Here is a 230,686-nt window from a genome sequence, read left to right as displayed (position 1 = left end):
CGACGGTACACACCTTGGCCGCCGCCATCGAAGCCACGGCGGCCGGCGGGAACAGCGACGTGGCGGTCGGCGGTTCGGCGCTGGAGCCGGTTCTTCCGTTGCGTGGCAGCGGTTCCGGGACGCCGCTGATCTGCGTGCATTCCGCTGTTCCGCTCTCGTGGTGCTATTCGGGCCTGCTGCGGTACGTCACCGACCGGCCCGTCTACGGGCTGCAGTCTCCGGCCGTTTCCGGGCAGTCGCGGAGGTACCACACCGTCGACGAGCTCGCCGAGGTGTATCTGCGCGAACTCACGCGCATCCAGCCGGAGGGCCCCTACCACCTGCTCGGCTGGTCCCTGGGCGGGCAACTCGCGCACGCGCTCGCCGTCCGGCTGCGCGCCCGGGGGCATGCTGTGGGATTGCTCGTGATGTTCGACAGCGTGGCATTCGGCGAGGGTGCGCCCCAGCCGGAGCCGCCCACCGTCCGGGATCTGGTCACCCACCTGCAGGGCAACGAGTCGGCCACTCCCGACACGCGGCCGCTCACCCTGGACGAGGCTGTGGAGGTACTCGCCGACAGCCCCGGCCCCGGTCGCGGGTTGACCCGTGAGCACCTCGAACGGCTGCACCAGGGATATGTGGACAGTGTCGCCATGTCCACGAGCTACCGGCCGGCATGCTACGACGGCGATCTGCTGTATTTCTCGGCGACCGAAGGCCTCACCGGCGAACTGACCGGCGAGATGTGGCGGCCCTTCGTGTCCGGGCAGATCACACAACACCGCGTCGACGTCACCCACGCCCAGATGACCAACCCCGAGGCGCTCTCGGTCATCGGGCCGATCCTGGAGGCCGAACTGCATCGGCACGGCGAAGGGAAGAACAGATGAGCAAGCACTCCGCTGCGATCGTGGCATCCGCGGTGTCGGTTGTTTCCTCGATTCTGCTGGCCACGCGCCGGCCGGCTGTGTTCGGACTCCGTCTCCCGCGGTGGGCCCTGGCCGCCGTCGCTGCGATCGCGTTGGCGATCGCCGCCAACGAGAGCGTGGGCAAACCGGTGATGTTCCTGCGATGGTCGTATGTGCGGTTTCTGTTCGGCCTCCGGCATATGGGCGCCACCTGGCAGGTCGGCGACGGCCGGGAACAGGCGCTGGCCGACTATGTGTGCGCGCATGCGCGAAAAGGCGACATCGACGACGTCATCCGGGTGATCGACGAGTTCTGCTACACCAAGAGTTATCTGATCAACATCGGGGACGAGAAGGGCCGGATCCTCGACCGGGCCGTCGCCGCCGCGCAGCCGCGCCGCCTGCTGGAGCTCGGAACCTATTGCGGGTACAGCGCATTGCGCATCGCGCGGGTCATGCCGGCCGATGCCGTGCTGTACTCGATCGAGTTCAACGCGGCGAATGCCGCTGTCGCCCAGCGGATCTGGGATCACGCGGGTGTCAGCGAACGGATCGTCGTCATCGTCGGCACCTTGGGCGACGATGGGAAGACGCTCCGGGTGCTGGCCGACGATCACGAGTTCTCGCCCGGAACACTGGATTTCGCCTTCCTCGACCACGAGAAGGACGAATATCTTCCCGATCTCCACCGGATTATGGATCGGGCCTGGCTGCGTCCCGGCTCGGTCGTCGTGGCGGACAACGTGAAATACCCTGGCGCCCCGGAGTATCGAGCGTTCATGCGTCGCCATGAGGGCACCCGGTGGAAAACCCGAGAGCATCGGACGCATGCCGAGTACCAGAAAATTCTCGAGGATCTCGTGCTCGAATCGACCTATCTCGGCTGACTGGATCAGGACCACACCGGCCGATCCACGACTGCCCCGTGCCGCGATCGCGCGGTCGGCGACCATGTTAATCGTCGGTAATGCCGGGTAGTCGCAGACTATGGTGCAACGTTGCGCCCCGACCTGCTGCCGTCTATACGCCGAAGGACGAGATTCGCATGAGCACTCCCGATACCTCCACTTTGCGGGCTCAGCTGCGAGCTGTGCTGACGTTGACCAACACCGAGATCCAGGTGGCCGAGACCCGGATCGCTCAGGCTCGAACCGAGGCGGTTCGCACGGAGCTGTCCGAGAACGCCGACAAAGGCCGCGCCCGCGCCGAGGCCATCGAGGCGGCCATCCGCGATCTGGGCAGTGTGCCCGAAGTGGTCGGCCCGTTCCTCGGCCGCGCGGTCGCTGCCATCAAGGCGATGGCCGAACAGGCTCAGCCGTTCGACGAGGCGCTGCTCGGCGACCTGGCGCTGGAACACCAGCTGCTCGACCGCGCCCGCTACATCAAGGCTCTGGCGACCGCCGCGGGGCAACGCGAGGTCGTGACGTTGGCCGACCGCCTGATCACCGCGCATTCGGCCACGGTGGAATGGCTGACCACCGTGCTGGCCGAGGACGCCCTCGGCGGTCCGGCCGCGTTGCGCCGCACCGCTCTTCAGGCGGCGACCGGGACCGCGGTGAAACTGTTCAACCTGCCCGTCACGTGGTCGGCTCGCGGCCTGGATCGCGCGCTGGACACCGTCCGCACCACCCCGCCCGCGCTCGGTGAGCTGCTCGCCCGGGGAGCGCACGCGGGTGATGTCGCCGTCAAGACCCTCTCGGCCTCGCGGGATGCCGCGCTGGAAACCGCCGAGCAGGTCACGCGCCACGAAGGCGCCGGTGCGGCCGCCGATGCCCTGCATTCGATCCGTGCCACCACAGGTGTCGTCGAACCCGGCGAGCTACCGGTCGGTGACTACGACGAGCTGAACGTGTCCCAAGCCGTCGCCGCGGTGAAGGAGCTCACCGAGCCGGCCGACATCCGCGCGATCGTCGCCTATGAGGAAGCCCACAAGAGGCGCCATGGCGTCGTCTCGGCCGCCCAGACGCGGCTCGCCGCGATCGCCCAGGAAGTGACCGGCCTCAGCTGACGGCCACTCGCCGGGCGAATCACGGGACTCACGGCCCGCGGGAGCAGCAGGCCGGACACGAAGGCCACGGCGGGTACACCGAACACGCCGTGCACGGTGGTGGGCTGCCCGGCGGTCGTTCACCCTGCCGGCAATCCGGCGAGCGGCCTCGAATGCCGCGGTCATCCATCGGCCGCGGCATCGCGGATCTCGTCGAAGTGGCGGAGCAACGTCGCGTACGCGGCGGCGGCCGCGACGTACTCGGTCATCGATCGGTCGAACAGGGCGTCGTTCTTGTCGTCGAAACTGCGCCGGCAGTCGTCACCGGCGCGTTTCGCCACGGCGAGCCACGTCGCCCAGTCGGTCTGGGCCCGGTCGTCGGGAATCGGAACGAATGCGGCCGCATGGTCGGCGTCGGCGGCAACGGCAGCACACAACGGCGCGAAGATCTCCGGGTCGACCGCGACCGTGGGCTGTCCCTCGGCGGCGCGCACGGCGGCCGCGGTGGCCGCTCGCAACCTTTCGTTGTCGTCGTGAAGCCTGTTTGCTTCGGCCGTACCGCCGACCCGAAGCCAGGCATCGATCCGGCGCGCCCGCGCCTCGGGCGTGGGCTGTGGTTCCCGCCCGAGTGTTCCGACGGCGGATCCCTCGACATGCCCACGGTCGTAGAAGGAGATCGCGGTATTCGCGACCAGAGCGATCACCGCTGCGGCCGCGAGCACCACGACGGCACCACGCACGATCGCCGACCGCGGCGGCTCGGGGTCTCTGTCGGATCGCGGTGCCGTGTCCCGCGTTCGGCCGAAGAGCCGACGGCCGGCCACGGCGACGACCGCGCCCAGCAGCGCGGCCACTGCCGCGAGGTACACCGCGAGACCGAGAACGAACGGCACCTGCAACGTGACGACCATCCAGGCCGGGCCCGGTCGCCAGCGGCAGGTGTGGGCCATGACCCGCATGGGGGCGACACATCCGTCGGTTGCGGCGAGAACGAACAAGCCGGCCAGACCGAGCAATCCGGCGCCGCCGGCGGCGGCGAGCCCCACGAGCAGCCGGAACCGCGCCGCGGTCGCCGACACTCCGATCGCCGTCAGCATGAGCACACAGCCGAGACCCGCGCTCAGCCACATCGGATAGCGGAACACCCACTCGTCGGGTAGCTGTCCGAAAGGCGGCTGGTCGGGATGCAGTCGCGCCATGATCACCACAACGGTCAACCAGCACAATCCACCGCCGACGACCGCACCCATGGCGGCGTGCCGCACCGGCACGGCCCGATGCACCACCGCTCCCGCGTCCGATGCGTCGGTGCGGGCGCGCCGCATCCACGCGGGCGGGGATGTGCTCCGTCGCCGCACCACGGCGAGCCACGGGAACAACCACAGAACGGATGCGCCCACGAGTACCAACGGTCTGTTGCCGAGGTCGGCGACGACCCAGAACCATCCCGGGGTTCCCGGCAAGGACAAATCGGGCGACCGCAGCGACCCCCTCTGCAAGAGGAAAAGCCCGTTCATCCAGTAGCCGTACCAGGTGCCGAACACGACCAGCGCCGCGGCGAGTCCCAGTATCCGCACCGGGCGCAGCGATCGGCCACGACTACCCCGAATCCAGATTTCGGCGCACTGGGTGACCCAGCTTGTGAACACCGGAGCACTGATCAGCAGGACGATCAGGATCTCGGGATGGGGGGGCAACAGTCCCACCCCGGCAGTGCGGAAGGACAGCAGTTCGCCGACCGCCAGGCCCACGCCGAGCCAGACGCCCGCAGACCAGCCCGAGGGCACCGGCCGACCGGTGAGAACCGCGTAACCGACCGCGCGCCAGAGGATGTAACCCGCGATGCCGACGACGAGTACGGCGGTCGTCCAGGTCGCCACCTCGGCGACGGCGCCGGGACTCGACCAGATGGTCGCCTGAACATTCGCGACCTGCGCGGTGACTCCGGTGAGGAACATCGGAAGTGCGGTGGCGCCGAACAGTATTCCGGGGTCGCTTCGCCATCGACTGCGGTCGGACCAGTCGGGATGCGTACGCAATAGCCCCAGAAAGCGGTGCCATGCAACGAATCCCGGCCGATGCGCGGTGGGCCGATCCCGCCACGCAAAGGCGGTGTCTCCGGCGAGGCGCGCGGCGTCGATATCGGCATAGACCTCGCGGGTCCGCAGGATGTCCGCCCGGACCAGATAGGTCAACGCGATGAGGACCACGACCCGGATGAGGCCACGCAAACCCAATTCCCATTGGCTACGCCAGAGATCGGGATGCTCGAACAGTGACATGACCTGCCCGACCACGTTGGGCAGCAGCGCGCAGATCAGGAATGCCCGCCACAGCGCGACCGTGGCGTAGGTGATGTCCACGTCGCGATTGCGGATGTGCGCCAGTTCGTGCAGTACCACGTCGCGTAGCACGGCGGGCTCGGCGCTGCCCCGTGCTACCAGGCCGGCGTCCAGGCATACCGTGTAGCGGCCCATCCGGCCGAAGACGACCGCACCGACGGAATCCGCCCTCGGATCGATGGCGAACGCCGGTGCCCTGCGTAAGCCGGCCCGCTCCACGAGATCCCGCAATTGCCGCGCCAGCTCGTCGGACGAATCGGGATCCACCGGCAGTAACCGACCACGTCGGCGCCGCCACATCGGTCCCAGCACATACAGCACCGCGGCGAGACCGAACACCACCGCGAGGGCCGATATCACCGTCACCGGATCGCTGTGGGAATGCACCCCGTGAGCCGCGTCGCACGAGGCGACGAATGCGGCGCGCGTCATCATCGCCGCGGGTATATATGGCTCGGTCGGGTCGTATCCCACTGCGAGACGACACAATTGGAACCACGTGTACCACTCGTCGCCCTCGCGATACTGCACCAGCGTGGTCGACAGCAGAGTCAGGCTGTCGACCGTGACGAAGGCGAGCAGCAACGCGAACCGGATCGCGGTGCCCGCGGCGAAGAATCCGGTGTCTATGGGTACCGCGTCCGGGACCGCGGCGGCCTCCCCCTCCTCGGCACACACGGTCAGCTCGGTGTGCTCGAATCGTGGTCGGGTTCGACCGAGGGCTCGGCGAGCTCGGGCACCGCGTCGACGACCAGACGACCGGCCACCGAATCGGCCAGCAGCCGAGCGCGATCGGCGTCCATGCCACTGCGCAGCGCGGAATCCAGCACCTGCGCCCGCACCTCCGCGATCTGTTCGGCCGCGAGCGGAGGCAATACCGTCACGGCCTTCGCGCGGCCGAGCCGCTTGCGCAACCAGCGCCGCGCCGCCCGACCGCCGCCGCTGATCGCACCTTCCGTGAACTGCTCCGCCGCCTTGGTGAGCACGATCCACAGCACCGGGCTCGCCAGCACGGCGACCTCGTCGATGCCGAAACCGAGCAGATCACCACCGCTCCTGCGGCGCGCGAGCAGACGCGCCGCGCGCTCGTCGCCCAACTGTCGCAGTCGATCCACCACCGGCAGCTCGTCGGGAGCTACCTCCGCGACGACATCCCGGACCACGGCACCGACCGGTATCGCACCCACGGGCATCGTGTCCCCTGACGCGTCCATCGAATCGCCCCTCCCCGCCGCTCGAACGCGGGATTCTCCGAAATACTTTCCCCCGCAGCGGCAGAACCAAACGGAAGATCTTCGGATGCCACGGTAACCGGTCCGCGATATCCACACCCGAAATATCTCCAACCGCTGTGCGGTATTCATTCGCATCGCCGTGGGTGAAGGCGGCGACCGCGAAGCCGGACCGAAGGAGGCCGAGGCGACCTCGGTGCCGCCGTCCGACCATCCCCATTCGTGCCGATGGTCGCGGGACGATGCGCGGTGCCCCAGCTCTGTGCCGTACCGTCGGCGGCGATCGGGCTCGCGGTAGCCATCCACCGCAGCATGGGCGAGCCGGGATCGGTGCGTTGCTTGGCGACGAGGAATTCGGCTACGTCCGGGCGCTGGTGTAGGAGTCGCCCCAGAACGAACCACGCCTGGTATCGGCCGATCCGAATTCCGCGGCGGTGGCATCGATGGCGTTGGGGTCCTTGGTATCCAGCGCACTGGCGGCGGCGCTGTCGGAGAGCTGGACCGCGCGCTGCGTCGCCCGCCGCGTCGGCCGGGAGGTCGGTGCCGGTGATGTCGAGCAAGATCACTTCATGTTCGGGCTGAACCGCGGTGCTGCGAACCGATTCCACTGCAGCCGGCGGCGCGCGGGGCCGCGCCACGCCGGACGTGAGTCGGCTCCGGCGCGCCTGCGGCGGATCGCTGCGCGCGAACCGCACAATCGCTGGTCATGGCGATGGGACGCAGAGCCGCACTCGGCTTGCTGGCCGCACTGCCCCTGCTGGCGCCGGGGACGGCACGAGCGCATTCGGCGCTGCCGGAGATCGGCGCCGATCCCCAGCGGGTGCCCACGCGGTACACCATGACGGCGTTTCGTACCGACAGTGACACCACCGTGGCCGTGTACGAGTCGGCGGACGCGACGATGTTCACGCCGGTCGCCGAACACGCGTTCACGCCGCGGACGGGGTTGGCTCGCGATCCCAGCGTGCTGCTGCATACCGACGGCTGGTACTACCTCACCTACACCGCGGCCCCCGATGCGACCTCGATCGGCCTGGCACGCAGCCGCGACCGGATCGCCTGGACGGAGCTGGCGTCGGTGCCGATGCTGGTGCCGGGCCGCCTGGAAGGGACGTGGGCCCCGGAGTGGTATGTCGATGCGGCGGGCCGAGTCGGCATCATCGTGTCGCTGACCTGGGGGCACGGCTTCACCCCACACCTGCTGGTACCGGCGGGCGCGGGACTTTCCGCCTGGACGCCGCCGATACCGCTGCTCGGCGTCGGCCCGAGCGGTCCGGGTTCGCTGGGCTACATCGACACACAGCTGGTGCGGTGGAGCAGGCGGGTGTACGCGTTCGTGAAGAACGAGGACACCAAACTCGTCGAACTGGCGGTCGCGGACAACCCCTTGGGTCCGTATTCCTTTGTAGCCAAGGGTGATTGGGCAGGATGGGGCGGCCCGCGGGAAGGTCCGTCGGTGGTGCCGCTGCCCGAGGGCGGACATCGCATCTATCTCGACGCCTACACCGAGGGCCGCTATCTCTACAGCGACAGCTACGACGGATTCCGCACCTGGTCGGCGCCGACCGAGCTCCCCGGACTCTCCGGTGTCGTCCGGCACGGCACGGTGCTGGCCGAATTCGGTTCCGCCCCATGAGATCCGCGGGCCGGCCGGATCACTCGTCGTCCGGCGTCCAGTTGTCGGCGGTTTCCCCGGTGGTGAGGAAAATAGTGCGACGTCCCACTTCCACGGCATTGTCGGCGAAGCGCTCGTAATACCGTCCCAGCAACGTGAGGTCGACCGCGGCCGTGATGCCGTGCGCCCAGTCGTGGTCCAGCACCGCGGCCAGCAATTGCTCGTGCAGATGGTCCAGTGCGTCATCCTGGGCGTCGAGACCGGCCGCGTCGTAGGGGTCGCCGGTTTCGAGCACCGCCGCGGCGCTCGTGGCGATGGCGCAGGCGGTGGAACCGAGACGCTCGATCAACGGCCGCACCGGTTCGGGAACGACGTGCTCGGGATGGCGTCGGCGTGCGCTGGTGGCGATATGCCCGGCCAGCGCGCCCATGCGCTGGAGATGGCCGGTGAGCTGGATAGCGGTCACCACCCGCCGCAACTCGCTGGCGACCGGGGCTTGCAATGCCAGCAGTCGCAGCGCTTCCTGTTCGGTCTGCTGCGCCATCTCCTCGACCCGGCCGACGACGTCCAGCGCGGTCTCGGCCTGTTCGATATCGGCGTTCACCACCGCGTAGGTGGCCGCCGAAATGGCCGTCCGGTCCTGTTCACACATCGCATGCAGCAATTCGGCGAGCTGCCGCAGATTCGCGTGATAGTCCGACCGCATATCCCGATTCAACCCCAGTGGGACGCACATTGCGAATTTCGTTCCGGACCGGCTCGATCGCTGCGAAATAGCCGGAATTCGCTTTCCGGACATTCGATCGGCGCGGTCTGCCGCTCACCCGAGCCGATAGTTGTAACTCGCGTAACGGTGTGAATCCGCACCCGCTTCCTCCCAGCTGTAGCTGTAGGTCCCCACATGCCCCAGCCGGAAGGAGCTGTCGGCCATGATCGAATAGCCGCTGCGCCGCGCCCGCTCACAGAACGCGTAGTCCTCGCCCAGGTACCAGGTGTGCTCACCGTCGGGCACCAGCATGGGCAGGAAGTACGGGACGGTCGGGCGGTCGAACCGCAGGTTGCACACCGGAAGTTGTTCATGTTCGGCGACGGTCTCGTAGACGTCGCGGTGGGTGAACAGGAATCCGGTGGCGGCGTATTTGATCTCCAGCAATCCCCCGCCCTCGCCGAACAGGATGCTTCGGGTTCCGGGCAATACGTGGCAGGCCAGGCCGCGCACACCCTTCTTCGCATAGATTCCGCACACGATCGGCAGATCATGTTTGCGCAACCGGTCCACCGAATCCACGTCGAACGCGATATCGGAATCGATCCACATCAGCCCTTCGAACCCGTCGCGCAACGCGTCGGTGGCCATCTGACTGCGTCCCTGATCGATCGCGGCGAATCCGGTGACGGTCCGGACCTCGTAACCACGATGCTCCAGCCGGGCCAGATTGCGGGCGAAATCGGGTGCGATCGATCCATGGGTCGGGACCAGGACAACACAGCGCGAGGGCTCCATGCCCGCAGCCTGCCACGCCCGCGCGGGGACCGCGCGGCGTGGGAAGCACCTGATCGCCGGGTCGCGGTTCTCACCGGGGCCCCACACGGGCAGCGGGTTCTGTCCTAGGAAGCGATGTCCGTCGGCGGCCCCGACGCGGACCGCGGTGAATCCGTATTCGATCAGGCGTTGTTCGTACTCGTGCCGACAAGACCACCGGCGAGCGTCGTCTGCGCCCCCCAGGCGAGGATCGCGGCGGTGAAGTCGTAGGGGTCGACGCCGGCCAGGGTGACCGACGACAGGATTCGGCCCGTGGCGTCGCGGCTTTCGGCGACCGCCCAGGTGCGCGTGCGGGCCCGGGTTGCCGCATCGGGTCCACCGGTCGAACCCTTGACCAGGGCGTTCAAAGCACTCTCGGCCACCTGTTTCACGGGCGCCACCCGGGCGACGGCGTCCGTGACGAGGGAGGTCGCCCGCAGCGCGCGGGCGGCGCCGCCGGGCAGGCCGAGATAGACCTCGGCCGCGCGCAGGTTCGGGTGGGCGCGGTGCAGAACGAGGTGCTCCGAGCCCGGAATCGAGGCGCCCGTGAGCGCGCGGCCCTCGACGTCGAAGGTGTGCGTCCGGGCGCCGGTTCGCTCCGGCACGATGTCACCGTCGCGAAGGGCGAAGCCGCGCTCGAACAACATGCCGACCATGGATGCGCGGGTGCCGCCGCTGGTGCCGGGGCCGGCGATGAAGTAACCGATGTCGACGCGGGTGGCGTCCGGTGCGTCGCGCAGCGCGAGGGCAGCGGCCAGATTGCCTGGGACGTAATCGAATCCGAAGGCCGTCAGCAGGGCGACACCCGCCTGGCGCGCCTCGGCGTCGCGATCGAAGACCCGGCGGATGAACGGGCCTTCGCCGGTCGAGTCGAAGTAGTGCGCGCCCGCCTCGAGTGCCGCCTCCAGCGCCGGAGCGCCGTATCGCAGGAACGGTCCCACCGTCGTCACCAGCACGTCCCCGCGACCGAGCAGGGCGCGCACCGATGCGGGATCGGCCACGTCGGCCACCGCGGTCTCGACACCGCCGAGGTCGGCCGCGAGTTGCCGCAGCGCGGTGGCGTTGCGAGCGGCCAATACCGGCTCGGCGCCGCGAGCGAGCAGGGCTCGAGCCGTCAGGCGGCCGGTGTACCCGGTAGCTCCGAACAACACCATCTTTGCCATTGCCATCACCTGGGTCCTGTTGGTCGCCGACGGTTCGTGCCGGTTCGTTTCGACGCCGGCACCGTTACCGACGATAGGACCGTCGAGCCGCCCCGGACACGGTGGCATACCTACTCGCCCGGGGCGGCCTGGTCCTGGAACTGTGCCAGCGACTCCCACGACCAGGTGAGGGTGCCGGCGTCGAGGTCGGCGACAACGTCTTCCAGCCACCGTATTTCGGCCTCGGTGACCGCGCGCTGATATTCGTCCTCGAGCATGGTGACGCGCGGCAGGCCGAACCGCGTGGCCTGCGCGATGCCGGTGTCGAGCTCGGAATGCTCGGCGCGCAACGCTTTCAGCCGGCGCTCCAGTTCTTCGCGAGCCGCGTCGGGACCGAGGAGCATCAGAAACGACAGGGCGGCCGGGAATTCGGGAAATTCGTTGCGGGGCACGGCGATCATGTCGGTGAGCCAAGCCATGCAGGCATCGCGGCCCACGTCGGTGATCTCGTAGACCGTGCGTTCCGGATACTGCTGGTCGCGACCGGTGGCACGGACCGCCACCAAACCGGCGTCCTGCAGCCGCGCGATCGTCTTGTACAGCTGGGCGCGCTGCCCGACATTGACGACTTTGTCCTTCCCCCACGCCGGTTCAAGCGATCCCCGCTCGCCATGGCGGTGCTCGGCATCCTGCACCTGGAGCCGATGCATCCGTACGCCATCCAGCGCCGCATCAAGGAGTGTCGTCATCGACCTGCGCTCACCGTGGATCGAAGGCGAGGACCCGATCGTGGTCCACGCCGACGTGGACCACGCCATGGTCAAGCTGCTGGTTCCCGACGACGCGATCGTCGAGCACAGCGACCTGGAGTGGACCGGGCGTGGCCGGGTGAAGGATTTCGGCCGGCCGCAGGATGCCGCCGGCCGAGTTGTCCGGCTGACCGGGACCAGCACCAAGAGCGAGTTCCGCGTTCACCGCGGCGGCATCGCGATCCTCTCGGCACTGTTCAGCCGCGAGTTCTTCGACGACGCCAGGCAGGCACACCGGCAGGGGCGCACCCCGACCCTCGCCGACCCGGCCCACGCGCCGCGCTGACCGAAGGCCGCGCCGGGCGGCGGCAAACGCCCGGCGCCCATCTCCTTCCGCACTGGTGATCACCAGTCGCAGGCGACGCCATCGCGCCGATGTCCGTGCCGCCGGTTTCGTTTGCGGGAGCGGGGAATCCTCCCACCAGAGCAACCCGGTTGCCGACGCGACTCCGGCATCCGGCTGACTTCGATGGATCGACCGATGGGAGCCGAACCATGAACGTTCGACGCGCCGCGGCCGGAGCCGCACTCACCGCCGCCACCCTTTCCACGGTGCCGGCCGCCGCCTCCGCCGACGACCCCGGAGTCCCCCGCAACGGGATCATTCCGGCTGGGACCTACCACATCACCCAGCACCCCGACAATATGATCGGCTCGCCCGTGCACGACTGCGACCTGCAGGTTTTCGTGGACGGTGCGACCGTGACGCTGGTCTGCGGGAATTCCTCGAAGACCGGCCGCCAGAACGCGGCCGGCCCCGATGAGACCTACGTGACGTTCGAGGGGATCCCGGTGGGTTTGGATCTGCGCGCCGTCGACGCGCCCCAGGGGTATTGGGCGGGCACCGTGAATGCCGCCGCGACCTCGATCGACGCCCCGTATTCGGTCGCGGGAATCACCTTGCGGCGACGCTGATCGGGGTCGCGCGCGACGGCATGTCACACCGCGGCCCGCCGCGTCGTCACACCGGCATGAACATCGCGTATTACATCGTCGGCGCAGCGGCCGCACTGTGGATCGGATTCTCCGCTTATTCACTGTTCAACAAGAGCGACTTCGTCGTGGAACCGCTGAATCAATACGGCGTGCCGCGAAGCTGGTGGAACTGGCTCGCCCTGGCCAAATCCGCCGGGGCGCTGGGGCTCGTCGTGGGCTTCTTCATCCCGGCGATCGGGGTGGCGGCGGCCGTGGGATTGATTCTGTATTTCCTCGGCGCGATGGCGACCACCGTACGTGCCCATTCCTACGGAACCACGATCTTCCCGGCGCTGTATCTGATCCCGGCAGCGGCGACCCTGGCACTGCAATTAGCCCGCTGAGCTCGGGTGCAGCGGGCTGCGGTATACGACCGCGCCGGCCACGGCGATCCGGTCGTCTTCATCCACAACGCGGGCGCCCAGCGGCGGATCTGGGACGAGCAAATGGCCGCGTCGCTCAGCGACTGCGGACATCTGCCGATGATCGAGGATCCGGAGACGGTCACCTCGGCGATCGCCACCTTCCTGGCCGGACTTCCCGCACGTCGTGCGCCGCACTGCGGCATGACACCGCGGTCGCGCCAGGTGAGCGATCACCACCGCCCGCGCCCGTCGCGATGACGGAGTGGTCTCGATTGCGCCGACACGCTTCACCGCCGATAACACACACCCGCCGGGCGCGGATCACACGATGACGGCACCGATCGCATCAGGAGAACGCCCATGCGCTCCCACACTCGACTCCCCCGCAGACCCGGCCACCGGCAGATCCTGGCCACGGACATACCCCGCGTCATCGCCGTCGCGATCGGTCTCGCAGTCGCCGCGTCCCTCGTCGCCTGCTCGACCGATTCGCCGGCCTCAGAGGGACCGAATACCGCCGAATATCGGTCGACGACGCAGACGACCACCGTGAACACCCCCGGCGAAACCGACGACGGCTCCGGCGGTGTCGAGCGGCCATCGTCCAGCCGCGCCGAATTCCCCTCTGCCCCAACGTCCGAGCTTCCCATCATCTCTTCGTCCGTCCCGAACGGAGGCGACCATCCGCCGGCCGGCACCGCGTTCCCCGGCGAAGACATCAGCGGCGACGCTGCCGAGCAGTTGCAGCAGTCGGTCGACGCCGGTCACCAACCATGGCGGCTGGACGAGGACGCCGTCGCACGCGCCTTCGTCTCCGGGCGCTTCGGCTGGTCGCAGCCGGCGATCACCCACGGCGGCCCCTACCTGACCGTCGCCACCGGGCCGAACGGGCAGCGCGTCTCCCTGCGACTTTCCCAGCCGGCCCGCAAGAACAACGGCGGCGTGTGGGTCGTCGAATCGGGCATCTGGTTATAAGGCCCGCGCGAGCCCACGGCACGGGTCCGGCATGCTGGAGGGATGCGTGTGCTGGTGGTCGAGGACGAGCCGCGGCTCGCCGCCACCCTGCGGCGCGGCCTGGAGCTGGAGGGTTTCGTGGTCCAGCACGCTCACACCGGCACCGACGGCCTGTGGTGGGCGAGCGAGGACGACTTCGACGTGATCGTGCTCGACATCATGCTCCCCGAACTGAGCGGCTACGAGGTGTTGCGTCGTCTGCGCGAACGCGACATCTCCACCCCGGTGCTGATGCTCACCGCGAAAGACGGCGACTACGACCAGGTCGACGCGCTGGATCTGGGCGCCGACGACTACCTGACCAAACCGTTCTCCTTCGTCGTCCTCACCGCCCGCCTGCGCGCCCTGCTGCGCCGCCGCGCCCCACAGCAGCCCGAAATCCTGGCCGCGGGTGATCTGAGACTGGACCCGCGACGGCGCTCGGTCTCGCGTGCCGGTTCCGAATTGGCCCTGACGCCGAGGGAATTCGGCCTGCTCGAATACCTGATGCGGAACAAGGGCAGTGCCCGCACCAAAACCGAGATCTTGCGCAACGTCTGGGATGCGCACTACGACGGTCCGGAGAATGTGGTCGAGGTCTATATCGGCTATCTTCGCAAGAAGATCGATACGCCGTTCGGCAGCAACAGTATCGAAACGCTGCGCGGTGTCGGTTATCGGCTGATCGACTCGGAAGTCACGGCCGCGGCGGACTGAGTCACCGGTCCGGCGGTCCCGTCACCGGCAGCTCGACAACGAATCGTGCTCCACCCCACGGCGATTCGGCGACGCCCACCACTCCCCGGTGCGCCGCCACGATTTCCGCGACGATCGCCAGCCCGAGGCCCGAACCGCCGGTCGTCCGCGACCGGTCGGCCTCGAGTCGCACGAAACGATCGAAGACCCGGGTGCGGTCGGCCGCGGGAATCCCCGGCCCGTCGTCGTCCACGACGAGGTAGGCACACCCGGACGCTCCCGGCGCGGCATGGTCCGCGACCGCGATCCGGATCCGTGAACGGGCATGGGCGACCGCGTTGTCGACGATATTGCGCAGCGCCCGCGCCAACCGCTCCGGATCACCGACGATCCGGGTCGGGCGGATATCCGTATCGACCGTTATGCCCCCGCGCAGACGAGCGGCGGCGGCCGCGGCCTGGGCGATATCGTCGAGATCGACATCGCCCGTACGCAATTCGAGTCCGCGTTCGTCGGCGGCGGCGAGGGTCAGCAGATCGTCGATCAGCTGCCGCATGCGCTCGGCTTCCGGCAGCAGCGTGCCGTCTATCAGCTCCGCGTCCAGGGTTTCGGGCCGGTGGCGCGCCAATTCCAGTGCGGCCGTGACCGTGGCGAGCGGACTTCGCAACTCGTGGGAGGCGTCGCCGACGAAACGGCGCTGGGCCCGGTGTCCGGCCTCGACGCGGGCGAGCATATCGTTCATCGTCTCGGCCAGCCTGGCGATCTCGTCGCGCGGCGCCGGCACCGGCACCCGTTCCGACAGCTGCGTCGCGCCGATCCGGGCCACGCGCTCGCGGATCGCCTCCACCGACCGTAGCGAGCGTCCGACCAGCAGATACGTTGCCGCGGCGGCGGCCAGCACCACGATCGGCGCTCCCACCGCCAGCAAGGCACCGACCCGGGCGACCGCCCGCTCGACCGATTCGGTGTCGACCGCGACGAGCACCTGGTAGCGGCCGGAGGACGTTTCGGCGACACGGCTCGCGACCCGCAAGTCCTCGTCGTATCCGGGCGAGGCGGGCAATCCGACGGCCCGTCTCGCACCTGCCGGCGCCGCGGCGAGTACTCCGTGCGGATCGCCGAAACCCCAGATCACCGCCCCGTCCGGCGTGACGACCTGGGCCGCCGCGACGCGCCCGTCCTCGGCGCGCGGAAGTTCGCGCACCCGAGCCGGGTCGTGTTCGAGCGTCTCCGCGATCTCGGCGGCACGCGCCTGCGCGGCGCCGTCGAGTTCGTCGATCAGCGAACGGTGCAACAACCAGACCATCGCACCCGCGGCGATGAGCAACACGACACCGACCGCCAGAGCCGAAACGAGGGCAGACCGGATCCGCACACCCCACCGCGACGGATGTGTCCAGCGCCGGAACCGATTCACCCACCCATCATCGACGACGACCACGACCACGACCACGACCACGACGAGGCCGTCACGATCTCAGCGTGGTCTCAGCGACGGGCGGGCAGAATGCCACCGTCCCTGTGTCGAGACGGTCGCCGGCTCGCGGCCCGGAAAGGACTACCCCGTGACCAACCCGGCACCGGCCCGGGCCGGATATAAACTTCCCCAGGTCACGGCGTTGTTCTGGGTTCTGAAGATCGCCGCGACCACCCTGGGCGAGACCGGCGGCGATCTGCTGGCGCAGACCCTGAAGCTGGGCTACGCGGCCGCTTCGCTGCTGTTTCTCGCCATCTTCGTGGTCAGCCTCATCGCTCAGTTGCGGGCCCGCCGCTTCCATCCCGCCCTGTACTGGACGGTGATCGCCGCGACCAGCACGGCCGGCACCACCATGTCCGATCTGATCAACCGTGGCCCGGGTTCGGATACCTCGACCGACGGCGGGCTCGGCTACGGCGCGGGCGCGGCGTTGCTGATCAGCGGCCTGGCGATCGTCTTCGTGATCTGGCGGTTCAGCGGGCAGACCTACGACGTCTCGAATATCCGGACGCTGCGCGGCGAGATGCTGTACTGGGCGGCGATCCTGCTGTCGAACACCCTCGGCACCTCGCTCGGCGACTACCTGTCCGACAGTTCGGGACTCGGTTACGGCGGCGGCGCGGCGCTGATCGGCACGATCATGGTGGTCATCCTGCTGGTGCACTACTTCACGCCGATCTCGGGTGTCGTCCTGTTCTGGATGGCCTTCATCCTCACCCGGCCGCTCGGCGCCACCGCGGGTGATCTGCTCTCGAAATCGCACAGCAGCGGCGGACTGGGATTCGGCACCTACGGAACCTCGGCGGTTCTGCTGGCCATCCTGGTCGCCGGTATCGCCTACAGCCACGCGAAGGCAGCCAGGGCCACACCGGAGAACTCCGACGACGATCTGGTCCGCGCCATCGAGTAAGCCCTGGGAGAACATCCCGCACGGGCTCGTAACCTGGATTCATGCCCCAGCTCGCGACCCTGCCGACCGACACCGTCCTCGATCGTGTGGTGAAGGTGCTGACGGACCGGCGGATCGTGGTCCTGACCGGGGCCGGCATATCGACCGACAGCGGCATCCCCGACTATCGCGGGCCGGATTCGCCGCCCCGCAATCCGATGACCTATCAGCAGTTCGTCGGTGACCCGATCTTCCGGCAGCGCTACTGGGCACGCAATCACGTCGGCTGGCGGCGGATGGACGCCGCGCGGCCCAATCTCGGCCATCGCGCGCTGGCCCGGCTCGAACGCGCGGGCGTGGTCAGCGGGCTGATCACGCAGAATGTCGACCTGCTGCACACCAAGGCGGGGCACCGCGCTGTCATCGATCTACACGGCACCTATGCGCGGGTGCGCTGTCTGTCGTGCCACGGTCTGATCTCGCGCATGACACTCGCCGATCGGCTGGAAGCGGCCAACCCCGGCTTCGCCGAACTGGCGACCGCCACGGGTATCGAGGTGGCGCCGGACGCGGACGCCGTGGTCGGCGAGACCGACAGTTTCCGCATGGTCGACTGCGCCGACTGTGGCGGCATGCTGAAGCCCGACATCGTCTACTTCGGCGAGAACGTCCCGAAGGATCGGGTGGCCGAGGCATTTTCGATGGTCGATGCGGCCGAGGCGATGGTCGTCGCAGGTTCTTCGCTGACGGTCATGTCCGGGCTGCGCTTCGTCCGCCGGGCCGTGAAATCCGGTAAGCCCGTCGTTATCGTGAACCGCGGCGCTACGCGTGGTGACGAATTGGCCACCGTCCGTATCGATTCCGGCTGTTCGACCACCCTCGCGGCACTCGCCGACGCGCTGACTCCGCCCGCCACCGTGTCGGTATAAAACAAGTAGCCGGTGGACCGTGGTCCACCGGCTACTCGCCTGTGATGTTCAGTTCCAGCCCGGTTGGGCCTGCCGCTTGACCGACGACGAGTTGGCCAGGATCTCCAGATCCTCGAGGAACCGTTCGATACTGTCCGACTTCGCCTCCGGGGTGGCCACCTGGTCGCGCACCTTCTCCTCGGTGATCGCCAGCATCGCGGCCGCCAGATCCGTTTCCAGATCGCGCACCATCTGGCGACGCAGCTGGGCGACCTGATCGCGACCCTGCCGTCGCACCCGTTCGACTTCCGCCGCGGCCGCTTCTCGCATCTGCGCCACGATGTACTCGGCGTCGGCGCGCGCGTCGGCTCGAATCTGCTCGAGTTCGGTGTGCGCCTCGGTGATGGCGTTCGCGTAGGAGCGCTTGGCCTCTTCCAACTGTTGCGCGGCGTGATCGCTTTCGGTGAGCTGCTTGGCGATCGCGTCCTGACTCTTCGCCATCAACCTCTTCACCGGCGGGACGACCCATTTCCAGATGACGAAGACGATGACGGCGAAGCCGAACAGCTGACTGAAGAAGACCGGCCAATCGAAGGTGATCTGGTAACCGCCTGCGGCAAGCACACCACCGCTGGTGTCAATCATTACGAATCCCTGCCCCTCCTACGACCGGCGGTGCCGGCGTGGCGACTGTCACCGACCACCTGGTCGGCGAGCGATTGGGCCAGCGGCTCGACCTCGAGTCGCAGCTCGGACTTGACGCGGTCGGCCTCGGCGCGCAGATGGGCAGCGGATTCGGCGACGATGCCGTCGACCTCCTGCTGAGCCTGCGTCCGCAGGTCGTCCATGATCGCCCGGCCCTGGGCTCGTGCCTCGTTGCGGATGTCGGCCGCCTCGGTACGGGCTCGTTCCAGCGCCGTCTCATATTTCGCCTGGGCGTCGGCGAAGACCTGTTTCGCCTCTTTGGCGTTGGCGGCGGTCGCCTCCACCCGCTCCTCGCGTTCGGTCAGCACCTTGCGGATCGGCGGAACGACGAAGAACCAGATGACTCCGAGCACGATCAGGAAGATGATCAGCTCGACGAAGAAGGTGCCGTTGGGGATGAGGAAGTTCCCCTCGGCCACCACATCGGTTCGCGCGGACATCTCGCCGATTACTTACCGGGAGTTGCGAATACGAACAGCGCCATGAACGCGAGGTTGATGAAGTACGCGGCCTCGACCAGACCGACGGTCAGGAAGAAGTTACCGCGCAACCGGCCCTCGGCCTCGGGCTGCCGGGTAACGCCGTTGATCAGTGCCGAACCGGCCAGACCGTCACCGATACCCGCGCCGATGGCGCCACCGGCCATGATGAGGCCACCGCCGATGAGGGCACCCTGGACGATTGCTGGATCTGCTGCCATTTTCTCTTCCTGTTCTCCAACGTTGACCGATCGGTGAGGCCGACCGGGACTGCCGTTCAGTGGTTTTCGTGCTCCAGCGTCATGGACTGGCTGAAGTAGAGGACGGTCAAAAGCGCGAAGATGAACGCCTGAATGGCGCCGACGAACAAGTCGAACAGCTTCCAAATGGCGTTGGGGCCCCACGCGATCCAGTACGGGAACAGCGCAATCACCGCGACCATGACGCCGCCGGCGAACATATTTCCGAACAATCGCAGCGACAGCGACAACGGCTTGGCGATCTCTTCGATGATGTTGATCAACACCATCGGTCCCCACCCCGTGTGGCCCTTCAGCAACTGTTTCACATGCGTCACCGGACCACGGCGTCGGATACCCGCCGCGTGGTAGAAGACGAACACGAACAATGCCAGGGCGTAGACGAAATTGACATCGGAGGCCGGCGGGAAGATGAATTCGCCACGGCCGTACTGCATCGGCAGTACCGATATCCAGTTCGACAGCAGGATGAAGGTGAAAAGCGTTACCGCCAGCGGCAATACGAACGGAGCGATGCGCATTCCGATCGCGGACTCCACCTGTCCGCGCATCTGCACGGTGATGGTCTCGAAGAACAACTGCACGCCGTTCGGTACGCCCGAGGTGATCTTCATGCGAAGGAAGAGCGCCAGGGCGATGACGATCACCGCGGCGACCGCCGTCGAGAGGATGGTGTCGACGTTGAACGTCAATCCCCAGAGTTCGGTGGTGGCGTGGTGACCTACTTCGATCTTCGGCTCTTCATCGGCCAGGATCATCGTCGCGATAGTGCTGCTCATGACTGCTGACGGAGCCCTCTCCACTCGGGCACGACGGTATGCAAGACGAGGATCACCTGGAACAAAGCGAGTCCGAAGAAGATGCCCACACCATTCGGGCGCGTCAGGAACGCCACGATGATCGCCAGTACGGTGACGATGATCAGCCGCGCGGCCGTCGACAAGGCCAGCGCCTGCTTATTCGGCGATTCCGAGCGGGTGATGCCGGTGACCGACCGCAATGTCAGTTGCGCGTTCAGCCAACCCAGACCCAGCCCGATACAGATGAAAACACCCAACATCAACCGATCCAGCGGACCGGTCACCACCAAAGCCAGCACACCGAATGCGGCTACCATGTAGCTCGCACGGCGCAGCCGGAGTTTGTCGATACTCACTGCGACACCACCATCGCCGCCATCCCACCTCGTAGTAGGTCGTGATCGAGGTCAGCTTACACAGACCAACCTTCTTGCGTAGCAACATTTTTGATCTTCATATACTTGATCTTGAATTTTGCGCCGGACACTCCGGAACAATGGGTCCAGCCATCGACCGGCTATCACTTTCTACGCCGCACGACCTGCAAATGAGGGCGTTTTACGGAACATTCGGACGCCGCGCGCAGCGGCGCGGCAATGTTAAATCAACGGTCAATACTCTGCCATGAAACCGTAAATCTGTCGGCGCGTCGTAATTGCAGTTCGTCTTAAATGCCCGAATTGCCGGATTCAAATTCATCGATCCATCCATCGGATCTATCGATGCCTTATATATGTGCGTCCCTGGATATATGTGCGCCCCTGGCGGCCGAGTGCGAAGCCGCTGGGGCGGCCGTGGACCCCGGACACCCCTGGCAGGACCGGCGACAGGGTCCGCCGCGATGTCCTACCGCTCGGCAATCCCGCCCGCGTACCTCGGCTCAGTTGCACAAATTTTGCGTTCTACCAGGCATTCCCGGACATTTTACTGCCGAGGGGTTACCGTGGCTGCTGCTGGGTACATCACCCACCGGGTCGCTCCGGCCCGCCCGATGAGGGAAACCGAAGTTCCCGAGAGACGCCTGGTGGTTTCTGGTCTCTCGCCATGCTTGGTCGCAGCTTCACACGTTGAGGAGGCAGTACCATGAGCAGTATCCCGTCAGGCTCGGATTCCTCGGGCCCGTCCGGCTCCAGTCCCGTCGAGTACGACGACTCCCCGCACTATCCGGAATCGGAGTACTCGGCCTCTTTGCCCAGCGCATCGCTGTCCGGCGCATCGCTGTCCGGCGCTTCCGCGGCCGGCGCCCTGCGCGGCACCACGTTGGGGGATGCTTCACTGGAGGACGCTTCACTGGCGAACTCGGAATCCTTGATCTACCGGCTCCACGAACCCGGCGCGTCCTTGCACATCGTGATGGTCGCACCGCCGTACTTCGAAGTGCCGCCCGCCGGTTACGGCGGCGTCGAAGCCGTGGTGGCTCAACTGGCGGACGCACTGGTAGACCGTGGGCACCGGGTGACCCTGTTGGGCGCCGGCCGCTCCGGGACTACTGCACGGTTCATCCGGGTATGGGACGACATCCTCGCCGAACGCCTCGGCGATCCGTTCCCGGAGGTGCTCAACGCGCTCAAGGTTCGGCGCATCATCACCGAGTTGGCGCAAACCGAACGGATCGACGTCGTTCACGACCACACCTTCGCGGGTCCGCTCAACGCTCCGATGTACTCCGCCCTCGGCATTCCCACCGTCGTCACCGTGCACGGTCCGGTCGACGGGGAAGCGCAGGAGTACTACAGCTCGCTGACCGATACCGCGCAGTTCGTCGCGATCAGCGATCGGCAACGCTCCCTGGCGGAGAATCTCAACTGGGTCGGCCGCGTCTACAACACGGTCCGCCCCGCCGAATGGCCGTTCCAGACCCGCAAACAGGACTTCGGACTGTTTCTGGGACGCTATGCCCCCTACAAGGGTCCCGATCTGGCCCTGCACGCCGCACACGAGGCGGGGATCCCGCTGGTGCTGGCGGCGAAGATGAACGAACCCCCGGAGAAGGCCTACTTCGAAAACGCGGTCCGGCCGCTGCTGCGCGACACCGATTTCGTCTTCGGTGAGGCCGACCAGATCGCGAAGCGGCTGCTGCTCGCCTCGGCGCGCTGCCTGCTGTTCCCGATTCGATGGGAGGAGCCGTTCGGCATCGTGATGATAGAGGCGATGGCCTGCGGCACCCCCGTGGTGGCCCTGCGCGGCGGCGCGGTCGAAGAGGTCGTCGACCACGGGGTCACGGGCATCATCTGCGACGATCCCGCCGAGCTCCCCGCGGCCATCGCCGCGGCCGACGAGATCGACGCGGCCGCCTGCCGGCGGCGGGTGGTGGAGAAGTTCTCCGTCGACCAGTTGGGCGCCGGATACGAGGCCGCCTACTACGCGGCGATCGACAAACTCGCCGGCGTCCCGGTACCCGTCGCATCCGACGGCATTCCCCTGATCCGCCCGCTCTCGGCCGTCGGAAACGGCTGACTCACAGGCGAATCCACCCGCATCCGGTCCGCTTCGTCATACGACCGGATGCGGGCGTCCTCGGGATGAGCGGGGGCCGCCGAAAGAGTCAGCGAGGCAGTCCACCGAACCGTCCCTCCCACCGCACCAGCACATCGGCCAGAATGCGAGCGAGTTCGCGCTGGTCGTCGTCCGGTAGTCCGGACAGCAATCCGGCCTCGTAGGCCAGCTGTCGCGGCATCAGCCGATCGATCAGCGCGCGGCCGTCCGCGGTCAGCGCGATATGGGAGACCCGCCGGTCCCTGGTGTCGGCCCGACGGCCGACCAGCCCGCGCTCTTCCAGCCCCCGCAGCCGCTTGGTCACCGCCGCGGGTGAGGCGAACGTTTCGCGCGCCAGCCGGCCCGGCGTGAGTTCACCGCCGACGCGCCGCAGCGCCAGCAGAATGTCGAATTCCGGTCGCGCCAGTTCCTCGTCGCCGAGTGGTGCATCGGCGACCTGTTGCAGCAGTGCCGCACAGCGAGTGATGCGGCCGATGACCGCGATCGGACGCAGATCGAGTTCCGGTGCGGCCCGCGCCCACTGCCGCATCGCCTCGGCGACGGCATCGTCGGCTACCGCGTTCTCGACGGTGTTCCCTGAAACGTTTTCGAGGACCGGAGAGGGAGAGCCGGCCGGAGTCGGGGCGGTCGTCACGACACCGCCGCCAACGTCCGGACCGGCAGCCGATCCAGGAGTTGATGTCCGGTGCGTTCCGCGGCGACAATGCGCTCGTCGGGGAGCGGCGCACTCCACCATTCCCCCGCCGCGGTATCGGCGCGGGTGCGAACCTCGATCAGGGCGGCGGCGAGCCGAGCCCGGTCGGCCGGTGCGGCGGTGCCGGAGTCCACCGCCCGGCGGGCACGGCCGATCGCGGCATCGAGTTCGCCCAGTGCTGCCGCCACCCCGTCGGTGACCCGGCGACTGGGGATCGCGAAACAGATCAGGACAGCGATCACCGCACCGACACAGGTGTCGAGCCAGCGATCGAGTCCGAGCTCGGAGGCCGGTCGCGGGGTGGCGAACTCCACCATCGCCAGGGCCATCGGTGTGATGAACACCGAAGCGACCCAATAGTTCCGGGAGATGGTGGCCTCGACGATCACCTGGCAGACCAGCGCCATCACCACCAGCGCGACGGCGCTGTGCGCCCACGGCGCCACCGCCGTGAACAGCGCGACGCCCACCAGATTGCCCAGCACGCGTTGCACAGTACGCTGCCACGACTGCGCGGTGTTGACGACGATCAGGACCGCGGCGGTCATCACGGCCCAGTACGGACGATTCACGCCCAGCGCCAACGAGATCCAGCCCGCGGCCGCGGCGCCGAGCGTGACGCGGGTGGCGAGCGGCAGTCCGGGGGCGCCGGGCAGGAAGGCACGACCCACGTGCCGCAACGTCGCACCGCGGACGGCGCCGGTTCGGCCGAGGCCGACACCGCGAATCTCGGACTCTTCGGCTGCGGCGCAATGGATCCGGGGCACCGCGAGGCCGCGTCGCAGAGCGCGGGCGTACCGGTCGAGGGTGTCGGCGCCGACCTGGGCATCGATTCGGTGTCGATCTCGTGCCGTCGCGACATCCGATGCCACGGTGTCCCTCTCGGCGTCGGAGGGATACAGCGGGTACTCGGGACCGGCGGGCCTGGTTGTGGCGGCAAGGGTTTCGGCGCGAGCCAGCAGGCCGGCCAGTGCGGTGAGTTGTGCCCTGGTACGGGCGGTCGCGGGCACCCGGGACAGCGCGGTCCATCCGGCCTGCACGGCGACCGCGGCGTCGTGGCGGGCGCGTGGCACTCCGCCATCGCCCAGTGGCACCCGCAGCAGCCGGGCGGTGGATTCCAGGGCCCGTGCCACGGCCAGTCGCTGCGGCCCGTGCGGGCGGACCAGCGCCGGAGCCATGCAGACACACCACGCGAGGAGGCCGCCCAGCAGGATCAGGGCGAGGTGGCCGGGAAGTTGTCCGGCCCGCTGCGGGATGAAGGCCGCGGTGCAGACCACGAAGGTGAAGATGATGTTGCCGGGCGGTCCCATCCGGGAGGCGTCGCAGACCAGCTTGTACAGCCCGGCGAGCACCGCGACCACCAGGACCCGCACCGCCGCGGATTCGATCAGCGCCGACGCGGTCAACGCGACCGCGGTGCCGGCGAACATCCCGAGCACCACCCAGGCCAGGGTCCGGCCGCGGGCGGCATACGGCAGGCCATGCCCGTACAGGGCGCACAGTCCGCCGGCGCTGGTGTAGAAGGCCAGCCGCACCTGCCCGGTCGTCAGCAGCACGACCTCCGGCCCGCCGATCGCGACCAGCGCGCACAGCGCCGACTGATACCAGGTGTCCGCGACCGGGCGCATCCGGAACACCCCGCGCAGCGACAGCATCCGCAGGGTGGTGCGGATACCGGCAGCTCGGGAGGATGGGGCACGGTGCGACACTCAAGAAGGTTAACAGGTATTTTACTAGGAAACTGTATGAGCCCACTCACGGCCCGCCGCACGGCCCGGCCTGGCAGCCGACCGGACACCCGGCGGCCTCCTCCTGAGCCCGGCGCGAGGCCGGACAGCCGGCGGCCCTCGGCCGGGGCGTCGAGACCGACAACGAACGGTTTCCCTGCCGGACAGGGCGGGCGCACCATCCCGTCCGGCGCAATTCGCCGGCATTCGGTCGCCATATTGCGAATGCAGAATGTGCTCGCGAAAAAGCGTACGGTGAGTTATCCAGAACGCCGTGCCACACATTGTTGCGGGCACCGCGAAACCCGGATTTCCCGAAATCCGAATACGCGTCAGGACACGATTCGCTATCGATTTCTAGTCAGCGACTGCCGGTATGCCCGCGGCGACATCCCCATCCACCGGGTGAAGGCGTGAGTGAAATTAGCCGTTTCCGCATATCCGAGCCGGCGGGCGACATCCTCGACCGTCGCCCCGGCCCGCAGCAGCTCCGCCGCGGTGCTCTCCCGCGCGGTGTTGAGCAGGCTACGGAAGCTGGCGCCCTCGGCGGCGAGCTGGCGGCGCAGCGTACGGACGTTGATGTGCAGCTCGGCGGCCACTTCGGCCATCGACGGCACCGAACCCGGTTCACGCAGCAGGCGCTCGCGGACGAGCGTCGACAACTTCCAGCCGCCGTCCAGCAGTACCTGCAGCGCCTCGCGGCACTGCCGTTCGATCAGGTTCGCGGTATGCGAATCTGCATGTGGCATGCGCAGATCCAGGAACGAGCGCGGCAGGATCAGCGCGGTACGCGGGCAGTCGCTGTGGATGGCGTCGATCGAGGCGAACTCGGCCAGTGCGGCGGCCCGGTCGGCGTCCAGCTCCAGTTCCAGCCGCACGGCGGGGATGGTTACGTCGAGCGCCCGGCCGGCCACGAAGATCAGCGCCACCTCACGCTCGACGAAAAATCCGCGCAGGTCAGCGGGTATTCCCGAGCCGTCGGCAACCAGCGCGACCGCATCGCCACCGGACTCGTCGAGATGATAGCGCGCCGCGACCGAGACCAGATCCTGATAGCGGACCGCGATGTTCAGCACATCGCGCATGGTCGCGCTGGCCAGGGCCGCGAGGCCGACCAGGCCGGCCTTGCCGAGCGACGCCTGCGCGGCGGTCTGCACGCCGAGCCCGGGTCGATCGCCGAGCGCGCGAATCAGATTACGTGCGACAGCGAATTCTTGATCCGGCCACATTCGCACCTGTTCATCGGCCAGATCCGCGGGTTCGATTCCGGTGCCCGCCAATAACAGCGGTTCATCCAATCCATGCGCGAGCCCGACACTCACCATCATGCGCACACTGACGCTGCCGCGCGGTAACACATCGGACGGCGTACCGATCCCAACCACAGTCCGAAATTACCAATATTCGGTCCGTTCGGCACATTCCGGCCCCCGAAAGTGGGGGCATAATCTCGACAGACCGACATCGGCACGGGATGGCCGATGGTCAGGCAGGGATCGAGGAGGGCGACTACACCGTGGACATGTTCAGTACCTGTTGGATGGAACCGCTCGACCTCACCCCGCAGAAGGCCCACCAGATCATGCAGATGCACCGAGGCTGCCGCACCGACGAATGCCCACGCCGTCGTGCCGCCTTGCGTGTTCTGGTCGAGGCGGGCCGACTGATTCCGGACTCCTCACGGGTGCACTGACACCGCCCGGGTGACGGTTACCGGCCCGCCCAGCGGTCGGTCCAGTCCCGCCCGATCCGGCGCGCGCGAGCCGGTGGCATGCGATCGGGTTCGGTGAGGACCGCGAGCGTGAGACCGTCGAGCAGCGCCAGCAATTCCGCTGCGGCATCGGCGGATTCGGCGGATTCGGCGGACCGGTCCGGATTCACGGCGACCAGCGCCCGGGCGAGGCGATCCTCGCGGGTCAATACGACCGTATGGGACCGGTCAGGACGTCGCGAAACTCCATTCGTCGCCGTCGGGCCAGATGACGCGGGAACCGTCGCGCCGGCGCAGGGTTCCGGCCGGGTCGACGATCCATTCCGCCGGGTCGAAGGTCTCGCCGCCGCCGGCCGGGTGTTCGACGGCGAGATGGTCCCGTCGCAGATAGGCTCCGTCCTCGCGCGGCGTCCACGTCGCCGGATCGAAGGTGTGCAGCGCGTTGTCCGCCGTGATCACCGCCATCGCGCCGTAACGCCGGAGACGGGAGCCGTCGGAACGGACGGTCCAGGCCGCATCGGTTATCTGCTCGGATTCGTCGGTACCGGCCCAGACGATCTCGGATGTGCTGGGCGCATACAGGTCGCCTCGCTCGCCGTGGCGCCAGTATCCCAGTTCGCGGCGCGACCACGGCCGGTCGGCGAGCAGATCGAGTACCCCGTCCAGATCCTCGGGCTCACCGAAATGCGTTGTGGCGATGCTTTTTTCCGACCGCCGCAGCATGGAGGTGAGACGGGCGCGGGGCCCGGCTTCGATCACGTACCGCACGCCGCGCGCCGTCAGTCCGGCCATCACGGCGTCCCAGCGCACGGGTGCGCAGATCTGCGCGGACAGCGAGCCGGCCGGATCGGCTTCGGCTCGCCAACTCCCGGATGTGCCGTCCACCACCGGAATTCGTGGGGTGGCGAATTCGGCGCGGGCCAGCTCCGACCGGAAGGCCGCCGCGGCCGGTGCCATCAGTGCGCAGTGAAACGGGGCGCTGACCTCGAGAGCACGGGTGATCGCCCCGCGTTCCTCGGCGAGTTGCCGTGCCCTGCCGACCGCGCCGGTGTGCCCGGAGATCACCACCTGACTCGCGCCGTTGTAGTTGGCGACCGCGACGACCTCGGATTGCGCTGCGGCAGCGCAGATCCGGTCGACCTCGTCGGCGGCCAGACCCATCACCGCCACCATCGCACCCGCCCCGGGCGGCACCGCCTCCTGCATCAAGGCGCCCCGGCGGCGCACTAGGCGCACCGCGGCCTCGAAGTCGAGAGCGCCGGCGCAGACGTGGGCGGTGATCTCACCGAGGCTGTGGCCGGCCACGGCCACCGGATGAACACCGGTCTCGGACACCAGAACCCGGTACGCCGCCACACTGGTGGCCAGGATGGCGGGCTGGGCGTACTCGGTCCGGGCCAGCTCTACCGGGTCGCCGGCGAAGCACAGCTCGCGGAGGCCGAATTCGATCGCCGCGTCGGCACGGTCGAACACCTCGCGCGCGACCGGGTAGGTGTCGGCCAGCGCCTTGCCCATGCCGGGGAATTGCGCGCCCTGACCGGGGAATACGAATGCGAGCATGTCAGCCGATCCTCAACAGTGCGACGCCCCAGGTGCCGAACCCGTGGCTGATGGTCATGACGATCTCCCCCGGCGCGACGCCGTCCTCCAGATAGGTCTGCAGGTTGATCAGGTTGTCGGCCGAATGCACGTGGGCGTAGTCGGCGATGTTGTCCAGATAGCACAGGTCGTGGTCGAGTCCGGCCGAATCGGCCATGAAGCGCACGGCCTCCTCGTTGACATTGTTGGCGATGATGCGCCGCACGTCGGCGCGATCCAGGCCGGCGCGGTCGAGCATATCGGCGACCGCGCGGGACAGGCCGCGTTTGGTGAGCCCGGCCAGCGCCGGCATCTTCGCCACGCGGATCAGCTGGTTGGTGCCCTGATTCGAGCCGAGCACCTCGATCCGCGACGGTTCGGCGGAGGTGATCAGGCAGGCGGCCGCACCGTCGCTCAGCACCGAGAGCGCGTCACGCAGGATGCGGGCATGCGGGTCCGGGCACGCGTCGGAGGTGACGACCAGGACATTGCGGGCCGATCCTGCGGCGACCAAGCTGTGCGCGATCCGCAGGGCACTGCCGAAATTCGCGCATTCGGCGAGGGTGACGCCGATCGGGGTGGCGCGAGTGAGACCGAAACGCTCACAGAAGCGCAGAAATTCACCACCGGCCAGGGCGCCCGTTTCGGGACTCGACGACGCGTAGACCAGCAGGTCGATCTCCGCCGCATCCACCGGGATCAGGTCGAGAGTGCTCGCGACCACCTCGGCCGCCAGTTGCAGGGGGGTCTGTTCGGTGCGGCAGTAGTGGTAGAGGCCGAGGCCGTGCATATCGCGCAGCATGGCGGGGTCCTCGCGCAGCGGCTCCAGACCGGCGATCGGCTCACGGGCGCCGACGGCGTAGGAGATCCCGTGCAGATAGACGGTCACCGGGACGCCTCCTCGCGCAGGCGGCCGGACAGGTAGCGGTGCATCGCCCGCACGGTCGGATGTTCCCAGTGCACCGCGCCGGGCAGGTCGATACCCAGGGCCGCCGACAGGCCGTTCTTGAATTCGAGCAACGCCAGCGAACTCATGCCGAGTTCCAGAAACGGTGTGCCGGGATCGATCTCCTCGGTGTCGATGCGCAGGACCGCGGCCGCTCTGCTCAGCAGCAGCTCCCACAGCGCGGCCTCGCGCTCCTCGGCCGGGAGGCGGCACAGCTCGTCCGCCAGGCCCGAGGTGGCGCCGGAACCCATGGCGCGCAACGGTTCGTACATCGGCACGGCGCGCGCGAAGGGGTGGGCGCCGAGCCAGGCGTCGGCATCGAGACCGATGATGGCGGCGCGGGGACGACCGTCGTCGAGCAGCGTCTCCAGCAGTGCGTATGCCGTCGCCGGCGCCAGCGAGCGGATTCCGCGTCCGGCCAGATACTCCTCCGTCGCGGCGCTGCGCGCGGCGAGTCCGGTATCGCGGAAAGGACCCCATGCCACCGCGGTGGCCGCCAGTCCTTGCGCGCGCCGGTAGTGAGCCAATCCGTCGAGAAACGCGTTGGCGGCGGCGTAGTTCAGTTGACCGCCCGAGGGCAGCAGGGTCGCGGTGGAGGAGTACATCACGAAGTACTCGACGGGATCACCCGCCACGGCACGGTGAATATTCCAGGCTCCCAACGCCTTCGGACGCAGCACCGGATCGAACTGAGCCCAGCTCTGATTGGTCAGGACGGCGTCCCGCAGGACGGCCGCGAGATGGAACACCCCGCGCACCGGACCGACGCGGGAGCGCAACCGCCCCACGGCGGCGGCGACCGCCGTCGCATCCGCGACGTCGGCACGCTCCACGACGACGCGCTCTGCGGCGGCATTGAGTTCGTCGATGATCGCGCGTTCCTCGGCATCCGGCTCGCGGCGAGCGAGCAGCCCGACCTGCGCGCCGCCCCGTTCGACCAGGGTGCGGGCCAGTTCGAGACCGAGACCGCCGAGGCCACCGGTGATCAGGATGCAGCCGGGTTCGGTCAGGCCCTGCGCAGCGCCGCGCACGATGTCGGTGCTGGCCGCGTCGTCGGTCACCAGAACCAGTTTGCCGGTGTGCGCACCGGTGCTCATCAACCGGAACACCTCGGCCGCCGCGGCGATCGGATAGGTCTGCACCGGAAGCGGTTTCAGTTCGCCGGATACGACGCGGTCGAGCGTGTGGTGCAGCAGTTCGGCGAAGACAGCCGGGCGTTCCCGGTGCAGACCCGCCATATCGACGGCGGTGTAGGTGATGCGGCGTTTGAAGTCCTCCAGGGGGAGTCGCCCCGAGCCGTAGATATCGCGTTTGCCGAGCTCGAGGAAGAACCCGTCGGCGGCGACCGTGCGCAGACTCGCCTCGGCGGCCGCGCCGGTAAGGGAGTTGAGCACGATATCGACCCCCGCGCCGCCGGTGACGTCGAGAACCTGCTGCTCGAATTCCGTAGTGCGCGAGTCGAAGACGTGCTCGATGCCCAGTTTCCGCAGGAAGCGGCGCTTGTCCTCGGTACCCGCGGTGGCGATGATCTGCAGTCCGTGCCGCTGTGCCACCGCGATGGCCGCCGAACCCGTGCCACCCGTAGCCGCATGGATCAGGATGCGCATGCCCGGGCGCACCCGGGCCAGATGTTCGAGTGCGTAGCAGGCAGTGGTGTACGCGGTGGGCAGCGCCGCGGCGTCGCTGAGCGCGAACGTCTCCGGCAGCCGATGAACCAGTGCCGCGTCGGCGACGGCATGGGTGGCCAGGCAGTTCAGCGCCACCGCCACCACCCGGTCGCCGACGCGCACCGAATCGACCTCGGCGCCCACGGCGACGACGATGCCCGCGCATTCCGATCCCAGCGGCACGTCGTCGAGCTCCGCGAAGAAGCCCATGGCCCGCATGACGTCGGCGAAGTTGAGACCGGCGGCGGCCACGGCGATGAGGACCTCGCGGGGGCCCGGTCGCGGCCGGCCGCGACCACGCAGCGTCAGCGTCGCCAGGCGGCCGGGCTCGTCGATATCCACCCCGAAGCCGCGAGCGCCCGCGGCGACGACGGGTGGATCCGGGTTCAGCCGGACCCGGTCGAGGCGCGCGACCCAGCGAAGTCCGGAGCGCAGCGCGATATGTCGCTCGGTGCCGTCGGCGAGTTCCGCGACCAGGTCGGCCGCGTCGTCGCCGTCCACGCCCGCGTCGGCGGCCAGGTCGACGAGCGTGGTCCGCAGTTCGGGATGTTCGGCGGCCAGGGCGGTGCCGAAACCCCACAGGGCCGCCTGCCACGGGTCCACACACTCCCGCGCCACCGCCTGACCGCCGCGCGTGACCACCCACAGCCGTGGCGCGGAAGTCATCCGCACGAGCGTGCGCGCGAGCCCGAGCAGTGCGGCGAGATCGGCGAATGCCGTTGCACCGTCCTCGGTTCCGGCGAGATAGAGGATGTGATCGGCGGGTTCGTCGAACGTCGGGGCGTGCGGTTCGGTGTCGTCGGCACTCGGCGCGACCGCGGCGGTGGCGGCATCGGCGCCCGCCGCGACGAGCTCCCGGATCAGCGTTGCGGGTCCCAGCGGTGCGTCGTCGTCCGCGTCGCCGCCGACGACAACCCAGCGCCCCGAGAGCCGACCGGTCGCGCGCGGACGCTGCTGCCAATCGACCGCGAGGACGGCGGCATCGGCGGTATCCGCCGCGTCGACGCGGGTCGCGGTCAGCTCGCGCACCGTGGCGACGAGCGAACCGTCGTCGGCGTAGATATCGAGGTCGGCGGTCTGCAGGCGACCGTCGCGGGCGTAGCGGCGCACATGGGCGTGGACCTGCGGCGGAATGTGGTCGGCGACGTGCAGCGCGCCGATCGCGGACGGCAGGAACAATTCGTCCCCGGCCAGTGCGCCGACCACCTGGAAACATCCGTCGAGCACCGCGGCCGCCGCCACCCCGTGCTCCGGGTCGCGCGCACCGGCGACCGCGCTCACCCGTCCGAGCGCCTCACCATTGCCGACCGACAGTTCCGTCACCGTGCGGAAGGCGGGCCCGTAGCGAGTGCCGTTGCGGGTATAGGCCGCGTAGAGATCCTGCGGGTCCACCGCGGTGCGGCAGTGCCGCTGCGCCGCGGCCAGTCCGGGGACCTCGGGGAGGTTCTCGCCCGAAATGATCCGTCCGCGAGCGTGTTCGGTCCACACCGTGGCCGCGCCACCCGGCTCGGTGGCGCAAGCACTGATGCGAAATTCGTTGTCGCGCAGTACCACCTGCACTCGACGGCCGGACTCGGGCAGGGTGAGTACCCGCTCGAACCGGATATCGGCGAAATGGCAGCCGGGCCCGAAGCCGTGTTGCAGGCGGGCCGCGGCGGCGAGGTTGACCAGCCAGGCGCCCGCGGCGACCGGAGTATCCCCCACCGCGTGGTCGAGCAACCACGGCGAGCGGGCGAGCTCGACCACACGCTGGAGCAGGCGTTCGCCGCTGACGGATGATTCGACCACCGCCTGTCCGCCATGGTGTTCGGCGGCCACATCCCAATCGGAGCGTGCCCAGAACCGCTTGTGCTGCCACGGATACGCCGGCAGATCGACGATCCGGCCGCGAACCCCGGCGGCCGCCCAGTCCACAGGGACTCCGTGCACGTACAACCGGGCGATCAGGTCCAGGATGTCGCGGCGCGCGTAGCCGTTGCGTTTCAGGGAACCGGCCACGGCGCCCCGGGCGTTCGAGGCGTCGATGCGGGCGCGGATGCCGTCCACCAGAACGGGATTGGGTCCGATCTCGACGAAGGTCGCCGGACCCTCCGCGAGCACCCGCTCGACGGTCTCGTCGAGGCGGACCGTGCCGCGCAGATTACGACCCCAGTAGTCGGCGGTCAGCGCATCGGTGGGGACGTAGTCGGACTCCACGGTGGACAGGAACGCGGCCCGGCCACCCGGGATCGCGGTGATGCCGGCGATCCGCTCGACGAAGGCGCCCAGGTGCGGATCCAGCTGGCGGCTGTGCGCGGCCGACTCGATCTTCACCCGGCGAGGGTCGTAACCGGCCGCGGCCAGCGCCTTTTCGAGCCGGTCCAGATCGGCGACCGTCCCGGAGACGACGACCTGCGCGGGTCCGTTCACCGCGGCGAGGTCGAAATCACCTTCGATCTGCTCCAGCCATCCGGGAAGCTCACCGGCGCTCATCGGCACCGACAACATGCCGCCGGTCCCTTCGATCGCGCGCAGCACCCGATTGCGGTGGACGATGACCGCGGCCGCGTCCGCGAGGCTCAGTGCTCCCGCGACCTGGGCGGCCGCGATCTCACCGACGCTGTGACCGACGACGGCATCGGGCCGGAATCCGGTCGCCGCCAGCAATTCCGCCAATCCGATCTGCACGGCGAAGGACATGGGCTGGGCGAGATCGATACGGCCGCCGTCGGATTCGCCGCCGGCCAGCAGTTCGGCGATATCGGCGCCCAGATGAGGTTCGAACGCCGCCGCACACCGCCGCACCGCCTCGGCGAATACCGGATAGTCGGCCATGAGCTGGGCGCCCATCCCGGTCCAGTGCCCACCGAATCCGGCGAAAACGAAGACCAGGGCGCCCGGTTCGCCGCGGCGGCCGCGAATCACGCCCGCGCGATCACGGTCCTCGGCGATGGCGGTGAGTCCGCGTTGCAGTGCGGCGGCGGTTTCCCCGATCACCACGCCGCGATGGTCGAGTGCGGCGCGACGCGACGCGGTGAAGCACAGGTCGCGTGCCCGCGCGCCGGCCGCCAGCCGGTCACGCCAGCGCAGTGCCGTATCCCGCAAGGCTTGTTCGGTCGCGGCCGACAGCGGTAGGACCAGCAGTTCCCGAGCCGGTTCGGCGGCATCGTCGACCGCCGGTTCGATCCCGGGGGCCGCGGTGATGATCGTATGCGCGTTGGTCCCGCTGAATCCGAACGCGCTGACCCCCGCGTACACCGGCTCGGCGCCGGAGATCTCCCGCGCCTCGGCCGGGATCACGATCGGCGTGGCGTCCCAGTCGATCAGCGGATTCGACGCGTCGAAATGCAGTGTGGGCGGGACGATCCGGTCACGCACGACCGTGATGGCCTTGAGCAGTCCGGCGATTCCGGCGGCCGGTTCCAGATGGCCCAGGTTTCCCTTGGCCGATCCGACGAGCAACGGACGGTCCCGGTCGGCGCCGAAAACCGCGGACAGCGCGCGCAATTCGATGGGATCGCCCAACGGGGTGCCGGTGCCGTGCGCCTCGATGTAGTCGATGCGGCCGGCCTCCAGTTTGGCCTCGCGCAGCGCCTCCCGCAGCACCTGTTCCTGGGCGCGGCCGTTGGGCGCGGTGAGGCCGTTGCTGCGGCCGTCCTGGTCGACGGCCGTCGCCACGATCGAGGCCAGCACTCGATCACCGTCGGCGTGGGCGGCGGACTCGCGCTTCAGCACGACGACGCCGCACCCCTCGCCGCGCACCAGTCCGTCGGCGGCGGCGGCGAAGGGTGCGCAGCGATTGCTCGGCGAGGGCGCCCGGAGCTTCGACATCGAGATCATCGACTGCGGGGACACGATGAGATTCACCCCGGCCACCAATGCCAGCTCACACTCCCCCGACCGCAGGCTCTGCACCGCCAGATGCAGTGCGACCAGCGCGGACGAACATGCGGTGTCGACGACCAGGGCGGGCCCCCGCAGTCCGAGGTGATAGGCGATCCGCCCGGCCGCCACCGACGGCGCCAGACCGGTGGCGGAATAGATGTCGATCGCCGCCGGGTCGGTGGCCGCGGCGCCGTAATCGTTGGGGCACATGCCGACGAATACGCCGGTTCGGCTCTCGCGCAGGGTCTGCGGTGGAATCGCGGCATGCTCGAGCGCCTCCCATGCGACCTCGAGCAACAGCCGATGCTGCGGGTCCATGGCCTCGGCCTCGCGCGGCGAGATCCCAAAGAAGGCGGCATCGAAATCGCCGATATCGGTGAGGGCGCCCATCTTCGCGATGAAGGATCTGCCGGGTGCGTCGGCGTCGGCATCGTAGTAGTGCTCGATATCCCAGCGGTCCGGCGGAATATCGACCACGCCGTCGCCGCCCGCGCGCAGGAATTCGGCGAATTCCTCCAGCGAACCGACCCCGCCGGGCAGGCGACAGCCCGCACCGATCACGGCGACCGGCTCACTGCGCTGTGCCAAGGCCCCGCGGGCCGTGCGCAGGGCGGCGATGGCGCCGCGTAAGGCCTCGCTGCTGTCGCCGCCCTCGGGCAGCACACTCGGATTCGTCGCGGTCGGGGTCAACGCAGCACCTCTTCCAGGGCAGCCACTTCCGCGCGAGCCAGCGCGATGAGATCGGATTCGCTCAAGCCGTCGAGCGGAGTGCGGGTCGTGCTGACGGGGATGTCGAACGACACGGGGAGCGGGGCGGCCGCGTCGTGGTGCTCCGGCTCCGGCTCTGCCGTGGCCGATGCCGACATCGCCGGTTCGGCGGCCGGCTCGGGCGGGATCGTCGGTGCGGCGGTCAATCGAGCGGTGAGTTCGGCGATTTGCGCTGTGGCCGTGGGAAATTCGAAGGCGAAAGCCGCTTCGATCGGCAGTGCGAGCGCGCGCCCCAGTACGGTCCGCAATTCGATCGCCATGAGCGAGTCGAAGCCGAGCTCCTGCAGTGGTGTATGCAGATCGACGGGATCGGAATCCGGCATCTGGAAGACCTGCCGGATACTCGCCACCACCACCGAACTCACGCGTCGGCGCAGCAGGTGCAGGTCCGCCTCGGACAGCGCGGGCCGCGCCGATTCGACGGCGTGCGCGGCCACGTCCGACGGGGTCGCATCGACGCCGCCGCGCACCGGCGGTTCGGGGACGGTGGGCTCGAGGACAGTTCCGTGCCCACCTCCCGATGCTGTCGGGGCCGGCCGAGCAGCATCGGGGGCGTCCACGCCGAGCGCTTCGACATGCGGAGGCCGACCCGGCGCAGCGGGCGCGCTCGCCGCGGCGGGCGCAGGCGTGGCGCCGGGCGCTTCAACCCAGTAGCGGCGGCGCTGAAAGGGGTAGGTGGGGAGGGTGATCCGGGGATAGTGGGTGCCGTGCAGGTCGCGCAGGTCGTCGACGGCTCCGGCCACGAACAGCCCGGCCGTGCACCGGATGAGTTCGCTGCGGGTGGTACCGGTGGTGAACCAGCGGCTCTCCGGCGCGGTGCGGCGGTTGCTTCCCAGCTCGGTCAGCGTCGCCCCCGCGACCTCGGCGAATACGGTGCAGTCGAGTTCTCCCAGTGTGGCGAAGGCCCGGTCCAGATGCGCGGGCCACAGCGGACGGCTCGACCAGTAGGCGGGATCGGCCGCTTCGTGGCCGAGGCGCATCCCGGTGTGCGCGGAGACGACGGTGAGTTCGGGCTCACCCAGCCGACCCGGGTCGGGGACGGCCGTTCCCAGGTGATCGCGCAGTTCGGCGTGTGTCGTCGCGGCGATACCGGCGGCACGCAGGCGGTGCAGGAGCGGCTCGCGGCCGCCGGGGCCCGCCTCCAGCAGATAGCGGTCGCCGACATGACCGCACAGGCACGCGCCGGTTTCGTGCAGTACCGCGTCGAGCAGCGCACGGTCGTCGGAGCGTGCCACCACGCGTTCGCCGAGCAGCGCCGCGGTCGAGACCGACGCACGCAGTGCCACAGCGGGTTCCAGAATTCCGGTGATCGCGGCGGTCACGTACTCGCCCACGCCGACGCCCAGCACGGCAGCGGGGCGCAGACCGGATGCCAGCAACTGGCGAGTGGTGGCGTACCGGTGGACGAAGGCCAGCGCGTCCGCCAGGCCGGGGACGCGCTGCGCCTGATGCGGCGCCAGCCCGGCGAAAAGGGCGGTCCGGAAGCTCTCCCGCGAGGAGGTCGCGTCCAGGCATTCGTCGACGGCGGCGCGGATGACGTCGGAGCCGGTGTAGCTCTCGCGATCGAGCGGTTCCACACCGGGTCCGCGGTGCCCGATCAACAGTGCGGCACGCACGGCACGACCACGCGGCACGTGGCCGGTCACGACCGCCGGCTGCCGCTGTCCGGCGGTATGGGCGTCCAGGGCGGCCGCCATCGCGGTCGTACTCCCGGCCACCACGGCGAGTCGATGTTCGAACATACTCCGGCCGAGATTTGCTGTCGCGCAGACGGATTCGAGCCGCGACGGTTCCACGGTGCGTAGCGTGAGCGCGAACCGCCGTGCCTGCGCCCGCAACGCCTCCTCGCTGCGGGCGGACAGGGTCAGCAGACCCGAGGGCACGACGCTGGCGGATTCGACTGCCACCGGCGGTTGTTCGACCACCACGTGCGCATTGGTTCCGCTGAACCCGAACGAACTGACACCCGCGATCCGCGGTCCGGCCGGCCACGGCGTGGTCTCGCTGACCACCCGCGCCGAACCGGACGCCCAATCGATGCGGGGATTCGGTTCCCGCACGTGCAGCGTCGGCGGCACCACACCGCGTTGCACGGCCAACGCCGCCTTGATCAGACCGGCGATCCCCGCCGCCGTCTCGGCGTGCCCGAAATTCGATTTGATCGACCCGACCCACAGCGGCGCACGCGCGGCGCCGAAGACGGAGTTCAGCGCACCGATTTCGATCGGGTCACCCAGCGCGGTGCCCGTGCCGTGCGCCTCGATGTAGTTCACCTGCGCCGGTTCGAGATTCGCCGCCCGCAATGCTGCCCGCACCACCGCCTCCTGCGCGCGGGCGCTGGGCACGGTGAGCCCGCCGGTCCGGCCGGCGTGGTTGACCGCGGAGCCGCGGATCACCGCGTAGATCCGGTCGCCGTCGCGCTGTGCCTGCGACAGCCGCTTGAGCACCACCAGACCGGCGCCCTCGGCCCGGCCGTATCCGTCGGCGGAGGCATCGAAGGTCTTACAGCGGCCGTCCGGCGACAACGCCCGGATGCGGCAGCAGAACATCGTCGAGAACGGCGAGAGGATCAGATTCACACCACCGGCCAGCGCCGTCGAGCAGTCGCCGTTGCGCAGGCTCTGGACCGCCTGATGCACCGCCACCAGCGACGACGAGCACGCGGTGTCCACGAGTGACACCGGTCCATGCAGATCCAGCGTGTACGCCACCCGGCCCACCGCGATACTCGGTGTATTCCCGAGTCCCGCATAGGCGTTCATGGCCTCGGGCATATCGGCAACGGCGATCCGGTCGTAGTCGCGCCAGCTGAATCCGACGAACAGGCCGGTATCGGATCCACGCAGCCGCTGCGGCGCGATACCCGCGTTCTCCACCGCCTCCCACGCGATCTCCAGCAGGAGCCGCTGCTGCGGGTCCATCGCGTGCGCTTCGCGCGGCGAGATGCCGAAGAAGTCGGCGTCGAACATGTCCACCGCGTCGAGAAATCCGCCGCGGGTGGTGTAGATGGTGCCGGGCTTGTCCGGGTCCGGATCGTAGAACCGCCGCACGTCCCACCGGTCACCGGGCTGTTCGCCGGTGGCGTCGACTCCCCCGGCCACGACGTCCCACAGGGTGTCCGGCCCGGTGATGCCGCCGGGGAACCGGCAGCCGATGCCGACGATCGCGATCGGTTCCGCCGGACGAGGTTCGGCCAGCCGCTGCCGAGCCGCGCGCAGGACCGCGGCGATGCGCTGCTCGCGGTCTGGTGTCACACCGGTGGTGGAGACGGATTCGGAACTTGCTGCGGACATATCCCTCACCACTGTGCATCGCTGTGTAATGCCGCCTCCAGCAGAGCCAGCTCGGCGGCGATCGGATCCTCCGACGGGGGCGCCGCCGGACTCGCGACAGCGGGGGCCGGCGCAGCCGGCGCCGAGCCCCGAGGAGGAACCGCGGCCACGTCCGGTGGTCCGTCCTGCGTCGTCGCGTGGTGCGGCCGAGCAGGAACGTCGGCGGTGGCCGGTTCCGGCGTTTCGGCCTCCCCGGAACCGATTGCGGCCGAGAGGTATTCGGCCGCCTTCTCGACGGTCGGATAGTCGAATCCGAAGGTCGCGGGCAGCGCGAGTCCGAAACCGTCCTGCAGGCGCGAGCGCAGTTCGACGACCGCGAGGGAGTCCATCCCGAGCTGGGTGAACCCCTCCTCCGGGTCGATCAGATGCCCGTCGCCGAGTCCCAGCACCGCCTTCACCTCGGTGGCCGTGAGCTCGCGCACGAGGGCCGCCCGGTCGGTCCGGGCAGCCGCCAGGACCCGGTCGCGCAGCGAGGCGACCGGTCCCGCGGCGGCGGGAGTGGCGGCGATACTTCCGTACCACGGGTCCCCCCCCGCGGCCGCGGCCAACTTCGGCCAGTCCAGATCCGCGGCGACGACGGTCGGCCCGGCAGCGGCCAGATTGCCGGCCAGCAGACGCAGCCCCTGCTCCGGCGAGAGCGGGCGGTAGCCGCGCAGCCGGGCCCGCTCGCGCTCCTCGGCGTCGAGGCGCGCCGCCATCCCGATCTCCCCCCACGGGCCCCACGCGATGCTGGTCGCGGGGATGCCCTGGGCCCGCAACAGCGACGCGTACCCGTCCAGATACGCATTGGCCGCCGCGTAGTTCGCTTGTCCGCCCGCACCGACGGTCGCGGTCAGCGACGAGAAACACACCACGAATTCCGTATCCGCACCGATGATTTCGCGCAGCCGGTGGATACCGCCGACCTTGGGCGCCAGAACCTTTTCGAATCGGTCCGCGTCCAGCCCGCCGATCGTCGCATCGTCGAGCACACCGGCCGCGTGCACGACGCCGCCGAGCGGATGCGGCGCCGCCGCGACCACGCCGGCGAGCGATTCGGCGCCGATATCGGCGGTGTGCACGGTGACCGAGCAGCCGCCGCCGCGGATCTCGTCCAGCAGCTGCGCGGTCTCCGGATCGGGTGCGGTGCGGCCGACGAGAACGAGGTGGCCCGCGCCCTGCTCGGCGAGCATGTGCGCCACGCGCGGGCCGATCCCCCGCAGCCCGCCCGTGACGAGATAGCTGCGATCGGACCGTACCCGCACATCCGTCCCCGGCTGCGCACGGCGGAGCCGTGCGACGTAGCGATTCCCGCCGCGATGCGCGACCCGCATCTCCGGCGACCAGCGGTGGATCTCGGCCGCCAGCCGCACCAGCGACGAATCATCGTCGCCATCCAGATCGACTGTGCTGCACTGTAGTTCCGGATACTCGCGCCGGACGACCGTGGCGATACCCCACAGCATGGTCGCGGCCGGATCGGTGACGTCGGCGTCGCCGGTCACCGGTTGGGCACCGGCAGTGGGCCACCACACGCGGACGCGTTCGGAGGCCAGCGCCGGTAGCGGTCGCACCGCCGCGGCACACCGCCGCGCGGCCTCGCCGACGAACCGCGCGCTGTCGCCGTCGGCTGTCGTCAGGCCGCGTAGGTCGACGTAGCCGCGACGGTCTGCTGCGGCGAATTCGACCGGCCACGCGCGTGTTTCGGCGTCGGTGGCCGCGCTGCGGGTGATGCCCGATCCCGGCGGCGCATCCGCACCGACCAGTACCGTCTCCGCCGCAATCCCCCGCTCGCGCAGCACCCGCGCGAAACGGCTCAACCGGTCGGGTTCATCGTCGACCACCAGCAATGAGACCGGGTGGGCCCCCGCGTCGGCCGCCTCGGTGCGCTGCCAGTGTTGCTCGTGGGTGATATCGGCCGACGTGCGCGCGAGCGCCCGCTCCACCTGTGCCCGGCTGATCCGCCGCGATTCGAATCCGTCCACGGCGACCACCAATTCGCCGGTGGCGCTGTACATCCGGATATGCGCGGTGAACGCCTCGTCGCCCGCTCCGTGTCCGCCCGTCAACCGGGCGTGGATCCACAGCGGGCCCTCGGTGCGGCGACCGGAGAAGTAGTAGCGGTCGATACTGAACGGAACGTAGATGTTCTCCTGCGCCCGCAGCAGATCGTTGTCGTATTTCCAGCAGCTGTTGAGCACCTGGAACGCGGCCTCGACCAGCCCCGCGTGCAGCGGTTCCGGCCCGATCTCCACACCCTCGGGACGGGTGGTCAGGCACAGTGCCTCATTGTCGCCACGCCGGATGGTCTCGATCCAGTGGAAGGAGTTTCCGGTGTCGAGCCCCGGCACCCAGACATCACGGTAGAACTCGAGTCCGGACAGCTCCTGCGGACAGCGGGCGAGGATATCGCCGCGCTCGGCCTCGTCGAATGTGGAACCCGATTCGGCGGGAGCGCTTTCCAGCGCGGTGCGGAACAGCGCCGGCCAGGCCGCGCCCGCACCGGTTTCCTCCTCCGCGACGAGGGTCACGTCCCAGCCCGGACCGTTCGGCCGCAGCACCAGCTGTGCGCGGCGGCTCCCGCCGTCCGACACGGCGAACGGCTGCAGGAACAACGTATCCCGCAGCATGTACGGCCCGTCGATGTGGTGCGCGGCCGCGGCCAGCACCATCGCGATATGCGAGGCGCCGGGCACCACCGCGGTACCGAACAACCGGTGATCGGTCACATACGACGGCGAGTCACAGGCGAAACCGCGTTCGTAGCGAATCTCCTCCGACAGCGGCAGATCCACCGGACGACCGGGCAACCCGGTCTCCTCGGCGGTGCTCTCGGCACGGCGACCCGCACGTTTCGGTTCGACCCAGAAGGTGCTGCGCTGGAATGCGTAGGTGGGCAGCGGGATTCGGCGGCCGTGCGCGAAGGGCCCCCATGGCGTGAGGCAGATGTCCGCACCGCTGGCATAGAGTTTCGCCGCCGCGACCAGCAGACCGCGCGGGAAATCGTGGGGCCCGTCGGCCGCGAGTACTGTACGGACGCCGTACCGATCGGCGGCCAGCCGCAGCCGGGCTCGTTCGTCGCTGCGACGACCCAGCACCAGCATCCGATCGCAGCCCACAGCCGCCACGCACGAATCGAGCGGTGCGTCGACCTCCGGCGCTTGCGACGCCAGCCACAGATCGCGGCGATCGCCACCCACCCACGCCGGTGTCCCCGCGGCAGCGTCGCGCATCGCGGTCGCCAGATCGACGACGCCGGAGATCGTCGCGGCCACGTATTCGCCCGCGCCGTAACCGATCACCGCATCCCAGTGCAGACCGCACGCCCGCCACACCCGCACCAGGACGTACAGCCGGGCCAGCTCCACCTGCACTCCGGCGGGTTCGGCGCCGCCGAGCGCCGCGGACACCTCCGCGCGCGCCTTCCGCACCACCGCATCGTCGGCGTACCCGTCGAGAAATTCGTCGACACCGGCGTCGGGAGCGTCGCCCAGGACCAGGCACAGGCGGCGGTCCGCATGCTGTCGCGCCTCGGTGAACAATGCCGCCGCCGGTTCACCGCGCAGGTACGCCGCCAGCGCCGCTCGCAACTCCGGCAGCGTGGAGATCACCGCGGCCAACCGGTGCGCATGATGTTCTCGGCCGAAACCTGTTGTATAGCAGACGTCTTCGACGGCCGTATCGGCATCCAGCCGATCGAGATAGCGTTGCGCGAGGTCACGCAGTGCCGCATCGGAACGCGCCGACAAGCGGAACAGTCCGCTCCAGCCCGCGGGTGCGGCGCCGGCGATGCGCGGCGGCGCGGCCTCCAGCACCGCATGCGCGTTGGTGCCGCCGATTCCGAAGGCCGATACCGTGGCGATCCGCGGCCGATCCGACGGCCATGCGCGCGACCGCGGCGACACCTGGAAAGGCGTCTCGGACCACGGAATCCGACTGCTGGGCTGGTGCAGATCCGCGAGTCCCGGCAGGACCGCGTGATCCAACGCCAGTACGGCTTTGACGAAGCCCGCCACACCGGCGGCGGTATCGAGGTGGCCGATATTCGCCTTCACCGATCCGACCTCGCACCGGTCGGCGCGCGGGCCGCCGAATGCTTCGGTGAGCGCGGCGATCTCCATCGGATCGCCCATCGGGGTGGCGGTACCGTGCGCCTCGACGTATCCGATATCCGCCGGCGCCACCCCGGCCACCCGATGTGCCCGGCGGATGACCTCGACCTGGCCGTCGACACTCGGCGCGGTGAACCCGACCTTCGCGGAGCCGTCGTTGTTGATCGCGGTGCCGCGCACCACGGCGAAGATCCGGTCACCGTCGCGTACCGCCGCGTCGAGCCGTTTGAGCACGACCACGCCCGCCCCATTGCCGAAGACGGTGCCGCCGGCCTGCTCGTCGAAGGCGCGACAATGCCCGTCCGGCGAGGCGACCATCCCCTCCTGATGCAGGTATCCGACCCGATCCGGCACTCGCACCGCGACCCCGCCGGCCAGGGCGATCTCGCATTCGCCCCGGCCGATGGATTGGCAGGCCAGATGGACCGCGACCAGCGAGGTCGAACACGCGCTCTGCACGGTGACAGCCGGTCCGTGCAGGTCGAGGCGGTAGGCGATCGAGGTGGGCAGGAAGTCGGGTTCGTTGCCGACCTTGATCTGGTAGTGCTGGGTGGAGGGCAGCAGGGTGAAGTCGTCGGCGAAATAGCGGTGGAAGTAGCTGCTGGGCAGCCCGCCCACGAACACTCCGGTGCGCGGACGCTGCGGCGCACCACCGTAGCCCGCATGTTCGAGCGCCTCGACCGCGCATTCCAGCAGCAGCCGGTGCTGCGGATCGGTGACCTGCGCCTCGCGGGCGGTGAAACCGAAGTAGTCGGCGTCGAATCCGGCGATATCGTCCAGGACGGCCGCGGTGCGCACGTAGTTCGGCGCGGCGATGCGCTCGTCCGATTCGCCCGCGGCCCGCAACTGCTCGTCGTCGAGTTCGGTCATCGTCGTGCGCGCATCAGCGATGACATCCCAGAATTCGTCGAGATCGGCGGCACCCGGAACGCGCACGGCCATGCCGATCACCGCGAACGGACCGCTGTGGTCGCCGGGGTCGTCGGGGTCGTCGGTCGGCTCTCGGGCGGCGACCGAGCCGGCGAGGGCCGCGGCCAGCGAGGCCACGGTCGGATAGCGGAACAGGTCCGTGCGCGCGATCGAGATACCGAGCGCCTCTTCCAATGCCAGGTGCACCCGGGCAACGAGCAGTGAATTGCCGCCCAGATCGAAGAAATTCGCGGTGGCGGGCACCGAATCGCACTCGAGCACTCGTGCCCAGACCGCCGCTATCGCGTCGCAGAGCTCGCTCGGTGACGCCGCGGTCGTGCTGGGCACCGCGACGACGGGCGCGGGCAAACTCCTGCGATCGATCTTCCCGGCCGAGTTGCGGGGAAATGCCTCTAGCACAACGATTTTCGCCGGCACCATATAGGCCGGCAGCAGGGCGCGGGCATATTCGCGCACCGCATCGGCGTCGACCACCGCGTCGTCGGCGGCGCTCACGTAGCCGACCAGTTCGCTGCGCTGGGGATCATCGCCGAAGACGGTGACCACGGCCTCACCGACTCCGTCGGCGGAGCGCAGCGCGGCCTCGACCTCGCCGGCTTCGATCCGCAGGCCGCGCAATTTCAGCTGATGGTCGGCCCGGCCGAGATACTCCAGGCGCCCGTCGGGCAGCCGCCGCACGCGATCACCGGTGGCGTACAGCCGTTCTCCGGTCCGCCGGTCGGCCACGAAGCGGCCGATCTCGTCGGCGGGGTCGACATAGCCGCGCGCCAGACAGACCCCGGCCAGATGCAGCTGGCCCGGAACCCCGACCGGCACAAGCTGTCCCGCGGTGTCCAGGACGACGGCGCGTACATTCTCGATCGGCCGGCCGAGGGTGACCGCCGCCCCCGGAAGTACCTGTTCGCAGGTGACGTCGACGGCCGCTTCGGTCGGTCCGTAGTAGTTGTAGAGCGCGGTCTCCGGCAGCAGCCGGTGGAATTCGGCGGCCACATCCGCGGGCAGCGCCTCACCGCTGGTAGTGACGTAACGCAGCGAGGTGCACGCCGCGGCGCCGGGCTCGGCCAGCCACGTGCGGAGCATCGAGGGCACGAAGTGGGCGACGGTGATCCCCTGCGCGCGAATGATGTCCAGGAGATAGCGCGAATCCCGATGCCCCTCGGCATCACACAGGACCGACTGCGCACCGTGCACCAGCGGATAGAACAGATCCCACACCGACACGTCGAACGTCAGCGGCGTCTTCTGTAGCACACGGTCCGATTCGTCGATGCGAATCGCGTCGTGCAGCAGGCGATTACAGATCGCCGCGTGTTCGACCAGCACACCCTTGGGCCGACCGGTCGAGCCGGAGGTGTAGATGACGTAGGCGAGATCCGTCGGCGCGCCGACGCGGGCGGGTGCGGGCTCGCTCTGTTCCAGTTCGTCCCCTACGGCGTCCAGATCGATCGCCGTGACGCCCTCGGCCGATACGCGCTCGGCGATCTCGGCGTCGTCACACAGCACCACCGACGCCCCGGAATCCGCGAGGATCGTGGCCAGTCGCGCATCCGGATCCGCGGGATCCAGCGGCAGGTAGGCCGCACCGGCCTTCATGACACCGAGCGCCAGCACCGGCACCCGCGGCGAACGCCGCAGGCACAGCGCGACAATCTGCCGGGGCCGCACGCCTGCGGCGCTCAGATATCCGGCGACCCGCGCGGCGCGGTCGTCGAGTTCACCGTAACTCAGCGTGCTGGCCTCGGACACGACAGCGGGGCTGTCCGGCCGGCTCGCCGCACGTTCGGCGATCAGTGCGTGCAACGTCGTCGCGGTGCAGGCCACCCGCGGCCCGGTCGACCACTCGTCGAGGGCCGTCCGGTCCCCTTCCGGCAGCATCGGCAAGGCCGCGAGCGCGGCATCCGGATGCGCGGCGAACGCGTCGATCAGCATCGCCCACTGCGCCAGCAGCCGCCGCACCGTGGGCGGTTCGAACAGCTCCGCGTCGTATTCGCAGCGCAGTTCACCGGCGCCGCGATCGTCGACGAAGACCAGATCGCAGCCGACGACGGCCTCGAGCGCGTCCTCCGCCGCGTCCGGGTCGTGCTCGCCGCTGAGTTCGCAGTAGCCGATCTGGAACAGTGGATGCCGGTCGAATACCGGTGTGGGGCAGAGCTTCCCGATCACCTCGTCGATGTCGAAGGCGGCGCGTGCGGCCGTAAGCCGCGACCGGGCGTCGTCGACCTCGGCGGCCAGCGCCTCCGCGGTGCGATCCGGATCGACGGCGATCCGCAACGGAATCGGTGAATCATCCTCTGGCGCAATCACTCCGAGTGTGACCTCGGCGTGTTCGGAATACCTGTGGATCAGGGCGATCAACGCCGCCACTGCCGGACCCGACGGGCGGGGACGATGCTCCTCCCGGGCGCGCAGGTATCGCTGCACCGGTGCTCGGCGGAAATCGGTGGCGATGGCGATGACGCCGGGAAGAAAGTCGGCTTGCACGGTAACTCGATCCACTTATCCGGCGCGAACCGGCTCTACCAGGTAATTGCCGATGGCCAGCACGTCCAGTCCGGCGGTGACGAAGGTGTCCAGGCCCTCGGCCGGCGTACACACGATCGGCTGGCCCTTCACGTTGAACGAGGTGTTCAGCACGATCGGCGTTCCGGTCTCCCGCCGGAAGGCGTCGATCACCGTCCAGAACCTCTCGTTGCGCTCCCGCGACACCGTCTGCACCCGCGCCGATCCGTCGACATGGGTGACCGCCGGCAGACTCTCGCGGTATTCCGGTCGCACCGAGGTGATGAACAACATCCAGGCATAGGTGTCGACCTCGGCATCCTTGATGTCGAAATACGTGGTCGCGTACTCGTCGAGGACGGCGGGAGCGAAGGGGCGGAAGCCCTCCCGCTTCTTCACCTTCGCGTTGATGATGTCGCGCATTCGCGGATGGCGCGGGTCACCGAGAATGCTGCGATTGCCCAGGGCGCGCGGCCCGTATTCCAAGCGCCCCTGAAACAGCGCCCCGATCTGCCCGGCGGCCAACCGGCGGCCCAGTTCGGCGGCCAGCGCCGCGAAATCGTCGAATCGGGTTGCGGTGCAATCGGTCCGCCCGGCGAGTGCCGCCGCGATCTCCTCGTCGGAGTATTCCGGGCCGTTCAGCGGTGTCGCGATACCCGCGATCGGGGCGGCCGCCTCGCGCTGGTGGTGGACATACAGCGCGGCGCCCAGCGCGGTGCCGTCGTCACCGGCCGCGGATTGGATGAACATGCGCTTGAACTGGCGGCTGCGCAGAATCACACCGTTGGCCGTGCAGTTGAGCGCGACTCCGCCGGCCATGCACAGATTCTTCGCACCGGTCTGTTTGCGGAAATACCGCAGCGTGTGCAGCAGTGTCGCCTCGAGCGCCGCCTGCAGGGCGGCCGCGATATCGCGGTGGTGGTCGGTCAACTCGTCGTCGGGGCCGCGGGCCGGGCCGAAGATCTCCTCGATCGCTTTCAGTGTGCCGCGGTAGGTTTCCCGGTCCAGATCGGTTTCGTTGCGGTACAGGATGGGAATCGTGAAAGTACCGTCGGGCCGCAGATGAACGAGATCCATCATCGCCGCGAAGTGTTTGCGGTGGTCACCGTAGGGCGCCAGCCCCATGATCTTGTATTCGTCGAGGCCGAACGCGAAGCCCAGATAGTAGGTGAAGACGCCGTAGAGAATTCCGAGGGAATTCAGTTCCGAGACCGTCGCGATCGGTTCGATGCCCGCATCCGTTCCGAGCGCGACGGTCGCGCTGTGCTGCTCCCCCATGCCGTCGGCCACGAGGATCAGCGCCGAATCGAATCCGCTGGGGTAGAACGTGCTGGCCGCATGGGCCAGATGATGCGGCACCTGCACCAGCCGGTCGTCCCAGTCGCCGCCGAGGGTCTCGGTAAGTTTGTCCAGCAGCACCTGCCGGGCGAAAACCTCGCGGAACCGCGCGCGTCCGAGTTCGCTGTGTTCGAATTCGGCTCGCAGCGGCTCGTAGGAGAAGCCGTGCGCGAGGACGTCGAGCGAATCGACCGAGATTCCGGCTCGTTCACAGCCGAATCGGATGGCGTGTTCGGGAAAAGCGCCCGTCGCCTTCTCGCCGGTGAACCGCTCCTCGGCCACCGCGCTGATCAGCTCGCCGTCGTGCAGCAGTGCCGCCGCGGAATCGAAGCCCTGGGTGATGCGATAGTCGCGCCACCCCAGCCCCGGGAAGCGGGCCTGCTTGAACGGCACACTGTTGTGCAGACCGCTGATCCCCATGATCGACTTCGGTGGCGCGGCTGGTGTTCTCACCATGGCGGAGGCTCACAATCTTCGTGCCCGCGGACGTTTGCGGGCGAAATACTGGCTGGTCGCATACAGTTCGACGGCGATGTCGGTATCCGGGACGACGCGCTGCAGGAAGGCGCGATGGGCATCGATGGCCGCCGGATCGGCGCCGGCGTGTTCGAGGTAGGCCGGCACGCACTGTTCGAAACCCAAGGCGTGCAACATCTTCGCCTCCGGCATCGCCGAGACCGGTTGGAAGCGGTCACGGCGCGCGATGATGAAGCCGGCCTCGGTGAGCAGCTGTGGGGTGCGCTCGTAGATGTCGTGCGCCGCGCCGCGCGCCCGGCCGAGGGCGAACCACCACTCCCGCCACAGATCCGCGGCCGGATCGTCGGCGGGCACGAAGCGCAGCGCCCCGACATCGGACATCTCCAGCAGCAGGGCGCCGTCGTCGGCGAGCATGCGCTCCATCGCCGTGAGCGCGGCCGCGGCGTCGGCCACGTGCATCAGCAGGAAGCGGCTGTACACCCAATCGACCGAACCGGGTTCGAGCGGTGCGTCCTCGATGCGCGCGTGCACGTAACGCACCTGCGGCAGATCGCCCACCAGGCGCCGCGCGATCTCCAGTTGTTCGGCGGAGGCGTCGACGGCGAAGACGACGCCGTCGGGCCCGACCCGCTCGGCCAGCCAGGCTGTCATCGCGCCGTGCCCGCAGCCGATATCGGCCACCGTCGCGCCGGCACCGAGCCCGACGGACTCGAGGAAGGCACGCGAACTCGGGTTGTAATGCTGATCGAGCAGGGCCAGGCGCGCCGCGTCGCGATCGCCGACGGCCATGCTGTAGGTCATCGCTGCAGCCATATCCGATTCGTCTCCCTACGAACGCGCGGCCGGTTCGTGCTCGAGCGTGGAGGCCCACTGCAGGCTGTGCGCCCGCTCGGGATCGGGCAGCAGATAGCACCCGTCCTGGCGCGGTCGGCGGCCCGGCGTCACCAGACCGACCGGCGGCCCGGCGCCGAAATCCAGCCAGGAGGCGGGGATCCGGGACAGATTGCTGACCAGGAAGCCCGACTGCGGCGGATATCCCCAGACTCGGTCGAGCCCCGCGATGCCGTGCGCCTGCAGGAACGCCTCGAGTTCGGCGATCGCGTCGTCGATGCGTTCGGGCGCGGTGGCGACCGCGTCACGCACCCAGCCGGCGATCTCCGGCACCGAGGCGTTGCGCACGCGCTCGGTCTCGACATCGACCAGCACCTGCACGAAGGCGTTGCCGAAATAGGTCGGGCCCAGCTCGCGGACGAAGCGGCGGATGTCAACCGGGCAGGCCAGGGTCACCTGGTCGGTGTCCTTGGTCGCGGCGTAGTCGCGAAACAGGCCCGCCGCCACCAGATCCGCGGTAGACAGCCCCGAAACCTCGGCTTGCGCCTCGCATTCGGCGAGATCCAGCCGGCCGGTGTGGACGTCGAGTTCGGGCAGCTCGAGATCCGGCTCGACGGTCACGAATCCCGCCCGGCGCAACGCATCCGGATCGACGCTGTCGCGGTCGCGTGCCTGCGGGCGGGTGAGCACCTCGCGGTCGCAGCGCGGCGACAAAAAGCGAGCACCGCGGGCCCGAGCCGCCCAGGCCGCCAGGAAGAAGAACATGCCGTAGCCGTCGGCCAGGCCGTGCGACATCGACAGCCCGACGGCCGTGCGGTCGCCGCGGGTCACCACCCGCCCACGTGCGAGCACATGGCCCAACCCGATCTCGACCGGATCGAGGCATTCGCTCAGCGGCACGGTGGATTCGGCGACCGTGGCCCGGATCGCGGGGCGCGGGTCGTCGACGTCCATCGCCAAGGTGCGCTCGTCGAGTTGCACCAGCGCCGCGTCGGCGCCGATGAATTCCCGGGCGGTCTCGACATAGGCCTCGACGATCCGATCGGCGTCGAGCACCTCGCCGAACTCCACCACGAACTGCAGCGGCCCAGCCATATTCGCCGTCCACATGTGGTCGACGGTCGACAGCGGTACCGGCGCCATCGTCAACTCCTCTCCAGGGCGTCGAATTCGCCCTGCAGCAACTGGTTCCACATCACCCGCCGCCGCGGCTTACCGCTGGTGGTGCGCGCGATGAGTCCCCGATCGCCGATGAACAACCGCAGCGACGCATCCGTTCCCAGCTGCCCGGCCAGCACCTGCCGCAGCCGCACGGCCTCCACCGGCTTGTCCTCGACCAGCACGGCGACGCGTGCGGCGCCGAAGGCGTTGCCGGCCAGCGCGACCACTCGGTTGGCGGGCACGCCGAAGGCTTCCACCACGGCCGCCTCGATGTCCTCGGCATAGATCGTGCGGCCCCGCACCTTCACCGCGTCGCCGACCCGGCCGATCGGATACAGCTGCCCGCCCACCAGCAGGCCCGCATCTCCGGTCGCCAGAGCCCCGTCCTCGGCGCGCGACAGGTCGCGGGTACCCTCCGCCGTCTGGTATTCCTGAGCGACGCTCGGGCCACCGACGATCAATTCGCCCGGCGCTCCGGCGTATTCGTCGCTCGCCGCGGTCCGAACGGTCACTCCGTCCAGCGGTGCGCCGCAACCGATCAGCCACCGCCGGCCGTCCTCGAGCGGTGCCGTCATCAGCTCGAACGGACCGTCCACGGCACCGGTTTCGGGTGTCACCGCGACGGCCTGCACCGGCTCGGACGGCCGTAGACCGGACACCGCGAGCGTGCCCTCGGCGAGCCCGTAGGCGGGACACGGTGTGCGCGAATCGAATCCGTAGGGCGCCAATCGCTCGCCGAATCCGCGCAGAATCGCCGGATCGATCCGTTCGGCGCCCACGATCATCACCCGCCAGGGATCGAAATCCATTCCGGCCAAGGCCTCGTCGGTCATCTTTCGCAGCAGATACGCAAGCGCGAAGTTCGGTGTCGCGGTGATCGTCGCGCCGTCGCGACCGAAACAGGACAGCCATGACAACGGATCCCGAATGAAATCGATCGGCGTCATGGCCTGAATGTCCAGATTCAGAATGGTCGGCGTGATGATGCAACCGATCAGGCCCATATCGTGATATGGCGGCAGCCAGGTGGCGATCCGGTCCGTCGGCCGAAACTCCAGCCACCGGTCGATCGCGGCGCAATTGGCCTCCAGATTCGCCACCGATACCCGGACCGCTTTAGGCGAACCGCTACTGCCGGAGGTGAATTGGAGCAATCCGATGCGGTCCGGCGCACAGCCCGGCAGTTCGGTCACGGCGGGAGTCGCATTCGACGTGCCGACAATCGTGACCCCGCCCACGGATTCGAGTACCGGATGAACCACCGCGGCGAGCTCCTCCGCCACGATGATCGCCGAGGGGGCGGCCGCGGCCAGCGATGCGGACAGTTGCTGCCGATACGCCGACTCGTTCTGCAGTGGTAGCGGCGGCGCCAGCGGATTCGGGGTCGCTCCCGCGGCCAGCACGCCGAAGAAATTCGTCATGAATCGTTCCGGGGCCGATTCCACGATGGAGACCACCGCACCCGGACGTACCCCGGCCTCGATACAGGCGGCGGCCACCCGCCGCACCTGTTCACTCAACCGGGGATAGGTGACGCGGCGCCATTCGCCGTTGTCGGCGATGGTCCAGCCGCGTTCCTCGCCGTCGTAGGACAGCCAGTCGAGCAATCCGGTCATGGCTGTTTCGCCCGCAGCGCGTCACACACCATCTGCTCGATATCGCCGACGGTCACCACATTCGTCGCACCGGAGTCACCACCGGCGTCGATGCCGAAACGCACCTGCAGGCCGAGCGCGAGTTCGATCAGGGCCAGCGAGTCGTAGCCCAGTTGTTCGGCCAGCACATCATCGGCGGCCAATTCCGCCGAAGGCTGGGGGGCGTGCCGACCGACCAGTTCCCGTACCTGGTCGCGCACTTCATTTTCGTCCACGAAATGCTCCCGAGTTGTTTCTGTTCATCGAACGAGGTACGTGATGGGATGTGATTCACCATGCAGATCGGCGTATTCCCCTGCGGCTGCCGCACAGGACTCCCGCCAATTCTCCGCGAGTTCCGAAATAGTGTCCGAAGGGATTCCGATCGACGTCATTCTCCGGCCGAGGGAACTCTCCGCGAATTCCCATTGTTCCTGAAGTATTTCGGCGCGTTTCCGCAAAACCGGAACCAACCGTGGAAACGGATCACGCGTTTCCGGATCGACCAATGTCCGGGCGGCCGCCGGTATATGTTTACGAATCATTGCGGCAATATGGTCGCGCTGTCCGCCGCGCACTCCGTTGCGCAATGCCAGCACACCGAAGGAAATATGCCGCGATTCGTCGCGGGCGACATTCGTGATGCCGGTTCGCAGAATGTCGAAGCGCGGCAGCGCCCGCACGGTCCCCAGCACGGCGTGCAGACCGGTCATCGCCACCGCACCCTCGACCAGCAGGTGGTAGACCACCACGCCCTCGTACCAAGCGGCGGTGTCGCCCGGGTCCGCCCGCACCCGCTCGACCGCGTCCACGAGCGCCTTCTCGAACAGGTCACCCACTCGATCGACGCCGCTGACCTGCGATAACTCCTCGTTACCGAGAGTCTCGGAGAGAAAGGCGAGATAACGCCGGAAGAAGACGGTGTGCCGCGCCTCGTCGGCCAGCTGGGTGGCCAGATACATCTTGTAGTCGACCTCGGGCGCGGCGTAGGCCAGCGGCGCCAAGGTCTCGGTCACGGTCGTCTCGCCGACCAGGAAGCGGGCCAGGGTGGCCAGCAGCGGCAACCGCGCGAAGGCCGGCAGCTGGGCCCAGCCCTCTGCATCACGCTCGTACTCCAGGCTCTGCGCCTGCCATTGCTGCATTTCCCAGCGGCGATAGAGATCGAGCGCGGTTACCCGTTCGGCAAGATCGATCTCGATCTCGTCGATGACCGTTGAATTGTTCATCGCGATTTCTCGATCTGTTAGGCGAGCAGTCCGGTGAAAATCGATAGCAGAGTGCTTTCATACACGTCGATCAACCCTTCCAACCACCCAGCTGCCCCACGCACAGCGTCCTCACCTGCTGCGGCGCGTCAATACCCGTGACCACGCATCCGTACCGGAAGGATTAAATCCTTCGATCTTGTGGACAGCGATTCTGCACGGTGCCCGAGCTTACTCCGGAAATAGCTCGCGAGCCACTCGTAACGGGGAGATCACAACGGGAAAAGGTTATCTATGAATTTGCCGCCTTCTCGGCACTCCCGGTGAGTGGACATGGATGTTTCACATTCCGGCTGACAGCCCACCACACCCCACCTCTCCTATGGGATGCGGAAAGTTAGCCACGAGCGCCCGATTCGGGCACCCAGCCGCGAAAATCGCCCGGACACACCAAAGCGGCCGCCGCTCGCAGCTCCTGGCTACGATGCGGCGGCCGTCGGCGACCGGCTACCCGGCTCCTATTCGCCTGCGGCGCGGCGGATTTCACCACCCGCGGCCCGGTTCCGGGTGGCCCGCGCAGCGGCGGCGTCGAAGTGTTCGAGGTGGTCGAACAGCGGGTCCTCGTCGTCGACGTCGAGCACCACCGCGCGCCGGCGCAGGGCGCGGGCGGCATCGCGGTCCATCCCCGGACGCCGCTCGGCCCGGACCCTTTCCTGCGCAGCGGCTTCGGCGTTCTCGGCCGGGCGCTGCCGCGCTCCGGGCAGCCGTGCGGCGCGGCGGCGGCGGATGTCCTCCTCGAAGCGCACCTGTCGCCGCAGGTAGGCCAGGTAGCCCCCGAAGGCCACCACCGAAAGCGCGCAACCCCACCACAGGGCCGCGCTCACAACGATCGCGAAGGCACCGAAAAGCAGTGTGCTCAGGATCAATCCGAGTGCGGTGCGCTGCCGGAAGCGATACCGGGCCGCGCGCGCGATGGCGTCGGCCTCCGGGTCGAACCCGCCCCGGCCACGCCGGGAGGGGACGAAATCGCGTGCGGCAGATTCTGGTTCGCCGTCGGCGCGGTCGTCGAGGTCATCGAGCTCGTCGCGGTCGTCGTCCGGATCCACATCGCTGCGCCGGGCCGGAACAGCCGCGCTCGGTGCGGGTGGGATGCGGGCCATACTCGCCTGCGGGCGATGCTCGGTCTCGGCAGCGGCCGGTACGTCGTCGGCCTCTTCACCATCCTCGGCATCGTCCGGATCGTCGGCGTGGGCGTCCCCGGCGGGGTCGCTGTCGCCTTCGACTTCGCCGTCGCGTTCGACTTCGCCGAAGTCGTCGCGTTCGTCGTCGCCCGGCTCGGCGTCGACGGCGTCGCCGGGGGCCTCGCGGGCGCGCTCCTCGCCTCCATCGGCGCGGCCGGGCGGATCTCCGGCGCTCCGGTGGGCCCGCGTCACCTCCGATTCGGCGCGCTCGGGTGCGTTCCGGTCGTCCTCGATGACGGGCTCATCGGCCGATGTCGTCATCCGGTCCTCCGCATCATCGCCGTGGGAAAGCCTTTTCTGCCGAGGGGTCGGCACCCAATCCGGATCGGTCTCATGCCCGGTGGCCGGCCCTTTCTTCGCACGTCGTCTGGTACCACCTCGATGCAGCACCCGGGTTGCCAGAGCCACGTCCGTAGTGCGGCGGATGCGCGGATGCCGATCGGCGAGCATCGGGAACAGCACGAAGACCCAGAGCACGACCAGCGCGATCCACAAGATCGAATTCGGCATCGCGCTCCCACCTCCGTCCCCGCCTGACCACTGTCCCTTCTCGACCGCTGGGCAGGTTCTCGCCACCTGTTTCGTCCTGGCACCGGACGCACCACCGACGTCCGTAGGTTAATGCGGCGTCACAGGAATATCCCGCAGGCGCGCCGCCCACACCTGTCCCACCCGTCACAAGCCGGTCATCACCAAGCCCGGGCGCGTCGCCGCGAGAAACGCCGCGCGACCGGGCCGCTCACGGTGGCGTGGCACGACCCGAGCGGATGAGGCGATCGACGACCGTGCCGGATACCTCCTCGACGGTCATCGCGACCAGCAGATGGTCGCGCCACGCGCCGTCGACGTCCAGATAGCGCCGCAAGGTGCCCTCCTCGCGAAAGCCCACATTGCGCAGTACCGCCTGGCTGGCCAGATTCTCCGGGCGCACCGTCGCCTCCACCCGGTGCAGGCCCACGGGCCCGAAGCAGTGGTCCAGTCCCAGCGCCAGCGCGGCGGTGGCGACACCCTGGCCGCCGACGTCCTTGGCGACCCAATAGCCGATCCATGCCGAACGCAGCGCACCGCGCACGATGTTGCCGATGGTCAGCTGGCCACCGAAGGATCCGTCCACCTCGATCACCAACGGCACCATCGCGCCCCGGCGCGCCTCGGCCTTCAGACTCGACCACAGCGAGGGCCAGTTCGAGGCGTGATTGCGCGCCTCCCAGCTACCCCGGCCGGTCGGCTCCCACGGCTCCAGATGTTCGCGGTCGCGCAGGCGGATTCGCGACCAGGCCGCCGCGTCCCGCAGCCGGATCGGGCGCAGGGTCACTCGCCCGCCCGCGACTCGAACCGGACCGAGATGTGCGGGCCAGCCCGGATGCTGGGCGGCCCGGAATACGTTCATGTCCACCTATCACCCGCGCTGCGCGAGAAATGCGACCTGGACCTCGTCACCGGTGCGAATATCGGTGACCTCCGGGTCGATGACGATCAGGCTGTTGGCCTCGGCCAGGGTCGAGAGCAGATGCGACGAGCCGTTCACACCCAGCGGCTGCACCAGGTATTCACCGGTCTGCTCGTCGCGCATCAATTGGGCGCGCAGGTAACCGCGGCGGCCCTCCATCGACGTGATCGGCATGATCGTGCGGGCCCGCACCACGCGGCGCATCGGATGCCGGCGGCCCAGCGCGATCCGGATCAGGGGCCGCACCATGATCTCGAAAACGACCAGGGCGCCGACGGGATTCGACGGGAGGAGGAACGTCGGCACCTCGTCGCGGCCGAGCCGGCCGAAGCCCTGCACCGAGCCCGGATGCATAGCCACCCGGTCGATGGTCAGCTCACCCAGCCCCTCCAGGGCCTCGCGGATCTGCTCGGATGCCCAGCCGCCGACCGCGCCCGCGATCACGACGACCTCCGAACGCACCAGCTGTCCCTCGACCACGTCGCGCAGGCGCTTGGGATCGGCGCTGACGATGCCGACCCGATTCACATCGGCGCCGGCGTCGCGGGCGGCGGCGGCCAGCGCGTAGGAGTTGACGTCGTAGACCTGTCCCGGACCGGGCGTGCGATCGATGTCGACCAGCTCGCCACCGATCGAGATCACCGACAGCCGCGGCCGGGGATGCACCAGCACCTTGTCCCGGCCGACCGCCGCCAGCAGGCCGACCTGCGCCGCGCCGATGATGGTGCCCGCCCGGACCGCGATATCGCCGGGTTGCACGTCGTCACCGATGCGCCGGACGTAGTCGCCGGACCGGACCGGCTCGTAGATCTTGATCCGGGCCCGGCCGCCGTCGGTGAAATCCAGCGGCAGCACAGCGTCGGCGAGGGTGGGCAGCGGCGCGCCGGTATCGATGCGCACCGATTGCCGTGGCTGCAATCGGATCGGCTGGCGCGAACCGGCCGCGACCTCGCCGACCACCGGCAGCGTCAGCTCGATCGGATCGCCGTCCTCGGTGCGGATGTCGGCGCCGGCGCCCTGGACATCCACGCTGCGCACGGCATAACCGTCGATGGCGGCCTGATCGAATCCGGGCAGCGGACGCTCGGTGACCACATCCTCGGCACACAGCAGACCCTGAGCCTCGGAGATCGCGACCCGGACCGGCCGCGGGGCCACTGCCGCCGCGGTCACCTTGATCTGCTGGTCCTCAACCGAGCGCATGCCGCCCTTCCCTTTACTCCGACTGATCACCCGATCCCGCGGTGACGGGACCCGGCCGACCCCGTCGTCACGACGAGATCAGCTGCGGGTTCCAATCCGGAGCAAGCCGACGCTGCAACCACTCGCGCAAGGCGGGGCCGTATTCGTCTCGCTCCAAAGCGAAATCGACCGCAGCACGAAGATAACCGCCAGGGTTGCCGAGGTCGTGGCGCGACCCACGGTGGACAACGACATGTACCGGATGTCCCTCCGCGATCAGCAGCGATACGGCGTCGGTGAGCTGCAGCTCACCGCCCGCACCCGGCTCGATGCGGCGCAGCGCGTCGAAGATCGCGCGATCGAGCAGATACCGGCCCGCGGCGGTGAAGGTCGAGGGCGCCTCCTCGAGCGCCGGCTTCTCCACCATGCCGACCACGCGCAGCACGTCGGGGTTCGTACTGTCGGTCACCGGCTCCACATCGAAGACACCGTAGGCGCTGACATCCTGCTTCGGGACGTCGATCGCGCACAGCACCGTACCGCCGCGTTTGCGCCGGACGCGGCTCATCACGTCGAGGACCCCGCAGGGCAGCACCAGATCGTCGGGCAGTAGCACCGCGATGGCGTCCTCGTCGGGGTCGAGCGCCTGCTCGGCCTGGGCGACAGCGTGGCCCAGCCCGAGCGGCTCGTCCTGCACCACCGAGGTCACATCGAGCAGGCCCGGAGCCTTGCGTACCTTCTCCAGCAACTGGAACTTCCCGCGTTCGGCGAGCGTGCTCTCCAGCACCAGATCCTCGACGAAGTGGGCAACGACCCCGTCCTTACCGGGCGAGGTCACGATGACCAGCCGCTCGGCGCCCGATCCGGCGGCCTCGGCGGCCACCAATTCGATACCGGGTGTGTCCACCACCGGCAGCAGCTCTTTCGGCACGGTCTTGGTCGCGGGCAGGAAGCGTGTCCCGAGTCCGGCCGCGGGGACCACCGCGGTGCGGAAGCAGGAACTCACGGCCTGCGTCGCGTCCGATCCGGCGTCAGCTGTCATAAGTGCACACCCTATCCATCGCTCTTGTCGTCGGACCGGCTCAACACCGGCCCGGCATCTGGGTAGCCTAGGCGGCCGCGGCGGCGCCGTCGCACCGAAACGGTGCGGCAGCAACCCTGCCGAGGTCCACCGCCGGACCCCCCGACTACCCGTCGAGGAACCGGCCGCAACCGTGGTTTCACTGCGTTACCAGTGTGTTCGCGTTACCGCGTCGGGTCAGCGATTCCCCGCCGAGGGCACCTGGAAACACGGGAGCGGGCAAACTCACCGTCCGCCCACCTAGGGTGGGCCTGTGGAGATCGCCGGTCAGCGGGACAAGGGGCGGTGGCGAGCGGAATTGCTGGCCGCCCGGGCGGCGGTGCCGCCGGAGACCAGGGCCGCGGAGGCCGACGCCCTGTCCCGGTCCGTGTCGCGGGTACTGGACATCGACCGGCCGCGTGGCGAGCGGCCCGGTGGCCAGCGGTGCCGCCCGGCGGGCGGATCCGGCTCGGTCGCCCCGGACTCGGAGTGGGTGGCCGGGTATCTCCCGGTCGCTGGTGAACCCGGTTCGGTGGCGATGCTCGACGCACTGCGGGCCGCGGGGGCTCGGGTGATGGTCCCCGTGACCGGACCGCCCGGACCGCTGGACTGGGCGGAATACACCGGAATCGAGGGGCTGCGGCGCGCCCGCTACGGCCTGCTCGAGCCCGATCGACCGCCGCTGGGGGTGGCGGCGATCGGGTGGCCGGAGGTGATCGTGATACCGGCGCTCGCCGTCGATCGGCGCGGCGTGCGGTTGGGACGAGGCGCCGGATACTACGACCGGACGCTGCCCGCGGCGCGGCCGGACGCACGCCTGGTGGCCGTCGTCCGGGACTCGGAAGTGCTGGAGGTGTTGCCGGAGGAACCCCACGATCGGCGAATGGGGTGGGCCTTGCTGCCGGAGGCCGGGCTGTGCAGGCTCGACGCGGACGATCGCGAGATCGACGTCCGCCCCGTGCCACGGTGAGGGCGAGTCCACCGCACCCGCGCTCGGCCGCGTCGGCACCTTGGGAATCAATACCGGATTGGCACTGTTGGCACTGTCGGCTGTAGAGTGCTAAAAGACGAAAATCGTGGAGGTTCGCAGGTGCCTACTTACTCGTATCAGTGCACGCAGTGTGGTGACAAGTTCGACATCGTGCAGTCGTTCTCCGATGACGCTCTGACCACCTGCGAGAAGTGCAACGGCAAGCTGCGCAAGCTGTTCAACTCGGTCGGCATCGTCTTCAAGGGCAGCGGCTTCTACCGCACCGACAGCCGCAACGGCTCCTCGTCGGCCAGCGAGCCCGCCGCCAAGTCGAGCGAATCCAAGTCGAGCGATTCGTCGGGTTCGAGCAGCTCGGCCGACTCCTCGAGCAGCTCGAGTTCCTCATCGAGCTCCTCGTCGACCAGCACCGCCGTCGCCTGATCCGGGCCCGCACCGGGCGGCCACGAACCGCCCGGTGCGGCCATTGTCTTCCGATTGCCTGCCTTCCGATCGCCTGTCCGTCCGCACCGGTCTCGGTTGTCCACAGCCTTTCAGTTATCCACAGAAAAGTTCTGACCTGCTCTTTTCCGGGATGACCGACTCGCTGCGGCCCCTACGGTGGCTGGTATGCGGACCTTGCGATTCGATCGTCTACGCCCCCTCGATACCGACCTCGGCAGTGCTCGCGGCACCGAATTCCTGTCCCGGATACGGCCGCCCTGGCTCGACCTGACCCTGATACGACGACTGTCGGCCGTCGGACTGGCCGCCGCCGCGGCCGTCGTCGCCGTGCGCGGCGACCCCGCCGGGCATCGCACACCGGTCGTCGTCGCGGCGCGGGATGTGGCGCCCGGACAGGTGCTGTCCCCCGCGGATCTGCGGCGCGCGGACCTGCCACCCGACGCGATACCGGAAGGCGCCGTCACCGATCCCGCGAAACTGCTCGGCGCGACCTCCACCGGCGCTGTGCACGCCGGGGAAATACTGACCGACCTCCGGATCGTCGGCCCGCGGCTGGCCGCCGTCGCGACCGGTGTGCCGAATGCCCGGATCGTGCCGATGCGACTGGCGGACAACGCCATTGCCGATATTCTGCGGCCCGGCGACCGGGTGGACGTGGTCGCCGCGGACGAGACCGGCGGCCACGGCGATCCGGATACGGTTGCGCCACGGGGGCGTTCACCGTCCGCGCACACCCTCGCCACCGATGCCGCCGTCGTCCTGATCTCCGGTGCCGCCGATGCGGGTTCCCGGACCCGCGCCGCCCCCGAACGAATCGTGCTGCTGGCACTCGATCCAGGCCATGCGACCACCGTCGCGGCCGCCTCGCTACAGACGGCGCTCACCGTGGTGTTCCACTGACGTTCGCTGTGTTCGCCGAGCATTTGCCGCAACTGTCCGTTAGCATCCCGAGTACCTCATTCGATAGTGGAAAGTAATCGCATGAGATGCCATGACCAGAGCGAACGGCGAGTCGTGGGCACGCCGGATGAGACAGGAGCCGCAATGCTGAAAGGTTTCAAGGATTTCCTGCTCCGTGGGAACGTGATCGATCTGGCGGTCGCGGTGGTCATCGGTACCGCGTTCACCGCGGTCGTCACCGCCATCGTGAACGGGATCGTCAATCCCCTCTTGGATTTGTTCGGCGGCGCGAACGAACACGGCTGGGGCTTCTATCTGGATTCCAGTAAGCCGTCCACATTCATCGCGCTCGGCCCGATCGTCACCGCCGTGGTCAACTTCATTCTCATCGCGGCGATCCTGTACTTCATTTTGATCCTGCCGGCGGGCCGCCTGATGAAGCGCTTCGGCACCGAGAAGGAAGCCGTGATGACCGAGGTCGAATTGCTCACCGACATCCGCGACCTGCTGTCGGAGGGCAGCAAGAGCGCCGGCGGCCGGCACGAGTTCTCCGACGTCGATTCGGTACCCCGACAGGTCGATTCGCAGCGGGGACGGTGAAAGCACCGGCCCACCGCGGATCCGACACGGCTCAGCCCAGGCGGAACGGCTTGCCCCACAGCGTGACCCATGAGATGACGTTGTCGGTCTCGACCTCGACACTGACGAAGGCGCGCGCCTGCGCGTCACCGTCACATCCGGTCAGGCCGACGGTCTCGTCGGACCAGGCCACCGAACCACTGTCACCCTGGAACTTGTTGCGGTTCTTGTGCACATCCTCGCCGACGTCGTTCTTCTCCTCGATGTCGAGGACGTAGAACGACTTCGCCTGGCCCGGCGCGAGAGTCAGATTGCCTCCGACATTTCCGCCGGCGTCGGGCTTGGCGTTCTCGCCGTCGCTCCAGTCCATGCTCGCGCTGGGACCGCCGTCGACGCCGACACCGGAGATGTCGACCTGGCAGCCCACGGTGTAACCGGGGTAGATGCTGCCGCCCACGACGGTGGTGCCGCCGGACAGTTCGACATGGGCGTTACCGGAGACCCAGGCATTGCGGTGCACCGTGGTGGCGCCCATCGCCGAATCGATATTCGCCGATTCGCCGTCCAGCCAGACATGTACCACGGTGCCATCGGACAGCGTCTTGGACAGGTCGCCGCCGGGCAGCGGGACGAAGATGCCGGCGTTGGCGGCGCCGGCGGAGAACAGGCCGAGCGCGGCGGTCGCCACGGCACCGATGCCGGTGATGCGCGCACCCCAGCGCCGACCGTTGGCACCGTTCCTATTCATATTTCTCTCATCATGTTCTTGCGGTCGGCCACGATGAACGTCAGGATTCACGGCTGCCGGCATCAGGCGGTATGCCCCGGGACCCGCGACACCGCAGAGTCCGATTATCCGTGATGTGGCGGGACCTGCGCGCGCAGCCAGTCGTCCCCGGAGCGGGGCAACTCACCATCGGGGGCGCGCTCGTCGCTGCTGGTGCGCGGCAGCGTCTCGCCGAAGATCCGCGCCAAGCGCGCGGACTCGGCGGCCGAACGGGTGCGGGCCTTCGCCGGGCGATCCGCGGATTGTGAATCGCCCGGGCGCTGCGCCCCCGCCGGCCGGTCGGTCATACCGCGATTATTCCGCCAATCCGGACAGTTCGTCGACGACCCGGCTCACCAGCGGGCCGAGCGTGGCCATGCCGTCGCGAACGGCATCGCGCGTGCCGGGCAGGTTGACGACCAGGGTGCTGCCCGAGACGCCGGCCAGACCACGGGACAGACCGGCGTCCAGCGAACCGGCCGCGAGTCCGGAGGCGCGCAGGGCCTCGCTGATTCCGGGCAATTCGCGATCGAGCACCTCCAGGGTCGCCTCCGGGGTGACATCCCGCGGCGACATACCGGTGCCGCCCACGGAGATCACCAGGTCGACCCCGCCGATGACGGCGGTGTTGAGGGCATTGCGAATCTCGATCTCGTCACCGGCCACCGACACCGTGGCATCCACGAGGAAGCCGAATTCGGTGAGCAATTCGGTCACCAGCGGGCCCAGCGAGTCCACCCCGCCATGCGCGGTTCGATCGTCCACGACCACAACAAGTGCCCGGCCCGCCACGGGAGCATCGATTTCCATGTTGCTCACCGTAGCGTCCGTGGGCGACAACCACTCCGGTCCCCCGGGCTCGTCGGCGTCGGGTGTCGGGAGCACTGTCAAAGGACGCGGTTCACGGATCATCGGCCACCCTCCGCCGGTGCGGCGCCGAGGGTCACCTCGACGGTTTTCGGATTCTGTCCCTGTGGATCGGTGTAGGTGACCTTCACCTTGTCACCTGGTTGGTGCGACCGCACGGCGGCGATCAGCGAATTGCCCGAGTCGATGACCTGATCGTCGACCCGGGTGACGATCGCGCCCGACGGAATGCCCGCCTTGGCGGCCGGACCGTCCGGTGTCACGTCCAGGACCCGGGCGCCGTTGACGTCGTCCTGCGCGCGCACCGAGATCCCGATCTGAGCATAGGTGGCGTGACCGGACTTGGTCAGCTCGTCGGCCACGCGGCGGGCCTGATCAACCGGAATCGCGAAGCCCAGGCCGATCGATCCGCTCTGTGAACCGGGCATCTCGGAGGCACCGAGTGTGGCGATCGCGGTGTTGATGCCGATCAGCTTGCCGTTCGTATCGACCAGCGCGCCACCGGAATTACCAGGGTTGATCGCGGCATCGGTCTGTATCGCGGAGATGACCGTGCCCTGTGATCCGGCCTCACCACTGGTCGACACCGGGCGGTTGAGCGCCGACACGATCCCGGTGGTGACGGTTCCGGCCAGGCCCAGCGGCGAGCCGACCGCCACCACGGGCTGGCCGACCATGAGGTTGCGCGAGGTGCCGAGTTCGATCGGCGTCAGGTTGGTCTTGCCGGCCGCTTTGATGACGGCCAGATCCGACACCGGGTCGACACCGACGACCGAGGCGTTGGCGGTACTGCCGTCCTGGAAGGCGACCTCCATCTTGGCGTTGGGGCCGGCACCGCTGGCGACGTGGTTGTTGGTGAGGATCAGCCCGTCCGAGGACAGCACCACACCCGAACCCTCGCCCTCCGCGCGGGCGCCCGCGACGCGGATCATCACCACGCTGGGCAGGACCTTCTGCGCGACCGCCGGGACAGATCCGGGCGGTGCGCTCGCCGAGGCGGGATCGACGGGCGCGGGCGCGTTCAGGGCGTTGTTGACCGGCGCGTTGTTGGTGTCCGAGCGCGTGGCGAGGGTGCCGACCGCGCCGCCGATACCACCCGCGACGAGCGCCAGCACGACGGCGCCGGCGAGCAGACCCGCCCGGCCGCGGCGGCGTGGAGTCCCGGCATACGCACCGGTGGCATCGGCGCCGGGGCCATGGGGATACGGTTCCGCTCGATGGTCACCGGTGGCGGCATAGGGCGTACCGGAGGGGTACGAGCCGGGCTGCTGATAGCCCGGGCCGGAGGTGTGGCCCGCCGCGGCGTACGGGTTGTACGGCGGCATCGGCGCGGTGTGACCGGCCGCCTGATCGGCGGACGAGAACCCCGGGTGCTGCCCCGGCCCGTACCCCTGTCCCGGTCGGCCGGGCCCGCCCTGTTCAGGATTCGTGAACTGCTCGGTCCGCTGCTCGCCGGACGATTGCGCGGCAGGCTGTTCCTGCGGTCCTCCACCCGGCCCAGCCGATGCCGGCGACTGCGCACCCGCTTCGGCCCCACCGGCCTGCGACGACGGCCCTGCCCACTGCGACGGTTGCCCCCACCCGCACGACGCGTTCCCGGCATCCCCCTCCCGCGACGCGGGCTGAGCTCCACTCGACGGCGCAGTCGGCTCGGGCCCTCCCGACTGGGGAGTCGAACCGGTCGGCTCGTCGCGCCTGTCCCTCGAATCCTCGGTCATATTTCTCGTTTCTCCTCGAGTCTGTCGCCCAGCCTGGTGACAGCGACTGAGAGCGGACTGAGACCGTGCTTTCAGTTCTCCGTGACTCCGTGCCGTATCCGGCGGCCGCAGCCGGGTTTCCGCGGGACGGTACGCATGCGGGACAGTTTATGGGGCCGCCCCACGCGCGCCCGTCGATTCCGGATCGCCGCTGATCACGCCCGCCGATCACCGGCGGTCGGCGGTTCGCCGGGAAGGACGATGCGCACCAGCGTGCCACCGCGTTCGGAGGTGTCCACGGTAATCGTGCCGCCGTGCTTGGACACCACCTGCTTGACGATGGCCAGCCCCAGCCCGGATCCGGGCATCGATCGTGATGCCGTGGTGCGGTAGAAGCGTTCGAATACCAGTTCCCGTTCGTCCGGCGGAATGCCCGGCCCGGCATCGTCGATCGCGATTTCCATGAGCCCCGGCCCGGTTTCGCGCATGGTCAGGATGACCTGCGCCTCCGGCGGACTCCACTTCGCCGCATTGTCGAGCACATTGAGGATTGCCCGCTCGAGTCCGGCGTCGTGGCCGTAGACGAACCACGGCCGCAGCTGCGCCGAAAATTCGACGTCCACGCGCCGCCGCCGCGCCCGTTCCAGTGCGCGCTCGGCCACTTCACCGAGATCGACCCGCTCGTAGACGGTTTCGGGCGCGTCTTCGCGAGCCAGGTCCACCAGGTCACCCACCAGCGTGGACAACTCCTCGATCTGGGCGATCACATCCGCGCGCAGCCCCGCCATATCCTCCTCGGGAATCGGCGGTGCGTCCGGACGCGAGGAGGCGATGAGCAGTTCCATGTTGGTGCGCAGCGAGGTCAGCGGCGTGCGCAGTTCGTGTCCGGCGTCGGCGACCAGCCGCCGCTGCCGGTCGCGAGATTCGGCGAGCGCCCGCAACATCAGATTGAAACTCTCGGTGAGCCGCGCCAGTTCGTCGTCACCGGTGACCGGAATCGGCGCCAGATCGTCGGTGCGCGCGACGCGTTCGGTGGCCGCGGTCAGTCGCGCGATGGGCCGCAGCCCCGTCCGCCCGACCGTCGCACCGGCGGCTCCGGCGACCAGCACGCCGCAGCCGCCGATCGTGAACAGCAGCCACGCGAGCCGGTCGAGCACTTCCCGAGTGGGTTCCAGCGACCGCGAAATAACCAGTGTGGCACCGGATTTCGTGCGCCGGGCGAGTACGCGCTGATTGTTCGCGGTCCGCAGTGAGACATCCGCCCTACCGTGCGCCACCGCCATCTCGGCCGGGCCGATCGGCGGATCCATCGGCTGCGGCGGGGCATAGGGCACGTCGACGTCGGGATAGATCAGCGCGATGCCGATATCGTTGGAGTAAAGACTGCTGAACATGATTATCGCCTGGAAGCCCTGCAGGTCGATGTTGTTCTTGACCATCACCTCCGAGCGGCTGCGCAACTGGCTGTCCACATCGGCGTACAGGGCGCGGGCGACCAGCGCGTAGGCGGCGATCGAGGTCACCGCGACGGCGATGGCCACCACCGAGGCGGCCAGCAGGGTCACCCGCCAGCGCAGCGACACCGAGCGGGTCAGCGGCATAGGCGGGCGCATCTCGTGCGGATCGGGGCGCGGCCGTAGCCGGGCCACGCGATCGGGGCGGCCACCGTGCCCGGAATGAGCTCTTGCCACGACGACCCGGCCTACGGAGGAGTCTCGCGCAGCACGTAACCCACCCCGCGCACGGTGTGGATCAATCGCGGCTCCCCCTCGGCCTCGGTTTTGCGGCGCAGATAGCCGATATAGACCTCGAGCGCATTACCGGAGGTCGGAAAGTCGTAGCCCCAGACCTCTTCCAGAATGCGACTGCGCGTCAGCACCCGGCGCGGATTCGCCATCAGCATTTCCAGCAGCGAGAATTCGGTGCGGGTCAGGCTGATGGCGCGCTCCCCGCGCGATACCTCGCGCGTCACCGGATCCAGGGACAGATCCGCGAAACGCATCGTCTCCGAGGAATCGGTGGCCGGGTCGGCGGCGGTGCGACGCAACAGCGCGCGCAAACGCGCCAGCAATTCCTCGAGCGCGAACGGTTTCGGCAGATAGTCGTCTGCGCCGGCGTCGAGGCCGGCCACTCGCTCCGAGACCGAATCCCGGGCGGTGAGCACGAGAATCGGCAGGTCGTCACCGGTGCTGCGCAGGCGGCGGCATACCTCCAGGCCGTCGAGCCGCGGCATCATCACATCGAGCACCAATGCGTCGGGCCGGGACGCACTCACCTTCTCCAAGGCGTCGACGCCGTCGACCGCCAACTCGACGGAATATCCATTGAAGGTGAGCGACCGGCGCAGCGACTCGCGCACCGCGCGATCATCGTCGACTACCAGAATGCGCATGGCCTCCAGTTTGACCGGATCGACTGAGAGCCGACTGAGAACCGACCATTCGACACGCCGCACATCCGCAACAGATGACCTGCGGAATCATCGAAAATAGTTCCGAGATGTATCTGTCACACACGAAAGTCGTTGCGCCGAGCCGATTTAGACCGTTGTCGCCGGACACCTCCAAATTGCCGCGAACGTGTTCTCGCGGTATGTTGCTGCGGTAAAAGTAAACCTCTAGTTGGTTCTCAACCCGTTGGACCCGAACGGCCAGACGCGGGCGGCGGCCGGAACCCGGGGCACGTGCGCGAGCGGAGGCGACGGAAGCGGGATGGGCACTGCACCGCGGCCATGGCAGAGGAGTCTGTCCAATCTGTCCGTGACTAGCAAGGTCGGCATCGTGCTACTGCTGCCGGTCGTGCTGGCATCGGCATTCGCCGTTCTTCGAATCAAGGACGAACTCGGCACCATCTCACAGCTGAACACGGCCAGTGAGCAGGCGCGGATCATTCGGCCGACCCTCGACTTCGGTTCGGCGGCCAACAATCTCGCCGTCACCCTCGGCAACGGCGAACACGTTCCGCAGTCGGCGCTGGACCAGGCCGCGGCCCGGTTCGACCAGGCCGCGGCGGATCTGCAGACGGCGCTGCAGAATTCGGCGGCCGACAAGCGGGTCGCCACCGAACTCACCGAGGCGCTGGCGGCCGGGCGCACCCTGCGCAACAGCCTGCACGGCGGCGCGCCGCAGGAGGTCGTCAAACAGGCGAGCGAGGTGAACAGCCACGTCAGCAACGCCGTCTCGTCACTGGCGACGCCGAAGGAGACCACCCTCGAGCGTTATTACGTGCAGATGGGTGTCATCGCCATCGCCCGCCAGATGTTCACCCAGCAGCAGCTGGCCCTGGAGAGCGGCGAAATCGGCAACAACCCGGCCGTGCTGGCCCAGGTTCTGACGGCCACCGGCGCCGAGCTCACGATGATCAACCAGTACGCGGTCGTGCAGCCGGAATCGGCGCTGAAGCCGGATGTACTGCTGGGCGCTCTGCAGACGCGGATCGCGGCGATGAGTCAGAACGCGGTCGAGCCGATCAACGTGCCCGGTGTCGTGCAGTCGATGCAGACCAGTACCGACACCTACAACGAGGCCACCAACCATCTGGTCGACCTGATCGACTCCGGACTGTCGGACCGCTCGGTCGACGCGCGCGGCACCGTCCTGCGCGACGTGGCGCTGGTGGTCGTGACCCTGCTGGCCGGTCTGGCCCTGGCGCTGGCGGTCGCCCGCTCGCTGGTCGTCCCGATTCGCCGCCTCCGCCGCGATTCGCTGCAGGTCGCGCACACCGACCTGCCCGCCGAGCTCGCGGTCGTGCGCGGTGGCGGCGCGACCCCGGAGATCGTCCCGGTCGACGTGCAAACCACCGAGGAGATCGGTCAGCTGGCCCGAGCGGTCGACGACATGCACCGCCAGGCGCTGTTCCTCGCAGCCGAACAGGCCCGCCTGCGCCTGCAGATCAGCAATATGTTCGAAACGCTCTCGCGGCGTAGCCAATCGCTGGTCGAACAGCAGCTGTCGCTGATCGAGGATCTGGAACGCGACGAGGACGACTCCGATCGGCTGCAGAGCCTGTTCCGCCTCGACCACCTCGCCACCCGCATGCGCCGAAACGGCGACAACCTGCTGGTTCTCGCCGGTACCGCGCTGCGCCGCGGCCATCTGCCGCCGGTACCGCTGTCGGACATGCTGTGGAGTGCGGTCTCCCAGGTCGAGGACTATCAGCGCGTCGAAATCGGTTCGGTGCCCGACGGTATCGTCGCCGGTGAGCCCGCCGTCGACATCGAACATCTGCTGGCCGAGCTGATCGACAACTCGCTGCGCTACTCGCCGCCGAACACGCCGGTGGCGGTCTCGGTTTCGCGCGCGGTGGACGGCGGATATCTGATCGAGATCACCGACCGCGGCCTCGGCATGTCCGCCGACGATATGCGCGCGATCAACGAGCGCCTGGCCTCCGGTGGTGAGGTCACCATCGAAACCGCCCGCCGCATGGGTCTTTTCGTGGTCGGCCGGCTGGCGGCACGGCACACCATCACGGTCAGCCTGCGCCGCACCTCCACGATGGCGCAGCAGCCGGGCATCACGGCCAGTGTGCATCTGCCGGGCGCGCTGGTCTCGCCCGCGGAGGCCGTGGTCCCGCCGGCCATCTCGACCTTCACCACGCCGGTCGCGGACTTCCCGTCCCCGGTCACCGAGTTCCCCGCTCCGGGGCGCACCCTCACCGCCGTGCCGAATCCGCCGGAGCGGTTCGGGGAGAGTTCGGAGCCGGCCCGATTCACCAGCGCCGGACTGCCGCAGCGCCGCCCGGCCGGCCAGTCGGACGCCGAACCCGCGGCCCCGGTCACCCGGCTCACCCCGCTGCCCGACGTCGCGGAGACCGACAACCGGGCAGCGGAACCCCTCGACGACGGCGTACTGCGCGGTGCCGAGACCGGACGCGAGGACGCCTTCCACGACGACCACGCCGAGGAGCATCCCCGCGACGACCGCGCCGAGTCCGCCGAGGCCGAAACCGCGGGCCACGGCGAGAGTTTCGTCCCCGTCCCCGATACGTGGAACCCGGCGACCGACCGCGACCTGGAACAGATCGCGCCGCCCCGGCGTCCCGCCCCGGCCGATCCGCGGCCGCAACCCCAGCCGCAGCCCCAACCCCAGCCCATCGATATCTGGGCCGAAACGGCGATCATGGCCCCGGCGCAGCGCGCCCCGGACCGCGAACCGGCGCCGCTGTCCCGCCACGGCGCGACCCTCGCGCCACCCCGGCCCGACGCCTACCAGCACGACGCCTACCAGCACGACGCCTACCAGCAGGATGCTCAGGCGCCGGCCAAACCGGAATCCCCCACGCCGATCTATCAGCGCATGGTGTCGGAATGGCTGGTCGAACCGTCCTCGAACGCGCCGACCGGCGCCTGGTCGTCTCCCGCCGACGAGGGCTGGGCGGCGGCCGCGGACGCCAGTACCCCGACCGCGACCACCCGTACTTCGGGTGGCCTGCCCATCCGCCGGCCCGGTGCGCAGCTGGTGCCCGGCGGACTGACGCAGGAGGATGTCGTCGAGGCTCGGGATCCGGAGGAAATCCGCAACAACTTGTCCAGACATTTGAGCGGCGTCCGCAGCGGACGCGTCAGCGTCCGAGACAACACGGCCCAGTACGACCCGGCCGATACGGCCGGTTACGACCCGGCCGGGCGGAACAACGCTCAGCAGAACGACGGAGGCTTTGCATGACCGACACTGCGCAGAACACCACAGACGAGAATTTGAACTGGCTCGTCACCCGCTTCACCAGAGAGGTGCCTGGAGTCTCGCACGCGGTGCTCGTGTCGGCCGACGGCCTGCTCCAGGCGACCAGCCCGCATCTCCCGTCCGATCGCGCCGAACAGCTCTCCGCGGTGACCGCCGGTCTGGCGAGTCTGTCGGCGGGGGCGGCGCAATTGTTCAACGGCGGCAAGGTGATGCAGTCGATCGTCGACATGCAGCGCGGCTACTTACTGGTGATGAGCGTCGGCAACGGCTCGCACCTGGCGGTACTGGCCAACAAGCAGCACGACATCGGCCGCATCGGTTACGAGATGGCCCTGCTCGTCGATCGAGTCGGATCGGTCGTGCAAGCCACGGCCCGTTCGGCGGTCTGACGATTGCGATGTCCAGCTCGTTCGGAGCCGGGTCCGGCCGGCCAACCACACGCGTCCGTCCTTATGCGCTGACCGCTGGGCGCACCGAACCCGCGGTCGAACTGCCCCTCGAGGCGGTCGTGGAGACACTGCCCTACGCCAATCAATTCGATTGGCCCGCAGGCGATATTCGAACAGATATTCTGCGTCTGGGCGCGGGGCGGCTCTCGGTCGCCGAAATCGCCGCCCATCTGCAACGTCCCCTGGGCATGATCCGGGTGGTGATCGGCGACCTCGTGGTGGCCGGAACCCTCCGGGTGCACACCACGCTCAGCGAGGATGCCAGTTTCGACGAGCGGCGATCCCTGATGGAGAGGACCCTGCGTGGACTCCGTGCCCTTTGACACCGCGGCACCGCCCCAGAACACCGCGGCACCCTCGACGGCCGAGCGTTATCCGCCACTACCGCAGACGAATTCTTCGCAGATCGCTCAGCCCGGAGCCGATTCCCCCGGCTCACACCCACAACCGCCGCTTCCATACCAGAATCCCCCCATGCACTTTCAGAACTCGACGGCTCCGATGCCGCCCCACCCGGAGCTCGACAGCCGCACCGCTTCGACCAAGATCGTGGTCGCGGGCGGGTTCGGCGCCGGGAAGACCACCTTCGTCGGCGCGGTCTCGGAGATCGTGCCGCTGCGCACCGAGGCCATGGTGACCGGCGTATCCGACGGTATCGACGACCTGTCTGCCACCCCGGGCAAGGAAACCACCACGGTGGCCATGGATTTCGGCCGCATCATCCTGCCCGGCAATCTGACGCTGTACCTGTTCGGCACGCCCGGACAGCGCCGATTCTGGTTCATGTGGGACGACCTGATCCGCGGTGCGATCGGCGCCGTCGTGTTGGTCGACACGCGCCGGATCGAGGACAGCTTCGCCGCGGTCGACTTCTTCGAGGCACGCGGATTGCCGTTCCTGGTGGCGGTCAACAGGTTTCCGAGCGCGCCGCGTTTCCCGGTCGCCGAACTTCGGGAGGCGCTGTCGATCCGCGAGGGGGTGCCGGTGGTCGATATCGACGCCCGGGACGCCGGGGAGGTGCGGCGGGCGCTCGCCGCGGTCACCGAATACGCGATTCAGCGGTTGACCGCCACCCACGCGACGGTGGGACAGAGCTGAGTGGGACAGAGCTGAGTGGGACAGAGCTGAGCGGTGCGAGCTGAGGGGAAGCGATGAACTACTTCACCATGGGGTACTGGGTGCTGGGCCTGGCACTCGGGATTTCCGCGGCCGGCGCGGTCGTAGGACTGGCCTGTGTTCGCCAGTCGACGCTCTCGGTCACCGCGCGGTTCCGGATGGTGTGGCTCACCGCGGCGGCAGTGTCCATCGGCGGCGTCGGCACCTGGCTGGCGGTCTACGTCACCATGCTCGGCATCGGGGTGTCGACCGGTGAGATCCGCTACGACATCGCCCGGATGGTCGTGGCGACGGTCGTCGCGGTGGCGGCGGTGCTGGCGGGACTGGTGATCACGGGCAAGGGGAGCACGCTCGTGCGGGTGATCACCGGCGGCGTGGTGATGGGCCTCGGCATCGGGATCATGCACCTGCTCGCCATGGGCGCGATCCGCGTGCAGGGATCGGTCGATGTGAACATCTGGATGTCGCTGGCGGCGGGAGCGCTGGCCATCGTTGCTTCGATCGGTTTGCTGTGGGCCACCACGCGTTTCGGCACGATGCTGCCCCTGGCTGGGGCGGCCGTGCTGTACGCGCTGGCGATCACCGCTGTCCACTACCTCGGTCAGGCCGGGGTACAGGTCCATCTCGACACCGCCGTCGGCCAGCCCGACGGCGACGATCTGTTCACCCTCTTCGTCCCGGTGTTCGTGGTGGGTACGCTGTCGCTCGCGGTACCGATCACCGCGGTCCTGGTCGCACCCGACCGCACCGGCACCACCCGCTCGCGGCAGTTGGCTCAGGCGGCGAATTCCGCTGCCGGGCAGACCTCCTCGCCGGCCGGCAAGGCGCGGCCCGCGGGACGGGCACCGCAACCGGTGGGCTGAACCCATCCGCGCCGGCCGAGCGGGGCCGAGCTGCGCACAGACGAGAATCGGGGCGGGCCGTGCGGCCCGCCCCGATTGCGTTGCGCTGTCCGGGATTACGATTCAGCGGGCGCGTTGATCCGGTTGAAGTACTCGATCGCGACCAGCACGCCCGAGATACCGCCGACGCCGACCATACCGGCCGCCGCACCCAGCGGGCCGCCCAGGGCCGCACCGGTCAGGCAGCCGCCGATCCAGCCCGGCACCACCAGGAAGGGCGTGCCGAGGGCCGCGCCGAGGACACAGCCACCGGCCAGGCCGATCGCGGTACCCACCAGGGTGCCGATGCTGGTGGCGATTCCGAGCTCGTTGATCGCGCTCTGGTTGGCCGCATCCAGGTCCGAACGGCTGGCCACATCGTGCAGCATCTGCGCCGGGTGGGCGGCCGCGCGGTCGGTGCTCGGGATCAGCGTGGCCTGATTGCCGTCGATCTGCGCGGCGATCGGGTACTCCAGACCGTCGTGCTGATAGCTCAGCGGAAATCCGGCTACTACCTTGCCCTGGTTGTCGCGAACCTGGAACTCGTTGCCTTCGGTCGTCAGCGATCCGGCATCGGTCTTCACCACGACGGATTTGTCGACAACGTTTGCCGTGTAATGAATGTCGGGGTTGGCGGCCGGAGCAGGAGCTGCGAATGCGGTGCCTGTGGAGATCCCAAGAGCAGCGATGACCAGAGCCGATGTTGCGGCGAACTTCCTGAGCTTCATTCCCTCATACACTTTCTTCAGCAGTTTGCGGCGCCGATACCCTGGCGCCTGAGCTCGAAATCGAAACCCTTAGACAGGCTGTCGTGCACCCATTACGAACACGTAACAAAGGCCGTTAATAAGCCGCCAAGAAGATGCCAGGAATGTTAAGAGCCTGAAAATTCGGACATTTTCGTGCCGATGAGCGCGAATCGGCAAACGTGTAGCCGCCTCGCGAACCGGCGTCCGATAGCCCGACATGGGTGGCGTCCGCACCCCTGCCGGACCCCGCCGGAACCCGTCGCGCCACGGCGTGCGCGCCCCGGTCTCGATGCACGGGAGAGGCTCCGCGAATTACAGTGTGGAGCAGGCATTTCGGCCCGCCGCGGGAGCGATGAAAGAGGTACCGGATGTGACTCCGGAGCAGGAAGCGATATTGCGCGATGTACAGGTTCAGCTGCGCGGTCCCGGTTTGGCGGGCTGGCCTCAGCTGGGCGACGAGGACGGTACGGACAGCGGCGCCATCTCGGAACGGACGGTTGTCGAGGCGCTGGGCGCCGCGCTGCGTCAGATCGGCGAGCTGCGCACCGAGATCGCCGACCTCGAGACGACCGTGCTGGAACTGACCAGGCAGGCACCGCCGCCGGCCGAATTGCCGTGGCCGCTGTCGGTGGTGGCCGCATTGCTGGAGAATCCGGCGGCGGTGATCGGCGAGCAGATCGCCCGCTGGGAGTCGCTACTCGAGGCGCTGCGGCCGAAGCCGGACGAGGCGCCAGAGCCTGGACAACGAGCCCTGGAAGCGCCACCCTCTCCCGCACGACAGGGGTGAAAGGCCCCGAAAGTGGCGATGGGAAAGTGGCGATGAGCGGGTTCTCCTGTCACCAGGAGAACCCGCCCTCAGCCACGAGGGTACCTGGATCGACCTCGGAAAGCAGCGTTTCCGTCGGACTTTTTCCGACGCCAAAAACCAACCAGCAGTTGGCGATTCATGTATCAGCTACCTTTTCGCAAGCACAATGACGCAGATATCCCTGATGCCTCCGGTTTATTCGATAACCAAATGATCGCTCGATTCGGGCAAACGACATAACCTTCGACTGACCGTAACTCGTGTCCTACGGCCGGTTCGGGTCGATCAGGCCGCGCCGGACGGCGGTGACCAATCGGCGCGGGACCTTGTGGACGACGCCCCCGACGCTCACCGGCACCAGGTCGATCGGAGTCGCCTTCCAGTTCGAACGCCGGCTGTGGGTGTTGGCGCGCGACAGGCGTCGCTTCGGGACCGCCATGTCAATTCTCCCCTCGTACCGAGCCGGGGCGCGGTGTGCGCCTGCCGTATTTGCGCTCGAATTTCTCCACCCGGCCCTGGGTGTCGAGGACGCGGTGCGCGCCGGTCCAGAACGGGTGGGAATCCGCGGTGACATCGACGGTGATCAGCGGATAGCTGTTGCCGTCGGACCATTCGACCGTGCGGGTGCTCGTCGCCGTCGAACGAGTGAGGAAGCGTTTGCCGGTGCTCACGTCCTCGAAGACCACCGGGTGGTACTCCGGGTGAATCCCTGATTTCATCGTCCTACCTTTCATTCGGCCGGGAATCGGCACCGCGGCCACCGGAGTTGTCGGATTGTGTTGTCTCGCAGGGGTCCTCGTGGAACTCGCCGAACGGATCGGCCCAGTGCGCGACCAGATCCGGCGCATTGCGCAGCAGGATCATCTCGGCTTCGTCGAGCAGCGCCCAGTGCAGCGCGGCACGGATCTCGTCCGGATCGGCACCGCAGGTGAGGATCACCAGCGAGATGTCGCGGTCCCCGAAATCCTCGTCCCAGCGCAGCGCCGCCAGCGCGCGCCGATCGAGGTCGACGGAAGCCAGTTCCGCGGGATTCATCGCCGCCAGCCACGCTCCGGCGTCGCCCACCCGCAATCCGCCACCGGCGGATTCCAGCCACACCACACGCTCGGGCTGAGTCGCCAGCCATATCCGCCCGCGCGCGGTGACCACTCCCTCGAACAGCACATCCAGCGCCTCATGCAGGCGGGTCGGGTGGAACGGGCGATCGGTGGCGAATTCGATCAACGCCACGCCGTGTTCCTCCACCAGCGGCGGCCGACCACGCAGCAGCGGTGCGTGCGCGTCGAAGACGCGGCCGCGCCGGGAATCGGCGGGAACGCGGTCGAGCAGCATCTCGATGCGCGCCCCGGCGATGTCGCGCCCGTCACCGACCCAGATCGAGGGAGCCCGGGGCACCAGCCGATCCACGACCGACCGCACCACCTCGCGCTCCCCCTCGCTCACCTGGTCGGCCGCGAAAACCACCAGCGCATCGGCGAATTCGACCTGCCCGACGGCAAGCTGCGCCACGGTCCGATCGTCGTCACCAGGCCCTCCCGCTCGCTCGTCGATGGTCTCGTCGCTCAGCGCGTCCGCCAGCCAGCTGCGCGCATCGAGGCCGGTGACCACCGCCTCGATCCGCACATCGCGACCCGCGGGGCCGTCCACGCGGCCCACCATGTCGACCACGGGCACGGTGTCGATCGCATGGCACACGGCTTCCGCCTCGAAGGCCGGGTCGAGCGCGATCACGATGCGACGCACCGAATCCCGTGCCGCCAACCGGCACAGCAGCGGTAGCAGGTCGGCGCGCAGGGTGCAGGAGACGCAGCCGTGTGCGAGTTCGTGCACGCTCGCGGTTTCCCGGCCGTCGAGGCGCACCCGGCGACGCACCACGCCTTCCCACAGCGAACTCAGATCGTGTCGCACGACGACCGTGCCGGGCGCCGCGCCCAGCAGTCGCGCGATGTGGTCCATACCGTCCGCGACCGGCCCCTGGAAGCCCGCCAGCAGCACGACGGGCGTGCGGCGGTCGGGATGTGACAGCACCGAATCCCCTTTCGATAACGATTTTCATTTGCTACAGCCACACGGTACAGTCTGCCGCGACTGTTGTCGAAAATGATTTTCAGAAAGGAGCCCTATGTCGGCCCACTGCCAGGTCACCGGCCGCAAGCCGGGCTTCGGTAAGTCCGTCTCGCATTCCCACGTTCGGACCAACCGGCGCTGGGATCCGAACATCCAGCGCAAGACCTACTTCCTGCCCAGCGAGGGCCGCCGCATCACATTGCGCGTCTCGGCCAAGGGCATCAAGACCATCGACCGCGACGGGATCGAAGCGGTCGTGGCCCGGATCCGCGCTCGAGGCGGGAAGGTCTGATGGCGCGCAGCAACGAGATCCGCCCCATCGTGAAACTGCGGTCGACGGCCGGTACCGGCTACACCTACGTCACCCGCAAGAACCGCCGCAACGACCCCGATCGTATGGTGCTGCGAAAATACGATCCCCTGCTGCGCCGGCACGTCGAATTCCGTGAGGAGCGGTGATGGCGAAGAAATCCAAGATCGCGCGCAACGAGCAACGCCGCCACATCGTGGCCCGCTACGCCGAACGCCGCGCCGAGCTCAAGGAGCTGATCCGCGATCCGGCCACCGCCGATGATCGCCGGGCAGCAGCGCAGCTCGCGCTGCAGCGGCTGCCGCGCGACGCCAGTCCGGTACGATTGCGCAATCGGGACGCCACCGATGGCCGCCCCCGCGGTCATCTCCGCAAGTTCGGACTATCCCGGGTACGTGTGCGCGAGCTGGCCCACCGGGGGGAGTTGCCCGGTGTACACAAATCGAGTTGGTAGACCATCGCAGATCTCGTCGGAAGGAACCGGCACATGGCAGTCAAGCGAGCACCGTCGAAGCGGATCCGCGCCGAACAGGCTCGGCGGCCCAAGAAGAATCCGCTGATCGCGGCCGGCGTCGAAACCGTCGACTACAAGGATGTGAACCTGCTGCGCACCTTCATCTCCGACCGCGGCAAGATCCGCAGCCGACGCGTCACCGGGCTCACCCCGCAGCAGCAGCGGCAGGTGGCGGTCGCGGTGAAGAACGCGCGCGAGATGGCGCTGCTGCCGTTCACCAGTAGGTAGCGAACGAACGAGCGAGCGCCCCGATGCCACGGCACTGGGGCGCTCAGTCGTTTCCGGTCACGGAATGGTCAGCAGCTGACCCTCGTTGATGACATCCGGGTTCTCGATGCCGCTCGCCCCGGCGATCTCCAGGTAGCGATTGCCGTCGCCGTAGAACCGTTCCGCGATGGCCCACAGCGTGTCACCGGACTCCACGGTGTAAGTGCGGGGTTCCGGCGCCGCCGGCGGCGGAGGCACCTGCTCGGCGGCGGGAGCGGCGACCGGCTCCTCGACCACGATCGGGTTGTCGGTGTTGGTGCCCGACGCCCACAGCGAGGCGCCGTCCCGGCCGTACAAGACGAGGTTGCGGTCCGATTGCAGCACCAGGTGATCGGCGGCCTGCCCGTTGGTGTCGGTGGCCCAGACGGGCCCGCTGCCGGAGTACAGCACGAAGTTGCCGTCCTCCTGCAGGACGGCGCGCTCGACGCCCCGCTCATGAGTCATGGTCGCCCACACCACCGTGCCGTCGGGCTCGGAAAGCACCAAGTTGCCGTCATTTTGGAGAGTCAGCGCGTACGCGCCGCCCTGAAGGGCCTGACCCAGGCCGAGTTCCTCGCCTACCTGCAACGTGTCGCCCACGTGGTGGATCCTTTCGAGAAGAGGTCGTGTCGATCGGTGATTCGATGGCGCAGAACCGCATTCGCTCATCGTTTGCGACATTACTTGGCGCGCCCCGGATTTCGCAGCAGTTACGCGCCGGCGTTCGCAGAATGTTCACTGGGACGTGGCTCACAACCACCTCGCCCGCGCCGATAGGGTGACTCCATGGACTCCATCCCCCGACGACGCCGCATCGCAGCGGCGGCAATCGCGCTCCTCGCACTACCGGCCGTGCTGGTCACCGCATGCGGGAACTCCGAAGACGGTGGGGCACAAACGAATACGACCACAGCCGCAGTGAGCACTCCCACCGAGCAGAATCCACCGCAACCGGGCCGGATGTTCACCGCGAACTCGACGATCACCAATCCGCGCCCGCTGCCGTTCGACAGTTGGAGCCGGGTGGCCCCGGACCGGATCGCGGTGAATTTCCAGATCGGCTCGCCGGAGTGTTACGGCGTGGACGCAAGCACCACCGAAACCGACAGCACCGTCACCGTCGCCCTGAAGGCCGGTACTCTGCCCGAGGCGGCCGGGCGCATGTGCACCATGATCGCCGTCTTCGGCACCCTGGAGATTCCGCTGAAAAAGCCGCTGGGCGACCGGAAAGTATTGAGCGCGAACTGATTCGACGGGATCAGCGCACGGCCCCGTCGAACGACGTCGCCGCCCGCCGGGGCACCCGGCGGGCGGCGACGTTCGTGTTCACCGATCAGTGCGCGAAGTGGCGCGCCCCGGTGAGATACATCGTGACTCCGGCCTCCCGGCAGGCATCGATGGTCAACTGGTCGCGCACCGAACCACCCGGCTGCACAATGGCTTTCACGCCCGCGGCGATCAGCTGCTGCGGACCGTCGGGGAACGGGAAATAGGCGTCGGAGGCCGCCACCGAACCCTTGGCACGGTCACCGGCGCGCAGCACCGCCAGATGTACGGCGTCGACGCGATTGACCTGCCCCATGCCGACACCGACCGATGCGCCGTCGTGGGCCAGCAGAATCGCATTCGATTTCACGGCCCGGCATGCGCGCCAGGCGAATTCGAGGTCGGCGAGAGTGTCGGCATCGGCCGCTTCGCCGGTGGCGAGCGTCCAGTTGGCGGGGTCGTCGCCGTCCGCGTCGACGATATCGGTCTGCTGGAGCAGCGCGCCGCCGCTGATCGGCCGCAGGTCGACGCCGCCGCGCCGGGGTTCGTCGGCGATCAGGATGCGCACGTTCTTCTTGCGCTGCAGCACCTCCACCGCGCCGTCGGCATAGCCGGGGGCCACGATGACCTCGGTGAAGATCTCGGCCACCTGTTCGGCCATCTCGACGGTGACCTCGCGGTTGGCCGCGATCACGCCGCCGAACGCACTCACCGGATCACAGGCGTGCGCCTTGCGATGCGCCTCGGCGATATCGGCGCCGACCGCGATGCCGCACGGATTGGCGTGCTTCACGATGGCCACCGCGGGGTCGGCGTGGTCCCAGGCGGCGCGCCAGGCGGCGTCGGCATCGGTGTAGTTGTTGTACGACATCTCCTTGCCGTGCACCTGCTTCGCCTGCGCCAGCCCGGCCGGGCCGGAGTCGTTGCGATACAGCGCCGCCGCCTGATGCGGATTCTCGCCGTAGCGCAGCACCGCGTCGCGGGTCCACACACCACCCATCCACGACGGGAACCGGCTGTCCGCGTCGGAGTCCGCGGAATCGTCGGCCGCCAGCACGTTCGTCATCCAGCTCGCGACCGCGACGTCGTAACTCGCGGTGTGCTGGAAGGCCTTGGCCGCCAGCGTGGTTCGCTCGGCAAGGGTGAAACCGCCGCCGCGCACCGCTGCCAGCACGTCGTCGTAGTCACCGGTGTCGACCACGACCGCGACCGAGGGGTGGTTCTTCGCGGCCGCGCGCACCATCGACGGGCCGCCGATATCGATCTGTTCGACGCATTCGTCGGGGGTGGCACCACTGGCGACGGTCTGTGTGAACGGATACAGGTTCACCACCACCAGCTGGAATGCCTCGACGCCCAGCTCCACCAGCTGATCGAGGTGTTCCTGCTTGCGCGTGTCGGCGAGGATGCCGGCGTGCACGCGGGGATGCAGCGTCTTCACCCGGCCGTCGAGGGTTTCAGGGAAACCGGTGAGGTCTTCGACCTTCGTCACCGGAATTCCGGCGTCGGCGATGCGGGCGGCGGTCGAACCGGTCGACACCAGCTCGACACCGGCGTCGTTCAGTCCGGTGGCCAGCTCGATGAGCCCGGTTTTGTCATAGACGCTCACCAACGCCCTGCGGATCGCCCTGCGTGCACTAACCGGGGCCTCACTCATCTGGAATTACTGCCTTTCGTCCGTCGCAGACAATGCCTCGCGTGGCGACGGCGGCGACGGTCTCCGCCAGCAGCCGACGCTCCACAACCTTGATGCGCTCGTGCAAACTCGCCTCGTCGTCGCCAGGCAGCACCGCCACCGGCTCCTGGGCGAGGATCGGTCCGGTGTCGACGCCCGCGTCGACCAGATGCACAGTGGAACCCGTTACCCGCACGCCGTATGCCAACGCGTCGCGCACGCCGTGCGCGCCCGGGAAAGCCGGCAGCAGCGCGGGATGGGTGTTGATGATCCGGCCCTCGAATCGCTCCAGGAATTTCGGGCCGAACAGGCGCATGAATCCGGCCGACACCACCAGGTCGGGCGCATAGGCGGCGACGGCATCGGTGAGCGCGATATCCCATGCGGCTCGATCGGGATGGTCGGCGGGGGCGATGCGGAAATCGGGGATGCCGGCCCGCACCGCATGGTCGGTCGCGGCGCAGACTCGGTCCACGCCCACGGCGGCGATGCGCGCCGGATAGTCCGGCCGCTCGGTGGCCGCGATGAGCGATTGCAGCAGCGATCCCGTGCCCGAGGCGAGAACGACGAGGGTCGCAGGCGCGGTCGGAGGGACCAGCTGGGCGGGCGGGGTGGTCAGCGCTCTACTCCCTGTGCGTCGGGGCTGCCGGAGGGCGGCGAACCCGAGGCCCGCCGGGTTAGAGCCTAACGACCGCCCCTGCCGGGACTCTCCGGCAGGTCACCCTCTACCACTTCGGCGTCGACGATATCGGAGTTTCCGGCGGCGAATTCCTCGTCCGGATCGGCGTGCGCGGGCGCGAGGTTGTCGTCGAGCAGCTCGCCGTCGACCTCCACCACCTCGACGGAGCCGGTGCGGCGGTAGGCCGGTCGCGGATAGTCGTCCTCGACGGCGACATCGTCCTCGAATTCGTATTCGACATAGCGGGGGTCGTCGTACAGCTGGTCGACGTAGCCCGGTTCGGCGCGGTCGTCGTGGTCGTCGTCACGGTCGAAATCCGCGTCGTAGCCGTGACCCCGATACTCGTCATGGTCGTTGTCGTCATGGTCGTTGTCGTCATGGTCGTTCTCGTCACTGTCATTGTCGTCACTGTCGTACTCGTGGCCGGAACGCCCGCCGAGACCCGGCTCGACCACCGCGGGCGGAATTCCGAGAAACCTTCGCCCGCACAGCAATCCGAGATATCCGGCCACGGTCAGCCAGGCGAAGATCAGTCCCGCGGTGACCAGCACGCCGGGGCCGATCTCCCCGAACGACCCGACCGCGCCGCCCGCGAACAGATCCAGCAGCACTATGCCGAGCGCCGCGAGCGCCGCCGAGAACACCGTCGCCCACGGACTGCGCACCTCGTCGGCGGAGTCGCGCGCGCAGTCCAGCCCGCCACGCACCCCGACTGCCGCCGGAACCAGCAGCAACACCGGCCACCAGCCCGCCGCGGGTCCGCTCGGCACCGCCGCGAGTACCGGCAGTGCGGGCACCGGCGCCCCGGCCACCGAGAAGACGCTCAGCGCCCCGGCGCCGATGTGCACGTCCGCCCCGATCAGCACGCTGGTCGCCGCGATCACGACATTCGGCAGATAGGCCAGCGACAGCGCGGTCAACCCGACGACACCCGCGAAATTACCCGCGGTCGCGTAGGTGTCGCCGATCACCGACCAGTGCAGCACGAACGACACCAGCGTGAGAATCGCACCGCCGAGCAGCAGGCGCCACAGCGCCCGCGCCGCCGCCCGCGCCCCGGCGAAAACCCAGTCCGGCAGATAAGAGGCGAACCGGTCGCGCAGCGCATTGGGGCGGGTCGCGATCCCGGTGGCCGCCGCGAGCAGGTGTAGACCCCCCACACAGCAGAAGGCGGTGAGCGTCTCGGGCGACTGCAGGGGCACGGCCGTCGCGGCGTCCTCGGCCACGGCCAGGCAGACGGCGGTGACCAGCAGCGGGCCCGCCAGCGCGGCGCCGACGATCCAGCCCAGATCGGCCCCCGAAGAGCGCGGCGAGACGGCATGCGCACAGTCGCGCATGGTCAGCCACAACACCATCGCGGTCGGCAGCAGCGGAAGCAGGCCGAGCGAGGTCTTGCCGACCACGACCGGCACCTGGTGCACAGCCAGCCAGCCGGCCGCGATCGCGCCGGACGCGCCGGTCATACCGCTGCCCGCGGCCATCAGCGTGATCAGCACGATCGCCACGATGGCGACCACGGTGTAACTCGACGCGCGAGCCGCGATGATGAGCAGCACCTTGGCCCGCTCGGGACTCAGCGAGAGGAATACCGGATCCTCGGGTCCGTCCCCGCCCGTGCCGTGACCGCTCCGCTGCTGGGGAGCATCCGCATGCGGGTGAGCCTGCGCCGGTCTCGCGCCGGCCCGCTGTTCGCGAAGGTCGGCCCATCGGACCAGTGCGGACTTCATAGAACTACCTCGCGGGATCCTCGTTGACTCGTCCGGTTGACTCGCCGAAGCACGACACGACCACCGACCTGTCAGGGTGTCAGCTGGAAACGGATCGGCGAGTCAGGCGCGCCGTGAAAAGCGCCTGACTCGCCGATTGTCGCGTCGGAGCGGATCTACTTCTGGTCGTCCTCGGGACGGAAGGCCTTGGTGGCGTCCGCGGCCGGGTTGCCGGTCTGCTCGCCGCCGAACGGCTGGGCGCCGGGCTGACCGGTCTGCCCGGCCTGGCCCTGCTGGCCTTGCTGACCGAAGTTCAGCGACCCGTACTGCTGGCCGGGCTGCTGGCCCGCGGCGCCGAAGTGCTGGGTCGCGGCCTCGTCACCACCGGTCTGCGGACGCTGGCCGTAGGGCGACTGGGCACCCTGCGCGCCGTAACCCTGCTGGCCCGGCTGCCCGTAGGGCTGCTGACCGGGCTGGCCGTACGGCGAGGGCTGCTGACCGTACTGCCCCTGGGCGTACTGCTGGCCGTACTGCCCGTAACCGGCCTGCTGCTGACTCGCCTGCTGCTGGGCCTGACCCTGCGCCTGGCCGTACTGCTGGCCGTACTGGCCGTAAGCGGCCTGCTGGCCGGCCTGGGCCTGACCGTAGGACTGCTGCTGACCAGGCTGGCTCTGACTGTACGAGGACTGCTGACCGTAGGCGCTCGATCCGCCGGCGCCCGGGGCGGCTGCCGCGGGCTTGGCCTCGGGCTCGGACAGGATGCCCGCCGCGAACAGCAGTGCGACGACGGCAGCAGCGGCCTGAACGAGCGACAGAAACACCACGACCCAGCCGGCGCCCGCGGTCTTGAAGGCCGGTCCCTGATCCAGCGCCTGCAACAAGATGGTCAGGAAGCCCACCACCGAGGCTGCCGCGACGATCGGGGGGTTCAGCTTCTGCTTGGGCAGCAGCGAGATTCCGGCCAGCACACCCGCGAACAGCAACAGTGCCAGCGGGGCGGTGCCGCCCTGGTTGAAGAGGTTCAGCGTGCGGTCGTTCGAGTTGCCGCTCGACGAGGACAGATCCAGCGTGGCGAATCCCAGGAAGCCCAGGAAGAAGTTGATGACACCCAGCGCGGCGATTCCGACGGTCAGGTAGAACGTCAGGCCCTTGCCGCTCAACGCCGAAAGCCCCGAGCCGCCGCCGGTACTACCTGTCGGCTGCTGGCCGAAGCTCGGGGCGGACGAGGGTGTGGGCCCGGGCGTCTGATTGGGCGCGTTGTACCCGGATCCCCCGGTCGGGTAGGACATGTGGTCGTCTCCTATCGAGTCCTTCATCGGCTTTCAGGCTGAATGCCCTTGACGCTACTGCACTCGAGCGCGCCGGTCACGGCCACGACGCCACTGGCGGCAAGCTCGAGAATTCACAATGAACCACATACCGGTCTCGATCGTGTTGTCACCGATTGTCACCGAAGACGATCGGAGGTATCGGATGGACGTTTCGGAACTGTTCTGCACGGTGGTGCGGGCCCTCGGCATGTGCCACCTGTTCCCGGCACCCTGAACGACGGTTGTTCCCTGCCCACGACAACCGCTGCTGACCTGCCCGCCACAGCGAGCTGTGACCTGCCCACCTGACCTGCCCGCCACAGCGAGCTGTGACTCCCCAGCAGCGAGCTGCTGACTGCCCAGCAGCACGTCGTTCACCTGCCGAGATGAAAGAAGGCCGCCTTGTCGAGACAAGGCGGCCTTCGCAGTACCTGCGATCAAGCGGTGATCGAAGCCTTCTCCAGGATCTCGCGCGCCAGGGCGGCGGTCTCGGACGGGGTCTTGCCGACCTTCACGCCCGCGGCCTCGAGGGCCTCCTTCTTCGCCGCGGCGGTACCCGAGGAACCGGAGACGATGGCGCCGGCGTGGCCCATGGTCTTGCCCTCCGGCGCGGTGAAGCCCGCGACGTAGCCGACGACCGGCTTGGTCACGTTCTCCTTGATGTAGGCCGCGGCCCGCTCCTCGGCGTCGCCGCCGATCTCGCCGATCATGACGAGGAGCTTGGTCTCCGGGTCCTTCTCGAACGCCTCGATGGCGTCGATGTGGGTGGTGCCGATGACCGGGTCGCCACCGATGCCGATGGAGGTCGAGAAGCCGAAGTCACGCAGCTCGTACATCATCTGGTAGGTCAGGGTGCCCGACTTCGACACCAGGCCGATCGGGCCCTTGCCGGTGATGTTGGCCGGGGTGATGCCGACCAGCGACTCGCCCGGGGTGATGATGCCGGGGCAGTTGGGGCCGATGATCCGGGTCTTCGGACCCTCCGCTCCCCCCTTTTCCAGGTTGTAGGCCCACGCGTAGGCGGTGTCCTGCACCGGGATGCCCTCGGTGATGACCACGAGCAGCGGGATCTCCGCGTCGATGGCCTCGATGATGGCGTCCTTGGCGAACTTCGGCGGCACGAAGGCGATCGACACGTCGGCGCCGGTCTCCTTGATTGCCTCGGCGACGGTGCCGAACACCGGCAGCTCGACGGCCGAGCCGTCCTTGGCGGTGTGCGAGACGGTGGTGCCGGCCTTGCGGGCGTTGACGCCGCCGACGACCTGGGTGCCGGCCTTCAGCATCAGCGCGGTGTGCTTGGTGCCCTCACCGCCGGTGATGCCCTGGACGATGACCTTGGAGTCCTTGTTCAGGAAGATAGACATTCTCGTTCGTCCTTACTTGGCCGCAGCCAGTTCAGCGGCCTTGTCGGCGCCTTCGTCCATGGTCTGGGCGAGGGTCACCAGCGGGTGGTTGGCTTCCACGAGGATCTTGCGACCCTCTTCGACCTTGTTGCCGTCGAGGCGGACCACCAGCGGCTTGTTCGCCTCCGACCCCAGCATCTCCAGGGCCTTGACGATGCCGTTGGCCACCGCGTCACACGCGGTGATGCCGCCGAACACGTTCACGAACACGCTCTTGACCTGCGCGTCGTTGAGGATCACGTCGAGACCGTTGGCCATCACCTCGGCCGAGGCGCCACCACCGATGTCGAGGAAGTTGGCCGGCTTCACGCCGTTGTGCTTCTCACCGGCGTAGGCGACCACGTCCAGGGTCGACATGACCAGGCCGGCGCCGTTACCGATGATGCCGACCTCACCGTCGAGCTTGACGTAGTTGAGGTCGTTCTCCTTGGCCTTGAGCTCCAGCGGATCGGTGGCGTCACGATCGGCGAACTCGGCGTGGTCGGGGTGGCGGAAGTCGGCGTTCTCGTCCAGGGTGACCTTGCCGTCCAGCGCCAGGATCTCGTTCTCCGGCGTGCGGACCAGCGGGTTCACCTCTACCAGGGTCGCGTCTTCGGCGACGAAGACCTCCCACAGCTTCTGAATGGTCACCGCGGCGGCGTCCAGCACGTCGGCGGGCAGGTGGCCCTGCTCGGCGATGGAGCGCGCGAAGGCCAGGTCCACACCCTTGACGGCGTCGACCGGCACCTTGGCCAGACGGTCGGGCTTGGTGGCGGCGACCTCTTCGATCTCCATACCGCCTTCGACCGAGCACATGGCCAGGTAGGTGCGGTTGGCGCGATCGAGCAGGAAGGAGATGTAGTACTCCTCCGCGATGTCCTTGGCCTCGGCGACCAGGATCTTCTTGGTGACGTGGCCCTTGATGTCCAGGCCCAGGATGTTGGAGGCGTGGGTGAAGGCGTCGTCCGGGGTGGCGGCGTACTTCACACCACCGGCCTTACCGCGGCCACCGACCTTGACCTGCGACTTGATCATCACAGGCTTGCCGATTTCGGTCGCGATGGCACGGGCGTCCTCGGCCGAGTCCGTGACGCGGCCCTCCGACGAAGGCACTCCGTGCTTCACGAAGAGTTCCTTCGCCTGATATTCGAAGAGATCCATGTACTCACCGTCTCGTCTGCGTTGTTATGACAACGACTTTGTTGGCGGCCCGTCGTCGGAAGCGGGTCGAGTCGGACTCTAATCAGTTCGACGTCACCGAAATCAGCCGCATACAGCCTAAGTGGCGCAGGTCACGAGCGGGCACCCGCCCGGGCAAAACCGCTGGCCAAGGCTACTGGCGAGTAGCTTGCCGGCGCGCCGCCAGGTAGAGCGGACGATGGTCCGAATTGCCACATCGGCTACTACGTAGTGTAGTTGCCTGTTCTCACTCACATGCCCGACAGGACGTGAGATATTCCGGGGCCTAGACGTGATCAATCTCACAAGTACCCCCTTATCGAGCGCAGCGCTTGCTCACCTGCAATCGTTTCGTTACCGTCGATGCGGTCGATGTCACAGCCAGATCACAGGCGGGACGGGAATACTCGTCACTCGGTCGGAAGACCCAGCTGGTAGAACACCTGGTACAAGACATCGGCGAACCCACCCGGATGAGGCCGCGTACACCGCACCGATCAGGAGGACGGCAGGCTTGTTGCAGCACAGTGCTCCGCAGGTAGCGAGCCGTTTTACCGGCGCAGCCCGTCCCGCGCCATCCGGCTCCCCCGCATTATCCGGTCTCGGAGTCCGCCGATGAGTCATGGTCGCCTACAACCTGGGCATCGGCCGCAGTCCGCTCGCCGTTACCGCGCCGACGGTGAATCCCTCGACCAGCATCCATACTTCGGTGGTAACCAATCCTTCGGCGGTTACACCGGTTCCCGTTCCGAGGAGCCTGCGGCCTCGCCCGCGCGCAGTATGCCGGGATGTGCCGACAGCTGGATGCCGTCCGGCGGTGCGGCCGTTGTCGGTCTCACCGCGACCACCGCGCACTCGGCCGAGAACACCTGGGGCGCAACCGGTTCGGACGATTCCGGGCAGTGGCAGCCGTGGGGCGCCCAGGCCCAGCCCGACGGTGACTGGACCGCCGATCCGCAGTGGCCGCGGACCGATGAATGGGCCGCCGCCGATCCCGGTTTCCACGACAGCCGGGGCGTGCACTACCCCGAGGACGAGGCCGACTACGCCGCTCCCGACGGCTACGACGAGCCCGCCGGCAACGAACCGATCAACCTGGCCCGGCTGCGCAGCCCCTGGAAGCGCGACGGCGCCGAGGCCGATGAGGCCAGCGCCACGGCGGAGGGCCCGAAGCGGTTCAGCGGTGCACACCGTGTTCCGACCCCACCGGCCGCGCTCAAGGGCCGCGCCGCCGTGGTGGCGGTCGCCGCCGGCGCGGTGGTCGCCGCCGGACAGGCCGGAATGGAGTCCGGCAGCCAGCATCACAATGCGACTGCCGACTACGACGCCGCCGGTCAGGTCCACGAAATCGCGGCCCAAGCGGTCAGCACCCAGGCGGGTAATCCGCAGTCGCCGCAGGTTCTCAATGTCGCGCCGGTCGCGGATCTCAGTCAGTTCCAGGACATCCTGCAGCACGGTCAGGAATTCGCCGCCGGACTCGCGGCCCAGGAATCGGCGAAACTGCGCCCCCTGTTCTCCAAGTTCGCCAACGGCACCTTCACCTCGGGCTTCGGTAGCCGCTGGGGTGTGCAGCACCTGGGTGTCGACATCGCCGCCCCCATCGGTACCCCGATCTACGCGGTCGAGGACGGCGATGTGATCAGCGCCGGCCCGGCCTCCGGTTTCGGCATGTGGGTCCGCCTGCAGCATGCCGACGGCACCATCACGGTCTACGGCCACGTCGACACCGCCACCGTCTCGGTCGGTCAGCACGTCCTCGCCGGCGATCAGATCGCCACCGTCGGCAACCGCGGCTTCTCCACTGGCCCGCACTGCCACTTCGAGGTGTGGCTCAACGGCCAGGACAAGATCGACCCCCTCCCCTGGCTCGCCTCCCGCGGCATCTCCCTCGGCCCCGAACGCGACTGAGCGTCCCCCGGCCGCGTGTATTCCTCGCGGTGACCGGCCGCAGGCCCGCGCGGGAAAAGGTGTTGCCGGCGGGCGCATGCGGCGGTCAGTCTCGCGTCATGATCGAAATTCGAGTGGTCGGCGCTGAGGACTGGCGTGTCTGGCGCCGGGTTCGGCTGGCAGCACTGGCGGGGGCACCGGAGGCGTACCGGACCCGGCTGGCGGAATGGCAGGGCGACGGCGACCGCGAGCACCGCTGGCGCGCGCGGTTGGATATACCGGGTGCGCGCGATCTGCTGGCGTTGCACCACGGCGAACCGGTGGGGATGGCCAGCGGGGTACCGGGGCCGGAAGATACTGCGGCCAGGGTGATTTCGATGTGGGTCGACCCGTCCGCGCGGGGTCTGGGCGTAGGCGATTTGCTGCTGACCACTGTCGAGCACTGGGCTGCCGAACGCGGCTACACCACCCTCCGGCTCGGTGTCTTCGCCGACAACGAGCCTGCCATCGCGCTGTACCGCCGCAACGGATTCGAATTCGAGACCGGGTCCGGCGGAGGCGCCGAAGAATTCCAGCGCGCCGATCTCGACGTGGACGACCGCGTGGAAGTCGTCATGGTCAAGTCCGTGGTCCCGGCGCGCCGCTGAGCGCGAGCCCGCCGGAACCGCCGCTCAGAGCTTGACCAGGGTCCGGCTGTACTGCGGGATGAGGCGGATCTTGCCGGCGGTGCCGAAGTCGATCGTGACGGTGGCGAGGGCGCCGAAGCCTTCGGCGGCGACCACTCGGCCGAGGCCGTACTTGTCGTCGCTGACGCGGTCGCCCACCGCGAGGACGAGTCCGGAGTTGTTGTGTTTGGCCGCGGGGCGGGCGGGGCTGCGGTCGCGCAGGCCGGGGCGCTGCTGGGCCCAGCCGTCGCCGCGGGTCCAATCGCGTTCCAGGCCGTCGTCCTCGCCGCGGCGGCGGAAGCCACGTCCGCCGGACGGCGGAGTCGGCTCCAGACGCTGCCAATCCATCAGATGGCCCGGAATCTCCTGTAGGAAGCGGGACTCCGGATTGGAGACCGCCTGTCCCCAGCCGGACCGCACCACCGCACGGGTCAAGTAGAGCCGTTTCCGGGCGCGGGTGATCCCGACGTAGGCCAGGCGGCGTTCCTCGGCCAGTTCGGCCGGATCGCCCAGCGCGCGCATATGCGGGAACTGCCCGTCCTCCCAGCCGGTCACGAACACCACTGGGAACTCCAGTCCCTTCGCGGTGTGCAGGGTCATCAGGGTGACCACGCCGGAACCCTCGTCCGGGATCTGATCGGTATCGGCCACCAGCGAGACCCGTTCCAGGAACGCCGCCAGGGAACCGGGGTCCGGCTCGCCGTCGGCCGCCTCGGGCAGCAGGCCCTCCTCGCGGGCGGCCTCCACATTGTTGCGCGCCTCGGAACTGAATTCCCTTGCCACGCTGACCAATTCGTTCAAGTTGTCCAGCCGGGCGCCGTCCTGCGGATCGTCGGAAGCCTCCAGTTCGGCACGGTAGCCGGTCTTGTCCAGGACCGCCTCGACGACATTGCCCACATCGGGGAATTCGGTGTCCGCGGTGACACCGGCCGCACGGATCTCGTCGAGCAGATCGAGGAAGCCGGCGATCGCACGCTGCGCGCGGGTGTTCAGCAGGGCCACCTTGCCGTCGGCGGCGTCGCGCAGCGCGGCCGCGAAACCGATATCACGCTGTTCGGCATGCACCGCCACACAGGCCTCGGCGCGGTCACCGATTCCCCGGCGCGGCGTGTTGAGGATGCGGCGCAGGCTCACCGCATCGTCGGGATTCTCCAGCACGCGCAGGTAGGCGACCACATCGCGGACCTCCTTGCGCTCATAGAACCGGACTCCGCCGACCACTTTGTACGGCAGCCCCATGCGGATGAAGATCTCTTCCAGCGCCCGCGAATTGTTGTTGGTGCGATAGAACACCGCGACATCGCCGTAGTTGTAGTCGCCCTGTTCGACCAGCCGATCGATCTCGCGCGCGACGAACGACGCCTCGTCGTGTTCGTTGTCGGCGACGTAGCCCACGATCAGATCGCCCTCGCCGGAATCGGTCCACAACTTCTTGTCGCGCCGGTTCTCGTTGCGGGAGATGAGCGCATTGGCCGCCGAGAGGATGTGCTGCGTGGACCGGTAGTTCTGTTCCAGCAGAATCGTTTCCGCGTCCGGGAAATCGCGCTCGAATTCCTCGATATTGCGGATGGTCGCCCCGCGGAACGCGTAGATGGACTGGTCGGCGTCACCGACCACACACAGTTCGCTGGGCGGCACCACATCGTCGCGGCGCGCCGGTGTGTATTCCGGATCGGCCGCCTCGGCACCCGCGTCGGCGTCGGCGAGTTCGCCGGCCGGCGGTCGCACATGATGACCGACCAACTCGCGCACCAGCACGTACTGGGCGTGGTTGGTGTCCTGGTATTCGTCGACCAGGACGTGGCGGAAGCGGCGACGGTAGTACTCGGCGACCTGCGGGTGGCGCTGCAGCAGCGCGACCGTCTCGCCGATCAGATCGTCGAAGTCGAACGCGTTGGCCGCGCGCAGCCGCCGCTGATATTCGGTGTAGACCCGGGCGACGATGCCGGGCAGTTCGGTTTCGTCGGATTCCGCGTCCGCCGTGGCCGTTTCGGGGTCGATGAGCTCGTTCTTGAGATTGGAGATGGCGGTCGCGAGCAGGCGCGGCGAATACTTCTTCGGATCCAGATTCTGGTCGCGGATGATCATCGCCAGCAGGCGGCGCGAGTCGTCGGCGTCGTAGATGGAGAAGTTCGAGTTCAACGCGCCGGGCAAAAGATTCGACTGCATCCGCAGAATACGCACGCAGGACGAGTGGAAGGTCGAGACCCACATGGCGGCGGCGCTCGGGCCGACCAGATCCATCACCCGCTCACGCATTTCCGCCGCGGCCTTGTTGGTGAAGGTGATGGCGAGGATCTGTCCCGGCGTGACCCCGCGCTCGGCCAGCAGATAGGCGATCCGCCGGGTCAGTACGGCGGTCTTCCCGGAGCCGGCGCCAGCCACGATCAGCAGCGGGGAACCCGCGTGCACAACCGCCGCCCGCTGCTGCGGATTCAAGCCCTCGAGCAGGCGTTGCGCCTGTCGATCGGCCTGCTGCGCGGATTTCCCCGCACCTCGCGTCACCGCCGTACCCACCGTTGCCGTACCCACCGTTGCCGTACCCACCGTTGCCGTTCCCGCCGTCCCAGCCACCGTCGTCCCAGCCACCGTCGTCTCCATCGTCCATCCACGCTACCGGCGCCCACCGACATGCTGTAGTCCGGCGCGATTTCAGCGCATTCTCACCGAGGAGAACTTTGCCTCACTTGCCCCGCGTGGCAGACTGGCCACATGACCAGCGCGCTCACGACCTCTGCTGTTCGGGCGAACGAAGGTATTCGTGGTCGCCTATTTCGCACGTGAGCGCACACTCGACGGGGGACAATCAAGGCCGAACAGGTCTGTTTCACGGTGGAGGAACTAGATCGGTAACGGGGCAGGGCCGCACGCCGATCGAAGTTCTGACACGAGGAGAAGAAAGTATGAGCACCTCTACTGAGCCGATTGATCAACCCGCGACCGGTTCCGATGCGACGTTGCCGAGTAGCGAGGCGGAGATCGAGAAGCTCCGCAAGGAGATCGATCGCCTCGACGCCGAGATTCTCGCGGCCATCAAGCGGCGCACCGAGGTCTCGCGCATCATCGGCCGCACCCGCATGGCCAACGGTGGCCCGCGCCTGGTGCATTCCCGCGAGATGAAGGTGCTGGAGCGCTTCAGCGAACTGGGTCAGGAAGGTCACACGCTGGCCATGCTGCTGCTCCGCTTGGGCCGCGGCCGTCTCGGCCACTGAGTCACAGCCGTCTCGGCCACTGAGTCACAGCCGTCTCGGCCACTGAGTCACAGCCGCCTCGGCCACTGAGCCGACCCACGACCGGACTGCCGTATCGGCAGCCCACCGAGACCACGCGGCGATCGTCTCGACGAACTCCGCGACCCCAGGCCGCCCCGGGTGCCGATCCCCCGGGGCGGTCGTTTCGTATCCGGGGACTGCCGGGTCAGGGCAGGGCGATGTACTTCGTCGACAGATACTCCTCGATTCCCTCGAAGCCGCCCTCGCGGCCGAATCCGGAGGCCTTGACCCCGCCGAACGGCGCCGCCGGATCGGAGATGACGCCGCGGTTGATGCCGACCATTCCGCTCTCGAGCCCCTCCGCGATGCGCAGCGCACGGTCCAGATCGCGGGTGTACACATAAGCGACCAAACCGAATTCGGTGTCGTTGGCGGCGGCGAGGCCCTCCTCCTCGGTATCGAACCCGACGATCGGCGCGACCGGGCCGAATACCTCCTCGCTGAGAATGCGGGCCTGTTCGGGCACCTCGCACAACACGGTCGCCGGGTAGTAGTACCCGGTCCCACCGGGCGCCTTACCGCCGATGCGCACCTCGGCGCCGCGTTCGACCGCGTCGTCGACCAGTTCGCTGACGGTGTCGAGCTGGTCCTGGTTGATCAGCGGGCCGAGGGTGGTCGACGGGTCGTCACCCGGGCCGAGCTTGACCTCCTGCATGGCGGCGACGAGTTTGTCGGTGAACTCCGCGCGGACCGAGTTGTGCACGTGGAACCGGTTGGCAGCGGTACAGGCCTCGCCGCCGTTGCGCAGTTTCGCCAGCATCGCGCCCTGCACCGCGGCATCGATGTCGGCGTCGTCGAAGACCACGAACGGGGCGTTGCCGCCCAGTTCCATCGAGGTACGCAGCAGGCCGTTCGCGGACTTCTCGACCAGTTTCTTGCCGACCCCGGTCGAACCGGTGAAGGTGAGTTTGCGCAGCCGCGGATCGTTGATCAGCGGCTCGGTCACCGCGCCCGAGTGGCTGGAGGTGATTACCGACAACACGCCGTCCGGCAGCCCGGCCTCACTGCACAGCTTCGCCAGCAGCAGCATGGTCAGAGGCGTGGCCGACGCCGGCTTGACGATCATCGTGCAGCCGGCGGCCAGTGCCGGGCCGATCTTGCGGGTACCCATCGCGAGCGGGAAATTCCAGGGGGTGATGGCCAGGCACGGCCCGACCGGCTGCTTGTGGACGACGATGCGGCCGGTGCCGGTGGGCGCGGTCTGGTAGCGGCCGTGTACCCGGACCGCTTCCTCGCTGAACCAGCGGAAGAATTCGGCGCCGTAGCGCACCTCGTTGCGGCTCTCCGGCAGCGCCTTACCCATTTCCAGGGTCATCAGCAGCGCGAAGTCCTCGGTGCGCTCGACGATCCGCTCGTAGACCGCGCGCAGGATCTCACCGCGTTCGCGGGCCGGGGTCGCGGCCCAGCTGTCCTGCGCGGCCACGGCCGCGTCCAGGGCGCGCACGGCATCCTCGGGCGTGGCGTCGGCGACGTGTGCGAGGGGCTCTCCGGTCGCCGGATTCTCGACCGCGAAGGTGGCGCTCCCGGTGGCATCCACCGGACCGCCGATCCAGAGTTGAGTGGGGACGGATTCGAGTAAGTCGGTTTGCGACACCATGTGCTCAGGGTAGGCCGCGGCAGCCGCGGGCGCGGGCAACTGCCGGGGGGCCTGCACCTACCTGCGCGTCGGGGAATGGGACTGTAATCTCGCGCGTCGGCAGAGCCAGCGACATCACCACCTGCGCGTCGGGGAATGGGACTGTAATCTCGCGGGGGTGAGCAGCGACATCACCGCGACGGCGGCCTGGCGGAAACTGCACGATCACTATTCGGCCGTGGCCGACCGGCATCTGCGCGAGTTCTTCGCCGAGGATCCGGACCGGGGACGCGAACTGACCGTCGAGGTCGGCGATCTCCACATCGACTACAGCAAGCACCGCATCACCCGCGAAACTCTCGATCTGCTGCTCGATCTGGCGGAGACGGCGGGTGTGGCGCGTCGCCGGGACGCGATGTTCGCGGGTGAGCACATCAACACCTCCGAGGACCGCGCGGTGGGTCATGTGGCACTGCGCCTGCCGGCCGGTGCGTCGATGATGATCGACGGCGCCGACGCGGGTGCGCAGGTGCGCGAAATCCTGCGCCGGATGGGCGATTTCACCGATGCGGTGCGTTCCGGGCAGTGGCGCGGCGCGAGCGGCGAGCGCATCACCACGGTGGTGAATATCGGCATCGGGGGCTCCGATCTCGGTCCGGCGATGCTGTATCAGGCGTTGCGCCACTATGCGGACGCCGGCATTTCGGCGCGGTTCGTCTCCAATATCGATCCGGCGGACCTGACCGCGAAGCTCGACGGTCTGGATCCGGCCCGCACTCTGTTCGTCGTTGCCTCCAAGACGTTTTCGACGCTGGAGACGCTCACCAATGCCACCGCGGCGCGGCGCTGGCTGGTCGCGGCGCTCGGCGAGGACGCGGTCGCCAAACATTTCGTGGCGGTGTCCACGCACGCGCAGCGGGTGGCCGATTTCGGTATCGATACCGCGAATATGTTCGAGTTCTGGGATTGGGTCGGCGGCCGCTATTCGGTGGATTCCGCGATCGGGCTGTCGATGATGGCGGTGATCGGAAAGGAGCGGTTCGCCGAATTCCTGGCCGGAATGCACAGTGTCGACGAACATTTCGTCTCCGCGCCGCCGGAGCGCAATGCGCCGATTCTGCTCGGCCTGCTCGGGGTCTGGTACTCCAATTTCTTCGGCGCGCAGTCGCGCGCGGTGCTGCCGTACTCCAACGATCTGGCGCGCTTCCCGGCCTATCTGCAGCAGCTGACCATGGAGTCGAACGGCAAATCGGTGCGCCTGGACGGCAGTCCGGTGACGACCTCGACCGGCGAGATCTTCTGGGGTGAGCCCGGAACGAACGGGCAGCACGCCTTTTACCAGCTGCTGCATCAGGGCACCCGGCTGGTGCCGGCGGATTTCATCGGATTCGCCCGTCCCACCGACGATCTCGCGACGCGCGACGGTTCCGGCAGCATGCATGACATTCTGATGAGCAATCTGTTCGCGCAGACGAAGGTTCTGGCCTTCGGGCGAACGGCGGCGGAGATCGAGGCCGAGGACGGCGGAACTCCGGGCTTCGATCCGGCCCTGGTGCCGCATCGTGTGATGCCCGGTAACCGGCCCTCCACCACGATCCTGGCCCCGCAGCTCACCCCCTCGGTGGTCGGGCAGTTGATCGCGCTCTACGAACATCAGGTCTTCGTCGAGGGCACCATCTGGGGAATCGACAGTTTCGACCAGTGGGGCGTGGAGCTGGGCAAACAGCAGGCGCTCACCTTGGAGCCGCTGCTGACCTCCGCCGAAGATCCGGCACCGCAATCGGATTCGTCGACCGATGCGCTGATTCGGTGGTATCGCGGCCACCGCTGACGGCCACCACGAAAATACCTCGCCCGGATGCGTCATTGATCTCATGCCGGGAATGTGAGCACGGCGCTGCCACGGGCCGACATGGCGTTGTAACGTCCGCACAATGACCTCGGTTGCACAACATCTGCTGTGGTTCCTGCCGATGCTGTGGCTCGGCATGGTGCTGGCCATCTCCTTCTTGGAGGCGCCGCTGAAGTTCCGCGCGCCGGGAGTGACGCTCGCGCTCGGCCTGGGTATCGGCCGGCTGGTGTTCAAGGCGCTGAATATCACCGAGGCCGTCTTGGCGGTGCTGTTGCTGGTCTCGGCGGCCGTGGTGGGTCCGGGCGGGACGACCTGGGGGTGGCTGATCGGCGCGGTGATCGTGCTGGCGATACAGGTGGTGGCGGTCCGGCCGCCGCTGACCCGGCGTTCGAACCGAGTACTGGCCGGTGACGCGGGACCGCGCTCGACGGCGCACTACTGGTACATCGGGCTCGAGCTGCTGAAGGTGGTCGCGCTGATCGGCCTGGCCATCGCCGCCACGCCGTGAGGACCTCCCTGCCACCGCTCTCCCCGAACCGCACCGGCAGCCATTGACTTATGCAGGTAAATACCTGCATAATTTTCCCGTGCAACCCGAACCGGATTTGGACGTGGTCTTCAAGGCATTGGCCGACCCGACACGGCGGCTGCTGCTGGATCGTCTTCGCGAGCAGAACGGGCAGACTCTGCGCGAACTGTGCGAGCGGGTGGAGATGGCGCGGCAGTCACTGACCCAGCATCTCGACACCCTGGTGCGAGCGGGACTGGTCACCGTGCTGCGACGCGGGCGGGAACGGGTGCACTACATCAATCCGGCACCTATCCACGACATCGAACAACGATGGATCTCCGTCTTCGACAGGCCGCGACTGGATGCGATCCGGGCCATCAAAAACCAGGCTGAGGAGTACGCCATGAGCACGACCGTGCCCAACTACGTCTACGTCACCTATATTCACGCCAGCGCCGACCAGGTGTGGAAGGCACTGACCGACGCCGATCTCACCGCCCGGTACTGGGGACACGCGAATGTGTCGGACTGGCAACCGGGTTCGCGCTGGGAGCACCGCCGCGTCGACGGCTCGGAGGCCGTCGACGTCGTCGGCGAGGTGATCGAATCGGATCCCCCGCACCGCCTCGTGGTGACCTTCGAGGACATGCCGGATGCCGACCGCTCGCCGTCGCTGGTGACCTTCCTGGTCGAACCGCACCGCGATATCGTCCGCCTCACCGTCACGCACGAAAATCTGCCGAACCAGGAAATGCTGCAAGGCATTTCGAGCGGTTGGCCAGCCGTGCTGGCCAACCTCAAGTCCCTGCTCGAGACCGGCGACGTACTGCCGCAGGCCCCGTGGGAGATGTCGAGCGAACCGGTGGGCTGAGCCGGATCGAGCGAATCCGGCTCAGACGAAGGCGCGCTGCAGGATCGCCTCGGTATCCACTCCCACCGGGAGGGTGCCGAAGGCGATCCCCCAGTCGCCACCGAATCGGCTGGCGCAGAACGCATCCGCCACGGCGGCATGGCCGTGGCGCACCAGCTGCGCGCCCTGCAGCACCAGCGCCATCAGTTCGACCACCCGCCGGGCGCGGAACTCGATAGCGCTGAGGTCGGTCAGCTCCTTGCCGATGCGGTCGATCGCGTCGTCGAGGTGGTGGTTGGCGCCGCGGGCCAGCGAGACCTCGTTGAAGTAGGCCTCGACCGTTTCCGGCTGCCGGCCCATGGCGCGCAGGGCATCCAGCGCCGCCACGTTGCCCGAGCCCTCCCAGATCGACATCAGCGGCGCCTCCCGATACAGCCGCGGCATGCCGGATTCCTCGACGTAGCCGTTGCCGCCGAAGCATTCCAGCGCCTCGGCCGCATGCGCGGGGGCGCGCTTGCAGACCCAATACTTGGTGACCGCCAACGCGATTCGGCGCAGCGCCGCCTCGGCAGGGTCGGTCGCGGCGCGGTCGGTGGCGCCGGCCAGCCGCATCATCACCGTCGTCGCGGCATCGGATTCGATCACCAGATCGGCCAGCACATTGCGCATGGCGGGCTGGTCGATCAGCTTGGCGCCGAAGGCTTCTCGATGCCGGGCGTGGTGGGCGGCGTAGACCACGCCGGTGCGCATGCCGGTCGCGGAACCGATCACACAGTCGAGACGGGTCATGTTCACCATCTCGATGATGGTTTTCACACCCGCGCCCTCGGCGCCGACCAGCCAGCCCGTCGCGTTCTCGTACTCGATTTCCGAGGACGCGTTGGACTTGTTGCCCAGCTTGTCCTTCAGGCGCTGCAGCCGCAGCGCGTTGCGGGTGCCGTCGGGCAGCACCCGCGGCAACAGGAAGCAGGACAGGCCGTCGGGTGCCTGCGCCAGCGTCAGGAACATATCCGACATCGGTGCGGAGGTGAACCACTTGTGCCCGACGATGCGATACGTGCCGTCGGATTGCGGTGTGGCCGTCGTGGTATTGGCGCGGACATCGGAGCCGCCTTGCTTCTCCGTCATCGACATCCCGGCGATCAGACCGGCCTTCGACGAGGGCTCACGCAGGCCGAAATCGTAGCTGCGCGAACCGAGTAGCGGCTCGAAGCGCGCGGCCAGCTCCGGATTGTGGCGCAGTGCCGGCACCGCGGCATAGGTCATGGAGATCGGGCACATATGTCCGGCATCGGCGACGCCCCAGGTGTAGAACTTCGCGGCGCGGGCGGCGTGCGCGCCGGGCCGATCGTCGAGCCAGGGGCTGCCGTGCAGGCCGTGGCGCACGGCGACGTCCATCAGGTTGTGCCAGTAGGGGTGGAACTCCACCTCGTCCACCCGATGGCCGTAACGATCGTGAGTGTGCAGCACCGGCGGGTACTCGTTGGCCAGCCGGCCCCACTCCTGCGCCTCGAAACTGCCTGCCAGCGCGCCCAATTCGCGCACCTCGGCCTCCGCCCAGCCCGCGCCCTCACGGTGCAGGCCCTCGATCAGGGCCGGGTTGCGGGAAAAGTCGAAGGGGGTGATCGGCGGGACCTGGTTGAACACTTCGTGCGTGGCCATATGAGTTCTCCTATTCGTGCGCGCCGAGGGCACGCAGGGCGAAGGCGACGAGTTCGGGCACCACGGAATCGCTGTGCACCTGCTCGGCCAGCGGTCCGACCAGCACCTCACCGATCGCACCGACCAGCGCGGTGGCGGTGGTGCGCGGGTCCTGGGGTGGCAGTTGCCCGGCGCCGACACCGTCGGCGATCGCGGTCTCGAAGGTTTCGGCGAACGCCCTGCGGAAGCGCAGGCGTTCGGTGTCGACGCTCGCGTCCACGGGTTCGGCGAGCAGGACGTAGGCGAGTTTGGGATTCTTCAGCGCGCGCCCGGCGAAGGTCTCCACCGCGGCGGTGACGCGCTCGACGACGCTGCCCTCCGCCCCGGCCTGCGCGACTGCGGCGACCTCGCGCGTGACGACATCCCGGAAGACGGCGGTGACCAGCTCGGCCTTACCGCTGAAACTCTTGTAGACGGTTCCGGTGGCGACTCCGGCCGCCGCGGCGACGGTGGCCATCGACAGCCCGCCGAAGCCCTGCTCCGAGAGCACCTTCATGGCGGCGTGCACGATCGCGCGCGACTGCGCGTCGAGTCGCGCCTGCACAGCGGGGGTTCTGCGGTACGCCACGCAAGAAGTGAATCACATATTCATTTCTTGACGCAAGGGCCGGGGCGGGCCGTATGGTCGAATTCGTGAGCGTACGAATCGAGCGCAGCGGGCCCGTGTTCACGGTGATCCTGCATCGCCCCGAGGCACGTAATGCCGTCGACGGACCGACAGCCCAGGCGCTGGCGGAGGCGTTCCGCGAATTCGACGCCGACGACAGTACGGCGGTCGCGGTGCTGTGGGGCGCCGGCGGCACCTTCTGCGCCGGGGCGGATCTGAAAGCGCTGGGCACCGAGAAGTCCAACCGGGCGGCCGAAGACGGCGACGGACCCATGGGCCCCACCCGCATGACGCTGTCCAAGCCGGTGATCGCCGCCGTCTCGGGCTATGCCGTCGCCGGTGGACTGGAACTGGCACTGTGGTGCGACCTGCGAATCGCCGAGCAGGACAGCACATTCGGTGTGTTCTGCCGTCGCTGGGGCGTGCCGCTGATCGACGGTGGCACGGTGCGGCTGCCGCGCATCGTCGGTGCGGGCCGGGCGATGGACATGATTCTTACCGGTCGAGCCGTCGCCGCATCCGAGGCTTTGCAGATCGGACTGGTCAACCGGGTCGTCGCTCCCGGTGAATCCCGTTCCGCCGCAGAGCGACTCGCCGCCGAACTGGCCGCTCTGCCGCAGATCTGCCTGCGTGCGGACCGGATGTCGGCGCTGGAGCAGTGGGGGCTGGACGAATCGGAGGCGATGGCCCGCGAGTTCCGCTACGGCTTCACCGCGCTGGCCGACGGTGCGCTCGAGGGCGCGCAACGGTTCGCCGGCGGGGCGGGCCGGCACGGATCGCCGGCCTGAGCGGCGATGAGCCGGCTCACCGTCGTCGACGAGATCTTCCTGCGCGCCCACCGCGGTCTGGGCACTCCCAGTGCGCTGCAGGGACTGTGGCGCACCGCCGACCCGATCGATCGGCGGCTGCTGGAACAGATCCACACCGCCCTGCGCGTCGGCCCGCTCGGCCGCCGCGTCGTGCGGCCGCGCGTTCCGGGGGCGCGGCCGTACTGGCGGCGCAACGACGGCGCCCATCCGTTGCGCATCGCCGGCGGCGGCATCGCCACCGTCGACCTGCTGAGCTGGGCCGACGAACAGGGCTACGATCTGGATCCGGAATTCGGGCCGGGGTGGCGGCTGTCCGCGGCGGCGCTGCGCGAGGGCGGTTCGGTGGTGGCACTGACGTGTTCACATGCCCTCGCCGACGGACGCGGTCTGGCGCTGGCCGTCGACCACGCGCTGGCCGGCACGCCGCTCACGGAATATGCGGCGCCGCAGTCGGATTGGGCCGATGCGGCCCGGCAGTGGACCACCGTGTTGTCCGGCACCACGCGCGCCCTGCGACATGGGGCGCCCCGGGGATCCGGTGGCGGAGCCGGCCGCAGCGCCGAAACGGCGACGACATCCAATGCGGTCCTGCAATTTCCGGCGGCGGACTGGGAGCTGGCCGCGGCGGGGCGGGGCGGAACGGCGAACAGCCTGTTCCTCCATATCATCGCGAAGATACTGTGGGACAGCGGCTTTCCCGATCCGGCGATAACCGCCGCCGTTCCCGTCGACACCCGCGACGGTCGCCGCGTCGACAACGACATGGCGATGACCGAAGTGGTGGTCGAGCGCACCGACACACCAGCGTCCCTGCGCGAGAAGTGCCGGGCCGCATACGAATACCACATCTCCGGACCCGACGGTATGCCCGCGGAACTGCTGCAGGTGTTGCCCGCGCGCGTCGCCCATCGGCTCTCCCGCGGTGCGGGCGAACGTGACATTCTGTGCTCGAACATCGGCACCCTCCCGGCCTCGCTGGCGCAACTGGGCCCACATCGCTGCACCGGCGTCGCCGCCCGGGCCATCCATCCCGGACTGCAGCCGACGGCGCTCCCCCGTACCCGCCTCGCGGCCTACCTGTGCCGGATCGGGCACACGTACACCCTCGCTGTGGTGGGCCTGGATCAGGAGCGGATCGAATCCTCCGATGCGCTGGTCGATTTCGCGCGGAAGGCGATCGAACGATTCGAGGTACCGGTCACCGCGTGGTGAGGATCCGCGCCGTCACGTGGTCCGGGACGGCGCCCGGGCGTACCAGGTCGGGCGCCGGGATCGGATCGCCGAAGACTTGACGGATCGGGAGCAGGCCCGCCCAGGCGTCGCTGTTCAGGTCGGCGGGATCGTCGGAGGGATCGCCGGTGCGCGTCTTCACCGACGCCTCGGTGAGGTCGAGGGCCAAGACCAGGGTGGCCGCCAACTCCTTCTTGTCGGGAGCGCGCACGGTGTCCCAGGCGCCGGGGGCGGAATGTTCGACGATGGCGCGCAACGCGCGTAGCCGCTCCTCGAGGTCGGTGATTTCGACCGGACGCCCGTGGATGACGGCGGAGCGGTAGTTCATCGAAAAGTGCATGGCCGCCCGGGCATACACGATCGCATCGACCAGACTCACCGCGACACAGATGTCACCGGTGAGGGCGGCGCGCAGGTTACCGGCGCCGGTGGATCCGTGCAGATACAGGGTGTCCGCGCTGCGGCCGTAGACCGTCGGCAGCACGACGGGCGCGCCGTGCAGGGTCACCCCGATATGACAGATCAGCCCGGCGTCGAGCACCTCGTCCAGGGCCGCGCGGTTGGTGGCGGCGCGGTCCCGGTAGCGGGTGACGGTGCTCCGCGAGGTCGGCGAGAGCTTCGGGCGAGTGGGTGTTCCTGTCATATGACCAGGGTCTACGATCGGGTGGCATCGTCATATGGCCAATCAGGAGCTATTCCGGACGTCCACTTGTGCGGACGCCGCACCATCGTCGCGGTCGGGCATTCGAGCCGAAGGGAGCACCGTGGAGGACCTCCCGCTGTCGATCGATCGCGATTCACCACGCCCGCTGTCGGTCCAGGTGGCCGACGAACTGCGCGCCGCGGCGACGGCCGGCCGACTGCGAGGTGGCGAGCGACTCCCCTCGTCCCGTGCCCTGGCCGCCCGGCTGGGCGTCAGCCGCACGGTGGTCACCGCCGCCTACGACCAATTACATGCCGAGGGGTGGATCTCCGGGCGGCACGGCTCGGGCACCTACCTCACAGCCGCACCGGCATCGGTGCCGGAAACCGTTGCGGCGAATGCTCTTTCGGATCCCTTCGGCGAACTGCTCGACCTGACCCCGGGCTCCCCCTGCGTAGCGGCGATAGACCGCGCGGCCTGGCGTCGCGCGTGGCGCGTGGCGAGCGACCGGATGCCGTCGGCGCGCAAGGACCGCGGTGGCGAACCGGACTACCTGGCCATGATCACCGAACATCTGCTCCGCCATCGCGGCCTCGCTCCCGGCACCGACAGTGTCATCCTCGCCACCTCGGGCACCAGTTCGGCGGTAGGCGAACTCGCACACGCCGTGCTGCGCCGCGGCGAGACCGTGGCCGTCGAGGATCCCGGCTACCTCCGCGCGGTCGGCGCCTTCCGGACCGCGGGAATCGAGGTGCTGCCGATACCGCTGGACGACAAGGGTATTCGAGTGGACAGAATTCCCGCCGATGTGCGTGCCGTCTACTGCACCCCGGCCCATCAGTTCCCGCTCGGCACCCGGATGCCCGCCGCTCGTCGTGTCGAACTGATCGACTTCGCCCGCCGTACCGGCGCGCTGATCATCGAAGACGACTACGACGGCGAATTGCGGTACGACAGTGCCCCGTTGCCGCTGCTGGCGAGTCTCGACCCGAATCGGGTGATCCATCTGGGCACCACCTCGAAAATTCTGTCCACCACCCTGGGTGTCGGCTGGCTCGTCGCCTCCCAGGCAATCACGCAAGCCGTGACGGCCCACCGGGAAAGCATCGGCACCTGCCCGGCCCCCGCCGGTCAGCTGGTGTTCGCCGAGCTCGCCCGGCACGGCGACCTGGCCCGTCACCTGCGCCGCCTGCGCCGTGAGATGCCGCCGCGGCGGGCGCTGGTGGTTGCCGAACTTCGCGCGCGCGGGCTCGATGTCGTCGGCGACCATGCCGGATCACATGTGCTCGTTCCGCTCGATTCGACGGCGGTCGAGGAAGCCGCGATCGCCCACGCCCGCGATCGCGGGGTACGGCTCGACGGCCTGGCGCGCCATCACGCCGGGAGTCCGCGCACCTTCGGCGCACCGATCGGCTACGCGGCTCTCAGCCATAGCCAGTTGCGAGCGGCGATCACCGTCGCCGCCGAATGTCTCGCGGCCGGCAGCCGCAATTCCCACGGCTGAGAATAGGAGGAACCCCAAGCCACACTGTGCGCGCGACAATCGTTGCTCCCAACACACCGGACGGACGACTGCGGCCATCGTTGCCGAGTTGCACGGTCCGGGCCGAGCGCCGTCACCGCGGGAGTACGCGTGGATCAGTCGTTATTCGTCGATCCGGACGAGTTACGCGATGCCGCAGCCGAACTGCGCGCCCGCGCCGCCGAGACCACGCGGATGATGGCGGAACTGAAGTCCGACCTCGCTCGCGAGGGCGAATGCTGGGGCGACGACGAACCGGGCCGGCTGTTCGCCGAATCGTATGTGCCGGAATCGGACCGGAACCTGTCCGGGTTCGAGAACCTCGTGCAGAACATCGAAACACTGAGCGCCAATCTGCACGCGCTGGCCGAGAACTTCGAGAATCAGGATCGCGACGGCGGGGCCGGAATCCGGAACTCGCTGCCGAACCCGAGAAGCCCGCTTTATCCAGAATCCGGGTATGTCCCCCTGTTCGACCAGCCGAACCAGGCCGCGAACCCGAACCGGGATCTGTTCAGCCCGGAGCAGGGGCGACAGCCGACCGTGCCGTCGAGCGCCGGCACACCGGTATCGGCCGACACCGGCACGCCCACCCCGCAGCAGCCACCCGCCCGGCAGCCGCTCGCAGGCGCGCCCGCCGATTCTCCCGGTGGTAGTTCCGGCCGCGGCCCGGGCAGCGGCGATTCGACCGGCGCCGGTTCGCAGGAACCGAGTGCCGGACGACAGCAGACGCCGTCCGACCTCGACAATTCCGGACGCAGAGCCTCGGCCCCGGCCGCGGCGACGCCGCCCTCGGCGTCCGCGCCTCGGTCTTCCACACCCCCCTCGACACCGCCTCCCGCTTCCGCTCCCAAGGCGGAGACCACGACAGCCCCGGGCACTCGATCGCCGGGCCCGAAGCCCTCGGCGCCCACGGCGCCCCGCAGTTCCGGCGTGCCGTGGTCGAAGCCCGGCGTCGGCAGCCAGCCGGGGCAGTCGGCGCCCCCGCGGGTATCGCCGCCTCGGCGGCCGAGCGCACCGAACCCCGAGCCGAAACCCAAGCAGCGCAAAGACGCTGCGCCGAAACCCTCGCCGCGTCCGGTCACGGCCGACGAGGCGATGCAGATCATCGATGCCATGGCGACCCGGCACAACCTGCGGGTGACCGGATTCGAAACGTCGGGGATCACCACGCAGACCGCGCTGGAGATCGCCGGGGCCGTCGACGCGGTACTGACCAAGTACCCGCTCCCTCTGCGGGGCATCGCGGTCGCCGACGGCGGCGACGAGTTGTCGCGCGTGGAGAACCGTGCCCAGGCGGCGGCACCGGAGCCATGGATCGTCCTGGACAACGCCGTCGTCGCGGACCCGGGCACGCTGTCCGGCCGCGATCGAACGCGGGACAGGCCGGTCGAGCTTGCGGATCGCGCCGTGCACGCGCGGATGCTGCGCGAACTCGGGCAGGTGGTCGATCTCGTCGGCGGATTCCGGGCGCGCACGATGGTCCAACGGGCACTGATCACCGAATACCTGCGTGTCACGGGCACCGACGGCCGGACCCTTGCACACGTGACCGATGGATATCGTCGCTGGCGAGACCAGTTGAGCGAGTATTGCTTCCGCAACGGTGTGCTGGACCCCGGCCGAGCGCTGTCCGAGGGATTCGCCAGAGTCGAGCAGGGCGGCGTCCAGACACCCGGGCCGGCCAAGGTACTGCACCGCCTGCTGCTGACGATGGCCCGTGTGGACATGCGGTCGAGGCCGAAAGCGGAGGGTCCGTGAGCGCATTCCCACAGGCGGGGAAGTGGGGCCTGAAACAGGAGAATTCCCCTGTGCAGGTTCGGATGACGGTGGCCGGGTCGCGGGTGCGCCCGGCGTTCGATCGCTGACAGGACCGGCCCTTCGATGGTCCTTCGTCTTCCTCCGTCGCTGCCCCCACCCGTCATCGAGTGCGTGGCAGGCCACTTCCCCGTCGGCGACGAGGACGCCATGCGCCGAGCCGGCGATTACTGGTCGGATCAGGCCGAGCAATGCCGGGAGTGGTCGAAGTACTACGACGACAAGGCCGATCAGCGGCACCGGATCATCCGTGGGCGTTCCGGTGACCAGGTCGAAAAGGGGTATCGCAGCCTGGCGAAGGCTTTCGACGCCCAGGCCCGACATTGCGACACCCTCGCCGAACAGCTGTACGACGGCGCCAACAACATCGAAATCCAGAAGTGGACCGTCATCGGGTTCGCGGTGATCCTGGCCTGGACGCTGGCGCATGCGGCCATCACCTTCGCCGTGTTCCCCGCAGGCGGTGCAGCCGAAGCCGCTATTGCCGAAATGCGCACCAACACCGCGCTGCGGTGGGCCTGGGCGAAAATGCTGCAGTACCTTTCGGGGCAGAGCGCCAAGCTGGCGGCCGAACGCGGGCTCATCCGGTTGGCCGGCAAAATGGCGCTCATCGGCGCCGCCCAGGGCGGCGGTATCAATGCCGCGATTCAGCTGAAGCAGGTCGCCGACCACCACCGCCGCGAGGTGGACTGGAAAGCGGCGGGAATCGCCGCGGCGGCCGGAGGTGTCGGCGGCGGCGTCGGTATGGCATTCGGACGCTGGTTCGGCAGTCGCAAGGTCATACCGATGACGACCGCCCTGGCCGAACGGGCCGGCCGCACCGCCACCCGGGTGGCGGTACAGATCGCCGGCACCGCCGCACTCGGCGCCGCCGGCGGCGTTGCCGGCGGCCTGGCGGGCGCCGCGGTGTCGCTGGGACTGTCCGGCGAGGACCTCACCTTCGACAAGCTCGTCGAGGGGCTGCTGCCCGCGTTCACCGGCGGATTCGTCGGCGCGGCCGCGCACGGCGCCGCAGGCATCCGAACTGCCGCGCCGGCGGCGGCCGCCGAGGCACCGCCGGTGACACCGGCGGAAAACGCCCCGGCCGCCACACCGCTCACCGACGCGGTGCCCGAACCCCGCCGCCAGACCGCCGATGCCGCGCCGGCGAGCGCACCGGCCCGGCCCCGGCCCATGCCGCTCGAAGAGTTCGTGGCGCTGGCCGGGGGCGACGACAACCCGGCACGGCCCACCGCACCGAGGGTGACCGTCAACAAACCGGACTGGAATCCCGGGCTGCGAATTTCTCTGCCCGACAATGTCAATCCGGTCAAGAACGTCGACTTTCCCGCCTCTCCACCGGCCGAGGCGAAGCCGGTCGCACCGAAAACACCTGAGCCGCAACCTACCCCGCTCGGAGATGCGCTTGCCGAGCATCTCGCCGACAGCGGCCGGAAACCGGCGGACAACGAGAACGCGCCCGCGGCCGCGCATCCGGCCGACGCCGAGGTGGGCGGCACCCGCCCGCCCGCAGCGGTCGACCAGGCACACGGCGGTGTCGGAAACCGCACGGCGGCAACATCTCTCGCGGAGGCCACGGCCGGTGCCGGGCAAGCGCGTAGTCACGGCGAATCGAACAGCGCCCACGATGGTCCGGGGACGCCACCCGAGGCTGAAGCGGGTACAGCCGCAGGAGCGATCCGTTCGGCCGAGGCCGAGGCCCGGCCGAGCGAGATGAGAGATCCGGCGGAGGGCGAATCAGGCGACGGGCACACGACGGCGAAAGCGGAATCGAAGCAACCGGTTCCAGCGGACGCCGATGCCGGGCGGCCCGCGGGCGAGAAGACGCCGGTGTTCGACGCCGAGCAAATCAGGGCCGAGCAGTCCGACGCCGATCAACCCGAGGCCGGTCAGACCCCGAAGTCGCAGGAGAGTGCCCCGGCTACGGCGGTACCGGACACCGTCTCGTCACGATCCGGTGAGCCGGAGGGAAGCAGCGGTGAGCGGCCCGCCGCCGCGCGGCAGGCCGCCGGGAAACCTACGCCCGGTGAGGTTCGCCCTCCCGCGCCTACCGAGACCGCCACCGCAGGCGGCCCGCCCCGGGTATCGGCACCGAAATCCGCTGCGGGAGAACGACCTCCGGCGGTCGAGTCGACCGTGAAACAGAGCGATCGAGGTACGGCAGCTCGGGAGTCCGAACACGGCCGCGCGGTGGACGACGCACCTGTGCAGCAGAGCAAGGACCACCCCGAGGGGAGCGCCGCGCGCGGCCGACCCGATACCGAATCGACCGGTAAAGAACCCGGGACGGTACAGGGGCGTTCGGACGACGAGGGCGCCCGGCAACGGGCCGACGATGTCGATCCCACGGAGAACCGAGGTGAGCCGGACCCGCAGCACGCCCGCACGGACGAGGACGGCAACCCGGAGACCGGACGAGAGCATCCCGATGCAGGCGACGGCTCCACCAAGGCTCTGGCGGAGGCGTATCGGGCCGAAGCGGACGACATTCTCGCGGAGTACGGCTCCCGGGACTGGAACAACGTTTCCGACCGCGAACTCCAGGCGATGCTTTTCGGCGGGGACGAACGCGAGGCGGCGCTGGCGGTGATCGAGATCATCAACCGCGGCGAAGGCAAGGTCCTGCGGTGGACCCAGGTGATGGGGATGTTGGTCCTGCGCGACGGTCACGTGGGCCGGATGCAGGCCGGCGAGGGAAAGACGCTGGTCTTCCAGGGCGCGGCCGCGTTGCGGGCCGCTCAGGGCAAGCCGGTGCGGGTACTCACCACTCTCGATACCCTCGCGCTCGAGGCCTACAACATCGGGCAGAAGTTGTTCGGCAAGTACGGATTCGATATCCGGCTCATGGACCCCGACAATCCGTGCCCACCGGCGGCCGAGGACAAGGCCACGATGTGCTTCGGCACACTGAATTCCGACGGCTTCGGCGAACTGCGCGGAAATATCGCGCCCGGCCGGATCAAAATGGTCGACGAGGTCGACGAGGCCATCAAGGGTTCGGTATTCATCCTCTCCGAGGGCGCCGGCAACTCGGCCAGTCCGGAAGTGGCCGCGCAGGTGCGGGATGCGCACGGATTCCTCCGGAAGGCGGTGAACGCAGGACTGCTCAGCGAAGCCGATTTCGCTCGGGCTGCCGGGACGCAAGAAGACCACACCACCTTGACCGGCAACGACCGCGGAAAGGTCGAACGCATCCTCGGCCGGGAGCTCACCGGGAAGATCGAGAAAATTCTCGGCCGTACTCCGAGCGAGTCCGAAGCGCACCGGATCGCCATGGCCGCCACCGCCGAGTGGCGATACCACGAGAACGACGACTACGTCCTGTGGCACGACCCGCAACTCGGACCGAAATACCTCACGGACGAGCACGGAAACCCTCGGGTCGCCGACGGGCAACGCGTGTTGAACCCGAAGTCCCACAAGGTTTTCATCATCGATCAGACCACGCACAAGGTGATGTACGACCCCGAGACCTCGACCGAGAGCCGCTGGAACGGCGGGCTGGCGCAAGCCGTCGAGGCCAAACACGGCATCCAGATCCGCGATGATCCGGCCAGTTCCAAATCCGTGACCGTGCAGGAGTTGTTCTCCTCCGAGAAGTGCCACGAGTTCACCGGTCTGTCGGGTACCACCGACAATGCCTATGCCGAACTGAAGCAGGCCGGGGTCGACCAGATCGTCGAGGTCCCGCGCTTCAAAGAGTTGCTGTTGAAGGGTGCCGACCCCGAGAACGACATCATCGTGAGCAGCCTGGAGGAGAAGCACGAGGCGATGGCCGACGGCGTCGCCGAGGTGCACGCCACGGGCCGGCCGGTCGAGGTGATCTGTGATCGCAACAGTGAAGTCGCCGCGATGTCGAAGAAACTGACCGAGCGCGGTATCGACCACGTTGCCATCGACGCGAAGTGGTTCCTCGAGCAGGGGACCGATGCCGAAGCCAATCTGCTGGCGATCTTCAAGAAAGCAGGCGAGGAAGGCGCCGTCCTCGTCATCAACCGGCAAGGCGCCCGCGGCGTCGATATTCCGATCAGCACCGTGCCCAATGAGCACGGTCTCACGATCAACGATCGCGGCGGGTTGCACGTCATCCAGTCCAGCCGGTCGGCGATCCACCACGATATCGACGTTCAGGGTGAGAACCGCGCCGCTCGCAGCGGCGGCGAGGGCAGTGTGCAGTACTACATCGATCTGAGTGCTCCGCAGTACACCAGGACCGCCGAGGCTCAGATCACGGTCATCAAATACCTGGCGGCCGAGGCCCAGCACAAATCCGCGGTCGCCGAGCACGAAGCGGCCGTCGCCGAATACAACGCCGCACCGAACTCGCAGACCCAGGCAAAACTCGCAGCGGCAGCGAACAGCCTCGAGCACAGCCGCAAGCTGCTGGAACTGGCGACTGCCGATGCCAAGGGTCTGGTGTCGAAACTGCAGCCCTCCGGTATCGGCCACCCCACTGCCGACCCCACCTCGGCGCACCTGCCCAACGCCCCACCGACAGCGCGACCCGAACCGGCTGCGACGCCCGCTCCGGCGCGGTCCGAGCATGAACCACCCGAACAACCGCCGCGCACCGCGGCGACCCCGGATGCCTCCCGTACACCAGCCGCGGTGGGAACTGCCGGCCGGACGCCTGCGGCGGGCAGCTCCGTCGGCACCTCAGGTGCGGCAACAGCCGGGCTCTCCGGCGCGGCAGCTACGGCTGCGGCCGCCGGTTCCGCGGGCGCGACCTCGTCGACGCCCAGCGCGACGAATGGTGTCGGTTCGCCGGACACGCCGACGCCGACCGAACAACCACACCCGGCGTCGGCGCACACTCGGGAAACGAAATACCCTGCGAAGCTGGAGGATTCGAAGCCGTCCGCGGCGCCGAGTGGCACCTCTCCCGAAACCGCCACCCACGAGACGCCCGGCAGCCGACACCATGCGGCGGCAGACGCATCGGGCATCCCATCCGCCGCCGGCGCGGCAGCCGCAGGCACTACCCGGACGAACGACACCCAGCACGATTCCGGCCGGGTCGCGACCACGACTGCGGAGAACACCGGTGCGGCCGCGCCGCAGGCCGATCGACAGCCGTCGCAGCCGGTCACGACAGTCCGTAATCTCGGTGACCACAACACTTTTCGGCAACTCGCCGAGGCGGTGCGGACCGCCGGGGAACAGGCCACCCCCTTCACCCCGGTGGCGCAGGCGATCGACGCGACGATGCACGCCCACACCGCAACGCCGGCGACCGATGCCGGCGAGCTGACCGACGCGGCCCGAAATACGTTGCAGGAGGGCATAAATCGTCTGACGCCGGAGCAGCGGCACCTCGTCGCGGACGCGGCGCACCGGATGCAACAGGGAGACGACCTCACCCCCGGTCATACCGAAGCGATCGCCCTACTGAGCGATCAGGTGCGCGCGCTGGGCGAGAACGCCCCGCTGCCCGAACTGACGGAGACCGAAGCGCGAATACTCGGCTTGATCGCCGAGGACGTCGCGCTGGAAATCATCTGCGCCACCATGGGTATGGCGCCGAAGGCACTGCGCGGACATATCGCCCGCGCCGGCATGAAGCTCGGCACCCGGGGCGACGTCGCGACCATGGCGGCCGCGTTGAGCCGCGGACAACTCGCGATCGGTACTCCCGACCTCAGCCGTCCGCTGTCGAAAGTGGTAGCCTACGGCACCCTGACCACCCGTGAGGTCCACGTCCTGGAGCTGGCGACCGTGGGATTGTCGCCTGCGGCGATTGCCGAGCAGCTCGCGGTTACCAGGGCCGATGTCGACACCGCTCTCGCCCGCGCGGGCCGCAAACTGGGCGCGGACGGCCTGATTCCGACCGTGGTGCAGGCAGTACTGCAGCGTGCGGTCGCCGGTGCGGCGCCACAGGTTTTCGCGCCCCGCACGATCCGCGAGCCGGTTGCCGACCGCGCTGCCGGCGTCGCGGATCCGGTATCGGCTCCGGAGTCCGAACGATTCACCAAGCAGGCCATCGCCGCCGAACTGTTCGAGACCTACGACGTCGAGGTCCTCGGGCTGGACAAGGCGAGTATTTCGGTGGCCACGGCGCTGTCGGTCCGGAACGCCATCGTGGACGCGTTCGACGAAGATCCGTCGATCCGTCTCGATCTGGTCCTGGTGGCACCCATGGCCGGTACCGCGGGCGCGGTCATCTGGGACGCGGGCGGCGTCGCCGAAACCCCACCGGTCGTCATGGTGCTCAACGAAAATCTCTTCGGCGCCCCGGAGAAGTTCCGTACGGCCATGGACAGGGCCGTGCGGACAGGCCGCTTGCTGGCTCCCACCGGCGATCCGGCCTACGACGCGGTGAGTCACGAAATGTCGCATCTGCGCGACCGAGCCGCCCGGCTCGGCGATTACGCCGAGTCGGTGGAAGCGCGGGCATTCGGCTTCCTGTACGCGCATTTCGCCGGTTTGCGCCAGGCCGGTTCGCTGCCGCGCGAGACTCGCTTCGACGACTGGCTGGGCCTGCTGGACGGCTACAGCCGCGAAAAGAAGGCTTCCCGCGACGTGGACCGATTGTTCGCAGCCTTCGATACCTGGCTGAGCAATTTCGACAGCCGGGAATCGCTTGATGCCTGGCTGCGCGACGCTGGATTGTCACGGCGAGAACCACTGTGGGGCAACAGGTCCCACCAAACCGACACCGGCGACGGGTGGATCGATCCGGAACCCCTGTACAACGCCTGGCTGCGGCAACTCGATGCCGACACCCGACAGCGCATCGTCGCCGGTGAGCACTACACCGAAGACCACGCCTATCGAACCCCGCGCGCCGCGGAACCGGCACTTGGCGATCTCCCCGTCTTCCACCCGGCGGAGGCGCTGGCCGAGGCGAACAACGCCTTCGGCCGGAGCGCGCCGAAGGATTTCACCCACCCCGTCTATGCCCTCCAAGCGCTGTTGCGCGGGGTGCCGGTCGCGGAGGTCTGGCGAAATGCCGAGCGCCGCAACGCTCTGGCGGCTGCCCGCGCCCAGAACCCCGGCCTGGTGCCGGTCGCCTCGGGATTCCGCCCGAGCATTGCTGTGGACGGCAGGGCAGCCGAACTCGCCGTGGCCTGGCGGGACATGTCTGCGGCCGACCATGCCGGCGTCGCGAGGCGGGCTCCCGCTTATCTGAACCCGGCTGGGCCGCAAGGCTTCGTACTACACGAACTGGCCCGGCTCGAGAACGAGCATCGCGCAGCCGCGGCTTCCCGCCGTCTCCCCAACCGGGGCCCGGCGCAGCCGGGTGCACCCGACGAGGCTGCACCGAACCCGGCCGCGGCGAAGGCTCGCGCACACCGGACGAACCGGTCCCTCCTCCCGTCGGAATTGTGGACTCGACTCGACCGATCGGGCCGGCGCACGATCGATCCCGCGGCCATCGACCTCGGCGGCCCCGAGCAACCACCGCACCTCCGCTTCGACGACATCACTGCCGGCGACGCGACGCAAGCCGATCTGGTGGAACAGCGAATCAGCGAGCTGCTGGCGGGCTGGTCGGATCCTGATTACGTCCGCGAGATCGCGGCGGCTGTAGGCGCATCGGTTCGGTGGGGTCAGGGAACCATCTCCGTCACGGCCGCACTCGATGACGGCCCGGCGCATATCGACCTCGTCGACATCACCGGTGATCACAGTTATGTTCGGGTCGAGTGGCGGTTGGGACCGACTCCGGGTCCGGTCGAACGGGCGGCACAGGCTCCCGTTGAGAGGTCCTCGGAGGAGCTCGATATCGAACGTCTGCTGGAGATGTACGGCGATGGGGACGCCGACACAGCGGGCCTCGACCTCGATCTCGTGCTGGAAGCGCCGGAGCAGACAACGGCGCCCAGCGCAGCACCGGCCCCGTTCGGCGTAGGCAGCACACGAGCCGCGCTCCGAGCACGGCTGCGCGCCGAACATCCGGAGCTCGGAGACGTCATCGACCGCGTGGTGCTCGCCGTCAGCGAACTGGTCACCAATGCCGATAAGCATCTCCGCCGCTATGCCGCCGAGCACGGGCTCGATCCGGAGGGGAGGCTCGCCGTCGATGTGACGGGCACCGGGCCCGACGGCAAAGTGTTCGTGACAGTCGCGAACGACATCGCCCCGGGCACCGCCGTCAAACTACCGAGCTGGACCGACGACGAACAGGCGCTGGACCGCGAGGGCGGACGGGGCAGCCAGCTCATCATCGCCGAGAGCACCGTCGCGGTCCGCCACATCACCTTCGCCGAGGGCAAGAACTCCATCGAGCATTCGGTCGAATACCACCTCACCCCACCCGGCGCCGACTTCGCCGTGGCACACAGCCGGGGCACGATTCGCGAGGACGAGCCCCTCCCATCCGTGCGCCAGTCGGTCCAGGACCCGGCTCCCGGGGAACGCCAGGACAACCCCGGAGGCCCGCGCATCGACCCGGTAGCCATCGACTTCGGTGATGCTGCGGAATCCGCTGGTCTCGAGCACCTGGAAGCCCTGCGCGACACGGTTGTCGCACTGCGTTACGGCACCGGCGCGGACCCGGTTCTGGGTCGGGTGGCCGGTCTGCTCGACGAGTTGGTGGCGGTACGGCGCGGGGCGCCTGCTGCGCAGGAGCGGCGGCAGTGGCTCGAACGCCTGGCTGAGCAGGTGCCGGGGTGGCTGGCCCGCCGAGACGAGATGACCACGGCCGCAAGGGAATACGAGGACGGTCGTACCGAAGGGACGAGCGCTGTCCTGGAGGCCCGGCTGGCGGCCGCGCAGATGCGACTGGGTGCGGCGTTGGCTGCGGTCTCGGCGGTCTGGGACAGACTCCGCGAGGCGCCGATCGATACGCCGCCGCAGCCGACCGACCACCTCTTGCCAGGCGAGCTCGAACGGCTACGTGACGTGAGCGAGGCGATCTTCGCCGAAATGACGCTCGCGGGCATCGCGGCCGACAGGGTCCACCAGGAGCGACCGACCGAAAACATGCGCCGCTACGACACGTTGCGGGACATGTCCGAGTTGCTGGAGCAATTGCTGGCGTTCGGCGAGCAGCCCGATCCAGCCAGGATGAGCCGGGCACGGCGCATCCTGCTGCTCGATCACTTCCGCGCAGTGTCGGATCTGTTGGCCGCCAACGAATTACGTAACGAGGCGGTCGAGCGAGTCGCGACCGCAGCGCAGCGACAACGGCGTGTCGACCAAGCCCGCGAGGGCTATCACATAGCCGACAATGCGGTCCGCTATATCGCACAGGAGCTGGGCGAGCCGCGACACCACGCGGACCGCGCCGCCCCTGCCCAGCCCACCGCATCCATTGTGTGGCCGGGAGCCCACGGACAACCGCACGTCGCGACCACCCCGGCCGAAGCACCTCCCCCGGAACAGGACTCGGCTAAGGCTGGGAACACAGAGGCCGCTCGGCGCGAGACCGAACAGGATTCCTCGTCGACGATCGCCGATTCACGGCCGGACGGCGCCGGGACGAACTCGCGGCGATACGCCGAGGCGAATGTGCGCCAGGAGAACCTGGGTTCGGTTGCGGCAGTCAGTGATCGGGGGCCGGGCCACGAGCAGAACGAGGACGATTTCGCGCTGCTCACCGTGACCGTCGGCGGTGAGCAATACACCGCGGTGATACTGAGCGACGGCACATCCCGGCCGAGCGGCGGCGACCGCGCCTCGGCCGCCGCCACACGAGCCGCCCGCGCATACATCGCCGAAGCACTGCGGCAGACCGACCGGAAAGGTCTTCCCGCACCGCTGGAGGTGGTTCGAGGAGCAGTAGCGGCCGCCCAGAACGCGGTACTCGACGTGGCCTCCGAATACCCCGGCCGCTCCGGACCGGCCTGCACCATCGTGGTCGCCCTACTGGGAGCGGGGAAGGTCACCGTGGACTGGGTGGGCGACAGCCGAGCCTACTGGGTACCGCTGGACGGTAGTGCGCCCGTCCAGCTCACCCATGACGACTCCAATGTCCAGAAAGCCATGGACACCTTCGGCTGGGCCCGCGAGTCGGCCCGCCACTCCCCCGTCGGCAAGGGGCTCGCCTTCAGTCTCGGCCGCTCCCTCGACGGCCTGGAATCCCATGCCAGGACTGCCGAGGAGGTGTCCGGCCCGGGTGTGATCGTGGTGGCAACCGACGGCATGTGGGAGGCGATCGGCCCGGACGATGCCCGGCCCATCGGCGCTGTCGTCCGCGAAGCGCTGGCGCAGTCCGGCGGTGATCCGGGCGCGGTGTCCCGTGCGCTGGTCCGTACCGCGATCGAACAGGGCAGCGACGACGACGTCACCGTCATCACCGCCCCCGTGCCCGTATCCGGCACAACCGCAACCACACCGGCACGAACCGACATCGATACCGACGCCCCGGACCGCTCTGCATCGCAATCGAATTCGAGTAACGGCAGCACCTCACCGTGGCGCCGAGCCGGTGACCCCGACTCGCGGATCGACCCGGTCGCCATCGACTTCGGCGATGACGAGGAGGCAGCGGCGCCTGGAGGCACCCCATGGCAGCGCTCGGAGCCGAGCTCACAGGACACTCTTCGCCGCGCCCAGCGGGACGACGCGGCGGCCTTCGAGGAGCTGCGCAAGCAGTACGGACGCGCCGTATTCGCCACAGTGCTGGCTGATCTCGGGGTTCCGGCCACAACTGTCAAGCCCGAGTTCCGGCCGCTGGTGCACGTGGCGCAGGGGCTCAACCGCTTGGTGTTCGAGATCGCGGAGCGGCACCGGTGGCGTGTCGAGGGTGCCGCTCCGCTCGAATGGTTGCACGGCATCGCAAGCAATCTGGTAACCGCCTGGTTCGAGATGAATGCCACTCAACGCCGCCACGCCGCCGAGGGGCTATCCGCGATGCAGCGCGGAGACACCGTGACCGTCGTGCAACGCGGCGCTCTCGACCGGCTGGTTCAGGCCGGGCGGCGCGGTCTGGAAGCCGAGGGCAAGCATCCGAGCGGTAGTGATACGACCGCGCCCAGCGGCAGCGGGCTGACCAACCGCCAGTTCATGGTGCTCCAACTGATCGCAACGGGTATGACGGCCCGCGAAATCGGAGAAGAACTAGGGATTTCGGCGGGAACCGTGGGTATCTACACGACGGAACTTCGCCACGTGTTCGGGGCACGCACTCGGTCCGAACTGGTGTATCTCGCCCTCAGCGCCGGAGTGCTCGCCGATTCCGTGCCGCTCGGCGACGAATCGCCTGCCACCCCGACTTCCGAGCCGACCAGCCGCGAACTCCAGTTACTGATCCGGATCGCGAACGGCGACACCAGCAACGACATCGCGCAAGACCTCGACATCGATCCGCGGACGGTGGACGCGCGGGTGGCCGAGGTCGGCCGGAAACTGGGTGCCCGCAATCGGCCCTCGATCGTGTTCGCCGCAGTCCGCGACGGCCACCTCGAACTCGCCGCTCCGGACACTCGAGGCACCGCTGTTCCGCATTTGAGCGACCGCGAGACCGACGTGCTCACCCGAGTTGCGAACGGCGATACCAGCAAGGACATCGCGCGGGCGCGAGGACTGTCGTCGACCGCCGTGGACGAGTACCTGGTGCGGATCAGCAGCAAGCTGCGGGTGCACAACCGGGCAGCCATGGTGGCGGTCGCGCTCCGCCGCGGCCTGCTCCCCGGTCTCTCACCCAGGCGCCTGGGCGCTTCCGATCTCACCGCCGCCGAGGTCGACCTGCTCGACCGCGTTGCGAGCGGCCAGACGAACGCCGATATCGCAAACGACCTCGAAACGACATACGGCAGAGTGGATGTGGCTCTCGCCCGTGTCCGGGAGAAGCTCGGCGCGCGCAACCGGCCGGAGAGCGTAGCGATCGCCATCCGCACCGGCATCCTGCCGGGGCAAGCTGAAGATTTTGCACCGCTGACGATTTCGGCGACGGAGCTGCGCGCACGATACGGACTCGGGGTATTCCGGTTCGTGCTGTCGCTGCTCGGTATGGCGCCGGGCGGACGACGCAGCGGCCGGGCGGCCCGCACGGTGCAGGACGCCATGGCGATCACCGATGAGGTCTTCCGGGTCTGTGCGATGAGCCCGGAGGACGAGATCGGCCGGCAGCTGGCCGATACCGCGCAGAAGATCACGGATGACCAGTGGTTCCGCCCGCTGCGCGCGCAAATCCTGGCGTTGCTTCGCTCCGACGGGATCGCGGAATCCGATGCGCGCTACCGCCGAGTGGCCGATATGGGGATCGTCGCGCTACGACAGTATCTCGACAGTCTGGGCCCCAGCCAGCGCTGGACATTTCTGGAGGCCGCCGACCAGCTACGGTCCGGCCAGGCCGCCGCCGCGCTGTCGGGTGCGGCGCAGAACAGCCTGACTCGGGTCGCACAGGCGGCGCCCGAGCCTGCCCCACCGCCCACCAAGACGCTACAGCCGGACGAACAATCACCCACCACAGCACATTTCGATCTCTCGGCCCGGGAGATCGCGGTACTCGCTCAGATCGCTCAGGGACTCACCACGGGCCAGATCGCCACGGCGCTGTCATTGACCCATCGCCAGGTCGCATCCGTCACGCATGCTATCGCCGCGAAGCTCGGCACATCCGCCTGGGCGGAGATGTTGGAGGTCGCCCGCAACGCCGAGATCGACCTGACCACCGGAGCCCAGGTGTCAGAGCCGACGCAGGAGACAGCGAGCGGGTTCGACACCTTCCGCACGGCAGTGGCGCGAGTCCTTGCCGATACCACCGTCGACCCCGGATTCGAAGCTGTCCTCGTGGACTCCACCTCAGAACAATTCACAGCCGCGGTCCGCGCCCTTTCCCCGGAGGAACGGCATGCCCTGCGGGTGCTGCCTACCGATCGACCGCTCACCCGGCGCCCGGAGGTTCGTCCGGCGGTCGCAGCCGCCCGGCAGCTGGTGTCGACACTCGCGAGAGCGCATCGGATACTCGACCACCGGCTGGCACAGGCGCTCTCGGAGGCCACCCGGGAACAGCTGGAAGCAGCGCTCGACCGACTCACGCCCCAGCAGAGCGGGATCATCCGCGGCGTATTCACTCGCAGGCTGTCGGTCGAAACCATGGTGTCGCTCGGATACCGCGACACGGCCTCCGCCGAAGCATTCGTCGTGAGCGCCGTTCGACGACTGGGCAGACACCTACTGGATCTCCCCGTCACCGAACCTGCACAGGAGGGGAAGTCACGCGCCGCAGCCGGACCAATATCGGCAACCGGTCCGGGGCCGGTCGGCGAAACCGCCTTCCAGCGCGGCCGGCGCGAGGCAGAGGAGGAACGCCATGCCGCCGCCTCGGGGGTCACCGAGGCCGATATCCAGCTACTCGATGCCGTGATGACCCGGCTGCGGCGCCGCCAGCCGACCGGTGCGCACACCATGCCGGGGAACCGGCAGCAAGGGCTCTGGACGCGGCGTGGAGCGCGGAACCCGTGGCGACGGACCGAACGGCCGACGTCCGAAAAACGGCTACCGGCGGAGATCGCCTCCTGCCTGCCCTGGGTGATCCAGCTTCTCCGCCAACTCGGCCTCACCGAGGGGGACGATCCGGCTCCCGGGGACGACAAAGCGCGGGACCTCGAGCGCGGCATCGCCGGTGGTCTGCACAAGCTGGCGAAACCCGAGACGGCCGGATCGAATCCGATGACCGCCGTCATCGACGAGTTGCGTACGGACCCCACGCTCGACTCGGTGGTCTTCGTCGTCGGCCAGGGCGACAGGGCCCACGCCTACTTCGTCACCAAGAATGTCGAACCCGACACCGGGCGGATCACAATGCAGGTCTTCGACCAGCTCGTCGACGGGGACCGACTCCGCGTCCGTCCCTACGTGGACTGGAAACCCACTTACACCGATCCCGAACGTATCTACGTCGCCTACATCGAGTCCACTTCGGAGGGAACCCTACGGGCACGCACCCCGCGGCATGCCTCGGAGGTCGACTCCGCGTTCGCACAGCAATCCATCACGGGCCCGGCCGAAACGCCCGAACAACGCACCGGCTCGACTCGGCCCACGGGCCCGACGGACTCTTCGCCCTCGGGCGCACCCGCAGAGCGGGAGAACAGTGTCGATGACACCGACATCTACCGCGAATACACCCGCACTGCGGGCGGACCTCGGCACGAAGCCATCCATGCGCTCACCGAGGCCATCCGTCGCGGCGAGATACCGACGCATCCGAGCGCGATATCCGACCTCTCGGCGCTGACGGCACGCGAGCAGCAGATCCTCCAGCTCCTCACCGAGCGGCTGTCGCGCGCCGAGATGGCCGAATTACTGCACGTGACACGGAGTTTCGTCAACAACACCGTGCAGCGAATCGTGCGCAAGCTGGGCGCGCGCAGCGATGCCGAGGCCGTCGCAATGACGTTGAGTGCACTCGACCGAATCCCGACATCGGCCACCGCAACGGCAGCCGAAGCGGATCCTATGTACATCGTCAATCCCGCACACATCGCCGAGGCGCTTCGCCTCCTGCCCGGTCTGGAACGAAAGTTCACTCGCGCCGGACTGTCGGACTCACGGAGCGAATTCGCCGCCGCCGGTGCGGATTACCTGCGTACCTTGATCACGGTCGCTGCCTATGAGCTCTCGCTCGGGCAGCACGCGACCGCACGCACTCACCTTTCCGACGCGTTCGACGCGGGCGTCGCCCTGCTCAATCGGCTCCCCGGCGTCACCGAGATCAAGAACATTCTCGGACCCCTGCATCGACTGCGGCGCGATCTCATCGAGAATCCGAGTTCGGCCGAGGAGCTCACGGACACCAGCGCCACCCGCCGGGTGCTCGATCGGGCTGTGGCGTATCTCCATACCCTCGGCCACCTGGCGTCGACGGAGCATGCGAAATCCGCTGCGGGCCGGAACGATCGCGGCGATCTGGTCACCCCGGCCGATCCCAGAGCGCGAGTTGCCGATGATCCGCTCGACAGCTTCCTGTCCGAACTGCGTCGACAAGGGGTCGATACCGACACGTTCCGGGCCGCGGCGGACCTGGTCTACCGGTATCTGCGTACCGACCCCGAGTGGGGCGTGACGCTCGGACAGCTCGCCGCGCACCGGACCGAATTGGAACAGGACGGCACGATCGCCGTACTGGTGTACGGGAATCCGGAGGACGGCAGCGCCGTGTTCCTCGATCAAGTCGTCGGCGCGCTCGGGCGCGACAACGTCGTGGTGGTGACCTCCGGCTGGGACCGGACACACGGCATGGCGACGATCGCCGGCGCGACCGACAAGCCGCAGCGGATCGGTATGACCGAGGCCGAGCGGTTCCGGGTGATCGCCGAGCAGACGCGCGCGGCGCGTCGATTCATCGAAGAACCGCACGCCCGCAATACCGCGGGCAACGTCAAGAACTCGATGCCGCTGCTCGAGAAGGCATTGGGACGCAAGGAGATCACCGCAGCGGTCCTGCTCAGTTGGCCGGGTCATCTCCGGCGCGCCGTCGATACGACCAAGCTCAACTACCCGGCACTCGAAACACTGTTGGCCATCGCGCCGGATATCCCGCTCGAAACCTACCTCCGCTTCGGGCATCGCTCGGCGGTGGACGATCCGAAGCCGCCGTACGAGGTGCTGAAGGCCTTCTTGCTCGAAATGAAAGGTTTGCTGGAGCGCCGGATGTCGGCCACGGTCGCGCCGCTGTCGATCCTCGAGGCATACCGCTACGTCGCACTCTCGCTGAGTGAGGATGCCGGCGTCACCGCAGCGAATCTGTCCGAGGAGATCGAGAAGAAGGCCCTGTATGCCGATACCGATGCCCAAGTCGATGCCGAGATACAGTGGGCGACTCGGAACGCTCCCGTGCGCGGGACTTCCACCGCGGATGCACGCTGCGCGGTCGCCGAACTCACCTTCATCCGAAAGCATTTCGGCAACACGCCCGTCGAGGTTCCGGACACGGAAACCATCGCCATCCTCGAGAACGTCGGTTTTCATCCCCGCGAATTGGCCCAGTACGCCCACGGGCAGTACGTCGATTACACCTCTGCCGCCGCGAACACGAAACCCACCCCGCTAGAGGTCCTCGCCGCCGACATCGGAAATACCGAAAAGCCAACTGCTCTCGCGCTGCTCACCGTCGAGTACCCCGGCTCACGCGACGATCGGATCGGCGGCCACATCCTCACCCTCAGCGCCGACGACACCGGCCGGCTCCAGCTCCACGAACTACGCCGCAACCCCGACAACACCCTCGCCCTCGACGCCGATGGCAACACCATAGAAGTAATCCACCCCGGTCAGCGGGCGCACGACCGCCTGGCAGAGCTGAGCCGAGAAGGAGCGAAGGTCTTCGCCATCACCTACCGCGCGAACGGCGAATCCGTAAACCCGCTCGGCCGCAAGCATAATTGGACCAACGCCGATTGGGATGCAGCGCCCGGGCCGCGAACCCGCATCGGCCAGGACCGCCGCGGTGATGACGTGACACCCGCGCGGCCGGACACAGACCCGCTTCCGCGAGGTATGCGCCGCCCCCTTGAAGGAGCCTCCCCGAAGGGCACTGGACCCGCGGCGCCGGATGACGCCGCGGGTGCCACCGACCGCCCATCGCCCAGTGAGCCCGTCAAGGGTCCCCTCGAAGGTGGGGTGTCACCGGAATACGCTGTGGCGACACCGGTTTGGCCCGAGATGCACCAGCCGAGACTTGTCGAGAAGGTTCGAATACACCGGGCCGCCGCCGAGGCACTCGCCTACCATGCGGCGAATGTCGATGCCGCACCGGCGAATACGTCACCCTGGGGCGGGGACTCAACACTGCTCGACGGCGTCGACATCGCCGAGCTCGCACAGACCATCGAGGGACTCGCCGCGGAATCGGCTCGGCTGGAATCCGATTCGGCGCGAGCCGCCGAGATCCAGCAGATACGGCACGCCTGGACCGCGGCCTACGAGCTGTGGAATCTCGCGCACGATCCGCGATCACTGCCCGCCGCCTCCCGCGTCGAAGCACTGATCTCCTATGCCGATGCGGCACGGCACTGGTTGATCGCCCTGCTGGACCGAAACAACGCGGCGAACCGATTGGCGCGAGAACACCGCACGCCCGATCCGACAATCGCCGAATCCAACGGTGAATCCAACGCCGGTCGATTCGACGATTCCGGGGAGCCCACCACTGATCCGGACGTTCCGGCCACCCCCCACCGAGCGGCGTGGTCGGGCAACAGCCTGCTGATCGGAACCGAGCACTACACCAACCCCGAATTCCCCCAGTCCAAAGCGCTCATCGCGATGCTTCGCGAATGGGTCGAACGCACCAACGGACAACCCCGCGTCATCCTCACCGAGGGCCGCATCGCGCCTTACGCCGACACGATCGAAGAATCCCTGTCCACTCAACGCGGCGAAATGGCAGTACTCGCCTTCCTCGCACACGAGCACGGCATCGACATCGAAACCGCCGAAGAAGACCAAAGCGCAGCCGTTCGAGGAGTGGTCGACCGGATCAGCGAAAGGATCCGCACTGAACCCTCACTCGCCGAACTGTTCAGCGACGGAACCATTCAGGAAAGCCTCTTCCTCTACTACGTCCTGCGGCAGATGCCCCAAGGACTCCGCGCGCAAGAAGGCTTCCGCCCGGACATCGAAGAACACCTTCGCAGCGCCATCGAACTCAACCGCCATCTCCTTCCAAGAATCGACGGCCTTCACGCCGAATTCCACCGGCTCATGGCACGTGACTACAGCCAGCGCGGATTCTCCCGCACCTTCCGCGAAGACGACCTCGCCTGGTTGCTCACCGAAACCGTGGACATGCTCACCGGTGCACCCGTGGTCAGCAAGGTCCAGCACATCGCCGCAGCCACCCACCAGCGCCGCGAACTCCACGCCGCCAGAAAATTCTCACACCACATGGCGAGCGGCAAAGCTGTCTGCATGCTATACGGCAACGCCCACCTCGAATTCATCCTCCCCGAAATGCCCGCATTCGCAGGCCGGCCCATCCAAGAACTCGGCGCGCCTCCGGCTGCCGCAACAACAGACCTGACCTCCGATGAGGATCGCGTCCAGCTGTCGGGTGAGATCGCATCTCCGCCGACAGTGCGCGCAACAAACCAGCCGACCGCATATGTACCCGAACCCAGCCGGCTCGCGGCGGAATTACTCAGTTTGGGGCCGAGCTTCGAATACGTCGCTGATCTGATGCGAGTCGCAGCAGGTGAACAGCACGGCAGCGATTGGATCGACAGCCCCGACTACTGGGATTGGCAGCTGAACTGGCTGGCCGAACGTGGGCCCCGCCTGAGTGTGCTGGCCGCATTCTCCGCCGCCGCATTGGAAGCGGAAACCGCTCTTGGCCTGCGCAATACGAAAGGCCGGTCGCTGATTCTCGTACAAGAGCGGCCACGGACGCCCGGCGAAATGATATTTCTCTGCAAGTACGGCACGCTGCGGGCCGACGAACCGGACCAGCCCAGCGGGCCCGATACGGCGGCGCGTGCCAGCGCCATCGGCCTGGTGCAGCGCGAGCTTTCACTGGACGAGCTGCCCCAGTACCTGTACCTTGCACTGGTCGCGGCGCGCCCGGTATTGCAGGTCGATCGCGATCTGACTGAAAAGTGCCTGACGCCCGGTGAATTCCAGTACTTCAACCCGATTCCCCGAGACGGGTTGTACGGGATGAATTACCCGGGCTGCCGAGACCTGCTCCGCCAGGCACGAGCGTACTACCGGGCTCGGTACGCGGGCGACAGCTTGCTCCGCCAGATCGCGTGCCGACCCGTGTACGACCGCTTCCTGAACCATTGGATCGAGCCGCATCAACTGCGACACGCCACGCAGTTGCGCGACCGGTTCCACGGCACGAGCTCTTCGCCGAAGAATCGGATTGCCCACTGGTTCACCTCGGTCGTCGCGGAAGCGCTGGCCGCGCCGCCCGATGCCGCCCCTGAGATCCTCGACCGCGCTCTGCGTGGGCACCTTCGCCAACGGGCAGGCGGGTCTGCGCCCGTGGACGATGCACTCTGGCAATTCGTGTCGACCACGCACGAGCTGCTCGCGGGCGACTACGACTTGGGCCATTATCTACACCGCCGCAACCACCCGGAAGCCGAGGGCTATGTCCGGATCGTGCGCGAGGCCGTTCTGCCCCGCCATTCACCGGCGGCGATCGCCCGGGTGCCTTTGATCGCCAACGTCATAGATGCGTTCCCCATCGACACGGTTGGCCGCATTCCCGCAGAATCCATGTGGACGAAGGGGTTCGATCACCGTCCGGACGGCTTCAGCGACAATCCAACTCCGGCGCCCGCGTCGCTCACGGCCGACGAGCCGCGCCCCATCACTTCGGAATCGGCTCCTCCCGCTTCGGAAACACCGTGGCGTCGGCACCGGTCCGCTGCTTCCGCCGCACCGGGAAATCCGTTGTCCACCGAAGATGCGCTCGATCTGCCGCGGAAAAAGAACCGGCGACGAGCACCCGATCCGAACGCGTATCACCACCGCCCGGACGACGGCATGCCATGGGATCCGGTAGAGGCGCAACCTGATCCGGCGGCACAGTCGCCGCGGAGCCGAACGAACACCGGCACCCCCGCCGCCGAGCGAAGCACACCCGCGCCCTCAACGGGCGACCAGAATCTCCCTGATGTCTCGACTCCGGGCCCCATCGAGCTTTCCCCCGCTCTCGGTCGGGCGCTTCGTGCTGCTGAGGCGGACGCCCAGGACGTGGTCACCTATGCGGTGCAACCGGCGGAGGCGCTCGGCCTGGATGCGACGAAGCTGCAGCAGCGCGAACCCGAGGCAATCGCGCGCGCGGTCCAAGCGCTGCGGATTCGACAGCGCCGGGGATTCGAATCGGTTCTACGCCGGCTCGTAGCCGACGATGCGTTGACCGAGTTGCTCGACCATCAAGACGCGATTTCCGAACTGGATGCGCGGGTCCGCTCGCTGCCCCGGCATCTCGAAGCCGCGAAAACATACCTGGACGAGGTTCGCACAGCGCTCGCGATAATGGCCGTACCGGAGCTGTTCGCAGCTGCCGGAGTGAGCCCGTTCATCGATGACGACGGACAGGTTGTGGAAGCGATCGGATACACCCCGGGCGGCCGAGTGATCGTCGCATCGCCACTGCGCGATCAACATGCGCTGCTGGACCTGCAGGTGCCTGGGTTCCGCCGACAGGCTCCGAAAAACGGGGTGTCGATCGAGTACTGGCATGTTCGTATCGACGACCGGGGACACCTCGTCGTGGAAACGATATCCGGAGCACATCCAGACCCGGAGCGCACCGCCCACTACTACCGCGACCGCGACCACGTCTGGTGGCGTAAGGACCTGGCCGACGAAAGGACGTTCGCCGAGAAGTGCGCAGAGGCCCTTGCGTCGGGTGAGAGCGCTCGCGAGCACCTGAAAGGCAATACCGGAGACTCGACGATGTCCGCGGGAGTATGCCTTGTCTACTACCGCAACGGATTTCGTCACATCGAGAAGAAGGTACGCGACATCGATCAGCGCGACGCCGAGAAGCTCGCGTCCATCACCCTCGCGGACGCCGGCTCGCGGCCTGCCGCGGTACTGGGCGCGGATGAAATCGTGCCTGGCGGCAGCGAACTCGTGCTGCTCATCGAGTATGTGCCAGGATTCGACGCGAGCAACATATTCGGGGATCTCGAAGATGCTTGGCGAGACTTCTTCCACACTCCGACGGGGCAGCGTCTCGGTCGGGGCGATGCGCTTGTTCGCCCCTGGGACAGACACGAGAGCGGGAGCAAGAACTGGCGGCTCCAGTTCGGTTTCATCGTTCGGCCGATCGACAACGGGAACGCGTATCAGGACGCGCTACCGCCAGGGGGATTCACCCTTCACTACGCCAAAGCCGTGAACGGAAAGATCGAGTGGTGGAAGCACTACATTCCGCGTGCGGAGCTCATGGCGGTCCGGGAACGGACGCTCATGTCGAAAGCGGCATACGATCGGCGCAACCGAGCCGAGTGGTACCAGGACGTGATCGACAACCTCGTCCAGATCGAAGCGCACGCTTGGTACAACACCCCGGCCGATAACGCAGAGGCGGTATCGACGCTCACCACACTGCGGGACATACTGGCCGAAAGACTCAATCTTCCAGGCGCCCGCAACCTCCCGCACCCGTACGACCAATTGACTCCGAGCGACTGGCGCAAGGTGATTGCCTCGAGGTATGAGCACCTTCGCCGATTCCGCGAAATGGGCTTCTCGGCCGACCGGATGGCTCGCGATCTCGACACCCTAGACAAGTTGACCAAGCTGCTCTTGCACGCGCAGATGCGGCAGGTCACCCCCGATGCGCTCGACGACAGCTGGGTCGTCGACCCGGAGAGCGACACCGTCGGACAAACACTGACCGAGGTCTACCTGGATGGTCTCGCAGTCCGTTTGGCCGACGTGGAGGCCGCCGCGCAATCCGTGCGTCGTGACGCCGAATCCCACATGGCCTGGGCCGAGGGATTCGGCCCGGAATCCAGAAATCACGCTTGACCGATTCGAGCAGTACCCTCAGCCCGATCCAGTAGGCACACGTGATCAATGTGGCGCGGACGGAAGCAACCGGACCATGTGGGCGTTGAGCAGTCAAGCCGAGTCGGCATCGCCCTCACCGGCAATCGGGCACAGCTGCCCCAGGACCTGGAACGAATCCTGCATCTGCTAGAGAACCGTGCGGCGGGCGACGGCAGCTACCCGACCTTGGCCGAGATCGCCGCGCATATCGACCGCGCCCAGCGACTACAGCGGTTGCCGTCGGACCTGAACCTCGCCAAGTTCTTCGAAAGTGGTGCACTGGCAGTGCCGCACCACGCCCTGACCCTCGCCGTACCATGGCTTCATGACCGAACAGGACATCCTTGCCCACATCCAGGACCTGGTGAAGCAGGAGCATCAGCTGCGGTCCAAGGCCACCAGCGGGGAACTCGATCCCGAGACCGAGCGGGCCAAGCTGGCCGATCTCGAGGTGATGCTGGATCAGTGCTGGGACTTGCTGCGCCAGCGGCGGGCCCGCATCGACCAGGGCGGCAACCCCGATGAGGCCCAGGCCAGCCCCGTCAAGCAGGTCGAGGGGTACCTGCAGTAACGGTTACGATCGGCTCATGGTTGACATCACGACCGCCGACGGCGTTGTCCGCGGTCTCAGGCGGCGCCGCATCGCGCAGTGGCGTTCGATTCCCTTTGCCGCGCCGCCCGTCGGTGATTTGCGATTCCGCGCGCCGCAGCCCGTCGAGAGCTGGTCCGGCGTGCGCATGGCCACCGAATACGGTTTCGCCGCGATGCAGCAGCGTGACGGCGCCCGCATCGGACCCCGCGGCCCGCAGCCGACAAGTGAGGACTGCCTGACCCTGAACGTCACCGCGCCCGCGGAACCGGCCACCACACCCCGGCCGGTCATGGTGTTCATCCACGGTGGCGGTTATGTGCTGGGCACCTCGGCGCTGCGGTTGTACTCCGGCGCCCGGCTGGCATTGCGCGGCGATGTGATCGTCGTGTCGTTCAACTATCGGCTGGGTGCCTTCGGCTATGTCGACTTCGGTGAATTCTCCACGGAGACAAGGCCGTTCGAATCGAATCTGGGTCTGCGCGACCAGGTGGCGGCGCTGCAGTGGGTGCAACGCAATATCGCGGCCTTCGGCGGCGATCCGAACAATGTGACCATTTTCGGCGAATCGGCAGGCGCACACGCGGTCGTCGGCCTGCTCGCCACCCCCGCCGCGGCCGGACTGTTCCATCGCGGCATCGCGCAGAGCGCGCCGGCGGACTGGTCGCTGACGGCCGAGGCGGCGCGGATCTTCGCCCGGCGCTGCGTCGACAATCTCGGCGCCACACCGGAACAGGCGGCCGAGGCGCTGAGCACGGCCGGTGCGAACGACATCCGCAAGGCCGCCGATCGCGCGATCGGCGATGTGCTGTGGCGGCAGCCGGGCAGCTTCCCCGCCGCCCCGGTCGTCGACGGCGACTTTCTGCCGATGGATCCGATCGATGCCATCGCCGCCGGGCGCGCCCACGCCGTCCCGCTGATCATCGGCACCAACCGCGACGAGGCGACGCTGTTCAAACGCTTCGATCGCTCCCTGCCCACCACCGCCGAACAACTGCATGTGGCGCTGTCGCGATGTGGCGACGCCGACCTCGAGAAGCGGGTCGTGGCAGCCTATCCCGGGTATCCGTCGCGGCGGACCGCCGTGCGCATGGGCGGCGACTTCGTCTTCTGGCGGCCCACCGTAGAGGTGCTCGAGGGCCACAGCCGCCACGCCCCGACCTACGCCTATCGGCTCGACTACGCGCCGCGCGCGGTCCGGCTGGCCGGCTTCGGCGCCACCCACGCCCTCGATCTGATCCCGGTGTTCGGTGGGGTGGACAGCCCCATCGGGCGCGGGCTCACCGCGGCCGGCGGCTATCGGGACTTCCTCGCGGTGCAGCGCGAATTCCAGGACAACTGGCTCTCGTTCGCGCGCAAGGGCGAGCCGCTGCCGTCCTGGCCGCAGTACACCGAGCAGCGCCGCAGCACCCGCATCATCGACAGCCCGGCTCGGGTGGAGGTCGATCCGGATCGTGCGAAACGCCTTGCGTGGCACGGGGTCCGGGTTCCCGCGCTGGTCTGACCTACTTGAGCAGCCGGGACATGCGCCGGTCGGCGAGGATTTTGCCGCCGGTCTGACAGGTCGGGCAGTACTGGAACGATTTGTCGGCGTAGGCGACCTCCCGCACGGTGTCACCGCAGACCGGGCACGGCAGTCCGGTCCGCGCGTGAACCTGCATGCCGGAGCGCTTCTCCCCCTTGAGCCGGGCCGCGTCCTCGCCGACGGAGCGGGTGATCGCGTCGGTGAGGATTCCGCGCATGGCCCGATACAACTCGGCGACCTTGTCCGCGCCGAGCGTGGATGCGGTGGCGAAGGGTGAGAGCCGGGCGGCGTGCAGGATCTCGTCGGAGTAGGCATTGCCGATGCCGGCCAGCATGGTTTGATCGGCCAGCACGGTCTTCAACCTTTGCGAGGTGCCGGCGAGGAGTTCGGCGAAGCGGTCCTCGGAGATCTCGAGCGCGTCGGGGCCCAGCCGGGCGATGCCCGGTACCGACCGCGGGTCCTCGGTGATCCAGACCGCGAGCCGTTTCTTGGTGCCCGCCTCGGTGAGATCGAAGGCGGGTGTCGCGCCCTCGCGGGTGAAGAAATGGACCCGCAGTGCGAGCGGGCCTTTACCCGGTTTCGGCGGCGCGGCGCCCGGTTCGTCGATCCAGCGCAGCCAGCCGCCGCGGGACAGATGCGTGATCAACCACAGGCCGTCGCAGTCGAGGCCCAGATGTTTACCCCAGTGCCCGGCACCGGTGACGTCGCGCCCCGACAGCGCGGTCACCGGCGGATCGAACGTCTTCAGCACACTCAGCGCCGCGACGTCGACCCGCCCGACGACCGCTCCGACGGCATGCTCGACCAGAAACTGTTCGAGCGCCATGATCTCCGGCAACTCGGGCATTCCCGCAGCTTACCGGCGGCCACCGACAATCGGCCGCGTTCGCACGGCGAGCGGGACGGCCCCGCCGATGCGAACGACCGCGTTCCCACCGGGAGAACGCGGCCGTCCGGAGCACCGAACGCGAGTCGGATCACATCTGAGCGGGACCCGTCTGCTGCGGCGTGGCGACACCGGGGACCACCGCACCCTCGATCGCGCCCACGCCGGCGCCGATCGCGGCACCCGCGGCGGCGGCAGGCGCCGCGATCACCGCATAACCGATGGCGGCGCCGACGATCGGCATGACGACCAGGCCGGCGGGCAGGAACGGAACCCCGGCGATCAGACCGGCGACCGCGCCGATCATCGCGCTGGTGCTCGCGATGGGGCTGCTGACGATATTGCCGACGCTGGACCCGATCACCGCGCCGCCGAGGGTGTCCGCGGCGATGCGGTCCGAGCGCGACGGCTCGAACCCGGCGGAGTCCAGGGTCTGCGCCAGCCCCGCCTCGGCCTGCGCGGCCGAATCGTTGATCTGCGCGGTCAACTGCGGATCGAGGAAATCGGGCCGGGGCGTGACGACCGAACCGATCCGGATCGTGCCGTCGGGCGCCTTGATCGGCGCCACCGGCGGCGCGGGATGGGCGAGATCGGGCATATGCAGTGCGTCCGGGTTCACCATGGCCGGGGCGGTCAGATCGGGGACCGCCCGAGTGCTGTTCGCGGCGTTACGGTTCGACGAGAAGGTGCCCGCGGCCGGCACGGTGGCGTCGGCGGTGGTGGCATTCGGTTCCGCATCGGCGATCGGCGCGGCGAACGGCGGGACGGCCGGGTCGGTCGCCGCGCTCGGCTGGAACTGCCACGGGTTGGCCTGCGCGACCGCGCGGGCCACCGCATCCGCCGCGTTCGATACGCCGGCGGCGACGGTTCCGGCCTCCGGCAGCATCCCCGTCGCCGGTGCCGCACCCGAATCGGTGGTCGGCGCGGCCGCCCCCGCCACACCTGTCTGCCACAGTGCCACGGTCAGTGGCAACGCGCCGATGACGAGTGAGGAACCAACGCGCCGGCACCACTGTCCCGATGCCGCCGAATGCTGCCCTGCCATGAAAACCTCCAGTCGGATTTCGATCGATTGACAGTGATTCGAACCGGCCGGTGGCGTGGATCACATTCGTATGGATTTATTCCACAGCAATTTTGGAGCTATTTCGGAGATATCCGCGGAACGAAGGGCGGCTAACCGACTCTGCGCAAAAGGTATATGTCCATCACCCACCCCTTCGCCTCCCGAAGCTCGTTGCGACGCCGCACGATTCGCCCCTCCACCGCACGCAGTGGACCCTCGATCAACGTCTCGTCCGGCATCCCCAGGTAGGCGCCCCACCAGATGTGCAGATCGTCGCCCGGCACCTGCGTGAACGAACACTCGCCGTCGAGCATCACCAGCGTCGGCCCGTCCGCCGCCACGCCCTCGGCGCGCACGCGGCGACCGGTGGTGATGTGCACCGGCTCGCCGATCTCGTGCAGCACGATGCGGTGGGCCGCCGCCAGGGCCTGGGCACTGGTGACGCCCGGGATCACCGCGTACTCGAATCGCGTTCCCGCGTCCAGCACTCGCTGCACCATCCGCAGGGTGCTGTCGTAGAGCGAGGGATCGCCCCAGACCAGAATGCCGCCGACCCCCTCGGTGGCATCGAACGCCTCGGCCAGCAATTCGGCGCGGCGGCGATGCCAGTCCTCGACCACCTCGCGATAATCGGCGGCGCCCTCGACCGTGCGTTCGCGCGGCGGATCGGCGATGGCCACCACGCGATGCTCCGGATCGGCGTGTGCGGCGAGAATCGCGGCGCGGACCTCGGTCAGTTCCCGCTTGGCCTCCCCCTTGCCGATGACGAAGAACGTGTCGACCTGCCGAATCGCCTCGACCGCCTGCACGGTCACCTGCCGGGGATCCCCGGCGCCGATTCCGATCACATAGAGCATGCGCACGGTGCCCCAGGCTAGCCAGCCGACCACCACGCGATGAGAGCGGTGGTCGCCCGAAGGCTAGGCTTGCGGACATGGACGGCGCGCGCGGAAACGACACCCAGTACGAGGATCTGCTGCGGCTGGTACTCGAGCGCGGTACGCCGAAATCCGACCGCACCGGGACGGGTACGCGTTCGATTTTCGGACATCAGCTGCGCTACGACCTCTCCGCCGGCTTCCCACTGATCACCACGAAAAAGGTGCATCTGAAGTCGATCGTCTACGAATTGCTGTGGTTCCTGCGCGGCGATTCCAATATCCGCTGGCTGCATGAGCACGGTGTCACGATCTGGGACGAATGGGCCGACGCGCACGGTGAACTCGGGCCGGTCTACGGCGTCCAGTGGCGCAGTTGGCCCACTCCGGACGGCACCCACATCGACCAGATAGCGCAGGTCCTGCAGACTCTGCGCACCGATCCCGATTCTCGCCGGATCATCGTCTCGGCATGGAATGTAGCGGACCTGGACAAGATGGCGCTGGCCCCGTGCCACGCGTTCTTCCAATTCCACGTCGCGGACGGAAAACTGTCCTGCCAGCTGTATCAGCGCAGCGCGGACCTATTTCTCGGGGTGCCGTTCAATATCGCGAGCTATGCCCTGCTGACCCATATGGTGGCGCAGCAAACCGAATTGGAACCCGGCGATTTCATCTGGACCGGCGGCGACTGCCACATCTACGACAACCATCTGACGCAGGTTCGCGAACAGCTGCGCCGCGAGCCGTATCCGTTCCCGCGGTTGCATCTGCGGCCCGCGCCGAGCCTGTTCGACTACACCTTCGAAGACGTGGAAGTGCTCGACTACCGCCATCATCCGGCGATCAAGGCGCCGGTGGCGGTATGAGCCGCATCGGGCTGATCTGGGCGCAGACTCCGGCCGGCGTGATCGGCGCCGACAACGCGATTCCCTGGCGAGTGCCCGAGGATATGGCGCATTTCACACTGGTCACCGCCGATCATCCGGTACTGATGGGCCGGCGCACCTGGGATTCGCTGCCCGCGCGCTTCCGGCCGCTGCCCGGACGGCGCAATATCGTGATCACGCGGCAACCCCAGTGGTCGGCACCGGGCGCCGAACGCGCCGATTCGGTGGCGAGCGCCATCGCACTGGCCGCCGCGGATACCATCTGGATCATCGGTGGCGGCGAAATCTACCGGCAGGCAATGGATTACGCGACCGACCTGGTGGTCACCGAGATCGACGCCGATATCCCCGGCGACGCCTACGCCCCCGCGATCGAGGGCGACTGGCTGGTGGAGGATGCGCCCTGGTCGCAGTCGCGGTCGGGGCTGCGCTACCGGATCCGGCGCTTCGCCCGTGACACCGCCCCGGCTACCGTCGGCTGAATCGCACCGGCAGGTATCGAACCCGAATCGCATCGGCGAAACGGCCGACCGCGCGAGGTGGGTCCGGCATACTCAGCGATATCCAGCCTGTGACCACAGCCCGATCCCGGCTGAACCGCGAGAGGCAGATCATGGACAAGAAATCGCTGACGGCGGCGGCTCGCCAGCAGCTGAAGCTGGCCGCGTCCGCCACGAGTGGACGCAGTTCGCAAACCCTCTACGGCGGCCACACCCACAGCCTGCGCCAGACCCTCATCGCGCTGACCGCCGGCCAGAGCCTGGCCGAGCACGAAACTCACGGCGAAGCCACCCTGCAGGTCCTGACCGGAACATTGATTCTGATCTGCGGTACCAACGAGTGGAAGGGCTCGCCCGGCGATCTGCTCGTCATTCCCTCGGCCCGGCACAGTGTGAAGGCGATCGACGACGCGGTATTCCTGCTGACCGTCGCGAAGTGAGGCCGGTCTCGCGAGGCCGGGCCGTCCGCACGAGTTGTCGGCGCGGCACCGTACCCTGTTGATCATGGGTGAGCCGCAGCCGATCCTCGACCCGCTTTCGCGCGCAGCGATCTTCCTCGTCGCGACCATCGACGAGGGCGGTGAGCCGGTGGTGCGCGACCTTCTCGCCGACCTGGCGGGATTGCGGCGCTCGATCGGATTCCGGGTGCCGGAAACGCGACTGTCCTGTGTGACGAGTATCGGTTCCGCCGCCTGGGATCGGCTGTTCGCCGGCCCGAGACCCGCGCAGCTGCACGAATTTCCGGGCTATGCGGGGGAGAAGCATCAGGCCCCGGCCACACCGGGCGATCTGCTGTTCCACATCAAGGGCGAATTGCCGGACGCCTGTTTCGAATTGGCGATGCTGATCGGTTCCCGGTTGAAGGGTGCGGCCACGATCATCGACGAGACGGTCGGGTTCCGCTATTTCGAACAGCGTGACCTGCTCGGCTTCGTCGACGGCACCGAGAACCCCGAAGGTCGCGCCGCCGTCGCCGCGGCACTCATCGGCGACGAGGATCCCGGCTTCGCCGGCGGTAGTTACGTGATCGTCCAGAAATACCTGCACGATCTGGAGACGTGGAGTTCGCTGACCGTCGAGGAGCAGCAGCTCGTCATCGGCCGTACCAAACTCGAGGATCTGGAACTGTCCGACGAGGACAAGCCGGCGGATTCCCATGTCGCGGTGAACACTCTGATCGATCCGGACGGCACCGAGCGCCAGATCCTGCGCGCCAACATGCCCTTCGGCAGTGTCCGCGAGGGCGAATTCGGCACGTACTACATCGCTTACGCCGCTACCCCGGATGTCACCGAGCGGATGCTGGTCCGCATGTTCCTCGGCAGCGACGAAGCGCCCTACGACCGCATTCTCGATTTCTCCACCGCGATCACCGGGACCCTGTTCTTCACCCCGGCCAACGATTTCTTCGACGACCTTCCGGACGCCCCCGCACAGGTGGCGGATTCGGAGCAGGACCTGGAACTCGAGGCAGCCGGAATCGCCGAGCTGCCCGCGGCCGCGTCGTCCGGCGACGGCTCTCTCGGTATCGGCACGTTGAAAAGGATCCCGCAATGAACAATCTGCACCGTGAACTCGCGCCGATCACCTCCGAGGCGTGGTCGGCCATCGAGGAGGAGGCGACGCGCACCTTCCGGCGTCATATCGCCGGACGCCGGGTGGTGGACCTGTCCGGCCCGCACGGCACCGACTACTCCGCGGTCGGATTGGGACGTACCACCCCCATCGACGCGCCGGATCAGGGCGTCCAGGCCCGCCAGCGCGTGGTGGCACCGCTGGTCGAGCTGCGCGTGCCGTTCACGCTCTCGCGCGAGGAGCTCGACAACGTCGAGCGCGGCGCACAGGACGCGGATCTGGATCCGGTCAAGGACGCGGCCCGCAAGATCGCGTTCGCCGAAGACCGCGCCGTCTTCGAGGGCTACCCCGCCGCCGGTATCACCGGCATCCGCGCGGCCGTGTCGAACGCCCCCGTCACCGCGCCGAGCGATCCGCGACTCATCCCCGAGGCCATCGCACAGGCACTGAGCAAGTTGCGGCTCGCCGGTGTCGACGGGCCGTATTCGGTGCTGCTGAGCGCCGATCTGTACACCGCGGTGAGCGAGACCTCCGACCACGGCCACCCGATCCGCACACATATCGAGCGGCTGATCCCCGAGGGCGAGATCATCTGGGCGCCCGCCATCGACGGCGCCTTCGTGCTCACCACCCGCGGCGGCGACTTCGATCTGCAACTGGGTCAGGACCTGTCGATCGGCTACCTGTCCCACGACGCGCAGAGCGTGCAGCTGTACTTCCAGGAAAGCCTGACCTTCCTGGTCTACACCGCCGAGGCCGCCGTCCCGCTGCGCGGCTGAGCCCGACGCGAGCGATCTCCGAGGTGTCACCATGAGCGACGACGTCCCGCCCGTATCCGGACCCGATCTTTCCCGCCGGTCCCGCGGACCGATCCGGGCGGTGCGGGCGGGTGTCGTCACCGGCCGCCGCACCCTCACCTACGGTGCGCTCGCCGTGCTGTCGGTGCTGGTGATCTGCGGGGCCGTGGTGGCTTTGTTCGGGGTGAACCGGATCTTCACGGGACTGCTGGCCGGGGTGGTGGCGGGTATCGCGCTGGTGGTGGCGCTGTTCGGTCGCGATGTCGTCGTTCTCACCGACCGCGCGATCTACCGGCGCACCCCGTGGGCCGAATCGCGGCTGGAGTGGGATCGGGTGGTGGCCGGCCGGTTCGCCCTCGACGAGCGGGCCCGCTGGTCGCTCGCGCTGGATCTGACCGGCGGCGACGAACCACACGACGAACTGGTACTGCTCAGTATTCCGCCGGTGCGACATCCGGTGTCCAACGCCTACGAACATCGCAAGCGCGAACAGGTCGCCGAGATTCGCCGGATCCTACGCGAGCAGCGGATACCGGTCACCCTGCTGCCCGAGATCGCCTCGGCCCTGCACGAACACTGGAAGCTCACGCCTGCCGCCCAGTGAGCTCCGCACCCGCCGTACCGACCGTATCGTGAAGGCTCTCTTTATGATTCGCACCGCCGCACTCGTGCACGTCCGGAATCGCCGTCTGCTGCAGGCACGTTCGACCGGCAAAGAGGTGTTCTACATGGCGGGCGGGAAGATCGATCCCGGCGAATCACCGGTGCAGGCGTTGTACCGCGAGGTGCGCGAGGAACTGGGTGTCGACGTGGTGGCCCACGACGAGCTCGGCGTCTTCGAGTGTGAGGCGTACGGGCACATACCCGGTACCGCACTGCACATGACCTGCTTCACCGCGGACCTCACCGGCGAACCGACGCCGACCAGTGAGATCGCCGAACTGCGTTATTTCACCGTCGGCGAGTACGCGGCGATGCCGCATGTCGCGCCCGGCTCGATGCTGGTCTTCCGGCGCCTGCACGAACTCGATCTGATCGACTGGTGAGCCGAAGGGGAACTCCGGGCGCCGGGGTCGCTACGTCGCCTCGCCGCGTTCGACCGGCGCGGCGCCCTCGTCATCGGTGATCCGTCGCGACTCGCCCGGCCGCTCGGTGGCACGGTCGCGGGCAACCGCACCGGGCGGTTCGGCGTCGATTTGCTGGGCCTCGGGCGGGATGCGCGTGGCCACCACGAAGGCCAGCAGCAGCACGACGGCGACACCGAGCAGCGCCGCCCGAGTCGCGTCGGCGAAGCCGTTGGCGAGCGCGTCGGTGACCGCGGCCGGTGCGCGCTGAGTACGCAGTCCGACGATCACGCCGCCCGCCGAGTCACGGGTGGCCGCACCCACGGCGCCGGCGGCCCGCGTGGTCAGGCCGGGGACGTAGCTCAGCCGATCGGGCAGGAAGTGGCCGAGACCGATCGAGAGGGTACTGCCGAGAACCGCCACGCCGAGCGCGGCACCGGCGGGCCGGGCCGTCGCCGCGGTGATCGACCCCGGATCCGATGCCGTGGTGCCCGCGCCGATGCGCCGCATATTCGCCGTCAACGGAGCGGAGGCCAGCCCGAGACCGATTCCGTAGCAGGCGAGAAGCACGGTCGGCGCCCACGCCGGAATCGTCGAGGTCAATGCCAGCGCGGTCACCGCCATCGCGAGCAACGCGATCGCCAGGCCGATCCGTACCAGCCACAGCGGCGGTACCGCCCGCAGCGGCCCGGCGGTCAGGACCGCCGAGATGAGCGCGCACCCGGTCAGCACCACGAGGATCGAACTCGTTCGCAGCGTGGACAACCCGAGACAGTTCACGAGGTACAGCGGCAGCACGAAGAGCAGTCCGAATTGTGCCGCCGCGATCAGTAGGGCCGCGCCGTCACCCCAGTGCCGGGGATCGCGCAGATGCGAGAAGTCCACCAGGGCGGCATGTTCCACCTTCACCCGATGCCTCTCCCAGAGGACGAACAGCACCAGCAGCAACACGCCCACGCCGAGCACGAACGGTATGGGCGAACTCGCCGATTGCGTCGACCAGGTCACCCCGAACACGGTGAACTCCCGCCGCGGCCGCAACCAGCCGTAACGCTGCCCCTCGATGAGGGCGAAGACCACCAGCGCGAACCCGGCCGTACTGAGCAGCCATCCGTCCACATCCGGTCCGGTGGCCGCGGCGCCGATGCGGGTTTCGGGCACGAGAACGGTCCCGAGCAGGACGACCACCGCGATCGGCACGTTGATCAGGAAGATCCACGGCCAGGTGAAGGAGTCGATGAACCACCCGCCCAGCGCCGCACCGACGACTGCCGCGGCGGCCGGGGCGACCACCCATGCGGTGAACGCGATCACGCGCGCCCGCCCGTGGAACATCGCCGCTACCGTGCTCAGTGATCCCGCCACGACCGCCGCACCGCCGATCCCCTGCACGATCCGGCCCCAGATGAGCGGACTCGCCGAATCCGCGGAGGCGGACAACAGACTGCCGCCGACGAAGATCAGCACCCCGAGCACGAAGATCACGCGTCGGCCGAATCGGTCACCGATCCGGCCGACGGTGATCAGCAGAACCGCGAGCACCACCGAGTACACGCAGAAGACCCACTGTGCCTGGGTGAAATCGAGTCCCAGATCACCGATGATCGTCGGCAGCGAAACACCGACGACGGTGCCGTCCAGCGTCACCATCGCCAGACCCAGTGCGAGGACCGCGAGGGCGTACCACCGTCTGGCACCGGTGGGTGGCGAAGCGAGTTCAGCGTCTGTTCGAACGTGATCAGCCATGCGCCGCTCCCGTCGTCGACCGGTGTCGCTGGGAAGTAACTCGTATCGGTCGAGTCTACGAGCCGGACCGGGCGAATCTCGGCAATAGGGACCGGGCGATACCGGACCGTGTGGTGAACGCGAGTATTCGGCTACCGTGCGCCGGAGCGGTCGAAGGCTGGTCGAAGGCTCGGGCCGAGATGTCACTCGGAGATCCGGCCCCCCTCCGGAAAGGTGGCATCGCGGATGATCCGCAGGCCGCTGATCAGTGCCTCGCACTGCTCCGGGGTGAGCTGACCGTAGAACCAGGTGTCGAGGATCTTCAGATATTCCGGCAGTACCTTCGCCAGCCGGGTCGCGCCGGCGGCGGTGAGGGCGGCATAGGAGCTGCGGCGATCGTTCGGATCGGGCTGGCGGCGCGCGAATCCGTTGCGCTCGAGCCGGTCCACCAGGCGGGTGACACCGCTGGTCGACAGTTGTGTCTGATCGGCCAGATCGGTCATCCGCAGCCGGCGGCCGGGCGAGCGGCTCAGGCGCATGAGCGCGGCGAAATCCAGCAACGACAGCCCGTTCGCCGTCCAACTCGGCTCGAGTTTGCGGCGGATCCCGTTGGTCGCCTCGAACAGCACCCCGATATCGGTCAGGCGCGGGTCGTCGAAGACGTCGGCGTCGTGCGTGTGCTCCACGACGTCAGCCTAACGCACAGTTGACGTGCGGATAGTTGACGTGCGGATAGTTGACATGAGGAATATATTTCATATTATCACTGTGAGGATATTCCTCATCGGATTCCGGCCGACCTCCCGGAGGAGTTCAGCGCGGTTTCACCTCGGCCAGCAGTTCCGGCCCGCGGGCTTGGACGCGACGGGTGACCACCTGTGCGCCGAGCAGTGCGGCACCGACGCCCAGGACGATTCCGACCGGCAGCGCCGACCATTGCACGAGCGCACTGTGCAGATAGGCGCCCAGTGCGAGCAGGCCGAGCACCGGCAAATTGACCACGAGCTGACCGAAGCCGACCGCCAACTGCACCAGCGCCCGCGCGCATCCCGGATTCCCGGAATTGGCGGCGAAGGGGTTACCGCGTTGCTGCGGAAGCGGATACGCGGCATAGACCGACAGGAACATCGACGCCGCCACGCCGACGCCCACAACCACCGGCAGCGTCGATACCGCCCACGGATACATCTGCGGGCGCCCGACCGCGCCGGGGAGGACAAGTGTGAGAACCACGGCGAGTGGGCCGACCACCAGAAGCCAGGCGATCATGCGGCCGCGGACGTCGGCGCGCACAGCCCCGGGAATCACCAAGGTGTGCCACAGGGCGGTGCCGTCGAAGGCGTACATGTTGGCGCTGGCCATCGCGGCCATCCACACCACGAAAACGCCCGCGAAAGGCAGACTGGCGCCACCGTTCTGCAGTCCGAGGAAGATCGGCAGCACCACGCCGATGAGCATCAGCGGTAGCAGCGCCGCCCGCCGCCGGCCGTCGCGCGACCAGGTGCGCAATTCCTTGAGTACCACCGCGCCGACCGGTGTCGGGCGGACCAGCCGGTCGAGACGTCCCGAACCCGGCTGTGCGCGAACGGGTCCGGCGGGCGCGGCGGTGGTGGTGAGACGCCAGCGCAGCAGTACCGCCCACGCCTGCCACAACAGCACCGACAGCGCGGCGAGTCCCACCAGGGCGCCGACGCCGAGCCACCAGTGACCTTCCTCGGCTGCCTGAACCGCGTAGGGCGCCCATCCCGAGGGCAGGATTCGCAATGTCGCGCCCAGGCCGGGCGACACGTGCTCCAGGCGCGGCCCGAGATAGGACACCAGCAGTTGCAGTGGGTAGTAGGCGAGACCGGTCAGGCCGGCGAGCACGACACCGAGATCGCGACCGCGGCGCGAACGCATCGCGGCGCCGATCCACGCGAGCATCGCCCGCGAGAGCAGCACCACGAAGATCAGTTGCAGGCACATCCCGGCCACCGCGAACAGGGTCGGTATCACGCCCAATTGGACTGCGAGCGCGACCAGCCCGGCGAAAGCGATCAGATTGACCGCACCGGCCGGCCCGGTGAAGGCCACCGCCGCGAGCCCGATCGACAGTTGCCGATAGCTCAGCGGCAGCAGCCGGAAATGTTCGGGCTGCAGTGTTTCGTCGCTGCTGCCGGTGATGATCGGGCCGGCCAGCCAGCCGAGCGTCCACACCGCGTACAGCGTCGCGGCCACATTGATCGCCGCGCGGGTATCCCAGGCGTGGCCGGCGGATGCCATCACCACCGCGGTGGCGACAGCGGCGAGTATCCCGAAGACCAGACCGATCCAGAAGCCGGCCGCCGCCCGTCCGTTGCTCATCGCACGGACGGTCAACCGCCAGCGCATGCGGATCAGGACGCCAACCACGACAGGCCCTCATCTCCCCCGATGCGCCCGCCCACCAGCCGGACGAAAGCCTTCTCGAGGCTGCCCTCACCACGCACCTCGGCGACCGAGCCGGCGGCGACCACCCTCCCCTTGTCGATGACGGCGAGGTGATCGCACAGGTTTTCCACCAGCGCCATCACATGACTCGACAGCACCACGGAGCCACCGGCGGTGACGAACCGCTGCAGAATCGTGCGAATAGTGCTGGCCGACACCGGATCCACCGCCTCGAACGGTTCGTCGAGCACCAGCAACTTGGGTCCGTGCAGCAGTGCGGTGGCGAGCCCGATCTTCTTGCGCATACCGGCCGAATAGTCCACGACCAGAGTGTTTTCCGCCTCGATCAGCTCGAGGACCGCGAGCAGTTCCTGCGCCCGCTCGGCCACCGTCGCCGGCGGCAAACCGCGCAGCAGTCCGGTGTAGGTGAGCAACTCACGTCCGGTGAGCCGCTCCGGGAGCGCGAGACCGTCCGGCAATACGCCGACGATCGTCTTGGCGCGCACCGGATCCGCCCACACGTCGGCGCCGAAGATCCGCGCCTGCCCGGCATCGGGCCGCAACAACCCGACGGCCATCGACAAGGTGGTGGTCTTACCGGCGCCGTTGGGCCCCACCAGCCCGAAGAACGAGCCCGGCGGAACCGCCAAGCTCACCCCGTCCACCACCCACGGCCCACCGAACCGCTTGTACAGCCCGCTCAATTCCAGCGCAGGCGTGACATCGGCTTCCATATCCCCTCCTCCGCGGGTGGCACACCCGCTCCCTGACAGATATCGCCCCCATCGCCCCGACGAGGACATCATGGCGAATTGCGGCAACCGTATGTCGATAACCGCGGTGGAATCGCTATCGAAGCAGGATTTTCGGGTCGACGGTGAATTCGAACGGCGCATGTAAGGTGACCGCTACGCCGGCAGCCGCGCGTTGAACGAGCTCGATCGGCTTGACCATTCTGTCCTGCGGCATCGCGGAGGTAAGCGGATTCGGCAGCCACGTCAGCGATTCCTGATGCCGTGGTTTGGGAGCTCCGTTAACGATGCGCTGGCCATTCAGCACTTCGTAGCGAATTCCGTTATCGGGCAGACGCGCCAGATCGGCGGAGGTCCAGCGGGCCGCCATCGGCTGCAGCATCGAGGACACATCTGGTGTCGGCATCGCCACGGAAACCACCTCCACTCCCTCTGATCTGGGCGAACGTTTCGTCCTCTGCTCGCTGAGTCTATCGGACCCGGGGACCGAAAGCCGGTGCCGGAGAGCAGCCGCACCCCGTGCACCGGCCTGGCTCACTCCGACTCGATCACCCGCACCTCGCCGGCGGCGGCGTCGGTCACTTCGCCCGCCATGGTGAACCAGTGGCTGACCTCGCCCTCGGCCAGGTCGCCGGCGATATCGCCGCTGGGCAGGACCGAGAGTGCGCCCGCGGTCGCGGAGGTCAGGAATTCCGCCAGTGCCGCCGGACCTGCCGTCGCCGTGGTGTACGTGGTCGACTCGTAGTCGATCTCGTGCTCGGCGCGCAAGGTGTCGGCGTGCTCGAGGGCCTGCTCCTGGGTCAGCGTGCGCAGGGTGCCGTCGGCCGCCCGCACTACGAAGGCCGGGTGCTCGTCCTGCAGGGGCCGGACGCGGTCGGCGTAGGACACCGGATGTGCCTGTGCCGCATCTATTTCCGCGCGCACCTTCGGATCGGTCGGGACCAGCCAGCGCACCGACTTGGCCGCCGGCTCCAGTGCGATACCCCAGCCGGCGCCCGCGGCGACTATCTCCCCGAAGGACAGGCCGTCGGCGAACAGTGCCGCGGCACCGGCCTTCTGGATCGCCCACAGCGCCACCACGGCATCCACCGAATGCGGCAGTGCCACCGCGACGATGTCGCCCGGGCCGACGCCGCGTCCGATCAGCACCCGGGCCAGCTTCGACGACCGCGAATCCACCTCGTGATAGGCGATTTCGGCATCACCGGACAGCAGCGCGAGAGCCTGCGGATCCTCCTCGACCACATCGCCGAGCGCCTTGGCGACCGTCCGGCTGCCGACCCGGCCGGGTTCGGCGACCGGCTCGGCGGTCACCGCCGCGCCGGCCAGGATCCGCGCCCGCTCGTCGGCATCGAGGATGTCGATATCGCCGACCGCGGCCGCCGGATCACCGGTCAGCGCGTCCAGCACCCGGTCCAGCCGCTCGGCGAGGGTGTGCACCTCCTCGGCGGTGAAGCGACTGGTCAGGTACTTCCAGGTCACCTCGATCGTCGATTCGGCGGTCACCAGCAGGGTCAGCGGGTAGTGGGTCGCGTCGTTGGTGCCGACGCCGGTCACCGACATGCCGTCGATCGAACTCGCCGCGGCGATCGCATCGGTATCCATCGGATACGACTCGAACACCAGCAGCGTGTCGAATTGTGCTCCGGCACCGGCGATCCGCTGGATATCGGTGAGGCCCACGTAGTGGTGGTCGAGCAGATCGGCCTGATCGCGCTGCAGGCGCTGCAGCAGGTCCCCGACCGACGAGCGGTCGTCCACGCCGACCCGCACGGGCAGCGTGTTGATGAACAGGCCGACCATGGATTCGACCCCGGTCAGCTCCGGCGGGCGGCCCGAGACCGTCGCACCGAACACCACGTCGTCGCGGCCGGTGAGCCGGCCGAGCAGAATGCCCCACGCGGCCTGCACCAGCGTATTCACCGTGACCCCGACCTCGGCGGCGTACTTGGTGATCCGGCGCGTGCGAGCCTCGTCGACCTCGGCGACGAACTTCTCGATCTCGTAGTGCTCGGGTCCGCGCGCCGCGGGTGCGAGCTGGGTCGGCTCGTCCGCACCGGCCAGTGCCCGCGCCCAGGTGCGCAGCGATTCCTCGCGGTCGCGCCCGGCCAGCCAGCTCAGGAAGTTCCGGTACGAGGACACCCGCGGCAGCGCGGCGGTATCCCCGCGCACCGCGTAGAGCACCAGCAGATCGCGCATCAGCAGCGGCATCGACCAGCCGTCCACCAGGATGTGGTGGGTCGTGATCGCCAGGTGGAAGGCATTACTGTCGGTCCGGTACAGCGTGAACCGCAACAGCGGTGCCCGCGACATGTCGAAGTGCGTGGCCCGGTCCTCTTCGAGCAGGCGCTTCAACTCCGGAATCCGCTGCTGCTGCGGCAGATCCGTCAGATCGACGGTATACCACGGCACCTCGACGCGATCCGAGATCAGCTGGACCGCCCGGCCGCCGGCGTCGGTGACGAAGGCGGCGCGCAGGTTCGGGTAGCGGTCCAGGATGCCCTGGCCGGCCGCGCGTAGCCGGTCCTCGTCGACCGCGCCGCCCAAGTCCACCACGGCCTGCATGGTGTAGACGTCCACGGTCTGCTGGGTCATCATCGCGTGGAACAGCAGACCCGACTGCAGTGGCGAGAGCGGCCAGACGTCCGAGAGCCCCGGATACTGCCGTTCCCACTCGTCGATCTCGGACTGCGCGACCTCGACCAGCGGCAGATCGGACGGCGTCAGACCACCCGCCTCCGGCTGCCGGACGTGTTCGGCGAGCGCGGTCAGCGCCGCCACCCACAGATCCGCGAACTCCTGCACGCGCCGCTTGCCGAACAGCCCGGTCGGGAACGCGAAGGATGCGGACAGTTGCGCGCCCTCCGGCCCGTCGGTGACGATCGCGTTGATGTCGATCGCCGCGTTGGCGGGCATATCCGGATCCATATCGGCATCCAGCTGTCCCAGGTCCGCCACCGGCGCCCAGTCGAAACCGACCGGCTCCGAGGCGGTTTCGGCTGTCTCGGCGTTCTGCGCGCCCGCACCGGTATCCGCGCGTCCCAGATAGTTGAAGCTGATCTGGGGTGCGGTACCGGCCGCCAGCTCCGAACCGGTCTCCGGGTTCAGGTAGCGCAGCAGGCCGTATCCGATGCCCTTGTCCGGCACCGCGAGCAACTGCTCCTTCACCGATTTCACGATGTCGCCCAGGGCTTTTCCACCACGCAGGGCGGCCGCGACATCGGCGTGGCCCAGATCCAGCCGCACCGGATAGGCAGTGGTGAACCAGCCCACCGTCCGCGACAGATCGGCGCCCGGGACCACACTCTCCTCGCGGCCGTGTCCCTCGAGCTTCACCAGCGCGGCGCCGCCCGCGGCGTCACCGCGCCATGCGCTGACCGCCAGCGCGAGCGCCGACAGCAGGCCGTCGTCGACACCGGCCCGGTACTTGTCCGGCACGCCGGTCAGCACCGCATCGGTCACCTCGGCCGGCAGCAGTACCTCGACCCGATCGACGGTGTCGAAGGTGTCGACCGCGGGGTCGAAGGCCCGCTCGCCCAGCACCGGATCCTCGGACGCCGCAATCTGCTGCCAGAACGGCAGTTCCGTGGCTCGCGCGGTGGCGGCGTCGACCAGGGCGTGCGCCCAGCGGCGCATCGACGTGCCGTTCGCCGGCAGCACCACGGCCTCATCCGACCTCAGCTGCGACCAGGCCACCGCGAGATCCGGGATGAGAATGCGCCACGACACACCGTCGACCACGAAGTGGTGAGCGACGATCACGAGCACGTCCCGGCGAGATGAACCGGCACCGGTGAAGGCGAACCACAGGAACTGCGTCATCACCGCATTCGCCGGATCGAGACGGCCCAGTGCCGCGTCGTATTCGACGCTCGCCCGGCGCGACAGTTCCGCATCCGAGATGTCACCGGGCAGGTCGATCCGATGCACCAGGGCATCGACGTCGATCGCACCCTGTTCCAGGGCCGCGAACGTCCACCGGTCCCGGCTGTTCACGGCGGCGGATTGGTTGCGCCGCAATCGGGTCCGCAGCACATCGTGGTGATCGACGACCGCGGCGACGGTCGCGACCAGCGTCTCCCGGTCGGTGTCGTCGGGCAGTCGCAGCGCCATGGCCTGCGAAAACCGCTGATACGACGCTCCGGTGCCGAGGATCGAGGCCATGATCGGCGTCAGCGGGATCTCGCCGACACCGCCACCGGGCAGTTCGGCGAGCACCCGCTGCTCGGCCTCACCCGCGCGGGTGGCGATCTCCGCCAGCGCGGCCACGCTGCGCCGCTCGAAGACCTGCCGCGGCGTGAAGAGCACACCGCGCGCCTTGGCCCGCGAGACCAGCTGGATCGACAGGATCGAGTCGCCGCCGAGAGCGAAGAACGAATCGTCGAGTCCGACCTGATCGACGCCCAGCACCTCGGCGAACACCTCGGCGATGGTCGCCTCGAGCGCACTCGTCGGCGCCCGGAACTCGCGCGGCGCGAGCTGGGGTTCCGGCAGCGCCTTGCGGTCGAGCTTGCCGACCGGGGTCAGCGGGATCTCGTCCAGGACCACGATCGCCGAGGGCACCATATGCGGCGGCAGCACCGCGGCCACATGGTCGGTGACCGCCGCGGGGTCGACCGCACGGCCCGGAACACCCAGCACGTAGGACACCAGAATCGTTGCGCCGGCGGCCGTTTCGCGACCGATGGTGATCGCGAATTCGACATCCGGGTGCCGGCCGAGCACCGCGTCGATCTCACCGAGTTCGATGCGGAAGCCGCGGATCTTCACCTGGAAGTCGGTGCGGCCGACGTAATCGAGCTCCCACGGCACCTCCGGGCGGGCGATATTGCCGGCGCGCACATCCGGTTCGGCATACCACCGCACCACGTCACCGGTGCGGTACATCCGGGTTCCGGGCGCACCCCACGGGTTGGCGACGAACCGCTCCGCGGTCAGCCCCGGCCGATGCTGGTAGCCGCGGGCCACCGCACCACCGGACAGGAACAGCTCACCGGCCACCCCCGGCGGCACCGGGTTCATGCGGGCGTCGAGTACCAGCGCCGACATACCGTGCACCGGGGTGCCGATGGTGATGTGGTTGCCCGGGAACAACCGCGCATACGAGGAGATGATCGTCGTCTCGGTCGGACCGTAGGCATTGAAGTACTTGCGTCCCGGCTGCCACTTCGCCAGCAGTTCCGGCGTGGTCACATCGCCACCCACCGACGTCACCAGCAACTGTTCCTGGTCGGCCGGATCCATCGTGCCCAGCACCGCGGGCGTGATGATGGTGTGGGTGACCTGCTCGGTGCGCAGCAGTTCCGCCAGCTCCGGGCCGCCGATGATCTGCGGCGGGGTGATCACCAGCGTGGCGCCGATGTAGAACGCGCACACCCACTCCAGCACCGACGGGTCGAAGCTGGGCGAGCAGATGTGCAAGAACCGGTGCTGCGGCTCCAGGCCGTACAGGCTCGTCGCCACATCCGCCAGGCCGCCGAGACCGGCGTGGGTCACGGTGACGCCCTTGGGTTTACCGGTCGAGCCCGAGGTGTAGATGACATAGGCCGGATGCGCCATCTGCAACGGGGTGCGCCGGTCGGCGTCGGTCACCGGCGCCGCCGACTGCGCGGCGCACAGCTCGTCGGTCGCGGGATCATCGAGGACCAGCCATTCCACGTCGCCGGGCAGGTCGCCGACATACGCCGAACCGGTGATACCCAGCAGCGCACCGGAATCGGTGAGCATATGCCGCACCCGATCCTCGGGATAGTTCGGATCCACCGGCACGTGCGCGCCACCGGCCTTGGTGACGGCCAGGACGGCCAGCACCATCTCGTAGGAACGCGGGAAGGAGACCGCGACCAGTTGCTCGGGTCCGACACCGCGTTCGATCAGCACCCGCGCCAAACGCGAGGACCGGTCGTCGAGTTCGCCGTAGGTGATCGATTCACCGTTGTAGCGCACCGCGATTCGATCGCGGCCGAGCCGGACGCCGTGGCTCATCAGATCCGGCAGCAGTCCGGTGGCCATCACCTCGTCGCCGTGGACATGGGTGAGCAGCTCGTACTCCTCGGCGGCCAGCAGCGACAGATCGCCGACGGGGGTCTGCGGCTGCGCGACGATCGCCGCGAGCAGACGGGTGAACCGCTGCGCGAAGACCTCCACCGTGGCCTCGTCGAAAAGGTCACGCGCGTAGGAGAACTCGGCGTACATGCCGTTGCGGTCGTCGTCGGATTCGCGAACCGTCAGCGACAGATCGAATTTCGCGGTGTCGACGTCGAAATCGAGTGCCGAGACGTGCAATCCGGGCAGTTCGAACGTGCTCTCGGGCAGGTTCTCGAACGACAGCGCCACCTGGAACAGCGGATGCCGCGCGGTGGAGCGCTCCGGATTGAGCAGTTCGACCAGCCGCTCGAACGGGATGTCGGCGTGCGCGAAGGCCTGCAGGTCCGCGTCCTTGGCGTGGCTCAGCAGCTCACCGAAGGTCAGCTCGCCCCGCACGTGGGTGCGCAGCACCAGCGTGTTGACGAACATGCCGATCAGATCGTCGAGTTCGGCCTCGCCGCGGCCCGCGATCGGGGTGCCGATCGCGATGTCGTCGGTACCCGACATCCGCGCCAGGAACAGTGCGAGTGCGGTGTGCACGACCATGAACAGCGTCGCGTTCTGCTCGCGCGCGGTGCGCTGCAGCCCCTCGTAGAGCTCGGTGCCGATCGGGAACAGCACCCGCCCGCCCTGGAACGACTGCACGGTCGGCCGCGGCCGGTCCGCGGGCAGGTTCAGCTCGTCCGGAATTCCGGCCAGCGCCTGCCGCCAGTAGTCGGCCTGGGCACTGACCAGGCTCTCCGGATCGTCCTCGGAGCCGAGCAGGTTGCGCTGCCAGATGCTGAAGTCGGCGTACTGCACCGGCATCGGCGCCCACGCCGGTGCCGCCCCCTCGGCGCGCGAGGCGTAGGCCACCATCAGATCCCGGGTCAGCGGGCCCATCGACCAGCCGTCGGCCGCGATGTGGTGCGCGACGAAGACCAGCACGAAGTCGGTGTCGGTGACCTGGAACAGCCGGATGTGGAACGGAATCTGCGTGGTCACATCGAAGCCGGTCGTCACGGCGGCGGTGACGGCCTCGACCACGCCGGACTCCTCGATCCGCACCGGCTCGAGATCGATCGCCACCTCCGCCGGCGACAGCACCCGTTGCACCGGGCCGGCATCGGTCTCGGGGTAGACCGTGCGCAGGATCTCGTGGCGTGCGATGAGATCGGCGACCGCCTCGCGCAGCGCGGACACATCCAGCGCGCCGGAGAGCCGGATCGCCACCGGGATGTTGTCCACCGACGAGGTGGTGTCGAACTGGTTGAGGAACCACATGCGGTTCTGCGCCAGCGACAGCGGGATGTGCTCGGGACGCGGCCCGGCCGTCAGCGGCGGACGACCACCGGCACCGGCCTGCTGTTCGACCTTGGCGGCCAGCCCGGCCACCGTCGAGGATTCGAACAGCGCCCGCACCGGTACCCGGGTGTCGAGCAGCGCACCGAGGCGCGCGGCGACCTGAGTGGCCAGCAGCGAGTTACCGCCGAGGGCGAAGAAGTCGTCGTCGGCGCCGACGCGCTCGGCGGACAGCACATCGGCGTACACCGAGGCGACCGCCTCTTCGATCGGTGTCGAGGGCGCCCGGAAGGCGGTGGTCTCGAATTCCGGTGCGGGCAGCGCGCGCCGGTCGAGCTTGCCGTTGATGTTCAGCGGCAACGCGTCCAGTTCGACGAAGGCCGAGGGCACCATGTACGACGGCAGCGCCGCGTTCAGTGCCGACTTCACCGCATCGATGTCGAGGCTGTCGCCGGCCGGGACCAGGTACGCCACCAGTCGGTCGCCGATGCGCGGGTCCGACTTCGCCAGCACCGCGACCTGCGCGACCTCGTCCAGGCCGAGCAGCGCCGATTCGATCTCGCCGAGTTCGATACGGAAGCCGCGGATCTTGACCTGAAAGTCGGTGCGGCCCTGGTATTCCAGTTCGCCGCAGGCATTCCAGCTCACCAGGTCACCGGTGCGGTACATCCGGGCGCCCGGCTGGAAGGGGTTGGCCACGAACCTGTCCGCGGTCAGATCCGGCCGCGCGAAGTAGCCGCGGGCCAGCTGCGCACCGGCCAGATACAGCTCGCCGGCGACGCCGTCCGGCACCGGGTGCAGGCGCGAATCCAGCACGTAAACCTGGCTGTTCCACTCGGGCGCACCGATCGACACCGACTGCTGTTCGTCCGCGGTGACGCGATGGCTCGTGATCGAGACCGCGGCCTCGGTCGGGCCGTACAGGTTGAACAGTTCGGCGGCGTTGTCGCGGCGGAACCGCTGCGCGGTCGCACCCGGCAGCGCCTCACCGATGGCCAGCACGCGACGCAGCGAATTCGTCAGCGTCCCACCGGATTCGGTGAGCAGCGCGTCCAGCATCGAGGGCACAACGTGCAGCGTGGTGACCGCTTCACGGGCCATCAGTTCGTTGAGATAGGCCGGGTCGCGGTGGCCGTCCGGCGCCGCGATCACCAGGCGTCCACCGGAGACGGCCGCGGACCAGAACTCCCAGACCGACAGGTCGAAGGTGGCCGCGGTCTTCAGCAGCACCGAATCCTCGGCGCCCAGGCCGAATTCGGCGATCTTCCACAGCAACTGGTTGACCACCGCGGCGTGCGGGACCGCCACACCCTTCGGCCGACCGGTGGAGCCGGAGGTGAAGATCACGTACGCGGTGTGCTGCGGGAGCAGCGGCGCGACCCGCTCGGCATCCTCGATCGGCGAATCGTCACCGCTGGTGTCGAGGTCGTCGACGCGGACCACCGGTGCGACATCGGTCTCGAATCCGGCGTCGGCATCGGTGAGCACACAGACCACGTCGGCGGTGTCGAGGATGTAGCCGGTGCGTTCGGCCGGCTGATCCGGATCCACCGGCACATAGGCGCCGCCGGCCACCGTGACCGCGTACATGGCGAGCACCAGATCGACCGAGCGGCGCATCGCCAGCGCGACCCGCGACTCCGGCCCGACACCGAGCGAAATCAGGTGCCGTGCCAGTAGATTGACCCGGCGGTCGAGTTCGGCGTAGGTCACCCGGGTGCCGTCGGCGCCGACCAGCGCGTCGCGCTCGGAGTGGGTGTCGACCGTCGCGTCCAGTAGCGAGGCCAGCGTCGCCGACCGGTCCACCGGATGATCGGTGGCGTTGCGGGTGGCGATCAGCGCACCGCGTTCGGCGGCGTCGAGCAGATCGATATCGCCGACCGCGGTATGCGGTGCGGCCACGATCGCGCCCAGCATCCGCACGAAACGATCCACGAAGCCCGCCACCGTGTCGTGGTCGAACAGATCGGTCGCGTAGGTGAAGAATCCGGTGATGCCCTCGGGCGCACCGGTGTCGCTGTAGCGGTCGGTGGCGATCAGGTGCAGGTCGAACTGTGAGAGCTGGGTGTCGAAGTCCAGTCCGCTGACCCGCAGGCCCGGCAGCTCCAGCGTGGCCTGGGCCAGGTTCTGGAACGACAGGCCCACCTGGAACAGCGGATGCCGCGCGGTGGAGCGCACCGGGTTCAACACCTCGACCAGCCGCTCGAACGGCACGTCCGCGTGGGCGAAGGCCTGGATGTCGATATCGCGCTGCCGCCCCAGCAGTTCGGTGAAGCCGGCACCGGCGTCGACCTGGGTCCGGAACACCAGGGTGTTGACGAACATGCCGATCAGATCGTCGAGCACGGCCTCGCCGCGACCGGCCATCGGGGTGCCGATGGCGATATCGTCGGAACCCGACAGCCGCGCCAGCAGGACCGCCAGCGCGGTGTGCACGACCATGAACAACGTCGCGCCCTCGGTGCGGGCCACATCGATCAGCGCCCGATGCAGTTCGGCATCGATGCGCATCTCGACCTTGCCGCCGGCGAAGCTCTGCACGGCCGGACGCGGGCGGTCCGACGGCAGATCGAGCTGATCGGGCAGCTCGGCCAGCGCCTGCTTCCAGTACGCGACCTGCTTGGAGGCCAGCGAATCCGGATCGTCCTCACTGCCCAGCAGTTCGCGCTGCCAGATGCTGTAGTCGGCGTACTGGACCGCCAGCGGCGCCCAGTTCGGCGCCAGCCCGGCCGCGCGGGCGGCGTAGGCGGTCATCAGATCGCGGGTCAGCGGGCCCACCGACGAACCGTCGCCGGAGATGTGGTGCACGACCATGGCGAGCACGTATTCGGCTGTACCGCTTGCGGTTTCGGTGTCCGAACGGACCTCGACCAGCGCGACCCGCACCGGCACCTCGGTGGTGACGTCGAAGCTGGTGTTGATCAGCGCGACCACCTCGGACTCCACCGCGGCGGCATCGACGACGCGCAGCTCGAGCTCCGGAATCGCCTGGGTCGCGGGCAGAATCACCTGCACCGGCCCCTGGTCGGTCTGCGGGTACACGGTCCGCAGAATCTCGTGCCGCGCCACCAGATCCGCCATCGCGGCCCGCAGCGCCGACACGTCCAGCGCACCGCTCAGCCGCACCGCGATCGGCACATTGTAGGCGGCCGAGGCGGTGTCGAAGCGGTTGAGGAACCACATCCGCTGCTGCGCCAGCGACAGCGGGATCCGCGGTGGGCGCGGCGCGGCGGTCAGCGCGCGGCGTCCGCCGGCGTCGGCGTGGTGCTCCACTCGGGTAGCGAGCGCGGCGACCGTGGAGGCCTCGAACAGCAGGCGCACCGGCACCCGGGTGTTCAGCGCCTCGCCCAGGCGCGCGGCGACCTGCGTGGCGAGCAGCGAGTTGCCGCCCCACGCGAAGAAGTCGTCGTCGCGGCCCATCGTGCCGGATTCCTTACGCAGCACATCGGCGAAGGTGTTGGCCACGATCTGCTCGATCGGGGTCACCGGCGCGCGGAAGACGGCCTTCTCGAAGACCGGTTCGGGCAGTGCGGCGCGGTCCAGTTTGCCGTTGGCGTTCAGCGGCAGCGCGTCCAGCTGCATGAACACCGACGGCACCATGTAGGACGGCAGCCGTTCGGCGAGTGCGGCCTGCAGCGCCTGCTTGTCCAGTTCGGCGGTGCCGACCACGTAGGCGACCAGGCGATCGCCCAGATTCGGATCCGCGTGGGCGACAACGGCGGTCGCGGTGACGACCGGCTGCCGCAGCAGCACCGCCTCGACCTCGCCGAGTTCGATGCGGAAACCGCGGATCTTCACCTGGAAGTCGGTGCGGCCCCGGTAGTCCAGTTCACCCCGGTCGGTCCACGCCACCAGGTCACCGGTGCGGTACATCCGCGTGCCCGGCTCCCCGAACGGATCGGCGACGAACCGGTCCGCGGTCAGATCCGCGCGACCGAAGTAGCCGCGCGCGAGCTGCGCACCGGCCAGATACAGCTCTCCCGGCACCCCCACCGGAACCGGCCGCAGCCGCGAATCCAGCACGTACACCCGGCTGTTCCATTCCGGCGCGCCGATCGACACCGACTGGCGGTCGGCGGCGGTGACGCGATGGCTGGTGATCGAGACCGCGGCCTCGGTCGGGCCGTACAGGTTGAACAGCGCTGCCTCGGCGGTCTCCAGGAAACGCTGCGCGGTCGCGGCCGGCAGCGCCTCACCGATGGCGAGCACCCGCTTCAGCGACGAGCTGAGCATCCCTTCGCTCTCGGTGAGCAGGGCGTCGAGCATCGACGGCACCACATGCAGCGTGGTGACGGCGGTGCCGAGCATCAGTTCGTTGAGGTAGGCCGGATCGCGATGCCCCTCGGGCGCGGCCACCACGAGGCGGCCACCGCACGCGGCGGCGGTCCAGAACTCCCACACCGACAGGTCGAAGGTCGCCGCGGTCTTGAGCAGCACCGAATCACCGGCCCCGAGGCCGAATTCGGCGATCTCCCAGCGCAACTGGTTGACGATCGCACCGTGCGACACCACCACACCCTTGGGACGGCCGGTGGAGCCGGAGGTGAAGATCACGTACGCGGCGTTGGCCGCGGTGAGCTCGCGCAACCGCTCCCCCGCGGTGATCGGCGCCGCCGAATAGCCGGAGAGCTCGAGTCCGTCGAGTTCGATCACCGGACGCTGCGGGGTCCAGCGCAGCGCGCTCTCCCCGTCCTGGTCGGCGGTCGCCGCGACGGTGGCCGAGGTGGTCAGCACACAGGCGGGTGCCGCGGTCTCGAGGATGTAGTCGATGCGTTCGGCGGGCTGCCCCGGATCGATCGGCACGTAGGCCGCACCGGTCTTGGCCACCGCGTACATCGCGACGATCAGCTCCACCGAGCGGCCCAGGGCCAGCGCCACCCGGTCCTCGGTGCCGATCTCGCATTCGACGAGGTAGCGCGCCAGGCGGTTCACCCGGGCGTCGAGGTCGCCGTAGGTCAGCACCTGCTGCGCCGTTCCGGTGGCTTCGGAGTCGACCACCAGCGCGACCGCGGTCGGATCGGCGGCGACCGTCGCGTCGAGCAGCGACACCAGCGTCGCCTCGGTGTCGATCGGGTGGGCGGTCTCGTTCCACTGCCGCAGGATCCGCTCGTTCTCGGCGGGATCGAGCAGGTCGATATCACCGACCGGGCCGGACGCGTCCGCGATCACCGCGTCGAGGACCCGGACGAACCGGTCCGCGAAGCCCTGCACCGTCGACTCGTCGAAAAGGTCGATGGCATAACCGAATTCGGTGATGATCTCGGCCGGCGAACCGTCCTCGGCGTAGCGGTCGTAGAGCGTCACGTGCAGATCGGTCTTGGCCAGCTGGGAATCGAAATTCACCGCGCTCACCGAGAGACCGGGCAGCTCCAGGGCGGTCTCGGCCAGGTTCTGGAACGACAGGCCCACCTGGAACAGCGGGTTGCGCGCCGTGGACCGCACCGGGTTGAGCACCTCGACCAGCCGCTCGAACGGCACGTCGGCGTTGGTGAAGGCCTCGAGGTCACGCTCGCGCACATCGGCGAGCAGTTCGGCGAAGCTCGCGTTGCCGTCGATGCGGGTGCGGAACACCAGGGTGTTGACGAACATGCCGATCAGATCGTCGAGTTCGCGCTCACCACGCCCGGCGATCGGTGTACCGACGGCGATGTCGTCGGTACCCGAGAGGCGCGACAGCAGCACGGCCAGCGCCGCGTGCACGACCATGAACAGCGAGGCGTTGTTCGCGCGCGCCAGCTCGTGCAGGCGGGCGTGGCGCTGCGGGTCGATCTCGAAGCGAATCGCCTTGCCCTGGAACGACTGGGCCGGCGGACGCGGGCGGTCGGTCGGCAGTTCCAGCTGGTCCGGCAGTCCGTCGAGGGCGGCGGTCCAGTAGGCGACCTGCTGGGCGGCCAGCGATTCCGGATCCTCCTCGGACCCGAGTACCTCGCGCTGCCACAGCGCGTAGTCGGCGTATTGCACCGGCAGCGGCGTCCACTGCGGCGCCTCACCCTGCACGCGCGCGGCGTAGGCCGCCATCAGATCCCGGGCCAGCGGTCCCATCGAGGAGCCGTCGGCGGCGACGTGGTGGACGGTGAACGCGAGGACGTGCTCCTCGGGCGACTGGTCCCCGCCGGTGATCCGGAACAGTGCGACCTTCAGCGGCACCTCGGCGGTGACGTCGAAGGTGGTCATCGCGAATTCGATGATGCGGTCCAGCAATTCGTCCTCGGCCACCGCCACCGGCTCCAGCGCGGGCGCGGGATCGGTCGCGGGCAGAATCACCTGGTGCGGGCCGTCCGCCGAGCGCGGGTACGTGGTGCGCAGCACCTCGTGCCTGGCCAGGACGTCACCGAGCGCACGTTCCATGGCCGCGACGTCGAGCGCGCCCGACAGCCGCACCGCGAGCGGAATGTTGTCCACCGCGGAGGTGGCGGTGTCGAACTGGTTGAGGAACCAGTAGCGCTGCTGCGCCGGCGAGAGCGGAATCCGTTGCGGCCGTTGCCCGGCCACCAGCTTCGGCCGCGTCCGGCCGGACCCGGCGCCCTGCTCCAGGCGCGCGGCCAGGGCGGCGACGGTCGACGCCTCGAACAGGTCGCGCACCGCCAGCTGGGTGTCGAGCGCGGCGCCCAGGCGCGCGGTCACCTGGGTGGCGATCAGCGAGTTGCCGCCCAATTCGAAGAAGTCGTCGTCGAGACCGACCCGGGGCACACCCAGCACATCGCTGAACGTGCCGGCCACGATCTCCTCGATCGGGGTGGCCGGGGCGCGGAACTGCCGGGCCTCGAACACCGGCGCCGGCAGCGCCTTGCGGTCCAGCTTGCCGGAGGCGTTGAGCGGGAAGGCGTCCAACACCACGAAGGCCGAGGGCACCATATAGCCGGGCAGCGCCTCGCCGAGTTCGGTGCGCACCGCGTCGGGGTCGACGGTGGTGCCGGTCGCGGGCACCACGTAGGCGACCAGCTGATCGCCGAGCCGGTCGTCGGAGCGCACGACCACCACGGCCTGCGCGACGGCGTCGACGGCCACCAGTGCCGATTCGATCTCGCCGAGTTCGATGCGCAGACCGCGCAACTTCACCTGGAAGTCGGTGCGGCCCAGGTACTCCAGTTCGCCGGCGGAACTCCAGCGCACCAGGTCGCCGGTGCGGTACATCCGCTCACCGACCCCGAAGGGGTTGGCCACGAACCGATCCGAGGTCAGATCGGGGCGCGCGACATAACCGCGCGCCAGCTGATCACCGGCCAGATACAGCTCACCCGCGACGCCGGTGGCGACCGGGTGCAGCCGCGAATCCAGCACGTAGACACGGGTGTTCCACACCGGGCGGCCGATCGGCACCGCGACCGTGTCGGCCTCGGTCACCTCGTGATAGGTGACGTCGACGGCGGCCTCGGTCGGGCCGTAGAGGTTGTGCAGCCGCGCGCCGGTCAGCTCGATCAGGCGCTGGGCGGTGACCGCCGGCAGCGCCTCACCGGAGGCGAACACCCGGCGCAGCGTGGTGCAATCGGCGCCGGAGGAGTCCAGCGCGGCGACGAAGACCGACAGCATCGACGGCACGAAGTGCACGGTGGTGATGCGCTCGGCGTCGATCAGGTCCGCCAGATACGCCGGATCGCGGTGGCCGTCGGGCTTGGCGACGACCAGGCGAGCGCCGACCTGCAGCGGCCAGAAGAACTCCCACACCGACACGTCGAAGGTGGCGGGTGTCTTCTGCAAGACGACATCGTCGAGGTAGAGGTCGTACTCGTCCTGCATCCAGGCCAGACGGTTCACGATCGCGGCATGGCTGACGGCCACACCCTTCGGCCGTCCGGTGGAACCGGAGGTGAAGATCACGTAGGCGGTGTGGGCGGGACGCAGCGGGGCGATGCGGTCGGCATCGGCCACCGGGTCGTCGGCGTACTCCGACAACTCGAGCTCGTCGATCGCGACGACCGGCACGTCCGGCCCTGCCGCGAGCGGGCTGTCCGCGGTGGTCAGCACGCAGACCGGGTTCGCGGTCGCCAGTACGTATTCGGTGCGCTCGGCCGGGTGGTCGGGGTCCAGCGGCACATAGCCGCCACCGGCGACCGTCACCGCGTACATGCCGATGACCAGTTCCAGCGAACGCCGCATATGCAGCGCCACCAGCGAATCCGGGCCCACGCCCTGCTCGATCAGGTAGCGGGCGAGCCGGTTCACCCGGGCAGCCAACTCGCCGTAGGACAGAGTTGTCCCCTCGAACGTCAGCGCCGGTTCGTCGGGATCGAGTTCGACCTGCCTCTCGAACATCGAGGCCAGCGTCAGCGCGACGGTACCGGCCGCCCGGCCGAGAACGACGCGGTCGACGTCGTAGGCGGTGGCGTTCCAGTTGTCGACGATGGTGCGGCGTTCGACGGTGTCGAGCAGGTCGACATCGCCGATCGCGGCGGCGGGATCCGCGGTCACCGCGTCCAGCATCCGGACCAGACGATCGGCGAAGGCCGCGACCGTCCGGGCGTCGAACATGTCGGTGGCATAAGCCAATTCGGCCGACATACCCTCGGCGGAACCGTCGGCGGCGAAGCGCTCGGTGAGGTTCAGGTGCAGATCGAATTTCGCGGTCAGCACATCCAGCGGCAGGCCGCTGACTTCGAGATCCGGCAGCGCGAACGAGGCCTCGCCGGTGTTCTGGAACGACAGCATCACCTGGAACAGCGGATGCCGCGCCTGCGAACGCGCCGGGTTCAAAATCTCCACCAGCCGCTCGAACGGCAGATCCGCGTGCCCGAAGGCGGCCAGGTCGGATTCCTTGGTGCGCGCGAGCAATTCGGTGAACGACATCGCCGGATCGACACTGCTGCGCAGCACCAACGTGTTGACGAACATGCCGATGGCATCGTCGAGCGCGGCCTCACCACGGCCCGCGACCGCGGTACCGATGGCCAGGTCGTCACTGCCGGACAACCGCGCCAGCAGCGCCGCGAAGGCGGCGTGGGTGACCATGAACAGGCTGGCACCGTGGGTGCGCGCCAGCCCGTTGAGCCGGCGTACCAGCGCGGCGTCGAGCGAGAACTCGTGTACGCCACCGCGATACGTGGCGACCGCGGGTCGCGGACGATCGGTGGGCAGATCCAGCTGGTCGGGCAGGCCCGCCAGATGCTGCGACCAGTACGACACCTGCTGGGCGATCAGCGATTCCGGATCGTCCTCGGAGCCGAGCGTTTCCCGCTGCCACAGGGCGTAATCGGCGTACTGCACCGGCAGCGGCGCCCAGCCCGGCGCGGCGCCCTGCGAGCGCGCCGCGTAGGCGAGCATCACATCGCGGGCCAGCGGCCGCACCGACCAGCCGTCACCGGAGATGTGGTGAACGACGAAGACCAGCACGTAGTCCGGAGTCGGCTCACCGGCGCCGTTGCCGCTCGCATGCTCGACGCGGAACAACTTGGCGCGCACCGGAACCGCGGCGGTGACGTCGAAGCCGGTGAGGACCAGTTCGCGCACCCGCTGGGGCAGTTGCGCCTCGGTCACCGGTTCGGCGTCCAGTTCCACCGCGTCGCGGTCGGCGGGCAGGATCACCTGCACGCCCTGGCCCTCGGAGGTTTCCGGGTAGACCGTGCGCAGCACCTCGTGGCGTTCGATCACGTCCGCGACGGCCTCGCGCAGGGCGTCGACATCGAGCGCGCCGGTGAGCCGGACCGCCATCGGGATGTTGTTGACCGCGCTGGCGGTGTCGAAGCGGTTGAGGAACCACATCCGCTGCTGCGCCAGCGAGAGCGGAATCTCCTCCGGTCGCGGTCCCGCCACCAGGGCACGGCTGCCACCGGAACCGGCGTGGGTCTCCAGCCGGGCGGCGAGTGCCGCCACGGTCGGCGCCTCGAACAGGGTCCGCACCGGGATGCGGGTGTTCAGCGCCTGGCCCAGGCGGGCCACCACCTGGGTGGCGATCAGCGAGTTGCCGCCCAGTTCGAAGAAGTCGTCGTCGAGACCGACCGGCCGCGCCTCGGTGTCGATGCCCAGCACCTCGGCAACCGTGGCGGCGACGATCTCCTCGACCGGTGTGGTCGGGGCGCGGAACTCTCGTGCCTCGAATTCCGGTGCGGGCAGCGCGCGCCGGTCCAGCTTGCCGTTCGCGCTCAGCGGCAGGGCGTCGAGCACGACGATCGCGGCCGGAACCATATAGGAGGGCAGCCGCGCCGCCAGGTGCGCGCGGATCGCGTCGAGATCGATCTCGCCGACGCCGGCGGCGGGCACGACATAGCCGACCAGCTGCTCGCCGATCCGCTCGTCGGCGCGCACCACGGCCACCGCCTGCGCGACCGAATCCTGTGCGGTGAGCGCGGATTCGATCTCGCCGAGCTCGATGCGCAGACCGCGCAACTTCACCTGGAAGTCGGTGCGGCCGAGATATTCGATGGCCCCGTCGACGCCGCGGCGTACCAGGTCACCGGTGCGGTACATGCGGGAACCGCTGCCGCCGAAGGGATTCGCGACGAAGCGGTCCGCGGTCAGGTCGGTGCGGCCGAAGTAGCCGCGCGCCAGCTGAGCGCCGGCCAGATACAGCTCACCGGCGACTCCGGCCGCAACCGGATGCAGCCGCGCGTCCAGGATGTAGGCCTGCGCGTTCCACACCGGCAGGCCGATCGGTACCGCGCCGGCGATATCCGCGGCGACCGGCATGGCGGTCGCGTGCACGGTGAATTCGGTGGGGCCGTACAGGTTGTGCAGTTCGGCGGTGCCGATGCGGCGGTAGGCCTGCGCGGCGTCGGCGGTGAACGCCTCACCCGCGATGAGCAGGGTGCGCAGCGAGGACACCTCGGCGGCCGTCCCCGCATGCATGCTGTCGGAGAACACCGACAGCATCGACGGCACGAACGAGGTCATCGTGACCTGCTGTGCCGCGATCACCTCGGCGAGATAGCCGGGATCGCGATGGCCGTCCGGCGCGGCGATCACCAGGCGCGCGCCGGTGGCGGTCGCGCCGAACAGCTCCCACACCGACACGTCGAAGGTCGGCGGCGTCTTGAACAGCACCACCTCACCGGCGTCGATGCCGTATTCGGTGGTGATCCAGCGAATCTGGTTCACCACCGCGGCCTGCGAGACCGCCACGCCCTTCGGCCGTCCGGTCGAACCGGAGGTGAAGATCACGTAGGCGAGGTGCTCCGGCCGCAGCGGGGCACGCCGTTCGGTGTCGTCGAGTTCGCCGTCCGGGTAGCCGGACAGATCCAGCTCGTCGATACGAACGGCGGTCGCCGCACCCTCGAGCGCGCGGTCGATGTCCGCGCCGTCGCGAGCGGTGGTGAGCACGGCGATCGGTGCGGCGGTGTCGACCACGTAGCGAATGCGCTCACCCGGCTGTTCCACATCCAGCGGCACGTACGCGCCACCGGCCTCCAGCACCGCGTAGGCGGCCACGACGAGGTCGAGCGAACGCCGCATGCCCAGTGCCACCCGGGCATCCGGACCCACACCCGCCTCGACCAGATACCGGGCGAGTCGCTGGGCCCGCGCCGCGAATTCGGCGTAGGTCAGCGTGACGCCGGCCTCCGGGTCGACCACCGCGACCGCGTCCGGGGTCTGTTCGACCTGGGCGTGGAAGTCGGCCAGCAGGGTGGTGGCGCCTTCGCGGCGCACCGGCAGATGACGTGCCGTGTTGTTCCAGCCACGCAGTTCGCGCGCCGCCTCGGCGGGAGCGAGCAGATCGATGTCGCCCACCCGGGCCGCCGGTTCGACGACCACGGCGGTCAGCACACGCACCAGGCGATCGGCGAAGCCGGCGATCGTCTCGTCGTCGAAAAGGTCGGTGGCGTAGACGAATTCGGCGGTGATACCGCCGGCCGCGGTGGCGCCGTCGGCCGTCTCGGCGGTCTCCTCGGTGAGCACCAGTTGCAGATCGAACTTCGCGGTATCGATCGGCAGTTCCACACCGCTGACCGTCAGTCCCGGCAGCTCCAGGGCGTTCTGGCCGGTGTTCTGGAACGACAGCATCACCTGGAACAGCGGATGCCGCGCCTGCGAACGCGCCGGGTTCAAAATCTCCACCAGCCGCTCGAACGGCAGATCCGCATGTCCGAACGCGGCGATGTCGGTGCTGCGCACCGACTGCAGCAGATCGGTGAAGCTCGCACCGCCGTCGATCTCGGTCCGCAACACCAGCGTGTTGACGAACATGCCGATCAGATCGTCGAGCGCGCGCTCACCACGACCGGCCACCGGGGTGCCGATGGCGATATCGGCCTCCCCGCTCAGCCGCGACAGCACCAGTGCCAGCGCCGCGTGGGTGACCATGAACATGGTCGCGCCGCGGGTGCGGGCCAGTTCGGCGAGACGGGCGTGCACGTCGGCGTCGATGTGGAAGGTGTGCGTCGCGCCGCGGCCGGAGGCGACCGCCGGACGCGGCCGGTCGGCGGGCAGATCCAGCTGTTCGGGCACTCCGCGCAGCGCTTCGCGCCAGTAGTCGATCTGGTCGGCGATCACCGATCCCGGATCGTCCTCACGGCCGAGCACCTCGCGCTGCCAGAGCGCGAAGTCGGCGTACTGCACCGGCAGCGGCGCCCAGGCCGGTTCGCCGCCCTCGACGCGCGCCCCGTAGGCGGTCATCACGTCGCGGGTCAGCGGGCCCATCGAGAAGCCGTCGGCGGAGATGTGGTGCACCACGAGGGCCAGCACGTGCTCGGTCGGGCTGACCTCGAACAGCCGGGCCCGGAACGGCACCTCGACGGTGACATCGAAGCCGGTACCGACCAGCTCCGAAATCCGCTGCGGCAGTTCGGCCTCGGTGACATCGATCGGCGTGAGATCGGGGATGACCTTCGAGGTCGGCACGATCTCCTGGTACGCGGTCCCGTCCACCTCGGGATAGCGGGTGCGCAGCGATTCGTGGCGCGCCAGCACATCGGCGACCGCGATCTGCAGGGCCTGCCGGTCCAGCAGACCCGACAGCCGCACCGCGGCCGGGATGTTGTCCACCGCGGATTCGGGATCGAAGCGGTTGAGGAACCACATCCGCTGCTGCGCCAGCGACAGCGGCACCAGCTCGGGCCGCTGCTGCGGCACCAGCGCCGCGCGACCGCCCGCACCGGAGCGAGTTTCGGCCCGCGCCGCCAGACCGGCGACGGTGGAGGCTTCGAAGATCTCGCGCACACCCAGCTGGGTGTCCAGAGCGGAGGACAACCGGGCGGCCACCTGGGTGGCGATCAGCGAGTTGCCGCCGAGGGCGAAGAAATCGTCGTCCAGGCCGACCCGGTCCACGCCGAGCACCTCGGCGAAGGTGCCCGCCACGATCTGCTCCACCGGAGTGACCGGCGCACGGAACACCGCCGCCTCGAACACCGGGGCGGGCAGCGCCTTGCGGTCCAGCTTGCCGGACGCGTTGAGCGGGAATTCGTCGAGCACCATCACCAGCGCGGGCACCATGTAGCCGGGCAGCTGCCGGCCCAGTTCCTCGCGCACCGCCTCGGCGTCGACCGGAAGTCCGGGCGTGGCCACGACATACGCCACCAGCTGATCGCCGGTGTGCTGGTCGCCGCGGACCACCACGACGGCCCGGTCGATCTCGTCGAGCCCGGTCAACGCCGTCTCGATCTCGCCGAGCTCGATGCGCAGGCCGCGCACCTTCACCTGGAAGTCGGTGCGGCCCAGGTAGTCCAGTTCACCTCGTTCGTTCCAGGCCACCAGGTCACCGGTGCGGTACATCCGCTCGCCGGCCGGGGCACGACCGGCGGGCCCGGAGGCGGTAGCGGAGCGTGACCACGCAGGGCCCTCGGGAGTGCCCCCATCCGACACAGCGAAGGGGTTGGCCACGAACCGGTCCGAACTCAGATCCGGACGCGTCACATAGCCGTGCGCGAGCTGGGCGCCCGCCAGATACAGCTCACCCGCGACACCCACCGGAACCGGCCGCAACCGCGAATCCAGCACGTACACCCGGGTGTTGAAGACGGGACGGCCGATCGGCACGGAATCGACATCGGCATCGGTCACCTCGTGATAGGTGACGTCGACCGCGGCCTCGGTGGGACCGTAGAGGTTGTGCAGGGCGGCGCCGGTGAGTTCGCGCAGGCGCTGCGCCGACTTGGGGGCCAGCGCCTCACCGGAGGCGAAGACGAGCCGCAGCGTCGTGCATTGCGCGGCCGCGGCCTCGGCGACGAAGACCGCCAGCATCGACGGCACGAAGTGGGTGACGGTGACGCCCTCGCCGACGATCACCTCGGCCAGATACGCGGGATCGCGATGGCCGTCGGGCCGCGCCACCACCAGTCGCGCGCCGATTTGCAAGGGCCAGAAGAACTCCCACACCGACACGTCGAAGGTCGCGGGAGTCTTCTGCAGCACGACATCGGCGGCGGTGAGACCGTATTCGGCTTGCATCCACACCAGCCGGTTGACGATCGCCGCATGCGGCACCGCGACGCCCTTGGGACGACCGGTGGAACCGGAGGTGAAGATCACGTACGCGGTGTTGGCCGGCCGCAGCGGGCTGCGGCGCTCCGCGTCGGCGATCGGCTCGATCGAGTAGCCGGACAGGTCCAGCAGGTCGATACGCACCTGCGCGGTATCGATCTCCAGATCGTCGCCGGAGGTCAGCACACAGACCGGGTCCGCGGTGGCCAGGATGTATTCGGTGCGCTCGGCCGGATGATCCGGATCCAGCGGCACGTAGGCGCCGCCGGCGGCGGCCACGGCGTACATGCCGACCACCAGGTCGAGCGAACGCCGCATACCGAGCGCCACGAAGGTGTCCGGGCCGACGCCGCGCTCGATCAGCCAGCGGGCCAGCGCGTGCACCCGGGCGGCGAAGTCGGCGTAGGACAGAGCTGTCCCCTCGAAGCTCACCGCGGTGGCGTCGGGGGTGCGCTCGACCTGCGCCTCGAACAGCGAGACCAAGGTGGCCGAGCCGTCGACCTCGTGGTCGGTCGAATTCCATTGCGACACCACGAGTTCGCGTTCGGCGGGCTCGAGCAGTTCGATATCGCCGGCGCCGATCGCGGGCTCGCCCACGATGGTGGTGAGCACCCGCAGCAGCCGGTCGGCGATGCGGCGCACCGCGTTCTCGTCGAACAGATCGCGCAGATAGCCCGCCCGGATGCGAAGGGTCGCACCGAGCGAGGCGATCAGGCTGAGCGGATAGTGGGTGGCGTCGGTGGCCTCGAGGCCGGCCACCGCCATACCGTCGATGTCGGCGGCCTGACGCTGAATGCCCTCGGCATCCACCGGATAGGACTCGAACACCACCAGGGTGTCGAACAGTCCACCGATGCCGATCGCGTCCTGGATATCGGCCAGGCCGAGGTAGTGGTGGTCGAGCAGATCCGCCTGCTCACCCTGCACCCGGGTGAGCAGCTGCTCGGCGGATTCGGCGGCATCCAGGCGCACCCGCACCGGCACGGTGTTGATGAACAGGCCGACCATGGACTCGACTCCGGCCAGCTCCGGCGGACGGCCCGAGACGGTGGTGCCGAAGACCACGTCGTCGCGGCCGGTCATCCGGCCCAGAACGATGCCCCAGGCCGTCTGCAGCACCGTGTTGGCGGTGACGCCGATGCGCGCGGCGAATTCGGTCAGCCGGGCGGTCTGCGCGGCGTCGAGTTCGAAGACGTACTCGTCCGACAGCGCGGTGATCTCGCGGCCGGCGTCGGGGCGCGCCAGCAGGGTCGGCTCGGAGATGCCGGCGAGGGCATCGGTCCACGCCGACAGTGAGGCCGGATGATCCTGCTGGGCAACCCATTCCAGGAAGTGCCGGTAGGAACGCACCGCGGGCAGCGCACCGGAGTCGGCATGCGTCGCGTAGAGCACGAGCAGATCCCGCATGAGCAGCGGCATCGACCAGCCGTCGAGCAGGATGTGGTGGTTCGAGACGACCAGCGACCAGCGCTGCTCGGCGACCCGGATCAGGGTGAACCGGATCAGCGGCGGCGCGGCCAGGTCGAACCGGCGGGTCCGGTCGGCCTCGATCAGATCCGCGGCCGCGCCGGTCTCGCGGCGGTCGTGTTCGGCCCAGGTCGCCCGCACGCCGTCCAGCACCACCTGCACCGGATGGCCCTGAGCGTCGGTGACGAAGGCCGTGCGCAACGTCTCGTACCGATCGATCAGAGCCTGTGCGGCACTGCGCAACCGGGCCGGATCGACGCGGCCGGTGAGGTCGAGGACGGCCTGACCGGTGTAGACGTCGACGGAGGCGGCGGCCAGTTCGGCGTGGAACAGCAGACCGGCCTGCAGCGAGGACAGCGGCCACACCTGCGAGATCTCGCCGAAGCGCCGCTCCCAGCCGTCGATATCGCTCTGGCCGACGCGCACCAGCGGGAAGTCCGACGGGGTGTGCCCACCCGCGCCGGCCGATTCCGCGTGCCGCGCAACGGCTTCCAGCGCTCGCGTCCACAGCTGCCCGAATTCGCGCACGGCGTCGGCGTCGAGCAGCGTGGTCGGATAGCCGATCCGCGCGGTCAGCCGGTCGCCGACCACGATGGCGTTGATGTCCAGCGGCGCCATCGCCGGCATATCGGCGTCGTAGTCGCCGGCCAGTTCGCCGAGTTCCGGTGCCGGAATCCAGCCGAAGCCGCGCAGCGCCTCGGGCACCGCGTTGTCGGAGACCCGGCCCAGGTAGTTGAAGCTGACCTGGCCCGGCATCTGCTCCGGCAGCCGGTCGGCGGTGCGCGGGTTCAGGTAGCGCAGCAGGCCGTAGCCGAGGCCCTTGTCGGGCACGGCCAGCAGCTGTTCCTTGACCGCCTTCACGACCCGGCCCATCGCCGGGCCGCCGGTCAGCGCCGCGTCGATGTCGAGACCCGACAGGTCGAAGCGGACCGGGAAGATCGCGGTGAACCAGCCGACCGTGCGGGACAGATCCGCGCCCGGAACGACATCCTCTTCGCGGCCGTGCCCCTCGAGGCGCACGAGCGCGCTGTCGGACCGGCCGTCCGAACCGGCGCGCGCGGCCCGCCACTTCGCCACGGCGAGCACCAGCGCGGCCAGCAGGCCGTCGTTGATTCCACCGTGGTACAGCGCCGGCACGGCGGTCAGCAGGGCCTTGGTGACCTCGGGCGAGACCTCGACCTCGACCTTGGCGGCGACCCCGGCCACATCGACGGCGGGATCGAACGGCCGCTCGGTGAGCAGCGGGTCCGGACCGTCGACGACCGCACGCCACCAGTCGAGTTCGCCGTCGCGGTCGGCGGCCGCACGCTCGAGCGCGTGCGACCAGGTGCGCATGCTGGTCGGCGGCGCGGCCAGCTCCGGCGTCCGCCCGGCCGAGAGCTGTCCCCAGGCGGTGACGAAATCGGGCACGAGGATGCGCCAGGACACGCCGTCGATGACGAGGTGGTGAGCGACCACGATCAGGCGTCCGGTCCGGCCGGCGACCGAAGGCTCCAGCCAGGCGAAGCGCACGACCACCCCGGCCTCCGGATCGAGCCGGTCCAGGCTCGCGTCCAGGGCCGCGGTCGCGATCTCGAACAACTCCGAATCGGTTGCGGTGGAGTCGAATTCGGTGTGATCGAGCAGTGACTCGAGATCGACGGCGCCCGGTGCGGCGGTCTCCACGATCCATTCCGCACCCGCATGCCGGCGCAGCCGCGCCCGCAGCATGTCGTGGCGGTCCACGACGGCGGAGACGGTGGCGAGCAATCCGGCCCGGTCGATGCCGATCGGCAGTTCCAGGGCCAGCGCCTGATGGAACCGGCCGAACGAACCCGACCGCTCCACCATGAACCGGGCCACCGGAGTCAGCGGCATGGTGCCGACGCCGCCGCCCGGCAGCTCGGCCAGCACGGGCACCGAATCACCCTGTCCGGCAGCGGATTCGGCGACCATCGCCAGCCCGGACACGGTGCGCTGTTCGAACACGTCGCGCGGGCTGAACACCACGCCGCGCGCCTTGGCCCGCGACACCAGCTGGATGGAGACGATCGAGTCACCACCCAGTGCGAAGAACGAATCATCGATGCCGACGCGTTCGATGCCCAGCACCTCGGCGAACACCTCGGCGATGGCCTGCTCCACCGGCGTCCGCGGGGCACGGAAGGCCGTGTCGGTGGCGAACTCCGGCTCCGGCAGCGCCTTACGATCCAGCTTGCCGGCCGGGGTCAGCGGCACCCGGTCGATGACCATGATCGACGAAGGCACCATGTAGCCGGGCAGCCGCCGTTCCAGATGGGCCGTCACATCGGCCACATCGATCGACACACCCGAGACCGCGACGACATACGACACCAGCGAGGTGGCACCGGCGCCGCGAGTGTGGCCCACGGTCACCGCGAAGTCGACGGCATCGTGGGCGGTGAGCGCGGCGTCGATCTCACCCAGTTCGATGCGGAAGCCGCGCACCTTGACCTGGAAATCGGAGCGGCCGACGTATTCGACCTCACCGGTGTGGTTCCATCGCACCACATCACCGGTGCGATACATCCGCTGTCCGGGCTCGTAGGGGTTGGCCACGAAACGTTCGGCGGTCAGGCTCGCCCGCGCGTGATAGCCGCGGGCCAGCTGCACACCGGACAGATACAGCTCACCCGCGACACCCACCGGAACCGGCCGCAACCGGGCGTCGAGGACGAGCGACTGCATACCGCGGATCGGACCGCCGATGGTGACCGGGTCGCCCGCGGCCAGCGGATCGCTGATGTTGGTGGCGACGGTCGCCTCGGTCGGGCCGTAGGCGTTGTGGAACCGGCGCGCCGACCCGTCGGGGGTCACCGACCATTTGGCGACCTGTTCGGCCGTGACCGCCTCACCACCGGCGATGACGACCCGCATCCCGGCCAGATCGGCGGGATCGAGGGTGGCCAGCACCGACGGGGTGATCAGGGCGTGGGTGACGCCTTCGCGGGCGATCAGCTCACCGAGTTCGCTGCCGCCGTAGGTGCCAGGCGGCACCACGACCAGCGCACCGCCCGCACCGACGGCGAGCAGGAACTCCAGAATCGAGGCGTCGAAGCTGGGCGAGGCGAAATGCAATGCGCGCGAACCGGAATCGAGCCGGTAGCGCTCGTTCTGCTCGGCGCGGAAGTTCGCCAGACCGGCATGGGTGACCAACACCCCCTTGGGCACACCGGTGGAACCGGAGGTGTAGATGACGTAGGCCGGATGGTCGACGCGCAGCGGGCGCACCCGGTCGGCATCGGTGATCGCGGCGGCGGCGTAGCCGTCGAGTTCGATGTCGTCGAGAACCAGCCAGTCCACCGACTCCGGCAGATCATCGCGCACCGAGGCCACGGTCAGGCCGACGGGCGAACCCGAATCGGTGACCATGTGATCGATGCGGTCGGCCGGGTACGCGGGGTCGATCGGCACGAACGCCGCACCCGACTTGGTCACCGCCCATTCGGCCAGATAGCTCTCGGCCGAGCGCGGTACGGCCACCGCGACCAGGTCCTCGGCCCCGATCCCGCGTTCGATCAGCAAGCGCGCCAGGCGGTTCGACCGCTCGTCGAGTTCGCGGTAGGTGAGGGTGCGCCCGTCGGCGATCACCGCCGGAGCCTGCGGGTCGCGGGTCGCGGCCTCGGCCAGCAGTTGCGGCAGGGTCGACGCCGCGACCGCCGGGCCGCCCGTGCGCGCGAGCAGGTCCGCGCGCTCGGAGGCCTCGAGAATGTCGACCGCGCCGACGGCGATGCGCGGATCGGCGGCGACCGCCCGGAGCACCCGGATCCAGCGATCGGCGATCTCGGAGGCAGTCTGCTCGTCGAACAGATCGGTGGCGTAGACGAGATTCAGCGCCATACCGTTGGCTGCCGCCCCGTCGGCGTCGCCGACTCGTTCCGACAGCGTGAACTGCAGGTCGAAGCGGGCGATGTTCTCCTCCCGCTCGACCGTGGACACGGTCAGGCCCGGCAGTTCGAGGCTCGCGCGGTCGAGGTTCTGGAAGGCCAGCATCACCTGGAACAGCGGGTTGCGGGCCTGCGAGCGCTCCGGCGCCAGCAGTTCCACCAACCGCTCGAACGGCACGTCGGCATTGCCGAAGGCCTCGAGGTCGGTGTGGCGCACCCGTTCCAGCAGTCCGGTGAACGACTCGTCGGGGTCGATCCCGGTCCGCAACACCAGGGTGTTGACGAACATGCCGACCAGGTCGTCGAGCGCCGCCTCACCGCGGCCTGCGATCGGGGTTCCGACGGCGATGTCGTCGGTGCCCGACAAATGTCCCAGCAGTACCGCCAGGGCCGCGTGCATCACCATGAACAGCGACGAACCCTGTTCGCGCGCAACACCTTCCAGCGCGCCGATGAGTTCCGGAGTCAGAGTGCGATGCAGTTCGGCGCCGCGCAGCGAGGCGATCGCCGGGCGCGGGCGGTCGGCGGGCAGGGTCAGCTCTTCCGGAATACCCGACAGTGAGCGCTGCCAGTAGTCGACCTGGCGGGCCAGCAGCGACTGCGGATCGTCCTCCGAGCCCAGTACCTCGCGCTGCCAGATCGCGAAATCGGCGTACTGCACCTCGAGCGGCGTCCAGCCGGGGGCGCTGCCCTGGGTGCGGGCGGTGTAGGCGGTCATCACGTCGCGGGCCAGCGGGGTCATCGAGAACCCGTCCGCGGCGATGTGGTGCACGACCACGACCAGCACATGTTCGTCGCTGTGCACCTGGAACAGCCGGGCGCGCAGCGGAACCCGTTCGGCGACATCGAATCCCGCCGAGGCGAAATCGGTCACCGCGGTGGTCAGATCGGCGTCCGAGACCGGGTAGGCGCGCAGATCCAGCACGATCTGCTCGGCCGGCAGCACCAGCTGCATCGGCGTGCCGCCGTGCTCCGGATAGCGGGTGCGCAGCGACTCGTGCCGGCGCACCACGTCGAAGACGGCCAATTCCAGTGCGGCCGTGTCGAGTTCACCGGACAGCCGGACCACCAGCGGCAGGTTGTAGGCCGCCGAGGAGGTGTCGTACTGGTTGAGGAACCACATGCGCTGCTGCGCGAACGACAGCGGCACCGGTTCCGCGGCGGCGCGCGAGCGGGCGATCAGACGCGGGCGCGCCTCCCCGCCGGTATGGGTTTCCAGCCGTGCGGCCAGCGACTCCACGGTCGCGGCCTCGAACAGCGCGCGCACACCCACCGTCGTCCCCAGCGCCGCCCCGATGCGGGAGACGACGCGGGTGGCGATGAGCGAGTTGCCGCCGAGATCGAAGAAGTCGTCGTCGAGCCCGACCCGTTCCACGTCGAGCACCTCGGCGAAGACCGCGGCCACGATCTCCTGTACCGGGGTCTCGGCGGCCCGGAAGGCACGCGACCGCACCGCGGGGGCGGGCAGGGCGCGGCGGTCCAGTTTGCCGTTGACGGTCAGCGGAATGCGGTCCAGCACCACGAACGCCGCGGGCACCATGTACGCGGGCAGCCGTTCGGCCGCGCCGTCGCGCACGACGTCCAGCGCCGGTTCGGTCTGTCCGGCCGGGGGCACCACATAGGCGACGATGCGCTGGTCGCCCGGCTGATCCTCGCGCACGACGACCGCGGCCTGCGCGATCCCCGGCTGCGCCAGCACCGCGGCCTCGATCTCGCCGAGTTCGATGCGGAAACCGCGCACCTTGACCTGGTCGTCGGCGCGGCCCAGATATTCGAGTTCCCCGAAGCGGTTCCAGCGCGCCACGTCACCGGAGCGGTACAGCAGCGTTCCGGGCTCACCCAGCGGATCGGCGACGAAGCGGGCCGCGGTCAGATCCGGGCGGCCCAGGTAACCGCGCGCCAATTGCGGACCGGCGACATACATTTCGCCGGCGACGCCGACCGGAACCGGATGCAGCCGATCGTCGAGGACGTACACCCGCAGTCCGGCGATGGCCCGGCCGACCACCGAACCCGTTGCCGCGGCGATGGTTTCGGCGTCGAGCACCCGGTGCGAGACGTGCACCGTGGTCTCGGTGATGCCGTACATGTTGACCAGTCGCGGCGCGGTGTCGCCGTGGCGGGCCACCCAGTCCGCGAGCCGGCGCAGCTCGAGCGCCTCACCGCCGAAGACCACGTAGCGCAGGGCCAGCGGCTGCCCACCGGCCAGGCGATCCGCCTCGGCCAGCTGATAGAACGCCGACGGGGTCTGATTGAGCACGGTCACCCGTTCGCGGCGCAGCAGTTCCAGGAACTGCTCGGGCGAGCGCGAGGTGTAGTAGTCGACCACGACCAGCGTGCCGCCGAACAGCAGCGGGCCCCAGATCTCCCACACCGAGAAGTCGAAGGCGAAGGAGTGGAACATCGTCCACACGTCCTCGGCGCCGAAGCCGAATTCCCGATCGGTATTGGCGAACAGCCGCACGACGTTGCGGTGCGCGACCGCCACGCCCTTGGGGCGGCCGGTCGAGCCGGAGGTGTAGATGACATAGGCGATAGCGCTCGCCGACAGCGGTGCGTTGCGATCGGCATCGGTGATCGGGCCCTCGCCCGCGTCCACCAATTCCGGTGTCTCCGCGCCGAATCCGTCCATCAGCACGGTCGGCAGGCCCACCGGCAGCTCCACCTCGGTGCTGCCGTCCACGATCACCCCGGCCGGGCGCGAATCCGCGAGCACGTAGGCGATGCGTTCGGCCGGATAGCTCGGATCGATCGGCACATAGCCCGCGCCGGACTTCACGACCGCCAGCAGAGCCACGACCAGATCCAGCGAGCGCGGCAACACCACCGCGACCAGTGTCTCGGGGCCCGCACCGTCGGCGATCAGCCTGCGCGCCAACTGGTTCGCGCGCCGATCCAGCTCCGCGTAGGTGAGCTGATCGGCGCCGAACTTCGCCGCCACCCGGTCGCCGTGCTCGGCGACCGCGGCGTCGAACAGATCCGACAGTGTCACGGCCCGGTCCGCGAACCGTCCGGTGCCACCGTCCGCACCGGCCGAGACCCAGCGCTGCGAGACGTCCAGGCGTTCGCCTTCGCCGAGCAGATCGATATCGCCCACCACCGTGGTGGCTGCGACGGTGACCCCGGCCTCGGTGACAGTGTCCGCGGCGGCACCGCCTGCGGGGACGCTGCCCTCGGTGACGCTGCGCAGGATCCGCAGCAGCCGGTCGGAGAAGGCGGCGACGGTCTCCGGATCGAACAGATCGGTGGCGTAGGTCCACGACAGCGCCAGTCCGGCGCCGTCGGCGGCATCGCCGACGGTCAGCTGGATATCGAATTTCGCCATTCCCGGATCGGCGTCGAGGACCGCGAGATCCAGGCCGGGCAGGGCGGCCGTGGTGGCGTCGCGCTGTCCGGTGGCCTCGAAGGTCAACGCCACCTGGAACAACGGATGATGCGCCTGGGAACGCACCGGGCTGAGCACGTCCACCAGCCGCTCGAACGGCACGTCGGCGTTGGCGAAGGCCGCCAGATCGGTCCGGCGCACCTCGGTGAGCAGTTCGGCGAACGTCGCATCCGGGCGCACCGGAGTGCGTAGCACCAGCGTGTTGACGAACATGCCGATCAGATCGTCGAGTGCGCGTTCACCGCGGCCCGCGATCGGCGTGCCGATGGCGATGTCGGTACTGCCCGACAACCGCGCCGCCCAGGTGGCCAGGGCCGCGTGCATCAGCATGAACAGCGTCACGCCGTGGGCGCGCGCGTAGTCGGTGAGTCGCGCGTGCAGGTCGGCGTCGATCGAGAACTCGTGTGTCGCACCGGCATTGGTGGCGATCTCCGGCCGCGGACGATCGGCCGGCAGTTCGATCTGCTCGGGCAGATCGCGCAACTGTTCGGACCAGTAGGCGATCTGGCGGGCGGCGACCGATTCCGGAGCGTTCTCGGCGCCGAGCACCTCGCGCTGCCACAGCGCGTAGTCGGCGTACTGCACGGGCAGCGGCGCCCACTGCGGCGACTCGCCGCGCGAGCGCTCGGCGTAGGCGGCGACCACATCGCGCAGCAGCGGGCGCAGCGAGAAGCCGTCCCCGGCGATGTGGTGCATGACCAGCACGACCACCTGGTCGCGCGGGCCGAGCTCGAGCAGGGTGGCCCGGAACGGGACCTCGGCGGTCACGTCGAAGAAGACGTTGACCAATTCCGCGACGCGCGAGGGCAATTCGCCGGCGTCCACCGATTCGATGGCGAGTTCGACACCGGCGGCGCGCGCGGGCAGCACCCGCTGGTAGCCGTCCCCGGCCACCTCCGGGTACACGGTGCGCAGCGATTCGTGCCGCGCGACCACATCGCGCACGGCCGCGGCGAACGCCTCGCGGTCGAGCGCGCCGGTCAGCCGGATCGCGACCGGGATGTTGTTGACCGCGGTGCGGTTGTCGAACCGGTTGAGGAACCACATCCGCTGCTGGGCCGGCGAGAGCGGCACCAGCTGCGCGGTCTCACCGTCCGGCAGCGTGACGGGCTCGGGCCGCGACTGCGCGGTCAGCGGGAGCCGTCCGCCCTCTCCTGCTCGAGTTTCCAGGCGCGCGGCCAGTGCCGCCACCGTGGAAGCCTCGAACAAGGTGCGGACTCCGACCTCGGTGTCGAGCGCCGCGCCCAGCCGGGCCGCCACCTGGGTGGCGAGCAGCGAGTTGCCGCCCAGTTCGAAGAAGTCGTCGTCCAGGCCCACCCGGTCCAGACCGAGGATCTCGGCGATCACATCAGCCACGGACTGTTCGACCGAAGTACCGGGCGCGCGGAACACCTTGGCCGCGAAGGTCGGCGCCGGCAGCGCCTTGCGATCCAATTTGCCGGAGGCGTTGAGCGGGAAGCTGTCGAGCACCACGAACGCCGCGGGCACCATGTACGCCGGAAGCTGTTCGGTCAGTGCGGATTTCACGACGTCCACGGCGATCTCGGCGCCCGGTGCGGCGATCAGGTAGGCGACCAGCTGATCGCCGGCGCGTTCGTCGGAGCGCACCACCACCACGGCCTGACCCACCGATGCGACGGCGGTCAGCGCGGATTCGATCTCCCCGAGTTCGATGCGCAAGCCGCGCACCTTCACCTGGAAGTCGGTGCGACCCAGATACTCGAGTTCACCGGCTTCGGTCCAGACCACCAGGTCGCCGGTGCGGTACATGCGCGCCCCGTCGCCGAACGGATTGGCCACGAAGCGGTCCGCGGACAGATCCGGCCGGGCCACATATCCGCGGGCCAGCTGGGCGCCCGCCAGATACAGCTCGCCCGCGACACCCACCGGAACCGGCTGCAGCCGCGCGTCCAGCACGTAGACCTGGGTGTTGAACACCGGCGCACCGATCGGCACCGACGCCACGTCCGCGTCGACGACCTCGTGATAGGTGACGTCGACCGCGGCCTCGGTCGGGCCGTAGAGGTTGTGCAGGCGAGCGCCGGTCAGGCGGCGCAGCTGCTGCGCGGTGGTGCCGGGCAGCGCCTCACCCGAGGCGAAGACGTTGCGCAGGCCGGTGCATTCGGACGCGGCCGGCTCGCCGACGAAAACCGCGAGCATGGACGGCACGAAGTGGGTGACCGTCACGCCCTCGCGCACGATGACCTCGGCCAGATAAGCCGGATCGCGATGGCCGTCCGGTCGGGCCACCACCAGGCGCGCGCCGACCTGCAAGGGCCAAAAGAACTCCCACACCGACACGTCGAAGGTGGCCGGGGTCTTCTGCAGCACCACATCGTCGGCGGCCAGGCCGTACTGGGCGTGCATCCACACCAGGCGGTTCACGATCGCGGTGTGCGGAACCGCCACACCCTTCGGGCGTCCGGTGGAGCCGGAGGTGAAGATCACGTAGGCGGTATTGCCTGGACGCAGCGGGGCGGTCCGGTCGGCATCGGTGAGCGGCGCGTCCGAATATGCGGACAGCTCCAGCCGGTCGATGCGCACCTCGGGTGCGATATCGCTTGTGGTGGAGACGTTTTCGCGCAGATCGGCGCCCGAGGTCAGGACGCAGACCGGGCGTGCGGTGTCGAGGATGTAGTCGGTGCGCTCGGCCGGATGATCCGGGTCCAGCGGCACGTAGGCGCCACCGGCGGCGGCCACGGCGTACATGCCGACCACCAGATCGATCGACCGCCGCATACCCAGGGCTACCAGCGACTCGGGTCCCACACCCTGGTCGACGAGCCAGCGGGCGAGGCGGCGCACGCGGGCGGCGAACTCGGCGTAGGACAGACTCGTCCCCTCGAAGATCACCGCGGTCGCGTCCGGTGTGCGCGCGACCTGGGCCTCGAACAGCGAGACCAGCGTCGCGGCGGCATCGTCGGACACCGTCGGCAGGGCGGCGTCGATGGGGAATTCGGTGTCGTTCCAATGCCGCAGCACCAGAGCACGTTCGGTGGCGTCGAGAATCGGCAGGGCGCCCAGGGCGACCGACGGATCGGCGGCCACGGCCCGCAGCACGCGCAGGAAGCGATGGGCGAACGACTCGGCGAACACCTCGTCGAACAGATCGGTCGCGAAGACCAACTCTGCGTCCATCGCGGCATCCGCACCGGTGCCGCCGGCGCCTACCGGCCCCTCGCTCAACGTCAGCTGCAGGTCGAATTTCGCCGTCTGCGCGTCGATTTCGAGTTCGGCGACCGTCAATCCGGGCAGTTCGAGGGCGTTGCGGCCGAGGTTCTGGAAGGACAGCATCACCTGGAACAGCGGATGCCGCGCCTGCGAACGGGCCGGGTTGAGCACCTCGACCAGCCGCTCGAACGGCACGTCGGCATGGGCGAATGCCGACAGGTCGCGCTCGCGGACCTGGGCCAGCAGTTCGGTGAACCGCGCGCCCGGGTCGACCTGGGCGCGCAGGACCAGCGTGTTGACGAACATGCCGACCAGGTCGTCGAGGGCTCGCTCACCGCGACCGGCGACCGGAATACCCACGGCGATGTCGTCGGTGCCGCTCAACCGCGCCAGCAACGCGGCGAAGGCGCCGTGCACCACCATGAACAGCGTGCTCTGCTGCCCCTGGGCGACTCGGCTCAGCCCGTCGACGAGCTCACCCGGCACCCGGAAGCGATAGGTCCCCGCCTCGTAGGTGGCGACGGCCGGCCGCGGACGGGTCGACAGCCGCAGTTCGTCGGGCAGGCCGTTGAGCGCGTTGTGCCAGTAACCGAGTTGTTCGGAGATGACCGACCGCGGATCGTCCTCCGAGCCCAGCGATTCCCGTTGCCACAGCGCGTAATCCGCGTACTGCACGGGCAGCGGCGCCCAACCGGGCTCCGATCCCGCGGTGCGGGCCAGGTAGGCGGTCATCAGATCGCGCACCAGCGGCGTCATCGAGAATCCGTCGGTGGCGATGTGGTGAACCACCACGACCAGCACATGCTCGGCCTCGCCGAGGCGGTACAGCCGCAATCGGGTCGGCGGCACCGCTGTCACGTCGAAACCGCGGCCGACGAATTCGGTCAGCGCGTCGAACAGGTCCGCCTCGGTCGTATCCACCACGTCCAGATCGGGCACGGCGCGGGTCGAGGGCAGAATCTGCTGGTAGGCCAGGCCCTCGTGGGAGGGATAGATCGTGCGCAGCGATTCGTGCCGGGCCACCACGTCCGCGATCGCGATACGCAGCGCGTCGATATCGAGTTCGCCGGTCAGCCGCACCGCGGCGGGGATGTTGTTGGTCGCCGAATCGGTGTCGAAGCGGTTGAGGAACCACATCCGCTGCTGCGCCAGCGACAGCGGCGGGAACTCCGGGCGCGTGCGGGGCGTCAGCGCCTGGCGCACACCGGATCCCACCTGGGATTCGACTCGTGCGGCCAAGGCGGCCACGGTCGGCGCCTCGAAGACCGTGCGCACGCCGACCTCGGCGTCCAGCGCCGCGCTCAGCCGCGCCACCACCTGGGTGGCGATCAGCGAGTTGCCGCCCAGATCGAAGAAGTCGTCGTCCACACCGACCGGACGCTCGCCGGTGTCCAGGCCGAGTACGTCGGCGAAGGTCCCCGCGACGATCTCCTCGACCGGCGTGGACGGCGCCCGGAATTCGCGGGCCGCGAACACCGGCTCCGGCAGCGCGCGCCGGTCCAGTTTGCCGTTCGGGTTCAGCGGCATCGCGTCCAGCGTGACGATCGCGGCCGGAATCATGTACGACGGCAGCAGCTGCGCCAGATGTGCGCGCAGCACCTCGAGGTCCACCACGCTGCCGGCCGGCACCACGTAGGCGACGAGCTGATCGCCCAGGCGCGCGTCCGAACGCACCACCGCGACCGCCTGGGCCACGGATTCGTGTGCGACGAGGGCGGATTCGATCTCGCCGAGCTCGATGCGCAGACCGCGCACCTTCACCTGGAAGTCGGTGCGGCCCAGGTACACGATCGCACCGTCGGTGCCGCGGCGCGCCAGGTCACCGGTGCGGTACATCCGGGAGCCGTAGTCGGCGAACGGATTCGCGACGAAGCGGTCGGCGGTCAGGTCGGCCCGGCCGAGATAACCGCGGGCCAGCTGATCGCCGGCGAGATACAGCTCACCCGCGACGCCCGGCGGCACCGGGTGCAGTCGCGCGTCGAGCACGTAGGCCTGCGCGTTCCACACCGGCAGGCCGATCGGCACCGCGCCGCGGACGCCGTCGGCCACCCCGGCGTGAGTGGCGTGCACCGTGAATTCGGTAGGGCCGTACAGGTTGTACAGCTGTGCCGTGCCGACCCGGCGGAACGCCTCGACGGCATCGGAGGTGAAGGCCTCACCGGCGATGAACAACGCCCGCAGCGACGCCAGCGCGGAACTGTCGACCGCACCGGAGAAGACGGTGAGCATCGAGGGAACGAACGAGGTCATGGTGACCTGCTCGGCGGCGATCACATCGGCGAGATAGCGCGGATCGCGATGCCCGTCAGGGGTTGCCACGACCATCCGGCCACCGACCGACAGCGGTGCGAACAACTCCCACACCGAGACGTCGAAGGTGGCGGGCGTCTTGAACAACACCACATCGTCGGCGCCGATGCCGTATTCGCCGGTGATCCAGCGAATCTGGTTCGCCACCGCGGAATGCGGGACGGTCACGCCCTTCGGGCGGCCGGTCGAGCCGGAGGTGAAGATCGTGTACGCCGGATTCGACGGACGCAGCGGAGCGAGACGATCCGCATCGGTCAGCGGCTCGTCGGAGTAGTCCGCGAGGTCCAGCTCGTCCAGGCGCAGGACCGTACGGTTACCGGCGTCGACGTCGCCCGCGTTCGCCGAGGTGGTCAGCACGCAGACCGGTTCGGCGGTGTCGAGGACGTAGCCGATCCGGTCGGCGGGCTGATCCAGGTCCAGCGGCACATAGCCGCCACCGGCCTCGAGCACCGCGTACATGGCGACCACCAGGTCCGTCGAGCGCCGCAGTCCCAGCGCCACCCGCGCCTCGGGGCCCACGCCCGCCTCGACCAGCCGCCGCGCCAACCGGCGCACGCGGGCCCCGAATTCGGCGTAGGTCAGGGTTTCGCCGGCCTCGCGATCCACCACCGCGACCGCCTCCGCGTAGGTGCGGGCGGCCTCCCCGAAAAGCTCGGGAAGCAGTGTCGCGGAACCGATCTCGCGCGAGGTGTAGTTCCACTCGCGCAATTCCCGATCGGCCTCGAGCGCGTCGATCAGCGGGATGTCACCGATGGGGCGATCCGGATCGGCCACCACCGCGGCCAGCACCCGGTCCAGCCGCTTGGCGAATCCGGCGATCGTCGGCTCGTCGAACAGGTCGAGCGCGTAGGAGAATTCGGCGGACATACCCGCCGCCACCCCCTCCGCGTCCGGCGCCTCCTGCAGGGTGAGCTGCAGGTCGAATTTCGCCAGCCGGGCGTCGTAGTCGATGCCGTTGACCGACAGGCCCGGCAACTCCAGGCTGGCGTGGCGGATGTTCTGGAAGGCCAGCATCACCTGGAACAGCGGATGCCGGGCCTGCGAACGGGCCGGGTTGAGCACCTCGACCAACCGCTCGAACGGCACGTCGGCATGCGCGAAGGCCTGCAGATCGGTATTGCGGGCTTGGGCCAGCAGTTCGGCGAAGGTCATTGCGCCGTCGACGTTCGTGCGCAACACCAGCGTGTTGACGAACATGCCGATCAGATCGTCGAGCGCGGCCTCACCGCGACCGGCGACCGGGGTGCCGATCGCGATATCGGAGGTACCCGACAGTCGCGCCAGCAGGATCGCCAGCGCGCCGTGCACCACCATGAACGGCGAGGCGTTGTACTTGCGGCCGAGGTCGGCCAGTCGCCGCTGGGTCTCGGGCGAGATGACGAACGAATACGTGCCACCGCGATACGTCGCCACCGCCGGCCGCGGCCGGTCGGCGGGCAGCACCAGCTCGTCGGGCAGATCGGCGAGTTCGCGGGTCCAGTACCGAATCTGGTTGGAGATCAACGAGTTCGGATCGTCCTCGGAGCCCAGCACCTCGCGCTGCCACAGCGCGTAGTCGGCGTACTGCACCGGCAGTTCGGTCCAGGCCGGCTGCTCCCAGTTGGTGCGCGCGGCGTAGGCGACCATCACGTCGCGGGCCAGCGGATGCATGGACCAGCCGTCGGCGGAGATGTGATGCACCACCATGCCGAGCACGTACTCGGTCTCACTGATCTCGAAGAGCCGGGCGTGCAACGGCACTTCGTTGGTCACGTCGAACGACATGGAGGCCAGTTCGACCAGGTGGTCGATGAGATTGTGCTCGGTCACCGGCACCGGGGTCAGGTCCGGCACGATCTGCGCGGCGTCGAGCACCACCTGCACCGGCGCACTGCCGGTCTCCGGGAACACCGTGCGCAGCGATTCGTGGCGGTCGATCACGTCGATGACCGCGACCTGCAGCGCGGCCACGTCCAGTTCACCCGACAACCGCATGGCGACCGGGATGTTGTTGACAGCCGAGGAAGTGTCGTAGCGGTTGAGGAACCACAGCCGCTGCTGTGCGAGCGACAACGGCACCTGTTCGGGGCGTTCCCGTGCCACCAGCGACTTGCGCGCGCCGTCGCCCGCATGCGATTCCACTCGCGCGGCCAGCGCGGCCACGGTGCTCGCCTCGAACAGCATGCGCAACGGGACGCGGGTATCGAGCGCGTTGCCCAAGCGCGAGGCCACCTGGGTGGCGATCAGCGAATTGCCGCCGAGGTCGAAGAAGTCGTCGTCCGCGCCGACCCGGGCCACGCCCAGAACCTCGCCGAAGGTCTGGGCGACGATCTCCTCGATCGGAGTTGCCGGAGTGCGGAATTCGCGCACCTCGAATACCGGCGCGGGCAACGCTTTGCGGTCCAGCTTGCCGGACGGGTTCAGCGGCAGCGCGTCGAGCACCACGATCGCCGAGGGCACCATGTACGCCGGCAGCCGCCGGTGCAGCGAAGCCTTGATGTTGTCGATGTCGACCGGCCCGGCCGGGGTGACCGCGTAACCGACGAGCTGATCACCGGCGACCGTGTCCAGGACGAGGACCACGGCCTGGTCGACCGCCGGATGCTCGGTGAGCGCGGCCTCGATCTCCGCGAGTTCGATGCGCTGACCGCGAAACTTCACCTGGAAGTCGGTGCGGCCGATGTATTCCAGCACGCCCGCGCGGCCGACCTCGGGTGCGTCCGGTTCGGTCCAGCGGACCAGGTCACCGGTGCGGTACAGCCGTGATCCGGGCGGGCCGAACGGGTCGGCTACGAATCGATCGGCGGTCAGGTCGGGGCGGCCGTGATAGCCGCGCGCGACCTGCACCCCGCCGAGGTACAGCTCCCCGGGCACCCCGACCGGAACGGGAGACAGACCCTGGTCGAGGACGTAGGCGCGCGTGTTCCACACCGGGCGGCCGATCGGCACCGTGGTGGGGGCGACGGTGTCCAGGTGCCATGCGGTCGCGTGCACGGTGAATTCGGTCGGGCCGTACAGGTTGTGCAGCGCGGCGGTGGAGAACTGCCGGAACGCGGTCACCGTCGCCGGCGGCAGCGCCTCTCCGGCGACGAGAACGGCACGCAGCGAGGCACATTCGGCCGGAGCTGCGGCACCGACGAAGACCGACAGCATCGACGGCACGAACGACGTCATCGTGACCCGATGGCGGCCGATGATCTCCGACAGATACATCGGATCGCGATGCCCGTCCGGTGCCGCGATGAGCATCTGCGCACCGACCGCCAGCGTGCCGAACAACTCCCAGACCGACACGTCGAAGGTCACCGGGGTCTTCTGCAGCACCACATCGGCCGGCCCCATGCGGTATTGCGCGGTGATCCAGGCGATCTGGTTCACCACAGCGGCATGTGCGACCGCGACACCCTTCGGACGTCCGGTGGACCCGGAGGTGTAGAGCACGTATGCGGTATTGCTCGGCCGCAGCGGGGCGAGTCGATCGGCATCGCCGACCGGGGTCGGCGGATAGTCGTCCAGGTCGACGGTGTCGACCGCGATCACCGGGATGTCGCTCGCGCCGACGCCGTCGTCGGTGGTCGTCAGCAGGCAGACCGGACCCGAGGAGGCCAGCACGTATTCGGTCCGCTCGGCCGGATGGTCGGGGTCGAGGGGCACATACCCACCACCGGCGGTCATCACCGCGTAGATCGCGACGAGCATATCCACCGAACGCCGGATACCGACGCCGACCAGTGATTCCGGTCCCACGCCGAGGTCGATCAGCTTGCGAGCCAAACGATTGACGCGCGCGTCGAATTCGGCGTAGGTGAGCTCGATCTGCTCCCCGACGTCCTCGCGCATGCCGCCGTCGAACAGCACGGCGAGCTCGTCGGGCCGCTGCCGAACCTGCTCGGCGAACAGATCCAGCACCGTCGGAGCCGAAACTCCGTGCGCTGTCTCGTTCCAGCCCGAGAGCACCGTGACCCGTTCGGCATCGTCGAGCAGATCGATCTCACGCACCGCCGTATCCGGGTGCGCCGCCACAGATTTCAGGATCCGCAGATAGCGCTCGGTGAATTCGGCGACGGTCGGCGCATCGAACAGATCGGTGGCATAGGAGACCTCCGCAACCATCCCGGCGGGCGCACCGGAGCCGGAACGCTCCTCGGTGATGGTCCACTGCAGGTCGAATTTGGCGATGTCGACGTCCAGTTCGTCGGCGGTCACCGACAATCCGGGCAGTTCCAACGTGGCGTGCGACATCTCCTGGAACGACAGCATCACCTGGAACAACGGATGCCGCGCCTGCGAGCGGGTCGGGTTCAGCACCTCGACCAGTCGTTCGAACGGCACGTTGACGTGCGCGAATCCGGCGAGGTCGACTTCCCGGGTTTGAGCCAGGAATTCGCTGAACGCGATGCTGCCCTCGACCTCGGACCGCAACACCAGCGTGTTGACGAACATGCCGATCAGATCGTCGAGCGCCTGTTCACCGCGACCGGCGACCGGCGTGCCGACAGCGATATCGCTGGTACCCGACAACCGGGCCAGGAGAACGGCCAACGAGGCGTGCATGACCATGAACAGGCTGACGCCGTGGGCCCGGGCCAGTTCGACCAATTGCCCATGCAATTCGGCGTCGATGGCGAAATCGACCCGGCGGCCGCGGAAGCTCTGCACCGGCGGCCGCGGGCGATCGGCGGGCAATTCCAGCTGATCCGGCAGACCGGCCAAAGCCTCTCGCCAATAACCGATTTCGCGGGCCGCGATGGAATCCGGATCGGCCTCCGAACCGAGCAGTTCCCGCTGCCAGAGGCTGTAGTCCTGATACTGGACCGGCAGCGGTGACCAGGCGGGGGCCGAACCGGCCGCACGCGCCAGATATGCGGCCGCGACGTCGCGGGCCAGGGGACCGAAGGAGAATCCGTCCGCGGCGATGTGGTGAACGACGAAAGCCACCGCGAAGTCCCGCGTTCCATTGCCGCGGCCGGCGGAAGTCTCGAATATCCGCACCCGGATCGGCAGTTCCCGAGACACATCGAATCCGGCGGACGCGAATGCCGCCAGCGCATCGTGCAGATCCGCCGCGTCGATCGGCTCCACCTCGATACCCAGGTCGACCTGTTCGGCCGGAATAACGAACTGATAGCCGCCGGCGCCGGACTCGGGGAAGATGGTGCGCAGCGATTCCTGCCGCTCCACCACGTCACGCAGCGCGGTCTGCAACGCGTCGATGTCGACGGTGCCACGCAGCCGCACCACGAAGGGCAGGTTGTAGGTGGGCGCGGCGGGGTCGAACTGGTTGATGAACCACATCCGCTGCTGTGCCAGCGACAGCGGCACCCGGTCCGGGCGATGCTGCGCGACCAGCGGCGGGCGCGCCGCGAATTCGCCGTCGGCGCCGTGTTCGGCCGCGGCATCGGCCCGGGCCGCGATACCCGCCACGGTGGGCGTCTCGAACAGTGCGCGCACACCCAGCTGCACGCCGAACGCGGCGGAGATGCGCGCGACGACCTGGGTCGCCACCAGCGAGTTGCCACCGAGGTCGAAGAAGTTGTCGTCCACGCCGACCCGGGGCTGGCTCAGCACGTCGGCGAAGACGCCGGCGACGATCGCCTCGGCCTGCGTGCGGGGGGCGCGGTAACCGGTCGCATCGGCGCTGAACACCGGCTCGGGCAGCGCTTTGCGATCCAGCTTGCCGGAGGTGTTGAGCGGGAACGCGTCCAGCACCATGATCGCGGCGGGCACCATGTAGCTGGGCAGCTTCTCGGCCACGAACCGGGTGAGATCCGCCGAATCGATCGAATATCCCGGCGCCGGAACGACATACGCCACCAGCTGCTGACCGGTCGCGGTGTCGACCACCAGCACGACGGCCTGGCTGACCGCCGGGTAGGCCAGCAGATCGGTTTCGATCTCGCCGAGCTCGATGCGCTGGCCGCGGAACTTGACCTGGAAGTCGGTACGGCCGATGTACTCCAGCACGCCGGTCCCGTCGGCCTGCCGGCCCCAGCGCACCAGGTCGCCGGTGCGGTACATGCGCTCGCCGGCGCCCGAGAAGGGATTGGCGACGAAGCGATCCGAGGTCAGATCGGGCCGGCCGCGGTAGCCGCGGGCCAGCTGCCGTCCACCCAGATACAGCTCACCCGGGGCGCCGATCGCGGCCGGACGCAACCGTGAATCCAGCACGTAGACATCGACGTTCCATTCCGGGATACCGATCGGGACCGTCGCGGTGTCGGCGGCGGTGGCCTCCCAGTAGGTCACCGAGACCGCGGCCTCGGTGGGACCGTAGAGGTTGTGCAGGCCGGCGTCCGGGTTGATCGCCCGGAACATCGCGGCGGTCTCCGGCGGCAGCGCTTCACCGATGACGAAAACCGCACGCAGCGAATCACATTGACCCGCGGTGGCGTGCGAGGCGAACACTGTCAGCATCGACGGCACGAAATCGGTGACGGTCACCGCGTGCCGCTCGATCATCTGCGCAACGTAGACCGGATCGCGATGCCCGTCCGGATCGACGACCACCAGTTTCGCACCGACCATGAGCGGCAGGAAGTAACCCCACAGCGAGACGTCGAAGGTGGTGGCGGTCTTCTGCAGATAGACGTCGGCCTCGGTCAGGCCGTATTCGTACAGCATCCACAGCTGCTGGTTGACGATGGCGTGGTGGGTGACCGCGACGCCCTTGGGCCGTCCGGTCGAACCGGAGGTGTAGATGACGTAGGCGGTGTTGTCCGCGCGCAGCGGCGCGAGCCGGTCGGCGTCGGTGATCGGCGCATCGGACACACCGGTGGTGTCGAGCGTGTCGATCTGCACCTGCCGCACCGAATCCGGCAGGTCCACCTCGTCGGCGGAACTGGTCAGCACGCATACCGGGCCCGCACTGTCGAGGATGTAGGCGGTGCGCTCGGCCGGATGATCGGGATCGATCGGCACGTACGCGCCACCGGCCTTCAGCACCGCGTGCATGCCGAGGACCAGATCCAGCGAACGCCGCATGCCCAGTGCCACCAGCGATTCCGGGCCCACACCGTCGGCGATCAGGGTCCGCGCCAGGCGGTTGACCCGGGCGCCGAATTCGGCGTAGGTCAGCGTTTGCCCCTGGAAGTCGATGGCGATCCGGTCGGGCGTGCGCGCGACCGCGGCGTCCAGCAGGGCCGGCAGCGTGGTGGTCGGCACGTCGTGGGCGGAGCGGTTCCAGCCGGTGACGGTGGCGGCCCGCTCGACGGCCGTGGTGATCGGCAGACCCCACAGCCGCTCCTGCGCATCCGCCTGCAGAAACCGATCGAAGAACTCGAGAAAGCGCGAATGATGGTGGCGCGCTTCGTCTTCGGTGTAGAGGTTCGGGTTGGTCTCGAAGTCGATCCGGGACCGCGCACCGCCCTCGGTCTGATAGAAGTTGACGCCGAGATCCTCGATGGAACCGGTGGAGAGCACATGCAAGCGGCCCGGCGTGCTGCCGAGTACCAGCTCGTCCTGGAACAGCATGATGTTGACCCAGGGGCCGAAGAACTCCTTGGTCACCACCCCGTCGCCGCTGCCCGATTCCAGGCCGGCGGCGGCGCTGTCGCGGCGGATGTCCTCGTGCCGATACCGCTGATGACGCAGCGCGCCCGACACCTCCACCTGCACCGACCTCAGCAGTTCGGTGACGGTGGTCTCGTGGCCGACGCGCAGGCGCAGCGGGACGATGTTCGAGGTGGCACCGCCGGAACGCCGCATCACCGCGGTGGTGCGCGCGGTGACCGGAAGGCTCAGAATGACGTCCTCAGCGTCGGTCCACTGCGCCAGATAGGCGGCGAAACCCGCGATCAGCAGGGCGGCCGGCGAGGAGTCGTGGCGACGGACGGCTTCGGCGAGCAGGTCGTTGCGAGCGTCGGACAGCGCGGCGCCGACCACGTCGTTCAGGGGGGCCGGGGCGGCATTGCGGCCGGTGAGGCTCGTGCCCTCCTCCAGACCGGCCACGCGCTCGGCCCAGTACTGCTTATCACTCTCGAAGCGGGTGCTGTCGCGGTAGGCGAATTCGGATTCGACCAGGTCGCGCAGGTCGGAGGCCTTCAGCGCGGCGGGCTCGACGCCGTTGCGATAGGCGGTGTAGCGCTCGGCGATCCGATTGACCTGGTTCACCGCGCCGAAGCCGTCGAGCACGATGTGATGGGCACGCGAGTACCAGAACCAGCGGTTGTCGGTGAGCTGCAGCGCGGCCGAGCGGACCAGGCGGTCGGTGACGATGTTCAGCGGGCGGCCGTAGTCGGCCCGCATCCACTCGTGTGCGGCCGCTTCCGGATCGGCGGCATCGCGCAGATCGACGTGTTCGACACCGTCGGTGTCGCCGAGGGTGTGATCGACGTACTGCAGCGGTTCGCCGTCGCGTTCGATGATGCGCACGAAACCGGAGCCCAGCTCGTGGGACGCATCCAGGCTGGCGCGCGAGAGCACCTCGACGTCGACGTCACCGTCCAGGTCGACGTACTGGGCGATCGTGATCGGCACCTGGGGGTCCAGGTGCTGGGCATACCAGATTCCGAGCTGCGCCGGCGACAGCGGGAACAGTTGATCCCCCGACACTGCCGCGGGCGTAACCTCGCCGCCAGCTTCGCCGTTTCCGCCGAAATCCAGCCGGTCCAACCCGTAACCTCGCTTCCGGAACGCCACGCAGCGCTCCCCGATGGCACACCGATGCCGACGCCCACCTCATTCGAGCGTGGCGTCCGGCATTCGGGGCTCACTTCGATTGCAATCAGACAAAAATGTTCATAGGACCTATCCGTCCGTCGGGCCGATCTTGTTACATGGGCCCGACCACACCCACCGGCCACGGATCGGCCTCGTTTCGAGATTCGCTGATGAACACCGAACCAATCTACCGTCAGGTACCGGCAATCAGCCAAGAAGGGCGATAGCGCTGCGACATCACCACTGCACTCCGTTGTCCCCGCCTCCTCGGGGTTCGATTCGGCCCTGGGAAACCGCCGGGAATCACCAGTCGCGAGTGACCGAAATCGCCGTGCGCGAGGGGTTCACGCGCCAGGTCCGGATACCGGGTGCCGCTCCCGTCCCGGGTCGTACAGATGTGACTGCGCACAGTCGAGCGCCGGGGTCAGCGCCCGCCCGACCAGAACCACCGCGGCCTGCCGCAGTCCGGCCGCCTCGACCTGGCCGGCGATATCGGCGAGCGTCCCGCGCAAAATCCGCTGCTGCGGCTGACTGGCCCGGTAGACCACCACGGCCGGACAGTCGGCGCCGTACTCCCGCGCCAGCTCCGCGGCCAGCTCCCGAATTCGCGTGATCGCCAGATGCAGTACCAGACTGGCCCGGGTCCGCGCGAAATGTCCCAGTGCCTCGGACTCGGGCATCGCGGTCGAGCGCGCCTGCGTCCGCGTCAGCACCACCGACTGCACCACCTCCGGCACCGTCAGCTCACTGCCCAGGGCCGCGGCGGCCGCCGCATAGGCCGGCACCCCGGGCGTCACATCCCAGGAGATGCCCAGCCCGTCGAGCCGTCGCGCCTGCTCGGTCAACGCCGAATAGATCGACGGATCCCCCGAACACAGCCGAGCCACATCCTTACCCTCGGCGTCGGCCCGCGCACAGTGGGCGACGATCTCGTCCAGATCCAGCCCCTGGGTATCGATCAACTCCGCCTCGGGCGCGCAGTGCGCGAGCACCTCGGGATCCAGATATGTCCCGGCATACAGGCACACCGGAGATTCCCGCAGCAGCGCCACCGCCCGCAGCGTGAGTAGATCGGCCGCCCCGGGACCCGCTCCGATGAAATGCACGGTCATGCCCGGAGTCTAGGTGCCCGCCCGATCCCGCAACCCTCAGCCCAGCCGGCCAAGCTCGATGGTGAGCGGGCAGGGCGATGTGGTCCGGAACGTTCCGGTCGCTTCGCCTTCGTCCACATATCCGAGTTCTTCGGTGAGCCGGAATACCAACAGGCTCAGCGGCTCGTTGAGGTCGATGATCCAGTAGTGCGCTATGCCGGCTTCGGCGTATTCGCTGCGCTTGGTCACCGTATCGGTGCGACGCGAGCCCGGGGAAACGATTTCGACGACGAGCACCGCTTCCGACGTGCGAAGAATGCCACCGGAGGTACGGACTCGTTCCAGTTCGGCACGCGTCACGACGATCAGATCCGGTCGCCTGACGGTGGCGGGTTCGTCCGGCGGGACCAACCCCAGATCGACGTCGACGTCCGGCACGGCCACCAGATCGTCCGGCAGCTGCGCGAACAACTGCATATACAGTTGCGCGCCGGCGATATTGTGCGCCGGTGTCGGTGACGGCGACACGACGAGTACCCCCTCCTGCAACTCCCAGCGATGCCGGTCGTCTTCGGGGAGCGCCACGAAATCGGAGAGCGTCAGCAGCCGTTGCGGATACGAAAAGGCTGTCACCTCAGCTCCTCGCCTCGTCTTCACGGTCGCCCCATTGTCCCACGGGGTGCATTCGGAACGGTGGAACCGAAGGATGGGTGGTCCTCGCGGCACACACCCACAGTGGAGGTGCGAAGCGAGCAGCTGGACCGCATGTCGAACTTGTTGCAGTGCAAGCCTTTTCAACCACGTAGCCATCCTGCTCAACGGCGGTGTTCGGTAGCCCGCAGGCGGTCTCGGTGCCGTTCGCAGGGACAGATCACTGCTCGATTCGCCGGCTCCGCGCGGTGCCGCGCGGCGTAAGATCATGCGCGGGGGTCATCCACAACTCCGAAGGTGAGCACGATGACGAAATTCGTTCAGACCATCGAGTTCAAGACCTCGCAGCTCGACGAGTTCAATCGCACGCTGGATCGGTGGCTGACGGCTACCGAGGGCACGCGCTCGGCGACGCACAGTATGGAAACCCGGGACCGCGACCATCCGGACACCTACCTGCAGATCGTGGAATTCCCCTCCTACGAGCAGGCCATGGCGAATTCCGCGCTGCCCGAGACGACCGGCTTCGCCGAAACCCTCGCCGCACTGTGCGACGAGCCGGCGGTCTTCCGCAATCTGGACCTGGTGCGTGAGGACGATATGGGGACGCCGGATGCGGCCCTACTGGTGAAGAACTTCGACTCGGCCGACGAGACGCGGGAATTCGAATCCGGCAGCGGGCGCCTCGAGGTCGTGCAGGCACCCTCCGGCGCGGTCGGCCGGGCCGTCTTCGAGCCGGGCTGGCGCTGGTCCACGCACGTCAAGCCGATCGCCGGAACCGACAGCTGCCAGGTCTCCCACATCGGCTACTGCATCTCGGGGCGGATGCACATCCGGATGGACGACGGCACCGAGTGCGAGGTCGGCCCGGGAGATTTCATGCAGTGCCCGCCCGGCCACGACGCCTGGACCGTCGGCGAGGAAGCCTGCGTACTGGTCGACTGGGCCGCGGCCGCCGAATACGCCCGGCGTCGCTGAGTTCTTCCGGCCCCAGTCCGGCTATCCGGTCATGTTCAGCCCACCGAGGATCTTGTGCGGGCGTACTCGCACGACCAACTCACCGGGGACGGCGTTGCGTGTGCCGAATTCCTCGGCGCGGTCCGGGCCCATGTACCGCGCGGCGATGGCGGTCGCGGTGCGCAGGAGTTCGGCAGGATCCTCGGAGAGGGTGGCCACGCCCTGCACCTGGAAGTAGGCGTACGGCGGTTCGTCCAGGTCCACGCAGAGGGCGACGCGAGGGTCGCGAGCCAGCGCCTTGCCCTTGGCGGTGGTTTTGCCGGTGTTGAAGACCAGGTCGTCGCCGTCGAGGATGAACCACACCGGATTGACGATCGGGCGGCCGTCGGACGCGACCAGAGCCAATTTGCCGGTACGAGTGCCGGCAGCGAGAAACTCCCGCACTTCGGGATCGGTGATGGAAGGCATGAGCACACCCTAGAAAGAGGCGGCGTGTGCGCGGGCCCCGACACGCGCCGAGGGACAGTGCCGCGACCGGCGTCGGCGCGGCCCGGCTGGCTCTGCCCGGCTCGGATGGCCCGCGCTCGCGCGTCAGATGGCCCCGCGCTCGCGCGTCAGATGGCCCCGCGCTCCCGTGCCCGCGCCACCGCCGACGTCCGCGATTTCACGCCCAGCTTCGAATAGATATGCACCAGATGGGATTTCACCGTCGTCTCGCTGAGGAACAGCTGTTTGCCGATGTCGCGGTTGGAATGACCGTCGGCAACCAGGCGCAGCACCTCGATCTCGCGGGCGCTCAGGGTGGTGTCCGGTTTGCGGACGCGGGTCATCAGTTTGGAGGCGACCGAGGGGGACAGCACGCTCTCCCCTGCCGCGGCCCCGCGCACGGCGGCGAGGAGTTCGGGCGGCGGGGTGTCCTTGAGGATGTAGCCGCAGGCGCCGGCCTCGATGGCGCCGAGGATATCGGCGTCGGTGTCGTAGTTGGTGACGACCAGGACGTTCGGCGGATCGGGCAGGGCGCGCAGGGCCAGGGTCGCGTCCACGCCGGATTTGCCGGGACCGAATCGCAGGTCCATCAGCACCAGATCGACGCTGGTCGTGGTGCAGAACGCCACGGCCTCCTCGGCCGTGGCGGCCTCACCGACCACCGTGATGTCCTCGCCGGAATCCAGCAGAGCCCGCAATCCGGCGCGGACGATGGCGTGATCGTCGGCCAGCAGAAGACGCATCACGATCTGTCCTCACGCGAAATCAGTTCGGCAGCAATGGTTTCCGAGTCGTGCAGCGGAAACGATACGGTGACCGCCGTATGCCCCGGTTCGGATTCGACCTCCATGACACCACCCTGCTGTTCGACGCGGCTGCGCATGGCGTTGAGGCCGAAGGTGCCGCGCCCGAATACGGCCGGATCGATGCCGATACCGTCGTCGACGACATCGAGATGGACGGCATCGTCACCGTAGGTGAGCGTGATCCGCATCCGGTCGGCGCGGGCGTGCCGGACGACATTCGACACCGCGCCCTGCGCCACCCGCACCAGCGCGGCCTCGACGGGCATCGGCAGCCGCATCGGCGTCCCCTCCACCACGGTGCGGGCGCTCAGTCCGGGCCCCTCGGCACGCCGGGCGATCCGGTCGAGCGCATCGCTCAGCGATTGTCCTTCCAGTACCGCGGGAGTGAGGTCGCCGATCAACTGCCGGGCCTCGGCCAGATTGTCCGCGGCGGTTTCCCGGGCGAGCCGGATCTGTTGCACCGCAGGGTGATCCGGCGCATCGCGTTCGGCGGCATGTAACAGCATCTGGATGCTGGACAGCCCCTGGGCGACGGTGTCATGGATCTCCTGCGCCAGCCGTTCCCGTTCCGCGAGCCGACCGGCGGTGCGTTCACGTTCGGCGAGAATGGCCCGGGTGGAGAGCAATTCGTCGATCAGCTGCTGACGGTCGGCCGCCTCCCGGAACAGCGCCCGATAGCCCAGACCGATCGCGATGGCGACGATCGCACCCAGTACCGGCCCGGCGATTCCGGGAACCGTCCACCCCTCGTGCAATCCCCAGCCGACCACCGAGACGACCGTCGCGGCGACGACCGCGGCCAGTCCCCACAGTCGCGGCAGCAGATGCAGATAGAGGAAGAACAGCCCGAACACCAGGTAGACGGCCTCCGGAGCCAGCACGATCAACGCCAGCCACAGCACCGTGAGCCCACCCAGCCACACCCGTGCCGCGACCGGACGCCCCCGCAGCAGCCCACCGGCGAAGTAGAGGACAAGAAACAGCGCCGCCAGCACGATGACCGCGACGGTCGGCCGCGCGCCGTCGTCGCCGGGAACGGCTGCTCGCACCATCACCACAACCACCAGCGCCGTCATCAGCACATGCAGTCCGACCTGCAGTGCGGCGAATACGGGGGTGAGCGGGGAGCGGTGCACGCTGCCAGCTTATGCGCGGTTACCGCGTCGGCATCGTTCGAAAGTTGGAACGCCCGACACCCGTCCGGGCATATCGCGCCGCCCGCCCGCCCCGGCGATCGAGGACGCGGCGGTATGTTCCGGTGATGGCCCGAGCTAGCGAATCCGGCGATCCGGCCTGAAACACCGGATCGAAGCAGCCGGGCCGCGTCCTCGGCGACGCGGCCGTCGACGGCCGCACCCGCGAGGTTGCCGATCCATCGAAAGGTGGAGTGCCGGCCCCACCGTCGGTGGTCGGAACGTGTCCGCGATGGCGATGCGACCAGGCCGTCGTATCGCGAGAGTGGCATCATGTTCGTCGCACTGCGAGATCTGCGGGCCGCCCGCGGTCGATTCCTCCTCATCACCCTGGTCGTCACCATGGTGGCACTGCTGGTGAGCTTTCTGAGCGGACTGACGGCGGGTCTCGCACACCAGAATGTCTCCGCACTTCAACGGCTGTCCGGCGGCAGCGTCGTATTCGCCGACACCGGCGCCGACCCGTCGTTCGATTCCTCCGCCCTGACCGCCGAACAGGTCGAGCGCTGGCAGCGAGCCGGGGGAACCGTCGATCCGGTGGGCATCAGCCGTAGCCAGGCCGTCCGTGCGGGATCCGCGCCGGCTCAGGTGGCGATATTCGGCGTCGACGGCAAGGCATTCGGCAATCACGCGGCAACCGCCCCCGGGACGGTCGTGCTGAGTAAGGCCGCCGCCGACGAGCTCTCGGCCGCCGCCGGTGACCGCATCTCGATCGGCGCCCGGACCTTCACGGTCGCGGGGATCGGCAACGACGACTGGTACGCGCACACCCCGGTGGTCTGGACGACGCTGTCCGAGTGGCAGCAACTCGATCCGCGCGGCGCAGCCGCCACGATTCTGGTCGCCTCCGGCGTGCCCGATACCGCTGCGGTGAACGCCGCCGCGCACACCCGCACCACGAGCGTCGACGGCTCATTGCAGGCGATCGGGTCGTATCGGGCCGAGAACGGTTCCCTCACCCTCATGACCGTGATGTTGTTCGTGATCTCAGCCCTGGTGATCGGCGCGTTCTTCACCGTATGGACCATCCAGCGCACCCCGGACATCGCGACGCTGAAAGCGCTGGGCGCCACCACGACCGCGCTGGTTCGCGACGCACTGGGGCAGGCGCTGATCGTGCTGCTCCTGGGTGTCGGCGTCGGTGTCGGGGTGACCGCACTGGCCGGGGCCCTCATCGGCGGGGCGGTGCCGTTCGTGCTCAGCGCGGCCACGACCGTGGTGCCCGCACTCGCCCTGATCGGGCTCGGCCTGCTCGGCGCGGTGTTCGCGCTGCGCTTCCTGGCCACCACCGACCCGCTCACCGCGCTCAACCAATCTCGTTGATTCGATTACCGCACAGGAGCTTTCGATGACCACCACCCTGACCGTCGCCGATCTCACCCTCACCTTCCCCGACGGCGCCGGCCGCATCACCGCCCTCGACCGGGTGTCATTGACCGTGCGCGGCGGCGAGATCGCCGCCATCACCGGCCCCTCGGGATCGGGCAAATCGAGTCTGCTGGCCACGGTGTCGACGCTCGTGCGTCCGGATTCGGGCCGGATTCTGCTCGAAACCGACGACAGCAGCGTCGACCTCGCCCGAGCGTCCCGGCGCGAGGCCACCACCCTGCGCCGCGAACGCATCGGGATCGTCTTCCAGCAGCCCAACCTCATCCCCGCCCTCACCGCGGTCGAACAACTCGAGGTGATGCAGCACCTGGGCGGCCACACCGTCGTCTCACCGCGCCTGCGCCGCCGAACACGTGACAAGGCCATGGGCCTGCTCGACGCGGTCGGGTTGAGCGGCCACGAGAAGAAGCGCCCGGCTCAGCTGTCCGGTGGTCAACGGCAACGCGTCGACATCGCCCGCGCCCTCATGCACGACCCCGCGCTGCTGGTTGTCGACGAGCCGACCAGTGCCCTCGACCAAGAACGCGGGGCCGCCGTCATCGACCTCATCCTCGAGGTCGTGCACACCCGGGCCGCCGCCACCCTGCTGGTAACCCACGACCGCACCCACCTGCATCGGATGAACGCGGTCTACCGCATGGTCGACGGCCGGTTGTCGGTGGAGGAGGCCGGAGAGCTCGCCGCCTGATCGCCCGCGGCCCCGATGCGGTGAGTCGCGCGTACTCGGCGGCCACGCGAACAGCAGACCACCCTTGCGCGGCTCGGCCTACGTCGCCCGTTTCCGCGCCGGCACCTCCGCGTACCAGGTGAGCAGATCCGCATTGTCGACCGCGCTGCGTTCGACCACCCGATCCGGGTCCGCACCCTGGAACAGTTTCTTGATCGGCACCTCGAGCTTCTTGCCGGTGCGGGTGTGCGGAATGCCCGGGGCGGCGATGATCTCGTCGGGGACGTGGCGCGGCGAGACCTCGGTGCGAATCGTCGTAGCGATGCGCTGTTTCAGCTCGTCGGTCAGTTCGGCGCCCGGGGCGAGGGTGACGAACAGCGGCATCCAGTAACCACCGTCGGGCTGTTCGGCGCCGATCACCAGGGCCTCGGCGATCTCCGGAAGTTGTTCCACCGCTTGGTAGATATCGGCCGAACCCATTCGGATGCCGTGCCGGTTCAGCGTCGAATCGGAGCGGCCGTGCACGACGATACTGCCGTGGTCGGTGACGGTGATCCAGTCGCCGTGCCGCCAGACGCCGGGGAACATCTCGAAATACGCTGCGCGATAGCGACTTCCGTCGGGATCGTGCCAGAACGACACCGGCATCGACGGCATCGGCGCGGTGATCACCAATTCCCCGACCTCGCCGCGCACCGAGCGGCCCGATTCGTCCCAGGCATCCACCGCCGCACCGAGGAACGGCACGGACAGCTCGCCCGGCCACACCGGCACCGTGCGCACGCCGCCGATGAACGCGGACACCACATCGGTGCCGCCGCTGATCGAGTTCACCTGCACCCGCTCACCGACGTTGTCGCGCAACCACAGCGCCGACGACGGCGGCAGCGACGACCCGGTGATACCGACCGTGCGCAGCGCCGAGAGATCATGGTCGCGCCGCGGCACCACGCCGGCCTTGATGCAGGCGAGCACGTAACCCGGGCTGGTGCCGAGCACGGTGGTGCCGGTGCGCGCGGCCAGGTCGAACAGCGAATCGGCGTGTGGATAGGTCGGACTGCCGTCGTAACAGACGATCGTCGCACCCACCAGCAGGCCGGCGACCTGGAAGTTCCACATCATCCAACTGGGGCTGGTGTACCAGAAGAAGACGTCGCCGCGGCCGATATCCGATTGCAGCGCAGCGGCTTTCAGATGTTCGAGCAGGACGCCGCCGTGCCCGTGCACGATCCCCTTCGGCAGCCCCGTGGTGCCGGAGGAGAACAGGATCCACAGTGGATGCGCGAAACCGACTGGCTCCGTGGACAATTCGGCGCCCTCGGGCGCGGCGACCGCATTCCAGTCCAGGGCGTCGGGCACCGCACCGCCGAGACGCGGCACCACGACGGTGGCGCGAACGGTCGGCAGCCCGGCCCGCAGGGCGGCGATATCGGCGCGCTTGTCGTGCGCTTTCCCGCCGAAGTAGTAACCGTCGGCGGTGACCAGCACGGCCGGCTCCAACTGCCCCAGCCGATCGAGCGCCGCCTTGGCCGAATAGTCCTGCCCGCAGGCACTCCACACCGCGCCGATACTGGCCGCACCGAGGAAGGCGATCACGGCCTCGGGGATGTTGGGCAGATAGCCGACGACCCGATCGCCGAGTCCCACACCGAGTTCGCGCAGCGTCGCCGCGAAGGAGGCGGTGCGGCCCAGCAGTTCCGCCCAGGAGATCTCGGTCAGGCCGCCCTGTTCGCCGGCGTAGACGATGGCGGGCCGGTCGGTGCGGGCGTGGCGGGCGATCTGATCGACGTAGTTCAGCAGTTGCCCCGGAAACCATTGCGCGCCCGGCATGTCGGCACTCGCCAGCACCGTGTCCGGCGGGTCGCCGAGTTCGAAGTACTCCCACAGCGCGCCCCAGAACCCGGGCAGATCGGTAATCGACCATTCCCACAGCGAGTGATAGTCGTCGAATTCTCGTCCGGTCCGGGCCCCGACGAATCGGGCGAAGTCTGCGACCCGCGCCGTCTCCAGGTCCCCGGCATCGGGCTCCCACTGCGGTTGCGTCATGACTCTCCTAGGTCTGCCGGGCCCCGGCGCGCCGCAGAATGCGCTCGGCGTGCCGGATCACCGGGCCGTCCACCATGCGTCCCTCGAAACTGAACACACCGCGATTGTTGGGCACCTCCGCCAGCACCCGGCGGGCCCAGTCCACTTCCTCGTCCGCCGGCGCGTAGGCGGCCCGGATCACCGCGAGCTGTTTGGGATGGATGGCGACCTTGACGTCGTAGCCGACCGCCACCGCCTCGTCCGATTCCGCGCGCAACCCGTCGAGGTCGGCGATATCGAGATACACCGAGTCCAGCGCGATCTTGCCGTACGCCTTCGCCGCCAACAATGCGGTCGAACGCAGCTGCCGTGCCACATCGCGATAACCACCGTCGGCGCGGCGGCTGGAATTGCCGCCGAGTCCGGCGACCAGATCCTCCGCCCCGGCCATCGAGGCGATCGCATTCGGTGCCGCCATGACCTCTTCGGTGCGCAGCGCGCCCAGCGGCGATTCGAACAGCGCGAGGACCTCGTAGTCCGACAGCAGCGAGAGCTGTTGCGCCGATTCACATTTCGGCAGCATGACGCGACGATAGGAGGTCGAGGCCAGCACGGTCAGGTCCGCGTCGAAATCGTGCGTACCGGCCGCGTTGACCCGGACCACCGTCCGCTCCGGATCGAGCGGCGTGGCCATCAGCACCTCGCGCGCGGCCTCCTTGTCCCCGGCCGCGACGCCGTCCTCCAGATCGATGATCACGACGTCGGCCGCTGCGGCGGCCTTCTCGTAGCGTTCGCCCCGGTCGGCGGGGCAGAACAGCCAGGCCGGGCCCGGGAGTTCCCAGTTCATCCGCGCTCCTACTCGCCGTCCGGGCGCATCCGCATCAGGGTTTTGCGGACCGCGGTGGCCACCACGTCGCCGTGCTGGTTGCGCCCGGTGTGCGCGAAGGTCGCGATCCCTTCGCCCGGACGGCTGTTCGACTCGCGCTTGGCGGTCACGAGGGTTTCGGCGTACAGGGTGTCGCCGTGGAACATCGGCTTCGGGAAGGCGACCTCCGAGAAGCCCAGATTGCCCACGATGGTGCCCTGCGTCAGCTGCGCCACCGACAAGCCGACCAGCGTCGACAGTGTGAGCATGGAGTTGACCAGTCGCTGATTGAACGGCGGCAGACCGTCGGCGAAGGCCGCGTCCAGATGCAGCGCCTGGGTATTCATCGTCTGCGTGGTGAACGCGACGTTGTCCGCTTCGGTGATGGTGCGCCCGGGCCGATGTTCGTACAGCACACCGACTTCCAGCTCCTCGAACCACAGCCCGCGCTGCACCACCCGGCGCACCGGCTCCATCGGCTCGCTCACAGCCCCAGCTCCCGTCCGATCAGCATCAACTGCACCTCGGTCGTACCCTCGCCGATTTCCAGAATCTTGGAATCGCGATAGTGCCGGGCCACAGCATATTCGTTCATGAAGCCGTAGCCGCCGAAAATCTGGGTGGCATCGCGGGCGTTGTCCATCGCGGCCTCGCTGGCGACCAGCTTCGCGATCGCGGCCTGCTTCTTGAACGGTTTGCCCGCCAGCATCAAGGCCGCCGCATCGTAGTAGGCGGTGCGTGCGGCGTGCGCCCGCGCCTCCATCCGCGCGATCTTGAACGCCACCGCCTGATTGCGGCCGATGGCGCGGCCGAACGCCTCTCGCTCACCGGCGTAGCGCACGCTCTCGTCGACACAGCCCTGCGCCGCACCGACCGAGAGCGCCGCGATCGCGATCCGTCCCTCGTCCAGGATCCGCAGGAAGTTGGCATAGCCGCGGCCGAGTTCGCCCAGCAGATTGGATTGCGGCACCCGGACGTCGGTAAAGCTCAGCGGATGGGTGTCCGAGGCGTGCCAGCCGACCTTGTTGTAGGCCGGTTCGGCGACGAAGCCCGGGGTGTCGGTCGGCACCAGGATGGTGGAGATCTCCTTCTTGCCCTCCGACTCACCCGTCACCGCGGTCACGGTGACCAGCCGGGTGATGTCGGTGCCCGAGTTGGTGATGAACTGCTTGCTGCCGTTGATGATCCAGTCGTCACCGTCGCGAACGGCGGTCGTGCGGGTGCCGCCGGCATCGCTGCCCGCACCAGGTTCGGTGAGTCCGAAACCCGCGAGCGCACGGCCGGAGGTCAACTGCGGCAACCACTCCTGCTTCTGCGCCTCGTTACCGAACCGGTAGATCGGCATGGCGCCCAGCGACACTCCGGCCTCGAGCGTGATCGCCACGCTCTGGTCGATCTTGCCGAGTTCCTCGAGCGCCAGGCACAGCGCGAAGTAGTCGCCGCCCATACCGCCGTACTCCTCCGGGAACGGCAGGCCGAACAGCCCCATATCCGCCATGCCCGACACGACCTCGTACGGGAAGGTATGGGCCGCATCATGTTTCGCCGCGACCGGCGCGACGACCTGATTCGCGAAATCGCGGACGGTCAGCGCCAGGTCCCGGTACTCCTCCGGCAGCGTGCCGGTGGACAGGAAATCGCTCATGCGCGTGCCTCTTTCTGCTCGTTGTCCGCCTGTTCGCTGTCCGATTCCTCGCTGTACGATTCCTCGGTGTCCACGACGGGCTCGGCGGCGATCCGCGCCAGGACCTGTTCGACCTGTACCTGGTCGCCCGCGGCGACCAGCAGCTCCACCTTTCCGGCGACCGGCGCGGTCAGGGTGTGTTCCATCTTCATCGCCTCGACCACCACCACGGGGGTGCCGGCGGCCACCTCGGCGCCCGGTGTCACGTGCACCGCGATCACCGCACCCGGCATGGGACTGAGTATTTCGGCATCGGTGAGCTGTTCGTCGCCACCGCGCAGACTCGGTTCGGCCACCTCGCGCACGGCCGCGACACCGTCGGTGCCGGCCACCCAGATCGGGCCACCGTCTTCGGCGACCCGGTAGCGCAGCCGGATGCCGTCGAGGTCGATCGTCAGTACCGCGTCGTCGAGCGCGGCGGTCAGCGAGCGCGGCCGCGCGGCGTCGACCGCCACCCGCGCGTCGCCCGGGGCCCCCGTAATCGCCACGTGCACCACGCGTTCGCCGCCCTCGAGCCGTAGCACCGTGGGCGCCGCGGTGCCGATGCGCCAGCCGTCCGGGATCTCCCACGGTCCCCGCGGCGCATCCGGCCACGCCCGCAGCCAGCGCGCCACCGCCGCCGCGACGAACTGGTCGTCGGTGACCGATGCCGGCCGGAAATCCCCCGCGCGCCGGTCCAGCAATCCGGTGTCGAGATCACCGCGCAGCACATCGGGATCGGCCAGCAGGAACCGCAGGAAGTCGGTATTGGTCCGCACGCCGAGTACCTGGGTGTCCGCGAGTGCCTGATCGAGCCGGGCGATCGCGGTCGCGCGATCCGGTCCGTGCGCGATCACCTTCGACAGCATCGGGTCGTAGTCGCTGCCGATCACACTGCCGGTGCGCAGCCCGGAATCCACCCGCACGCCCGGACCCTGCGGTTCGGCCAGCGCCAGCACGGTGCCGCCGGTGGGCAGGAAGTCGCGGCCGGGATCCTCGGCGTAGACGCGAGCCTCGACGGCGTGCCCGGTGAGCTGGATATCGTCCTGCTCGGCGACGATCTTCTGCCCGGCCGCCACCCGGACCTGGCATTCCACCAGATCGACCCCGGTGACCAGTTCGGTCACCGGATGTTCGACCTGCAGCCGGGTGTTCATCTCCATGAAGAAGAATTCGTCCGGCCGGTCGGCGGAGACGATGAATTCGACGGTGCCCGCGCCCACGTAGTCGACGCTGCGCGCGGTGTTGCAGGCGGCGGCGCCGATCCGCGCCCGCGTCTGCGGGTCCAGCAACGGTGAGGGCGCCTCCTCGATGACCTTCTGATGCCGGCGCTGCAGACTGCATTCCCGCTCACCCAGATGCACCACGTTGCCGAATTGATCGGCGAGAATCTGCACCTCGATATGCCGGGGTGTGGCGACGAAGCGCTCCAGGAACAGGGCGTCGTCGCCGAACGCCGCGGCGGCCTCCCGGCGCGCGCTCACCAGCGCCGCAGGGAGATCGGCGGGATCGTCGACCCGGCGCATCCCCTTGCCGCCACCTCCTGCCGACGGCTTGACCAGCACCGGATAGCCGATATCGGTTGCGGCCGCGATCAATTCGTCGTCGGTGAGACCGGGCCGGGCGATACCGGGCACGACCGGCACCCCGAAGTCGGCGACCGCGGTCTTGGCCGCGATCTTGTCACCCATGATCTCGATCGCTCGCACGGGCGGACCGAGGAACACGATGCCGGCCTGCTCCAGCGCCGCGGCGAAGGCCGAATTCTCCGACAGGAAGCCGTACCCCGGATGCACGGCCTGCGCACCGGAGCGCACGGCCGCATCGACCACCCGATCGATATCGAGGTAGCTCTGGCGCGCCGGGGCCGGGCCGAGCCGCACCGCGACGTCCGCCTCGGCCACGTGCCGGGCGCCGACATCGGCATCGCTGTACACCGCCACCGAGCGAATTCCCATGCCGCGCAGGGTGCGGATCACGCGCACGGCGATCTCGCCACGATTGGCGACCAGCACGGTGTCGAAGGGCACCGGGTGAGATTTGTTCAGCATGGTGATCACATCCGGAATACGCCGTAGGAGACAGGTTCGAGGGGCGCCTGCGCGCAGACCGAGAGCGCCAGACCGAGCACGGTTCTGGTGTCGGCGGGATCGATGACCCCGTCGTCCCACAGCCGGGCGGTGGAGTAGTACGGATTGCCCTGGCGCTCGTACTGCTCTCGGATCGGCGCCTTGAACTCTTCCTCCTGCTCGGCGCTCCAGGAATCGCCGAGCTGATCGCCGCGAACGGTGGCCAGCACCGAGGCGGCCTGCTCACCGCCCATCACCGAGATGCGGGCGTTCGGCCACATCCACAGGAAGCGCGGCGAATACGCCCGTCCGCACATCGAATAGTTACCGGCGCCGTACGAACCGCCGATGACGACCGTCAGCTTCGGCACCCGCGCGCAGGCGACCGCGGTCACCATCTTCGCGCCGTGTTTGGCGATACCGCTCGCCTCGTAGTCGCGCCCGACCATGAAACCGGTGATGTTCTGCAGGAACACCAGCGGAATGACCCGCTTGTCGCACAGTTCGATGAAATGCGCGCCCTTCTGGGCCGATTCACCGAACAGCACACCGTTGTTGGCGACGATGCCGACCGGGTGGCCGTGGATGCGCGCGAAACCCGTGACCAGGGTGCGGCCGTATTCGGCCTTGAATTCCTGGAATTCACCGCCGTCGACGATGCGCTCGATCACCTCGTGCACGTCGTAAGGCGTACGCAGGTCCACCGGAACCACGTCGTAGAGCTCCGACTGCGGGGCGATCGCGTCGACCGGCGCCGTGATCTCCCACGGACTCGGCGACTTCGGCGCGAAGGTGCCGACGATACGGCGCACGATGCGCAGCGCGTCCTCGTCGCTGTCGGCCAGATGGTCGGTGACACCCGATGTGCGGGAATGCAATTCGCCGCCGCCCAGTTCCTCCGCGGTGACGACCTCACCGGTGGCCGCCTTCACCAGCGGTGGCCCGCCGAGGAAGATCGTGCCCTGATTGCGCACGATCACCGCCTCGTCACTCATCGCGGGAACATAGGCGCCGCCCGCGGTGCAGGACCCCAGCACCGCCGCGATCTGCGGAATCCCCTTGGCGCTCATGATCGCCTGGTTGTAGAAGATCCGGCCGAAGTGTTCGCGGTCGGGAAAGACCTCGTCCTGATGCGGCAGATGCGCACCGCCGGAATCCACGAGGTAGACGCACGGCAGATGGTTCTGCAGTGCCACCTCCTGGGCGCGCAGATGCTTCTTGACCGTCATCGGGTAATAGGTGCCGCCCTTGACCGTCGCATCGTTGGCGACGATCACGCATTCCCGGCCGGACACACGACCGATACCGCCGATCACCCCCGCGCCGGGACAGTCCCCGCCGTACATCCCGTCGGCCGCCAGCGGCGACAGCTCCAGGAACGGGCTGCCGGGATCCAGCAACCGGTCCACCCGCTGGCGCGGTAGCAGTTTGCCGCGCGCCAGATGGCGGTCGCGGGCCCGCTCGGGTCCGCCCAGCGCACTCGCCGCCAGCTTCGCGCGCAGCTCGTCGAGCAGCGCCAGATGTGCGGCACGATTGCCGGCCTGCACGTCCTGCGTCAGGGTCATCACGCCATCCTGCCCATTCGGTTAGTGGCCAATAACTGGAAACTAAGATAATCTTCGTTAACTGAAATGTCCAGGCGTGCCGGTAACCGGATCCACCGAACGCCGCCGACCTGCGGAGAGGAGCCCGATGAGCAGCAGTGAGGCCATCGCTCCCACACGCCGAGAGCAGCTCAAGGCGCAGCGGCGGCAACAATTGCTGGAGGCCGGGGCGCGACTCATCGCCGACCGCGGCTTCCCCGGGGTGCGCCTCGACGACCTCGGCGCGGCGGCCGGCATCAGCGGGCCGGCGGTCTACCGGCACTTCCCCAACAAGGAAGCCGTCCTGGTGGAATTGCTGGTCGGAATCAGCACCCGGCTGTTCGAGGGCGGCAAGGCGGTCGCCGAACAGGCCGAGTCCCCGCGCACGGCACTGGCCGGATTGATCGAGTTCCATCTCGACTTCGCCCTCGGCGAGCCCGAACTCATCCGCATTCAGGACCGGGACCTGGAAAGCCTGCCCGAATCCGCGCGGCGGCAGGTGCGCCGCCTGCAGCGGCAGTACGTGGAGATCTGGGTCGGGGTGCTGCGCGGCCTGCACCCGGAGCTGGACGAGACCGGCGCACGGGTCAAGGCGCACGCCACCTTCGGCCTGATCAACTCCACACCGCACAGCGCCTCCCCCACGCTGGCCGGACGGGCCCGGCCCATTCTGCGCGAGATGGCCTGGGCTGCGCTGAGCTGAGAGTCGAGCGGCCGAGTCGAGCGGCCCGAGCCGGCGCGGTCTAGTCGCGACGGAGTTCGGCCTCGGCGGTCGAGAGGACCGCGCTCACGCCGAGATACACGGCGGGAATCAGCGCGAGCGTCCAGGCGGCGGCGAAAAGCGGTGTGGCGAACTCGAATTGGGAATGCCAGCGCACCAGCGTACCGGACGGATGGTCGTCGAAGGTCACGGTTCCGTCCTGACGACGCAGCAGCGGAAGCGATTTCAATATGCGATAACGAAACAGTCGCGGCGGGTCGTAGTCGACGACCTCCTCGGTCAGCCGCAGCAGCGGCGTCACCAGCAGCCGCACCGCCCCGACCCCGTGTTCGGAGACATTGCCCGGACGGACCGGAGTGACCCGCCGGATCGCCGGAACGCGCTGGTAGTTGGTGGCGTCGGTGATCCAGTCGAAGACGTCGGCGCGGGGTGCCCGGATGATCCGTTCCAGGTCCAGCGTGCGCATCGAGAGTCCCTTCGCTACCGCGGTGTCGTATGAGTTCCCGACCGACGGGGATGCCGGATCGGTGCCGAGTGCCAGCGCAGCGTACGGCGCGGCGGGCACTCGCTGCCAGTGACGAGAGTCGAAACGATGCTATTTCGATACGAGCAAGCGATCTGGTCATTCGCCCAAGCCGGGGCGCTGCCGCGAAAAGATGAATCCGGTCGGTATTTCCTTGCGACAGAATACTTTTCAGTCGTACCGGCATACCCCGGTGGCCCGGGCGTCGGCGGCGATAGGACACAATTGTCCCGATCCGGCCCGGCCCCGGCCTTCGCCACCGCAGCGATCCCCGGTATGCCTCCGGAACCGGCGGTAACACCGGAGATCCGGAGATCATCCGGTGACTACCATGGCATTCATGAGCGCCGAGGAGTGCCGCCGCACCGCAGACAGGCCGGAACCGTGAGCGTCGAGCGTGGCACCGCGAGCCCCGCAGAACAGCCGGCAACAAAGCCACAGGAGCGGGTGATTCGCCGTCGCCCGAAGAACCGGCGTGCCCAGATCGCTGCTACCTCGGCGGCGGCGTTCGGCTCGCTGGGCTATCACGGAGTCAGCATGGAGGACATCGCCTCCCGCCTCGGCATTTCCTCGGCGGCCCTGTACCGGCATTATCCGAGCAAGTACGCGCTGTTCCGAGAGGAACTGCTGCGCCTCGGCGCGCTGACGGCGGAATCGACCACGGCCGACCCCGAGGCCGCGGACCTTCCGGTGCAGCAAAGGCTGGCCGGCGTGCTCGACGCCATCATCGCCGCGACCATCGCCAATCGCCCGACCGTGACGTTGGCGCGATGGGAGGGCCGCTATCTCGACGACACCGATCGCGCGACGCTGGACGAGCAGTTCAGCACCTCGATCCGCGCCCTCGCCGACCTGCTCGGTGAATTGCGCCCGGAACTGCCCCGGCGCGACCAGCTGGTGCGCGCGGTGGCTCTGCTCAGCATCGTCAGCAGCATCGGCGACCATCACGCCACGCTTCCGGTGAAATCGCTTACCGCCGTGCTCAATTCGGCCGCGTGGGCGATCATCGGCGCGGAACTACCGGACGCCGCGCCGGCGGCGGGCACACCGCGGTCGGCGGAGATACCGCTATCGTTCAAACACGAACTGCTGCTGAAGAAATCGGTGGAGCTGTTTCACCAGCGCGGCTATCCGAATGTGAGCGTGGAGGATATCGCGACGGCCGCGGATCTCTCCGCGGCCTCGGCCGTCTACCGGTATTACCGCAGTAAGGGCGACCTGCTCGCGGCCGCGTTCCGGCGCGCGGCGGATCGGACGTCGGGCGCGATCGGCCCGGCCACCGCCTCGTCGAAATCTCCCGCCGAGGCACTGTCGAAACTGATCGAACTGTATGTCACCGGGTCGTTCGAAGAACGCGAATTGACCTTCGTCTATTACGCCGAGTTCAGCCACGTCCGGCCCGAGGAACGCACGGTACTGCGCACTATTCAGCGGTTGATCGTGGCCGAATGGGTGAAACTGCTGGTCGCGGTGCGGCCGGAACTGTCCGAGGCGCAGGCGCGCATTCTGGTGCAAGCCGGATTCGGGCTCGTGGTCGATCTGGCCCGGGTCTTCAGCGACGACGAGAACGTCTGCCCGCCCGAGCGCGTCATGGCCCTGATGGAGGTCGTGCTGTTCGGTTCGCCGCGCCGCGAGTGACCCATCAGCTGTTCATGCGCGGCCACGGATAGAGCGCCAGGTGGATGAGCAGGATCGCCAGCAGTCCGAGTAACAGCGCGGTGACGAATCCCGCGCGATGCTCGAGATAGCCGAGGGTGCGAAACAGGGTGGGAAACGGTACTTCCCGCGCGAAGAACATCGACAGCACGCTCGGCAGGATCACCCACATCACCGCGATGGTTCCGTACAGCACGTAGGCGCCGGTGAAGGTCCCCGGATCGACCGCGCGGGCTCCCCCGGCGAAGGCGACCGCGGCGGTTAGCGCCGCGCACGCCAGCACCAGATAGCCACCCATCCCCTCGGTGCGCACGGCATCGGGGTCAGGGGTGAGCCGGCCATTGGCGGTGGTCTGCCGGCCGGCGACCATGGCCGGTTGCTCCGGCGGCATCGCCAGCTGCGGGAGCGAGTAGTAGGCCAGCACGACGATCACGAAGACGACCACGAGCCGCACCCACGAATGCCCGTCCTCGAGGTGGCCGATCGTCGCCGAAATCGTCGGCCAATCCGCCAGATCGAAAACCGCGGCCAACTCCGGAACCGCGATGACGATGCCCGCGAGCCCCCACATCAGATATCCCCAGAACTCCGCCGAGCGCCCGGCGACCGTCGGCGCACTCAGGGTTCCGGTAGTGACCTCCGTCATATTCCCGGTGTACCACCGCGCGGGCACGCGGGGGCAACGACGGGGAATCAGCTGGGCCGCAACATCGGCGGGTGCAGTACCTGTGCGGGTCCGGCGCGATAGAGCTTGGCCGGACGACCGCCGTCGCGGGTGGTGGTGGCGCCGGTCGCCAGGACGAAACCTGGTGTGGTGGTGACCTTGCGGTGGAAATTGCGCGGATCGATATCGGTGCCCCACATCACCTCGTAGACCCGGCGCAGTTCGGCCACCGTGAATTCGCTGCCGCAGAAGGCGGTGGCCAGCGGCGTGTATTCCAGTTTGGCGCGGGCCCGCTCGACGCCGTCGGTGAGAATGCGGCGATGGTCGAAGGCGATGCGGGCGCGCTCGGCGAGCAGTTGCTCCACCGACCAGATGCCGGCCGCCGTGGCCTGCGAACCCGCCTGCGGCGCGGGCAGATTCGGCGCCAGCGCCAGATAGGCGGTACTGATCACCCGGCCGCGCGGATCACGGCCGGGTTCGCCGTAGGTCGCCAGCTGCTCCAGATGCAAGCGGTCGCCGCGAATTCCGGTCTCCTCGCGCAACTCCCGTACCGCGGCCGCGGAGAGGCTTTCCTCGGGGCGGACGAAGCCTCCCGGCAACGCCCATCTTCCGCGATAGGGTGCGTAGAGGCGCTGGACCAGCAGCGCGCACAGCGTGTCGTTGGCAGTGTGGCGGGCGCCCAGGGTCAGAACCACCAAATCGACCGCGACCGCTGCATTGAGGCGAAAACCACTGCCCATGACGGGCATTGTAATCGTCAGTGTGACGATAAAAACGCCGGCGGTGAATTCCTCAGCTCGCGGCGACGAAAGTGAACGGGCCGAATTCGCCGACATGTCCGAGGATCCAGTCCCAATGCGAAACCGGGTCGACGACCACACCGGCCTGCAGCAGTAACCGCCAGCCGAGCTCGTCGCGCTCCCAGACGTCGCCGTCGGCGTCGACATAGAGGCCACGAGTGACTGGTTCCGGTTCTGTGACGGAATTCTCACCCGGTTCCGCGAAGGCGCCGAGCATCCCCTCATCCGGGCGGTCCGCATGAATTCCGCCGCCGACCAGGGCGTGATCGGCCAGTTGCGCGACGGCGCGGGCCATGGCCACGAATTGACCCGCCGGCACCGCGATCACCTCGTCGGTCCGCATGAACAGTTCTCCCGCCTGATCGTCGTCGTGAAAGAGGGCCACGATGTCCGGCACGGTGGGCCGGGGACGGATCCTGTTCTGACTCATGATTTCTCCTGCCCTGCGCCACCGAATTCCGTTACCGCGTTCTGTGACATTCGAACCATTCGAAACCTCCCCATCCATCAGGGTTGTGAACGTAGCCTCGCCCATCCCACTTCTGGTTCACTTCCGGCCGAATCGGGCGCCAACCAATTGGACCGATATCGAGAGCAATTTCGAAGTTGCGATGAAATGTACGAGCCGAGGATGGTCATCCGGCGCGATACAGCAGTTCGACCGAAAAAGTCACAATTGCATTACAAGCCGCTCACCTCGCCACTCAGGATCGAACCACGTGTGGCGCAATCTGGAACCACCGGGACGTGATGCACAACACACGCGGGCCGGAACTACTACACGGAATGGATATAACGATTTGGCAACCATGAAGCTAACGACAGACAGCGTCGAAAATTTAGAGTAGAGATTCTGATTTAAATCAGATGTCCAGCGTAATGGCCGTCCGTCGGCTGCTGAACGGGACGGGCCATGGGGAAGGTGTCCGGGATGTCACGGTTGCAGGGGCATGGTATGGCTGATCGACGCATCCATGTCCTCGGCCCGATGCATATCGCACTCGACGGAACACCGATCCGCCTCGCGGGCCGGCTCACCCGGGCCCTGCTGGCGCGCTTGGTGATCGCGCAGGGCCGCGCGGTGTCGACCGATCGGCTGGTCGACGAGCTGTGGGACGGGGAACCCCCGCCGAAGGCGACCTCGGTGCTGCAGGTGCACATCCACAACCTGCGGCGGGTGTTCGAACCCGAACGTCCCGCCCGCGCGCCGGCGACGGTGGTGGTGTCGGAGGGGCTCGGCTACGCGCTGCGGTTGCGCGACACCGAAGTCGACGCCTGGCAGTTCGAATCGCTCCTGCACGACTATCTCCAAGTGAGCGGGGGCGCCCATGCCCCAGAGGCGGCCACCCGCACCCGCATGTTGGATATCGCGCTGGCCTGCTGGAACGGACGCGCGCTGGAGAGTTTCGCCGATTGCGGCTGGGCGGCGGCCGAGGCGGCGCGGCTGACCGATCTGTATCTGACCGCCGGTGAATTGCGCGCACAGGCCGCGCTGGAACTCGGCCGCACCACCGAGGTGATCAGCGGCTTGCGGCGCACCGTGGAGGACCGGCCCGACCGCGAGGAGAGTGTGCGGCTGCTCGCCCTCGCGCAATATCGGCTGGGACAGCAGACCGAAGCGCTGGCGACACTGCGGCGCACGGCGGAATTCCTCACCCGGGAAATGGGACTCGACCCGGGGCGGCGCATCCAGGAACTGGAGACCGCGATCCTCAACCAGGCGGTGCCGGTGCTCGAGTCCACCCTGCCGACCACGCCCATCGCGGTGCGCGCCGACCTCGTGCGCGACATCGCGCGCTCGCCGGCCGAGCCGAACGAGCGGGCCGACAGCGTGACGGCACCCGGATACCCGGTGCAGTGCAAGGTCGTCCTGGAGGCGGCGTGCGAGGCGGCCGAACATGGCGCCCGGGTGGTGTGGATCTGCGGCGGCGCGGGATTCGGCAAATCGGCGCTGGCCGAGGCGGTCGCCACGGAACTGCGCCGCCGCGACTGGGTGGTCGCGACCGGACGCTGCCCGGAGGTGGACGGGGCGCCGCAAGCGTGGGTCTGGGCCGAGGTCGCCGCGCGATTCGGCGCCGACCTGACCTCACGGCCGGTTCTCGGTGGGGCGTTCGAGATCTCTCGAGTGATCGCCGATCGCTGCCGCAAAGCCGTCACCGACGGCCCGGTCGCCCTGGTGCTCGAGGACCTGCACCGCGCCGACGAGGCCACCCTGCAGATCCTGCGCCAGGCCGTGGCCTGGCTGCACGATCAGCCGCTGCTGATCATCGCCACGCTGCGTGAGGTGGAGGCGCCGCCGTCGGTGCGGGCCGCCGTGGCCGCCCTCGCCGATCCGACCGCCGCGCACATCGAGCTCACCGGTGTCGATCTGGACGGGACGTGTGCCATCGCACGAGCCGCCGGACTGTCCGGTCTGGATAGCGATCTGCTCGCGCTGTTGCACGAGCGCACCGGCGGTAATCCGCTGTTCCTGCGCGAACTCACCGCCGCGATGGCCGTCGGCGGCGATGTCCACGATCTGCCGCCGAGTGTGCGGGGTGTGATCGAACTGCAACTGGCGCGGATGCCGGATGCGGTCCGCGAGGTGCTCGAATACGCCGCCGTCTGCGGGGCGCGGGTGGAACCGGCGACCCTGGTGGCGCTGACCGAACGGACCGAGGACCAGATCATCGGACTCGTCGGCACCGCCGAACTGGCGCGGCTGGTGATCATCGATCCCGCGGGGCGAATCATGTTCGCGCACACGCTGATCCGCGACACCGTCTACGCCGGGATTCCGCAGCTGCGACGGACGCGGATGCATCAGGGGGTGCTGACCCTGCTGGGCGGCTGCCGGCCCGACGACGTCCGCGCGGTCGAGGTGCTGGCCCATCACGCGGTGCGGGCGGCCACCGCTAGTACCGCCGACTCCGCGGTCGACTACATCACGACGGCGGCGCGGCACTGTGTCGAGCGCGGGATGCGCGCGGACGCGGCGCCGCTGTGGCGCACGGTGATCGAACTGCGGCGGCTGGCCGGGCACGAGGATGCCGATGCCTCGACCGCGGATCGGGTCGCCTGCGTGGACGCCTACTGCGAACTCGTCACCGCCTCCGCGTACGCGGGGCGGATCGCCGCGGCTCGCGACGCCCGGGAGCAGGCGCTGCGACTGGCCACCGAATTGGGCGACGGAGAGTTGGTGGTGCGCGCGCTGACCAGTTGGCGCGCGCCGGTGGTGTGGGCGATGCGGGACTGGAGATGGTCGAATCCGCGGCTGCGGCGGGCGCTCGCCGTCGCCTCCGCCCGCGACCAGCCGGTGGCCACCCAGGTTCGCCTGCTCACCACCGCTGTCTTCGAATCCAGCCCGGCCGCGCACCGGCTCGCCCACACCCGTGCCCACGCGGCACTCAAACTGGCCCGCGGTGCCGGCGACGCCGAATTGCAGTGCATGGCACTGAATGCGCTGACTCACCTGGTGCTCGACGGCCATTCGGGCGACGACCTGGGACACCGGGCCGCCGAACTGGAGCGCCTCGCCACGTCGGCCGATCTGCCCCACTATCGTGCTCTCGCACACTATCTGCGCTTCCGTACCGCCTGTCAGAACGTCGACCTGGCCGAGGCGGGACGGCAGGCGGCGCTCGCCCTGGAATTCGCGGCCACGGCACAGGTGCGGCCGTTGACGACCATCCTCGGATACTTCCGCGCGGCCACCGAGATCCTGCGCGGCGATATCGGCCGGGCGGCGCACTATTTCGACGAATGTAGCTCGGCGGGAAAGGATTCCGGCTTCCCCGAGGGTGACGAGGCGGCCCTGATCCCGCTGCTTCCCCTGGGCTGGGCGCGCCGTGATCTGTCACCCGCCGTGGACTGCCTCGCCGAAATCGAGGCCAGCCTCCCCGGCATGCTCACCCAGATCTATATCGTCGCGCTTCTCGACGCCGGCGAGCGCGCCGAAGCCGCCGCCCTCTTCCACCACGGCCCCGAGGTCGACGAGCACTTCTATCCCGTCATGATGCGGGCCCACCGCGCCCGCGCGGCGATCGCCCTCGGTTCCACCGCCGACTGCGCCGAACTCTATCGCCGGCTCCTGCCCGCCGCCGGGACGGTCGCCGGCCTCGAAACCGGTTTCACCCCACTGGATCCGGTGGACGAGATCCTCGCCGAACTGGCGACCGCGTGCGGGGACGGGGTCACGGCGGCCAAGCACCGCGCCGCCGCCACGCGGCTGCGCGAACGGATCCGCAGGCAGCTGGCCACGAACAGCGGACAGCACTGCTGGTGAATCACCCTGCCGCGTAACCGCTTTCGTGCGTGCCCGGGGGAGCCACGGCCTCTCCCGCGCGCCGCTCGCGCTTGCCGCGGGCGATCTCGGTGGCGAGGGCGTCGAGGGGATTCGCCAGCCGATGCAGCGGGTCGAGCAAGGTGGTCAGCCAGGTTCTGGCGATCTCCACGCCGTCCGGGTCGAGGCGGTAGTACCGGCGGGTGCCTTCGGCACGGACGGTGACCAATCCGGTGTCGCGCAGGGTCTTCAGGTGTTGCGACACCGCGGGCTGGGAGATCGTCGTGCTGGCGCGGACCGCCTCGACCAGCGCGCCGGCGGAGTGCTCGCCGGCGGCCAGCAGTTCGAGAATGTGACGGCGCACGGGGTCGCCCAGCGCATCGAAGATGCGGGCGGGTGGGACGGTCATCGAGCTTCCGGGGTGTCCTCTGGTTCAGTGGTGTAGAAGGCGAAGGTCTGGTCGGCGGCGGCTCGGGCCGCGGCGGGGTCGTCGCCGTCGGCGATCGCGGCCGCACCCCACGCCGTGGCGGCGGTGCGGATGAATGTACGGCCTTCCGCGGTGGTATGCAGCGTGAGCGCCACGGTCGGATCCACCGGCTCACCACTGTCCACATGCATCCTCAGGCCCAGCAGGGCGAGGTCCCAGCCGACCCCGACCGCACCGGGCCCGAACTGCGTCCACATGGCCGGATCGATCGGCGCCTCGTGCTCGAGCGTCAGTTCGGTACCGTCGCCGGCCGGGCCGAGGGTGACCTCCAGCCAGGAGATCTGCGGGCCCATCTCCCAGGTGACGGCGAAATGCTTCGGCGCGTCACAGCGTTCGACCACGCCGTTGGCGTTGCCCTCGAGCTGATAGCGGCCGCCGACCTCCAGCGATCCGCTGATCGGCAGGAACCAGCGCGGAATGCGGTCGACGTTGGTCAGCGCGTCCCACAGATCGGCCTGATCGGTGGGATAGCTGCGGCGGGCGACCGCGATCCTCGTGGGGGCGCCGTCGCGAGAGCCGGTGCGGACCTCGCGCGTGACCAGACCCGCGAGGGCGGCGGGATCGGAGAGCAAGGGCATGGCATACCTCCTTCTATAAGTTTCGACTTATATTAGCAGGCGGGCCGAGCCGATGCGAGGAGCGCGTGAACGCCGCGGCGTGCCGGTGCAGGGGGGGGTTCGGGTGGCACGCCGCGGCGCGACGCATTCAGTTGGCTTGCAGACGCATGGCCTCGATCAGCGACTCGGGCGCATATCGGTCCAATGCGATTCGACATAGTCGAGGCAGAGCTGACGCAGACAAGGACCGTGAGCGATCGTCCATCCGCTCGGCACGGCCGCGAACACCGGCCACAACGAGTGCTCGCCTTCATCGTTGGTCAGGACGTAGAACTCGGCGTCGTCATCGTCGAACGGGTTGCTCATTCGATTACCTTTCGTGCGGAACCGTGTCCGGCCCGGCGACTACACCACCGCACCGGGTGATGGTGCGGGCCCGCGGTGTCCGGGCCCGCACCGCGATCAAGCGCCCGGTGTCACCGACACCGCCGATCCGGTGGAGAGCAGGTTCGCGAGGGCGGTGAAGATGCTGCCGAGGCCGGAGCTTCCGGTATCCATCAGTCGAAAATCCTTTTCTGGCGCGGGGTTTACTTCGGGGTGTAGGCGATGCTGGAACCGGAGCTGAGGAAGCTCAGCACCTGGGTGAGGATCGCGGCGTAGTCGACAGTGCCGTCCATACTTTCTTCCTTCTTCCTTTCACGGTCGCGAAACTCGGACGCCAGATAGGCGGTGTCGCGATGCCCGTCGGGTGTGGCGACCACCAGCCGCGCCCCGCTGCTCAGCGGCGCGAACAGCTCCCACACCGAAACGTCGAAGGTGGCCGGGGTCTTGAACAGCACCACGTCGCGCTCACCGATCCCGTACTCATCGGCGATCCAGGCGATCTGGTTGTCGAGAGAACCGCGCTGGACGGCAACGCCTTTCGGAGTTCCGGTGGAGCCGGAGGTGAAGATGACATAGGCGGTGTTGGCCGAACGCACCGGAGCGAGCCGGTCGGCGGCGGTGAGCGGGCGATCGGACAGGCCGTCGAGCTCGAGCGCATCGATCGCGATCGACGGAATGTCCAGATCGGGCGCATCACCGGCGATCAGCATGCGTACCGGCGCGGCGGTCTCGGCCATCTGCCGCAACCGGGCCGGCGGCTGATCCGGGTCGACCGGCACGTACGCCCCGCCGGCGGCCAGCACGGCGTAGGCGGCGATCACCAGCTCGGCCGACCGGCGCATCCCCAGTACGACCAGCGATTCCGGGCCGACGCCCGCGCCGACGAGATGTCGTGCCAGGCGATTGATCCGGGCCGACAGCTCGGCATAGGTGTATTGCCGCTCGCCGTCGACCACGGCCACCGCATCGGGCCGCAGGAACACCTGCCGCTCGAATGCGGCGAGCACGTCGGGAACCGTTCCCCCGGCGCCGCGGCGGCCGGCGTCGATCGCGCGTCGCACCTCGGCCGCGTCGAGCAGCGGCAGCTGCCCCACCGCACGAGTGGGCTCGGCGACCACCTGGACCAGCAAGTGCCGCCACCACCGCGCATAGCTCGCGATGGTGTCCGAATCGAAAAGATCTGTGGCGTAGGTGAACTCCGCCGTGATCCCCGCCGGTGCCGGACCTTCCCCGGGACCGGCACCGGCGAAGCTTTCGGTGACCGTCAGGTGAAGGTCGAACTTGGTCACCGCCGTGTCCAGGGTACTCGTCCGCACGGACAATCCGGGTAACTCGAGGGCGATGTCCTGAGTGTCGGCCACACCCAGCATCACCTGGAACAGCGGGTGGCGGGCCTGCGATCGGACCGGGTTCAGCGCCTCCACCAACTGTTCGAAGGGCAGATCGGCGTGCGCGAAGGCGCCCAGGTCCACCGCCCGGACCCGTTGCAGCAGAGCGATGAACGGTTCGTCGACCGCCACGCGGGTGCGCAGCACCAGGGTGTTGACGAACATGCCGATCAGACCGTCGAGTTCGCGGTGACCGCGACCGCCGACCGGGGTCCGATCACGATATCGTCGCCACCCGAGATCCGTGCGAGCAGCGCGGCCAGCGCGCCGTGCAGCACCATGAAGGTCGAAACCCCCTGGGCGCGGGCGAGTTCGGAGATCCCCGCGTGCAGGTCGGCGGGTAGGTCGAAGCGATAGGTGGCGCCCCGGCCTCCGGCCACCGCGGGCCGCGGCCGATCGGCGGGCAGGTCCAGCTGGTCGGGAATTCCCGCCAGCGTATGCGACCAGTAGCCGAGTTGCCGGGCGGCCAGGGAATCGGGATCTTCGGGGACGCCGAGCCGATCCCGTTGCCACAGCGCGTAATCGGCGTACTGCACCGCAGGCAGCGGCTCGGGGGCATCGATACCCGACCGGCGGTGGGTATAGGCCGCGGCCACTTCCCGCGCCAGCACCGGCAGCGACAGTCCGTCCGCGGCGATGTGGTGGAGCACGATCGCCAGCGCGACATCATCGGCCGCCAGTTCGAAAATCACCGCTCGCAACGGAATTTCGGCGGTCAGGTCGAAGCCCCGTGCCGCCAGCCGCGCCAACTCGACGTCGAGGCCCTGCGCCGCAACGGTTTCCACCGGGAACGACGCCGGCCCCACCTGCCCAGCGGGGAGAATATGCTGCCGGGCCACGAGGTCGTCGTCCGCCGGAAAACGGTGCGCAACACCTCGTGCCGGGCCACCACATCGGCGAGGGCCGAGCGCAGGGCCTCGGTATCGACCGCCCCGGTCATCCGGACCACGAACGGCATGTTGTAGCCGGCGCTATCCTCCTCGAACCGGTTGAGGAACCAGATGCGCTGCTGGGCGGGCGAGAGCGGCAGCACCTGCGGTCGCGGCCCGGCGACCGGCCCGGCGCTCTCGTGCATGTCCTCGGTTTCGAAGGCGCGGTCGATCAGCTCGGCCAGCGCCTCGACCGTGGTGGCCTCGAACAGTTCCCGCACGGTCAGCGCGCAGCCGAGGTCGGCGTTCAATCGCGCAGCCACCTGCGTCGCGACCAGCGAATTACCGCCCAGCGCGAAGAAGTCGTCGTCGAGTCCGATGCGCTCACGGCCGAGCACCTCACCGAATACCTCGGCGACCGCCCGCTCCGAGACCGACTGTGGTCGGCGGTACCGACCGGCGGTCCGCTCGGACGCGGGAAGCGCGGCCCGATCGAGTTTGCCGGAGGCGTTGACCGGCAGCGACGCCAGCATCACGTACGCCGCCGGCACCATATAGCCGGGCAACTCGCGCGCGGCCGCGCCACGCACTCGCGCCACGTCGACCGCGCCGGCGGTGGTTTCGACCAGATAGGCCACCAGTTGCGCACCCGTGCCGGCATCGTCGCGCACCACGACCACCGCGCGCGCGACCCCGGGGACCGCGCCGAGCACCGCTTCGATCTCGCCGAGTTCGATCCGCAGCCCACGCAGTTTGACCTGAAAATCGGTGCGGCCCAGATACTCGAGCTCACCGTCGGCCGTCCAGCGGACCAGATCCCCGGTGCGATACATCCGCGCCCCGGGGCCGGCCTCCGACTCACTGTCCGCGAACGGATCGGCGACGAACCGTTCGGCGGTCAGCTCCGGCCTCCCGGCGTAGCCTCGGGCGAGCTGAACCCCCGACAGATACAGCTCACCCGGAACGCCGACGGGCACCGGCCGCAACCGTGCGTCGAGCACGTACAGCCGGGTGTTGAAGACCGGTGCGCCGATCGGCACACCGGTGGTATCGAGCGGACCCCCCTGATGCGCGGTGACATCGACCGCTGCCTCGGTGGGACCGTACAGATTGTGCAGCCGCGCGCGCGGGGCCGCGGCGAGCAGTCGCTGCGCCAGCGGACCGGGCAACGCCTCGCCGGAGGCGAATACCGCACGCAGCGAACTCAATTCGGAGCCGCCGACCACGCCACCGAGGAAGGCCGCCAGCATCGTGGGCACGAAATGCACGACGGTGACACCGAATTCGGCGATCACCGCGCGCAGATAGGCCGGTTCGCGATGCCCGTCGGGCGTGGCCAGCACCAGGCTCGCGCCGATCTGCAACGGCCAGAAAAACTCCCATACCGAAACGTCGAACGTGGCGGGGGTCTTCTGCAGGACGACGTCGGCGGCCGTGAGGCGGTAGGCGCTCTGCATCCAGACCAGCCGGTTGACGATCGCGGCATGGGTGATCGCGACGCCCTTCGGCCGCCCGGTGGAACCGGAGGTGAAGATGACGTACGCGGGATGCTGCGGCCGCAGCGGCGAAATCCGCTCGGCGTCGGTCACCGGTCGCTCGGAGTGCGCCGACAGGTCCAGTTCATCGATGTCGATCCACCGGGTATCACCGTCGCCGTGATCGCCGGCTGTGGTCAGCACGCAGACCGGCTTCGCGGTCTGGAGCACGTAGCCGATGCGCTCGGCGGGGTGGTCGGGGTCCAGCGGCACATACGCCGCACCCGCCGTCAGCACCGCGTACATCGCGACCACGAGCTCCGAGGAACGCCGAATATGCAGTGCCACCGTCGTTTCCGGACCCGCGCCCCGCGCGATCAGATAGCGCGCGAGCCGGTTGACCTCGGCCGCGAACCCGGCGTAGCCGAGGGTCCGCGATCCGCGCAGCGCGACGGCCTCCGGGGTGTGCGCTGCCTGGCGCTCGAACATCGACACCAGGGTCGCGTCCGCACCCGCCAGTTCGGCGATATCCACCTCGGTGGCATTCCAGATACGGAGGCTGACCTCACGCTCCAGATCGGTCGTGACCGCCACCGACGACAGCGGCCGCTCGGGATCGAGGTCGACCAGCCGCTCCAGGAACCGCACGAAGCGGGCGTGATGGCGGGCGATCTCGTCGGCGCGATACAGATTCGGGTTGGCCTCGAAGTCGACGTGCACCCGGTCGCTGTCACCGTAGTAGACGTTGAGGCTCATATCCTCGACCGGCCCGGTCGAGAGCACGTGGTAGCGACCGGCGGTATCGCCCAGGGTCAGATCGCTGCGGAACAGCATGATGTTGGCCAGCGGCCCGAACAGTGCGCGACGGGTGGCCAGGCCTTCCATCCCGGCGTCGCGGCGGATGTCCTCGTGCCGGTAGCGCTGATGCCGCAGGGCCCCGGCGACCTCGACCCGGGTCTGCTGCAACAGCTGCGCCCAGGTGGCCTGCCCGACCTGCAACCGCAGCGGGACGATATTGGAGAGCATGCCGGCCGAGCGCCGCATCACGGCCGTCGTGCGGGCGGTCACTGGCAGGCTCAGCACCGCCTCGTCGCGTCCGGTCAGCCGGGCCAGATAGGCCGCGAAGGCCGCGAGCAACACCACCGCCGAACTCGAATCATGCGCTGTCGCAAGGTCGTTCATCCGAGTGACGACCTTGTCCGGCAGCCTGCGGCCGTAGACCAGGTTCCCGGCAGCGCGGGGTGCGCTGCGGCCGTTGAGCGTGGTCGCGCCGTCCAGATCGCGGACCCGCTCGCCCCAGTACCCGCGATCGGAGCCGAACCGGGTGCTGTCGCGGTAGCCGCGTTCACCCGCCACCAGCGATTCGAGGCTGCCCGCCTGGGCCGGTTCGGGTTCGATACCGCGCAGCTCGGCGGTGTAGCGCTCGGCGACGCGCATGGTGTTGGTCAGCGCGCCGAATCCGTCGAGAACGATGTGGTGGGCGCGCAGATACCAGAACCATCGCCGTTCACCCACCCGCAGCGCGGCGCCGGCGAACAGCCGGTCCGTCAGCAGATCCACCGGCCGCGTGTAGTCCGCGCGCATCCAGTCGTGGGCGGCCGCGACCGGATCGGGGGTTTCGCGCAGATCGACCGGCACGATGTCGACCGGAAGCCGCGGGTCCACGCACTGATACGGCTCACCGTCGATTTCGCCGAGCCGCACCAGCGTGGACCCGAACTCCCGGGCCGCGTCGACCGAGACCTTTTGCAGGACTTCGACATCGAGGTCGCCGTGCACGTCGACGTACTGGGCGATATTGATCGGAGTCTGCGGATCGAGCAGCTGGGCGTACCAGACGCCGAGCTGCGCCGGCGTCAACGGGAACGGCGACGGATCCGACGTGATCTCGGCGCCGTGACCTTCACCCGGACCGGACCCGCTCAACTCCGAACCCTGCACCAGAGCCTCCTCCATTGACGAAATACCCAGCGACCGAACGCTTTTCGGGCAGCACGAAATAAGCCCCGGGTCGGGCGACGAAGCGGACCCCGGCTTTGCCACGGATGGTTCGGCGAATACACCTCACGCGATCGCGAAGGTGTGAATGAGCGAAATGGTTTGTGTCTCAGTAATTTCGGTGAACCGGTGCGGTCACCAACTCATCCTCGAACTCGACTTCCTCCAACATCGCGGCCCCGAGCTCCCGCGGCCTCATCTCCTGCGTCGGCCGGTGGCGACTCGCGCCACCGTTCATGCAGCGAACACTAAGCCGAAGACTAATAAAAAGGAATGAGATCCTTCAAAAAAACTCGGACTAGCGTCCAATTCGGTCGATCTCGGGGCAGCGATGCGCCTGAAACCACACCGTGACCTGTTCGTGTGAGTCAGGACACTTTCAGACGCGGAGCCTACGAGCCGAAACGTTGCATCTGCGTTGCATCGGCGCCCATCCGCCGGTCGAGCACCCGAATTTTGGCCTCGATCTGAGCATACAGGGCAGAATCGCGATCGGCGGTGGCTCGATAGGCCACCCATGCGGCGGCATCGTCACGTCCCTCGGCGCCCGAGGTCCAACGGCTCAGCACGGCCGCCTCACCGGAACGTAACACTGCGGTCCGCAGCCGCACCCGCAATTCATCGCGGATGTCTATAACTCCGGGAGCGGTCGAACGGGGCAGCACCGGTCCGGTGTAATGGCGGACCGCACTGTGCACATCACCCGAATCCAGCGCCGCGCGCAGCGCCTCCACATCCGTGGACACCGGCACCCGCAATCGATACGGCCGCGAACCGAACACGTCCGGGCCGACCACCGAGCGCAGCCGTGACATAGCGGCGCGGATGGTGGCGTTGTCGAGGTCAGTGTCGTCGAGCAGCAGCGCCAGATGATCGGCGGACAGACCTTCGGCGTGTTCGGCCAGCAACAACAGGATCTCGGCATGCCGCTGCGACAACGCGATGCGCTCGCCGTCGACCGATAGCTGCGGCTGGCCCAGCCCCAGCACCTCCAGCGCCAGCCGGCCGGCGGTCCGCGGTGGCGTCGAATGCCCCACGGGCGCAGGGCGATCCGCGCCTCGTTGTTCGGCGCGCACGGCCGCGAGCACCAGATCCATTTCCGCCGCGGTCGCGGCCGCCTTCACCAGTGCCAGAATCTCCGGACGCGCGACGCGCACGCCGCCGGCGATCATCAGCACGCCGACCAACCGGCCGTCCGGATCGTGGACGGGCGCGGCCGCCCCGGTGAGCTGATGCATCCGGTGCAGAAAGTGTTCCGGGCCGTGGATCCAGGTGGCGCGCCCGGTGCGGACCACCAGTCCGACCGCGTTGGTGCCGATGCGGCGTTCGGACAGATCGTCGCCCTCGCGCAGGCCGACCTCGGCGGCGGCCTCGACCCGTTCGGGATGGCCGTGCACCGACAGCACCCGGCCGAACTGGTCGGCGACGACCACGATCAGGCCGATGCCGGTGGCGTCCTGCAGCAGCAGCTTGTCGACCAGTGGCATCACCGCGGCAATCGGATGGTTGTCGCGGTAGCGCTGCAGATCGGCGCCGCGCAGACCGCGGCCGTCGAGTACATCCATGGGATCGACCCCGCCGCGCACACTGCGCAGCCAGGACTCCAGAACCAGCGGACGCAGCAATCCGGGCAGCTGAGTGAGCTGATCACCCCCGACGCTGAGGTAACCGTGGGCCTGAGCGGCATAGGCTTCCAGCGCACCGAGCTGTGTCCCGGGCTCGCCCCTGCCCTCGGGACGGTTATCGCCTGTGAGATTGCTGACCATTTGCCTTTCTTTCCCGTCCCACACTGTACCGGCGGGTCAGGAAGGGCATGGGGGAAGCATACGGTTTGTCCGACAGGTCACATCGACGTCGGATCGCGGCGAAATGTGAGGTAGGCGGCATGTCGGGGTAAATGTGACCCCGGCCATCAATGCCGCGGCACAGCCGGCCGCAGCGCGGCCACGTTGCGCGCACGCAGCGCGCCCGACCACAGGCCGGTCCCGTACGCGAGATCGTCGAGCCGCTTGCACATCAGATACCGCACCGGATCCAGGCCGCCGGCGTCGCGGTGAGTGAACCAGTCGGCCAGTCCGTCGGCGATCGCCAACGCGACCGCCAACCGGCGGATGCGCCGGGAGGCGATCATCGCCAGCACGGTCACCGGCCAGTAGTGCCGGCACAGCGCCGAGACGATCCGCCACATCCCGGCGGAGAATCCGCGGGTCAGATGAATGGCCGCCACCCGCGTCGGATTGTCGAGTTCGGCGAACACCCGCCGCAGCCGGATCAGCGCGGCGAGCAGCGTGGCGAGCCCGCCCAGGATTCCGGCCCGCGAGGCGGTGGCCAGCAGCGCGGTCGCGGCGACGGTCCAGAACGGCACCGACAGCGGGGCGACCATCCCGGCGTGGCGCCGGGCCAGCGGCGCCGCGGCGGCGCCGTGAGAGACCTTGCGGCCGAACCACTTACCGAACGAGGCCGGTTGATCGCACGCGACGTGCGCGGCGGGCTCGTAACGCAACCGCCAGCCGGCGCGCTCGAGTCGCCAGCACAGATCGATATCGGCGGCCGAGCGCATCTGCTCGTCGAATCCGCCCTCGGCCAGCAGGGCGTGCCGCCGCACCAGCAGGGCCGCGCCCGGGGCGTACGACACCGAGCCCCGCGAACTGACCGCGGTTTCCCGGCGACCGAAATCCAGGGACGACCGCGCGCTCTCGTACCGGCCCAGCACACTGGCATCCGGCTCGCGCGCCACGATGCGGGGCGCGACCAAAGCGACCTCGGGATCGCTGAAATGGCCGAGCATGACCTCGAGCCAGCCCGCGCGGGGAACCACATCGGAATCCAGGAACGCGACGAATTCCGTTGTCGCCGCCTGCAGTCCGGCATTGCGCGCGGCGACCACGCCCTGGCGTGAATCGTGGCGAAGCACGGTGACGCGGCACCGGCCACCGGTCCGCGGAATCCGAACCGGCCGGTCCGAACCGTCGTCCACGACCACCACGCAGTGCCCGCGCAGGGCCGCGAGCAGCCGCTGCAATCCGGCCGCGTCGTTGCAATGCGGCACCACGACAGTGACCTCCTCGGGCGAGGGCAACAGGCGCGGACGCGGGTTGGCCACCCCGGAGTCGAGCAGCCGTCTGGCAACCACCGCGGACTGGGGATCCGTCACTTCGAGATACCCGTCACCGATCAGGGCGGCCGCTTCCGGAGCAAGTTTCAGCAACCTCGTCGGCGAGCCGCCGACCAAGAGCCGTCCACCGGAATAGGTGCGCACCCGAGGATCGATTCGCACCCCGAACCCGTTGGGCAGTCGATCATGGCGCATTCCAAGAATGCTATGCGCTAACCGCCCGCCGGGCATCCCGTGTCGAAAAAAACGGACCGAATTCGACACGAATCCGGCGGCAACCCACCGGCTCCGGCGTTGCGCGAGTGTCAATGACCGTCGACGCTATCTGGCTATCGCACGGCAACATTCACTTCATGATCAACGAGATTCCGCGTGGGACGCGGTGGTTCATCTCCGGCAACTACCGCGCGAGACGCGGCGTCGCCGCGTGTGCCGATCTCCTCCGCGTACCGGGCCGCGACAGGAACGCGCACTCTAGACTGCGGAAGGCAGGCACGTTGAACAGCAGATGACGGGTGGCCGTCAGGCGGGCTGCGCAGGGCTAGAGGTGGCATGGGAGTCGGACGGATGCAGACGAGCGGGGGCGGCAACACACTCTCGGAAGCCGAGATAGTCGAGGCCGCATTGCGCGTGGTGCGCGCCGACGGCGTGGAGAAGCTGTCGATGCGCCGGCTCTCCCGCGAACTCGGCGTCTCGCCGATGGCGCCCTACTACTACGTCGCCGACAAGCGCGAACTGCTCGATCTGGTGGCCAGCGCGGCCCTCACCGGAGTGCGGACCCCACCGCCGGAATTCGGCACCTGGCAGCAGCGCCTGCGCGAGCTCATCGATCAGATCGACGAGAAGCTGCGCAAGCATCCCGGCCTCGGCGATGTGCTGATCGAACAGACGCTGGGCAAACAGCTCGATCTGATCGCCGCTGTGATGGAAATCCTGTCCGATGCGGGCTTCGACGATCGCAATGTGCTCGCCGCCTATGCCACCATTCACACGTATCTGTTCGGCCGCGCCCGGGTCAATCCGCGGGACCGAGCCGCGCTGGCCGACATGCCGCTTCCCGAAGCCGTCGAGCGGGCCGTCAAGCACAGGAGCGATCTGCGCGGCAAATACTCCTACGACTTCGGTATGGATGTGCTGATCGCGGGGCTCGAGGCCCAGCTTGTCCGGCAGCGGGACGGCCACGTATCATAAATTAGAACACGTTCTAGTTTACCTGCTCCAGTGCCCGGCCCCGAGAGGACACCATGACCACCGCCGATCCCGTCGTACCGCACAGCTCACGATCGGCCGTGCTGCGGGTCGCCGCTGTCGTCAACGAGACGGCCGACGCCTGTTCGCTGGTCTTCGACGTGCCCGAAGAACTGCGCGAGCGCTTCGCCTACCAGCCCGGCCAGTTCCTGACGCTGCGCATCCCGAGCGAGCGCACCGGTTCGGTCGCGCGCTGCTATTCGCTGGCCAGCTCGCCGCACACCGATGTGCAGCCGAAGGTCACCGTGAAGCGCACGGTCGATGGATACGCGTCGAACTGGGTGTGCGACAACGTCAAAGCCGGTGACGAGATCGAGGTGCTGCCGCCCTCCGGCGTCTTCACGCCGAAGGATCTGGACGAAGATCTGCTGCTGTTCGCCGCCGGCAGCGGTGTCACCCCGGTGATGTCGATCCTGAAATCGGCACTCGCGCGCGGCACCGGCCGGATCGTACTGATCTACGCCAACCGCGATCCGGAATCGGTCATCTTCGCCGACGAACTGCGCGAACTCACCGACAAGAATCCGCAGCGGCTCGTGGTGGTGCATTGGCTGGAGACGCTGCAGGGCCTGCCCACCGCCGACGGACTGGCCGCGCTGTGCACCCCGTACACCGGTTTCCGCGCCTTCATGTGCGGGCCGAAAGCATTCATGGACCGGGTGCACGACGCACTGGCCCAGCTGGAGGTGCCGCGCAACCGCACCCACGCCGAGGTCTTCAATTCGCTGTCCGGCGATCCGTTCGCCGCCGGCGCCCCGGTCGAGGTCAGCGAGGAGGACGCCGCCGACGCGGCCACCGTGGAAGTCGAACTCGACGGCCAGACCCATTCCATGCAGTGGCCGCGGCGCCGGACTCTGGTCGACATCATGCTCGCCAAGGGCCTGGACGTGCCGTACTCCTGCCAAGAAGGCGAATGCGGATCCTGCGCCTGCACCGTGCTGGAAGGCAAAGTGGAGATGGACAATTCGGAGATTCTCGATCCGGAGGACATCGAAGCCGGATACATCCTCGGATGCCAGGCGCATCCGGTCACCGATCATCTGAAGATCCAGTTCTGAGGGCCGCCGCTGCCGCAGCCGACCGGTAAGCCGTGCGCGGCAGGGCGGACGCCGTGTGGTCGGCGAGCCGGATTACGACGCCTGCCGCTGCGCCCGGTAGGCCGCGCGCGCCGCGGGTTCCAGATGTTCGGTGGCGTAGCTCAGCGCCGTGCGGCCCATATCGTGGGCACGGCGGTCCAGGAATTCGGTGAGCAGGGCGCGGTCCACCCGTTTGCCGACTTCCCGCAGCATCCAGCCGACCGCCTTCTGAATCAGGTCGCGCCGATCGTCGAGCAGCCGTTCGCACAGCGCGAACGTGGTCGAGGCGTCGCCGGCCTTGATGAACGCGAAGGTCGTCAGCAGCGCGACCCGGCGTTCCCACAGCGATTCCGACCGCGTCAGTTCGTCGAGCGGATCGCGCGGCCGTTCCAGTAACCACGGGCCGAGGATGTTCTCGGCCGATACGTCGACCAGATCCCAATTGTTCACGCGCCCGCCGCGCACCGCCGCCAGATACATGTCGACGATTTCCTGTTGCGCGGCAACGTCGTACGTGCGCGGTTTCCCCGCCTTCGCCATGGCATTGTTCGCGATCACCAACGCCGCGAGCCGATGCTCGTGCACCGGACTCCGCAAAAGTTCAGCTATCTCCGAAATGGGTAGTGCAGAAAATCGTTTCGCGACCTTGCGGGTCTGCGGCACGGGCACTCCGATGAAGACGTCGCCCTCGCCGTAGTCCCCGGGCCCGGTTTTGAAGAACCGCCGCAACTCGAGAGCGCGCGCGGGATCCCCGAGCTCGTCCATGGCACGCGCGACATCGGCGGCGGCCGGCGCGGACGTCATGCCCGCACTCCGCCGAAACGGCCCGACGCCGAGTGCGGATCCTTCGGATAACGCGCAACGGTCATGTACGGCAGTATCACTCACTCGTCACCGGATTCCCGGTGACAACGCGTCCGACCGGGGCCGGACACATGCCGATGCGGATCTATTCGGCGAAGGTGCGCTCCACTCGTGAGTGCACGCGCGAAATCAGGCGGTGGGGCAAGCGGTGTCGACCGCTCCGAGCACTCGGCCGGATTCGAAGGCCGCCGCACTCGCGGGCAGTTCACCGGCGCGGCCGCTGTTGTAGACCGTCACCGTGCCGGCGCCGGCCGTCGGCCGGCCCAGGGTGTCGATGCGCCGAAGTGTCTGGCCCGCAACGGCTTCCGCACTGTCGAACAGCCGGACACCCGAGGGCAGCGCGGCCACGATGGAATCGAGGACCAGAGGGTAGTGGGTGCAGCCGAGTACCACCGCCTCGGTGCCGGCGGGAGTCTGCTCGGCGGCGCGGGCGATGGCGTGCTCGACGGCCGGGAGATCCCCGCGGTCGATGGCGTCGGCGAGGCCGTGGCACGCCACACCCGTCACATCGGCGTCACCGCCGAAGCGAGCGATGAGATCGGCCTGGTAGCGGCTCGCCGTCGTGGCCGCGGTCGCCCACACCGCGACCGAGGCACACGCGGCGGCCGCCGGTTTGATCGCGGGGACGGTGCCGATCACCGGCACCTCCGGCCCGACCTCGGCTCGCACCTGTTCGAGCGCGGTGACGCTGGCGGTATTGCACGGCAGCACGATGGCCTCCGCGCCGAGCCGCAACGATCGGCGGGCCGCATCCAGCACCCGATCGATCACCCACTGCTCGGGTTTCGGCCCCCACGGCGCACCATCGGGATCCAGTTGCAGCAGCAGATCGAGGTCGGGACGCAACTTGCGCAGCCACGCCCCCGTCGGCAACAACCCCAGTCCCGAATCGATGAGCGCAACGATCACCCGGCCACTGTATTAGCGTCGCCGCGAACCCCGACGCCCGACTGGTGTATCGGCCCCAGGCGCTCCGCACGCCGGTGGCGGACGGCCCGCTCCGGTGCGACGACCGGCCGAGGGAGCGCGCCGCTTACCCTTCCGAGGCTCGGGTCCGTCCCCGCGCGCTCAGCTCAGGGGTGCGGCGGTCCGTACGTTGGCGGCGAGTTCGGCCCGCATCTTCATGACCTGAGCGGTGCGGCCACCACCGACCACGGCGGTCAGGACCCCGCCGTCGAAGTAGTGCGCCAGGAATTTGCGGCCGTCGTCTTCGATGACGCGGATCTCGTCGGCGCCCGCCGGGGTGCCGAGGACCTGAATCTTCAGGTCGTACTGGTCGCTCCACACGTACGGCACCCGGGCGGCCGTGGGAACATCGCCGCCGAGCAGCGCGGTCACCAGCAGCCTGGCCTGTTCACCGGCGTTGGTCCAGTGCTCCACCCGCTTGTGCCGGCCGTTGTCGTGGCGCCACGCGGCGACATCACCGACCGCCCACACACCCTCGACCGAGGTGCGGCCCACCTCGTCGGCGAGGACACCGCCGCCTACCTGCGGTTCGGCCAGCGGGATGCCGGATCCGGCCAGCCATTCGGTGATCGGCGCGGAGCCGACACCGATGACCACCAGATCGGCGGCGACCGTACTGCCGTCGGCGAGCGTGGCCCCGGTGGCCGCGCCGTCTTCGACCCGCAGCGAGCTCAGTCCGACGCCGCAGCGCAGGTCCACCCCCTCGTCCCGGTGCATGCGCCCGACCAGGCGGCCGACCGCCTCGCCCAGCGCGGCGGCGAGCGGGGTGGGCTGCGGTTCCACCAGCACGACGTCGACGCCGCGGGAACGGAAACTCGCCGCTAGCTCACAACCGATGAATCCGGCGCCGACCACCAGCGCCCGCCGCGCGGTGGCCAGTCCGTCACGCAGTGCGACCGCATCCTCGTGCCGCCGCAGGACGTGAACACCGGCGGCCTCGGGCAGGCCCGGAATCCGCTTGGGGCGCAGGCCTGTTGCGATGATCAGCTGTCCGTACTCGAGCACGGAGCCGTCGTCGAAGGTCACGGTGCGCGCCGCGGTGTCGACTCCGGTCGCGGCCAGGCCCAGTCGCAGCTCGATGTTCTTCTCGGCGAAGAATTCGGCGGGGCGCAGCGTCGTATCCTCGGTCTCGCCGCGCACGAACTGCTTGGACAGCGGCGGCCGATCGTAGGGCAGGCGCTGTTCGTCACCGACGAGGATCAGTCCGCCCTCGTATCCGGCGCGGCGCAATTCCTCCGCGGTGCGCAAGCCCGCCAGACCGGCGCCGACGATCACGATCGGGGCTGTCATCGCTGCGCTCCTGGCTCGGTTCCCACTGCTGGCACGTATTGCTGCACCAATCCACCATAAACTAGAACACGTTCTAGTTTATGGTGACGGGCGCCATATCCGACACAAGTGCAGGAATTTTCCCGAGCAAGTATTGATCGGGCGGTCAACCAGAGTTATACCGAGATCAGAACACAATTCCGCTCACCCGAGGAGGCCCCCATGCTCACCGAAAACCGCACCCTGAGTTTCGTGGCCGTGGCACTGGGCGTCTACACCGCCCTGTCCCCGATCTGGACCGACCACAGCAACCGCGCCATGTGGACCCTGATCGTGCTCGGCGCGCTGATCGCCCTGGCCGGCCTGGTCCAGTTCACTCGTCCGGGAATCGCCGGCACCGATTACGCCATGGGCCTGTTCGGCGTCCTGCTGTTCATCTCTCCGTGGGTGATGAACTACAGCGCCTTCAATACCGCCTCGTGGACCGCGTGGATCGTCGGAGTGCTGACCGTCGTGGTCGCCGTGGCCGCCCTTCCGCAGGTATCGGCACGGATGCATACTGCCCACTGATGCAGAGGCCCACCCCCCATCGAGCGGGGCGTCGCCGCAGCAGCAAGGTCGACGGTGACGCCCGCGCCCTGATCCTGGATGCCGCCGAAAGCCTGTTCGCGACACACGGATTCGACGCGACCGCGACGGCTGCGATAGCCGCCGCGGCCGGCGTTCCGAAGGGGCTGGTCTTCTACTACTTCCCCACCAAGGACTCGATCCTCTCGGCCCTGATGGCCGAGCGAGTTCCCGCACATCCGATCGACGACATCGCCACGGTGGTCAGGCCCGGCGATCCGGCGACCAGCCTGGTGAACCTCGACGCGGCGCTGAATCTGCGCGACCACCACTCCTCGGTGCTGCGCGTGATCATGTGGCGCGAGGCCGATACGCATCCGGATGTGCGAAAACAGGTGCGCCGCATGCGCGATCAGCTGCTCGACGTCACCGCCCGGGTATTGCAGGCGAGTGCGCCCGGGCAGGTGCGGCCCGGGACCCTGCGCGCCTGCGCGGCCGCATGGGTGTCGGCCATGCTCACCATCGCGAGCACCGACCGGCTGCACGCACTGGACGGATTGACACTCGCCGGGGCCGAGGAGATCACGAATCTCTCCCGGGTCGTCGCGGCCGGCATGACCAGCCTGGGCTGAGCCGGCCCGCCGGTTCAGCCAGCGGGCAGCAGACCGTCGACCAACGCGCGCAACCCCTGCTCGTAGGTGTCGGCCGCGGTGAGCGCGCTTCACCGATCGGCCACGGCCGCCAGGCGCGGAAGCTCGCCGGCATCGATATCGGCGAAGACGCGCTCCCGAAACACCGGCCGGTCGTCGTCGCGACGCCGACGAGCCGCAGCGCGGATCAGAATTTCCCCGGCGGTGTAGTACCAGACCGTCCGATAAGCGTGCACTGCCCGATCGGCATCGAGCCCGGCGTCCATCGCGGCGTCCAGAATCGTTTCGGGATACCAGAGCGCGGCCGGGGAGAGCAGGTCGTCGGCGGTGAGCACCCTCGGTGATCCACGGAACCGGGGCCAGGATGTCGTGCATCGCGCGAGCCGCGACGATCAGGCGTTCCCGGGGGTCGTCCGGCAGTTGCGGATGGACCGCACCCGTCGCCACCTCGTCGAGCAGGAGCAGCAGCAGCGCGTCCTTGTCCGGTACGTGGTGATAGAGCGCCATCGGCGTCGCGCCGAGTTCGGTGGCCGGGCGCCGCGAATGCTGCCCGACGGCCGGATTTTCGACGAACAACGCCGCACGTCCGGAGATGTGGAGGGGTGGACGCTGGCGACCTTCCGGGTGGCCACCGACGCCGACGTCCACGGTGACCATTGGGAAATGCATCCGAGCGGAGAGGAGCTGGTGGCGCTGCTCTCGGGCGGAATCCGGATGTATCTGCGCGAGGCCGGCGACGCGGCGGAACCGGTATCACTGCGCGAGGACAGGCGTTCATCGTGCCGCGGGGGCATTGGCATCGGATCGAGGTGGATGAGCCGAGCGAACTGATGTCGCTCACCCTGCGCCGCGGCACCGAACTCGAGAAACGGACGGATTGAGCTGCGGCGCAACGGCGGCGGAAACCGTCGCACACCCCGCGAACTCGCACCCCGAAAGGTGAGCGATAAGAATGGGGTGTATGACGGATCCCGCCAATGCCCGTTTCGGAGAACCCCATACTGCACGAGAGGGGCACCGACTGACCCGCTCCGAGGAGGAATCGGGTCAGCAGACGGGGAGCAGCGGACGCGCGCACGGCGGCGCCGAGAAGTTCGGGCTGCGCTGGGACGGAGCCGAATTCGGCGATTCGAGCCCCGGTGCGACACCATCGGCACTGCCCAGCCGCAGTACCGCCGAATCATCAGGCGAGGGCGTTTTCGGTCCGCCCGCGGGGGGCACGCCCACCGATATCCCGTCCGACTCACCCGAATACCTCACCGGCGGTGCGGTTCCGGCACCTCCGCCCGCACCGCCGCTTCCCGTCCGGGACACCTCGGCGGGGCGCAACGGCATTCCGCCACTCCCCACCCGAGAACCCGCGCAGCGCAGCATGTTCGCCTCGCCGTTCGACGCGGATTACGAGCAGAGCGCGGCGGAGCCGGTGGACTATCGGACCGCGCCGGCCGACGAATCCGGGCCGACCTCGAGCTTCGCGGTGACCGCGGCGGAGATGCCCGCGGTGGATCCGGGTTCCGGCGCCCTCGCAACGCCCGCCGGTCCCGGCGCCGCCGCAGAGGCGACGCCCGAAAAGCCCGCGTGGGACATCGAACTCGACGCGGCAGCCCACGATCCCGAGGACACCGTCCGCCGCATCGCGGAGAGTCTGGGTATCGATCCCGGGCTGCAGCGGCGTTCCCGTACCGGCACATCGGCCGACAGCAAGCCCACCGATGCGTCCCCCTCCGGACGGCCGGATCCGCAGCGATCCGGTGCGGCCGAACCGGATGCCTCGCCCACCGCATCCGTTCCGGTCCCACCGAAACTCCCGATGCGGCTCCCGGCCCCGGCCGAGGGCCTCGCCCGCACCGAACCGGCAGGCACCGCAACGGAACCCGGCGCCGCGGGGGCGACGGCGAGCACCGAGCCGACAGCCACCTCCGCCGCCCCGGTGAGCGATGGCGAGCCCCGCAGCGCTGCAGCGGCAGGCGACGATGAAGCGGCAACCGGACTCGCGAAATCGGCCGGCGACAGCGCGCAAACCCTGGTGGCCACCCGGGCCGACGATGGCCATCGGACGGCGTTCGCGGCAGCCACGGGCTCGATGGCAAACAACGAGCGGCAGACCACCCCGCCGTCGCCGACCGAACCGGCGGCCGGCGATACCCGGCCGACGACAACCGACGCGGCAGCCGATGGCGAACAGCGCACGCCCCGCATCACACAGGCCGATTCGGCCGCCGACAGCGTGGGTCTTGCCGCGAAACACACTGTCGCCGAATCGGATTCGGAGATGGGCACTGTGGCCGAGGAGAGCGAACAGCCGTCTCCCGCGGCGCGGCTACCGCACCGGCATTCGAACGAACCGGCCGTCTCCGACCGCGCGGACACGACGAACCCCACGCACTCCGATACGACAGACGGCACGCCACGAGCCGACTCCAGCCATGCGGAATCGTGGCAGGACACCGACACGTTCCCGGCACTTCGCAGTCGCACGGCGGGCACCCCGTCCGTTCCCCGCCCACGCCCGTTCCCCGCACGCAACGGCGCGAAAGTCGCTCTGCGCTCCGCCCCCGCGAGCACCGTCGCCGAACTGTCCGATACCGACATCGTCCATCGGACTGCCACGAACGACAGTGCCGCGCACGCGGTTCCGATCAGCCGACACCGATCGCCCACGAACGGGAGGCGAATCGACGACGTCTCCGCACGCAACGAGTCCCGGGAAACGGCCGCGCCACAATCGGATCCGGCGACCGACGCCGCGCACGTCGAATCGTCCACGACCGACCCGAGGATCGGCGGGCGCCGAAGCCGCCGCGCCGCCGCCGATCCCCCCGCCGGTGACCGACCGGAGGACATCGCATCCCGCGCCGGCCTCGCCCCGACCTCCCGGCGCGCGGCCCGCCGCCGCGCCGAAACCCCCGGCGAACCCCCGGCCATCGACGTCGGCCTGGTGATGCAATTACTGCTGGCCAGCCACACCTTGGAGAACGTGGCCCGCAACGCCGAAGCCGGCGACCTCGACCTGAACGGTCTCATCACCGCCGCCCACCGAACCCGCACCGCCGCAGTGGAACTCGTCACCACCTGGTTCGGTGGCGCCGACCAGATGCGCGAATTCGCCGAAGCCCTACTGGCGGCGACCGAACCGTGAGCCGGCGGTCACCGCGGCGAGCCTGAAGTCCGCGTCGGCTGACCGGGGCCCGCTCCCGCGAACTGTTACGTTGGTAATTCCGCCGGCGTCACGAACAGCTGTGGAACACGAGGAGGGGACCGTGCTGAAGGCCGATATCGATCAACTCGACAAGCTGTCGAAGACCCTGACCACGATCGGTGGGGAGATCGACGACATCACGGTCGGCGAGAAGGTCAACGATGTTGCGGGAGCCATGCCCGGATCGACTGTTCCGGCGGCTTGCGTGCAGACCAGCACGCATATCGAAGGCGCATTTCTGCGGGTCGGTGAGCGGATGAAGGACGTCGCGGTCAGGATCACCGCTTGTACCGGGAATCTGCAGATGACCGACGATCAGTTCGCGCAGAAGATGCACGAGCTCGACTTCCACAAGTAGGGGACGTCATGCCACTCCGTTCCGAGCTGGAGCGCTGGAATCTGCAGGCGCTGAAGGACTGGGCCTCGACGGTTCACGCCGGCAACGAGAAGCTGCTCGAGAAGATCGACAAGGCCCGCAAGTATTTCAACGACGTCGGCTACAACTGGACCGGCATGGCCTTCTACGCGGCCTACGACAGGGTAGGCCAGGACCACGACGAGGCGCGCAAGGTCTATGCCGACATCGCCGATTTCCTGGATAAGTTCGGTCCCGCCGTCGACAGCGTGTCCTCACACCGGGATGTTCTGCGCGCCAAGGCCGCTGATGCCGAACAAGCCGCAGTGACGGTCGCCGACAACTGG

Annotated in this window: 151 protein-coding genes and 1 pseudogene (2 of these 152 only partly in view); 63 read left to right on the top strand and 89 right to left on the bottom strand. The window is 68.6% G+C overall.

Annotated features, from left to right (window positions below; all coding sequences use genetic code 11):
- From C5E41_RS10210 to C5E41_RS10200, 3 genes are all read left to right on the top strand, one after another.
- Positions 1-869 carry the final stretch of a non-ribosomal peptide synthetase gene (locus C5E41_RS10210; RefSeq protein ID WP_104375579.1) on the top strand. It extends 3,082 nt beyond the left edge of the window, so 869 of the gene's 3,951 nt are visible here — the last part of the coding sequence; its start codon lies off the left edge, out of view; its stop codon occupies positions 867-869.
- A gap of 170 nt (positions 870-1,039) precedes the next feature.
- Entirely contained in the window at positions 1,040-1,774 is a 735-nt protein-coding gene (locus tag C5E41_RS10205) for an O-methyltransferase (protein ID WP_104375619.1), read from the top strand.
- Positions 1,775-1,932: 158 nt separating this feature from the next.
- Positions 1,933-2,895 carry a hypothetical protein gene (locus C5E41_RS10200; RefSeq protein ID WP_104375578.1) on the top strand — a complete coding sequence of 321 codons (963 nt, stop codon included), beginning with the start codon at positions 1,933-1,935 and terminating at the stop codon, positions 2,893-2,895.
- A gap of 161 nt (positions 2,896-3,056) precedes the next feature.
- Here C5E41_RS10200 and C5E41_RS10195 read toward each other — a convergent pair whose 3' ends face one another.
- Positions 3,057-5,894, bottom strand: a complete 2,838-nt coding sequence (locus C5E41_RS10195; RefSeq protein ID WP_104375577.1) for a M48 family metalloprotease — start codon at positions 5,892-5,894, stop codon at positions 3,057-3,059.
- 2 nt (positions 5,895-5,896) lie between these two features.
- On the bottom strand, positions 5,897-6,430 hold the full coding sequence (locus tag C5E41_RS10190; protein ID WP_146097512.1) for a hypothetical protein: 534 nt from the start codon (positions 6,428-6,430) through the stop codon (positions 5,897-5,899).
- A gap of 724 nt (positions 6,431-7,154) precedes the next feature.
- Between C5E41_RS10190 and C5E41_RS10185 the strand changes: the two genes are divergently transcribed.
- Positions 7,155-8,084 carry a hypothetical protein gene (locus C5E41_RS10185; RefSeq protein ID WP_308706044.1) on the top strand — a complete coding sequence of 310 codons (930 nt, stop codon included), beginning with the start codon at positions 7,155-7,157 and terminating at the stop codon, positions 8,082-8,084.
- Between the two features lie 19 nt (positions 8,085-8,103).
- Here C5E41_RS10185 and C5E41_RS10180 read toward each other — a convergent pair whose 3' ends face one another.
- The 4 genes from C5E41_RS10180 to C5E41_RS10165 form a co-directional block, all read right to left on the bottom strand.
- Positions 8,104-8,769, bottom strand: a complete 666-nt coding sequence (locus C5E41_RS10180) for a phosphate signaling complex PhoU family protein (RefSeq protein ID WP_104375574.1) — start codon at positions 8,767-8,769, stop codon at positions 8,104-8,106.
- 114 nt (positions 8,770-8,883) lie between these two features.
- The gene (locus C5E41_RS10175; protein ID WP_063023624.1) at positions 8,884-9,567 is read right to left on the bottom strand and encodes a hypothetical protein; all 684 of its coding nucleotides are present in this window, start codon (positions 9,565-9,567) and stop codon (positions 8,884-8,886) included.
- 161 nt (positions 9,568-9,728) lie between these two features.
- Positions 9,729-10,754, bottom strand: a complete 1,026-nt coding sequence (locus tag C5E41_RS10170) for a saccharopine dehydrogenase family protein (protein ID WP_258080871.1) — start codon at positions 10,752-10,754, stop codon at positions 9,729-9,731.
- A gap of 104 nt (positions 10,755-10,858) precedes the next feature.
- Positions 10,859-11,476, bottom strand: coding sequence for a PadR family transcriptional regulator (locus tag C5E41_RS10165; protein ID WP_219823129.1), 618 nt, complete (start codon positions 11,474-11,476; stop codon positions 10,859-10,861).
- 40 nt (positions 11,477-11,516) lie between these two features.
- Between C5E41_RS10165 and C5E41_RS10160 the strand changes: the two genes are divergently transcribed.
- The 6 genes from C5E41_RS10160 (at position 11,517) to C5E41_RS10135 (ending at position 14,586) form a co-directional block, all read left to right on the top strand.
- On the top strand, positions 11,517-11,822 hold the full coding sequence (locus C5E41_RS10160; RefSeq protein WP_104375573.1) for a hypothetical protein: 306 nt from the start codon (positions 11,517-11,519) through the stop codon (positions 11,820-11,822).
- A gap of 209 nt (positions 11,823-12,031) precedes the next feature.
- Positions 12,032-12,451, top strand: a complete 420-nt coding sequence (locus tag C5E41_RS10155; RefSeq protein ID WP_104375572.1) for a hypothetical protein — start codon at positions 12,032-12,034, stop codon at positions 12,449-12,451.
- A 56-nt stretch (positions 12,452-12,507) separates the two neighbouring features.
- On the top strand, positions 12,508-12,855 hold the full coding sequence (locus C5E41_RS10150) for a DoxX family protein (RefSeq protein WP_104375571.1): 348 nt from the start codon (positions 12,508-12,510) through the stop codon (positions 12,853-12,855).
- Between the two features lie 6 nt (positions 12,856-12,861).
- Positions 12,862-13,134 (top strand): hypothetical protein, encoded by a 273-nt coding sequence (locus tag C5E41_RS10145; RefSeq protein ID WP_104375570.1) that lies wholly within the window; start codon positions 12,862-12,864, stop codon positions 13,132-13,134.
- Positions 13,135-13,236: 102 nt separating this feature from the next.
- Positions 13,237-13,851, top strand: a complete 615-nt coding sequence (locus C5E41_RS10140) for a hypothetical protein (RefSeq protein ID WP_104375569.1) — start codon at positions 13,237-13,239, stop codon at positions 13,849-13,851.
- Positions 13,852-13,893: 42 nt separating this feature from the next.
- Positions 13,894-14,586, top strand: coding sequence for a response regulator transcription factor (locus tag C5E41_RS10135; RefSeq protein ID WP_104375568.1), 693 nt, complete (start codon positions 13,894-13,896; stop codon positions 14,584-14,586).
- Between the two features lies 1 nt (position 14,587).
- Here the strand turns inward: C5E41_RS10135 and C5E41_RS10130 are convergent, their stop codons facing one another.
- A complete protein-coding gene (locus tag C5E41_RS10130) occupies positions 14,588-16,024 on the bottom strand; it encodes a sensor histidine kinase (protein WP_308706045.1) in 1,437 nt (478 codons plus the stop codon).
- Between the two features lie 106 nt (positions 16,025-16,130).
- On the opposite strand from C5E41_RS10130, the gene C5E41_RS10125 reads away from it, so the two are divergent.
- Together C5E41_RS10125 and C5E41_RS10120 are read left to right on the top strand one after the other, a co-directional pair.
- Complete coding sequence (locus C5E41_RS10125) at positions 16,131-16,952, top strand: COG4705 family protein (RefSeq protein WP_258080870.1); 822 nt, start codon at positions 16,131-16,133, stop codon at positions 16,950-16,952.
- 41 nt (positions 16,953-16,993) lie between these two features.
- Positions 16,994-17,860, top strand: coding sequence for an NAD-dependent protein deacetylase (locus tag C5E41_RS10120; protein ID WP_104375567.1), 867 nt, complete (start codon positions 16,994-16,996; stop codon positions 17,858-17,860).
- Between the two features lie 48 nt (positions 17,861-17,908).
- Here C5E41_RS10120 and C5E41_RS10115 read toward each other — a convergent pair whose 3' ends face one another.
- The 5 genes from C5E41_RS10115 to C5E41_RS10095 are packed head-to-tail and all read right to left on the bottom strand — an operon-like array spanning position 17,909 to position 20,439.
- Positions 17,909-18,484 carry a F0F1 ATP synthase subunit B family protein gene (locus C5E41_RS10115; protein ID WP_104375566.1) on the bottom strand — a complete coding sequence of 192 codons (576 nt, stop codon included), beginning with the start codon at positions 18,482-18,484 and terminating at the stop codon, positions 17,909-17,911.
- Positions 18,484-18,984: a F0F1 ATP synthase subunit B gene (locus C5E41_RS10110; RefSeq protein ID WP_104375565.1), complete on the bottom strand. Its 501-nt coding sequence runs from the start codon at positions 18,982-18,984 to the stop codon at positions 18,484-18,486. Before C5E41_RS10110 ends, C5E41_RS10115 begins: the two co-directional genes overlap by 1 nt.
- A gap of 8 nt (positions 18,985-18,992) precedes the next feature.
- Positions 18,993-19,244 carry a F0F1 ATP synthase subunit C gene (locus C5E41_RS10105; RefSeq protein WP_025352811.1) on the bottom strand — a complete coding sequence of 84 codons (252 nt, stop codon included), beginning with the start codon at positions 19,242-19,244 and terminating at the stop codon, positions 18,993-18,995.
- Positions 19,245-19,300: 56 nt separating this feature from the next.
- Positions 19,301-20,062, bottom strand: a complete 762-nt coding sequence (gene atpB, locus C5E41_RS10100) for a F0F1 ATP synthase subunit A (protein WP_181063184.1) — start codon at positions 20,060-20,062, stop codon at positions 19,301-19,303.
- Positions 20,059-20,439, bottom strand: coding sequence for an ATP synthase subunit I (locus C5E41_RS10095; RefSeq protein ID WP_030515130.1), 381 nt, complete (start codon positions 20,437-20,439; stop codon positions 20,059-20,061). The genes atpB and C5E41_RS10095 overlap by 4 nt, the downstream gene beginning before the upstream one ends.
- Before the next feature lie 997 nt (positions 20,440-21,436).
- Between C5E41_RS10095 and C5E41_RS10090 the strand changes: the two genes are divergently transcribed.
- Positions 21,437-22,540, top strand: a complete 1,104-nt coding sequence (locus C5E41_RS10090) for a glycosyltransferase family 4 protein (protein ID WP_104375613.1) — start codon at positions 21,437-21,439, stop codon at positions 22,538-22,540.
- 88 nt (positions 22,541-22,628) lie between these two features.
- On the opposite strand, the gene C5E41_RS10085 is transcribed toward C5E41_RS10090, so the two are convergent.
- From C5E41_RS10085 to C5E41_RS10075, 3 genes are all read right to left on the bottom strand, one after another.
- Complete coding sequence (locus tag C5E41_RS10085; RefSeq protein ID WP_258080869.1) at positions 22,629-23,213, bottom strand: MarR family winged helix-turn-helix transcriptional regulator; 585 nt, start codon at positions 23,211-23,213, stop codon at positions 22,629-22,631.
- Positions 23,210-24,982 (bottom strand): FUSC family protein, encoded by a 1,773-nt coding sequence (locus C5E41_RS10080; RefSeq protein ID WP_219823128.1) that lies wholly within the window; start codon positions 24,980-24,982, stop codon positions 23,210-23,212. Before C5E41_RS10080 ends, C5E41_RS10085 begins: the two co-directional genes overlap by 4 nt.
- 365 nt (positions 24,983-25,347) lie before the next feature.
- Positions 25,348-26,328: an AraC family transcriptional regulator gene (locus C5E41_RS10075; protein ID WP_104375563.1), complete on the bottom strand. Its 981-nt coding sequence runs from the start codon at positions 26,326-26,328 to the stop codon at positions 25,348-25,350.
- 146 nt (positions 26,329-26,474) lie between these two features.
- On the opposite strand from C5E41_RS10075, the gene C5E41_RS10070 reads away from it, so the two are divergent.
- Positions 26,475-26,693 (top strand): hypothetical protein, encoded by a 219-nt coding sequence (locus C5E41_RS10070; protein ID WP_104375562.1) that lies wholly within the window; start codon positions 26,475-26,477, stop codon positions 26,691-26,693.
- A 17-nt stretch (positions 26,694-26,710) separates the two neighbouring features.
- On the opposite strand, the gene C5E41_RS34950 is transcribed toward C5E41_RS10070, so the two are convergent.
- The 16 genes from C5E41_RS34950 to C5E41_RS09990 form a co-directional block, all read right to left on the bottom strand.
- A complete protein-coding gene (locus C5E41_RS34950) occupies positions 26,711-26,920 on the bottom strand; it encodes a TetR family transcriptional regulator C-terminal domain-containing protein (RefSeq protein ID WP_181063183.1) in 210 nt (69 codons plus the stop codon).
- A 19-nt stretch (positions 26,921-26,939) separates the two neighbouring features.
- On the bottom strand, positions 26,940-28,271 hold the full coding sequence (gene fabD / locus C5E41_RS34945; protein WP_104375560.1) for an ACP S-malonyltransferase: 1,332 nt from the start codon (positions 28,269-28,271) through the stop codon (positions 26,940-26,942).
- 1 nt (position 28,272) lies between these two features.
- Positions 28,273-29,178: a 3-oxoacyl-[acyl-carrier-protein] synthase III C-terminal domain-containing protein gene (locus tag C5E41_RS10055; protein WP_104375559.1), complete on the bottom strand. Its 906-nt coding sequence runs from the start codon at positions 29,176-29,178 to the stop codon at positions 28,273-28,275.
- Positions 29,175-35,456 (bottom strand): type I polyketide synthase, encoded by a 6,282-nt coding sequence (locus C5E41_RS10050; protein WP_104375558.1) that lies wholly within the window; start codon positions 35,454-35,456, stop codon positions 29,175-29,177. The genes C5E41_RS10055 and C5E41_RS10050 overlap by 4 nt, the downstream gene beginning before the upstream one ends.
- A complete protein-coding gene (locus C5E41_RS10045) occupies positions 35,453-38,827 on the bottom strand; it encodes a type I polyketide synthase (RefSeq protein WP_104375557.1) in 3,375 nt (1,124 codons plus the stop codon). The genes C5E41_RS10050 and C5E41_RS10045 overlap by 4 nt, the downstream gene beginning before the upstream one ends.
- 5 nt (positions 38,828-38,832) lie before the next feature.
- Positions 38,833-46,368 (bottom strand): amino acid adenylation domain-containing protein, encoded by a 7,536-nt coding sequence (locus tag C5E41_RS10040; RefSeq protein WP_104379874.1) that lies wholly within the window; start codon positions 46,366-46,368, stop codon positions 38,833-38,835.
- Positions 46,369-46,383: 15 nt separating this feature from the next.
- The gene (locus C5E41_RS10035) at positions 46,384-48,180 is read right to left on the bottom strand and encodes a carbamoyltransferase family protein (RefSeq protein ID WP_104375555.1); all 1,797 of its coding nucleotides are present in this window, start codon (positions 48,178-48,180) and stop codon (positions 46,384-46,386) included.
- A gap of 9 nt (positions 48,181-48,189) precedes the next feature.
- The gene (locus C5E41_RS10030; protein ID WP_104375554.1) at positions 48,190-49,014 is read right to left on the bottom strand and encodes a class I SAM-dependent methyltransferase; all 825 of its coding nucleotides are present in this window, start codon (positions 49,012-49,014) and stop codon (positions 48,190-48,192) included.
- Between the two features lie 15 nt (positions 49,015-49,029).
- On the bottom strand, positions 49,030-50,175 hold the full coding sequence (locus C5E41_RS10025) for an acyltransferase (RefSeq protein ID WP_104375553.1): 1,146 nt from the start codon (positions 50,173-50,175) through the stop codon (positions 49,030-49,032).
- Positions 50,176-50,177: 2 nt separating this feature from the next.
- The gene (locus C5E41_RS10020) at positions 50,178-51,809 is read right to left on the bottom strand and encodes an AMP-binding protein (protein ID WP_104375552.1); all 1,632 of its coding nucleotides are present in this window, start codon (positions 51,807-51,809) and stop codon (positions 50,178-50,180) included.
- Positions 51,806-52,063 (bottom strand): acyl carrier protein, encoded by a 258-nt coding sequence (locus C5E41_RS10015; RefSeq protein ID WP_104375551.1) that lies wholly within the window; start codon positions 52,061-52,063, stop codon positions 51,806-51,808. The genes C5E41_RS10020 and C5E41_RS10015 overlap by 4 nt, the downstream gene beginning before the upstream one ends.
- Positions 52,064-52,087: 24 nt before the next feature.
- Positions 52,088-53,053 carry a ribonucleotide-diphosphate reductase subunit beta gene (locus C5E41_RS10010; RefSeq protein WP_104375550.1) on the bottom strand — a complete coding sequence of 322 codons (966 nt, stop codon included), beginning with the start codon at positions 53,051-53,053 and terminating at the stop codon, positions 52,088-52,090.
- A gap of 497 nt (positions 53,054-53,550) precedes the next feature.
- Positions 53,551-54,783 (bottom strand): divisome protein SepX/GlpR, encoded by a 1,233-nt coding sequence (gene sepX / locus C5E41_RS10005; RefSeq protein WP_104375549.1) that lies wholly within the window; start codon positions 54,781-54,783, stop codon positions 53,551-53,553.
- Between the two features lie 229 nt (positions 54,784-55,012).
- A complete protein-coding gene (locus C5E41_RS10000) occupies positions 55,013-55,663 on the bottom strand; it encodes a GNAT family N-acetyltransferase (protein WP_104375548.1) in 651 nt (216 codons plus the stop codon).
- Positions 55,664-55,672: 9 nt separating this feature from the next.
- Positions 55,673-56,926: a molybdotransferase-like divisome protein Glp gene (gene glp, locus C5E41_RS09995; protein ID WP_030515109.1), complete on the bottom strand. Its 1,254-nt coding sequence runs from the start codon at positions 56,924-56,926 to the stop codon at positions 55,673-55,675.
- 67 nt (positions 56,927-56,993) lie between these two features.
- Positions 56,994-57,947, bottom strand: coding sequence for a UTP--glucose-1-phosphate uridylyltransferase (locus C5E41_RS09990; RefSeq protein ID WP_104375547.1), 954 nt, complete (start codon positions 57,945-57,947; stop codon positions 56,994-56,996).
- A gap of 292 nt (positions 57,948-58,239) precedes the next feature.
- Here C5E41_RS09990 and C5E41_RS09985 point away from each other — a divergent pair, with 292 nt between their 5' ends.
- The 4 genes from C5E41_RS09985 (at position 58,240) to mscL (ending at position 60,897) form a co-directional block, all read left to right on the top strand.
- Positions 58,240-58,935 (top strand): 5-formyltetrahydrofolate cyclo-ligase, encoded by a 696-nt coding sequence (locus C5E41_RS09985; RefSeq protein WP_104375546.1) that lies wholly within the window; start codon positions 58,240-58,242, stop codon positions 58,933-58,935.
- A 120-nt stretch (positions 58,936-59,055) separates the two neighbouring features.
- Complete coding sequence (locus C5E41_RS09980; protein WP_104375545.1) at positions 59,056-59,376, top strand: FmdB family zinc ribbon protein; 321 nt, start codon at positions 59,056-59,058, stop codon at positions 59,374-59,376.
- Positions 59,377-59,562: 186 nt separating this feature from the next.
- Entirely contained in the window at positions 59,563-60,297 is a 735-nt protein-coding gene (cpaB, locus tag C5E41_RS09975; RefSeq protein ID WP_104375544.1) for a Flp pilus assembly protein CpaB, read from the top strand.
- 144 nt (positions 60,298-60,441) lie between these two features.
- Positions 60,442-60,897, top strand: coding sequence for a large conductance mechanosensitive channel protein MscL (gene mscL / locus C5E41_RS09970; RefSeq protein ID WP_104375543.1), 456 nt, complete (start codon positions 60,442-60,444; stop codon positions 60,895-60,897).
- Positions 60,898-60,928: 31 nt separating this feature from the next.
- Here the strand turns inward: mscL and C5E41_RS09965 are convergent, their stop codons facing one another.
- The 6 genes from C5E41_RS09965 to C5E41_RS09940 all read right to left on the bottom strand — a co-directional run bounded on the left by C5E41_RS09965 (position 60,929) and on the right by C5E41_RS09940 (position 66,598).
- Positions 60,929-61,624, bottom strand: a complete 696-nt coding sequence (locus C5E41_RS09965) for an MspA family porin (protein ID WP_104375542.1) — start codon at positions 61,622-61,624, stop codon at positions 60,929-60,931.
- A gap of 104 nt (positions 61,625-61,728) precedes the next feature.
- Positions 61,729-61,950, bottom strand: coding sequence for a hypothetical protein (locus C5E41_RS09960; RefSeq protein ID WP_104375541.1), 222 nt, complete (start codon positions 61,948-61,950; stop codon positions 61,729-61,731).
- 7 nt (positions 61,951-61,957) lie between these two features.
- Positions 61,958-62,452 carry a MogA/MoaB family molybdenum cofactor biosynthesis protein gene (locus C5E41_RS09955; protein WP_081879443.1) on the bottom strand — a complete coding sequence of 165 codons (495 nt, stop codon included), beginning with the start codon at positions 62,450-62,452 and terminating at the stop codon, positions 61,958-61,960.
- A gap of 98 nt (positions 62,453-62,550) precedes the next feature.
- Complete coding sequence (locus C5E41_RS09950) at positions 62,551-63,834, bottom strand: S1C family serine protease (RefSeq protein ID WP_258080868.1); 1,284 nt, start codon at positions 63,832-63,834, stop codon at positions 62,551-62,553.
- Positions 63,835-64,421: 587 nt separating this feature from the next.
- On the bottom strand, positions 64,422-65,819 hold the full coding sequence (locus tag C5E41_RS09945) for a sensor histidine kinase (protein WP_104375612.1): 1,398 nt from the start codon (positions 65,817-65,819) through the stop codon (positions 64,422-64,424).
- 89 nt (positions 65,820-65,908) lie between these two features.
- Positions 65,909-66,598, bottom strand: coding sequence for a response regulator transcription factor (locus tag C5E41_RS09940; protein WP_104375611.1), 690 nt, complete (start codon positions 66,596-66,598; stop codon positions 65,909-65,911).
- Positions 66,599-66,965: 367 nt separating this feature from the next.
- Here C5E41_RS09940 and C5E41_RS09935 point away from each other — a divergent pair, with 367 nt between their 5' ends.
- The 5 genes from C5E41_RS09935 to C5E41_RS09915 all read left to right on the top strand — a co-directional run bounded on the left by C5E41_RS09935 (position 66,966) and on the right by C5E41_RS09915 (position 72,318).
- Positions 66,966-69,872, top strand: a complete 2,907-nt coding sequence (locus tag C5E41_RS09935; protein WP_258080867.1) for an ATP-binding protein — start codon at positions 66,966-66,968, stop codon at positions 69,870-69,872.
- Positions 69,869-70,279, top strand: coding sequence for a roadblock/LC7 domain-containing protein (locus C5E41_RS09930; RefSeq protein ID WP_062964841.1), 411 nt, complete (start codon positions 69,869-69,871; stop codon positions 70,277-70,279). Before C5E41_RS09935 ends, C5E41_RS09930 begins: the two co-directional genes overlap by 4 nt.
- Positions 70,280-70,287: 8 nt before the next feature.
- Positions 70,288-70,662, top strand: a complete 375-nt coding sequence (locus C5E41_RS09925) for a DUF742 domain-containing protein (RefSeq protein ID WP_030515096.1) — start codon at positions 70,288-70,290, stop codon at positions 70,660-70,662.
- A gap of 151 nt (positions 70,663-70,813) precedes the next feature.
- Positions 70,814-71,437, top strand: coding sequence for a GTP-binding protein (locus C5E41_RS09920; RefSeq protein ID WP_373282231.1), 624 nt, complete (start codon positions 70,814-70,816; stop codon positions 71,435-71,437).
- A gap of 53 nt (positions 71,438-71,490) precedes the next feature.
- Positions 71,491-72,318 carry an MHYT domain-containing protein gene (locus C5E41_RS09915; RefSeq protein WP_104375538.1) on the top strand — a complete coding sequence of 276 codons (828 nt, stop codon included), beginning with the start codon at positions 71,491-71,493 and terminating at the stop codon, positions 72,316-72,318.
- Between the two features lie 95 nt (positions 72,319-72,413).
- Here the strand turns inward: C5E41_RS09915 and C5E41_RS09910 are convergent, their stop codons facing one another.
- A complete protein-coding gene (locus C5E41_RS09910; protein WP_258080866.1) occupies positions 72,414-72,923 on the bottom strand; it encodes a hypothetical protein in 510 nt (169 codons plus the stop codon).
- A gap of 514 nt (positions 72,924-73,437) precedes the next feature.
- Here C5E41_RS09910 and C5E41_RS09905 point away from each other — a divergent pair.
- Positions 73,438-73,872 (top strand): hypothetical protein, encoded by a 435-nt coding sequence (locus C5E41_RS09905; RefSeq protein ID WP_104379875.1) that lies wholly within the window; start codon positions 73,438-73,440, stop codon positions 73,870-73,872.
- A gap of 286 nt (positions 73,873-74,158) precedes the next feature.
- Here the strand turns inward: C5E41_RS09905 and rpmF are convergent, their stop codons facing one another.
- From rpmF to mrf, 3 genes are read right to left on the bottom strand one after another with little or no spacing between them, the layout of a single operon-like run.
- Complete coding sequence (rpmF, locus tag C5E41_RS09900) at positions 74,159-74,332, bottom strand: 50S ribosomal protein L32 (protein ID WP_104375535.1); 174 nt, start codon at positions 74,330-74,332, stop codon at positions 74,159-74,161.
- Position 74,333: 1 nt separating this feature from the next.
- Positions 74,334-74,612 (bottom strand): type B 50S ribosomal protein L31, encoded by a 279-nt coding sequence (locus tag C5E41_RS09895; RefSeq protein WP_039780830.1) that lies wholly within the window; start codon positions 74,610-74,612, stop codon positions 74,334-74,336.
- 4 nt (positions 74,613-74,616) lie between these two features.
- Entirely contained in the window at positions 74,617-75,921 is a 1,305-nt protein-coding gene (gene mrf / locus C5E41_RS09890) for a ribosome hibernation factor-recruiting GTPase MRF (protein ID WP_258080865.1), read from the bottom strand.
- 94 nt (positions 75,922-76,015) lie between these two features.
- On the opposite strand from mrf, the gene rpmB reads away from it, so the two are divergent.
- From rpmB to rpsR, 4 genes are read left to right on the top strand one after another with little or no spacing between them, the layout of a single operon-like run.
- Complete coding sequence (gene rpmB / locus C5E41_RS09885) at positions 76,016-76,252, top strand: 50S ribosomal protein L28 (protein WP_104375534.1); 237 nt, start codon at positions 76,016-76,018, stop codon at positions 76,250-76,252.
- Positions 76,252-76,419 (top strand): 50S ribosomal protein L33, encoded by a 168-nt coding sequence (gene rpmG, locus C5E41_RS09880; RefSeq protein WP_062964848.1) that lies wholly within the window; start codon positions 76,252-76,254, stop codon positions 76,417-76,419. Before rpmB ends, rpmG begins: the two co-directional genes overlap by 1 nt.
- Complete coding sequence (gene rpsN / locus C5E41_RS09875) at positions 76,419-76,724, top strand: 30S ribosomal protein S14 (RefSeq protein ID WP_104375533.1); 306 nt, start codon at positions 76,419-76,421, stop codon at positions 76,722-76,724. The genes rpmG and rpsN overlap by 1 nt, the downstream gene beginning before the upstream one ends.
- Positions 76,725-76,757: 33 nt before the next feature.
- Positions 76,758-77,012 carry a 30S ribosomal protein S18 gene (rpsR, locus tag C5E41_RS09870; protein WP_040722001.1) on the top strand — a complete coding sequence of 85 codons (255 nt, stop codon included), beginning with the start codon at positions 76,758-76,760 and terminating at the stop codon, positions 77,010-77,012.
- 57 nt (positions 77,013-77,069) lie between these two features.
- Here the strand turns inward: rpsR and C5E41_RS09865 are convergent, their stop codons facing one another.
- Complete coding sequence (locus C5E41_RS09865; RefSeq protein WP_104375532.1) at positions 77,070-77,630, bottom strand: LysM peptidoglycan-binding domain-containing protein; 561 nt, start codon at positions 77,628-77,630, stop codon at positions 77,070-77,072.
- 186 nt (positions 77,631-77,816) lie between these two features.
- On the opposite strand from C5E41_RS09865, the gene C5E41_RS09860 reads away from it, so the two are divergent.
- On the top strand, positions 77,817-78,278 hold the full coding sequence (locus C5E41_RS09860; RefSeq protein ID WP_104375531.1) for a hypothetical protein: 462 nt from the start codon (positions 77,817-77,819) through the stop codon (positions 78,276-78,278).
- Between the two features lie 85 nt (positions 78,279-78,363).
- Here C5E41_RS09860 and purH read toward each other — a convergent pair whose 3' ends face one another.
- The 6 genes from purH to sucC form a co-directional block, all read right to left on the bottom strand.
- On the bottom strand, positions 78,364-79,953 hold the full coding sequence (gene purH, locus C5E41_RS09855; protein ID WP_104375530.1) for a bifunctional phosphoribosylaminoimidazolecarboxamide formyltransferase/IMP cyclohydrolase: 1,590 nt from the start codon (positions 79,951-79,953) through the stop codon (positions 78,364-78,366).
- Entirely contained in the window at positions 79,946-80,590 is a 645-nt protein-coding gene (gene purN, locus C5E41_RS09850; protein ID WP_181063187.1) for a phosphoribosylglycinamide formyltransferase, read from the bottom strand. The genes purH and purN overlap by 8 nt, the downstream gene beginning before the upstream one ends.
- Before the next feature lie 65 nt (positions 80,591-80,655).
- Positions 80,656-82,377 (bottom strand): cell division protein PerM, encoded by a 1,722-nt coding sequence (locus tag C5E41_RS09845; protein ID WP_181063182.1) that lies wholly within the window; start codon positions 82,375-82,377, stop codon positions 80,656-80,658.
- 155 nt (positions 82,378-82,532) lie between these two features.
- A complete protein-coding gene (locus C5E41_RS09840) occupies positions 82,533-83,645 on the bottom strand; it encodes a DUF5336 domain-containing protein (RefSeq protein ID WP_104375528.1) in 1,113 nt (370 codons plus the stop codon).
- 458 nt (positions 83,646-84,103) lie between these two features.
- Positions 84,104-85,030 carry a succinate--CoA ligase subunit alpha gene (gene sucD / locus C5E41_RS09835; protein ID WP_104375527.1) on the bottom strand — a complete coding sequence of 309 codons (927 nt, stop codon included), beginning with the start codon at positions 85,028-85,030 and terminating at the stop codon, positions 84,104-84,106.
- 12 nt (positions 85,031-85,042) lie between these two features.
- Positions 85,043-86,209 (bottom strand): ADP-forming succinate--CoA ligase subunit beta, encoded by a 1,167-nt coding sequence (sucC, locus tag C5E41_RS09830; protein WP_104375526.1) that lies wholly within the window; start codon positions 86,207-86,209, stop codon positions 85,043-85,045.
- Positions 86,210-86,842: 633 nt separating this feature from the next.
- Here sucC and C5E41_RS34940 point away from each other — a divergent pair.
- Positions 86,843-88,135 (top strand): M23 family metallopeptidase, encoded by a 1,293-nt coding sequence (locus C5E41_RS34940; RefSeq protein ID WP_258080864.1) that lies wholly within the window; start codon positions 86,843-86,845, stop codon positions 88,133-88,135.
- A 98-nt stretch (positions 88,136-88,233) separates the two neighbouring features.
- On the top strand, positions 88,234-88,761 hold the full coding sequence (locus C5E41_RS09820) for a GNAT family N-acetyltransferase (RefSeq protein ID WP_104375525.1): 528 nt from the start codon (positions 88,234-88,236) through the stop codon (positions 88,759-88,761).
- A 24-nt stretch (positions 88,762-88,785) separates the two neighbouring features.
- On the opposite strand, the gene pcrA is transcribed toward C5E41_RS09820, so the two are convergent.
- Positions 88,786-91,380 carry a DNA helicase PcrA gene (pcrA, locus tag C5E41_RS09815; RefSeq protein WP_104375524.1) on the bottom strand — a complete coding sequence of 865 codons (2,595 nt, stop codon included), beginning with the start codon at positions 91,378-91,380 and terminating at the stop codon, positions 88,786-88,788.
- Between the two features lie 302 nt (positions 91,381-91,682).
- Between pcrA and C5E41_RS09810 the strand changes: the two genes are divergently transcribed.
- Positions 91,683-91,991, top strand: coding sequence for a chorismate mutase (locus C5E41_RS09810; RefSeq protein WP_036505489.1), 309 nt, complete (start codon positions 91,683-91,685; stop codon positions 91,989-91,991).
- 205 nt (positions 91,992-92,196) lie between these two features.
- Here the strand turns inward: C5E41_RS09810 and C5E41_RS09805 are convergent, their stop codons facing one another.
- Entirely contained in the window at positions 92,197-93,648 is a 1,452-nt protein-coding gene (locus C5E41_RS09805; RefSeq protein ID WP_104375523.1) for an NAD-dependent succinate-semialdehyde dehydrogenase, read from the bottom strand.
- A gap of 157 nt (positions 93,649-93,805) precedes the next feature.
- Here C5E41_RS09805 and pgi point away from each other — a divergent pair, with 157 nt between their 5' ends.
- The 3 genes from pgi (at position 93,806) to C5E41_RS09790 (ending at position 96,861) form a co-directional block, all read left to right on the top strand.
- Positions 93,806-95,458: a glucose-6-phosphate isomerase gene (gene pgi / locus C5E41_RS09800; protein ID WP_104375522.1), complete on the top strand. Its 1,653-nt coding sequence runs from the start codon at positions 93,806-93,808 to the stop codon at positions 95,456-95,458.
- A 103-nt stretch (positions 95,459-95,561) separates the two neighbouring features.
- The gene (locus C5E41_RS09795; RefSeq protein WP_104375521.1) at positions 95,562-95,987 is read left to right on the top strand and encodes a hypothetical protein; all 426 of its coding nucleotides are present in this window, start codon (positions 95,562-95,564) and stop codon (positions 95,985-95,987) included.
- Positions 95,988-96,090: 103 nt separating this feature from the next.
- Entirely contained in the window at positions 96,091-96,861 is a 771-nt protein-coding gene (locus tag C5E41_RS09790; RefSeq protein WP_219823133.1) for an ArsR/SmtB family transcription factor, read from the top strand.
- Between the two features lie 21 nt (positions 96,862-96,882).
- Here C5E41_RS09790 and C5E41_RS09785 read toward each other — a convergent pair whose 3' ends face one another.
- Together C5E41_RS09785 and C5E41_RS09780 are read right to left on the bottom strand one after the other, a co-directional pair.
- On the bottom strand, positions 96,883-98,502 hold the full coding sequence (locus C5E41_RS09785) for an acyl-CoA dehydrogenase family protein (protein ID WP_104375520.1): 1,620 nt from the start codon (positions 98,500-98,502) through the stop codon (positions 96,883-96,885).
- Positions 98,503-98,512: 10 nt separating this feature from the next.
- Positions 98,513-99,109, bottom strand: coding sequence for a TetR/AcrR family transcriptional regulator (locus tag C5E41_RS09780; RefSeq protein ID WP_104375519.1), 597 nt, complete (start codon positions 99,107-99,109; stop codon positions 98,513-98,515).
- A 65-nt stretch (positions 99,110-99,174) separates the two neighbouring features.
- Here C5E41_RS09780 and C5E41_RS09775 point away from each other — a divergent pair, with 65 nt between their 5' ends.
- Both C5E41_RS09775 and C5E41_RS09770 read left to right on the top strand, forming a co-directional pair.
- Positions 99,175-99,936, top strand: coding sequence for a crotonase/enoyl-CoA hydratase family protein (locus C5E41_RS09775; protein ID WP_219823127.1), 762 nt, complete (start codon positions 99,175-99,177; stop codon positions 99,934-99,936).
- Between the two features lie 6 nt (positions 99,937-99,942).
- Entirely contained in the window at positions 99,943-101,169 is a 1,227-nt protein-coding gene (locus C5E41_RS09770; RefSeq protein ID WP_104375517.1) for a hypothetical protein, read from the top strand.
- Here the strand turns inward: C5E41_RS09770 and C5E41_RS09765 are convergent.
- Positions 101,156-101,830, bottom strand: coding sequence for a pyridoxamine 5'-phosphate oxidase family protein (locus C5E41_RS09765; RefSeq protein ID WP_104375516.1), 675 nt, complete (start codon positions 101,828-101,830; stop codon positions 101,156-101,158). The genes C5E41_RS09770 and C5E41_RS09765 overlap by 14 nt on opposite strands.
- Positions 101,831-101,951: 121 nt before the next feature.
- Between C5E41_RS09765 and pdxR the strand changes: the two genes are divergently transcribed.
- The 5 genes from pdxR (at position 101,952) to C5E41_RS09740 (ending at position 128,668) form a co-directional block, all read left to right on the top strand.
- The gene (gene pdxR, locus C5E41_RS09760; RefSeq protein ID WP_258080863.1) at positions 101,952-103,334 is read left to right on the top strand and encodes a MocR-like pyridoxine biosynthesis transcription factor PdxR; all 1,383 of its coding nucleotides are present in this window, start codon (positions 101,952-101,954) and stop codon (positions 103,332-103,334) included.
- 129 nt (positions 103,335-103,463) lie between these two features.
- Positions 103,464-105,113, top strand: coding sequence for a WXG100 family type VII secretion target (locus C5E41_RS09755; protein WP_104375514.1), 1,650 nt, complete (start codon positions 103,464-103,466; stop codon positions 105,111-105,113).
- 171 nt (positions 105,114-105,284) lie between these two features.
- Complete coding sequence (locus tag C5E41_RS09750) at positions 105,285-126,554, top strand: LuxR C-terminal-related transcriptional regulator (protein WP_104375513.1); 21,270 nt, start codon at positions 105,285-105,287, stop codon at positions 126,552-126,554.
- Between the two features lie 346 nt (positions 126,555-126,900).
- Positions 126,901-127,146 carry a DUF2630 family protein gene (locus tag C5E41_RS09745; protein WP_104375512.1) on the top strand — a complete coding sequence of 82 codons (246 nt, stop codon included), beginning with the start codon at positions 126,901-126,903 and terminating at the stop codon, positions 127,144-127,146.
- A gap of 16 nt (positions 127,147-127,162) precedes the next feature.
- Positions 127,163-128,668: a carboxylesterase/lipase family protein gene (locus tag C5E41_RS09740; RefSeq protein WP_104375511.1), complete on the top strand. Its 1,506-nt coding sequence runs from the start codon at positions 127,163-127,165 to the stop codon at positions 128,666-128,668.
- Position 128,669: 1 nt separating this feature from the next.
- On the opposite strand, the gene C5E41_RS09735 is transcribed toward C5E41_RS09740, so the two are convergent.
- The 3 genes from C5E41_RS09735 to cobF all read right to left on the bottom strand — a co-directional run bounded on the left by C5E41_RS09735 (position 128,670) and on the right by cobF (position 131,504).
- Positions 128,670-129,536 (bottom strand): Fpg/Nei family DNA glycosylase, encoded by an 867-nt coding sequence (locus C5E41_RS09735; protein ID WP_104375510.1) that lies wholly within the window; start codon positions 129,534-129,536, stop codon positions 128,670-128,672.
- Between the two features lie 130 nt (positions 129,537-129,666).
- Positions 129,667-130,620 carry a hypothetical protein gene (locus C5E41_RS33770; RefSeq protein WP_181063181.1) on the bottom strand — a complete coding sequence of 318 codons (954 nt, stop codon included), beginning with the start codon at positions 130,618-130,620 and terminating at the stop codon, positions 129,667-129,669.
- Positions 130,621-130,751: 131 nt separating this feature from the next.
- A complete protein-coding gene (cobF, locus tag C5E41_RS09725; RefSeq protein WP_104375607.1) occupies positions 130,752-131,504 on the bottom strand; it encodes a precorrin-6A synthase (deacetylating) in 753 nt (250 codons plus the stop codon).
- A gap of 71 nt (positions 131,505-131,575) precedes the next feature.
- Here cobF and C5E41_RS09720 point away from each other — a divergent pair, with 71 nt between their 5' ends.
- The 7 genes from C5E41_RS09720 (at position 131,576) to C5E41_RS09690 (ending at position 136,327) form a co-directional block, all read left to right on the top strand.
- On the top strand, positions 131,576-132,388 hold the full coding sequence (locus C5E41_RS09720; protein WP_104375508.1) for a thymidylate synthase: 813 nt from the start codon (positions 131,576-131,578) through the stop codon (positions 132,386-132,388).
- On the top strand, positions 132,385-132,891 hold the full coding sequence (locus tag C5E41_RS09715; protein WP_104375507.1) for a dihydrofolate reductase: 507 nt from the start codon (positions 132,385-132,387) through the stop codon (positions 132,889-132,891). The genes C5E41_RS09720 and C5E41_RS09715 overlap by 4 nt, the downstream gene beginning before the upstream one ends.
- A gap of 131 nt (positions 132,892-133,022) precedes the next feature.
- Positions 133,023-133,349 carry a cupin domain-containing protein gene (locus C5E41_RS09710; protein WP_030517171.1) on the top strand — a complete coding sequence of 109 codons (327 nt, stop codon included), beginning with the start codon at positions 133,023-133,025 and terminating at the stop codon, positions 133,347-133,349.
- A gap of 64 nt (positions 133,350-133,413) precedes the next feature.
- Entirely contained in the window at positions 133,414-134,466 is a 1,053-nt protein-coding gene (locus tag C5E41_RS09705) for a Dyp-type peroxidase (RefSeq protein ID WP_104375506.1), read from the top strand.
- Positions 134,463-135,263, top strand: a complete 801-nt coding sequence (locus tag C5E41_RS09700) for a family 1 encapsulin nanocompartment shell protein (protein ID WP_104375505.1) — start codon at positions 134,463-134,465, stop codon at positions 135,261-135,263. Before C5E41_RS09705 ends, C5E41_RS09700 begins: the two co-directional genes overlap by 4 nt.
- A gap of 31 nt (positions 135,264-135,294) precedes the next feature.
- Positions 135,295-135,885, top strand: coding sequence for a hypothetical protein (locus C5E41_RS09695; RefSeq protein WP_258080862.1), 591 nt, complete (start codon positions 135,295-135,297; stop codon positions 135,883-135,885).
- Between the two features lie 43 nt (positions 135,886-135,928).
- The gene (locus C5E41_RS09690; protein ID WP_104375504.1) at positions 135,929-136,327 is read left to right on the top strand and encodes an NUDIX hydrolase; all 399 of its coding nucleotides are present in this window, start codon (positions 135,929-135,931) and stop codon (positions 136,325-136,327) included.
- A gap of 30 nt (positions 136,328-136,357) precedes the next feature.
- Here the strand turns inward: C5E41_RS09690 and C5E41_RS09685 are convergent, their stop codons facing one another.
- The 8 genes from C5E41_RS09685 to C5E41_RS09650 all read right to left on the bottom strand — a co-directional run bounded on the left by C5E41_RS09685 (position 136,358) and on the right by C5E41_RS09650 (position 187,526).
- Positions 136,358-138,091, bottom strand: coding sequence for an MFS transporter (locus tag C5E41_RS09685; RefSeq protein WP_104375503.1), 1,734 nt, complete (start codon positions 138,089-138,091; stop codon positions 136,358-136,360).
- Between the two features lie 182 nt (positions 138,092-138,273).
- A complete protein-coding gene (locus tag C5E41_RS09680; protein WP_104375502.1) occupies positions 138,274-138,756 on the bottom strand; it encodes a MarR family winged helix-turn-helix transcriptional regulator in 483 nt (160 codons plus the stop codon).
- A gap of 127 nt (positions 138,757-138,883) precedes the next feature.
- The gene (locus C5E41_RS09675; protein ID WP_146097510.1) at positions 138,884-140,413 is read right to left on the bottom strand and encodes a hypothetical protein; all 1,530 of its coding nucleotides are present in this window, start codon (positions 140,411-140,413) and stop codon (positions 138,884-138,886) included.
- Positions 140,414-140,445: 32 nt separating this feature from the next.
- The gene (locus C5E41_RS09670; protein ID WP_104375500.1) at positions 140,446-141,213 is read right to left on the bottom strand and encodes an ABC transporter ATP-binding protein; all 768 of its coding nucleotides are present in this window, start codon (positions 141,211-141,213) and stop codon (positions 140,446-140,448) included.
- Positions 141,214-141,328: 115 nt separating this feature from the next.
- Positions 141,329-141,643, bottom strand: a complete 315-nt coding sequence (locus tag C5E41_RS09665) for a hypothetical protein (RefSeq protein ID WP_439956536.1) — start codon at positions 141,641-141,643, stop codon at positions 141,329-141,331.
- Between the two features lie 122 nt (positions 141,644-141,765).
- Complete coding sequence (locus C5E41_RS09660; protein WP_104375604.1) at positions 141,766-185,754, bottom strand: non-ribosomal peptide synthetase; 43,989 nt, start codon at positions 185,752-185,754, stop codon at positions 141,766-141,768.
- A 392-nt stretch (positions 185,755-186,146) separates the two neighbouring features.
- Positions 186,147-186,914, bottom strand: a complete 768-nt coding sequence (cobM, locus tag C5E41_RS09655; protein ID WP_104375499.1) for a precorrin-4 C(11)-methyltransferase — start codon at positions 186,912-186,914, stop codon at positions 186,147-186,149.
- 36 nt (positions 186,915-186,950) lie between these two features.
- Positions 186,951-187,526, bottom strand: coding sequence for a Uma2 family endonuclease (locus C5E41_RS09650; protein WP_063031825.1), 576 nt, complete (start codon positions 187,524-187,526; stop codon positions 186,951-186,953).
- Positions 187,527-187,850: 324 nt separating this feature from the next.
- On the opposite strand from C5E41_RS09650, the gene C5E41_RS34935 reads away from it, so the two are divergent.
- Positions 187,851-188,522, top strand: coding sequence for a cupin domain-containing protein (locus C5E41_RS34935; protein WP_258080861.1), 672 nt, complete (start codon positions 187,851-187,853; stop codon positions 188,520-188,522).
- Between the two features lie 21 nt (positions 188,523-188,543).
- Here the strand turns inward: C5E41_RS34935 and C5E41_RS09640 are convergent, their stop codons facing one another.
- From C5E41_RS09640 to C5E41_RS09630, 3 genes are all read right to left on the bottom strand, one after another.
- A complete protein-coding gene (locus C5E41_RS09640) occupies positions 188,544-188,969 on the bottom strand; it encodes a PPOX class F420-dependent oxidoreductase (protein WP_104375602.1) in 426 nt (141 codons plus the stop codon).
- Positions 188,970-189,115: 146 nt separating this feature from the next.
- Positions 189,116-189,733, bottom strand: coding sequence for a response regulator (locus C5E41_RS09635; RefSeq protein WP_104375498.1), 618 nt, complete (start codon positions 189,731-189,733; stop codon positions 189,116-189,118).
- On the bottom strand, positions 189,730-190,929 hold the full coding sequence (locus C5E41_RS09630) for a sensor histidine kinase (protein ID WP_181063179.1): 1,200 nt from the start codon (positions 190,927-190,929) through the stop codon (positions 189,730-189,732). Before C5E41_RS09630 ends, C5E41_RS09635 begins: the two co-directional genes overlap by 4 nt.
- 330 nt (positions 190,930-191,259) lie before the next feature.
- On the opposite strand from C5E41_RS09630, the gene C5E41_RS09625 reads away from it, so the two are divergent.
- A complete protein-coding gene (locus C5E41_RS09625) occupies positions 191,260-192,309 on the top strand; it encodes an ABC transporter permease (protein WP_104375497.1) in 1,050 nt (349 codons plus the stop codon).
- A 25-nt stretch (positions 192,310-192,334) separates the two neighbouring features.
- A complete protein-coding gene (locus C5E41_RS09620) occupies positions 192,335-193,063 on the top strand; it encodes an ABC transporter ATP-binding protein (RefSeq protein WP_104375496.1) in 729 nt (242 codons plus the stop codon).
- 78 nt (positions 193,064-193,141) lie between these two features.
- On the opposite strand, the gene C5E41_RS09615 is transcribed toward C5E41_RS09620, so the two are convergent.
- The 6 genes from C5E41_RS09615 to C5E41_RS09590 are packed head-to-tail and all read right to left on the bottom strand — an operon-like array spanning position 193,142 to position 201,229.
- A complete protein-coding gene (locus C5E41_RS09615) occupies positions 193,142-195,088 on the bottom strand; it encodes an acetoacetate--CoA ligase (RefSeq protein WP_104375495.1) in 1,947 nt (648 codons plus the stop codon).
- Positions 195,089-195,095: 7 nt separating this feature from the next.
- Positions 195,096-195,914, bottom strand: a complete 819-nt coding sequence (locus tag C5E41_RS09610) for an HpcH/HpaI aldolase/citrate lyase family protein (RefSeq protein WP_104375494.1) — start codon at positions 195,912-195,914, stop codon at positions 195,096-195,098.
- Between the two features lie 8 nt (positions 195,915-195,922).
- Positions 195,923-196,408, bottom strand: coding sequence for a MaoC family dehydratase (locus C5E41_RS09605; protein WP_104375600.1), 486 nt, complete (start codon positions 196,406-196,408; stop codon positions 195,923-195,925).
- Between the two features lie 8 nt (positions 196,409-196,416).
- A complete protein-coding gene (locus tag C5E41_RS09600; RefSeq protein WP_104375493.1) occupies positions 196,417-197,577 on the bottom strand; it encodes an acyl-CoA dehydrogenase family protein in 1,161 nt (386 codons plus the stop codon).
- Positions 197,574-199,646, bottom strand: coding sequence for an acetyl-CoA carboxylase biotin carboxylase subunit (locus C5E41_RS09595; RefSeq protein ID WP_104375599.1), 2,073 nt, complete (start codon positions 199,644-199,646; stop codon positions 197,574-197,576). Before C5E41_RS09595 ends, C5E41_RS09600 begins: the two co-directional genes overlap by 4 nt.
- Before the next feature lie 5 nt (positions 199,647-199,651).
- Positions 199,652-201,229 (bottom strand): carboxyl transferase domain-containing protein, encoded by a 1,578-nt coding sequence (locus C5E41_RS09590; RefSeq protein ID WP_104375492.1) that lies wholly within the window; start codon positions 201,227-201,229, stop codon positions 199,652-199,654.
- Between the two features lie 127 nt (positions 201,230-201,356).
- On the opposite strand from C5E41_RS09590, the gene C5E41_RS09585 reads away from it, so the two are divergent.
- Positions 201,357-201,950 (top strand): SACE_7040 family transcriptional regulator, encoded by a 594-nt coding sequence (locus C5E41_RS09585; protein WP_104375491.1) that lies wholly within the window; start codon positions 201,357-201,359, stop codon positions 201,948-201,950.
- Between the two features lie 40 nt (positions 201,951-201,990).
- Here C5E41_RS09585 and C5E41_RS09580 read toward each other — a convergent pair whose 3' ends face one another.
- Complete coding sequence (locus C5E41_RS09580; protein WP_104375598.1) at positions 201,991-202,434, bottom strand: SRPBCC family protein; 444 nt, start codon at positions 202,432-202,434, stop codon at positions 201,991-201,993.
- A gap of 441 nt (positions 202,435-202,875) precedes the next feature.
- On the opposite strand from C5E41_RS09580, the gene C5E41_RS09575 reads away from it, so the two are divergent.
- Positions 202,876-204,129 (top strand): TetR/AcrR family transcriptional regulator, encoded by a 1,254-nt coding sequence (locus C5E41_RS09575; protein WP_439956384.1) that lies wholly within the window; start codon positions 202,876-202,878, stop codon positions 204,127-204,129.
- A 4-nt stretch (positions 204,130-204,133) separates the two neighbouring features.
- Here C5E41_RS09575 and C5E41_RS09570 read toward each other — a convergent pair whose 3' ends face one another.
- The 3 genes from C5E41_RS09570 to C5E41_RS09560 are packed head-to-tail and all read right to left on the bottom strand — an operon-like array spanning position 204,134 to position 206,041.
- Positions 204,134-204,793: a hypothetical protein gene (locus tag C5E41_RS09570; RefSeq protein WP_104379888.1), complete on the bottom strand. Its 660-nt coding sequence runs from the start codon at positions 204,791-204,793 to the stop codon at positions 204,134-204,136.
- Positions 204,794-204,840: 47 nt separating this feature from the next.
- Complete coding sequence (locus C5E41_RS09565; protein ID WP_104375488.1) at positions 204,841-205,551, bottom strand: NUDIX hydrolase; 711 nt, start codon at positions 205,549-205,551, stop codon at positions 204,841-204,843.
- Between the two features lie 52 nt (positions 205,552-205,603).
- Positions 205,604-206,041, bottom strand: a complete 438-nt coding sequence (locus tag C5E41_RS09560; RefSeq protein ID WP_104375487.1) for a hypothetical protein — start codon at positions 206,039-206,041, stop codon at positions 205,604-205,606.
- Positions 206,042-206,566: 525 nt separating this feature from the next.
- Here C5E41_RS09560 and C5E41_RS09555 point away from each other — a divergent pair.
- Positions 206,567-209,875, top strand: a complete 3,309-nt coding sequence (locus C5E41_RS09555; RefSeq protein ID WP_181063178.1) for a BTAD domain-containing putative transcriptional regulator — start codon at positions 206,567-206,569, stop codon at positions 209,873-209,875.
- Between the two features lies 1 nt (position 209,876).
- On the opposite strand, the gene C5E41_RS09550 is transcribed toward C5E41_RS09555, so the two are convergent.
- The 8 genes and pseudogenes from C5E41_RS09550 to mftF all read right to left on the bottom strand — a co-directional run bounded on the left by C5E41_RS09550 (position 209,877) and on the right by mftF (position 220,340).
- Complete coding sequence (locus C5E41_RS09550; protein ID WP_104375485.1) at positions 209,877-210,281, bottom strand: ArsR/SmtB family transcription factor; 405 nt, start codon at positions 210,279-210,281, stop codon at positions 209,877-209,879.
- Positions 210,278-210,937: an SRPBCC family protein gene (locus tag C5E41_RS09545; RefSeq protein WP_104375484.1), complete on the bottom strand. Its 660-nt coding sequence runs from the start codon at positions 210,935-210,937 to the stop codon at positions 210,278-210,280. The genes C5E41_RS09550 and C5E41_RS09545 overlap by 4 nt, the downstream gene beginning before the upstream one ends.
- A gap of 156 nt (positions 210,938-211,093) precedes the next feature.
- A complete protein-coding gene (locus C5E41_RS09540; RefSeq protein WP_104375483.1) occupies positions 211,094-211,282 on the bottom strand; it encodes an MbtH family protein in 189 nt (62 codons plus the stop codon).
- 221 nt (positions 211,283-211,503) lie between these two features.
- Positions 211,504-212,256 carry an AMP-binding protein gene (locus C5E41_RS34930; RefSeq protein WP_258080873.1) on the bottom strand — a complete coding sequence of 251 codons (753 nt, stop codon included), beginning with the start codon at positions 212,254-212,256 and terminating at the stop codon, positions 211,504-211,506.
- 165 nt (positions 212,257-212,421) lie between these two features.
- Positions 212,422-213,374 (bottom strand): annotated as a pseudogene (locus C5E41_RS34925) (condensation domain-containing protein); the annotation flags it as partial.
- A 29-nt stretch (positions 213,375-213,403) separates the two neighbouring features.
- Positions 213,404-216,988, bottom strand: a complete 3,585-nt coding sequence (locus C5E41_RS09535) for an amino acid adenylation domain-containing protein (RefSeq protein WP_258080860.1) — start codon at positions 216,986-216,988, stop codon at positions 213,404-213,406.
- Between the two features lie 434 nt (positions 216,989-217,422).
- Entirely contained in the window at positions 217,423-218,796 is a 1,374-nt protein-coding gene (locus tag C5E41_RS09530) for a GAF domain-containing protein (protein ID WP_104375482.1), read from the bottom strand.
- Between the two features lie 146 nt (positions 218,797-218,942).
- Positions 218,943-220,340: a mycofactocin biosynthesis glycosyltransferase MftF gene (gene mftF, locus C5E41_RS09525; RefSeq protein WP_104375481.1), complete on the bottom strand. Its 1,398-nt coding sequence runs from the start codon at positions 220,338-220,340 to the stop codon at positions 218,943-218,945.
- 372 nt (positions 220,341-220,712) lie between these two features.
- Between mftF and mftR2 the strand changes: the two genes are divergently transcribed.
- Positions 220,713-221,336: a mycofactocin system transcriptional regulator MftR2 gene (mftR2, locus tag C5E41_RS09515; RefSeq protein WP_104375479.1), complete on the top strand. Its 624-nt coding sequence runs from the start codon at positions 220,713-220,715 to the stop codon at positions 221,334-221,336.
- Positions 221,337-221,389: 53 nt separating this feature from the next.
- Entirely contained in the window at positions 221,390-222,451 is a 1,062-nt protein-coding gene (locus tag C5E41_RS09510) for a ferredoxin--NADP reductase (protein ID WP_104375478.1), read from the top strand.
- A 72-nt stretch (positions 222,452-222,523) separates the two neighbouring features.
- On the opposite strand, the gene C5E41_RS09505 is transcribed toward C5E41_RS09510, so the two are convergent.
- From C5E41_RS09505 to C5E41_RS09495, 3 genes are all read right to left on the bottom strand, one after another.
- Complete coding sequence (locus tag C5E41_RS09505; protein ID WP_104375477.1) at positions 222,524-223,273, bottom strand: DNA alkylation repair protein; 750 nt, start codon at positions 223,271-223,273, stop codon at positions 222,524-222,526.
- 189 nt (positions 223,274-223,462) lie between these two features.
- Positions 223,463-224,242: a glutamate racemase gene (locus C5E41_RS09500; RefSeq protein ID WP_104375476.1), complete on the bottom strand. Its 780-nt coding sequence runs from the start codon at positions 224,240-224,242 to the stop codon at positions 223,463-223,465.
- Positions 224,243-224,401: 159 nt separating this feature from the next.
- Positions 224,402-225,589 carry an NAD(P)/FAD-dependent oxidoreductase gene (locus C5E41_RS09495; protein WP_104375475.1) on the bottom strand — a complete coding sequence of 396 codons (1,188 nt, stop codon included), beginning with the start codon at positions 225,587-225,589 and terminating at the stop codon, positions 224,402-224,404.
- Positions 225,590-225,790: 201 nt separating this feature from the next.
- Between C5E41_RS09495 and C5E41_RS09490 the strand changes: the two genes are divergently transcribed.
- Both C5E41_RS09490 and C5E41_RS09485 read left to right on the top strand, forming a co-directional pair.
- A complete protein-coding gene (locus tag C5E41_RS09490; protein WP_104375474.1) occupies positions 225,791-226,138 on the top strand; it encodes an SPW repeat domain-containing protein in 348 nt (115 codons plus the stop codon).
- A complete protein-coding gene (locus C5E41_RS09485; protein WP_104375473.1) occupies positions 226,138-226,767 on the top strand; it encodes a TetR/AcrR family transcriptional regulator in 630 nt (209 codons plus the stop codon). The genes C5E41_RS09490 and C5E41_RS09485 overlap by 1 nt, the downstream gene beginning before the upstream one ends.
- A gap of 89 nt (positions 226,768-226,856) precedes the next feature.
- Here the strand turns inward: C5E41_RS09485 and C5E41_RS34410 are convergent, their stop codons facing one another.
- Positions 226,857-227,120, bottom strand: coding sequence for a hypothetical protein (locus tag C5E41_RS34410; RefSeq protein ID WP_219823126.1), 264 nt, complete (start codon positions 227,118-227,120; stop codon positions 226,857-226,859).
- On the opposite strand from C5E41_RS34410, the gene C5E41_RS34405 reads away from it, so the two are divergent.
- The 4 genes from C5E41_RS34405 to C5E41_RS09460 form a co-directional block, all read left to right on the top strand.
- Entirely contained in the window at positions 227,113-227,616 is a 504-nt protein-coding gene (locus C5E41_RS34405) for a hypothetical protein (protein ID WP_219823125.1), read from the top strand. The two genes, C5E41_RS34410 and C5E41_RS34405, sit on opposite strands and share 8 nt — an antisense overlap.
- 130 nt (positions 227,617-227,746) lie before the next feature.
- Entirely contained in the window at positions 227,747-229,924 is a 2,178-nt protein-coding gene (locus tag C5E41_RS09470) for a hypothetical protein (RefSeq protein ID WP_104375472.1), read from the top strand.
- Between the two features lie 121 nt (positions 229,925-230,045).
- Positions 230,046-230,342, top strand: coding sequence for a hypothetical protein (locus C5E41_RS09465; RefSeq protein ID WP_146097509.1), 297 nt, complete (start codon positions 230,046-230,048; stop codon positions 230,340-230,342).
- Positions 230,343-230,350: 8 nt separating this feature from the next.
- Positions 230,351-230,686: the start of a TPR repeat region-containing protein gene (locus C5E41_RS09460; protein WP_104375470.1), read on the top strand. 2,202 nt of this gene lie beyond the right edge of the window; only the first 336 of its 2,538 coding nucleotides appear in the window; the start codon lies at positions 230,351-230,353; its stop codon lies off the right edge, out of view.

This window comes from Nocardia nova (genome assembly GCF_002933465.1).
Classification (GTDB): domain Bacteria; phylum Actinomycetota; class Actinomycetes; order Mycobacteriales; family Mycobacteriaceae; genus Nocardia; species Nocardia nova_B.
Note: the sequence above shows the minus strand (reverse complement) of the source record. Positions and strands in the feature narration are given on the sequence as shown.

Coding starts and splice junctions, on each gene's coding strand:
- C5E41_RS10115 (WP_104375566.1), bottom strand. CDS start 18,484: ATGATTGACACCAGCGGTGGTGTGCTTGCCGCAGGCGGTTACCAGATC.
- C5E41_RS09580 (WP_104375598.1), bottom strand. CDS start 202,434: ATGCGCACGCTGGACCTGGAACGGATCATCCGGGCACCCCGCGCCGAC.
- C5E41_RS09550 (WP_104375485.1), bottom strand. CDS start 210,281: ATGACCGTCCCACCCGCCCGCATCTTCGATGCGCTGGGCGACCCCGTG.
- C5E41_RS09955 (WP_081879443.1), bottom strand. CDS start 62,452: ATGGAAATCGATGCTCCCGTGGCGGGCCGGGCACTTGTTGTGGTCGTG.
- C5E41_RS09545 (WP_104375484.1), bottom strand. CDS start 210,937: ATGCCCTTGCTCTCCGATCCCGCCGCCCTCGCGGGTCTGGTCACGCGC.
- sucC (WP_104375526.1), bottom strand. CDS start 86,209: ATGGATCTCTTCGAATATCAGGCGAAGGAACTCTTCGTGAAGCACGGA.
- C5E41_RS10090 (WP_104375613.1), top strand. CDS start 21,437: ATGGTCGCACCGCCGTACTTCGAAGTGCCGCCCGCCGGTTACGGCGGC.
- mftR2 (WP_104375479.1), top strand. CDS start 220,713: ATGCAGACGAGCGGGGGCGGCAACACACTCTCGGAAGCCGAGATAGTC.
- C5E41_RS09950 (WP_258080868.1), bottom strand. CDS start 63,834: ATGCCGCCGTACAACCCGTACGCCGCGGCGGGCCACACCTCCGGCCCG.
- C5E41_RS09620 (WP_104375496.1), top strand. CDS start 192,335: ATGACCACCACCCTGACCGTCGCCGATCTCACCCTCACCTTCCCCGAC.
- C5E41_RS09565 (WP_104375488.1), bottom strand. CDS start 205,551: ATGGGCAGTGGTTTTCGCCTCAATGCAGCGGTCGCGGTCGATTTGGTG.
- C5E41_RS09745 (WP_104375512.1), top strand. CDS start 126,901: ATGACCGAACAGGACATCCTTGCCCACATCCAGGACCTGGTGAAGCAG.
- C5E41_RS09720 (WP_104375508.1), top strand. CDS start 131,576: ATGGACGGCGCGCGCGGAAACGACACCCAGTACGAGGATCTGCTGCGG.
- C5E41_RS09740 (WP_104375511.1), top strand. CDS start 127,163: ATGGTTGACATCACGACCGCCGACGGCGTTGTCCGCGGTCTCAGGCGG.
- C5E41_RS09735 (WP_104375510.1), bottom strand. CDS start 129,536: ATGCCCGAGTTGCCGGAGATCATGGCGCTCGAACAGTTTCTGGTCGAG.
- C5E41_RS10110 (WP_104375565.1), bottom strand. CDS start 18,984: ATGTCCGCGCGAACCGATGTGGTGGCCGAGGGGAACTTCCTCATCCCC.
- C5E41_RS09690 (WP_104375504.1), top strand. CDS start 135,929: ATGATTCGCACCGCCGCACTCGTGCACGTCCGGAATCGCCGTCTGCTG.
- C5E41_RS09940 (WP_104375611.1), bottom strand. CDS start 66,598: ATGCGCATTCTGGTAGTCGACGATGATCGCGCGGTGCGCGAGTCGCTG.
- purH (WP_104375530.1), bottom strand. CDS start 79,953: ATGAGTGAGGCCCCGGTTAGTGCACGCAGGGCGATCCGCAGGGCGTTG.
- C5E41_RS10045 (WP_104375557.1), bottom strand. CDS start 38,827: ATGTCCGCAGCAAGTTCCGAATCCGTCTCCACCACCGGTGTGACACCA.
- C5E41_RS09640 (WP_104375602.1), bottom strand. CDS start 188,969: ATGCCTTCCATCACCGATCCCGAAGTGCGGGAGTTTCTCGCTGCCGGC.
- C5E41_RS09905 (WP_104379875.1), top strand. CDS start 73,438: ATGAAAGAGGTACCGGATGTGACTCCGGAGCAGGAAGCGATATTGCGC.
- rpmF (WP_104375535.1), bottom strand. CDS start 74,332: ATGGCGGTCCCGAAGCGACGCCTGTCGCGCGCCAACACCCACAGCCGG.
- C5E41_RS09700 (WP_104375505.1), top strand. CDS start 134,463: ATGAACAATCTGCACCGTGAACTCGCGCCGATCACCTCCGAGGCGTGG.
- C5E41_RS09895 (WP_039780830.1), bottom strand. CDS start 74,612: ATGAAATCAGGGATTCACCCGGAGTACCACCCGGTGGTCTTCGAGGAC.
- C5E41_RS09485 (WP_104375473.1), top strand. CDS start 226,138: ATGCAGAGGCCCACCCCCCATCGAGCGGGGCGTCGCCGCAGCAGCAAG.
- C5E41_RS10185 (WP_308706044.1), top strand. CDS start 7,155: ATGGCGATGGGACGCAGAGCCGCACTCGGCTTGCTGGCCGCACTGCCC.
- C5E41_RS10175 (WP_063023624.1), bottom strand. CDS start 9,567: ATGGAGCCCTCGCGCTGTGTTGTCCTGGTCCCGACCCATGGATCGATC.
- C5E41_RS09530 (WP_104375482.1), bottom strand. CDS start 218,796: ATGGTCAGCAATCTCACAGGCGATAACCGTCCCGAGGGCAGGGGCGAG.
- C5E41_RS09915 (WP_104375538.1), top strand. CDS start 71,491: ATGAACTACTTCACCATGGGGTACTGGGTGCTGGGCCTGGCACTCGGG.
- C5E41_RS09555 (WP_181063178.1), top strand. CDS start 206,567: ATGGCTGATCGACGCATCCATGTCCTCGGCCCGATGCATATCGCACTC.
- C5E41_RS10025 (WP_104375553.1), bottom strand. CDS start 50,175: ATGGCGCCGGTACCGCTGTCGACCGTCGACCACATGTGGACGGCGAAT.
- C5E41_RS09490 (WP_104375474.1), top strand. CDS start 225,791: ATGCTCACCGAAAACCGCACCCTGAGTTTCGTGGCCGTGGCACTGGGC.
- C5E41_RS09570 (WP_104379888.1), bottom strand. CDS start 204,793: ATGACGGAGGTCACTACCGGAACCCTGAGTGCGCCGACGGTCGCCGGG.
- C5E41_RS09670 (WP_104375500.1), bottom strand. CDS start 141,213: ATGGAAGCCGATGTCACGCCTGCGCTGGAATTGAGCGGGCTGTACAAG.
- C5E41_RS10155 (WP_104375572.1), top strand. CDS start 12,032: ATGAACGTTCGACGCGCCGCGGCCGGAGCCGCACTCACCGCCGCCACC.
- C5E41_RS09590 (WP_104375492.1), bottom strand. CDS start 201,229: ATGACCCTGACGCAGGACGTGCAGGCCGGCAATCGTGCCGCACATCTG.
- C5E41_RS09860 (WP_104375531.1), top strand. CDS start 77,817: ATGGACTCCATCCCCCGACGACGCCGCATCGCAGCGGCGGCAATCGCG.
- C5E41_RS10200 (WP_104375578.1), top strand. CDS start 1,933: ATGAGCACTCCCGATACCTCCACTTTGCGGGCTCAGCTGCGAGCTGTG.
- glp (WP_030515109.1), bottom strand. CDS start 56,926: ATGCGCTCGGTTGAGGACCAGCAGATCAAGGTGACCGCGGCGGCAGTG.
- C5E41_RS09840 (WP_104375528.1), bottom strand. CDS start 83,645: ATGTCCTACCCGACCGGGGGATCCGGGTACAACGCGCCCAATCAGACG.
- C5E41_RS09600 (WP_104375493.1), bottom strand. CDS start 197,577: ATGAGCGATTTCCTGTCCACCGGCACGCTGCCGGAGGAGTACCGGGAC.
- C5E41_RS09990 (WP_104375547.1), bottom strand. CDS start 57,947: ATGACAGCTGACGCCGGATCGGACGCGACGCAGGCCGTGAGTTCCTGC.
- C5E41_RS10030 (WP_104375554.1), bottom strand. CDS start 49,014: ATGGCTGCAGCGATGACCTACAGCATGGCCGTCGGCGATCGCGACGCG.
- C5E41_RS09695 (WP_258080862.1), top strand. CDS start 135,295: ATGAGCGACGACGTCCCGCCCGTATCCGGACCCGATCTTTCCCGCCGG.
- cpaB (WP_104375544.1), top strand. CDS start 59,563: ATGCGGACCTTGCGATTCGATCGTCTACGCCCCCTCGATACCGACCTC.
- C5E41_RS10035 (WP_104375555.1), bottom strand. CDS start 48,180: ATGGTGAGAACACCAGCCGCGCCACCGAAGTCGATCATGGGGATCAGC.
- C5E41_RS09785 (WP_104375520.1), bottom strand. CDS start 98,502: ATGGCCACGCACGAAGTGTTCAACCAGGTCCCGCCGATCACCCCCTTC.
- C5E41_RS10135 (WP_104375568.1), top strand. CDS start 13,894: ATGCGTGTGCTGGTGGTCGAGGACGAGCCGCGGCTCGCCGCCACCCTG.
- C5E41_RS09965 (WP_104375542.1), bottom strand. CDS start 61,624: ATGAATAGGAACGGTGCCAACGGTCGGCGCTGGGGTGCGCGCATCACC.
- C5E41_RS09820 (WP_104375525.1), top strand. CDS start 88,234: ATGATCGAAATTCGAGTGGTCGGCGCTGAGGACTGGCGTGTCTGGCGC.
- C5E41_RS34935 (WP_258080861.1), top strand. CDS start 187,851: ATGACGAAATTCGTTCAGACCATCGAGTTCAAGACCTCGCAGCTCGAC.
- C5E41_RS09810 (WP_036505489.1), top strand. CDS start 91,683: ATGAGCACCTCTACTGAGCCGATTGATCAACCCGCGACCGGTTCCGAT.
- C5E41_RS10190 (WP_146097512.1), bottom strand. CDS start 6,430: ATGGACGCGTCAGGGGACACGATGCCCGTGGGTGCGATACCGGTCGGT.
- C5E41_RS10170 (WP_258080871.1), bottom strand. CDS start 10,754: ATGGCAATGGCAAAGATGGTGTTGTTCGGAGCTACCGGGTACACCGGC.
- C5E41_RS09930 (WP_062964841.1), top strand. CDS start 69,869: ATGACCGACACTGCGCAGAACACCACAGACGAGAATTTGAACTGGCTC.
- pcrA (WP_104375524.1), bottom strand. CDS start 91,380: ATGGAGACGACGGTGGCTGGGACGACGGTGGCTGGGACGGCGGGAACG.
- cobM (WP_104375499.1), bottom strand. CDS start 186,914: ATGACCGTGCATTTCATCGGAGCGGGTCCCGGGGCGGCCGATCTACTC.
- C5E41_RS09605 (WP_104375600.1), bottom strand. CDS start 196,408: ATGGAGCCGGTGCGCCGGGTGGTGCAGCGCGGGCTGTGGTTCGAGGAG.
- C5E41_RS10150 (WP_104375571.1), top strand. CDS start 12,508: ATGAACATCGCGTATTACATCGTCGGCGCAGCGGCCGCACTGTGGATC.
- C5E41_RS09845 (WP_181063182.1), bottom strand. CDS start 82,377: ATGAAGTCCGCACTGGTCCGATGGGCCGACCTTCGCGAACAGCGGGCC.
- C5E41_RS34940 (WP_258080864.1), top strand. CDS start 86,843: ATGAGTCATGGTCGCCTACAACCTGGGCATCGGCCGCAGTCCGCTCGC.
- C5E41_RS10120 (WP_104375567.1), top strand. CDS start 16,994: ATGCCCCAGCTCGCGACCCTGCCGACCGACACCGTCCTCGATCGTGTG.
- C5E41_RS09805 (WP_104375523.1), bottom strand. CDS start 93,648: ATGGTGTCGCAAACCGACTTACTCGAATCCGTCCCCACTCAACTCTGG.
- sucD (WP_104375527.1), bottom strand. CDS start 85,030: ATGTCTATCTTCCTGAACAAGGACTCCAAGGTCATCGTCCAGGGCATC.
- C5E41_RS10140 (WP_104375569.1), top strand. CDS start 13,237: ATGCGCTCCCACACTCGACTCCCCCGCAGACCCGGCCACCGGCAGATC.
- C5E41_RS09675 (WP_146097510.1), bottom strand. CDS start 140,413: ATGAGCAACGGACGGGCGGCGGCCGGCTTCTGGATCGGTCTGGTCTTC.
- C5E41_RS09705 (WP_104375506.1), top strand. CDS start 133,414: ATGGGTGAGCCGCAGCCGATCCTCGACCCGCTTTCGCGCGCAGCGATC.
- C5E41_RS33770 (WP_181063181.1), bottom strand. CDS start 130,620: ATGGCAGGGCAGCATTCGGCGGCATCGGGACAGTGGTGCCGGCGCGTT.
- atpB (WP_181063184.1), bottom strand. CDS start 20,062: ATGAGCAGCACTATCGCGACGATGATCCTGGCCGATGAAGAGCCGAAG.
- C5E41_RS09625 (WP_104375497.1), top strand. CDS start 191,260: ATGTTCGTCGCACTGCGAGATCTGCGGGCCGCCCGCGGTCGATTCCTC.
- C5E41_RS09715 (WP_104375507.1), top strand. CDS start 132,385: ATGAGCCGCATCGGGCTGATCTGGGCGCAGACTCCGGCCGGCGTGATC.
- C5E41_RS10105 (WP_025352811.1), bottom strand. CDS start 19,244: ATGGCAGCAGATCCAGCAATCGTCCAGGGTGCCCTCATCGGCGGTGGC.
- C5E41_RS09495 (WP_104375475.1), bottom strand. CDS start 225,589: ATGACAGCCCCGATCGTGATCGTCGGCGCCGGTCTGGCGGGCTTGCGC.
- C5E41_RS09615 (WP_104375495.1), bottom strand. CDS start 195,088: ATGACGCAACCGCAGTGGGAGCCCGATGCCGGGGACCTGGAGACGGCG.
- rpmB (WP_104375534.1), top strand. CDS start 76,016: ATGTCGGCCCACTGCCAGGTCACCGGCCGCAAGCCGGGCTTCGGTAAG.
- C5E41_RS09505 (WP_104375477.1), bottom strand. CDS start 223,273: ATGACGTCCGCGCCGGCCGCCGCCGATGTCGCGCGTGCCATGGACGAG.
- C5E41_RS09510 (WP_104375478.1), top strand. CDS start 221,390: ATGACCACCGCCGATCCCGTCGTACCGCACAGCTCACGATCGGCCGTG.
- C5E41_RS09920 (WP_373282231.1), top strand. CDS start 70,814: ATGCACTTTCAGAACTCGACGGCTCCGATGCCGCCCCACCCGGAGCTC.
- C5E41_RS09610 (WP_104375494.1), bottom strand. CDS start 195,914: ATGAACTGGGAACTCCCGGGCCCGGCCTGGCTGTTCTGCCCCGCCGAC.
- sepX (WP_104375549.1), bottom strand. CDS start 54,783: ATGCCGAATTCGATCTTGTGGATCGCGCTGGTCGTGCTCTGGGTCTTC.
- mftF (WP_104375481.1), bottom strand. CDS start 220,340: ATGCGCCATGATCGACTGCCCAACGGGTTCGGGGTGCGAATCGATCCT.
- C5E41_RS09595 (WP_104375599.1), bottom strand. CDS start 199,646: ATGCTGAACAAATCTCACCCGGTGCCCTTCGACACCGTGCTGGTCGCC.
- C5E41_RS09770 (WP_104375517.1), top strand. CDS start 99,943: ATGAGCCGGCTCACCGTCGTCGACGAGATCTTCCTGCGCGCCCACCGC.
- C5E41_RS10010 (WP_104375550.1), bottom strand. CDS start 53,053: ATGAACAATTCAACGGTCATCGACGAGATCGAGATCGATCTTGCCGAA.
- C5E41_RS10205 (WP_104375619.1), top strand. CDS start 1,040: ATGTTCCTGCGATGGTCGTATGTGCGGTTTCTGTTCGGCCTCCGGCAT.
- C5E41_RS09765 (WP_104375516.1), bottom strand. CDS start 101,830: ATGACAGGAACACCCACTCGCCCGAAGCTCTCGCCGACCTCGCGGAGC.
- rpsN (WP_104375533.1), top strand. CDS start 76,419: ATGGCGAAGAAATCCAAGATCGCGCGCAACGAGCAACGCCGCCACATC.
- C5E41_RS10075 (WP_104375563.1), bottom strand. CDS start 26,328: ATGATGGTGAGTGTCGGGCTCGCGCATGGATTGGATGAACCGCTGTTA.
- C5E41_RS09540 (WP_104375483.1), bottom strand. CDS start 211,282: ATGAGCAACCCGTTCGACGATGACGACGCCGAGTTCTACGTCCTGACC.
- rpsR (WP_040722001.1), top strand. CDS start 76,758: ATGGCAGTCAAGCGAGCACCGTCGAAGCGGATCCGCGCCGAACAGGCT.
- C5E41_RS09945 (WP_104375612.1), bottom strand. CDS start 65,819: ATGCGCCCGCCTATGCCGCTGACCCGCTCGGTGTCGCTGCGCTGGCGG.
- C5E41_RS09925 (WP_030515096.1), top strand. CDS start 70,288: ATGTCCAGCTCGTTCGGAGCCGGGTCCGGCCGGCCAACCACACGCGTC.
- C5E41_RS10165 (WP_219823129.1), bottom strand. CDS start 11,476: ATGACGACACTCCTTGATGCGGCGCTGGATGGCGTACGGATGCATCGG.
- C5E41_RS09585 (WP_104375491.1), top strand. CDS start 201,357: ATGAGCAGCAGTGAGGCCATCGCTCCCACACGCCGAGAGCAGCTCAAG.
- C5E41_RS09960 (WP_104375541.1), bottom strand. CDS start 61,950: ATGACCGACCGGCCGGCGGGGGCGCAGCGCCCGGGCGATTCACAATCC.
- C5E41_RS09470 (WP_104375472.1), top strand. CDS start 227,747: ATGACGGATCCCGCCAATGCCCGTTTCGGAGAACCCCATACTGCACGA.
- fabD (WP_104375560.1), bottom strand. CDS start 28,271: ATGCTCGCATTCGTATTCCCCGGTCAGGGCGCGCAATTCCCCGGCATG.
- C5E41_RS10070 (WP_104375562.1), top strand. CDS start 26,475: ATGGCCGATGGTCAGGCAGGGATCGAGGAGGGCGACTACACCGTGGAC.
- C5E41_RS09685 (WP_104375503.1), bottom strand. CDS start 138,091: ATGGCTGATCACGTTCGAACAGACGCTGAACTCGCTTCGCCACCCACC.
- C5E41_RS09710 (WP_030517171.1), top strand. CDS start 133,023: ATGGACAAGAAATCGCTGACGGCGGCGGCTCGCCAGCAGCTGAAGCTG.
- C5E41_RS09795 (WP_104375521.1), top strand. CDS start 95,562: ATGACCTCGGTTGCACAACATCTGCTGTGGTTCCTGCCGATGCTGTGG.
- rpmG (WP_062964848.1), top strand. CDS start 76,252: ATGGCGCGCAGCAACGAGATCCGCCCCATCGTGAAACTGCGGTCGACG.
- C5E41_RS10180 (WP_104375574.1), bottom strand. CDS start 8,769: ATGCGGTCGGACTATCACGCGAATCTGCGGCAGCTCGCCGAATTGCTG.
- mscL (WP_104375543.1), top strand. CDS start 60,442: ATGCTGAAAGGTTTCAAGGATTTCCTGCTCCGTGGGAACGTGATCGAT.
- C5E41_RS09560 (WP_104375487.1), bottom strand. CDS start 206,041: ATGAGTCAGAACAGGATCCGTCCCCGGCCCACCGTGCCGGACATCGTG.
- C5E41_RS09535 (WP_258080860.1), bottom strand. CDS start 216,988: ATGGAGGAGGCTCTGGTGCAGGGTTCGGAGTTGAGCGGGTCCGGTCCG.
- C5E41_RS10000 (WP_104375548.1), bottom strand. CDS start 55,663: ATGAACGTATTCCGGGCCGCCCAGCATCCGGGCTGGCCCGCACATCTC.
- C5E41_RS10020 (WP_104375552.1), bottom strand. CDS start 51,809: ATGACCGGATTGCTCGACTGGCTGTCCTACGACGGCGAGGAACGCGGC.